This is a genomic window from Thiothrix litoralis, from assembly GCF_017901135.1.
In the GTDB taxonomy this organism is placed as follows: domain Bacteria; phylum Pseudomonadota; class Gammaproteobacteria; order Thiotrichales; family Thiotrichaceae; genus Thiothrix; species Thiothrix litoralis.
This window is the reverse complement of sequence record NZ_CP072801.1, coordinates 3213672-3444357: the sequence shown is the minus strand read 5'-3', so window position 1 is coordinate 3444357 and position 230686 is coordinate 3213672. Positions and strand designations below refer to the sequence as shown.

The following is a 230686-nucleotide window of genomic DNA, read 5'->3' as shown; positions in this document are numbered from 1 at the left end:
GCTGCCCTGCCAAAATCGCTTGGGTGAATTTGAACATCGCCATATCCGGGCGGCTCCACGGGCCATACACCGTGAAAAAGCGCAAACCCGTGGTCGGCAAGTTATACAAATGTGAATAGGTATGCGCCATCAGCTCGTTGGCTTTCTTGGAAGCGGCGTACAAGGACAGCGGGTGGTCTACGTTATCATGCACCGAAAACGGCATGGATTCGTTCGCCCCGTACACCGAGCTGGATGACGCATACACCAGATGCTTGACCCCGTTATGGCGGCAACCTTCCAGAATGTGCCCAAACCCCACCAGATTACTGTCGATGTAAGCCAGCGGGTTTTCAATGGAATAACGTACCCCGGCTTGCGCGGCAAGGTTTACCACCGCATCCAGCCCTTCTTCGGCAAACAGTTTCGCCATGCCCGCACGGTCAGCCAGATCGAGGCGGATGAATGTGAATTTACCGGCGGTATCAGCATCCACCACGCGCTGTAAGCGGCTTTCTTTCAAGCGGACATCGTAATAGTCGTTGAAATTGTCGATACCGACGACTTCATCCCCACGCTGCAACAGTTGCAGGGCGAGGTGCATTCCGATGAAACCGGCAACCCCAGTGATCAATACGCGCATGGCTTATTCCTTTTATTGTAATCGTTATTTTGTAATTAAATCGGCAACTTCACGGTATTTGGCGGCAGTTTTGTCAATAATTTCAGCGGGCAACTCAGGCCCTGGCGCAACCTTCCCCCAATCCAGTGTTTCTAAATAATCCCGCACGAATTGTTTGTCAAACGATGGCGGACTAATGCCGGGTTTGTACTGATCAGCAGGCCAGAAGCGCGAAGAATCCGGGGTGAGGATTTCGTCAATCAGCACCAGCTTGCCATCCGCATCCAGCCCGAACTCAAACTTGGTGTCGGCAATAATAATGCCGCGTTTGAGCGCGTATGCTGACGCTTGGTGGTACAGTTCCAAACTGACGCTGCGCACTTGTTCGGCGAGGTCTGCGCCAATCCGCGCCTGCATCTCGGCAAAGCTGATGTTGATGTCGTGATCACCCACGTCGGCTTTGCTGGAAGGGGTGAAAATCGCCTCAGGCAAACGGTCGGCCATTTGCAAACCGGCAGGTAATTCAATGCCGCACACTGCGCCGGTTTGCTGGTAATCCTTCCAGCCGGAGCCGATCAGGTAGCCGCGCACAATCGCTTCCACCGGCAAGGGTTTGAGGCGTTTCACAATAATGCTGCGGCCTTGCAGCTCGGCTTTTTCAGCCGCCGTCAGCGTCAAATCATCCAGCGTCAGGGTGCTTAGGTGATTGGGGATCACGTCTTGCAGTAAACCGAACCAGAAGTTGGCTACCTGCGTGAGGATTACCCCCTTCTGCGGGATCGGCGTCGGCATGATGACATCGAAGGCTGATAGGCGATCCGTGGTGACAATCAGCATGTGCTGTTCATCCACCGCGTAAATATCACGGACTTTGCCCCGCGCAATCAGGGGAAGGGAAGTAATGTGCGTCTCAAAAACGCTGTTCAGATGGCTGCTTGTGTTCATTGCTTGCTGTTAGTTAGTGCGTAAAGGGTACATCACGTTATAATATCAGATTTTGCAGGAAAATAAGGGGAGCATCATGACTCAACCCAGTTCGGTGGTCGTAGTAGGGGTTGTCATGGGAAGCAACAGCGATTGGCCTGTCATGTCCAAAGCGGTTGAACAACTGGAAAAGTTTGGTATTGCCCACGAATACCGCGTCGTTTCCGCCCATAGAACACCCGATTTGCTGTTTGAATACGCGGAAACCGCCCGCGAACGTGGCCTGAAATGCATTATTGCGGGTGCAGGCGGCGCTGCGCACTTACCCGGCATGTTGGCAGCGAAAACCACCCTCCCAGTACTCGGCGTACCGGTGACGAGTCGTGCCTTAAACGGGATTGATTCACTGTACTCCATCGTGCAGATGCCCAAAGGTGTCCCGGTTGCGACGTTTGCGATTGGCGAAGCCGGTGCGGCGAATGCTGCTTTGTTTGCTGTCGCCATGTTAGCGAACGAAAACCCGGAATTGGCGGCGAAACTCACGCAGTTCCGCGATGAACAGCGGCGTCAAGCCATGAACATGAAACTTCCACCCGAAACCTGATGACCATTATTTTATGACACTACTTCCCGGCTCAACCATCGGAATGCTCGGCGGCGGGCAACTTGGGCGCATGTTTACTGTTGCGGCTCGTACCCTCGGCTACCGCGTCATTATTCTGGAACCCGATTTCCAAAGCCCGGCTGCCCAGCTTGCTGATGATCACCTTATTGCCGCTTACGACGATGAAACGGCACTGGCGGCCTTCGGGCAACGTTGCGATGTGATCACCACTGAATTTGAGAATATTCCAGCGCAAACGCTGGAGTTCCTGGCGCAATTCTGCCCGGTACGCCCTTCCGCTCATGCGGTGCAAATGGCGCAAGACCGCAGGGTGGAGAAGGAATTCGTGCGAGCCTGTGGCTTGTTGCCCGTGCCATTTGCAGCGATCCATACGGTGGCGGATATTCTGGCAGCACCATCTAGCATCCAATTCCCCGCCATTCTCAAAACGGCACGCATGGGGTACGACGGCAAAGGCCAGATGACGGTGCATTCGGTTGCGGAAGCCGAAGCCGCTTTTGCGCAATTGGGCGGTGTTGCTTGCGTGTTGGAGCAGCGGGTGGAACTGGCGTGCGAAATTTCCGTGATCCTTGCCCGCAGTGTGGGCGGCGAGGTGCGTTGCTTCCCGGTCGCAGAAAACGAACACCGTAATGGCATTTTGCACCAGAGCATTGTGCCCGCACGGGTCGATGCCGCATTGGCACAAGCCGCACAAGCGGCTGCCACCCGTCTCGCCGACAAGCTCGATTTTGTTGGGGTGATGGCGGTGGAATTCTTTGTTACCCGCCAAGGCGAATTGCTGGTGAATGAAATGGCACCGCGTACCCATAACAGCGGGCATTACACCCTTGATGCTTGCGTCACCTCACAATTTGAACAGCAAGTGCGCATGGTCTGCGAGTTGCCTTTTGGGGATACGCGTCTGTTGTCCCCGGTGGTGATGGTCAATATGCTGGGTGATTTATGGCACGATACGCACCCCGACTGGTTGGCTTTGCTACAAAGCCCCAAGACCAAGCTACACTTGTACGGTAAACACGAAGCCCGCCCCGGTCGTAAGATGGGGCATTATTGCACCCTAGCCAGTGAGCTTGATGAGGCTTTAGTGGCAGCGGATCGGATTTTCCAACAATTGCAATAAGGACGTACCACATGGATACCAACATGCTGATAGTCAAAGTACACGCCATCGTTGCCTTACTTTCGGTCGTCGTTTACTTGATTCGGGGATTTTGGATGTTGACCAACAACCCGGCAGTGACCGGCAAAGCAGCGCTCGCTAGTGCTTCGTTATCCATGCTGCTTCTGCTGGGGACGGGGTTGTGGCTGGCGCTGATCAGTACGGCTCATGGCGTTGATAGTTTTGTCATCATTAAAGCGGTGGGTCTGATCGTGTACGTTGTACTCGGTGTGATTGCGCTAAAACCAGGTTTAAGCAAAGCGACAGCAACGATCTTGTGGTTGGCTGGCCTTGCGACCTTTATCTACACCTTTTTATATGCCAAAGGCATAGCACCGGCGGTACTTTAAATGGCTGATATTCCTTATTCTAAAAGCTTGCGGGATGATATCCGCTTTGATGCTGAGTTGTGCGGTAATCGTTTTACCTTTCTATCAACGTGGGGGATTTTTTCACCACGTGAAATTGATGACGGCACGGACTTGTTGCTGAAATATCTGGAAATCAACCCGACCGACGATTGTTTCGACCTTGGTTGCGGCTATGGTCCCGTCGGTCTGGTGATGGCAAAACTGGCTCCACAAGGCCAGACCCTGATGGTCGACAAGGATTTCATGGCAGTGGAATACGCTAACCGCAATGCAGGCGTGAACAAACTGGCCAATGCTCGCGCGATGCTGAGCAACGGTTTTCAGCATATCGACAAGGATGCCCGTTTTGATGTGATCGCTTCCAACATTCCGGCGAAGGTTGGTAAGGAAATGATGAGCATTTTGTTGCACGATATGAAGCACCACCTCAAACCGGGCGGGCGCGTGTATTTGGTGACGATCAATGGTTTGCGCGAATACATGAAGCGTAATCTGAAAGAAGTGTTCGGTAATTTCGACAAGCTCAAGCAAGGCCAGTCGTATACCGTGTCGTATGCGGAGAAGCACAAGTAGACCAGAAAACCCCTCTCCCCTTGAGGGAGAGGGGTTGGGGTGAGGGGGAATTATGCTTGGTTATGGTAGCTCGTGACCAATTCCACTTCATTACGTGAACCCATTACCACGGGTACACGTTGGTGTAGGTCAGTTGGCTGAAGTTCCATAATGCGGGTGTAAGCCGTGGTCGCTAGGCCGCCAGCCTGTTCAACGATGAAACCCATTGGGTTAGCTTCGTACAATAGGCGCAGCTTGCCGGTTTTACCTGATGCTTTCATTTTGGAGTCCATCGGGTAGATGAAAATGCCGCCACGGGTCAGGATGCGGTGAATCTCAGCGACCATGGAGGCAACCCAGCGCATATTGAAGTCTTTGCCACGCGGGCCTTCAACGCCTTGCAGGCATTCGCTGATGTAACGCTGCATGGGCGGTTCCCAGTAACGCTGGTTGGAAACGTTGATGGCAAATTCCTTGGTGTCGGCCGGGATTTTCACGTCTTCGCGGGTTAGCAAGAATTCGCCGCAATCCTTGTCCAAGGTGAACATGTTCACGCCCTTACCGGTGGTCAGTACCATCATGGCGGAAGGGCCATACAGGCAATAGCCTGCTGCGACCTGCTTGGTTCCCGGCTGCATGAAATCGGCAGCGGTCGGGTTTTCCACGCCTTCAGGCGCTTTGATAATGGAGAAAATCGTACCAACCGATACATTCACGTCCATGTTGGAAGAGCCATCCAGCGGGTCGAACGTTACTAAATAGTGACCGCGAGGAACATTACCGGGCAAGTTATACACTTCATCCATTTCTTCGGAGGCCAGTGCCGCTGCGTGTCCACGGGAAAGTGCTTCAATCATCACGTCATTGGTGATGATGTCCATTTTCTTCTGTTCCTCGCCCTGCACGTTCTCGGAACCGGCGGAACCCAGCACGCCGATGAGGTCGCCCTTGCTGGTCAAGGCCGCAATTTTCTTGCAGGCCAGTGCAATGTCGTTCAGTACGCAACTGAACTCGCCCGTTGCGCCGGTGTGTTTACGTTGTTCTTCGAGGATGAATTGTGTGAGTGTGGTGCCAATTTGGTACATACCAGCTTCCAATAGTTGAAAAGAAAAATTGTATATAAGCTGATTATGATATGCTAATGAGTGGGTTGTAAATAAAAAAAAGGCGGATCCGAAGACCCGCCAGACTTGCGAGGGAGTATTATAACTTTTGAAATATTACTAATTGAGTGTGTAGTGTTAACAGTGAGTCGCTGCCATCAGGTAAGCGGTTCAACGAAAGTTGAAGAAAAGATCATTTATTATTTTTTTGGGGATTGGCCTCAATTAATTAGAACCAAACTGACAGTGAGAGCGACATAAGAGATGAAAGGCCCCTCATCAGGCAACAAACAACCGGCAGAAACAGCCAGCAAACTTAGCGATGAAGCTCTCATGGCGCTCATTAGCCAAAGGGATCAACAGGCATTCAGTCAGTTATACCTGAGATACCAGCCCAAGCTGGTTAAGTATTGCGCAAGAGTATTGCGTGATGATGTTGCTCAGGCCGCAGATCTGGTGGATGAGGCCATGTTTGATGTTTGGCGGTCAGCGGAAAATTTTGCAGGCAGGTCTAAGGTATCGACCTGGATTTATTCGATTGCCCGCAACAAGGTTGTGTCGTGGTTACGTAAAACCTCGGAAATCACCTTGGATGATGAGTCTATACTGGATTCCATGATTGACCCTGCCGCCAGCCCTCACGAGGAGTTGGCATTGGATGATATGAAGCAGCAGTTGCTACGCCTGATGGATCAGTTAACGGAAGAACATCGTGAGGTTATCAGGCTGACCTATTTTGAAGACAAGTCGGTGAAGGAAGTGGCCAACATTCTGGATATTTCCGACAACACCGTCAAGACGCGCATGTTTTATGCCCGTAAGCGCCTGGCACAGTTGCTGGAAAAGGCAGGCATTGTTGGTTTTGACCTTTAAAAGGCATTTGAGAATATTGTTGTATGAGCCAATACCCACACGGTGACCCAGTTGAAGAAGCACGCCTGCTTTTACCTTGGTATATCACCGGAAAATTGAGCGACCCGGAACGCAAGCTGGTAGAACACATGCTGGCACAACATCCTAAACTGAAGGAAGAGTATCACCGTGAATTGAATATGGTGGATATGATCCGTGCCAATACCGGGTTGTTGCAGTTGTCTGCGATGGATACCACGCACTCTCGGCTGGACAAGCTGCTGAAGCGCATCGGGCGCGAGGAGCAGGCCAAAGCCAGTGCAACGCCCGGAACAATACCCCGCCCGCCGCCAGAACCTAAAGCGGCTGCACGAGGTATCAAGACATGGTTAACGGACTGGTTGCCAACGTTTGAGTGGCTGACGCCGGGAAATACCGCTTTCGCCTTGTTATTGCTGGTTCAGGCAGGCTTTTTGGGCTGGTTTGCCAACTCGATGATTTCCCCGACAAGCAATGTTTACAACGTTGCCACTGTCGCCGATGATCAGGCTGCGACTTCTGTTGCCAAGGGCTTGGTATTATTGGTAGATTTCAACGAGGAAGCTCAGGTACGTCAGGTACGGGATTTTTTACGTCAGTGGGATGCCCGCATCCTCGATGGCCCGGACGACAATAACCTGTTTAAAATTGAGGTCAAGGGTATCCAGCCCCATGACCAGCAACAATCCAGCACTGTCCTGCAACAAATGGAGCAGGATAAAACCGTGATTGCCTTTATCGGACGGGAATACTGAAAACCATTATGCCAGTACTGCGCCTTCTTCCGCTCACCCTCCTTGCCCCCATCCTGTTCCTTGCCGCTTGCAGCCCCACAGAATACAAAGTTATTGGCAAAACCAACAATTCCCCCGCTTGCCAGCTCAGCAGCAGCATTTGCGTGACCACCCCCGTCTTTCGCCGGGTCGATTACGCCAAGGATGAAATGCTGCTTACCTATGACAGCCAGCAACCCGCCGAGAAGGCAGATGCCGTGCTGAAAAAATATAAATTACGCGCCAAGCGTAGCGATAATCTGGATTCCATCAGCACCACCCTGATTACCGCTGCCACCAATGGGCAAGACCCGTATGATCTGGTTAAATCCATCAAAAGCAGTGAAAAAGACGTAGATGCCAGCACCAGCAACTTCTACACAACATCAGCCTTTAACAGGACAGATGCGCAAGCTTATCCCCTTGGCCTGACCGGCGTGCAAACAGTACGGCAACGCACTGGCGGAAACGGTGTTGTCATCGGCATGATTGACACTCCCATTGATATTACGCACACAGCGTTTGGGCCTAACGTACAGCGCCTGAATATGATCCCCGCTGGTAACGACAGCAACCAATTGCATGGCACAGAAGTCGCAGGCATTATTGCCAGCAAAAATCCGCGTATTGGCATTGCACCCGATGCCAAATTGATTGCCATCAGCGCGTTCAGCACCAATGCCAGCAATCCTGATGAACGTAGCAGTAATTCCGGGTTGGTCGCACGCGCCTTGCAACTGGCGATGGATCAAGGGGTGCAAATCCTCAACTTGAGTTTTGCGGGCGGCTCCGACCCCGTGGTCGACAAATTGGTGCAAGCAGCGCTTCGAAAAGGCATTATCGTTGTGGCTTCCGCCGGAAATAGCGGGCCCGGCGCAGCACCCGCCTATCCAGCAGCCATACCGGGCGTCATTGCCGTGACCGCCGTGGACAAACGCGAAAGCATCTTCAGCCGCGCCAACCGTGGTAATTATATTGCCTTGTCTGCACCCGGCGTAGGCGTTTTAACCACCGCACCACGGGGTGCATTTCAGGTATCCACTGGCACATCTCTAGCAACGGCGCACGTCACTGGGGTCATCGCCTTGTTGAAATCCCTCAACCCAAACTTCAACCCTGAAGTGTTAAACACCACTGCCACTGATCTGGGCAATCCGGGGCGTGACAGTGATTACGGCTATGGCCTGATCAATACCGTGCGGGCGCTCAACCTACCCTAACAAAAAGCACAAAAACTTGATCTGTAGCAAGGAAGTAGCGCTTCCCCCGATCTCATTTGATTTTGCGCAAAGCAACTTCCAGCGCTCACCCTTACGATGAGTACATGTTTCACCGTAAGGAATCAACACCATGTCACACTTTTTTTCCAGCTCTCAAGGCATTGTTTTCATGTCTGTTTTCACCATCGTTTTCATCCTAGGCTTTTTGGGCTATCTGGCTTGGAAATTCTACAAATTGTCCGGTCACAAGCCAGAGCCGGGTGAAAAAAGCTGGTAAGTTAGCGGCGCTGTCAGGCTTCCGCCAACCAGTCACGATGGCGTAAAAAGTCGCTGTAAAGGCGAGCTTCTTCACTGCCCGCTTCCGGGTGCCAAGCGTAACGCCATTTCACCAGTGGAGGCAGTGACATCAGAATGGATTCAGTGCGCCCACCGGATTGCAGGCCAAACAAAGTGCCCCGGTCATAGACCAGATTGAATTCCACGTAACGCCCTCGGCGGTAAAGCTGGAAGTCGCGCTGGGTTTCGGTGAATGCCAAGCCTTTACGCTTGCTGACGATGGGGCGGTAAGCGTTGATATAACTATCGCCCACGCTGCGCATGAAGGCAAAGGTGGTATCGAAACCCCATTCATTCAGGTCATCGAAAAACAGGCCGCCGATCCCGCGCGGTTCATTGCGGTGCTTGAGGAAGAAGTATTCATCACACCAGTGCTTGTAACGCGCATACACATCTTCCCCAAAGGGGTCGCAAGCTGCTTTCGCGGTGCGATGCCAGTCGATGCAATCTTCCTCGAAACCGTAATACGGGGTCAGGTCGAAACCGCCACCAAACCACCACACCGGTTCCTCGCCTTCCTTTTCTGCAACGAAAAAGCGTACATTGGCGTGTGATGTCGGCACTAAAGGGTTATGTGGGTGAATCACCAAGGAAACCCCCAACGCCTGAAAACTGCGCCCCGCCAATTCCGGGCGTTGCGCCGTCGCAGAAGGTGGCAGTTTGTCACCAAACACGTGTGAAAAGTTGACGCCGCCTTGTTCAAACACCGCGCCATTGCTGATCACGCGAGTACGCCCACCGCCGCCACCGGGACGATCCCACGCATCTTCCATGAAGGTTGCCCCGCCATCCTCGGCGGCTAACTGGCTACAAATATCATCCTGCAAGGCCAGCAAGTAGGTTTTGACGGCGGCAATATCCACGTGCGACATGGTGTTTCATCCCTTGATGCTTGAAAAACACCTATTGTAACGGGAAATGCGCGGTGGCTCTAATAAGGTTTCTGCCCGGTATAATTGCCCGGTGGATTGTAATTACATACCCAAATCTGACCATTATCGGGGCAAATAGCCATGGCGCAACCAACTTCCGTGGTATTTTTCCACACTATCTGAGTGTAATGCCCACAAATTTTGCCATCAGTACAGGTATTGGTATCGTAATTATAATCAATCTTTTCACTACTCCAGTCATTGGCAACGTAGGTAGGGGTAATGGCCTGTAGGGTCGGAGGGCTATTGGTCGATGTTAGCGGACTCGCCCAGAAAAGGTTCTCGCCAACGCCCAAGGTATTCATGCCCGCAGCGGAACGGTGCTGCATTTGACAACCATTTTCGTTGGCCAGATGAGTTGCCCATTCCTGCGCATAGCTGCTCATGGTGCTAGACCATGTAAGTGGCAAAACAGCAACATCAGCCCGTACTTGATTATGAGTTTCCAACATTCCCGTCATGGACTCAGGTTCTGAGGCAGGTGAAAGGGGAGTGGTGGATGCTGTCGCAGTTGTCGCTACCGGGGGGGAGGTAGATGAACTAGAAGAACCGCCGCACGCTGTTAGCAACAGCGTCAGGCTCAGCATTGCAATATTACGCACTTTATCGTCCTCGCGTTACGGGATAAAGGAGTTGTGGCGGCGCTCTTCGCCGATGGTCGTGGTTGGCCCATGACCCGGAATGACGATAACATCATCACCCAGTGGCCACAACTTAAGCTTTATAGACTGAATAAGCTGCTGATGGTTCCCGCCCGGAAAGTCACTGCGCCCGATAGAACCGTTGAACAACACATCCCCCACAAACGCCACCCCCGCTTCCCGATGGAACAACACCACATGACCGGGCGTGTGTCCGGGGGTATGGATAATCTCCAGTTGTTGTTGCCCAAACCGTAAGGTATCCCCCTCCTGCAACCACGTATCCGGCACGAAAGCCTCACAATGTGGCAAACCAAACTGTTTGGCCTGCACGGGCAGCGCATCCAGCCAATACTTATCCGCCTCGTGTGGGCCTGAAACGGGAATCTGGTAATGCTTAGCCAGTGCCATCGTGCCGCCCACATGATCCAGATGCGCATGGGTCAGGAAGACGCCAACAGGTTTCAAACCCTGCTTATTTACCGCTGCCATCAACTGGTCGGTGTCACCACCGGGGTCGACAAACGCGCATTCCCGCGTGGTTTCGCACCAGATAAGGCTGCAATTTTGTTGAAAGGCCGTAACCGGAATGGTGAGATATTGCATAACATTGCCCAAGGTCAGAAAATTTACAAACGCGCTTAAAGCGGGTGATTATACGTGGGAATGGCGCTGCGGTAACGCGCCAAAAGTGCTACAGTAACACCCCATTACGCCCCATCAGATTTCAAGAGGATTCCCAGTGCTAGTTGCTGCCAATGTCACCATCCAGTTTGGTGCTAAACCACTATTCGATAATGTTTCCGTCAAATTTGGCGACGGCAACCGCTACGGCCTGATCGGTGCGAACGGGTCGGGCAAATCCACCTTCATGAAAATTTTGTGCGGCTTGCAAGAAGCAACCGCAGGCAACGTTTCCAAAGACCCGCACGAACGCATCGCCTATTTGCGCCAAGACCAGTTCGGTTTTGAAGACGTGCGCGTGCTCGACGTGGTACTGATGGGGCACGAGGAAATGTGGAAGGTCATGTCTGCCAAAGACGCGATTTACGCCAACCCCGACGCGACCGAAGACGATTACATGAAAGCGGCGGATCTCGAAGGTCAGTTCGCGGAAATGGATGGCTACACCGCCGAATCCCGTGCTGGTGAACTGCTGATGGCGGTCGGTATTCCCATCGAACAGCACAATGGCCCGATGAGCCAAGTAGCCCCCGGTTGGAAATTGCGCGTCTTGCTGTGCCAAGCCCTGTTCGCCAACCCTGATATTTTGTTGCTGGACGAACCGACCAACAACCTCGACATCAACACCATCCGCTGGTTGGAAGAAACGCTCAATAACCGCGATTCCACCATGATCATCATCTCGCATGACCGGCACTTTTTGAACCAAGTGTGTACGCATACCGCCGACCTGGACTTCGGTAAAATCCAGATTTACTCCGGCAACTACGATGATTTCATGGAGGCTTCTACCCAAGCCCGTGAGCGCCAAGCCAATGCCAACGCCAAGGCCAAAGACCGCATTCTGGAATTGCAAGATTTCGTGCGGCGCTTCTCTGCCAACAAGTCCAAAGCCAAGCAGGCGACCAGCCGTCGTAAGCTGATCGAGAAACTCAAGCCGGAAGACATCAAGCCGTCCAGCCGTCAATACCCGTGGATTCGCTTCGAGTATGACGAAAAAGAACGCCTGCACCGTTTCGCGGTGGAAGTCGAAAACCTCACCTTCGGCTACGAGGGTATGGATAAGCCGCTGATCAAAAACTTCAGCTTCGCCATCGAAGCGGGTGAAAAAGTCGGCATCATCGGCGAAAACGGCGTGGGTAAAACCACCCTGCTCAAACTGCTTGAAGGCCAGTTGCAGCCACAAACAGGCAGCATCAAATGGGCGGAAAAAGTACGCATTTCCACCTACGAGCAAGACCACGAAGACGACTTCAAAAGTGACATCAGCCTCACTGACTGGATGGCCGATTACGTGCGTAAAAGTGGCTACGAAGGCGAAGACGCCGAAACCCAAAACCGTGGCACACTCGGCCGCTTACTGTTCGGTGGCGATACCGTGAAAAAGCCGGTGCGCGTGTTATCGGGTGGTGAAAAAGGCCGAATGATTTTCGGCAAAATGATGTTGTCACGCACCAATGTCATGTTGATGGATGAACCTACCAACCACTTGGACATGGAATCCATCGAATCCCTCAATGGCGGTTTGGATCGCTACGATGGCACGTTGATGTTCGTGTCGCATGACCGGGTATTCGTTGGCTCACTGGCGACGCGTATTTTCGACGTCAAAGGCGACGGCACGATTGTCGATTACCGTGGTACTTACGACGAGTATCTGAGCAGCCAAGGGCTGGAATAGAAGAAAATCCTCTTCACGGGCACGGAAATGCGGCGAGCTTAGCCTCGCATGTGCTGACTTTTCCGCCGGGTAGTGGCAAAGCGTCTTGCAAAATTGCACACGCTGACGCTTTCGCACCCTTTACGCCGTAAGTTTCCAGCAAGGCCAGTTTTTCGATGGCCTTGCTGGTATTGCAATCCCGCTTTCTGTCCGCGCTGAGCGCTGCCTGATAGGTAGTCGCAGCGCGGTCATATTGCCCTTCGCTTAAATAGCGCTCCGCTACGGCCAAATAAAACTGCTTGTCGAGAATGACCTTGTTTGCTGGGCTCAAGGCGCGGGCGGCGTTACAGGCATCATTGTTGATGAGGCTTTCCATCGTATCCAGCGGTGCTGCTAAGGCACGGGCAATGCACAGATTGTTTTGTACCCAGTCAATGCGTTCATTGATGCTGACCGCATTTTCCAGCGCAAGCTGCGCCTCTTCAGCGCTACGTAACGGCGGATCAGCAGATACCAGCAACACCCCCAGATTCGCCCAAGCAAATACATTGCCGCAATTCTGTTGGATAGCCAACGCATATTTTTCCAACGCTTGTAAGGGACGGTTGTTGTTGAACAGCAGGGTTGCATCGCCTTCGGTGCTGTTGGATGCCAGCATATCCTGTGGCTTGGCGGGCGGACTGTTGGCGCATTCCGCCAGCAACGTCCTGACCGATGGCAATTCCACCAGCGGTGCACTCGATACCGGGGCTACCCGGATCATGCTGCGCATGGTCAACGAGTCCGTCTTGAAAGCGCTCGCATCCGGTAAAGCCGGAAACAGCGATGTCATTGCCGCTGGCGCTCGCAGGGGTTCGGGAAGGCGCAGGGCGATTTGCCCGGCTTCCGGTGTGGCATTGGCTTTACAAACCTTGGTAACGGGGTAGTCCGGGCACAGCAGACGGGTCTTATCCAGCGCATTGCCGGTCGTCTGCCCCAGAATGTGCCGCAAGGTGTCGTTGCCATTCGCCATTTGCCGCACCCGCGCAGAATGCAGGTCATTCAATAAGCCATCGAGTTCATTCGGAGTCATCTGGCTGCTTTGCAGGCGCGAACAGTAATCAAACCACTCGCTTAATTGACCATCGCTGTGTTCCACCGCATCCGCTTCCCCGCTGCAATAGTAATACAGATTGTGGCTTTCCGAAGCGACACTCAACAACTGGATACGGGCTTCACGCAGCATGTCGCTGATCAAATCCATGTTCAGGGCGTTGGTGTCATGCCCCGCCAGATCGCGCTCGAAGGGAAAAATACGCCCATCCAGCTCCACTTGCAGGAACAGCTTGCCCTGATCCTGATAGACCGAGCCGGTAATATTGCGCCGCCCGAAAATGCTGGCGATGAATTCCACCACGTCGTTAATGGAGATGCCGGTTTCAGGCAGCTTGATGTCAGAACCCAGCAAATAGTCTTCGCTATTGCCCGTCACCGCGCCGATATTCACCTTACGATTGCGGCTGGTGCGTTTGACGGTGTTGTAAATATCGTTTTCTGCCAGCAATAACTCCTGTTTCAGGGCATTGGCAATGATACGCCCGGCATCCGCATGGCTATTGCTCATGCTTTGCGGCACTGTGAAGGGCTTGACCAGTACCAAACGCGAACTTTCCACTGCCTGATAGACAACGAATAGCACAATCAGCAACAATCCCAAGGTGGCAAACAGCCGCAGGAACCCCATAATGCGCTCGGTGAGAAAGTGCATGAGGTCGAGGGATTTGCTGACCCAGCCACGCAAGCGTTTGCCCAGTGCTTGCCAGCGGGATGTCGGGATGGGGGGATCGGCGTTTACTGTTTCAGTCATGACAGCCCATTTCCTTCACAAGGGTTTATTGGAGTATAGGTTATATAAACCCGACGAATGGAAGTGTGGCAAAATAGATGTATTACAACCAAGGGAGTAATTACCATGAATATCACCGTTAATGTCGAGATGACACCAGAAGACCTACGCCGCATCATGGGGCTACCGGATGTTCAGGAGTTCAACCGCGAAGTCATGGCTCAAATGCTGAAAAAAATGCAGGAAGGCGTCGAAGGTTATGACCCGATGGCGTTTTTCAAGCCGGGCGTCATGGGTAATGCTGATATGTTCAAACAGTGGGCAGATATGTTTGGCAAGTTTAGCAGCGGCACGAAAAGCTAAGGTTTTTACATGCAAGTGACTATTCCCGGCCAAGCTGAGCTGGACATCCGCCACGTGGTGTTTGATTACAACGGCACACTGGCGGAGGATGGCGCACTGATCCCCGGCGTGGCGCAACAGATCAACCACTTTGCGCCGCAATTCACCTTCCACGTGATCACCGCCGATACCTATGGCACGGTGGCGCAGGCGCTGGAAGGTGTTGCTTGCACGGTTCACGTCATCCCCAACGGGCAACAGGACGTCAGCAAACGCCAGTATGTCGAGCAACTCGGCAAGGAACACGTGCTGGCGGTGGGCAATGGCAATAACGACAAACTGATGCTGCAAGCGGCAGCGCTGGGAATTGCGCTGATTCAAGCGGAAGGCGCCGCCGTGCAGGCCGTGATGGCGGCGGATGTGGTGTGTACGTCGGTGCTGGATGTGTTTGGGTATCTGGCAACGCCGAACCGGTTGGTGGCGACTTTACGGAATTAAACTTTCAGGATGGCTTATAATCTTCAGTCAGTTTAATACCCGAAGGAACAGGACTTGGCACAACTTGAACACATCGAAGCCATTGAAAAACGCTTATGGAAAGCTGCCGACACCTTGCGTGGTAATTCGGAACTGGCGAGTAACGAATATTTCCTGCCGGTAATGGGGCTGATTTTTTTGCGCCACGCTTACAGCCGTTATTTGAGTATGCAGGATGGCATTATTGCTACTTTGCCCAGTCGAGGCGGGGTCAAGCGGGCATTGACCAAGGAAGATTTCTCGCAGAAAAGCGCCATTTTCCTCAAGCCCGCCGCGCAGTTTGATGAACTGGTGAAGCTGACGGATGCAGATGACCGTGCCGAAGCCATTATTCTGGCGATGGAATCCATCGAAGCGGATTACCTCACCCTCAAAGACCAATTACCCAAGCAGGAATACCGCAGCATCCCCAATGACGTGTTGGGAATCTTGCTGCGCACCCTCAACCCTAACGAATTGAAGCAAGCGGATGGGGATATTTTCGGGCGCATTTACGAATACTTCCTCACGCAATTTGCTGATCAGGGCGCACATGATGGCGGTGAATTTTTCACGCCCGTGTCGTTGGTGCAATTGATTGTGAATGTGCTCGAACCCGATCACGGCAAAATTTTTGACCCGGCGTGCGGCTCGGGTGGCATGTTTGTGCAGAGTGCGCATTTCATGGAGCGGCATCGCCAGAATCCTAAACAATTGACCTTTTACGGGCATGAAAAGAACCGTGTCACCACGCGTCTGGCCAAAATGAACCTGACTGTGCATGGGTTGGAAGGCAATATCTTGGGTGGTGAAGATGCTATCACCTACTACAAGGATGAGCACGAGGGGCTGTTCGGTGCGGTGGATTTCGTGATGGCCAATCCGCCGTTCAACGTGGATGAGGTGGATGCGGAAAAGATCAAGAACGACCGGCGTTTGCCGTTTGGGTTGCCGGGGACGAACAAGAACAAAAAGGTTTCCAACGCTAATTATTTGTGGATTCAGTATTTCTACAGCTACTTGAATAACAAGGGGCGTGCCGGGTTTGTGATGTCGTCACAGGCTTCCAGTGCGGGGCGCGATGAGGCGAAAGTGCGCGAGAGTCTGGTGAAAACCGGGCATGTGGATGTGATGATCGACATTCGCGGCAACTTTTTCTACACCCGCAGCGTGCCTTGCCAATTGTGGTTTTTCAACAAGGCGAAACCAGCGCACTTGCGCGATAAGGTGTTGATGCTGGATGCGCGGCATGTTTACCGCAAAGTCACCCGCAAGATTTACGACTTCAGCCCCGAACAGCAGCAGAACCTGACGGCGGTGGTGTGGTTGTATCGGGGGTTGGAATGCCGCTTTGTGCAATTGGTAGCAGATTACCTGAATGATGTGCTGTTGTTGCTGCACGATGCCTTGCTCCCGACACCGCAACGCCGGGGCGTGTGCTGGTTTTTGGTGAAATTGCAACGCCAGTTACGCACCTTGAAAGAGGCGGCTACCGCAACGGGTACTGCCGTGCAAACACAACTGGATGAGTTACAAACCTTATGCCAGTTACTCCATGCGGATGCCAACAGCCTGAAAGATGACGTGTTGCCGTTTGCATCGTTGGTAATAACCAGCAATTTAGCCGCCGTCAAACAACGGGAAAACGATTTTTCACCCTTGGCTGAGCGTTGCCGTGATGGGGTGAAAAGCGTTGATCACCTTGCCAAGCAATGCGATACCTTGACCCGCGACACGATTGATCATCTCAAGCACAAGGTCAGTTTGCTCAACCAAGAAGCCGATACGTTGGCGGAACAGGTCAAAGCAGAAAAGGATATTGCCAAGCAGGTGGCGTTGCAGTTACAGGAAAAGCAGGTACGTGAACAGATCAAGCCGCTGAATACCGCCCGTACTTTATTACAGCGTGGCACGAAGGAGCTGGATGTTTGGCGTAAGCAGGCAGTGGAGCAGCTTAAGCAGGTGCGCTATTTCCATAAACAGGCGCACTGGTTGCTGTCGCGATTCCCGGAAGGGAAGTATCGGGATGTGGAGGGGTTGGTTAAGCTGGTGGACGTTGCCGCGCTTGCCGCAGCGGATTGGAGTTTGACACCGGGGCGCTATGTAGGCGTTGCAGCGGAAGAAGTCGACGAAGATTTCGACTTTGAAGAAACCTTGCGCGACATCCACATCGAACTCGACGGGCTAAACCAAGAAGCTGTTACCCTCGCCGCGCAAATCGCCCAAAACTTCAAAGGCTTAATTTGACAGACTCATCGTAGAAAACCATAATGGTTTCATTATAAGCCTGTTATGGTGATTTTCTATGACATCCATTACCTTAAAAGACATCGACGAGCCGTTATTTGAACGTATCAAGGTGCAAGCTAGCCGCGATAAACGCAGCATCAACCGTCAGATTTTGTGGTTACTGGAGCAAGTGACCACGAGCAATGCACGCGACCCTGCGACAGCCGCCCTGCAACAACGTGAAGCACAATTAGCCGCTTGGCAAAAATTGGCGGGGCGTTGGCAGGGATCGGTCGTGCAAACGGATGCGGTCGTGGCAGACATCTACCAGTCCAGAACGGAAGGCAGGGAGTTTAGCTTATGAAAATATTGGACACGGATGTTTGTATCGAACTATTACGTGGCAATCAACGGGTGCTAGAAGCACGTAGCCAAACGCTTGATCTGGTGGCTACGACTTGGATTACGGCGTGTGAATTGGCTTATGGTGCTGCCAATTCCAGTAAACCACAGCACAACCACATCCTCGTTACCGAGTTTTTGGCGACTTTGCCGATACTGGACTTTAATCTGGCGGCGGCTGAACTGTTTGGGCGCAATAAAGCCTTGTTGAAACAAACAGGCAATACCGTGGCGGATGCCGACCTGATGATTTCCTCGATTACGCTGGCACAAGGCGGAATACTGGTCACAGGCAATATCCGCCATTACGACCGGATTCCCCACCTACGAATTGAAGACTGGATTCGGGGATAAGGAAGGTGCAGCTATGAGTTGGGAGAAAATCATACTTGGGAACTTTATTAAAAATAATGAAATTGACATTCAGACAGGTCCATTTGGTACACAATTAAAAGCTGCTGACTATACCGAGCATGGCATTCCTGTAATTAATGTTAGAAATATTGGATACGGTAACTTAAGGGCGCAAAAGTTAGAATATGTTCCTGACGATGTTGCATCACGTTTAAGTCAACATACCCTTGAAGAAAATGATATTGTATTTGGAAGAAAAGGATCTGTAGATCGTCACTTATTAGTTAAACAAGATCAAGTAGGTTGGATTCAAGGCTCTGATTGCATAAGACTAAGAGTGGAGACAGATCGCATTAATGCAAAATTCCTCTCTTATGCTTTAAACTTGGATAATCACAAACAGTGGATTCTTATTCAATGTTCAAACAAAGCGACAATGGCTTCGTTAAATCATGAGGTTATTGCTCGAATTTCTTTAAAAATTCCCGATGTATCTACTCAGAAAAACATAGCTCGTATTTTTTCTAACTACGACGACCTCATCGAAAACAACCGCCGCCGCATCCAGCTTTTGGAAGAATCCGCCCGCTTGCTTTACAAAGAATGGTTTGTGCATCTGCGTTTCCCCGGTCATGAGCATGTCAAAGTGGTGGATGGTGTGCCGGAGGGGTGGTATAGAGTTTTACTTACAGATGTTTGCATTGATATTAAAGATTCAGTAAATCCTGAAGCTATTGATAGCAGTATGCCTTATATAGGTTTTGAACACATGCCTCGTCGTTCAATCACGCTCGACACTTGGGAAACAGCCAGCAAAGTAACCAGCAATAAATTTCTATTCAAAGAAAATGATATTATCTTCGGAAAAATAAGACCCTATTTTCACAAAATTGGCTTTACCTTATGCAGTGGGGTTACATCATCAGATGCGGTTGTTATTCGTCCCTTGAGTCAAGACTTATATTTTTATTGCCTGATGCACTTATCAAGTGATTACTTTATTGCGTTAGCATCAAAAACGGTAAAAGAAGGCTCGAAAATGCCAAGGGCAGATTGGAAATATTTGCTCACCACTGATTTATTATTGCCCACAGATACTTTACTCAGAGATTTCAATGAGCAAATCGAACCAATTACCAAACAACTAAAAGCGTTATCATTACAGAATCAGGCTCTAGTCAAGGCGCGGGATTTGTTGTTGCCGAAGTTGATGAGTGGGGAGATTGTGGTATGAGCCAGTACCAGCCGCCGTTTACCATCACCAATGACGTGCTAACTCTCGTTGCCGACATCAGCGAACGCTTGGGGCAACTCAAGCAATGGTACGAACAGGAACGCGACCTCCGCCTACGCCGTATTAACCGCATCCGCACCATCGCAGGCTCCCTCGCGATTGAAGGCAACACCCTCACCGAAGCACAGATTACCGCCCTGCTCGATGGCAAACTGGTCATTGCCCCACCCCGCGACATCCAAGAAGCAAAAAACGCGCTGGAAGCCTACGAGCAAATGCCGCACTGGAACGCCAAACAAGAAGCCGACCTGTTAGCCGCCCACAAAACCCTGATGCTAGGGCTGATCGACAGCGCAGGCATGTACCGCAACGGTGGCGTCGGCGTATTCGCAGGCAAGCAGGTCTTACACATGGCTCCTCCCGCCAACCAAGTACCACGCTTAATGGCAGACTTATTCCAATGGTTGCAAACCACCCAAACGCATCCCTTGGTAGCCAGTTCGGTGTTCCACTTCGAGTTTGAATTCATCCACCCCTTCGCGGATGGCAACGGGCGCATGGGGCGTTTATGGCAAACCCTAATCTTATCGAAATGGCATCCGCTGTTCGCCAACTTACCCGTCGAAAGTCTGGTGCATCAACATCAAGCCGCCTATTACCAAGCCCTGCAAGACAGCACCCAACAAACCGATTGCGCCCCTTTCATTGCCTTCATCCTGACCATGATTCGGGATGCATTAAGCAGCATGGAAGACAAAACGCTGGGTAAAACGCGGGTTAAAACGCAGGTCAAACTCGCCGAGCAAATCCTCTTGTTGCTCCAACAACAACCGACCATTACCTTGGCAGAGGTCGCAGAAACCTTGGGCAAATCAGTCAGCGCCATCGAACGTGCCGTGGCGAAACTACGTAAAGCGGGGGGTTTACAGCGGGTGGGAGGAAGTAAGGGGGGGTATTGGGAAATAGAAGTGGGCGATAGCACTCAATATACAAAAAACAAATAGTCGATAAATTCATGATAACGACTTATTATTGAGCGAAATCATTGCTCAACAATAGGGGCGCGGGGCATGGCACACACTGAAGATTCGCTGGTACAAACCACCACCGCAGATTATCTGCACAAGGATTTGCTGTGGGATGAATCCGTCTACGCCATGCACGAAGTGCTGGGCAAGGAAGGCACGCTGGGGCGCGAATCCGAAACCGAGATGGTACTGACCCGTTATCTGGGTGAAAAGCTGATGGCCTTCAACCCCGGCCTACCGATGGAAGCCTATCAAGATGCAATCCGCACCCTCACCGCCACCAGCAGCAGCGCCATCACCCTCGCCACTAACCGCGAAAAAGACACCCTGCATAAAAACGGCGTGGAAGTCACCTACCGCAATGCCAAAGGCGAACGCCTCAAAAAACGCCTACGCCTGTTCGACTTTGAAAACCCTGAAAACAATCACTTTCTGGTGGTGCGGGAGTTCTGGGTAAAAGGCGATATTTACCGCCGCCGCGCCGATGTGGTCGGTTTCGTCAATGGCATCCCGCTGGTGTTTATGGAGCTGAAGAACCTGCACCGCGACATCAAAGCCGCTTACGAAGAAAACCTCGCCGACTACAAAGACACGATTCCCCACCTGTTCCACCACAACGCCTTTATCATTCTCGGCAATGGCGTGGAGGCGAAAATCGGTTCATTGTCCAGCCAGTTTGAACATTTCAATGACTGGAAACGCTTGTCCGAAGGTGATGCGGGTGTGGTCGAGATGGAAACCTTGCTCAAAGGCACATGCAGCAAAACCGCGCTGCTGGACTTGTTCGAGAACTTCATTCTGTTTGATGACAGCACTGGCAAGCTGATCAAAATCATTGCCCGTAATCACCAGTTTCTGGGCGTGAACCGCGCCATCGCCAGAGTAAGCGAACACCAGAAACGCGCCGGTAAATTGGGGGTGTTTTGGCATACACAGGGTTCAGGCAAGTCGTATTCCATCGTGTTTTTTGCGCGTAAGGTACACCGTCGTTTGGGGGGCAATTACACCTTTCTGGTGCTGACTGACCGTGACGACCTCGACACCCAGCTTTACAAAACCTTTGCGGGTTGCGGCGTGGTGGATCACGACAAAGACCCCTGCCGTGCCAGCAGTGGCGAGCATTTACAGCAATTGCTGCGCGAACAAAAAGCCTATGTATTTTCACTGGTGCAGAAGTTTAATCAGAAAATAGAACCGGATGCGCCCTACACCCAACGTGACGACATTATCGTCATCACCGATGAAGCACACCGCACCCAATACGGTCTTTTATCGCTCAATATGCGCAATGCCTTGCCGAATGCCAGTTTCATCGGCTTCACCGGGACACCGTTGTTTGCCGATGACGAAATTACCCAGGAAGTGTTTGGTGAATACGTTTCCACCTATGATTTCCAGCGAGCGGTGGAGGATAAATCCACCGTGCCGCTGTATTACGATGCACGCGGCGAAAAACTGGTATTCAAGGATGAGTCCGGCACACAGCATTGCGTCGCTGACCCCAAAGGCTTAAACGAGAAAATAGCGGCAAAGTTGGCGGAACTGGAAATCGACGACATTGATGTGCAGCAACGCCTGGAACGTGAACTGAAACGCGATTACCACCTGATCACCAGCAGTTCGCGCCTTGGGCAAATTGCCGACGATTTTGTGCAGCATTACAGCCAAGGCTGGGAAACCGGCAAAGCCATGCTGGTGTGTATCGACAAAATCACCTGCGTGCGGATGCACAGACTGATTCAAGATGCGTGGGAGCAACACACCCGTAAATTAGCCAAGCAAGTGAGTTATGCCAGCGATGAGCAAGACTTGGTATGGCGCACGCGCCAACTCGCGTGGATGCAGGAAACCCAAATCGCCGTGGTGGTCAGTGAGGAACAGGGTGAAGTCGCCAAATTCGCCGCGTGGAATTTGGACATTACCCCACACCGTCGCCTGATCAAGGAAGGTTTCACCCAAGCCGACGGCAAACAACTGGATATGGAATCGGCCTTCAAACGCGCCGAACATCCCTTCCGCGTGGCGATTGTATGCGCCATGTGGTTGACAGGTTTTGATGTGCCGAGCCTTGCCACCTTGTATCTGGATAAGCCGCTGAAAGCTCATACCTTGATGCAGGCCATTGCCCGCGCCAATCGGGTAGCGGAAGGTAAAACCAACGGTCTGATTGTCGATTACTGCGGCATTCTGAAAAACTTGCGCAAAGCCTTAGCCACGTTTGCTGGGCGCAAAGTAGACGGTGATGGGGATGAAACAGACCCAGCTCGCCCTAAAGAAGAGCTGCTGAAAACGCTGGCGGAGGCCATTGGTATGGCGCGTGATTTCCTGCAACAGCGCGGGTTTGCGCTGGCAAGCATTGATGAAGCGCAAGGCTTTGCCAAAAACAAAGCGATCCGTGATGCCAAAGAAGCGGTCAATGAAAATGACCACACCCGCAAGCAGTTTGAAATCATGGCACGAGCCGTGCTCAATACCTTCAAGGCGTGCATCACTATTCCGGGGGTCAATGCCTATCGGGAAGCACGCGATGCTGTCAATATCATCTACAAAAGCTTGCAAGCCGATACGCAACGAGCAGATATTTCAGCCATCCTACGCGAATTGCACCACCTTGTTGATCAGGCCATTGATACGTCCGGTGTGCGTGATCAGCCCAGACCTGATACCCCGGAAACCGCCAGTATCTATGACATCAGCCAGATTGATTTTGACTTGTTGCGGCGTGAGTTTGCCGCCAGCAAACAGCCCCGTACCACGGTGCAATCCCTGAAAAGTGCTATCGAGCAACAATTGCAGCGGCTGTTGATGCAGAACCCGTTACGCACCAATTTTCAGGATCACTACGAACAACTGGTGAAAACATACAATCAGGAAAAAGATCGTGCCACCATCGAGCAAACCTTTGAAGCCTTGGTGAAGCTGGTCAATGCCCTGAGTGAAGAGGAAAAACGGGCGCAACGCGAACACATGGATGAGGAAACCCTAGCCTTGTTTGATTTGCTGGAAAAACCTGACCTGAAATCCAAAGAGCGCGAACGTATCAAGCAAGTGGCGGCTGAATTGCTGGAAACCCTGAAAGCTGAACGCCTACGCATTGCCAATTGGCGCGATAAGGAGGCGACCCGTGATGCAGTACGTCAGCAGATTTACGATTTTCTGTATGATGAAAATACCGGCTTGCCGGTGAATGATTACAGTGTGGATGAAATTCCCGTCTTGAGGGAGCGGGTATTCCAGCATGTTTACCGGACGTACCCGACCTTGCCCTCACCGTATTTTCAGGCTTAAACCAAAATCACCACCAGCTCCTTCGGCCCATGCACCCCATACGCCAGCGTCTGCTCAATATCCGCCGACTTCGAGGGGCCCGAAACCAGCAGCGCATTGCTGGGCATTCCCGTTTTTACCCAGCCTTGTTCCTGCACCGCCTCGGCAAACGTGGTGTAGAGCTTATCCACTTCCAGCACCGCAATATGCACGGGTGGAACCAGCGACATCAAACGCGGTTCTTCCGCATCTGGCATCAGAATCAACGTACCCGTTTCGGCAATCCCGCCAAAGGTGCTGGTGAAAGCTGCATCCACCCCGTAGAACAGTTCCTCTTTCCAGCCTTCAATCGGCCGATCGTAAGTTTTGAGTGCCGGAAAATGTTCTGCCTGTGCATGGATCTGTTTACCCCGTTCTGTTTCTGGCGAAACCAACAGATTTTTCAAGCCCTTGGCGGCACAGACTTGCTTAACCACATTCAGCCACGAATCAGCCGTTGCCTGATGCACTTCGGCACGTACCGCCACCATGCGTTCGGTGAAACGCCGTACCCGTTCGGTACGATCCCAATCGAAGCGGCTCAGGTAATCACGCTCGTCAAAGCCGCATTCTGGGCGTTGCGGTTCGCGCAAACGCGCAAGGATGTTGGTGCGAGAAGCAGTGGTATTACTCATGATCAACTCCCAAGGCTTTGAGGCGTTCGTGCAAGGTGGATTCGGCGAGTTTCGGCGCAGTACGTACCGATGTCCACGCCCCCAGATTGGTCGGCAACATGCCCTTGAAGCGCGTCGCCAGTTTCGAGCCGGTGTGGTAAAGCGCCGGGTGCGTCGCTGCCCACGCCCAGGTTTTCCACGTCGCCGCTTCACTCAGCGTGCGGCGTTTGCCCGAACCCACAGTATGGGTATTTGCGGCATCCTTGCGTACCCCGTCGTAACGCAAGCGGTTGAGAATGCTGGGAATCGGGATGCGTACCGGACAAACTTCGCTACATGCCCCGCACAAGGTCGAGGCTTGAGTCAGTTCGCCATGCACATCCAACCCGGCTTTTTGCGGCTCCAAAATCGAGCCGATGGGCCCCGGATACACCGTGCCATAGCTGTGTCCGCCAATGCGCACGTACACCGGGCAATGGTTAATGCACGCCCCGCAACGGATGCAGCGCAGCGTTGCCAGCAATTCCGGGTCGCTGTAAATATTGGAACGCCCGTTATCCAGCAGCACCAGATGCACCTCTTCGGGGCCATCTTTTTCACCCGGCTTGCGCGGGCTGCTGATCATATTCACGTAAGTGGTAATCGGCTGCCCGGTGGCGGAACGGGTCAAAATGCTCAACAGTGGCGGTACATCGCTCAGGCTTTCCACCACCTTTTCGATGCCCGTGACCGCAATGTGTACCGGGGGAGCGGTGGTCGACATGCGCCCATTGCCTTCGTTTTCCACCAGACACAGCGTGCCGGTTTCCGCCACCATAAAGTTCACCCCGGAAAGCCCCACAGGTGCGGCGTAAAACTTGTCGCGCAAGATGCGCCGCGCCAGTTGCGTCAACTCATCCACGTCTTCGGTGTAGGGGATGTCGGGGAATTTTTCGTGGAACAGCTTGGCAATTTGCACGCGGTTTTTGTGGATCGCGGGCATGATAATGTGCGACGGCGCTTCGTGGTCAAGCTGGATAATGAATTCACCCAAATCCGATTCCAGCGCTTCAATGCCCAAGGCTTCGAGGAAATGGTTCAAGCCCATTTCTTCCGACACCATCGACTTGCCCTTGATGATCGACTGGGCGTTGTGCTGCTGCATAATGCCCAGCACGATCTGGTTGGCCTGATCGGTGGTTTCTGCCCAGTGCACCTGAATGCCGTTGCGGGTCAGGTTGGTTTCGAGCTGTTCCAGCAATTCCGGCAGTTTACTTAAGGCATTGGCGCGGATTGCCATGCTTTGGGTACGCAAGCGTTCCAGTTCCACCTTGTCGGGGAATTGATCGAGGCGGCGCGTCATCAGGCCATCCATCGCACGGTAGAAGTTGGCGCGGACTTCGGCTTTGGCGAGGTTCTCGCGCACAGTGATGCGGAATTCGCTGGTCATGAGGCATTCCCTCCGGTTCTTTCCCACAAAAACTCGGCAATGTGCTGGCTTGGAATGGCATTACCCTGCTTTTCCATTGCCCCGCTGATATTCATCAGGCAACCGCCATCCTGACTGACCAGCCGATCGACCCCGGCATTGCGGATATGAGTGGTTTTATCCAGCACCATCGCGGCGGAAATTTCCGGCTCTTTCACCGCAAACGTGCCGCCGAAACCACAGCATTCCGGCTTGCGGGCGTGTTCTACCCGTTCGACGTTGCTCAATTGCCCCAGCAGCGATTCGATCTTGTCGGCAACGCCCATTTCACGGCGGGCGGAACAGGAAGTGTGTACCGCCACCTTGATCGGTGCGCCCAAATCTTGCAGTTCGATTTGTAGCACATCGACCAGAAATTCGGTGAGTTCAAACACGCGCCCCGCCACATCCAGCGCTTGCGCTTCGTCAACTTCGCCTTTGAAGAGTTCGGGGTAATGGGCTTTCATCATGCCCGCGCACGAGCCGGAGGGGATGACGATGGGAATGGGTTTGGGGAACAAAGCGATTTGCGCCCGTGCCACGGCACGCGCTTCGTCGCGGTAGCCGGAATTCCACGCGGGTTGTCCGCAACAGGTTTGCGCGGGTGGGAAAATCACGTTCACACCTGCCCGCTGGATTAACTGAATCGCCGAGACGCCCGCTTGCGGGTACATCAGGTCAATCAGGCAGGTGCCGAAAAAGTAGATGGTATCGGGGCGGTTTGCCATAAAACTTACCTTCCAATCAGGGTCAGGTGACGCAACGAACGCACTTTGCGGGCTTCGTCGGCGTCGATGGATTTGAGGGAATCTTCCACAAAGGCCAAGTGTTCTTGCGCGGCTTGACGGGCTGCTTCGGGGTTACTGGCCATGACCGCTTCCATGAGCGCCCGGTGTTGGTGGCTCAAGGGGTCAAACACCCGTGGAATGGTGTAAAGCTTGTCGAGGTTGTGCGAAATGCTGTTTTGCAGCAGTTCAAACAGGTTTTTCATGACTTGCAGCAGCACCAGATTGTGCGAAGCCTCGACAATGGCGAGGTGGAAATCGGCATCGGCGCGGGCTTCGTCCATCGGGTCTTCGCTGCCATGCAGCCGGATCATGTCATCGAAGCGGGCGCGGATATTCTGCTTGTCTTCGTCAGTGGCGCGTAAGGCGGCATACCACGCGGCGTTGCCTTCCAGCGCATGGCGGATTTCCAGCACATCGAAACGGTATTCCGGGTTTTCACGGAACAGCTCAACCAGCGGGCTGCTGCATGGAACGGCTGCGTGAGGCGTTTCGCTTTGCACAAACGTGCCGCCGCCGGGTTTGGAGAGCAGCAAGCCACGGCTGATCAAGGTTTGAATCGCCTCGCGCAAGGAGGGGCGCGATACCCCAAACTGTTCCGCCAAGGCGCGTTCGGCAGGCAGGCGTTCGCCCAACTTGAAATGCCCGCTGGTGATCATCTGTTCGAGTTGTTGGGTCACTTGTTCGGCAATCCGCACGGTTTGCTTCCTTCCTGTTTTTTGGTCTTACCAATTTCGGCTATCATAAAAGGCAACAGGCTTTATTGCAAGCAGATAAATTTAAAGATTGACAAGGACTTGGTAAAAGTTACAGAATTTCACGGTCTTACCAGTTGTTGGCTATCGGTCAAATTGGTAAGACCAGTTATTTACCTTGGAGGAGGCGTTTTCAATGAGCCAAACTGTGCTTTCGTTACTGGCATTTTTGCCGCTGGTGCTGGCAGCCGTGCTGCTGGTGGGATTCAACTGGCCCGCCCGACGGGCGATGCCCTTGGTGTTTGTGGTGACGGCAGCGATTGCGCTGACCGCGTGGGACATGACGGTTAACCGGGTGTTGGCTTCTACCTTGCAAGGTTTGATCCTGACCGGGGCGATTTTGTGGATTATATTCGGGGCGATTTTGCTGCTGAATACCTTGAAGCATTCCGGGGCAATCACCGCGATTCGCGCGGGTTTTTCCAATGTCAGCCCGGATCGGCGCATTCAGGTCATTATCGTGGCATGGTTGTTTGGTTGCTTTATTGAAGGGGCTTCTGGCTTTGGTACACCGGCGGCAGTCGTCGCACCTTTGTTGGTGGCGTTAGGCTTCCCGGCTATGGCAGCAGTCATGGTGGGCATGATGGTGCAATCCACCCCGGTATCCTTCGGTGCGGTCGGCACGCCCATTATCGTCGGTGTAACTGGCGGTCTGGACAAGGCCGGTATCAGTGAAAAACTCCTCAGCCAAGGTTCAAGTTGGGATGTTTTCTACGGTTTGATTACCTCGGAAGTGGCGATTACCCACGCCATCATTGGTGTGTTGATGCCGCTGTTCATGTGCGTCATGCTGACCCGTTTCTTCGGGCGTAATAAATCCTGGGTGGAAGGTTTGTCGGTTGCGCCGTTTGCGATTTTCGCAGGCTTGGCATTCGTGATTCCTTACGCACTGGCTGGCGTCTTCTTGGGGCCGGAATTCCCGTCCATTATTGGTGCATTGGTGGGTTTGTCATTGGTTGTGCCTGCGGCGCGGGCTGGTTTCTTAATCCCCAAAAAAGCGTGGGACTTTGCCCCAGCGAGCGAATGGTCAGCAGAATGGCTGGGTAGCATCGAAATTAAACTGGATAGCTTGACTGCCAAAGCGCCCGTGTCGATTGGCATGGCGTGGTTGCCGTATGTCTTGCTGGCGAGTTTGCTGGTGCTGTCACGGGTGAGCACTGAGGTGAAAGGTTTCCTGAACAGCACGCTGGTATTGCCGTGGGTGGATATTCTGGGTGAAAAAGGCATTTCCGGCAAAATCGAGTTCCTGTACTTGCCGGGCGGCATCATGGTGCTGGTGGTTTTGGCGACGTTCTTCCTGCATCGCATGAAGTTTTCTGAGTTGAAAGCAGCGGTGGGCGAGTCTTCACGCACCTTGTTGGGCGCGGGTTTTGTGCTGGTGTTCACCATTCCGATGGTGCGGATTCTGATCAACTCCGGGGTGAATCTGGCGGATTTGCCGTCCATGCCGCGTGCTATGGCGCAGTTGGTAGCGAGTGGTGTGGGTGACATTTACCCGTTCTTTGCCCCAGCGGTGGGTGCATTGGGCGCTTTCATTGCTGGCTCGAATACCGTTTCCAACCTGATGATGGCGCAATTCCAGTTTGATACGGCTGGGTTGATCGGCGTGTCGGGCGGGATGCTGGTAGCGGTGCAAGCGGTCGGTGCGGCGGCGGGTAATATGATTGCGATCCATAACGTGGTGGCAGCGTCGGCAACCGTCGGCTTGTTGGGGCGTGAAGGGCAAACCATTCGCCTGACGATTATTCCGACCCTGTACTACCTCGTGATGGCGGGTATTATTACGCTGGTTGCTATCCATGTGCTGGGCGTAACTGATCCATTAATGTGAGGCAAAAGCCATGAACCATCCTTTGATTACCACCCTGCAAGGCATCGTGGGTGCGGATAAAGTTACCACCGGGCAACGCCGCACCGAGTATTACCGCACCGGCTTCCGTTCCGGCAGTGGTGCGGCGCTGGCAGTGGTGTTCCCCGATTCGCTGCTGAAATTGTGGCGCGTACTGGAAGCCTGTGTGGCGGCGAACACCATTATCATTATGCAGGCGGCCAAAACCGGGCTGACGGAAGGTTCCACCCCCAGCGGGGCGGATTACGACCGGGAAGTGGTGGTGATCAATACGTTGGCGATGGCGGATATTGTGTTGTTGAATGGCGGTGAGCAGGTGCTGAGTTTCCCCGGTGCAACCTTGCACAAGTTGGAAAAACTGCTCAAGCCGCTCAAACGAGCGCCACATTCGGTGATCGGCTCCTCCAGTTTGGGGGCGTCGATTGTCGGCGGGGTGGCGAATAATTCTGGCGGGGCACTGGTCAAACGCGGCCCCGCTTATACCGAGCTGGCACTGTTTGCGCGGGTAACGGCGGATGGCAAGCTGGAACTGGTCAACCATCTGGGCATTGAGCTGGGCGATTCGCCGGAAACCATGCTGACCCGGCTGGCATCCGGCGACTTTGTGAAAGAAGGCGTGGATGATGGCGGCAAAATGGCTTCCGACCGCGAGTATATCGAACGCTTGCGCGACGTGGATTCCGCGATTCCTTCGCGCTTCAATGCTGACCCGCGTCGCTTGTACGAAGCCAGCGGCAGTGCCGGGAAACTGGCGGTGTTTGCGGTGCGGTTGGATACGTTCCCGGTAGCGCAGCAGGATCAGAGCTTTTACATCGGTACGAATGACCCGCAAGTGCTGACCCGTTTGCGCCGTCACATCCTGAGCCGCTTTGAGAATGTGCCGGAAGTCGGCGAATACATGCACCGCGACAGTTTCAATATCGCGGAAAAATACGGCAAGGATACCTTCCTCACCATCGAAAAGCTGGGCACTGACTGGATGCCGAAACTATTCGCCCTCAAGGGGCGCACGGATGCGACCTTGAATAAGTTGCCGTTACTGCCGAAATACCTCAGTGACCGGGTAATGCAGGGCGCAAGTCATTTGTTTCCGCAGCATTTGCCCGCGCGTTTGCTGACGTTCCGTGACCGTTACGAACATCACCTGATCCTGAAAATGAGCGATGGCGGCATTGCCGAGGCGCAGGCGTTCCTGCCGGAATTCTTTGCGGATAAGGCCAATGACGGCGGGTATTTTGAATGCACGCCGGACGAGGCTAGCAAAGCTTATTTGCAACGTTTTGCGGTCGCGGGCGCGGCGATCCGTTACCAGACCGTCAACAGCCACAAGGTCGGGGAGATGTTGGCGCTGGATATTGCCTTACGCCGCAACGACAGCGACTGGGTGGAACAATTGCCAGAAAGCATTCGTAGCCAGATTGAATATTCGCTGTATTACGGGCATTTCATGTGCCACGTTTTCCATCAGGATTACATCCTGAAAAAAGGCGCGGATGCGAAAGCGGTGAAGAAGGCGATGCTGGAACTGCTGGATTCACGTGGGGCGAAGTATCCGGCGGAACACAATGTCGGGCATTTGTACGAGGCGGAAAACGGCTTACGCGAGTTTTATAAGCAGCTTGACCCGACCAATACGTTTAATCCGGGGATTGGGAAGATGGAGAAGTATAAGAGGAGTTGCAGTTGTTGTAATTGAATGATTTGAATTCTGACTAATCAGATTTTCTTGGCAGTGCTAGTTTTTATTTTACTATTTTTTCTTTGTCATTGGCTATGAAGATTGCAGTGTCAAGTCCCGATAGATCATATCCATTAATGCCGCAATACCTATATCCATGATAAGTTTCCTTGATTGTTTGGTGGTGTACTTTCATTGAGACTAACAGAAAAATAGTAGTGCAAATAAAAATTAATTTAATTAAATTTTATTTATCTGCTTATATTTTCTTGTTATCGAAAAATCTAATGACTCAAGTTTGAGGCACGGATGCAAAGAATGGCGGGATGCACGGAGGACAAAATATCCGATTGAACACAACGTCAGGCATTTTCATCCATCTTGCGCGAGATACCCCGTCCTTCAGGGCGGGGAGGGATAGCGCGTCGGCGGAGCCGACCCTGTTCTCGCTCCTCTTTTCGTTTACGCTATTTTGGTTAAACAGGCACAACGAACACGGCATGGACTACACTGTGAGTCATGCCAACGAAACGCGCCTACAAATTCCGGTTTTACCCAGACCCGCAACAAGAAAAGTTGCTGGCGCAGACGTTTGGTTGTGTGCGTTACGTGTACAACAGCATCTTGCGTTACCGCACGGATGCTTACGATCAGACTCAGGAAAAGGTCAGTTACCTGGATGCTAATGCGCGATTGACCGCCATCAAAAAACTGCCCGAACGGCTTTTTCTGAACGACGTTTCCAGTGTTCCGCTGCAACAATGCTTGCGGAACCAACAAACCGCGTTCAAGAACTTTTTTGAGGGCAGGGCAAAATACCCTGTCTTCAAATCCAAAAAGTATCGCCAGTCGGCAGAATTTACTTACCGTGCTTTTACATTCCGCAACGGTGAACTGAAACTGGCGAAGTGCGCTACGCCGCTGAACATCAAGTGGAGTCGACCACTTCCTGCTGACCCCACCACCGTTACTGTTTCCAAAGATCAGGCCGGACGCTATTTCGTGTCTTGCTTGTGTGAATTTGAACCCACGCTGTTGCCCGTCACCGACAAAAAGGCAGGCATCGACGTGGGCATCAAGGATTTGTTCGTCACCTCTGACGGTTTTAAGTCCGGCAATCCCCGCCACACCGCCCAACACGCGGTTAAACTGGCGAAGTATCAACGCCGTCTTGCCAAGAAGAAACGCGGCAGCAAGAACCGGCTGAAAGCCAAACGCAAAGTTGCCCGTGTTCACGCGAAGATTTCCGATTGTCGTTCGGACAACTTGCACAAACTGTCCCGCAGATTAATAAACGAGAACCAAGTGATCTGCGTTGAAAACCTCGCCGTGAAGAACATGATTAAGAACCCGACACTGGCCAAGCACATTGCGGATGCAAGCTGGGGGGAATTTACCCGCCAACTGGCGTACAAAGCCAACTGGGCAGGCAGGACGTATGTCGAAATCGATAGGTTCTTCCCTTCCAGCAAGCGCTGTAACGGCTGCGGTTTCGTGAAAGCAAACATGCCGCTGGACGTGCGGTCTTGGGAATGCCCCGAATGTGGCGCAACCCATGACCGTGACGTGAATGCAGCACGTAACATTTTAGCCGCCGGACTGGCGGTGTTAGCCTTTGGAGAGAATGTTAGCGGTGATGGCATTTCGGTGTCGTTGTCCTGTTCTCGATGAATTAGGAATCCCCTTCTTTTAGGGAGGGGAGGAAGTCAATTCAGTACAGCTATGGTTTAGGTGATCTCAACAAAACGATCCCAAGTATGCTATTGTATGACAATAAGCATATCGAGGATCACACCATGTCCACTTCCATACTCAGCGTCCGCGTCAACGACAATGAACGCAGCCTGCTGGAAACTGCTGCCAAACAGGCACACACTACCCTGAGCGAATTCATTCGCCGCAAAGCCGTGGAATCTGCCGAACTGGAAGTCATGGAGCGACGTATCGTCGAAATTCCCATCGCCCTTTGGGAGCAGTTTGAAGCGTGGCTCGATGCACCCGCCAAAGAAATCTCTGCGCTGAAACACCTAGCCGCCAGTACGCCAGTATGGGAAAAATAAGCAAACCCCGCCCCTTGGCGGAAGACGATGAGCGTAATGATTTTGACTGTGGCAAGCCTTCGCTGAATACGTGGTTCCAACGCCATGCGTGGAAAAACCAGCAATTCGGCATCTCGCGCACCAATGTCATTTGCGATACCGAGACAGGTAAAATTGCCGGTTTTGTTGCCCTAACGGCTGCGGAAATCCGCCGTGAATTCCTACCCAAAGCCCAACAGCGTAACCGCCCGGAAGCTGTGCCCGCCGTACTACTGGGGCAACTGGCAGTTGATCTGAACTATCAAGGACAAGGGCTGGCAAAATCACTGCTATTCTTTGCCTTCAAGACAGCGGTGCAAATCAGCGAACAAATCGGGTGTGCCTGTATGATCACCCACCCATTAGATGACAGCATCCGCACCTTTTACCAGCATTGGGGTTTTGAAGACACCCCGTTTGACCCGAACCGTTCGATGATCGTGCGTATAGCCGACTTGCGGGCAAATGGGTTTGGCGATGGTGTTTAGGATTGGATAGCGGAGTTTCATGCTACGTGAATTCAAGTCATGCCTGCATTTGCCGTAACAACGGGCGGCTTAGTTCTGTGCGTATGAGCCACTGAGTATTATGGTATGCTTTTTGAAAAGCACATGAGGGATAGCGAATGAATACACACAACCGTATCACCATCGACCCTAGCGTTTGCCACGACAACTGATAAAGTAAGGGTTATTTTTTCCAGTCTTAGACACAAAATAAGGGTAAATAACGCTATTTTGTACAAAAAAACGCCTGCCGACGAGGAGTCTGACAGGCGCAAGTACCACAATACAACTAGAGAGACAAACTATTCCCCGTTCGGAATAATCAACACCGGAACCTTGCTATGTTGCGTCACCGTCCGCGCCGTTGAACCCAGCATGGTGTGATCATTGGCGTGGCGGGTATGGCTGCCAATCACGATCAAATCCGCTGCGTGCGCTTCCGCATAATGGTTGATGACGTGTGCAGGGTTGCCGGGGCTGACCACAATTTTGTCGATGAGCGAATCCTTGTCCTTGCAGAAATCATCTTCTTCCGCGCAATAGTTTTTCAGGCGTTCGCGCATGGTGTCGATGAGCTGGTTCAGGCTTTCCTGCTCGATGTCGTGCACTTGCTTGTCAGGCAAATACATCGACAAAATCGCTTGCCCGGTCGAGCCAATCGGTGCGACGGCGTGCAGCATGATGATTTTGGCGTGATGGATGCGTGCCATATTGAGGGCATGGCGGAACACCGGGCGCATCCTGTCGCCCAGATTGGTGGCATACAGGATGGTCTTGAAAGGTTTAAGTTCGTTCATTCTAGCCTCGGATAAAACAGCGCCTGACCATGAAGATACAGGCGCAAACCACACAAAAAGAAAGTCTTACAACATCAGGAACCCGGTGCGAACCCACGCAATTCGTTCAGGTATTCCGGCAACCACAGCGAAATCTGCGGAACGTATGTGATCAGCAGCAAGAAGCCTAGCAGCAACAGCGTCCAAGGCAGCGATGCCTTAATGACCCAGCCCATACTTTTGCCGGTAATCCCCGCCGTGACGAACAAGTTCAAGCCCACCGGCGGCGTCAACATGCCTATTTCCATATTCACCGTCATAATGATGCCCAGGTGAATCGGGTCGATGCCCAACTTGACCGCAATCGGGAACAGGATAGGCGCCATGATCAGCAGAATCGCAGAAGGCTCCATGAAATTCCCCGCCGCCAATAGCAACAGGTTGACGATGATCAGGAAACCCCAAGCCGGTAATCCCCAGCCCACAATCGTTTCAGCAATGTGGTGCGGAATCCGTTCGGTAGTCAGTACGTGCGCAAACAACATCGCGTTACCGATAATGAACAGCAACATGATGCTCACTTTCGCCGCATCCATAATGACCTTGCGCACTTCCTGATCGCCGACTGACATCACCATTGCACGCGGGAAATACAGCAGGTTACGCATGATTGCAGCGCTAGTGCTCTCGCCTTCGCTTACCCACGGCTTGCCTTTCAGCGGGCCAATGTCACGGTAGCCGTAAACAGCAATCAGGAAAGCGTACACCGCCGCCACTGCTGCCGCTTCCGTCGGGCTGGCAACCCCGCCGTAAATAGCGCCCAGTACGATGAAGATCAGCATCATCCCACCCAATGCCCGCCCGCCGGTTACTAGGAGGGTGCGGAAACCGGGGAAGGGTTGCGCAGGCAGTTTTTTCACCCGCGCCACGATGTAGATAGCCACCATCAGTAACAAGCCCATCATGATGCCGGGGATAAAGCCTGCCTCAAACATTTTCGCCGCTGATACTTCCGTTGCAGCGGAATACACCAGCATAACGATGGACGGCGGAATCAGAATACCCAGCGTTCCGGCCGTGGTGATAACACCCGCGCCAAACGCCATCGGATAACCTGCCCGCACCATGCCGGTAATGACGATTGCACCAATGGCCGCGACCGTGGCAGGGGAAGAACCGGAAACCGCCGCAAACAACATACACGCCAGTACCGAGGCCATCGCCAGCCCGCCGCGCACATGCCCGATAGCGGCAATCGCAAAATCAATCAAACGCCGTGCGACCCCACCCGTGGAAAGGAATGCGGATGACAGGATGAAAAATGGAATCGCCAGCAAAGTATAGTGACCCGACTGTGATTCAAAAAACTTCAGCGCAATCGACCCCAGCGAGTCGTGCGAAAACAGCAGGATGGTGGTGATACTCGCCAAACCCAAGGAAATGGCAATTGGCATTCCGAAGAAGATCAGCGCAAACAGCAGGATAAATAGGAAGGCAATGGTCATTTCAAACCTCCCACGGCTTCTTTTTGCAGTTCCAATACTTCTTTGGCTTCATCGTGCATACTGATCATGGTCTGTTCATAGCGCCACATCCGTATACCGATTTCGATCAGGCGAATTCCGATCAGCAGGAAACCGACCAGCAGGATGCTGTGAGCCTGCCACTTCTTGATAGACATATCGTTCAGCTCAATGCCTACCTTATAAATCTTGCCCAGATATTCCCACGCGCCATACATGAACAGGATGCAATACACCAACGCCGCCGCGACCATGATCAGGCCGATAATGCGCTGGGTCTCTTCCGAAAACTTTTTAACCAGAAAGTCGACGCCGATATGCGCCCCGACCCGTAGGCCATAGGATGCGCCAAACAGCACCATCCACGCGGATAGATGCAAGGTCAGTTCCTCTGACCACATCAGCCCCATGCCGAAACCGAAACGCAAAATAGTCTCGACGAACACCAGCAACGTCATGCCAACCAGCAGCAGTGCAATGATGTTTTCTTCGAGACGGTGAATGATCTTGAGCATTGACGTTCTCCCTCCTCTCCCTAAATACCCCTCACGTAAAGAGAAACCTCTCCCCCGATCAGGGGAGAGGCTTTTCCCGGCTACCCCTCGTTAGCCTTCAACGCTTTGTCGATCAAATCCGCACCGATGGTGTCCTTGAACTTGTCCCACACCGGCTTCATCGCATCGACCCACTTCTGGCGCTCTTCGGCGGTCAGGGTGTAAACGGTGGAACGCTTGCTATCAATGATCGCTTGCTTGTCTTCGTCAGCTTTTTTGACGGACATTTCGTTGCCGTAAGTGACTGCTTCATCCATATCCTTTTTCAGTGCAGTACGCACATCTTCATCCAAGCCATCCCAGAATTCGGAGGAGGTAATGACCATGTAGTCGAGTACGCCGTGGTCAGACTCGGTAATGTCGCTCTGCACTTCGTGGAATTTCTTGGAGTAGATGTTGGACCAAGGGTTTTCAGAACCGTCAATCGCCTTGGTTTGCATCAGGGTGAAGACTTCGGAAAACGGCTTTTTGACCGGCACGCCACCGACGGCCTCAAACTGCGCTGCCAGCACATCAGAGGTCTGGATGCGGAATTTCAGCCCCTTGGCATCTTCAGGGGTTTTCAGTGGCTTGTTGGCAGAAAGCTGCTTCATGCCATTGTGCAAATAGCCCAGACCGATGTAACCCTTGTCTTTCATGGAAGTCAGCAGTGTCTGACCGTCTTCGCTTTGCTGGAATCTGTCGACTGCTGCGATGTCCTTGAACAGGAAAGGCAGATCGTAAATTAACAGTTGCGGGTTGTATTTCTGGAATTTGGACAAGGAAGGTGCAGCAATCTGCACATCGCCCAGCAGCATCGCATCCATTACCTTGTCATCGTCGAACAACTGGGAATTGGGGAATACTTCAACGACTACCTTGTCTTTCAGTGCCGGATCAGCCGCGACCAGATCCCTGAATTTGTTGGCCATCAAGCCTTTAGGGGTGTTTTCAGCAACGACGTGGGAAAACTTGACGGTAATCGGCTCAGCTTGTGCGCTCAGTGAGGCCAGACCCAGTACCACGGCAGCAGTAATGCTCAGGAATGCTTTTTTCATGTTTCTCTCTCTCCAAAGTTAAACGTGTGTGATTCAGTGGTTTATATTGGAAGAAACGTGCCAACGTTGCCCTTTTGACAGATAAATATTTAAAGTCTTTTAAAAACAATTGCTTAATAAATATTTTCGCATTGCACAAAAGTCAGGTAATATCAGACAAACGGCGGAATCCCGCCAGAAGGCATTTTGTCAGGCGGCGGAATTCCGCCACCTCCCGCTAAAAATAGAGAGGATAACAGACCGCTATGAAAGACGAACTAGACCAAGCCGCGCTTGATTACCACGAATTCCCGCAGCCGGGCAAACTCGAAGTGACCCCGACCAAAAACATGACCAACCAGCGCGATCTGGCACTGGCGTATTCCCCTGGTGTGGCGGCAGCGAGTCTGGCGATTGCCGCCGACCCGACGTTGGCGGCCAATTACACCACCCGTGGCAATCTGGTAGCGGTGATTTCCAACGGCACAGCGGTGCTGGGGCTAGGGTCGATTGGCGCACTGGCCTCCAAGCCCGTCATGGAAGGCAAGGCGGTACTGTTCAAGAAATTCGCCGGTGTGAACGCTTTCGACATCGAGTTGGACACGCTGGATGTGGATAAATTGGTCGAAGCCATCGCCCTGATGGAACCCACTTTTGGCGGCATCAACCTCGAAGACATCAAAGCGCCAGAATGCTTTGAGGTGGAAAAGCGTCTGAAAGCCCGCATGAAAATCCCGGTGTTCCACGACGACCAGCACGGTACGGCGATTTGCGTGGCAGCCGCTATCCGTAACGGTTTGCGCGTCGCAGGCAAGAATATCGAAGACATCAAGCTGGTGTGTTCCGGCGCGGGTGCGGCAGCGATTGCCTGCCTCAACCTGCTGGTGGAAATGGGTCTGAAGAAAGAAAACATTATCGTCAACGACCGTTTCGGCATCATTTTCAAAGGGCGTGAGGAGGAAATGAACCCGTACAATGCCGCTTACGCCATCGACACCACCGCCCGCACGCTGGATGATGTGATGGACGGGGTGGATGTTTTCCTCGGCCTGTCTGCGCCGCGTGTGCTCAAGCAGGAGCATGTCAGGGTGATGGCGGAAAACCCCCTCATCCTCGCACTCGCCAACCCTGAGCCTGAAATCCGCCCGGAACTGGTGTACGAAGTGCGTTCCGACGCGATTATGGCCACCGGGCGCAGCGATTACCCGAACCAGGTTAACAACGTGTTGTGCTTCCCGTTCCTGTTCCGGGGTGCGTTGGATGTGGGCGCAACCGAAATCAATGAAGCGATGAAAATCGCCGTGGTCGAAGCGATTGGCGACCTTGCCACCCGCGAAGCTTCCGACGAAGTGGTCTCCGCTTACGGTGGTGCGGAATTCCACTTCGGGCGCGATTACCTGATCCCCAAGCCGTTTGACCCGCGCTTGATGACCATTATCCCGCCGCGTGTTGCCAAGGCAGCGATGGATAGCGGGGTTGCTACTCGCCCGATTACCGATTTCGAGGCTTACGGGCGTCAACTGGAAAGTTTCGTGTTCCGCTCCGGCATGACCATGAAGCCGGTGTTTGAACGCGCCAAACTCAACCCGCAGCGCATTGTGTTTGCCGAAGGTGAATCACAACGTGTCATCAATGCGGTGCAACAACTGGTGGATGACGGCATTTGCAAACCGATCCTGATCGGCGACCCGGAAAGCATTCAGCGCAATATTACCGCTTACGACCTGCGCCTGAAGATCGGCAAAGACATCGAAGTGGTTGACCCGCGTAACAACCCCCACTACGAAAAGCATGTGGCGGAACATTACGCGGTGATGTGCCGCAAAGGCATTACCCCGACCTATAGCCGTCGTGTTATGACCGCACGTACCACCCAAATCGCGGCGGTGATGGTGCGTTGTGGGGATGCCGATGCGATGATTTGCGGGGTAGAAGGTAACTTTATTTCCCATCTGCATTACGTGCGTGACCTGATTGGCGCTCGCCCCGGCTTGGCTGACGTGGCGGCTGTCACGATGCTGATCCTGAAAAAAGGCACGTATTTCCTGTCCGATACCCACGTAGGTGTCAAACCTACGCCCGCACAGCTTGCTGACAATACCGCACTGGCAGCGGAACTGATTACGGGGTTTGGGATGGAACCGAAGGCGGCGTTGCTGTCGCATTCCAACTTTGGCAGCCGCATGAACGAGCATTCCGACAAGATGCGCAAAGCGTTGGAAATCCTGCGCGAGAAGTACCCGCACATTTTGGCCGAAGGCGAAATGCATGCGGATGCGGCGCTGTCACAGGAAATCCGCGACCGCTTGTTCCCCAACGCCGCGTTTGAAGGCGAAGCCAATTTGCTGGTGTGCCCGGATCTGAACTCAGCGAACATTGCCTACAATATGGTGAAAATGCTGGGCGAAGGCACACCTGTTGGGCCTATGCTGGTGGGTACGAATTACCCGGCACATATCCTCACGGAAAGTACCACGGTGCGCGGGATTGTGAACATGGCGGCGTTTGCAGGCGTAGAAGCGGTTAGCCGCAAAGCGTAAGATTTGACAATGGGGGCGTGGAGACGCAAGCTTTTGTGTCTCCACTCAACCCAAGGACGCATCATGAAAACCCTCAGCACACTGGCATTTTGTCTCGCCACCCTCAGTGCTTGCACTCCGCCAACGGACAACAGCCCCACCAGCCGCGCCACGATACACGGCACTGCCGCCAAACCCGATCCGGTAGAAATGAAGATTCGTGCGCTTGAAAAAGCTGGTCAGTTGAAGGTACTTGCGGTACGTGAATCGTTCCCACCTCAGTTCGATATTGAAGGTTCTGCCCCCGCCATCGCCGAAGTTCAGCAATTAAGCGGGGGAAAATAAGGCGTTTTACCAGCGGTAGGCAACACCCATCGCGCCACCCCAAATGGTGCTGTTGTCGATGATCGGGCTGTCACTGATGGCGCTGTCGTAGCCGGTAACATTTGCCTCACCCACCAAGGTCAGGCGTTTACTGATCGGCTGTTCCAGCAGCACGCCTGCTTTCAGTGCCAGTGCGGCATCGGCTTGATAGGCTGGGCGGCCTGCTTTGACCTCATCCGCATCCACGCCCACGTAATAGTCGGTCATGTCGGCGGAAAGCCATTGCGCTTCCATATACGGGCGCACGGCGGCGTATGACCCGGCAAGCCGTTGGGTGTAACGTGCTTTGACCTGAGCACCTTTGTGTGCGCCCGCTACATCTTGTGCTAGATCAACGGTAGCGCTGCCGCTGGCGAGTTTCCATGCACCACCGACCCGCAGGTTGATGGCGCGATCCAGTGATTTCATGTCTTGCAGCGTGGGGCTGTCGCCGCGCTCATAATCCCAGTCATCCAGACCCGCGCCGATATAAAACTCGCGTTGCGGGGTGGCGCTTAAGGATAGTGTAGGGCCTGCAATATCAAACTCATTGTTGCCGAGCATGACAGGTTTGCCACTCAGTGCCGCATCACCATCAACAAAGGGCGATTGGCTAACGGTCGCAGCCAAACCCACATTCCAGCCTGCGGTGGCGCTGTCGTCAGCATGGGCGGGAAGGGTTGCCAACAATGCCATTGCGGCACACAATGTATACTTCATATTCATGATCCTAGTGTCAAATTAAGTGAAACCTAACACCACCACCCTGACCCAACTTGTGCTCCAGCGCCATGTGGGGAATGCTGTTGTTATCCGCAGCGTTGAAGCCGCCAGTGGCGGGTGTATCAACCAAACCAATAAGGTAACACTTGCCGATGGTTCCCGCTATTTCCTTAAGCTGAATCAAGCCAGTATGCTGGAAATGTTTGCAGCAGAAACAGCGGGGCTGGCAGCTATTCGCGCCAGTAACACCCTACGTGCACCTGAGCCGTTGGGCTATGGTGTCGAGGGGAATCACGCTTACTTACTGCTGGAATACTTGCCGCTGCAAAATCTGGGCAACCTCTCGCAGGCTGGTGAACAACTGGCGGCGCTGCACCGTTATACTGCCGCTCAACATGGCTGGTTCCGTGACAATACCATTGGTGCTAGCCCGCAACGTAATCCACAAGATGCTGATTGGGTGAGCTTTTGGCAGCAATACCGCCTCGGTTTTCAGCTTGAACGGGCGCGGCGCAATGGCTACCCCGGTCGGTCGTATGAATTGGGGATGCAGCTTAAGGATGCATTAGGCGCTTTCTTCACTGACTACCAGCCTGTAGCCTCCTTGCTGCACGGTGACTTGTGGGGTGGCAATCTGGCTTATCTCGCGGATGGCAGCCCGGTGGTTTACGACCCGGCGGTGTATTACGGCGACCGTGAAACCGACCTTGCCATGACCGAGCTGTTTGGTGGCTTCGGGGAAGATTTTTACGCGGCTTATCAGGCGGCATGGCCGGTGGATAGCGGCTATGCGGTACGTAAGACGCTGTACAACCTGTATCACATCCTCAACCATTTCAACTTATTCGGCGGGAGTTACGGGGAACAGGCGGCGCGGATGACGGAAAAGCTGCTGGCAGGGTAGCACGGTAGGGGCTGTGGTATTGGAGCATAGAGAGCAAGCCACCCACTGTGTTAGAATCTGGGCAAACTCACTGTTACAGGTTTAGCTATGACCGCACGTACCGCCAGCGTAGAACGCAACACACTCGAAACCCAAATCCGCGTCACCGTCAACCTCGATGGTACCGGCAAAGCCCGCTTTGACACCGGCATCCCCTTCCTCGAACACATGCTCGATCAGGTTGCCCGCCACGGCATGATCGACCTCGACATCGAATGCAAGGGTGATAAGCACATCGACGACCACCACAGTGTCGAAGACATCGGCATTACCTTGGGGCAGGCTTTTGCGAAAGCCGTCAGCGACAAGAAAGGCATCCGCCGTTACGGGCACGCCTATGTGCCGTTGGATGAAGCGCTTTCCCGCGTGGTTATCGACTTTTCCGGCAGACCGGGGCTAGAACATCAGGTGGAATACCCCCGTTCCAGCATTGGTGCGTTTGAAACGGATTTGTTTTACGAATTTTTCCAAGGTTTCGTGAATCATGCGTTAGTGTCGCTGCACATCGACAATCTCAAAGGGCGCAATTCTCACCACATTGCCGAAACTGTTTTCAAAGCCTTCGGGCGGGCGCTGCGCATGGCGCTGGAACTCGACCCGCGCATGGCGGGCATCATGCCATCCACCAAAGGGTCGCTGTAATGCAAAAAATCGCTATCATCGACTACAACATGGGCAACCTGCACTCGGTGGAACGCGCCGTCGCCCACGCTGCCGGAACGGCTGCCAGCGTGGTGATTACCGCCGACCCTGACATGATTTTGCAAGCGGACAAAGTGGTGTTTCCGGGGCAAGGTGCGGCGCGTGACTGTATGCGTGAACTCGAAACCCGTGGCATGGCGGACGTGGTGCGCGAAGTCATCCAGACCAAACCCTTCCTCGGCATTTGCATGGGAATGCAGGTATTGATGCAGCATTCCGAAGAAAACAGCGGTATCGAATGCCTCGGTGTGTATGAAGGCAACGTGCGCTATTTCGGCACCGTGCATCAGGAAATCGGTGTGCGCCTGAAGATTCCGCAAATGGGTTGGAATCAGGTGTGGCAGCAGATGGAACACCCGCTGTGGAAAGGCATCCCCGACGGGGCACGCTTCTATTTCGTGCACAGCTACTACGTGGAGCCAGTAACGCCAGATCTGATTGCCGGGTCTACCGAATACGGCATCAGCTATGCGTCAGCGATTGCGCGTGACAATGTGTTCGCGATTCAGGCGCACCCTGAAAAGTCCGCCGATGATGGCCTGAAACTGCTGGAAAACTTTGTTAACTGGCAGGTTTAAAGCCAGTCACAGTTGCGGCTGTTCTTGCTGCAACTGTTGCAACCATTGCTTGGCAGAATCACGGGTAGCGGCGTCATCAGCCGTCGCGGCCTGCTGGTAATGGTTGGTCGCTTCTTCCAGATTTTTCGCTACACCCCAACCATTATGGTATGCCCGGCCTAGCCACAACACTGCACCCTTGTCGCCTGCCATGCTTTCGGCTTGTAAGAAGCTGAAACAGCTTGTTTGCCGTTGCGCATCATGACTGCCCAAACTGTCCGCAATGTCGCTTAGTGAAGGGATTTTCCCCGCTGTGCCGCATGTTGCGGGCGGTGCTAGTGTTGCTTGTTCGGTTTGTGTGACGCTGACTGGCGCAGTGCTGGGTGCGGCCTGTTTCACTAGAGTGGGCTTGGTGGCAAACCAGCCAAACGAGAACAGGTAGCTGCCGATCAGGATGGCAAACAGTGATGCAATAATGAAGATTTGAATAATCCAGAAACGGGTAAGTCTCATAACGTCTCCTTGGATTTTGGCATGATCAGGATATCACCCGCTTCCAGCAGGTTGGGGTTGGGGATGCGGTATTTGTTGAGTTCCCAGATCGTTTTCCAGCTTGCGGTCGTGCCCAATTTTTCCGTGGCAACTTTTCCTAGGGTATCACCGCGCTGGATCGTGTAAGTGTCGCTGCCTTCGGGGACTTCCTGAGAAATCTTGAAGGGCAAGTAGCGTTTGATCAGGCCAACATAGTCATCGCTGGCTTCGATGCTCTCGATGGCGCTGTTGAGGGCTTGCTGCAATTCTGGGTTGCCTGACTTGAAACCTACCGCGTAGTTGCTTTCATTGAGGTTGAAGGAAACAATTTGCAGGCGTTTGAAGGCTTTGATTTCTTCCAAAGCTAGCGGGTAGTCGTAAATGGCAGCATCCACCTCACGGTTATCCACGTGGAACAACCAGCCCGGCCCCAGATAGGTTTTTACCGCTTTACGGTTGGCAATGTTTTCGTCGATCCAGCGGGTAACGGCAGGGTCATCGTAAGCGCCAATGTTTTTGCCCTTGAGCTGTTTGATGGTTTTGACCGGGCTACCTTTGGGGACAATCAGGCACAGACCGAAATCCAGATAACTGTTTGACCATGAGATCCCTTCAATCGAGTCGTCGGGGACGTAGCCCGCCATGAAAATGTCAGCTTTGCCCTCTTTTGCCAAGGTGGGCAGCTTGTCGTAATCGTCTTCCACCAGCTCAACGTTGGGGATGCCGAGGGCTTTGGCAATGCGCTGCGCCAGCTCGTATTCAAAGCCTCGCTCCTTGCCCGCTTCATCAACCCAATAGAGTGGCGGGAAATCCGGTTCAGTGGCAACACGCAATACGCCCGCCTGTTGGGCAGCCTTCAGCACATTACCGGGTTCGGCGTTTACGGCTGGCGCGTTGCTGGTAGGTGGCGGTGGCGGGGGAACGGCTGCTGCGCTTGTTGCAAAGCAAAACAGGGCGACACCACAAGGCCAAATAAACTTCCGCATACCAAACTCCCATCTTGTTATTTCTCGTCAATACAGCAAGAGTATAAGGCGAATGGTAGCAAGACCGCTGTTGACAAGACGAATGGTCGGTTTTTGGGGGTAATCTTCGGCATCCTCACCCATGCCTATGCATACGTTCAATCACTTTTTCGATGGCTGCGGTTAAAAAGTTACGTGAATCGCCACCGTATTGCCGTGTGGCATCCAGCGTGCGTGGTAAAGGGCGCACAGGTTCAAACGTGGTGGTGAGTTTATAGGGTTCGCTGGTTTCCCCCGCGTTTTGCATCGCTAGCGCCAGCTCATTCACATGCAGAACAAGATCAGCGGGGATGTGGCTACGACGCTTGTTTTCGATGGCATCGGCAAGTTCGGCAACTCCCCTGAAAAAATCCATGAATACCAGCTCCCGCTTGCTCAGCATTTTGACGAGTAAACCCAAAATTCCCCGCTCTTTATGTTTAAACTCTCGAAGTCGGTCGGGATATTGCGAAAGGGGTTGGCTAACCAGTTGTTGTTGCTTGCCGCCTACGCCAAAAACCCATTTCAGTAAATGGCTTTCGCGCACACTGCGTGCTTTGCGGGCATTCAGGCTCATTTGGGAAAATCGCTCAAGATAAACCGGCGTGGCGTAATGCCAGCACTCATTGGCACTTAATAAACCCTCATCTCCGACAATCTGGATGCGGTGATCATAAGTACCTACGATGCTGCACGTCAGGCGTGCCACAACACCGGAGGCAAAGACGATACAGGCAATGGCGAGATCAGGGGTATCGGGCGGATTCAGCGGCAAATCAGTTTTATCGGGAACAACACAGGAAGAAAAACTGCTGATGCTTTTCGCAGGCCCGAAAATCGAGCAAAGCCATGTCAGGTAATAGCCAGAGTGCTCCAGCGTGCAACCTGTTTGATACTCGTTTAAATAAGGCCAGCGGATGCCACGGGCGTTCTTCCAGTTCTCGGGTTTCATACGGTAAATGGGGTTGTCGTCAAGCTCGGCATACACAATACGCGGCTTGCCAATCGCGCCATCTTCCACCGCTTTCCAGAGGGTTTGCGCTGTTTCACTCAATACGCTGCAAGGTGCGCCCGATACCATCAGCCCTTTTTTTTCGGCTAACGCTATCACTTCCCGCGCCTCATCCAGATTTATGCCCAGTGGTTTTTCACAATACAGGTGCTTACCTGCATTCAGCGCCATCATATTCACGCGATGATGATTTTCCGGTTCGGTCAGGTTGACAACAATCTGTACCGCCGGGTCAGCCATTAGCGCTTCGGTTGAATCATATACGCGGGTTTTGTAGTAATTCGCCAGAATATCGGCACGCTCGCGCTGTAAATCCGCAACGCCCAACAGTGTTAAATTAGCGTGATAATGCAGTGTTTCCATGTAGGGGTCAGCTACATAGCCACAACCAACGATGGCAATGTTCATGGTTTCTCTCCGCTTAAACTAAAAAAAGATGGGCTTTATTGGGCAAGCAAACGATCAACGATTTCCATAATGGCGACACTTTCTGACAGCGGCATAATGGCGCTTTCGCGTTTGCCACCCTGTACGCACTGGCGAACTTCTTCAGCCTGATAGTGGTAAGCATTGCCTGCATAAAGGGCATTCACTGTTTTGCCTGCTCTTGCCGTTAACAGTGGCAATAAGTGCTGATGGAGTTTGTGCAAGGTTCCCGATTCCCTGATGTGATCCTTGTTACCGGGCGGTTGTGCTGGGGCGCGTTCCAGCGGCTGTGAGGTAAAAACCCTTAAGCGGGAAGGACGATAAATCGGGGCATCCAGCTCCATGCGGGCTTTGCTGCCAGAAATACTCAGATTATTGGGCAGGTCAGCGATGAGGCTTACACTGAATTGCGCGGTGGTTTTACCTTGCCAGCCCAAGGTAATGGCGGCTTGCTCGTCTACTTCACCGTTCGCACGCAGGAGCACGCCACTCACATAATCAGGCTTACCCAGTAAATAGACGGCTAGCGAAATGGGGTAAACACCACGATCCAGTACTGCGCCGCCGCCCATGGCTTGATTAAATAAATGATTGGATTCGGATGGCACTTCCTGAATGCCAAAGCTGCCATTTAACAGGCGTATTTCACCCAGCTCACCGGCATCCACCATGGCTTTGAGTTTTTGAACAGCCGGGTTAAAACGTGTCCACATCGCTTCCATGCAAAAAACACCGTTTGCCTGTGCTGCTGCGCGAATCTCTTCCGCTTCGGCTGCATTCATCGCAAAGGGTTTTTCAACCAGCACGGCTTTTGACGCGGCAATACACATCAGCGCTTGCGACGTGTGTACGTTGGGGGGCGTGGCAATGTAAATGGCATCGACGTTTGCAAGCGCGGCAATGTCTGCGTAACTGCCACAGGTGGCAGCCACCTTCAAGCCTGCTGCAAAAGCCTTGGCCTTCTCTGGAGACCGGGAAGCAACCGCGACAATCTCATGAGCACCCAGTGCTTTGAGACCCAAGGCAAATTTGCCTGCCACAAAACCTGTACCAAAAATTCCCCACCGAAACTTGCTCATCTGTTTTTATCCTATAGTTAGGAGCGGAAGCTACAGGAGACAGTCTATCTGGAATTGCCCCGAGACATAGGTGATCTTTATCAACAATTTGTCCAAGAGTGGTGGATAATTTTAGCTGGATTTATACAAGGGTATCCGCAGCAACTGAAATTTTCTAGGATATGATGGTTCAGCCCGCAAGTCGGCTATGCGGCACGATCACCGAACATTAGCTACAGAATAACCAAGTCATACAACTGCTGTGCCCCTTCCGTCACAATTCGCTGCGCCCAACTTGATTTCATTTTCATCCATCTTGCGCGAGATACCCCGTCCTTCAGGTCGGGGAGGGATAGCGCGTCGGCGGAGCCGACCCTGTTCTCGCTCCTCTTTTCGTTTACGCTATTTTGGTTAAACAGGCACAACGAACACGGCATGGACTACACTGTGAGTCATGCCAACGAAACGCGCCTACCAATTCCGGTTTTACCCAGACCTGCAACAAGAAACGTTGCTGGCGCAGACGTTTGGTTGTGTGCGTTACGTGTACAACAGCATCTTGCGTTACCGCACGGATGCTTACGATCAGACTCAGGAAAAAGTCAGTTACCTGGGTGCTAATGCGCGGTTGACCGCCATCAAGAAGCTGCCCGAACGGCTTTTTCTGAACGACGTTTCCAGTGTTCCGCTGCAACAATGCTTGCGGAACCAACAAACCGCGTTCAAGAACTTTTTTGAGGGCAGGGCAAAGTACCCTGTCTTCAAATCCAAAAAGCACCGACAGTCGGCAGAATTTACTTACCGTGCTTTTACATTCCGCAACGGTGAATTGAAGCTGGCTAAGTGCGCTGCGCCGCTGGACATTCGATGGAGCCAGCCACTTCCTGCTGCCCCGACCACTGTCACCGTGTCCAAAGATCAGGCCGGACGCTATTTCGTGTCTTGCTTGTGTGAATTTGAACCCACGCTGTTGCCCGTCACCGACAAAAAGGCAGGCATTGACGTGGGCATCAAGGATTTGTTCGTCACCTCTGACGGTTTTAAGTCCGGCAATCCCCGCCATACCGCCCAACACGCGGTTAAACTGGCGAAGTATCAACGCCGTCTTGCCAAGAAGAAACGCGGCAGCAAGAACCGGCTGAAAGCTAAACGCAAGGTTGCCCGTGTTCACGCGAAGATTTCCGATTGCCGTTCGGACAACTTGCACAAACTGTCCCGCAGATTAATAAACGAGAACCAAGTGATCTGCGTTGAAAACCTCGCCGTGAAGAACATGATTAAGAACCCGACACTGGCCAAGCACATTGCTGATGCAAGCTGGGGGGAATTTACCCGCCAACTGGCGTACAAAGCCCACTGGGCAGGCAGGACGTATGTCGAGATCGACCGTTTCTTTCCTTCCAGCAAACGCTGTAACGGCTGCGGGTTCGTGAAAGCAAACATGCCGCTGGACGTGCGGTCTTGGGAATGCCCCGAATGTGGCGCAACCCACGACCGTGACGTGAATGCGGCACGTAACATTTTAGCCGCCGGACTGGCGGTGTTAGCCTTTGGAGAGAATAAGTCTTCGGTGACAAAGCCTATCAACGCCCGGATGCTGCCGACATTGAACAATCCCAACAGTTGACTGTGCGGACACCGGTCAAAAAGAAGAAGGGACAACGCTATCTGGAAGCAGACGAACAGTGGCTGTCAACCGCTGTGTCACAAGTACGCCAACCGATTGAATCGCTGGTTGCCTGGATTGAGAAGAAAACCGGTATTGAATTCGCATCAAATGTACGTTCATACCAAGGGTTGCTCGTTCATGTCTTTGGCGATTGGCGGCAGCTCTGGTTTTCTGGAATCAGCTACGAAAATGCCCTTAATTCACATTGAAGTACTTGGGTAATGGCAAGATCAGTTCAGATGATCCAGAGTTCGACCAGCAGTTAAACCATGTGCTGAACTTGAATTATTCACGTCTGGTACAAAACCGTAAAAAGATAGTGGGGGATATGATCGCTCTTCTAAGCAGAAAAGAAGGCAGCCGCACACCCTCACAAATTCAGAAAATTCTGGAACATTGGGCTGTTCCCCATAGAGATGGTCAGCTTCAGTCTTACAGCGGTGTTGCCATTTACTTTCTTAACAAACGTTTGGCTCGGACATAAAGGAACAGGCATTTTTTTGCTCACACCAGCACTTGGCGGGTTTCCTTGAAAAACCGCATGATCTGCTGCTCCAGTTTGGGGTCAATCATCACCTCCGGGCGTTTGCCGTTAGGGCAAGCCAAACGCGGAGTGGTTCCAAACAGACGGCAGATCAGCGGACGTTCGGCGTAAACTTGGCAGCCCTTCTCACCAAGATGCGGGCAACGTAAATCAGCAAGCGCTGCATCGTGTTCCGCTTCACTTTTTTCTGGCAGCCGCGCCATCTCCTCGCTGGAAGTGGTGACGGGGCCGCAGCAATCGTGGCAACCGGGTACGCAGGCAAACGCGGGAATACGCTGGCGGAAATAGCGAAGTTTTTGGTCGTTTTGAGTCATGGTGAGATAAACGCCTCCTTAGGTTAACCCACATGATACGCCTTGCTTGGTAAATGCCGTACAATTGGTGGGAACGTCGTCATGACATCCCGTCATGGCATCAAGGAATTACGACACATGGAACAAGCACTCGCGCCGGAACTCGCACCCCCCACTTTCGCCGATTTCGCGCTGGCCGAACCGCTGCTTCAAGCGATCCAGAAACTGGGCTTTACCCAACCCACGGCGGTACAATTGGCAGCCATTCCCCGCGCTCTGACGCGCCGCGACTTGCTGGTCAGTGCCGAAACCGGCAGCGGTAAAACCGTCGCGTTTTTATTGCCCACGCTGCATCATTTGCTGGCAAACCCTTCCGACGAATACGGTACTCGCGCGTTGGTGCTGGTGCCGACCCGCGAATTGGCGAAGCAAATTTACGAACAGTGCCAGAAACTCATCGAATTCACCCCGCTGCACGTCGGGCTGATCACGGGTGGTGCAGATTTCCGCGTGCAACAAACCATGCTGCGTAAAAATGCTCAAATCGTCATCGCCACACCGGGGCGCGTGCTGGAGTTGATGGTAGAGAAAACCCCCGACTTTTCCCGGCTGGAGGTGTTGATTCTGGACGAAGCCGACCGGATGCTGGAAATGGGTTTCAGCCAAGAGCTGCAAACCATCGCCGAAGCGTGCAACAAACACCGCCAAACCTTGCTGTTTTCCGCGACCCTCAACCATGATGGCATCCTGACTATGGCGGATCGCGTATTGCGTGACCCGGAAATGGTCGGGCTGAATACCTTGCAAGATCAGCACGATAATATCGAACAGCAAGTTATCCTCGCCGACAACGCCGAACACAAACAGCGCCTTCTGACGTGGTTGCTGCTGAATGAAACCTTCAACAAGGCGCTGGTATTCACCAATAGCCGCGCCAAAGCCGACCAGTTGGGCGGCGTGTTACAGGGCAAAGGCGTGCGTTGCGGCGTGTTGCACGGCGATATGGATCAGAAAGAGCGTAATCGCATCATGGCCTTGTTCCGCCAAGGCACGATCACCACATTGTTAGGCACTGACCTTGCGGCGCGTGGCCTCGATATTACCGGCGTTGAACTGGTGGTGAATGTTGACGTGCCACGCACCGGTATCCATTACATCCACCGCATTGGGCGCACCGGGCGCAACGACACGAAAGGCTTGACCATTGCGCTGGTGCAGGACAGCGAATGGAATTTAATGGTCGGTATCGAACGGTTTTTGAAACAGCGCATCAATCGCCGTACTATTAAGGGTCTTGAAGGCACGTATACCGGCCCCAAAAAGCTCAAAGCCTCCGGTAAAGCGGCAGGCAGCAAAAAGAAGAAACTTGCCAAAAAGGCAGCGGCCAAAAAAGGCACCAATGGAACCAAGGGTAAAAAGCGTTAAGTTATGAACAACTATCATCTGGATTTTATTAGCGATAATGATATTTTTCAGCATGTTAAACATACTGTGCTGAAGTATCGCTTTCAAATTGGCCTTGCTGATTTTAATAGCAACTTGATTGACCCAGTTAAGCTAACGTTTGATGCAAAAGTGTACAAAAAAGATATTAAAGATGTTATCGAAAGCGAAGTTATTCGGCAACTAGATAAAAGCAACACTAATCATATTGGTTATTTTCATCAAAATATCTTTAAGTATATTGGCGATGGTTGGATAGTACCTGATGAAGGGTATGATATAGTTCATCTGGAACGAAAAATATATGTTGAGATGAAAAATAAACATAATACAATGAATTCATCCTCTTCACAAAAAACATATATGAGAATGCAACATACGCTGCTACAAGATGCCAAGGCAACCTGTATGTTAGTTGAAGTGATTGCTGCTAACAGCCAAAATATACCTTGGCGAGCCTCTCTCGATAAACAGTCTGTAGTTGATGAAAGAATTCGTCGTGTTTCTATTGATAAGTTCTATGAAATGGTTACGGGTGATAAATGTGCATTTAAAAAATTATGTACGATTCTGCCAAGAATTATTGAAGATGTTGTTCAAGAATCAACACTTGCTGAGAGAACGAATACAGTTATTGATGAGCTTCAAGCTATTGATGAGAATTTATTGAAAAGTATTTATCTCCTGTCATTAAAAAAATATGAAGGTTTTCATGATTTCACCTTGTAATCAAAGTATTGATGCTAATCTGCTGGCGGATATTGTGTCGGTGTCAAAGTCGACACTTTTGTCATGGGAAAAAAATGGCAAAATAACACCTGTATACAATGCGTTAGGGGAGAAGAAATATTTGCTTGAGCAGTTGGCAGACTTCGCCCCGATTCAAGCAATGTTGAATTCTAAGTGGGAGGCTGAAACACAAATAAAGCCTGTCAGGGATTTTTCATCGATTGAATTGTTCGCAGGTGCAGGTGGTTTAGCGATTGGCTTGGAACAAGCAGGCTTTAAAGCCTTAGCGTTGAATGAATTGGATAAACATGCTTGTGATACCTTGAGAAAAAATCGTCCACACTGGAATGTAGTGCAAGGTGATGTATGTGGTATTGATTTCACACCCTTTAAAGGTATTGATTTTTTATCCGGTGGATTTCCTTGCCAAGCTTTTTCATATGCAGGCAATCAGTTAGGATTTGAAGATACGCGCGGTACATTGTTTTTCGAGTTTGCACGCGCTATTAAAGAGTGCCAGCCACGGGTATTCTTGGGTGAGAATGTTAGAGGCTTATTGGAACATGATAATGGCAAAACCATTGCTGCTATCCAATCAGTCATTGCTGACTTAGGTTATACACTCATTGAACCACACGTATTAAAAGCCATCTTTTATAAAGTGCCTCAGAAACGTGAGCGTTTAATGTTGGTGGGGATTCGCAATGACTTGTTGCCTAACGCAGTATTTAATTGGCCTTCACCCTATAAACGTATTTTTACATTGAAGGATGCGCTGCAATCCGGTGAGTTGTACCCTAACAATGCGCCTATTTCTGAAGGACAAAAATACCCAAAACGCAAGGCAGAAATTCTTAAGTTAGTGCCTCAAGGAGGTTATTGGCGTGATTTACCTGATGACTTGCAGCGTGAATACATGCAAGGTAGTTATTTTCTCGGTGGCGGGAAAACAGGCATGGCACGACGCTTGGCATGGAATGCGCCAAGCCTCACGTTGACTTGTAGTCCAGCACAAAAACAAACCGAGCGTTGTCATCCCGAAGAAGATCGTCCGTTGACGGTGAGAGAATATGCTCGTATCCAGACCTTTCCTGACGCTTGGCATTTCTCTGGCCCTGTCACCAGTCAATATAAGCAAATTGGTAATGCCGTTCCTGTTAACCTAGCCTTGGCGATGGGAAGAAGCCTGATTGCGTTATTAAATAGTATCGAAGCTGAGAATGCCGTATGAATAAACCCATCAATATTCCTGTCATTAAAGTCCCAGCCACCGCGCTGATCGAGTCCCTGAACCCGCATTACACCCCGGAACAAAAAGCCGTGGTGAAGGACAAGATCAAGCGCCTCCTCAAAGCGCAAAATGCGGTGCTGGTGGCGCATTACTACGTCGAGAGTGATTTGCAGGAACTGGCCGAAGAAACCGGCGGCTACGTCTCCGATTCCCTCGACATGGCACGTTTTGGCAAAGAACACCCCGCGCAAACCCTGATCGTTGCCGGGGTACGTTTCATGGGCGAAACCGCGAAGATTTTGACCCCGGAAAAGCGCGTGCTGATGCCGACGCTCGAAGCCGAATGCTCGCTGGATCTGGAATGCCCCGCTGACCAGTTCATCCCGTTTTGCGATGAACACCCGGATCGCACCGTGGTGGTGTATTCCAACACCAGCGCGGCCGTGAAAGCACGTGCCGATTACGTGGTCACCTCCAGCATTGCGGTCGATCTGGTAACATGGTTGCACGAACAGGGTAAGAAAATCCTCTGGGCACCGGACAAGCATCTGGGCAATTACATCCAGCGCCTGACCGGTGCAGATATGTTGCGCTGGCAAGCGGCTTGCGTGGTGCATGACGAATTCAAATCGCGCGCGCTGGGCGATTTGATCGGGAAATACCCCGACGCAGCCATTCTGGTTCACCCCGAATCGCCGGAAGAAATCATCAAACTGGCAGATGCCGTAGGTTCCACCTCGCAGCTCATCAAGGCGGCGCAAACCTTGCCGAATAAGCGCTTTATCGTGGCGACCGACAGCGGCATTTTCTACAAAATGCAACAGGCTGCACCGGGCAAGGAATTCATTGCCGCGCCGACTATGGGCGAAGGTGCAACCTGCCGCAGTTGTGCGCATTGCCCGTGGATGGCGATGAATGGCCTGCACAACTTGCTGCAAGTGCTGGAAACCGGCAACAACGAAATTTTTGTGGACGAGGCAGTCCGCGTAAAAGCCTTGCGTTCAACCCAGCGAATGCTGGATTTTTCCGCGATGCGTAAAGGAGGTTAATTATGTTTAAAGCATTGTTACTCAATCAGGTCGAAGGTAAAACCCACGCGGAAGTCCGCCGCCTGAACATTGACGACTTGCCGGAAGGCGACGTATTGGTCGATGTCGCTTATTCCTCGCTCAACTACAAGGATGGTTTGGCCGTGACGGGAACGGGCAAAATCATCCGCTCCTTCCCGATGGTTCCCGGCATTGATTTCGCGGGGACGGTGGCTGAATCCGCCTCCGAGCGTTTCAAGCCGGGCGATCAAGTTATCCTCACCGGCTGGGGTGTGGGTGAGCGTCACTGGGGCGGTTATGCGCAGAAAGCGCGGGTGAAAGCTGACTGGCTCGTGCCTATGCCCAAGGGGCTGGACGCGAAGCAAGCGATGATTATTGGCACGGCCGGTTTCACCGCGATGTTGTGCGTGATGGCGCTGGAAGAGTCCGGCGTGAAACCCGATTCCGGCAAGGTACTGGTGACAGGTGCGGCGGGTGGCGTGGGCAGCGTGTCCGTGTTGCTGCTGTCGCAACTGGGCTACCACGTCGTCGCGGTATCCGGTCGCCCGGAAACGCAGGATTTCTTGACGGCTCTGGGGGCAAAAGAATTCATTGCCCGCGAAGTCATGAGCAAGCCCGCCCATCCGCTGGAAAGCCAGAACTGGGCAGGCGCGGTGGATGTGGTCGGTGGCAGCACGCTGGCGCGGGTACTGGCAGAAATGCAGTACGGCGGCACGGTCGCAGCCTGCGGTCTGGCGGGTGGTTTTGAGCTGAATACCACGGTAATGCCGTTTATTTTGCGCAATGTCGGCCTGCGCGGGGTCGATTCGGTGAGTTGCCCGCAGGAACGCCGCATCCGCACGTGGGAACGTCTCGCGGCAGAACTGCCAGCCAGTGCTTACGCTGATTTGGGTTGCGCGATTGCGCTGGAAGAAGTGCCGCAAGCTGCCACCGATATTCTGGCGGGGCGCATCCAAGGGCGGATGTTGGTCAATCTGAATCTCTGAGGTGGACATTCTGCATATCCGGTGCTGCCCAGTGGAAAAATGGGCAACGCTTACGCCTGCTCGTGTTGCGGAAGTATTTCTGCCAACCCTACCGCGCTTGCAATACTTCCCAGTGAATCTCCACCTCACCATTATCACCCGCGACATAGGCGGAATCACCCGTAATCGTGACCGACAAATCCATGGTGCGTTTCACCAAGGCAGCCAGCGCTTCCACCTCCTCCCAGCGGAAACGGTAAAACGAGGCGTCCAACTGGCTAAATTTTTTCACATTTTGTGACCACCAAACATCCGACTTGCTATTAAAGCTGTAAACACGTACTTGTCGCGCCCGATGGGTGGCTTTTTTTACCCGTTCCGGGATTGGCTCACCCAGCTCAATCCACAGCGCTATCTGATCATCCATCGTGCGAACCCAAACTGCCGGTTCTTCGACATCTTCCAGCCCCTTGGTCAGCTCAATTCCTTCCTGGGCATTGAGGCAATAGGCAAGAATACGCACCATCATGCGCTCAAGCGTTTCGGAGGGGTGCTGAGCAATGGTCAGATTCAGAGCGTCATAGTAATCCCGCTCCATATCCGATAACGAAATTCTGGCTTTGTAAATGGTTGGTTTGATTGCCACGCTTAACCCTGTCTGTTGTGCTGCTGAGAAGAAGTGCCCAGATACTAACACGAATCAATAAGCTACCATCACCTCGTTACGGCGTAAAAACGGCAGTGTCCACGGTGGGTTATAACGCGCCAGCTCAGGTTTGCCTGTAGGCTTGATGCCTTTGCTTTCCAGCCAAGCTAACAACGCGGCTGTTTTCTTAGCCGTTTTTTCTTCGCCAGCAAAACCAGAAAAACGTATCACCGCATAGTGGCTTGTCGGTATCTCACGCAACGTTACCGCCGGGTTGTTCGGTTTGGGTAAGGTGGCCAAGGTGTATTCGCCGGGCATGACAAAATGCATACGCCATTGCTCCCCGCTTTGTTCCATGCTCACGGGCGCAGTCATGCTGATTTTTGCTGAGCTGGCCTCCATCGTCACCGGCGCGGTCATGCTGATTTTCTCATTACCTCCGGTAGCGACGGTGTTGTCACCGAAAATATAGCCCGCAATCACTCTGAATCCGGCACGGGAAGCTTTATCCAGCGAGCCTGAAACCAGCGTTTCCGCCACAATCTTCGGCGCATAAGCGCGTAATTCAAAGTCACCGGACTGTTCGATGACATCATATTTTGGTTCTTCAATAGCCATGCTAGCTCCTGAATAAAGCATCAAAAATAGTACCAGATAGAGCTGCTTCATCATATCCCTCCTTTATTTCATGGTTTGCCAAGGCGAAATCTCCGCTCATTAATTAAGGCGTCACCACAAAAACGCCCGCAAAAGCGGGCGTTTTCATCTCTGTTACCAGATGACCAGACAGCGATTACGTCGCCTGATAATACAGATTCTGCGGGTGGTTCGCCTGTGCGAAGAAGAACCAACGTTCCGCCAATAAGCCAACATACTGCACCAGCACCGCTGCCGCCAGCAGCACAAACAGGTGGTTTGACCAGCCAATCACCAACAAGGTAACCGGCACCACAAACGCCACAATCAGGAAAAATACCTTGATGGTTTGCATGAACTGCGGCGTTTTATGATGGAAAAACTCACGGGTATTGAATGAGCCGCCCATTGCCCCTTGCGAGATCTGGGTGATTTTCGGGTGACGCACCCCAATCGCGGTACAAGCGGTGCTCTTACGTTTGATACGCCCATTGCGACGCAACGCCAACATGCGTGTTCCAAAACCGATCAGGGTAAACACCAGCGCCCACAATGCATACGCATCCACCAAAGGACTACCGTAGTAAGCTGCCAACGCCACCGCCAGCGAAAAGCCCGATGCCAAGCCCAACAGGGTGTAATTGATGATGGTCAGTGGCGATGCCCATTCCTGAATGAACTTGATCGCCGCGTAAATCATGCCGGTGCACACATACAGCAACAGCGCCAACACGCCTGCGCCGAAACCGATAACCAGCGACAGCTTGATTTCCAGCGTTTCGGTGGTCACCAGTATCGGGTCAAACCCAAAATACTGTAATGCGCCCCAGATCACTGCTCCCCCCGCAAACGCAGGCAACACAATGACTTCACGCGCCAGCCACGAGGTGCGCCATTTGGTGGCGGTACGCCAAGCGCGTTCAGGCCGCCCTAAATGGAAGAAAGACGCAAACAGACCCAAGCCCATCAGCAGGGTCACGATCAACGTGCCCATGATGTACATATCCACCGGCACAGGTTCACCAACTACCCCGAAGGTGTTGTAAACCTGACCGGTATACAGCGCCAGAAACAAGCCCTGACCCGCACCAATCAATGTGGTCAAAAAGATGACCGAAAAAGCAGGATGCATAAATCCAATCTCCTTAGAACAGGAAGTCGTCCAGCGACGGCAGGTCATTACTGGCCGGGGTACGCTGTTCTTCTTTCTTCAACGGGTTATCAATACGGTTCAACGACTCCTCAGTGACCTGAGATTTCATTTTACGCCGAGGCAGGTAATGGTTCGCAGGCCGCGTACCCCATTCCGGCATCAACTGATAACCGCCACGTTCGTTAATCGCCACCGACACTTCCGAATCCGGGTCATGCACGTCGCCAAACAGCCGCGCACTGGTCGGGCAAGCCAGCACGCACGCTGGTTTGCGACGATCTTCGCGCAAGCTCGTGTCGTAAATGCGGTCAACGCACAAGGTGCATTTTTTCATGACCTTCTGCTGTTCGTCGATTTCACGCGCACCGTAAGGGCAAGCCCATGAGCAATACTTGCAGCCGATGCACTTGTCGTAATCGACCAGCACAATGCCATCTTCCTTGCGCTTGTAGCTTGCCCCTGTCGGGCAAACCGGCACGCATGGCGGGTCTTCGCAATGCAAACAGCTTTTCGGGAAATGCACCGTTTCCACGTTGGGGTATTCACCCACTTCAAACGTCTGTACGCGGTTGAAGAAGGTGCCCGTGGGGTCTTTGCCATACGGGTTTTTGTCCACCATGCCTTTGCCGCCTTCGCTGGAAGTGTTCCATTCCTTGCAGGAGGTCACACAAGCGCTACAGCCGACGCAGACGTTCAGGTCAATGACCAAAGCCAACTGGGTCATCTTACTTACCCCCTTTGAACATGTTCTTGAATTTGCCGGAACCACCGATGTAGGTCAGCCACTTGCCAACAGGTTTCGCCATGCCGGGGTAACGCGGCTGGGTCGGGAACTGCGGGAAGGTGGAACCTTGCTCGTGCTTTTCCGCCTTGTACACTTTGACACGCAGGTCAAACCATGCGGCTTGCCCGGTGATCGGGTCGGAATTAGAGATATGCTCGCCTTCCGCCTGATTGGGCAGCTCTTCGCCAATAATGTGGTTGAGCAGGAAGCCACGGGTGCATTCGTTGGCGTCTTTTTCCAGACCCCATGCGCCGGAAGCTTTACCAATCGCGTTCCACGTCCACACCGTGTTCGGCTCGACCGATTGGGAATAACGTGCTTCGCAACGTACCCGCCCGTTCACCGATTCCACCCAGATCCAGTCGCCATCGTCAAAGCCGTACTTTTCACCGACGCTGGGGTGCATGTGCAAGTAGTTGTGCGCGTGAATCTGGCGCAACCACGCATTCTGCGAATCCCACGAGTGGTACATCGCCATCGGGCGTTGCGTCAGGGCGCTCAACGGGAAGTCCTGCTTGTTGATCATCTCGTTTTCGAGCGGCTCGTGGTAGAACGGCAGCGCATCGAAGAAACGTTCCACCCGTTTACGCAAACGATCCGGCGGTTGCTTGCCGTGCGAAATGCCTTGGGCAGCGCGACGGAACTTGTGCAACACCTCGGAATACAGGTGAATATTGATCGGCTCGGCGTGGCGTACCATGCCGTTGTCTTTCGCCCATTTCAGGTAGCCTGCATTCCAGTTACGCATGTACTGGTAAGACTTGGGCATGACCGTGTGGTGCATACAGTCGTTCTTGGCGTACTGTTCCCATTGGTTCGGGTTCGGTTCGCCGCGCATGGTCTTTTGACCATTCTGCCCACGCCAGCCACTCAAGAAACCAATACCGGAACCCGGTGCGGTTTCAAAATTGACGATGAAATCCGGGTAGTTCTTGAACTTACGCTTGCCATCCTTCTCGGTGAAAGCCGGGAAGCCCAGACGTGAACCCAGTTCGATCAGCACTTCCTGGAACGGTTTGCAGTCGCCGGTGGGAGGCAGGATCGGAATCCGCACGGAATCGACTGGACCATCGAATTCTGAAATCGGACGATCCAGCATCGACATCACGTCATAACGTTCCAGATACGTGGTATCCGGCAGGATCAGGTCAGCAAACGCGGTCATTTCCGAATGGAACGCATCGCACACCACGAGGAACGGGATTTTGTACTCGCCGTTTTCGTCCTTGTCCTTGAGCATGTCGCGGACTTCGGTGGTATTCATCGACGAGTTCCACGCCATGTTCGCCATGAAAATCAGCAAGGTATCCAGCGGGTACGGGTCGCCGCGCCAGGCATTGGTGATGACATTGTGCATCAAGCCGTGGACGGAGAGTGGGTATTCCCACGAGAAACCTTTGTCGATCCGTACTGGTTCGCCTTTGTCGTCGACGAACAAATCATCCGGGTCAGCAGGCCAGCCGAGCGGCATCCCATCCAGTGGGGTATTCGGCTTGACCGCATCCGGTGACGTGCCGGTTTTTGGGCAAGGCGGAATCGGGCGCGGATACGGTGCTTTGTGGCGGAAACCACCCGGACGGTCAATCGTGCCCAGCAATGACATCAGAATGCTCAGTGCGCGGATACTCTGGAAACCGTTAGAGTGCGCCGCCAAACCACGCATCGCATGGAAGGCAACCGGGTTACCGGTAACGTGATCGTGTTCGTTACCCCAAACATCCGTCCAAGAAATCGGCAATTCGATCTTCTGGTCACGCGCCGTAATCCCCATTTCATGCGCGAGACGTTTGATGGTTTTGGCGGGGATACCCGTAATGCCTTCTGCCCACTCGGCGGTATACGAGTCAACACGCTCGCGCAGCAACTGGAAGGAAGGTTTTACTGGCGTACCGTCTTTCAGTTTGAAATCACCAAACAGAAACGGGTCAGCACCGGGGGTATGCGTGGAAATAGGCTTATTGAGTTCGCGATCCCACCACAGCTTGTTTTGCGGGTCAAAACAGCCTTCTTCTGGTGGCACTTCAAAGCGCAGGAACATGCCGTATTCACGGTTTTTCGGGTCCATATTGACCAGTTCTGGCCCGTTGGTGTAATTCACCACGAAGTCACGGTCGTACAAACCTTGCTCAATGATTTCGCGGGTAATCGCCAGCAACAATGCGCCATCCGTGCCGGGGCGAATGGGAATCCACTCATCCGCCACCGCCGCGTAGCCAGTACGCACCGGGTTAATCGCAATCATGCGCCCGCCGTTGCGCTTAAAATGACCAATTTCCATTTTCAGCGGGTTGGAATGGTGATCTTCTGCCGTGCCGATCATCACGAACAGCTTGGCGTGATGCAGATCCGGCCCACCGAATTCCCAGAAGGAACCGCCGATGGTGTAAATCATGCCTGCCGCCATATTGACCGAGCAGAAACCGCCGTGTGCCGCGTAGTTCGGCGTACCAAATTGCTTGGCAAACAAGCCGGTTAGGGCTTGCATCTGGTCACGTCCGGTGAACAGCCCGAATTTTTTCGGGTCAGTCGCACGAATATGGCGCAGACGGGTTTCCAGCGTATCGAACGCTTCTTCCCAGGTAATGGCTTCAAACTGGCCTTCGCCACGGATCGCATTGGCCTTGCGGCGTAGCGGCGTGGTCAAACGCGCAGGGGAATACTGTTTCATAATGCCGGAAGAGCCTTTCGCACAGATCACGCCTTTGTTCAAAGGATGATCTGGGTTGCCCTCGATGTATTTCACCTCACCGTTCTTGAGGTGGACATTAATGCCGCAGCGGCAAGCACACATATAGCATGTAGTGCTTTTGATTTCGGTTGTTTGATTTGTTTGGGTAGTCATATCAGTACGTAACTAAATAAGGAATTACTGAAATACAGTATATACCGATAGTGCTTGAGATAGGTCAAGGAATCAATAAGAAAAATTATTTGTACCAATAGATTTTTTCTATTCGAGGATAAGGCTACCCCTAAGAGATAGCGGTACTTGCAGAGAATCTAGTACGGAAGGGGTAGTGAATCGAAAATACAGTGATTAATCCACAGGCCGCCACACCGTGACGGTAAACAAACAACTTTCACGATCGTCCTTAAAATCAATCTGCGACCACGCTTCCAACGCTCGCAGAATCCCTGAACCTAAGCCACGGTAGGGCAATAGTTTCTTAGCAATGAACGATGCCAAGATAGGATTACGCAAATTCGAGTTACCCGCTTTCACTTTTTCAACGGTGAGATTATTAGGCAAATGACCGGGGCTAATAATTTCAATGCGGTTAGCGTAAATCAACACCCGAATCGGCGCACTGATAAAATAATCGCGATGAATCAGTGCATTAACCAGCAACTCTTCAAACACTAAACGCGGTACTTCAGGCTCACCCACCGAATTGAAACTTTGTTGCCCTTGCCTTTTGTGCAGATTACGCATAATAAAACGCAAGGTGTCATCAAACACATTGCGCAGCCTGCCACCAATGTCTTCGCTATCCACATAGGTGCTGGATTCAATCACATTGCCGGGAAACGCCACCGCTTTGACGATGAAAGCAGGCTTTACCCATTCAGGGTGTTTGCCAAACAACAATACCCCAGCGAGGTTTAAGAAACCCTCACCTGTCGCAAGGTTCATGTTTTGCAATAGACGTAACAAATCCGCACTTTTCTCAGGAATATCCAAGCCGTAAGTTGCCTGTAAGAAATCCGCCAAACTGCGACCATCAATCGCCTCAACACCTACTTTGCACGGCACTTCATCAGCGTGTAACAAATCCACGCTCTGGAACAGGCGTCGCAATTCCTCTTTGGAATTGACTCGGCGTTTATCCGCGCCACTTTTCAGCCAAATCACGCCATTACGATCAAAATAAGGCTTATCCAAACCTTTGGGAATCGTCAGCGCTATCAACAAACGTCCGTCAACCAGTGCAATATTTTCAGTCTGCACCGCCAGCGGGCTGCGGATATGCTGAGAAGCCGCATTGCTAATCATCTGGTTTAAACGCGCCACATCTGCCAAGGTCAAACCCAGCAATGTGCCGTCATCCGCGACACCCAAGAAAATCACGCCCCCATCCGTATTGGCGAAGGCTGCCATTTCAGCGGCTAACGCATCGGTATTACTGATGTCTTGCTTAAACTGACGACGGCTGTCTTCACCGAGGGCAATCTGAGTATTAAGTTCATCAAAGGTCATACTGGCTAAATCCTATCGCGGTAAGTAGGAGGGATTTTCATCTTGCCAGTATAGCACACGCCTCCCTCACCTCAGGGATTGCCGATCTCATCCCCATCCCGCACTTCACGACTCGCATCCATCACCAGCCCGTAACTGACCCGATCAGTGACTTTATAAATCACCAGATTGGCAACCTTTTCAGGCGGTAACTGGCTACACACCGCGCCGGATTTGCGTTTGCAGGTTTCCACCTCATCCACCACGTATCGACCCGGCGTATACACACCCAAGGTATGCCCCACCTCAATGTGATCACGCTGCCCCTTATTGATCACCGCAATCATGTAATTACCGCTGATGTATTCGGCATCAAACAGCGTCACAATATCGGCTCGCACCTTGGTCGTCGGCGCGTGGATGACCCCCTTCAGGTTAGCCACTTCATTCACCGGGGCAAGCAAGCGGTCGCCTTTACGGATTTCGCGGTGTGCTTCCAGCACTGTCGCGGTGGACGTCGCCTCTACACGCTCGATACGCCCGTAACCGCCGTAAGTGACCTCATAGCCCAGCAATTGCCCAGTACGTGGATCGTGCAACGCCTTGTCGGGGTGGAAAATCCCGTAACGCGCTCCCACCGGCGCATTGCGCAGGTTTTTCACGTAAACGGTTTCGCCTTCCGCGATCAAATGATGGTCATCGCGTGATGCCAGAATGTAAGGCGCATTCTTGATGGTCGCCTCATCCAGCACTTTCGGCCACACCATAAACGACACCAGCGTGGCAATCGGCTCGCCGTAGCCCTTGCGGTCAACCCGGATGCGCGGTTGCAGTTTATTGCCTGAAGCGTAATCCAGACTCAGGACATCACCGGGGTATAACTGGTGCGGGTTGGCGATGCGCTGGTTCTTGTCCCAGATTTCTGGCCAATGCCACGGGGTGTTCAGAAACTTACGAGCAATGCCCCAGAGCGTATCGCCCTTTTTCACCACGTAGCTGTTGGGGGCATTGGGATTAAGAATCATACTGCCACCAACCGCATCGCTTGATTGTGCAGTCGTTTGCCCATAATACTTGTCATAAGGATCTGTACCACTGTGTGGCGCTGATGCGTTGGTAGTGCCTGTCGTGGCGCACGCGCTGAGAATCAGCGCAGACCCGATGCCAAGACACAGGGTTCTCAAGAAAAAAGTAGGAGAATGCCGCATGGTGGTATCCTTAGTCGTTATTATGGGTTGGATGTGCGGGTTATAATAAACTATGGCCTGAAAAACATTCAGAACTTTTAGATTTTCGGTATTTACAATGGCAAAACTAGAGATTTTACACCATCCCGACCCGCGCTTGCGCAAGAAAGCCGCGCCCGTCACTCAGGTCGATGACACGATCCGTCGTATCGTGGACGACATGTTTGCAACCATGTATGCCAATCAGGGCATTGGTTTGGCTGCAACTCAGGTCAATATCCACCAGCGCATTATCACCATTGACGTGTCCGAGAACAAAGATGCGCCGCTGTGCCTGATCAACCCTGAAATCCTGCACAAGGAAGGCCAGCTTGAACACGAAGAAGGTTGCCTGTCCGTCCCCGATTACTACGAAAAAGTTACCCGCGCCGAGCGCATCCGCTTCCGCGCCCTGAACGCTGACGGTGAAGTGTTTGAACGTGATGCCGATGAGTTACTCGCCATTTGCGTCCAACACGAAATAGATCATCTGGATGGCAAGCTGTTCGTCGATTACCTATCCACGCCCAAGCAGCAAAAAGCCCGTAAAGTCGTGCAAAAGTGGGAAAAAGAGCAAGTACAAAAAGCTGCTAAGGCCGCGCAGTCATGAGGATTGTGTACGCAGGCACACCGGAATTTGCCGTCCCCGCCCTGCAAGCCCTACTGGCTTCCGGGCATGAAGTCGTCGCGGTGTATTGCCAGCCTGACCGCCCCGCCGGGCGTGGGCGCAAGCTGACCTTTGGCGCAGTGAAACAGGTCGCCGTGGATGCGGGCATTCCTGTCGAACAACCGCTTTCCCTGAAAGCGCCCGAAGAACAAGACAAACTGCGGGCTTACGCGCCGGATGTGATGATCGTCGCCGCTTATGGCTTGATCCTGCCACAAGTGGTGCTGGATATTCCGCGCCACGGTTGCCTTAATATCCACGGCTCGCTGTTGCCACGCTGGCGGGGTGCGGCACCGATTCAACGCGCCATTCAGAGTGGGGATGCTGAAACCGGCGTCACCATCATGCAAATGGCGGCAGGGCTGGATACTGGCGACATGCTCTACAAAGTTGTGTGCCCGCTTAACCCGGACGCTGGCGGGCAAAGCATCCACGACACCCTCGCCACGCAAGGAGCTACGGCACTGTTACACACCCTCGACTTGCTGGCAGCGGGCACATTGCAACCCGAAGTGCAGGATGAAACCCTCACCACCTACGCCCACAAACTCACCAAGGCAGAAGCACAAATCGACTGGACACAATCAGCGGCAGCTATTGACCGCACTATCCGCGCCTTTGACGCCTACCCGGTGGCGTTTACCTTGTATGAAGGGCAACCGTTACGGTTTTTTGCCTCCCGCTCCCTGAGCGAAATCGAAGGAAACGCCCCCCCCGGCACGGTCATCGCTGAAAGCAAAGCCGGTATCGACATTGCCACTGGCGACGGCACAGTACGCATCCTCAGCCTGCAACTCCCCGGTGGCAAACGCCTGAATGCAGCGCAATTCCTCAACGGGCGTTCTTTACTGGGCGTGCAGTTTTGAGCGCCCGTGCCACCGCAGCCTTGTGCCTGCAACGAGTCATTTACGAAGGCGAATCCCTCACCGAAGTGTTGCAAGACCCCAGCGTTGCCAACCTCAACCCGCAAGATCAAGCGCTGTTACGCAATATGTGTTTCGGCACCTTGCGCTGGCACGAACGTTTAAGCGCCATTCTCAAACAGTTGGTGAAAAAAGCCCTGAAGCCCGCCGATAAGGATGTGGAATGCCTGTTACGCATCGGCCTCTACCAGCTCATTTACCAGCGCACCCCTGACCATGCCGCCGTCAACGAAACCGTCAAGGCCACCAAAAAGCTCAAAAAAGACTGGGCAGGCAAACTGGTCAACGGTGTGTTACGCAACTTCCTGCGCAGTCCGGCGGAATTGCTGGTAAAAGCGGATAGCCGTGTTCCGGCGCGTTACGCCTTTCCCGACTGGCTGCTTACCCGCATCCAGCAAGCATGGCCGGACGATTGGGAAGCCATCCTCAACGCCAGCAATACCCACGCGCCGATGATCTTACGGGTCAACCAGCGCCAGCACACTGCCAGCGCTTATCAGGCGCTATTACAAGCCGCCGATATTGCCGCCGACCTGATTCCCACTGTGGATAGCGCCTTGATGTTGCAAACCCCAGTCGGCGTTGAGCAATTGCCGGGCTTTTTCACGGGTGCGGTGTCGGTGCAAGATGCCGCCGCACAACTCGCCGCAGGCTTGCTGGATTGTCAGCCGGGAATGCGGGTGCTGGATGCCTGTGCCGCCCCCGGTGGTAAAACCAGTCACTTGCTGGAAATGACCGATGGCTTACACCTGATCGCGCTTGATGAGAGTGAAGCACGCCTCAAACGTGTCACCGAAAACTTCACCCGCTTGCACTTGCAAGCCACCTTGGTCGCCGCCGATGCCGGAGATACCGCTACCTGGTGGGATGGGCAAGCGTTTGACCGTATTCTGCTGGATGCACCCTGCTCGGCGACCGGCGTTATCCGCCGTCACCCTGACATCAAGGTATTGCGCCGCGCCAGTGACATCGCCGAATTGCAGCAAGAACAAGCGCAATTATTGCGCAATTTGTGGCATACTTTACGCCCCGGCGGCAAGTTGCTGTATGCAACCTGCTCAATCCTGCCGGAAGAAAACAGTCGTCAGGTCGAAGCCTTTCTGGCAGAACACCCCGATGCCACCCTTGAGCCGCTGAGTGTCGCCTGGGGTCGGGCACAAGCTGCCGGACGCCAAATCCTGCCAGGCGAACACGCAATGGACGGGTTTTACTACGCGCTGCTTAGCAAAGCAGTGCAGGAATCAACGCAGTGACAATAACAAACCTTTCAATAATGTCTCACCTCACCCGCTTACTGCTGGCAGGGCTATTGCTGGTCAGTTTGTGGGGGCAAGCCAGTGCGGCGGAAAACGGCATCCATTTCCGTGAGTTTTCCATCCGCATTCAGAAACCCAAACAGTTGGTCACCAGCCTCAAACTGGATTACGAGCTCAGCGATTACTTGCGGGAAGGTTTACTCAATGGCCTGACCCTGAAAAGTGAAACCCTGTTTACCCTCGAATGGCACAACAATTGGTGGTGGAATACCCAAAAACCCTTGGCAAGGGTGAAAACCGAACTAAAATACCACCCACTGAGTAAGCAATATCAGGTAGTACGTCTGGATACCAAGGAAAACTGGAGCTTCCCTACCCTGCCAACAGCCGTCGAGCAAATGGGCACGCTGGCTGATTACCGTTTACCTGCCTTACCCAGCGATGCCTGGGGTGATAATGCCGCCATTTTTGTTGAGGCAAGCCTGACCCAACAATCACTGGAATTGCCCCTGAAACTGAAATCGCTATTTTCTGACCGCTATTCCCTGCAAAGTGACGGAGTATTGTGGCCGATACCTTGAAAAGCCGTCTATGGCAGTGGTTGCCGTTAGCACTGATTTTTCTGCTGCTACTGGCTTCCTTAACGTTGTTGAATCTTGCCACCCTCAGCCCCGCCAATCTGGCACGCTACGGCGACTGGCATTTCTACCTGAGTGCTCTGGTGCTGGTGTTACTCAGTATCGTCATCCTGATTAATCTGGTGCGGGTCTTTAACCAGTGGCGTACCCGTCAAGCGGGTTCGCGGTTTACCGTGCGGCTGATGACCGGGTTTTTGGTGATGACCCTGTTGCCGGTATTATTCGTGTCGCTGTTTGCCGTCAACCTGATCGGTACACGTATCGACCGCTGGTTTTCTGTCTCGATCGAACGGGCGCTGGAAGACTCGCTGGAGTTAAGCCAACTGGCACTGGAAACCCGCAACCGCCAGTACCTAGGCACACTGGAACGTTTCAAACCCTCACTTCAGGGCAAGGAGCTGTATGAGATCCCCCCCATGCTGGAACAATTACTCAGTATCGGCGCGAGCGAAATCCTGCTGCTGGATGATTCCCAACAAATGCTGGCCTTAGCCATCGAGGACACCGAAACCCTGATTCCACGGATGCCTGACCGTAGCCTGTTCCGCGCCATGCAAATCCGTAATTATTACTACGCGCTGGAACCCGACGGCACCGACAAGCTGTTTTCACGGGTGGCGATCAGCGTGCGCTACGGCAAAAAAAACGAGCTGAGCGCCATCCTGACCGCCCGCTTTCCGGTTGCCGAAAATGAACGGGTATTGGCAGAAAGCGTGTTAAAAGCCCGCGATGAATACAAAAGTTTGCTGTTCCAGCGCGATATCCTCAAAAGCGTATTCCGCCTGATGATACTGGTGATTATGGTGCTGACCGCGCTATTTTCCTTGTGGGCGGCATTTATCTTCTCACGCCGCCTGACCCGCCCGGTGCGCGATCTGGTGGAAGGCACGCTGGCGGTTGCGGCGGGGGATCTGGACAAAAAAATTCCTGTCTCGGAACGCGATGATTTCAGCATGTTGGCGCTGTCGTTCAATACCATGACCAAACGCCTTTCCGATGCCCGGGCGGAACGCGAACAAGCCCGCCGCCAGTTGCAACAGGAACACGATTACCTGCATGTAGTACTGGAACACTTATCCTCCGGCGTGATTACGCTCGATGAAAGCGGCATTATTCGCCGGGTCAACACGGCTGCCAGCACTATCCTTAACCTGGCACTGCTGGAACAGGTAGGCAAACCCCTTACCCAACTCCGTGACGACCTGCCCCCCTTACAACCCTTTCTGGACATGGTGCAAACCCACTGGCAAGACATGCAGGCCGGTCAGGAATGGCAGTCTGAGATCACCCTGAACACCGACAACGGCCGCCTGATTCTGGTCTGCCGGGGCGCATCCCTACCACACGGTGCAGCGGGTCAGCAAGGTTCCGTGCTGGTGTTTGATGATGTCACCGACCTGATCCAGTCCGAACATGACGCCGCTTGGGGCGAAGTAGCGCGACGACTGGCGCACGAGATCAAAAATCCACTGACGCCGATCCAGCTATCCGCCGAACGCCTGAGCCGTAAACTTTCCGGCGAACTGAATGAGGAATCTGCCAACTTCCTCAAACGCATGACCAACACCATCGTGCAGCAAGTTGACAACCTGAAGTCGATGGTCAATGCCTTCAGTGACTATGCGCGTGCTCCTAACCTACACGTCCAACCGGTCGATCTGAATGCCTTGGTACAGGAAGTCGCAGAGCTATACCGCCTCAATGAAGGTCAGGTCAACATTATCCTGCAACTGGACACGGATCTACCACGCCTGCGACTCGACATCCACCGTCTCCGCCAACTATTGGTCAATCTAACCAAGAATGCACTCGAAGCACTGGAAGAGCACCACGTCAGCCCCGCCAACATCACCATCAGTACCCAGTATCAACCGGACAGCAAGCAAGCTATGCTTAACATTCACGACAATGGCCCCGGCATTCCGGTGGAATTGTTGCCACGCCTGTTCGAGCCTTACGTCACTAGCAAACACAAAGGTACTGGACTAGGCTTGGCCATCGTGAAAAAAATCGTTGAAGAACACGGCGGACACCTCACCGCCCGCAATCATGACAACGGAGGCGCTATAATCAGCGTGAGGTTTCCGTTGAACTAAGGAGCAGGGAAGATGACAGCACAATACATCATGGTCGTAGACGACGAGCCGGATATCCGCCAACTTGTCAGTGAAATTCTGGAAGACGAAGGCTATCGGGTCGTGACGGCCGAAAATGCCGCCAAAGCCAAGGAACTGCACCGCAGCCGCAAACCCGACCTGGTACTCCTTGACATCTGGATGCCCGGGCAAGACGGCATTTCCCTGCTCAAGGAATGGCGTGAAAACGACACCCTGTGCTGCCCGGTGATCATGATGTCCGGTCACGGCACGATTGAAACAGCCGTGGAAGCCACCAAACTGGGCGCTCAGGATTTCATCGAAAAACCGCTGTCGATGGCCAAAATGCTGCTGACCATCAGCAATGCCCTACGCGCCAGCCAACTGGAAAAAGAAAACCGGGGCTTGCGCAAACAAATGAGCAGCTCACTGGAACCCGTGGGCAATAGCCAGACCATGCAACGCCTGCGCGAACAGGCCAAACGCATTGCCCAGCACGACACCCGCGTACTGCTGTACGGGGAACCGGGGGTGGGCAAGGAAACCTTTGCCCGCCACATCCACGCCCTCAGCAACCGCAAAGACCGCCCGTTTGTACGCGCCGCACTACCCACCAATAAAGATAGCAACCACTCCCTCAACAACGTGCTGTTTGGGCGCGAAGACCACGGCAAAATCCAGTACGGCCTGCTCGACGAAGCCAATGGCGGGGTCTTGTTTCTGGCAGAAATCTTTGAGCTGGATCATGACACCCAAAACCGCCTGCTGAATGCCCTCAAGGAAAACCGTTACATGCGCATCGGCGGCAACGACTGGGTGGACATGGATATTACCTTGATGGCGTCCTCTTCCCACGATTTGCAGGATGATGTCAAAGGCGGCAAGTTCAACGAAGAACTGTATTACTTGCTCAATGTCGTGCCGGTGATGATTCCGCCCTTGCACGAACACCCGGAAGATGTGCCCGAACTGCTCAACCATTACGTCGACATTCTCACCGCACAAGATGGCTTGCCGTACCGGCATATTTCACTGGCGGCGCAAAACTTTCTGCGCAACCACTCTTGGCCCGGTAATATCCGCGAATTGCGCAATCTGGTGCAGCGCTTACTGATCCTCGGCACCGAAACCGAAGTCTCGCTGGAGGAAGCAGAAGAAGCCGTCGGCGCACGTATCCCAGTATTTTCGCAAGAAATCGGGCATATTCCCGAAAGCTTATTCGACCTGCCACTGCGCCAGGCACGCGAACAGTTTGAACACGACTACCTGATTTACCAGCTCAAACAGGCGGATGGTAATGTCAGTAAACTGGCGGATCAGGTCAAAATGGAACGTACCCATTTGTACCGAAAAATGCGCTCCCTCAACGTCGACCCCAAAAAATACGGACGCTAACCGCACTTTATGAAAATCCTGATCCTGGGCGCGGGGCAAGTAGGCCATTCCGTCGCAGCCTCACTGGCGAACGAAGATAACGATGTGACCATCGTCGACACTAATGCCGCCGCCTTACGGGACTTGCGTGAAAAACTGGATGTACGGGTGGAAGTCGGTCAAGCTTCCTACCCGCGCGTGCTGGAACGCGCCGGGATAGAAGACGCCGACATGATCATTGCCGTCACCAACAGCGACGAAATCAATATGGTAGCCTGCCAGATTGCGCATACCCTCTACCACACGCCGACCAAGATTGCCCGTATCCGCTCCTCGCACTACCTCGATCACAAGGAGCTGTTCACCCCCGAGTCCGTGCCCATTGATGTGTTGATCAGCCCGGAACAACTGGTCACGGAACACATTTTCCGCCTGATTTCCCACCCCGGAGCCTTGCAAATCATCAACTTCGCCGACGGCAAAGTGCAAATGGTCGGGGTCAAGGCACTGCATGACGGCCCACTGATTGGCTCCCCTCTGAAAGCCATGCGTGAACACATGCCCGGCGTGGAAGCACGCGTCGCCGCCATTTTCCGCAAAGGCAAGCCCATCAAGGCCAGCGAAGACACCATTGTCGAAGTCAACGATGAAATTCTGTTTATCGCCAGCCCCAAACACATCCGCGCCATTATCAGTGAGCTGCGCAAACTGGATAAACCTTACAAGCGCATCATGCTGGCGGGTGGCGGCAATATCGGCAACCGGCTGGCACGCTTGCTGGAAGCCTCGCGTTATCAGGTCAAAATCATTGAAAAAAACAATGACCGCGCCGCCAAACTAGCCGAGCGCCTCGACAAAACCATCGTGCTGGAAGGCGATGCCGCCGACGAAAACTTGCTGATCGAAGAAAACATCGAAAACACCGATGTATTTGTCGCCATCACCAATGATGACGAAGCCAATATCCTCTCCTCCATGCTCGCCAAACGTTTAGGGGCAAGACGGGTCATGTGCCTGATTAATCGCCCCAGCTACATTGATCTGGTGGAAAGCAGCATCGACCTTGCCATTTCCCCCCAGCAAATCACCATCGGGGCGTTGCTGACCCACATCCGCCGGGGCGACATTGTGGCCGTACACGCGCTGCGCCGGGGTTCTGCCGAAGCCATCGAAGTGGTTGCCCACGGCGACTACAAAACCTCCCGTGTGGTGGGCCGACGGCTGGATGAAATCAAACTCCCACCCGGCACCACCATTGGCGCAATCATCCGTGGCGAAAACATTCTGATGGCAGCCCATGACATCATTGTACAGGCAGAAGATCACATCATCATGCTCGTGACCGACAAACGCTATGTACCTGCCGTGGAAAAACTCTTCCAGGTTGGCCTCCACTACTTCTGACGCATCAGGCTTATGCAGTACAAAGTCATTCAGCGGATTCTGGGCTTACTGATCATGGTCTTCAGCCTAACCATGTTACCGCCGGTGCTGGTAGGCTGGGTGATGGGCGACCCCCAGCTAGCGCCCTTTTTCGATGGTTTTCTGCTGACCCTGTTGGTGGGATTTCTGCTGTGGCTGCCGGTACACCGGGAACGGCGTGACCTGCGCCTGCGCGATGGCTTCCTGATCGCCGTGTTGTTCTGGACAACCCTGAGTGCGGCAGGGGCAGTACCTTTCCTACTGGAAGACCAGTTGGACTTGAGTGCGGCAGATGCTTTTTTTGAAACAGTTTCAGGTTTCACCACCACGGGCGCAACAGTTCTGGTGGGCATTGACAGCTTGCCTCGCTCCCTGAACTTTTACCGCATGGAACTGCATTGGTTGGGGGGGATGGGTATCATTGTGCTGGCGGTTGCCATCCTGCCTATGCTGGGGGTGGGGGGAATGCAGCTCTACCGGGCAGAAACCCCAGGCCCGATCAAGGATGCCAAGCTGACCCCGCGCATTACCGAAACCGCCAAACTGTTGTGGTATGTGTATCTGGCACTGACACTGTTGTGTGTGCTGGCCTATCGTATTGCAGGCATGAGCTGGTTTGATGCGGTTTGTCATGCGTTTTCGGTGTTATCCACCGGGGGATTTTCTACCCATGATTCCAGCATGGCTTATTTTGACAGCAGTGCGATTGATTACATCAGCATCCTATTCATGTTACTGGCAGGCATGAATTTTAGCCTGCATTTTGTGGTGTGGAGCCGCCGCAAACCGGGGCTTTATTGGCGGGATTCGGAGTTCCGTGCCTATATCAGTGTGATTGTGTTACTGACCCTGACAGCCTTTGCTTTGTTGCTGGGCTTTCATACCATCACCGACCCTGAGCAGGCTTTCCGTTACGCATTGTTCCATGTGACATCGGTGATGACCTCGACAGGCTTGGTCGTCACCGATCATTCAGCCTGGCCCAACCTGTTGCCAACCTTGCTGATCTTTTCCAGTTTTGTCGGCGGCTGTGCGGGTTCAACAGGCGGGGGCATCAAAGTTATCCGCTTCCTGTTGTTGATGAAACAAGGTATCCGTGAAGTCACGTTATTACCACACCCCACTGCCCATCTTCACATCAAGATCAATGGAGAACCCGTATCCGAGCAAATCGTGAAATCCATCTGGGGATTTTTTGCCATGTATATCGCGGTATTTACCGTTTTCATGCTCGGCCTGATCGCAGCGGGTGCTGATCAGGTGACGGCCTTTTCTGCGGTGGCTGCCACGTTGAACAATATGGGTGTTGGTTTGGGTGATGTTTCCTCCAATTTTGCCGGGCTGAATGACTTTTCTAAATGGTGGTTGTCGCTCGCTATGCTAATGGGGCGGCTGGAGCTGTTTACTGTGCTAGTATTACTGACGCCTGCCTTCTGGCGACGCTAACAGTATTTGAGGTTTAGTGCAGTTCAAAGTCATACAACGGGTACTGGGTCTATTACTGATGGTATTCAGCTTGACCATGTTGCCGCCTATCCTGATTGGCAAGGTAATGGGCGACCCCGATACCCTGCCATTCTGGAAAAGTATGGCCTTGCTGCTGGCAGGGGGGGGCTTGCTGTGGCTACCGATGCATCGACAGCGAGGGGAATTGCGCTCGCGGGATGGCTTCCTGATTGTGGTACTGTTCTGGGTAGTACTGGGTGTTTCAGGCTCGCTCCCGTTTATCTTGTCGGATGCTGTCGAAATTTCAGCAACCGATGCGATATTTGAATCCATTTCCGGCCTGACAACCACCGGGGCAACGGTCATTGTCGGGCTGGATGGCTTACCCCGTTCCGTGCTGTTTTACCGACAGGAATTGCAGTGGCTGGGCGGCATGGGGATCATTGTGCTCGCCGTGGCTATCTTGCCGATTCTGGGTGTCGGCGGAATGCAGCTTTACCGTGCGGAAACACCAGGGCCGATGAAAGATGCCAAACTGACTCCACGTATTACCGAAACGGCCAAGTTGCTATGGTATATCTACCTCGCGCTAACCGTGTTGTGTACGCTAGCCTTCCGGGTGGCGGGTATGGACTGGTTCGATGCGGTTTCGCACAGTTTCAGCACGGTCGCGATTGGCGGCTTTTCAACGCATGACTCCAGTATCGGGCACTTTGACAACAGTGCGATTGAATCCGTGGCGATTGTTTTCATGCTGCTTGCCGGGGTCAATTTCGGTTTGCATTTCATGGCATGGCGTAATGCCAGTGTGCGGGGCTATCTGCGCGACTCGGAATTTCGTGCCTATGCCCTCATGATGACGGGGTTGGTGCTGGTGAGCACCACTTATCTGTTTTACACCGAAACCCATGCGGAACTGTCACAAGCATGGCGGCACTCGCTGTTTCATGTGGTCTCCATCGCTACGACCACCGGCTTCACCACCACCGGGTACAGCGAATGGCCCGGTTTCTTGCCAGTCTTGTTGCTGTTTGCCAGCTTTGTGGGGGGGTGCGCAGCTTCTACGGCTGGGGGGATGAAAGTCATCCGCTTTTTGCTGCTGGTGAAACAGGGCATACGCGAGGTGAATCGCCTGATTCACCCCAATGCGCGTATCCGTATCAAAATCAACCGCCACCCGCTGCCCGAAGATGTGGTGCAAGCCGTGTGGGGGTTTTTCTCAGTATATATTGCGGTATTTGTGATGTTCATGCTGGTCTTGATGGCACGTGGGCATGATCAGATCACCGCTTTTTCTGCGGTAGCTGCCACACTGAACAACCTTGGGCCGGGGCTGGGGGAGGTCGCGGGAAACTTTGCCAGCATGGATGATTTCTCCAAATGGTGGCTGTGTCTAGCCATGTTGATGGGGCGACTGGAATTGTTTACCATGCTGGTGATCCTGACCCCGGCATTCTGGCGTAAATAACACGGCTAGTCCGCCCTGCCAAGCCGTTCATCTCCTTTGTACCCATACCGATCATCAGCTTCTGTATACTCCGCCACACAAGGAAGTATGTGCATGGCATGGACGCCTTTTTTCCCATGAATCCCAAATAATATAACAGCCAAGGGAACACCTCATGAGCAAGTACTCACAAACCGGCCTGACCATGATTGAGCTGCTCGTTACCATCAGCATTGTGGCGATTCTGGCAACCATGGCAGCACCCTCGCTACGCGAAATGGTTGAAAGCAACCGTCTAACCGCCTTGAACAACCAACTGGTTTCCACCCTCAACTACGTGCGTGCTGAAGCCATCAAACGCTCATTCCCCGTTACCATGTGTGTGCGTAATAGCACAGGCTCTGGCTGCGCTACCAGCGGCGGCTTTGAAAATGGCTGGATCGTGTTTGTCGATTGTGGCAATTACGGTGCCGTCGATGCCACGGGCTGCAACTATGGCCCCGGTAATACCAATGCGGCTGAAGAAATCCTGCTGGATACCACGCCAGACTTCAACGGCATTACCATTACGGGTACTTCATCCACCGCGCCCACTCTCCGCTACAAACCCAATGGCGGCATTGCTGGTATCAGCGGTAGCCTGACCCTGGCGACAGGCGCAACAGAATATGAGCAAACACTGAATCTCGGCTCCACCCCCCGCTACAAAATCAAAATACAATCCGCAACGGGCAGGATAGCCTCTTGCAAGGTGGGTACCAGTGGCTGCTGATGCAAAACCCCTTGGCATGAATAAAATTTAATTGCGTGTTCAGTTGGTTTCGCGGAAAATCTTGCAGGGTTTACAACAATAAACATGCGCCAGATCAAGGTGGCGTAACAGTTTTCCGGCATATAATTTGCATAAATCAAGATTCTGCCGGCCACCCGAACAAGGAGAGATCATGCAGAAGCCACCACTTCACCACACCGTCAATCATGCCTTACAACACCATTACCAAACGCTGCGCACCGTCCACATGCGTGAACTGTTCGCGGCTGACCCCGAACGCTTCGAGCACTTTTCCCTGCAAGTCGGCGATATCCTGCTCGACTATTCCAAAAACCGTATCACCGCTGAAACCCTGCAATTGCTGACACAACTGGCGGAAGTCGCCGATGTGGCAGGCTGGCGCGACCGCATGTTCCAAGGCGACAAAATCAACAATACCGAACAGCGTGCCGTGCTGCACACGGCCTTGCGTAACCAAAGCAATACACCCGTGAGGGTGGATGGCGAAGATGTCATGCCTGATGTCAACGCGGTCATCGCCCAGATGAGCGCATTCGCCGAGCGGGTACGCAGCGGTACTTGGACAGGCCATACTGGCAAAGCCATTGTGGATGTGGTGAACATTGGCATCGGGGGTTCCGACCTCGGCCCACACATGGTGTATCAGGCGCTCAAAACCTACCGGCATTCACGGCTGGAGATGCATTATGTCTCCAACGTTGACGGTGCGCACATCAAGGAAAAACTGGAAACCCTCGACCCCGAAACCACCCTGTTCATCGTCGCCTCGAAAACCTTTACCACGCAGGAAACCATGACCAATGCCGCCTATGCGCGTGACTGGTTCCTGCAACACGCGGGGGATGCCGCGCATATCGCCAAGCATTTCGTCGCCGTTTCCACCAACCGTGAAGCCGTCACCGACTTCGGGATTGACCCGGACAATATGTTCGGTTTCTGGGACTGGGTAGGCGGGCGCTATTCGCTGTGGTCAGCCATTGGGCTTTCCATCGTGCTGGCGGTCGGTGCAGACAACTTCCGCCGCTTGCTGGGTGGCGCACACGAGATGGACACACACTTCCGGGAAGCACCGTTTGAACGCAATATGCCAGTCATCCTGGCGCTGTTAGGCGTTTGGTACAGCAATTTCTTTGGGGCAGCCACGCAAGCAATCTTGCCTTACGACCATTACTTGCGCAGCTTGCCGCTGTACCTGCAACAGGCTGACATGGAAAGTAACGGCAAATCCGTCGACCGCGACGGGCACAACGTGGATTACGAAACCGGCCCAATCATCTGGGGCACGAGTGGCATTAACGGGCAACACGCTTTTTACCAGTTGATCCATCAGGGAACGCGCTTGATTCCGGCGGACTTCATCATTTCAGCCACCCAGCCCAACGGCTTGCACGAGCAGCATGACATTCTTATGGCCAACTTTCTGGCGCAAACCGAAGCCTTAATGCACGGGCGCTCCCTTGAGGAAACCATCAGCGGTGGTGTCAGCGAACCCCATGCTCCCAAAGTCTTTGCAGGCAACCACCCCAGCAACGCCCTGTTACTGGATGCGCTCACCCCGCACAGTCTGGGAATGCTAATTGCCCTCTACGAACACAAGATTTTCGTGCAAGGCATTATCTGGAACCTGAACTCCTTCGACCAATGGGGCGTGGAACTCGGCAAGCAACTCGCCAAACGCATCCAACCCGAACTGAATATGACCGAAGCCGTCACCAGCCACGATGCTTCCACCAATGGCCTGATCAACCACTATCGCCAGCGCCGCCATGCAGCGATGCAGAGTGGCAAAGCGCCGCACCATTAAGGACGACACACCATGACACTGGACAAAGATCAACAGGCGAAACTGTACCGCTATTACACCGAGCCTAAAATGGTCACCGAATACACCCGTAAAACCCTGGCCTTGGTGCTGGCAGGTGGCGAAGGTTCGCGCCTTAAAGACCTGACCCAATGGCGGGCAAAACCTGCCGTGCCGTTTGGCGGCAAATACCGCATTATCGACTTCGCCCTGTCGAACTGTGTGAACTCCGGCATCCGCCGCGTTGGGGTGCTGACCCAGTACAAATCGCATTCCATGATCCGCCACTTGCAACGCGCCTGGGGTTTCATGCGGGCTGAAATCGGTGAATTTGTTGAAATCCTGCCCGCGCAGCAACGTACCAGCAAAAAGGAATGGTATCAGGGCACGGCAGACGCCTTGTTCCAGAACATCGACATCGTGCAACGCCATGACCCGGAATACGTGCTGGTGCTGGGTGGCGACCACATCTACACCATGGATTATTCCAAGATGTTGTTGCACCACGTCAACTCCAAAGCCGATTTCACCGTCGGTTGCATTGAAGTGCCGGTGGAAGAGGCCAAAGGCTTTGGGGTAATGTCAGTCGACGAAAACTTGCGCATTACCAAATTTACCGAGAAGCCTGCACACCCGGAAGAGATTGCTGACAAACCGGGCATGGCGCTGGCGTCGATGGGCATTTACATTTTTTCGCGCGACTTCCTCTACAAGGTGTTGTACGAAGATGCGGCGAAAGTGCATTCCTCGCGGGATTTCGGGCGGGATATTATTCCTTCCAACATCCACACCTCCACCGCGATGGCTTTCCCGTTCCGCACCGATAAAGGCGAACCGGGCTACTGGCGCGATGTGGGCACGGTGCATTCCTACTGGCAAGCCAATATGGAACTGTGCGCGGTCGACCCTGAACTGAATTTGTATAATCGTGATTGGGCGATTTGGACGTACCAGCCGCAATACCCGCCTGCCAAATTCGTCTTCGACGACGACGGTCGCCGGGGTGAGGCGATTGACTCGCTGATTTCAGCCGGGTGCATCCTCTCCGGGGCGCGGGTGAAACGCTCGCTGGTGTTCTTTGCCACCACCATTGAAAGTTATTCCTCGATCAAGGACAGCGTGATCTTACCCAAGGTCAGCATTGGCAAGAACTGCCGGATCACCAAGGCCATTATCGACAAAGGCACGGTGATCCCCGACGGTACGATTATCGGGGAAGACCTCGAACTCGACCGCAAACGCTTCCACGTTACGCCCGAAGGCATTGTGCTGGTCACGGCGGAGATGATGGGGCAGAAATTACGCACAGGCGATAGGGATATGTTATGGCGAATGGCCAGTTAAATGTTGTTCTCTGCTGGCACATGCATCAGCCGTGGTATCGCAATGGGTTAGACGGTGAATACCGCCTGCCGTGGGTTTACTTGCATGGCATCAAGGATTACAGCGACATGGCTGCGCATCTGGAAAAGAATGCCCGGATGCGCACCGTGGTCAACTTTGCCCCGGTTTTACTGGAGCAAATTGATGATTACGCCCAGCAGTTAAGTGCCTTTTTGAGCAAGGGCACTGCCATGCAGGACAAATTGCTGAACTTGCTGGCAGGGGTAATTCCCGTCCCCACCGACACGGCGGGACGGGCAGACTTGATTGCCGAGTGCCAGCGGTGCCATGCGCCAACCATGATCCACCCGCACGCACCGTTTCAGCGCCTGTTCAAAATGATTGGCGCAACCGATGACTCAGGGGTGGGCAGCCAACATTTCCGTTGTTCGCTGGCGTATTTGAGCGACCAGTACTTTCTGGATTTGCTGACGTGGTATCACTTGGCATGGATGGGGCAATCGTTGCAGGATTTGCCGATCATTCAGCGCCTGTTACAGCAGGGCAGCGAATTCAGTTTGGCTGACCGGCGCGACTTGCTGGGTGTGATGCGTGATTGTCTGGGCAGCCTGATCCCGCGCTACCGCAAACTGGCGGAGCGCGGGCAGGTGGAACTGTCGATGACGCCTTACATGCACCCGATTGTACCGCTGCTGAATGACTTCCAGAACCTGCACTGTTCCTTGCCGGAAGCACCGGTGCCGCAGGCCAGCGAATACCCCGGCGGGGTAGTGCGGTCGCGTTGGCATCTGGAACGGGGCATTGCGGTGTTCGAGCACTATTTCGGCCTGAAACCACAGGGCGTATGGCTCTCGGAAGGCGGGATCAGCGATGACGCTGTGCAATTGCTGGATGAAATCGGTATCCGCTGGACGGCTTCCGGTGAAGGTGTGTGGCGTAACAGTTGCCGCCTGTCCGCTTATGATGGCGCAGACGAGCACAGTAAACGCAGCCTGTTCATGCCGTATCAGCAACCCGACAGCAGTGTGCGCCTGTTCTTCCGCGATGATGGCTTGTCTGACCTGATTGGCTTCAAATACAGCGACTGGCACGCCCGCGATGCAGTGGCCGATTTTGTGCAACATCTGGAAAACATTGCGGTATTCCTCAACCAGAATGCCTCAAAACAAGTGGTCTCGATCATTCTGGATGGCGAAAATGCATGGGAATATTACCCGAAAAACGGTACGTATTTCCTCGATGCCCTGTACGCCGCCCTCAGCAGTTCCGACCAGATCAAAATGGTCACGTTTGCTGAGGCCAGCCACTTGCCGACGCGCCCCCTGCCTGCCATTTGCGCGGGAAGCTGGGTGTATGGCTCATTCTCCACGTGGATCGGTTCAGTCGACAAGAACCGGGGCTGGGATTATCTCGCCGCCGCCAAAGTCGCTTTCGATGCGGTGATGGCAGCAGGCACCTTGGATAAACAGCAACAGGAACTCGCCAGCCGCCAACTGGGGATCTGTGAAGGTTCCGACTGGTTCTGGTGGTTCGGCGATTACAACCCGGCGGACAGTGTGCGCGACTTTGAACGCCTGTTCCGGCAACAATTGCGCAAACTTTACGAAATGCTGGCAGTAGCAGCGCCGGATTATCTGGATAAACCCATGTCCCACGGCGGGGCAATAGCTGAAAACGCTGGCACAATGCGTAGGAATACCTGATGGGCAATTTACAAACGATTGGACGCGCGGCAGGCATCCTGCTGCACCCTACCTCATTGCCCTCCGGCAAACTGGACGCAGACGCTTACCGCTGGGTCGACTGGCTCGCAACAGCAGGCTTCAAGGTCTGGCAAATGTTGCCGCTGGGTGTACCGCTGGCGGGGTTATCACCCTACCAATGCGCCTCCGCCTTTGCCGTGAATCCGGGATTGTTTGGGGGAAAATCCCCCCCAGCCCCCCTTTTGCAAAGGGGGGAGTATGAGCACTGGTACGAAAACCAGAAGCACTGGGTCGAAGACTACGCCCTGTTCATGGTGCTCAAGCAGCAATTCAACGGGCAGGAATGGAGCGCATGGCCAGAAGCCTTCCGCAGCCGCACCCCGCAGACCCTGTTTGCGGCACGCGGTGAACACGCCGAAGACATCGCTGCCATCATCCACGAGCAATACGACTGCTGGCGGCAGTGGCAGGCATTACGCAGCTATGCGCGGGAACACGGCGTGTACCTGTTCGGTGACATGCCCATCTTTGTGGCTTACGACAGTGCTGATGTGTGGGCGCACCCCGCACGTTTCCTGCTGGATGACACCGGCACGCCGACGTTTGTGACCGGCGTTCCCCCCGACTATTTCTCCGAAACGGGGCAGCGTTGGGGCAATCCGCACTATAACTGGGAACACATGCAGGCCGAAAACTTCGAGTGGTGGCGGCAACGGCTGGCTTATCACTTTGAATTTTTTGATCTGGTACGGCTTGACCATTTCCGGGGGCTGGCAGCAAGCTGGATGATTCCGGTCAGTGAGCCAACCGCCATCAACGGTTACTGGCAAGACGTTGCCGGGGACGCGATGCTCGCCAGCATTCAAGCCGCTATGGGCAATATCCCGCTGGTTGCTGAAGATTTGGGCGTGATTACCCCGGATGTGACTGCGCTGCGTGACAAATACGGCTTGCCGGGTATGAGCGTATTACAATTTGGTTTTGACCACTTTGAAGATAACCCGCACAAGCCGCAAAATGTCCGCGACAATACCGTGTATTATACGGGTACACACGACAACGACACCTTGCAAGGCTGGTTCACCAGTCTGGACTCGGGAATGCAGCAGCACGTCATGCAAGTGCTGGGCATTCACGACACCTCACAGGTGACAGATGCGATGCTGAATACCATCTTCGGCAGCCGCGCCTTGCTCGCGATCATCCCCTTGCAGGATTTACTGCACTTAGGCAGCGAAGCCCGCATGAATACCCCCGGCACAGTGGAGGGTAATTGGGCGTGGCGTGTCGACTGGTCAGACATACCAAAAACTCTGGCATCACAATTGCATGAAACACTACAGGGACACCAGCGAAATGAACGAGAACTTGCGTCGGATACAACAAGGCACACATCACGACCCGTTTGATTGGCTGGGATGGCATCCGCTACCGGATGGCCACTGGGTGCTGCGTAGTTTCATGCCTGCCGCTGAAGCGGTTGAAATCGTCGGGCATGGTCTCATGGCACGCCTGGAAGGTACTGATTGTTTTGAAGCGAGGTTTCCCCCTTCGGCTACCCCCTTCGCCTCGCATCCCGCCCTAAGCTGGCAGGACAAACAAGCAGGTAACTGGCACGATGCCGTCTGTCCCTATACGTTTACGCCACAAATAGGCGACCTTGACCTGCATCTCCTCGGGCAAGGTCGCCATCACCACGCCTGGAAAGTGCTGGGTGCACGTTTCACCGAAGTGGATGGCGTGACCGGCTCACTGTTTGCGGTGTGGGCACCAGCGGTCAAGCGTGTCAGCGTGATCGGCGATTTCAATGCGTGGGATGGGCGACGTCACCCCATGCGGGTACGCGGCGATTCTGGCATCTGGGAAATCTTCATCCCCGGTCTGGCAGCAGGCACGGCTTACAAGTACGAAATCCTTAACCGTCACGATGCGATTGTGGTGAAAACCGACCCGTATGCACAGCAAATGTTCATGCGCCCGGAAACCACGTCCTGCGTACCTGTTGCCACGCCTTACGGCTGGCAAGATGGCGAGTGGATTACCGCTCGCGAAACCTTCGACTGGCAACATAAGCCACTCAGCGTTTACGAATTACACCCCGGTTCATGGCGTAAGCACCCCGACGGGCGCTTTTATTCGTGGGCAGAATTAACCGCTACGCTGATCCCCTACGTGACCGACCTGAACTACACCCACATCGAGCTAATGCCAGTGGCGGAACACCCGCTGGATGAATCATGGGGTTATCAGGTGTCCGGCTATTACGCCCCCACCGCGCGTTACGGCACACCGGATGATTTCCGCGCCTTCGTGGATGCTTGCCACGTAGCGGGGCTGGGCGTGTTGCTGGACTGGGTTCCGGCGCATTTCCCCAAAGATGATTTTGCGCTGGCGAAATTCACCGGCGAACCGCTCTACGAACACGCTGACCCACGCCGGGGCGAACATCAGGACTGGGGTACGCTGATTTTCGATTTCGGGCGTAATGAAGTGAAAAACTTCCTGATTTCCAACGCGCTGTTCTGGATGGATGAATTCCACATCGACGGCCTGCGGGTGGATGCCGTGGCCTCGATGCTGTATCTGGATTACTCACGCAATGCCGGGGAATGGCTGCCCAACCAGTACGGCGGGCGCGAGAATATCGAAGCGATTGCCTTCCTGCGTGAAATGAATACCGTGGTGCATGGCTACTTCCCCGGCATACTCACGATTGCGGAAGAGTCCACCGCATGGCCTGCGGTATCGCGCCCGGTGGAAATCGGTGGTTTGGGTTTCAGCATGAAATGGAACATGGGCTGGATGAACGACAACCTGTCCTACATCGAGCAGAACCCGGTACACCGCAAATACCACCACAACTTGCTGACCTTCAGCCAAGTGTATTCCTATTCGGAAAACTTCGTACTGCCGCTGTCCCACGACGAAGTGGTGCATTTAAAGCACAGTATGCTGGATAAAATGCCGGGGGATTACTGGCAAGCCTTCGCCAACCTGCGGCTGTTTTATGCGTGGCATTACGCACACCCCGGCAAAAAGCTGCTGTTCATGGGCAGTGAATTCGGGCAGTGGGCAGAATGGAACGTGAAAAAGGAACTGGATTGGGCACTGTGCAACTTCCCGGCACATGACAGCATCCGCCATTTGCTGCGCGACTTGAACCACCTGTATCGGGAACAAGCCGCGTTACACCATTACGACTTTGATGGGCGCGGCTTCCAGTGGATTGATTGCCACGATTCTGATCAGTCGGTGCTGAGCTTGATTCGTCACGGGGAAAACCCCGCCGATAAGCTGGTTATATTGCTAAACTTTACCCCTGTACCCCGTTACGCCTACCGTATTGGGGTTCCTGCTGCCGATCACTACCGCGAAGTGCTGAATACCGATTCGGAATACTACGGCGGGAGCAATTGCGGCAATGCAGGCATGATTCCGGTGCAAGCCCATCCCTGGATGGGGTTTGAGCATTCGGTCGAAGTAACCCTGCCGCCACTCGCGGCGCTGTTCTTACAAGCGTGCTGATGAAACTACTGTTTGTTGCCAGTGAAGTCTATCCACTGGTCAAAACCGGGGGCTTGGGCGATGTCGCCTACAGCCTACCCGTTGCCCTGCATGGTGCGGATGTGGATGTGCGGCTCTTGCTGCCGGGCTACCGTGAGTTGTTACGCAAGTTAAGTAGCGTGCGCATCCTCGGCTGGCTGGAACTGCAAGGCGCGGGGCAAATGCACACCGTGCGCATTCTGCAAAGCCACCACCCCGACTACCCGTTCCCGCTGTGGATTGTGGATTGTCCGGCGCTGTTTGACCGCCCCGGCAACCCGTATTTGCAACCGAATGGCTACGATTGGGCGGATAATGCCGAGCGCTTCACCGTGTTTGCGCGAGCCGCCACCGAACTGGCGCGGGATGCGCTGGATATTGGCTGGAAGCCGGAGGTGGTGCACGCGCATGACTGGCAAACCGGGCTGGTTCCCGCGTTTCTGGATGGCTTGCAACAGTGCCCGCAACGGATTTTCACCATCCACAACATGGCTTACGGCGGGCATTTTTCGCAGGCGGATTTCGTCAGCCTGAAACTGCCCAGCTATTGGTGGTCGGCAGAAGGCGCGGAATTTTACGGCGGCTTTTCGATGCTGAAAGCAGGCATTGTGTATTCGGACGCGGTGACGACGGTCAGCCCTACCTATGCCCGCGAAATTTGCACCCCGGCGTTTGGTTACGGCATGGATGGCTTGCTGCAATCGCGGCGCTACAAACTGCACGGCATCCTTAACGGCATTGATACTGAGGTATGGAACCCTGCCACCGATACCCACTTGCCCGCGCATTATTCCGCCGAACAGATTCAGCCCGGCAAAAGCCGTAACAAGCTGGCCTTGCTGCAACGTTTTGGGGTGGAAAATCCTGAACCCCACCTGCCATTCCCGTTACTGGGCATGGTCAGCCGCTTGGTGGAACAGAAAGGTGTGGATCTGATCATCAACGCCATCCCCGATTTACTGGCGACCACCGATGCGCGTTTCGTGCTGATCGGCGCAGGGCACAGCCATTTTGAACAACGCCTGCGGGAACTGGCAACGCTGCACCCCGAGCGGGTGTTTGTGTTCATCGGCTATGACGAACAATTGGCGCATTTGCTGGAAGCCGGGGCAGATATGTTCCTGATGCCGTCGCGCTTTGAACCGTGCGGTTTGAATCAGATGTACAGCTTGCGCTACGGCACGCCCCCCATCGTGCTGCATACCGGCGGGTTGGCGGATACGGTCGTGGATGCTTCCCAAGCCAATCTGGAACGGGGTATTGCCGACGGTTTCGTGTTCCACGAACCGATCACCAGTGTTTTGAAAGGCACGATCCTGCGGGCGCTGGATTGTTTTTACCAACCACGCTTGTGGCAACAAATACAAACAACCGGCATGAATCATGCATTCGGATGGGATAACAGTGCGGCAGACTATCTGGCGCTATACAACAAAGGAGCAACACCGTGACAGAGCATTTTTCTCACCACATTCCTTATGTACCCGTACCGCTAGATCCGCTGTCGAATGATGCAGAGGCACTCGGTGAAGATTTCCAGCGTTACCTGTCCTACCACTTGGGGCGTTTTCAGGGGTGCAAGCCGGTCTATTTGTATCAGGCACTGGCGTACACCTTGCGCGACCGTTTGATGGTGGATTGGCGTGCGACTTGGGGCGATTACCTGCAACCGGGCAAACGCCGCGCCTACTACATGTCGCTGGAATTTTTGATCGGGCGTTCCCTCAGTAACAACCTGCTGAACCTCGATATTTGTGAGCCGACCAAAACTGCCTTGCTGAACTATTGCACCAATATGGAAGAGGTTGCCTCGCAAGAACCGGATGCGGGTCTGGGCAACGGTGGCTTGGGGCGACTCGCCGCGTGTTTCATGGACAGTTGCGCCACCTTACGCTTGCCGGTGGTGGGTTATGGCATCCGTTACGAATACGGCATGTTCCGCCAGCACATTGAAAACGGCTACCAGATCGAAGACCCCGACCATTGGCTGCGCGACGATAACCCCTGGGAAGTGGAGCGTGCCGAATACAGCCAGCGCGTCCAGTTTGGCGGTTACACCGAACATTTTATCGACCACAGCGGCAATCAGCGAGTACGTTGGGTTGGCACCAATGACGTGCTGGCCATACCGTTCGATATGCCGATTTCAGGCTATAAAAACAATACTGTCAATACCTTACGCTTGTGGAAAGCCACCGCCACCGACGAATTCAACCTCGACGAATTCAACGCAGGCAGTTACACCGAAGCGGTGGAAGCCAAGAACCACGCCGAACACATTTCGATGGTGCTCTACCCCAATGACAGCAGTGAAAACGGTAAGGAATTGCGCTTACGCCAGCAATATTTCCTCGCATCCGCCAGCTTGAAAGACGCCATCCGCTTGTGGGAACGTCAGGGCAATAGCGACTACAGCAAGTTCGCTGCCGAACATGTGTTCCAGATGAATGACACCCACCCGACCATCGCGGTGGCGGAGCTGATGCGCATCCTGATGGATGACAAAGGCTTGAACTGGGATGAGGCTTGGAGCATTACTGCCAACTGCATGGCTTACACCAACCACACCCTGTTGCCGGAAGCACTGGAACGCTGGGCAGTCCACTTGTTCGTCAAACTGCTGCCGCGCTTGCTGGAAATCATCTACGAAATCAATGCACGCTTCTTGCGCCAAGTGGCCATGAAATGGCCGGGCGACACTGAGCGTCAGCGCCGCATGTCGATCATTGAAGAAGGCGCGGAACAACAAATACGCATGGCGTGGCTCGCCATTGTTGGCAGCTTCTCGGTCAACGGCGTGGCAGCCCTGCATTCGCAATTGCTGGTTGATGGCCTGTTCCACGACTTCTACCAACTCTGGCCGCACAAGTTCAACAACAAAACCAACGGTGTTACCCCCCGGCGCTGGGTTGCCCATGCCAACCCCGGCATGACCGCACTGATCAGCGAACACATCGGCAACGACTGGATACGCAACCTTGACCAACTGGCAAAACTCAAACCATTGGCCAACCCGGCGCAAATCGACTTCCATGCCCGCTGGCGCGAAGTCAAACTCGCCAATAAACAGCGCTTGGCAGCCTTGGTAAAACAGGAATGCGGGGTCGATTTCAACCCTACCGCGCTGTTCGATGTACAGGTCAAACGCATCCACGAGTACAAGCGCCAGTTGCTCAACCTGCTGCACGTTGTCCACCTCTACCGCCGCATCAAGCTGGGCAAGCTGGAGAACTGGGCAAACCGTTGCGTGCTGATTGGTGGCAAGGCCGCCCCCGGTTACGTGATGGCAAAACGCATTATCAAGATGATCAACAGCGTGGCGGAAGTGATCAATAGCGACCCGGAAGTGAATGGCAAGCTGAAAGTTGCGTTCATCCCCAACTACCGCGTTTCCAGCATGGAAGTCATCGCTCCGGCAGCCGACCTGTCCGAACAGATTTCCACCGCAGGCAAAGAAGCGTCCGGCACGGGCAATATGAAGTTCATGATGAACGGGGCGCTCACCATCGGCACGTATGACGGTGCAAACATCGAAATCATGGATGCGGTGGGGCAGGAAAACTTCTTCCTGTTCGGCTTACGCGCCAATGATGTGGATGAGTTACGCCATTGCTACCGCCCGTGGCATTACGTCGAGCAGGATGAAGACTTGCGCGGCGTGCTGGAACTGATCCGCAGCGGGCATTTCAGCATGAGCGAACCGGGCATTTTCGACATGGTGCTGGATGCGCTGATGAGCCAGAACGACCCGTGGATGACCCTTGCTGACTTCCGCAGCTACGTGAATGCGCAAGAACATGTAGCCGTGGCTTGGCAGGATCAGGAACACTGGACACGCATGAGCATCCTCAATACCGCCAGCAGCGGGTTCTTCTCCACCGACCGCACGATGGAAGAGTACAACCGCGAGATTTGGAAGCTGAAACCGGGTGGCAATGGGGATTAATTAATCCCGCCGTAAGGCTTTCGGCAGCACAAACGAGACATTTTCAGTGATACCCGAATCCTGCACCCGCACATTCGCACCGTGCGCTTGCAGGTGGGCAATCACGCCTTCCACCAGCACTTCCGGGGCGGATGCGCCTGCGGTCACGCCAATGCTTTGCTTGCCAACCAGCCATTCGTCACGGATGTCTTCCGCGCCGTCGATCAGGTAAGCGGGTGTGCCGCGCTTTTCGGCAATTTCGCGCAAACGGTTGGAGTTGGAACTGTTGGGTGAACCCACCACGAGGATCATATCGCTTTCATCGGCAAGCTTTTTCAGCGCATCCTGACGGTTCTGGGTGGCGTAGCAAATGTCGTCTTTTTTCGGGCCGATGATGGCGGGGAAGCGGCTGCGCAAGGCATCAATCACGATGGAGGCATCATCCACCGACAAGGTAGTCTGGGTAACGAAAGCCAGCTTGTCCGGGTTACGCACGTCCAATTCCGCCACTTCCTGCGGGGAATCGACCCGGTAGACCGCGCCGCCGTGTGACGTGTCGTATTGACCCATTGTGCCTTCGACTTCCGGGTGATTTTTGTGGCCAATGAGGACGGTTTCGCGGCCTTCGCGGCTGTAACGCATCACTTCGATATGCACTTTCGTGACCAGCGGGCAAGTGGCATCGAATACTTTCAGGCCACGGCGTTTGGCTTCCTCCTGCACCGCCAGCGACACCCCGTGGGCGCTGAAGATGACCGTGGCATCGTCGGGCACTTCGTCGAGTTCCTGCACGAAAATCGCACCTTTTTCGCGCAAATTGTTCACCACAAAGCGGTTATGCACGACTTCGTGACGCACGTAGATGGGTGCGCCGAGGATTTCCAGTGCTCGGTCGACAATTTCGATGGCACGATCAACACCGGCACAAAAGCCGCGTGGGTTGGCGAGAATGGCTTGCATGAAAGGCTTCCGTCGGTCGTTTGTTACAGGAAAACTAAGCTACGCTATTCGCTTTACAGGCGCAACCTTGTAAGATACTCGCACCTTTAGTGTTCAAAATAACAGCGAGTGCATCCATGCTCCACGCTCACCTTTCCCCAGGGCCGCTACCGTCGCGTATGCAATTGACCAAAGACGGCAAGTTGAAACACTTTCTGACTATCGAAGGTTTGCCGCCGCTATTGTTGGAAGAGATCCTCGATCGCGCGGAACAATTCGTTACCTTGCCGAATAAACAGCAGAAAAAAGCCCCCCTGCTGCGCGGCAAAACGGTCATGAACCTGTTTTTCGAGAATTCCACCCGTACCCGCGTCACCTTTGAAATTGCCGCGCAACGACTGGGTGCGGATGTCACCAACCTCGATATTCGTACCTCATCTGCCTCCAAAGGCGAATCCTTGCTGGATACAGTGCGCAATCTGGAAGCGATGAACGCCGACATGTTTGTGGTGCGCCATGAACACGCCGGGGCAGCGCATTTCATTGCACGTTACTGCGCCCCGCACATCAGCGTGCTGAATGCAGGCGATGGGCGGCATTCTCACCCCACCCAAGCGATGTTGGACATGTTCACCATCCGCCAGAAAAAGGGTAGTTTCCAGCCTTTAAAAGTGGCGATTGTCGGCGATGTGCTGCATTCGCGGGTGGCGCGTTCGCAAATCCACGCCCTGACCACGCTGGCCACCGGCGAAGTGCGGGTGATTGCCCCGAAAACGCTGATTCCCGCTGGGATAGAAAAAATGGGTGTCAACGTGTTCCACCACATGGAACAAGGCATTGCCGACGTGGATGTGGTCATTATGCTGCGCCTGCAACGCGAACGGATGCAAACCGCGCTGCTGCCTTCCGAACGGGAATTTTTCAAACTCTACGGCCTCACCGAAGAACGCATGAAACTCGCCAAACCCGATGCCATTGTCATGCACCCCGGCCCCATCAATCGCGGGGTGGAAATTGATTCGCGGGTGGCCGATGGCCCGCAATCGGTGATTCTTGAACAAGTCACCAACGGGATTGCCGTGCGCATGGCGGTCATGTCGATGATCATGGGGCCACAAGGGGGAACAGCATGAGCTTATTAATACGCAATGCGCGGGTCATCGACCCAGCAAGCGGGCTGGATGGGCAACGCACTATCCTCATCGACAACGGTCGCATTACCGCGTTGGCAGAAGCCTCTGCCGCCTTTGCTGCCGACGAAACGCTGGACGCTAAAGGGCTGTGGGTCTTCCCCGGTTTGGTGGATTTGGCGGCTTGCCTGCGCGAACCGGGGCTAGACCACAAAGCCACCCTCGCCAGCGAAACCTTTGCTGCCGCCAGCAGTGGCATCACCACGCTATGTTACCAGCCGGAACCCAAAGCCAACTTTGACAATGCCGCACAGGTCAAGCTGATTTGCGACCTCAACCGCCGTTCGCACTACGCCAATGTCGAAATCATCGGCAATCTGACCAAAGGCTTGCAGGGCGAGCACCTCAGCAATATGGCGAGCCTGAAACGTGCCGGGTGCGTAGGGGTCAGCAATGGGCAACAGCCTTTCCACAGCCTGCAAACCTTGCGGCGGGCGATGGAATACGCCGCTACCCATGATTTGACGGTGTTCATCTACCCGGTGGAACACGCGCTGGCGGCGGGTGGCTTTATGCATGAGGGTGAAGTGTCAGCACGGCTGGGTTTGCCTGCGATTCCGTCAGCAGCGGAAACGGTCGCGGTCGCGCAAACCTTGGCGCTTGCCAGCCACACCGGGGCGAAAGTGCATTTCTGTCGCTTGTCTGCCCGCATGAGTGTGCGCCTGATCCGGCAGGCTAAAGCCAGTGGCCTCGACATTACCGCCGATGTCGCAGCACACCAACTGTTTTTGACTGATATGGATGTGAGTGATTTTAACCCCTTATGCCACGTCATGCCGCCGTTACGGGCTGACCGTGACCGCGATGCACTGCGCGAAGGGCTGGCAGATGGCACGATTGATGCGATTTGTTCCGACCATCAGCCGCATGAAGTCGATGCCAAACTCGCGCCATTCCAACAGACCGCACCGGGGATTTCCGCGCTGGAAACCTTGTTGCCGCTGACCTTGCGCTTGGTGGAAGACGGGGTATTGAGCCTGCCGGAAGCCTTGCGTAAAGTCACCGACAGCCCCGCGCATATCATTAACAATGAAGCCGGGCATCTCAGTGTTGGCGCACCCGCCGATCTGGTGCTGTTCGACCCCTCAGCCCTGTGGGAACTGGATTTGAATCACATGCACAGTGACGGGCGCAATTCGCCGTTCGGTGGCTGGAATTTTAACGGTGCGGTAAAACGTACCTTATTGGCAGGGAAGACTGTTTTTAGTGTTTGATATTGCGCTTTACCAACCGGAAATTCCCCCGAATACCGGTAACATCATGCGCCTGTGTGCCAATACAGGTTGCCGTTTACACCTGATCCACCCGCTAGGCTTTTCACTGGATGAAAAGCAGGTACGCCGCGCGGGGATGGATTACCGTGACCTCGCGGTGGTGCAAGAACATGAGAGTTTCGCCGCGTTTAACCTGGCTATACAGGGCAAGCGGGTATTCGCCCTGAGCACCAAAGCCAGCACCCATTACAGCGATGCAGTCTTTGAAGCGGGTGATGTATTGCTGTTTGGCCCAGAAACCCGTGGCTTGCCAGAAGCCTTGCTGCTGAGCCTGCCGGAAGAGCTAAAACTGCGCGTGCCGATGCTGCCGGATAGCCGTAGCCTCAACCTGTCGAATACGGTAGCGGTAGTCGTGTATGAGGCATTACGGCAACAACAGTTTCCCAGTTTGGGGTAAACTCCAGACATGAAACTGATACGCCGCATCTTACCCGCTCCCGCCCATGACCCCGGTTGTGTTGCCACCATCGGCAATTTCGATGGCTTGCACAAAGGGCATCAGGCCGTTATCCAACACGTCGAGCGAAAAGCGCAGGCCTTGAATCTGCCCGCCACCGTGATCAGCTTCGAGCCGTTACCAATCGAGTTTTTCCGCCGCCCCCCGCCACCGCGTATTTATGCGCTGCGTGACAAGCTGCGGCTGTTACAGGCCATGAAGGTCGAGCGCTTCGCCTGCCTGCGTTTCAACCAGCAATTGGCCAGCATGGAAGCGGAAGATTTCGTGCAACACATCCTGCTGGATGGCTTGAAGGTGCGCTATCTGGTGGTTGGTGATGATTTCCGTTTCGGCAAGGGGCGGCGCGGCGATTACCACTTGCTACAAGCAATGGGCGCAGCCGCCGGGATGGAAGTTGTGGATACCCCGACGTTCCTGCACGAAGACGAGCGCGTCAGCAGCACCCGCATCCGGCTGGCGTTAAGTACGGCGGAACTGGCACTTGCCACAGAATTGCTGGGTAAACCTTACCGCATTTCCGGGCGAGTACGCCACGGCGACAAGCGCGGGCGCACCATCGGTTTTCCCACGCTGAACATGCGGGTTCCGCAACACATCGCACTGCGCAAGGGTGTGTATGCGGTGAAAGTCTACGGTCTGGAAGCCAACCCTGTACACGGGGTCGCCAACCTCGGCGCACGCCCCACGGTACACGGTGTAGAAAATCGGCTGGAAGCCCACCTGTTCGACTTTGCGCAACAGGTGTACGGCCAGCATATCTGTGTAGAACCTGTCGCCTTCATTCGCGATGAAATGAAATTTGCATCCTTTGACGACTTGAAGGCACAGATTGCACGGGATGCGGTGCAGGCAAGGACAATGTTTTAAACCGCTGCCAATACTTCAGCGTGCGCATCCTTACCCAGCCGCGCCCCGAATACTGTCACAATACGCGACGCTGCCAGACTCGCCAGCTTACCCGCTTGTGCATTATCCATCCCCTGGGTGATGCCATACAGGAATGCCCCGGCGAACATATCGCCCGCGCCATTGGTATCCACCGCTTTAACCGGATGTGCTGCGATTTCGGTACGGCCTGAATCGTCTACCACCAGCGCACCCTTGCTGCCCAGCGTAATCACCAGCTTGCCTGCATAGGGCTTGATCGCGACAATCGCCTCTTCCAGATCGTCTTTGCCAGTAAACACACTGACTTCTTCTTGGTTACAGAACAGAATATCCGCACCGTCGCCCAGCATTTCATCCACACCACTGCGGAAGAAACGCACCATCGCCGGGTCAGAGAAGGTCATCGCAGTTTTTACCCCGTGTTCCTTCGCTACTTGCCGCGCTTTCAAGGCCGCTGCACGCGAAATATCCGAAGTGACCAAATAGCCTTCGATGTACAAGTATTGGGCTTGCTTCAACTCATCCAAATGCAATTCGGCTTCGGAAAAGTCCGCCGTAATCCCCAAAAAGGTATTCATGGTACGTTCCGCATCCGGCGTCACCATCACCATGCACTTGCCGGTTACGCCCTCAGAACTGCAACGCACTTGATCCAGTTTGGTATTCACACCAGCCGCGTGCAGGTCATGCATGTAAAATTCGCCGGTTTCATCATTCGCCACCTTGCAGGCATAGAAGGTCTTGCCACCAAACTGGCTCACCGCCACGATGCTGTTAGCGGCGGAACCGCCACTGGCACGCTTTTTCATGCCAAAGGTAGCACTCAAACCTGACAGCAATTGCTGCTGGGTTGCCTCATCAATCAGGGTCATCATGCCTTTCTGGATGCCGTTAGCTGCCAAAAAGTCTTCCGTTACCTCAAATTCCTTATCCACCAGCGCGTTGCCGATACCGAATACGTCGTATTTCATCATGTCCCTATCAGATATTTGCTCGAAAATGCCTTGTACCCTATCTAGCTTTTCTTTTCCAGCACTCTACCTACAATCTGCTACACTTTTCTGCGATGAACCAACGCATTAATGCACAGTTATCCACGAAGTTATCCACAGGAAAGGAATTTATTCGCGCCATCCCTGATTGCAATAAAAAAAACTTATTAGTCCCTTTGAACATTGCTATAATTGGATTGAACGAGTCATTCATCAGAAAAATAGCGCCACTTATCAAATAATACTGTTTTTTAATCGTGCATTAAGGTAAGCCATGAAGACAATCAAATCGCCATCAAGTCATAGCCATCCCCGCTTTTTTATGATATTCACTGACTTATCCACAGCAATGCCTCACCATACCCTCAATAACCAACAATGTTTCACGTGGAGCCTGCATGACGCCCGTGCGTAAAATTTTGATCATAAAAACATCATCACTTGGCGACGTGGTACACATGCTACCGGCTATTACCGATGCCAACCATCAGCAGGCAGACCTGATCATTGACTGGGTAGTGGAAGAAAATTTTGCAGAAGTACCCGCTTGGCATCCGTCCATCAGAAATATTCTACCGATTGCCGTAAGACGCTGGCGCAAACACTTATTCAGTAAAGAGACTTGGCAGGAAATCAGCCAATTCCGCCAGCGGCTGCAACAAGAACATTACGACGCCATTATTGATACCCAAGGTCTGCTGAAAAGCGCTTTGATCGCCATGCAGGCACACGGCAAACGCTACGGTTATGACCATCACAGCAGCCGCGAACCGCTCGCCAGCCTGAGTTACCAACAAGGCTTTAGCGTCGCCAAGCAACGCCATGCCATTACCCGCAACCGCCTGCTGATGGCACACGCGCTCGGCTATAGCATTGAAAGCCTGCCACTCGACCACGGCATTGCCCACAGCCATTACCCATTACCCAGCATGACCCTGCCACCACGTTACGTCGTCGCCCTGCACGGTACCAGCCGCGTCGACAAGGAATGGCCGGAAACCCACTGGCAAACCCTGATCAGCACCCTTGCCCAACACGGCATCAGCACCCTGCTACCGTGGGGAAATGTGCGGGAACAGCAACGCGCTGAACGGCTGGCACAAACCGTACCCGGCAGCGTACAGGTACTGCCACGCTGCCGCTTGGGGGAATTGGCGGCGATCTTGCAGCAAGCCTTAGGGGTGATTGGTATGGATACCGGCCTGATGCACATTGCAGCGGCACTCGACAAACCGGGCTTGGCGCTTTACCCCGTTACCCAACCGGCACTCACCGGCGTACAAGGCAATAGCCATCCTGCCCAAGCGACGCTGCTGGAAAACCTGAGTGGTGTAGAAACGCAGGATGCTGATGCCGTTAGCCAGCGTTTACTGAGCTTGCTAGCGGACTAAAACTGCCCGGTCTGAAGAAAGCGCTGGATATAAGTGAACGTCAAGGGTGAAAACAACATGCCGGTATGCGACACCCGCTGTTCAATACGCGCGGTTTGCGCCGGGTGTTGCGCTTCACTAACCCGTACCGCACCATCACTGGCCTCGCCCCATAGAAAAGGCAAACCCAGCCCGACGGGAAGCGTCCCGATCACGGCTCCCCAATCACGCCCAATGGTTTGCGGCACATCATCGCCGGATAAGCCTTCCACCATGCTGTTACCAAACGCCATGCCCAGTACCGGTACGGGTTTAATGGCGCGGGCAATCTTGCTGCCTTGCGCGGGCGTGCCCAGTGTCACCAAACGCCCCGGTGGAAGCTCTGGGTATTTTTCAAGCAAATGTAAGGCAACAATCCCACCCAGACTGTGGGCAACCACATGCAGCGAATCCGTCGGCAAGGTTTTCAGAAAAGCGTACAGGCGCTCGGCGTTTTGCGCGGGCGTCAGCCTCACCGATGCATAAGCGGGAATACTGACCGCATACCCCGCCTGCCGCAACCTGCCAGCCAGCACCCCCAGTGCCCAGGGGCGCATCCAGATACCGTGCAACAGCACCACGGTTTCAGTGGCGATGGCTAAGCCTCCAGCTCTGCCCGCAGCCGCGCCTCTTCCTTGCTGAGTGCCCGGCGCTGCGACCAGGAACGCCACAGCAAAGCCAGCACAAACATCAAGGACACCAAGGCTATAACCAACGATACCCGCGACGGGGTAGGTAAACTAACGTTGTTAGTACCGGAAGCACTTCCCGTCACGGTTTGCTCCAACATATTCTGCAAGGAAACTGGCTGACCGTTGCCCGCATCAGGCTTCGCAATCTGGTCGATAAACACCGGAGCATTCACTTTAACGGGTGCAGGGGTTTCCTCCCCTGCTGCCAGCGTCAAACTCGGCGCGTGGGTGGTGCCGGGTTCGGCAGGCGGTGGGGGTACTTCGGCAGTATTACCGGGGTCGAGTTTTTTGAGTTGGGTGTGCAGTTCCTGACTTTCGGCGTACTGGCGCTTGATGGAAATGCTGGCTTCGCGCAAGGAGGCTTGCAGGTTCTGGATATGGGTATCGCGTTGTTCCAGCAATTGCTTGAGTTCTGTCAACTCGGCCTGCATGGTGGCGTCAGCTTGCTGGGTTTGTGCTGGAGTCGCGGCTTGCGGGTCAGCCGTGGTATTCGGCAAGGCGGCAACTTGCACCGAAGCGGCCTGCAATTCGGCGATACGCGCATCTTTGGCTTGCAACTGTTCCCGCAGGTCTGCCAGTTCAGTCTGTAATTTCACCATCAGGTCATTCTGCAATTTGGCTACCTGTTCCTGATCAGTGCTTGGGTTGGCGGTTGCTGCCGTCTGGGAAGCTTGTAGCTGCTGGAGTTGTTCCGCCAGTTTCGTGCTACGTGCCTGCTCTTCTTTGAGTTGGGTACGCAATTGGCTGATTTCACCCTCAAGGCTGGCTTGACTGGCCTGCTTGCCCGCACTTTGTTGGACTTCAGGTACAAGCGGAATATTCAGGTGAACGCCTTGACGCAAAATATTAATGTCACCCCCCACAAAAGCATGGGGATTTTTCGCCTGAATGGCTGCCATCATCTGGGGCACGCTGATATCGTAGGAAGGACGGCTGCGGCTGGCAATATCCCACAAGGTGTCATTATTTTTGACCGGCCCATAAGACGAGCCAGCCCGAACAGTGACAGGTTGCAAGGAAAGGGATGCCGCCAGCAACAGTCCCGTAGTAACGGCAAGTGTTTTGTATTTCATGACAGTTCCGCGCAGACAATCTAAGTTAATCATTTATATAGACGATTCCAGCATAGAATGCTGCCGGATCGTCAATAGCCCTCATTATCATAACCTGATGTTAGCTGGTCTGCACGGTTTACCGGACAGCGTGCCCGGACAGCGGTATTTCCGGTACAGGCTGATTCACCCAGCGGCTTGCCAACAGCGCTTTGGGAATTCAGTTCCAGTCTTTACTGCTATTGTTGCTTCCTCACTAATAACTGCGGAACAAGCCCACCATTTTGCCCTGTACCTGTACGCTTTCTGTTGGGTAAACCATCGGCTGCAAGGTACGGTTTTCTGGGCGTAATTCGATGCGGCCATCTGCTAAGCGGTAAATGCGTTTGAGGGTTACTTCCTCACGCTCCACCAGTGCCACCACGATGTCGCCATCGCAGGCATCTTCCTGTTGCTGGATCACGACGAAATCGCCATCCATAATGCCGATGTCGATCATCGACTCACCACGCACTTCCAGTACGTAACGCCCATTGCCACGGAATAGGTCGCCGGGGTTGATTTCATCCTTGCCACTGATTGCCTCGATCGGCTTACCGGCAGCGATACGGCCTGCCAGTGGTAAGCCCAGCCTCAGCGGCATTTGCGGGTGACGCGCCACTGCCGTTTCGGGCATCCGGTAGGCACGTTTGCCCGGCGTTGCGTGCAGGCGACCTTCCCTGATCAGCGCCTGCACATGTTGGTGAACCGTGCTGCGGGTGGAAATTCCGACAGCGCTGGCAATTTCATCCAAAGTAGGGGTGTAGCCATTGCGGGCGTAGAGGGACTGGATGATGTCCATTATTTGCTGTTGTCGTCGTGTGAGCATCGTGAACTCCTTGTTAACAAACCGAACAAAACACGAACCAAATATACGGTTTAGGGCTACGACAAGCAAATCAAAAATACTTGCCATTTATTCGTTTTTTGTTCGGTTTTTCCGATGAGCGGTGGGCTTGACGTGAAGGAACTGCGCTTAGTGTACCTGTACACCGAAGTATGTGACGAGCATGGCCTCGGTAGCGCTGGCATTGCGCAGTTCGTGGGTTTCACCGGGTTCGATGCTGATGCAACTTCCGGCGGGGAGGTCGTATTCGATGCCATCAACCGTCATCGCAGCATGGCCGGATTGGATGAAAAATACTTCCAGCATATCACTGTGCTGGTGAGCGTGGGCGATTTCGCCAGGCGGGAAAGTCGCTTGCGAAAAGTTGGTGAGTGGGGGGAATTCACCGTAGGTGATTAACGCTTGCTTCTGGATACGGGCGTTATGGCTGACGGTGGTAATAGGCGTTTGGGTGAGGGTAGTCAGTTTCATGTTAAAAGGGACTTGTTCTGTTGGTAAATATTATCGAGCTGACGCGCAATCAACTGGCGGGTATCTGGCTGGATACCCAACCCACTGGCTACTGTCTCCCAGTTCTGCACCGCAGCCACGACCTGTTCGATAACGGCTTGTGCCTGTTTCCAGCTACTGAAATTGGCTTGCTGTGCCAGCCGCTGCATCACCTTCACGGGGGGTGCTTTGCCGTAACCGCCAAACGCGGTGCTGTGTTCCCCATGCGGGTTGGGGCTAAAAGTAATGTCGTAACAAGGGCTAGGCCGCCAGTTGCCAGCATCATCCAGCAGGAATGCCCAGTTTTTGCTGTGGTCATCCTGATTACAGGCAAACAGGTTGAAAACCGCACGGGTAAACTGGATTTGCCCCACTGCCGGGCTTTTACACAATATCTGGCTGGCTTTGATCAAGTCTTCATAATCCAGCGAAGGCATTCGGAAATCCGCATCCAGCAAACCGCACAGGCTATGCAGATGATAACGCCCAGTCGTGGGGGATGCTGCATGGCAATCAAAGCGACGTAATGCCAGCCACGCCAGTGCCTGCGCCCCAGCCGCTGCGGGTAACAATTGCCATTGCGGGACATCAATACCCGCCTGTGCCGCCATGCTCAGGTAAGCCGCTTCACACAAACCTTCTTCATGCCCCAGCGCCAGCGATGCAGAAGTGAATTTCACCAGCCACGGCTGCAACCCGGCTTGTGGCAACGTACTGGCACGCGCCGGGTTATCAGGCTGGAGGTAGATTTGCGCCTTGGGACGTGCCCCACCGGAACTGCCTGCATTCGCCAGTTGCGCCAATACCGTGTCGGTCTGGCCTTCAAAAATCCGGGCTGCTTCCTGCCCCAGACGGGCAACATCCACCCACAAAGCATCATCCAGAGGGATGTAAGCAGAAACCGGGGTGTATTCAAGCGCCCCCATGCCACGGTTGCCGATGTACGCCAGCCTATCCAACGCGGTCAATTGCTGCGGTAAAATCCCCTGACGGCGGAAGACCCGATCCATCAACAGCAAACCCCAGCCATCCGGCAGGGAATCGGCGAAAACACCCTGTAGCCCACCATGCGGTTGGCGCGGCGCTTGGTGCAACCCAGTATCAAAAGGAAGCTGGAAGGGTGACAAGCTATGATAGCGCTGCCAATAATCATCAGCATACTGGAAAAATACCCCCTGACGGTTTTGCGCCAGCACCCCTACTGATACCAACTGACCGTCACTCAAGCGGCGTGACACCGCCAATCTATTCACCGGGGTAAAGCGACTCATTGCCCCAAGACCTCCTCAATACTGCGCGGGCTTGCTGCCACTGGCTTGCCCAAGGCTGCCAAGCGCTCAAGCTGATCAACGCATTGCCATAACAGGATGAACTGCCGCAGGGAAATCTGCCCGCTGGTTTCAAATTTCTTGATGGTTGCTTCCGGCACAGTGCTGCGTTCAGCCAAGAGGCGGCGCGACAGTTTCATGCGCTTACGCCGCTCCCTGACGGCATCAGCCAGTTGTTGCTGTACATCCGTAGCGGTGACGAGGGAAAGGCGGTTCATGCTGGCCTGCTGAGTGAAATGAATTGGATACCATTATAGCTGATTTGGCGTTAAAAAGGTGTCTTTAGCTATCATGGTAGCTTTTGTGATTCATGGCTGCCCCTCCTGCCGGAGCGTGTTGTATTCCGCTATCCATGCCGCTCGCTTGGCGGCGGTCATCACATCCATCGGTATACCAGCATGGGCAAACAGCGCATCGAGGCCGCGAATATCCCCCAGTAAGGCGCGTAAACGGGCGTTGCGGGCGGTATCGGTACGGTGTTGGGCAGCTTGTTGGTGCGCCTGTAATGCGCTGCAATCCAGCGTACCGCGACGGGCGGCATCAATCAAATCACGGGCAAGGCTCATGCTTTAGTCTACAGGCATAAAAAAACCGCCTGCTTCGCTGTGGCGATGTTAAAGCCCACACAGGGTGGGCTTTCAAACTGAATAAAAATGCTTAGCGATTATGCAGGTGTTGCGGTGCTGATGGCGTTGCGCACGAAGTCGTTTAGGCTGATGCCGAGTTCTTTGGCTTTTACCGCTGCTGCAAGGTGGAGATCGTGACCTACACGCACGTTGAAGCTGCCTTTGCAGGGTACTTCTGGTGTGTAGCCTTTGGCTTGGCAGGTTGTCAGGTAGTCCTCAACCGCTTCTTCAAATGCGGCTTTGAGTGCGTGGACAGTTTCGCCCTCGTAGTTGACCAGTGCGGCGATGAATTCGAGCTTGCCGAAAAGGATGTCATCTTCGACTGAGGCTTCGATGCTGCCGTAGTAGCCTTTGTGTTCCAGCATTTTCATAACATACCTCCCGTGGTTAGTTTTTCGCGGACTTGGCGAATGACGTAAGCCTTTACCTCGTTGCCGGGGTGTGGCTTGTGCAGGTTGATCAGGTCGGTGGCGTTGCCATTGTCGAATTTGACCCGCGAGCCATCACCCTCTTCTTGGGTGTAGCCGAGTTTTACCAACAGTGAGCAGAGTTCATGCCATGTCCATGTGGCTTTGTGGTTACCCATCTTTTCCAGCAGTTTTTCCAGCTTGCTCATGGTGGTTTCCTTGGTTGCTTGGGTGTAGTTTAAGGAGGCTTGGTGAGCAATGCAACTGTATTTAGTCGCTTACAATGCCAATACCCTGACGGTTAATACATGCCCATGTAGGGATTTTGGTTTATCAGGGTCAACGCTGGTAATCAGCGTTTGCAGGTGCAGAATATCGCCCATTGCACCTCACACCACCATTGCGGCGCAAACCGCGCCAATAATCCCGATCAGGCTTTTATCCGGTTCAACCCGAATGAAAGCCCAAGTGAATGCGGTAAAAAATAGGCAAAGCAGGGTGGATGATCCCGCCAACAGCAAAGCCAACAGCGTTAACAGTTTGCCGATGGTCTGATACACCACATCCCATTCAACAGCAGCAAGCAAAGCGGTTAGATTGTTCATGCTTGCACCGCCTGCCGGATGGCGTTGTATTCGGCAATCAAGGCGGCGCGTTTGGCGGCGGTGATGGCATCCATTGGCATACCCGCATGGGCAAACAGTGCATCCAGCCCGCGTATATCATCCAGCAAGGCGCGTAATTGGGCGTTGCGGTCGGTATCGGTACGGTTTTGCGCGGCTTGCTGGTGTGCCTGTAATACGCTGCAATCCAGCGTACCGCTACGGGCGGCTTGTGCGAGTTGGTGCAAATAGCCCAAGGGGGATTTCACTTTTCCCGCATCCATCGCATTGGAAAGCAACAGCAGGCAATCGCGGGCATTGTCCGGGGTCAAGCCGTCGAGAATGCGGGCGGCGGATTTGCGCCCTTGCTTGCCGAAACTAGCAGGATAGGGCAAGGCTTGCGCTTCGCTGTTGGCTGGCAAATCACCACTGCGACTGGCTTCCGTTGGGGGAATTTCCGGCGGTGGGGTAGTGGTAGGGGTAAGGTTAGGAGTAGTAAGGTATATAGATGTATGTTCCCATTTTTCGGAAGTTTCGCCCGAAAAACGGAAAGCCTCCCCGTTTTTTGGAAGGGCAGGCACAAAAAAACCATCGGGGTACGCTGACAGAAAATCCGCCGGGATGCGGTATTCAAACTCAAACACGGGGTGAGGTTGCGTCGCAAACAAACCTTTGTCGGTCACGCCAGCAATCGCCGGGGCAAGCCGATCTTTACGGATCGCGGTTAGGGTTGCCAACCGTTTCAGGGTCAAGGGGTCGGCGGTTTTGCCGTAGCATAGCGTTTGGCGGAACAGGGCAAGGAAGACGCGCAATTCGTTTTGCGTCAAATCCGCTGCCAATGCGGCATCAATCAAATCACGGGCAAGGCTCATGCTTCACCCCCTTGCCGTTGGGTGCGGTAATTGTTGGGGTCAGCAAACCAGCGATGCACTTCCGCATTCGGGTAGATTTTGCAGCGTTTGCTTAGGTAAGTGGTCTGGGGGGCTTTGCCTGCCTTGACCAATAACCGCCATGTTTCGCGTGAAAATGGCATGAATGGGGCAAGTTGTTGCCAGCGTGAATAGCCACTGTTGGGCAATTGGGGGGCGGGTGTGTGGGTTTTCATGCAGCACCCCCAAACACGCCATTGATGAAGGTGACGGCTTGCGTGACTGTCTCAAAATCGGCGGTTTCAAGGTTGATGCCGTGGGTGGTTTGGCGGTGGTATGCCACATCGACAAAATGGCAGGTTTTCGGCTGTTGGTTCAATTGGCCTGAATGGTAGCCTTGCACGATCCAAGCAACGGGTTGGCGGTGATGGTAGGCAATCAAGCCGGTATCGGTACGGCGATAGGTAAGCGGGCGTTTTTTGGGTTTACGGGTAGGTGATGGCACACGCGGGAAGGCGGGCAGATAGCCATGTGCAGGACGCAATGCGCCCATAGGGTTAGCGTTCATCGCTGATTCTCCGAAAAAAGTTTTAACATTGGGCAAAGTTGCCGGGTACTGTTATCGTCTTTTCGGAAAACGACGCGCTTCTTTCCGCCGAAGCGGTGTTGTAGTCCACGCATACCCGGCATAACCGATGGTGCGTAGTCTACAGGCGTAAAAAAACCGCCTGTGTCGCTGTGGCGGTGTTGCCGCCGAAAATGGGTATAACAGTCCCAGAATTTTGCAGTTGCTGCCCGTTGGTCGGGCTGCTTTTTTAGGATAGGGCAGAGTTCAGTAAAAAATCAACCAGAAGATTTTCATTAGCGACATTGTTACTGCCTAAATGTTATTCCCGACCTTGTGTTAAGCTAGTGCGTTTCTGTTAACCAAGACGTTTGTGCTGCTATGTCTGACAACCAAAACCCCAATGCTGAATTCATTTGGTCAGTCGCTGACCTGTTACGCGGTGATTTCAAACGGTCGCAATACGGGCGCATTATCCTGCCCTTCACCTTGTTGCGGCGCATGGAATGTGTGCTTGCCTCCACCAAACAAGCGGTGTTGGACTTGCATCAGGCAATGGGAGAAAACGCGCTAGAAATATTGTTGCTTACCGCAGCCAAGCAAGCGTTTTACAACACTTCCAGCATGACGCTTGGCAAACTGGGGGAACGCGGCACACTCGACAATCTGAACCACTACCTCAAAAGTTTTTCAGCAAACGCCTACCAGATTTTCGACTATTTCAATTTTGCCGAATTTGCCGCGCAACTGAACGATGCCGACCTGTTGTATCAGGTGGTGAACAAATTCCGGGAGATGGATTTAAGCCCCCAAACACTTTCCAACCACGACATGGGCTTGATGTTTGAGGAACTGATCCGGCGGTTTGCGGAATCATCCAATGAAACGGCAGGGGAACACTTCACCCCGCGTGACATTGTGCGTCTGACCACTGCCTTGGTCATTATGGAAGATGACAAGGTAAACGGGCAAAGCAAAGGCATTATCCGCACCATTTACGACCCGACAGCGGGGACAGGCGGCTTCCTTTCCAGCAGTTCAGAATACATCCACAGCATTCATCCCACCGCATCCATCAAGGTGTATGGGCAGGAACTCAACCCCGAATCCTACGCCATCTGCAAAGGCGATATGCTGATCAAGGGGCAGGAGATTGAAAACCTCAAATTGGGTAATACGCTCTCCAATGACCAGCTCCCCAACCAAAAGTTTGATTACATGCTATCCAACCCGCCGTTTGGAGTGGATTGGAAAAAAGTCGAAAAAGTCATCAAGGACGAACACGAACTCAAAGGCATGATGGGGCGGTTTGGGGCTGGCTTGCCGCGTGTCTCCGATGGTTCGTTACTGTTTTTGATGCACTTGCTATCCAAAATGCACAGTGCTGAGGATAACCCGTCACGGATTGGCATTATCCTCAACGGTTCACCGCTGTTCACGGGGGGGGCGGGTTCGGGTGAAAGTGAAATCCGTCGCTATGTGCTGGAAAACGATTTACTGGAAGGCATTATCGCCCTGCCTAACGATATGTTTTACAACACCGGCATTGCCACTTACATCTGGATACTCAGTAACCACAAAATCGCTGAACGCAAAGATAAAGTGCTATTGGTGGATGCCACCAATGATTACAACAAGATGCGCAAATCCTTGGGTAACAAGCGCAATGTGTTGAGCGAAGAACAGATAAACACCCTAGTGCGGCTGTATGATGCGTTCACCCCCAGCGCAAAAGCCAAAATCTTTGCCACCACCGCGTTTGGCTATCGGCGCATCACGGTCGAACGCCCGTTGCGGCTATCGGCACAATTCACCGCTGAAAAAATCACAAGTCTGCGTTATTTACCCTCCATCCGTGAACACATGGAAGCCTTGTACGCCAAGCTCGGCGAAAATCTGTATGAAGCTTTTGATGAATGTGAAGAAACCATCCAGCACTATATCGACAAACACCGTAATGACCTGAAGGGCGGGCAAGTCCGTGACCTACAAGCAGCGGATACATGGAGCAAGCAACTGGCATTACTGGGCAAAGCCCAACAACTGCAACAAACGCTGGGGGAAACCCAATACGACGATTTCAACGCCTTTGATGCTTTACTGAAAAAGACCTGTAAAAAGAGCGACATCAAGCTGGATGCGTGGGAACGTAAGCAATTGTTGGACGCGATTACGTGGAAAAATCCAGCCGCTGAAAAGGTCATCAAAAAGCTGTACGAAGAAATGGAAACATCCGAGTTATACGGCTTCTACGACTACATCGGCAAGTCAGGGTATAACTTTGTCGAGTACGAAGCCGATAGCGATTTGCGCGACTACGAAAACGTCCCCTTGTGCGAAGACATCGAAACCTATTTCCAGCGTGAAGTGTTGCCACACGTACCGGAAGCGTGGATCGACAGCACCAAACGCGATACCAAGGACAAGCAAATCGGCATTATCGGCTATGAAATCCCCTTCAACCGCCACTTTTACCAGTACAGCCCACCGCGTGCGCTGGAAGCGATTGATGCTGATTTAGCCACAGTGAGCGACGAAATCATGGCGATGCTAAAGGAGATAGGGGCGAAATAATGGCATTGACGAATATAATCCTAACCTCTATGATTGGGCGTAATACACCCGCCATGCCTCTACACTCCGGTGCAAGCACAAATCGAGCGGGTTTTTTTATGCCTGAAAGTTATGCCAACCTTCAGGTATCTTAATGAAAACATTCAATAAACCTGCACTGCCTGTAGCAAATCAACTAGCTTTGTTGCGTGAGCGTGGCTTAACTATTCGGAATGAAGTCAGAGCTGAACGCTACCTCGAAGTCATCAGTTCTTTCCGTCTTTCCCCCTACATGCGCCCGTTTCAGGATGCAAATTGCGAAAATCACACTTTTCATCCGGGAAGTGAATTCAAGCAAATCGTCGACCTGTATGCTTTCGACAGAGAGCTACGCCTATTTGTCATGGATGCTATCGAACGGGTTGAGGTAGCGACACGTGCAGCCATCAACAACCACATGGCAGTTCAATATGGGGCACACTGGTTTATGAATGAATGTAACTTCGGTCAATATTACAGGCATGACTTACTTATTGATGAAATACAAAGAAAAATTGATGATGAAAAAGAGAATCTAAATCGTGACATTATTGCTATCGAAAGAAAAACCACAAATGAAACTCTCAGGCAGCAACAGATTGAAAATCGTACCCGTGACAATTATTTTCGTTTTTACGCACATTGTTACGATTCTCCGGCTTTACCACCAGGATGGGCAATAGTAGAAATATTAAGCCTTGGTGCATTATCAAGGTTATTTCGTGGGCTTGCCAAAGACAATGACCGCAAAGAAATAGCTAAACAGTTTGATATTCCTCATGAAATTTTGCAATCATGGCTACATACACTTACATTTGTCCGTAATCTTTGCGCTCATCATTCAAGACTTTGGAATAGAGAAATATCCATTCTCCCAAGATTACCAAGAACTCCAAATTGGCAACTACCACCGCGCCTTGTGCCTTCTCAAGTGCAACCTATGCGACGTGTATACGTTGTGCTGTTAATACTCAGTCACCTGATGGAGCAAGTAAGCCCTGATAGTGAATGGCGGATACGTTTTCGCAAATTGCTGAAAGACCACCCTGAAACCAACCTAACCATGATGGGTTTCCCCTCCAATTGGGAACAGCATCCCCTATGGAAAATAGCAGGTTCATCCCATGCCTAACTACCGCCCCTATCCCGACTACCAACCCTCCGGCATCGACTGGCTCGGCAACATCCCCCAGCACTGGCAAGTTAAGCGTGTTAAAGATATTGCAGAAATAGTAAACGGCTATCCATTTGACTCGGAAAAATTTGATACCGACAATGGCATACCTCTTATTCGTATAAGGAATATCTTTGGCGAAAACATTGATTTATTTTGGAATCAAAAAGCAATCCCCGATGCGGAAATTAAAAATGATGACATTTTAATCGGAATGGACGGTGATTTTAATGTTGCATGGTGGAATCGTGGTTATGCCATGTTAAATCAGCGAATTTGTGCAATCAGAACAAATACTCATGCAAATCAAAAACTCTTGTTTTATTTTTTACCGTTACAACTAAAAAGAATTAATGACCTTACTTATTCAACAACTGTTAAACATTTATCTTCAATAGATGTTGGGAAAATTCGCATTGCTCTCCCTGATGCAAATGAACAACAGCAAATCGCCGCTTTCCTCGACCGCGAAACCGCCAAAATCGACCAACTGATTGCCAAGCAACAGCAGCTTATCGAATTGCTCAAGGAAAAACGCCAAGCCGTCATCAGCCATGCCGTCACCAAGGGGCTTAATCCTGATGTGAAGATGCAGCCATCCGGCGTAGAGTGGCTGGGGGATGTGCCGGAGCATTGGGATATTCGATCTGTATCGAGGCTATCAAGTAAGATAACTAATGGCTACGTTGGGCCAACAAGAGATATTCTTGTCTCAACAGGTGTTCCCTATGTACAAGCCACTCATATAAAAAATGGAAAAGTAAATTTTGATGATGCTTACTTTGTAAGAGAAGCATGGAGCAATTCTCATGCAAAATCAATTTTGAAAGAAGGCGATGTACTGATTGTTCAGACTGGAGCTGGAACAGGCGATGTAGGAATCGTAACAAAAGATGAAGAAGGTTTTAATTGTCATGCTTTAATTATTCTCCAACCTATTAACGAAGTAATTTCAGGGGAGTTTCTATCTACATCCCTCCAATCTCAGTACGGATACTCTGTTTTATATTCAATTCGTACAGGGGGTATGCATCCTCATCTGAATTGTGGTGAAGTTCAATATGTAAAATTGCCCATCCCAAGCAGGGTAGAGCAAGATGCAATTATTCAATACTTACGAACACAGAATGAGAAGTTTGATGTGCTGATGGAAAAGGCGCAGCGGCAGATTGGGTTGTTGCGGGAGCGGCGGGCGGCGCTGATTTCGGCGGCGGTGACGGGGAAGATTGATGTGCGGGAGGTGGCATTGCTTGCCTAGCCAGATATTGCCACCTACTATAACCCTTGAGCCAAACGTCTACGGAGTGATACCCATGCACGCTTTATCTATCCCCTACGCTGATGATCTGCTGATCACATCCGGCAAGCCAATCAAAGAGTTAGAGGAAGAATTACGCTTCCTGCTCGCACTCAAACTGTTTGAACTGCACCGCCTAACCTTGGGCAAAGCCGCCGAATTCTGCGGCATGGAAAAGCTGCGTTTCATGTTTGAAGTCGGACGGCTGAAAATCCCCGTCATGAATCTGGACGATGACCAAATTGCCGACGAGTTAAGCGATGACTAAAACAGCCATAGTCGCCGATAGCGGCCCCCTGATCGCATTAGCATTAATCGAGCAACTGGATGTGTTACGCCAGCTATACCCGCGAGTCTTGTTACCCCCCGCCGTGTGGCACGAAGTCACCGTAAAAGGCATGGGTATGCCCGGTGCGCAAGCCATCAGGCAGCTATCGTGGCTGGAAATCATCAAACCTGAACCACAAGTATTACAACCGTTATCCATTCTCGTTGATCCCGGCGAAGCGGAAGCCATTGCTTTAGCACAAACGGTAACAGGCAGCATTGTCCTGCTGGATGACTCACAAGCAAGACGGGTAGCCGAACGCTTCAACGTACCGCGCATTGGTACAGTGGGGATTTTGCGCCGCGCCAAAAAAGCAGGCTTACTGACGGCAATCAAGCCGTACATCCTGTATTTGCAGGCAAACAACATCTATATCAGCGATAAATTAGCAGAAGCGGTGTTGCGTGATGTGGGTGAGTGGGATGGTGATCTACACTGACTTCAGTGATAATCAGAAAAAATTTATGAGCAATAGGCGTTAGCATGAGCAATAACTGGATTGACCTTTACCCAACTGATGACAGGTGATTGATTTCTATAGTCATGAGGTGCTTGTGCCAGCAGGTAGTGTGTCTATCTACCTAAAACTAAAGGATTATGTTCCAGAAGCATTGAGCGGTAAAACTTTCACCCTAATGTTCGGACAGGGGCGTAACTCTATAGCCTATCAACGAATCCAACAAATACTGGATGAATACTTAGAGCAAAAAATTAGGCAACAGCAATGGGAAAATGTGAATATCTTCCGCCCAACATAAGGGAGGTCTGGCTAAATATCTGGCACGACAGGACAAAGGACGAAAAAATCATCCCAACGAAAACAATTGTCCAAACACTGTCTGGACAATCCTGCAAACGCAGGATGATGTCGTAGAGATCAATAACATGATTGATTTTTTTCGCTTAATCACCTACTTTCCTCGTAGGCGAGGAGATGAAAGGCGGCTTCATGCCGTGTGAGAACTAAGCTACGGATTACAGATCCTATACCTCCAGCTTATTTTTAAGATGTCGGGCTGAAGCCCGACCTACAATGCCCGTTTCCCGCACCTTCCCGTAGGTCGGACTTTAGTCCGACAATCCCCTGATGGAAAAGGCGCAGCGGCAGATTGGGTTGTTGCGGGAGCGGCGGGCGGCGCTGATTTCGGCGACGGTGACGGGGAAGATTGATGTGCGGGAGGTGGCATGAATAAGGATATAATTAACCCGACTCTGACGGGCGACATCAAAGCACTCATCCAGAATGCCAAGCAACAAGCAGCCATCGCCATCAATGCCGAACTAACGTTGCTGTATTGGCAAGTCGGCAAACGTATCGCGGATGAAATCCTCAAGGGTCAACGTGGCGAATACGGTCAACAAATTATTGCTACGCTGGCACAACAGCTATCCACTGAATTCGGGCGCGGCTGGTCAAAGCGCAATTTGGCGAATATGGTGCGGTTCGTCGAGTGTTTTCCTGATACCAAGATTTTGCACGCACTGCGTACCCAATTGAGTTGGACGCATTTCAGACAATTGCTTGCCATTGACGAGCCATTAAAGCGTGATTTTTACGTACAAATGACCATTACCAGCCGCTGGTCAACACGCACCTTGGCAGAACGCATCGACTCCCAGTTATACGAACGCACCGCCATTTCTAAAAAGCCTGAACAAACCATCACCAAAGAGCTGCAATACCTGCAAAGCCAAGGGCAAATCAGTCAGGACTTGCTGTTCAAAGACCCCTACCTGCTCGATTTCCTCGAACTCAACGACCACTATCTGGAAAAAGACCTAGAGGACGCTATCCTGCGTGATCTGGAACAGTTTCTGCTGGAGTTGGGTGCAGGTTTCACCTTCATCGCCCGCCAGAAACGCCTGCACATCGACAACGATGATTTCTACATCGACTTACTGTTTTACAATCGCAAACTGAAACGCCTGATTGTCATCGACCTGAAAATCGGTCAATTCAAACCAGAATACAAAGGTCAAATGGAATTGTACCTGCGCTGGCTTGCCCGTTACGAACAAGAACCGGGCGAACAACCACCCTTGGGGATTATCCTGTGCGCCGGAAAAAAGCAGGAGCAAATCGAATTGCTGGAACTGGATAGCAGCGGCATCCATGTCGCGGAATACATCACCACCTTGCCCCCCAAAGCCCTGCTGGAACAACGCCTGCATCTGGCGATTGAACGCGCAAAGCAACGCTTGCAAGCGCAGGATAATGAGATTTGAAGATGTCGCTACAAACGAGATTCGGCATTACAAACGGTCAAACGCCTCTGGCTCAACATCCGGCACAGCACGCATGACTTTAAGAAAATCTGCGCGTGAGGCTTGAGCCGCTTCTTGCGCCAAATAATTCTTGGTCAGCAAGGCAGACATCTTTTCAGCAGCAGCCGTCACCAAAAATTGATTGATGGAGACACCATCCGCCTTTGCCAGCTCTTTAATCTTCTCATGCAAGGATTGGGGTAAACGTAATGTCAGTGTAGTCATGATGTTTTACCTTTGGGTGATGGCTGATCGTTTTGCATATACAACCATTTGTAGCAATCTGGCAAGCATCTTATTGTCCAAACACTGCCTGGACAATTTAAAATCCAACTTACGAGAAGATAAAAAATGGTATATTCCTAGCCATTCCATCATGACGGCGGGCTATCTCATGAGCAACAGCGGCGAAAAAGCCTTTCAAAACGACATCCTGCAAGCCTTGCTTGCCAATGGCTGGAAACCCGGTAAATCCGCTGCTTATGACCGCGAACGCGCTTTATATCCCGAAGATTTGCTCGGTTTCGTGCAGGAATCCCAACCCGAACAATGGGCGAAATTCGTTAAACTCAACCCCAAAGACCCCGATACGGCTTTTCTGAATGCGGTTGAAAAGCAGCTCACCAAAGCCGCCCCCAACGCCACCCACAAGGATTTACGCCGCTACGGAACGCTGGGCGTATTACGCAATGAACTGAAACTCCCCGGTGCGCGTTTCCGCCTCTGCCAATTCATGCCCGACCACACGCTCAATGACACAACCCTCAACCGCTACCAACAAAACCGCCTGCGGGTGGTGGATGAACTGGTGTATTCGCCACACGGCTACAAGGGGCGGTTTGATTTCGGCTTGTTCATCAACGGCATTCCCGTTGCCACCATTGAAATGAAATCGGTCTTCAAGCAACCGCTCGACTATGCCTTACGCCAATACCAGCAAGACCGCCCACCGATTGACCCCAAAACCAAAAAGCCCGAACCCTTACTGACCTTCAAACGTGGCGCATTGGTGCATTTCGTGGTGCATCAATACGAAGTCAAAATGACCACGCGCTTGCAAGGCGCAAACACCTATTTCCTGCCCTTCAACCAAGGCACACAAGACGGTGGCGCAGGCAATGATGTGCCGGAAAACGGCGATTACACCACCGCCTATTTGTGGCAAGAAATTCTACTACCCGCTAACTTTCTCAAAATCATCGGGCGTTATCTGCACCTCAAAGTAGAAGATGCCGAAGATTGGCAAGGCCGCCGTTACACCAAAGAAAGCATGATTTTCCCGCGCTACCATCAGTGGAAAGTGGTGGAACGGCTAACCCATGAAGCACGAACCCACGGGGCGGGGCAGCGTTACCTTATTCAGCACAGTGCTGGTTCAGGCAAATCCAATTCCATTGCATGGGTAGCGCACCAACTGGCAACGCTGTACGACGCGAAGGGTGACAAGCAATTCCAATCGGTGATTGTGGTAACAGACCGCACCGTGCTGGATGACCAATTGCAAGACACCATTTATCAATTTGAACACGCGGAAGGCGTGGTCGGGCGCATCAACCGCAAAGAAGGGCAAGGCTCGAAATCGGCAAAACTCGCCGATGCGCTGGAAACAACCCAACCGATCATCATTGTCACCATCCAAACCTTCCCGTTTGTGCTGGATGAAATCCGCAGCCGCGCCACCCTCAAAACCCGCCGTTACGCCATCATTGCCGACGAAGCGCATTCCTCACAAACCCAAGGCACAGCACACAAATTGCGTGAAGTATTGCTCTCCGAAGCGCTAGAAGAAGACAATACCCTCTCCACAGAGGACGTAATGAACCTGTCATTGGAAGCACGCTACGGTATCGAAAATCTCAGTTACTTTGCCTTCACAGCCACACCGAAACCCAAAACACTGGAAATCTTTGGCACATGCCCCAAGCCGGATGAACCCGCTAGTGATGACAATAAGCCCGCAGCCTTCGACACCTACACCATGCGCCAAGCGATTGAAGAAGGCTTTATTCTCGATGTCCTCAAAAATTACACCAACTACGACAATGCGCAAAAACTGGCACATTTGCAGGCCAATGACCCCGACGAAGTAGACAAAAAGCAGGCGATGAAAGAAGGGCGCGAATGGGTCAACCTGCACCCCACTAATATCACGCAAAAGGTTAAAGTGATCGTCGAACACTTCAAAACTAATGTCATGCACTTACTGGACGGGCAAGCCAAAGCCATGCTTGTCACCAGTTCGCGCAAAAGTGCGGTGCGTTTCAAACTGGCCTTTGACCGCTACGTGCAAGCCAAAGGCTACGACAAATTACATGCAATGGTGGCGTTTTCCGGCGAAGTCAACGACCCTCCAAGCGGCGACCAAGCCTTTACCGAAATCAATATGAACCCGTTACTGCGCGGGCGTGATATGCGTGAAGCCTTCGACAAAGCGGATTATCAGGTGATGATTGTCGCCAACAAATTCCAGACAGGGTTTGACCAACCTAAACTGTGCGCCATGTATGTGGATAAAAAACTCGGTGACATTGACTGTGTGCAAACCCTATCGCGCCTCAACCGCACATACCCCGGCAAACGCGCCGAAAATGTCTACGTGCTGGATTTTGTGAATGACCCGGAAGACATCCTCACGGCTTTCCGCCAATACTACAAAACCGCAGAATTGGCAGGCGTTTCTGACCCCAAAGTAGTGACCGAACTCTTCAGCAAATTGCGCCATGACAACAGCCTGATTCGCTGGAGTGAAGTGGAAACCTTCGTCGTCGCGTGGTGTGACAGAACCGAAAAAGGCTCAAAGAAACTCAGCAATGCCTGTAAACCGGCGGTTGAGCGTTGGTTAGCGCAATACCGTTCTGCCCGTGCTGCCCAAAAAGAGGCTGAAAACATTCTGAAACACGCCAAAGCCAGTGGCAACAGCATCCTGATTGGCAATGCCGAACGTAGCGTCAAACAGTGCCGACTGGAAACCAGCCACCTCGAAAACTTCAAAAGCAATCTGGGGAAATACGTGCGGGCGTATGAATTCCTGTCGCAAATCATCGACTACGACGATATGGAACTGGAAAAATTCATGTTGTATGCCCGCCATTTACAAAACCTGCTAACGCTGGACAATGCCGACCGCGAAGTGATTGACTGGACAGACGTAGCCATGAGTCATTACCGCTTGTCCGAGATCAGCCGCCAACACCTGAATCTAGCCAGCGAAGGTCAAGGCGATTATGACGTGAAGTTGCGCCCTATGACGGAATCCGGTTCGGCGGGTGTACGTGACAAAGAAACCGAATTACTCACCGAAACCGTCGAACGCTTGAACCTGATGTTTGGTGCGGGCAAATTGAGTGATAAAGATTTGCTGAACTATGCCAATGCCATTAAGGATAAGTTGCTTGAAAATGAGCGCATTATGGATCAGGTGCGCAACAACCCAGCGGATCGGGTGATGTTGGGCGATTTCCCCAAAGCCGTGGATGCTGCGGTGATTGATGCGGGCAACGTGCATCAGGAAATGATGATGACCTATTTGAAAAACCCGGCGACACGCGAACAATTTATGCGGTTTTTGTTGGATCAGTTTCCACCGCCAACGCCATAGAACATAATTTTATGGAAAAAGCGTTGCAAGTCTCTGCCCTGCATAATCACGTTCTGCCGCCGTAATCGCTTCAGCTTCCTGTCCATCCAGTCCGTAACGCATCCCGCCCGCTGCCACCGCTTGCAAATAGTCACGTCGGTGCGTATGGGCATACAGCAAGCGTTGCACCACCCGTTTGGATGCACTCAAGTGATGGTCGGCAATGTAGCGGAATACCTGCTTTTCGATCCCCAACGCCAACGGTTGACGCTGAAGCCACACCGCAAACCCATTCAGCGAATCATTCAATTCACGCGCCCGTAATTCGCTAGGCGGCGTAACCAACTTTCTAACTGGCTTGCGCGGTGGCTTTTTGGCTTTGCTGGGTTTCGGCTTGGGTGGTTTAGGTTTCGCGGGTGCAGCTTGGGGCAATTGGTCACGGGTAATGATGCGTTTTCCCGTGCGTTTAATGCCCGTAGGCGCTTTGCCATCCTGTTCTACCGCCGTAGGGCTGACAGGTTTGCACGTAATAGACAGCGTTTTACGGGGCTTTTCGTCGGTCATGGTTGATTCTCGCCATCCGCTGGATTACTTGCCGATACAAAACGAACTGAATATCTCGCCTAACAAATCATCTGGGGTGAACCTGCCGGTAATCTGCCCCAGCGTATCCTGCGCCTGACGCAACTCTTCCGCCATCAGTTCCCCCGCGTTGAATTCGCGTAGCTGGTATTCAGCCCGTTCTACAGCCGCCTGGGTTTCGGCCAATGCCTGCAAATGGCGGCGGCGGGCGATGAAGGTATCTTCCGCTTCGCCCTGATAGCCCATGCGGGTTTTGAGTTCTGCCCGCAGCTCCTCAATACCTAAAGATTGTTTAGCAGAAATGTAAAGGTGTTCGCCTTGTTTGCCGGGTTGCTTGCCACTCAAATCCACCTTGTTATGCACAGTAATACGCGGCAGGTGAGGCGGTAAACGCGCCAGAATCGCCGCATTCTCCGGTTCATCATGGCTAGTGTCATCGACCAGCAGCAGGATCAAATCGGCCTTGGCAATTTCAGCCCAAGCACGTTCGATGCCGATCTTTTCCACCGGGTCGTCGCTGTCGCGCAAACCGGCAGTATCAACAATGTGCAACGGCATTCCGTCGAGGTTAATGCGTTCGCGCAGCACATCACGGGTGGTTCCGGCGATTTCGGTAACAATCGCGGTTTCTTGCCCCGCCAGTGCGTTCAGCAGGCTGGACTTGCCTGCATTCGGCCTGCCCACGATCACCAAATGCATCCCGTCACGCAGCAAGCTGCCTTGGCGGGCTTTCAGGAAAATCGTGTGTAATTGCTGTTTGATCGTTTCCAGACGATTGGTGACAGCCGCATCGGCCAGAAAGTCGATTTCCTCATCGGGAAAATCCAGCGCCGCTTCCACGTACACCCGCAGCTCAATCAGGCCAGTCAGCAGGGTATTCACCGCCGTGGAAAACTCGCCTTGCAGGGAACGCAGCGCCGAGCGTGCCGCCTGTTCCGACCCCGAATCAATCAGGTCAGCAATGGCTTCCGCCTGTGCCAAATCCAGCTTGTCGTTGAGGAAGGCGCGTTCGGAAAATTCGCCGGGTCGCGCCAGCCTTACCCCTAGTTCCAGACAGCGCTTGAGCAACATATCGAGCACGACCGTACCGCCGTGGCCTTGCAGTTCCAGCACGTCTTCGCCAGTAAAGGAATGGGGGGCGGGGAAATACAGCGCGATACCATCATCCAGCGGCGTACCATCGGCAGCCTTGAACAAACGGTGCACCGCCTGACGTGGGGCAGGGAGAGAACCTAGCATAGCAGTGGCAAGCGCCGGAACGAGCTGGCCGGAGATGCGGATAATCCCAACCCCACCGCGCCCCGGCGGCGTGGCTACGGCAGCGATGGTGTCAGGATTATTCCACATGCAACCTTACCTCTTAAGCATGTCCCACGATTTTCTTGTTGATGTACCATTGCTGAGCCATCGACAGAATATTGTTCACTACCCAGTACAGTACCAGACCGGCCGGGAAGAACAGGAACATCACCGTGAAAATAACCGGCATGAACTGGAAGATTTTCTGCTGCATTGGGTCAACCTGTGGCGGGTTGAGCTTCTGTTGAAAATACATGGAAGCGCCCATGATCAGTGGCAGCACATACCACGGATCCATCAGCGACAAATCCTTGTACCACAATATCCACGGCGCTTGCCGTAGTTCCACACTGCCTTGCAATACCCAATACAGCCCCATGAATACCGGAATCTGGATAATCATCGGCAAACAACCACCCAATGGGTTGATCTTTTCCTTGCGGTAGATCTCCATCATCGCTTTTTGCTTGCCTTGTGGGTCATCCACAAAACGCTCATTCAGCTCTTTCAGCTTGGGGGAAACCGCCTTCATTTTCGCCATCGACTTATAACTGACAGCAGAAGGCCAGAAGAACAACGCCTTGATGATGATGGTCAAGAAAATGATCGTCCAACCCCAGTTGCCAACGACATTATGGATCACTTGCATCAACCAAAAAATCGGCTTGGAAATGAATGCAAAAATGCCGTAATCCACTGTCAGATCAAGCCCCGGCGCGATACTGGACAACATATCCTGATCTTTCGGACCAACGTAGAAACTACTTTTGAAGCTATCGCTTGCACCCGGTGCAATTTGTTTAGCCGCACTGCGCATTCCCAGCACATAGCCTTTCACACCCTGATTATTGGTGATCATGCTGTAGTACTGATCATTCTGGCCTTTGGGCGGAACCCATGCGCTGATGAAGTAATGTTCCACCATGGCGACCCACCCACCCGTAACATCGCCACTAGCCGGTGTTTCTGCCATGTCAGAAAAAGACAGTTTGGAAAACTTGCCATCATGGTAGTAAGCACCGCCCACATAAGCCTGAACGCCACTCAGCATTCCACCTGCGTGTGCAGACTCGCCGTGTTTAAGCTGATTGTATTCAGTGCCACTCCAGATACTGGTGGAGTTGTTTTTGACTTCGTGTTCGACATTGACCAGAAAACTGCCGCGCTTAAAGGTAAAGCGCTTGGTCACGGTCACACCGTTCGCACCTTGCCAAACCAGGGGTACAACCAGCTCATCCTGACCACTCGCCAAGGTATATTCCGTTTGTGCTGCGCCATACATCGCCAGATGGTCAGGAGCGAGTGTCTTAGCATCCACTCCTTCTACGGTTAGATGCTGCAAACCCGATTGCGCCACGTAGTTACGCCCGTTTAAATCCAGCACCTTGACGGGCTTATCAGGGGTATCGAGGCTTACCGGGTAGGTCGGCAAATCGGTTTCCAGAATTTCGCCACCACGGGTGTTGATTTTCAGCACCAGCGTATCGGTACGCACAGTCACCGTTTGACCAACAATACCATTAGCAGCCAGTGGAGCAGCTTGTCCAGGCAGCGCAGTAGGCATACCTTGTGCTGGAACCTCTTGCCCAGCGCTATTGACCATTGCTGGCGCACTACTGGCAGCAGATACAGGGGGTTTGGGGGCATGATCCTGTTGCCACGTTGTCCAAATCAAGAACAGCATGAATAACAGGGTGAGATACAAGAAAGGACGTTGCGAATCCATGGGTAATGCAATCCGGTTATTGACGGTTAGGGTAGGGCAGTCTCATTGGGTTTGCCCAGATCGGCAGAGTATAGCTTGTGCAGGCGTAACCATAAACCTTCCAGTTGCTGGAAAAGTTCAGCGTTACTCATCGTCAGAACATCAGAACGGCACATCAGTACCAAATCCACCGCCGGTAGGGTCGCTTGATGGTGACGGAAACTTTCCCGCACCAACCGCCGAATACGATTACGTTCGTGGGCACGCCGTAAAGCTTTTTTAGCAATCGCCATCCCTAAACGCGGAAAGCCGACCGTGTTGGCGGCGGCTCTAGCATTCAGACCATTGGCGTGCAGACGTTTACCTTGCTGAAAAACCCGCTGGAATTCAACCCCACGGGTCAGGCGAACACAGCGCGGGAAACTTTCAGCAATTGGTGAACCTGCATCCAAAATAATCTTAAGGAATCAGGCGTGCGCGGCCTTTAGCACGGCGGGCACTCAGGATCTTGCGACCATCTGCGGTAGCCATACGGGCACGGAAACCGTGGGTACGGGCGCGGTGGATTTTGCTCGGTTGAAAGGTTCTTTTCATGACAAGTCACCAGTTAATTCATTTAAGTCAAGCACTGACTGTTCCTCAAAAACTTTACAGGTTTACGGACAGCCAAAAAGGTGAGGCACATTAAGGGATTGCGCCCGTTTTGTCAACACTGCAATCAACAGATGTGCATAGCTTGTGCTTGTGGATAACTCGTCGGCACGTCTATAATTAACGGTTCCAACACCGCACCCTCTACCTGTTTCAACCACCTTGGAACCGCTTTCTTATGCTTTGGCAACAATGTTTACAGCAACTCGAACAGGAAGTCCCTGACAGTGAAATCAACACTTGGCTACGTGCCTTGCACGCGGTTGAAAAGCGCCAAGCACTTTACCTGCTAGCTCCCAACACCATCGTTTTGCAACAAGTCCATGAGCAGTATTTGCCTCGCATCCTGTTCCATTCACGCATCCTGACAGGCGACAATGAATTTGATGTGATGTTACAGATTGGCTCTTCTATCCCAACTGCACCGCCCCCCCTACTCAGCACGCCAGTACAACAGACAACGTACACCAAGCAGCCAACTTATCCACAGATCAACAAACCCGCCCCTGCACACAATGGCTGGAATCACTCATCCCAACCAGCGACGTTGACGCCCGCGCCCGTCAGCGAGCGTTTTGCCAATGCGCTGAACCCACGCATGACCTTTGCCAATTTCGTGGAAGGTAAATCCAACCAACTGGCCTGTGCCACCTCGCAACAGGTTGGTGACCAACCGGACACCAGTTACAACCCCCTGTTTATCTACGGCGGGGTAGGCTTGGGCAAAACCCACCTGATGCACGCCATCGGCAACCGCATCCTCGAACGCGAACCGGGTGCACGGGTGATTTATGTGTACGCAGAACGTTTCGTCAACGACATGATTTCCGCGATCCGCAATTCGCGCATGGAAGAGTTCAAGCAACACTACCGTCACCTGGATGCCCTGCTGATCGACGATATCCAGTTTTTTGCAGGCAAAGACCGCTCGATGGAAGAATTTTTCCATACTTTCAATGCCCTGTTGGAAGGCCAGAAACGCATCATCCTCGCCAGTGACAAATTCCCGCGTGATCTCGAAGGCATTGAAGATCGCCTTAAAACCCGTTTCAACTGGGGCTTGACCGTCCAGATCGAATCCCCCGACCTGGAAACACGCGTCGCCATCCTGCGTAAAAAGGCTGAGGATGCCGGGTTACGCTTGCCCAACGACGTGAGCTTTTTCATTGGCAAACGCTTCCATTCCAACATCCGCGATCTGGAGGGTGCTTTACAACGGGTCATCGCCAGTATGCGCCTCAAGTGCGTCACCAGCGTAACCATGGATTTCGTACAAAACGCCCTGCGTGACCAGTTAGCGAGCCAAGACAAAATGGTCTCAATGGGCAACATCAAGAAGATCGTATCGCAATACTACAATATACGAGTGACAGACATGGATTCCAAAAGCCGTACCCGCTCACTGGCACGTCCGCGCCAGATAGCCATGGCGTTATCCAAGGAACTGACTAACCACAGCCTGCCTGAAATTGGTGATGAATTTGGCGGGCGTGACCATACCACGGTGCTGCACGCTTGCCGTAAGGTAGTGGAACTGCGCGACTCTGATCCCAAGCTGGAAGAGGAATACCGTATCCTGTTTCGGACGTTAACAAGCTGAGGATAACTACCCGGATAACCCTGTGAGCAACCTGTGGATAACTTAACTCACAATTTTATCCACAGCATACCCACAAGTCATTAGGGCAGTTACCCACAAGTTATACCCTGTAGATAGCAGGTTATTTATATTGAATAATCAAGGTATTAGAAAAGTTATCCACACAAAGTACTGTACCTTACTATTATGACTATTTTTTAAATACATTAAGATATATTAAGTAATGAGACTGATCCAAACACGCGAACACCTACTTGAATCCTTGCAAGCCACCCTAGGAGCTATCGAGAAACGCCACACTGCCCCTATTCTGGAAAACGTTTTGCTGCGCATCCAAGGCAACCAGTCCTTCTGGCGCGGCACCGATCTGGAACTGGAGATTGCCACCCACACACCGATCATGGATGGTGCTGATGGTGAGATCACCCTGCCTGCCCGTAAACTCGCTGACATTTGCAAGTCCCTAGCAGCGGAAAGCATTGTCAATCTAGAAGTACAGGAAGATAAGCGCGCTCGCGTTACTTCAGGCCGTAGCCGTTTTGAGTTAGCTACCCTACCCGCCAGCGAGTTCCCGGAACTGGAAGACATTGGTGAAGTCCACACGCTGGAATTGCCGGAAAATACTTTGAAACACCTGCTGGAAAGTGCAGCTTTCGCTATGGCCAATCAGGATGTGCGTTACTACCTCAATGGCTTGTTGCTGGAAGTAAACCCTGATGGGGTACGCACCGTTGCCACTGACGGTCATCGTCTTTCCCTGTGCTTCCATAATTTCGAAATGACCGGGGTTGAGCAAAGCCGTCAATTGATCATCCCCCGCAAAGGTGTGCTGGAATTGTCCCGCTTGCTGCGTAACGATTGCCAGGTTCCCCTGCAAATCCAGAGCAGCCAGAACCATTTGCGGGTACAGCTCGACAACTTGCGTTTCACCACTAAACTGGTAGACGGACGTTATCCCGATTACCGAGCAGCAGTCCCCGGTGGTGGGCAAATTCAGGTGGATCTCGACCGCAAAGCCTTCAAGGATATGCTCAATCGAGTGGCTATCCTCTCCAATGAAAAATTCCGGGGAGTTCGTTTGTCCTTGAGTGAAAACCGCCTGAAAGTTGAAGCCAACAATCCTGAGCAAGAAGTTGCTACCGATGAATTGGATGTGCATTACACAGGTAAAGATTTCAGCATTGGTTTCAATGTTACCTATTTGCTGGATGCCGTGAACCACTTAAGTGGTGAAACCCTACGGTTACATTGCAACTCACCGGAAAGCAGTGTGTTACTCACAGACCCTGATGATGAGACGGTGCGTAATGTTATTATGCCCATCCGTTTATAAACTACGAGAGCCATTAGGGTGTGGATAAGTCGTCTTAACGTCCAACATTGTCGAGTTATCCACAGTGCAGAGTTGGCGTTAACCGAACACGTGAATGTTCTGTATGGGGATAACGCTTCTGGTAAGTCCAGTTTACTAGAGGCGCTCGCCGTATTATCACGCGGACGCTCGTTCCGCACGCCACGGATTGCCGAGGTGATTACTCGTGGAAAAAATGAACTAACGGTTGCTGCTAGTGTTGAACAGGGCGTTATCCTGCAAAGTTATCCACTGGGGATCACTAAAAGTGCTGAAAATACACGCATTCGTATCAACCACGCCGATGTACAACAGCAAGCAGAATTAAGCGCACACGTACCATTGACCCTGATTCATCCAGGTTCCGTTGAGTTACTCACCGGTAGCCCAACGAACCGCAGGGCATTTTTGGATTGGATAGCCTTTTATCGCTTTGCTGAATTCAACATGGCGTGGCGTAACTACCAACGGGTCTTAAAGCAACGTAATGCTTGTCTACGCGACGCTAAGCAACGTCAAGCCCTACCTCAGTGGACTCGGCAGTTAATCGCCTTACAGCCGATTCTGTGGCGTTACAGACAAGATGCTCTAACCGCGCTCAATGCCGCATTACAGGGTTGTGCAGAGTTACTCACAGCCATTGTCCCGCAGCTTGTACTCAGCAGTGGTTTTCCCGCCGGGATTTATCCACAGGATGAGCAGCAGTTAGCTCAATTTTTCAGCGAAAAAACCGAACAAGAATTGAAACAAGGTTTCACCCTGTACGGCGCACACCGTGCCGATCTACATATTCTGCTAGAAGGTATTCCCGCGTTACGGGTCGCTTCACGTGGACAACTCAAAATCCTCGCGGTTGGTTTATTATTAGCGCAAAGCCATGCCATTGCCGATGACACCACAAAACGCGGTATAATCGCGATTGACGACCTGGCCTCAGAATTGGATGAGCAAAACCAACAAGCGTTGTACAATACTTTGCAGACAGCACAGCAACAATTAATCATAACCAGTACCCATCACCAACCCCTGAAGAACTGGGTGAATGCCGCTAAAGTGTTTCAGGTGAAACACGGGCAAGTGTTTGCAGAAAGCTAACCACCCCATGACAGCAACAATGGAAAAGACATGACTGAACCAACCATCCCACCAACCTACGATTCCTCGAATATTAAAGTACTCAAAGGCTTGGAAGCGGTACGCAAACGCCCGGGCATGTACATCGGCGACACCGATGACGGTACCGGTTTGCACCACATGGTATTCGAGGTTGTGGATAACTCCATCGACGAAGCGCTGGCGGGTTACTGCAAGGAAGTCAAAGTCGAATTGTTCAGTGATGGCTCGGTCAGAGTCTCGGATGATGGGCGGGGCATTCCGGTCGACATGCATGAAGAAGAGGGTCGTTCGGCTGCCGAAGTCATCATGACAGTATTGCACGCAGGCGGTAAGTTTGACGACAACTCCTACAAAGTCTCCGGTGGTTTGCACGGCGTGGGTATTTCCGTGGTCAATGCGCTGTCGGCCAATCTGGAACTGACTATCCGCCGCAACGGCAAGTTGTACCAGCAAATGTATAAGCTCGGTGATCCGGTAGCGCCGTTGGCGATCATTGGTGATACCGAAGGAACCGGCACATCGGTACGGTTTTGGCCGAGTGCCGAGATTTTTGCGCTGACCGAATTCCATTACGACATCCTTGCTAAGCGTTTGCGCGAACTGTCGTTCCTTAATTCAGGGGTACGCATTCATTTGCTCGACCGCCGGGGCGAAGGTCGTGAAGACGTCTTTGAATACGAAGGTGGCATTAAAGCTTTCGTTGCCCACCTTAATCGCAATAAAGCGCCGATTCATAACAACATCATTTACTTCACCACTGAACGCGACGATGTAGGCGTGGAAGTGGCGCTGCAATGGAACGATTCGTATCAGGAAAACATTTTCTGTTACACCAATAATATCCCACAGCGTGATGGCGGTTCGCATTTATCCGGTTTCCGCGCTGCGCTCACCCGCACCCTCAATAGCTACATTGAAAGTGCTGGATTGGCGAAAAAAGAAAAGATCAGCCCAACCGGTGATGATGCTCGTGAAGGTTTGACCGCCGTATTGTCGGTCAAGGTGCCTGACCCCAAGTTCTCCTCACAGACCAAAGACAAGCTGGTGTCTTCAGAGGTCAAAGGCATTGTCGAAGCGGCCATGAATGAACGCCTAGGCGAGTTCCTGCTAGAAAGCCCCGGCGAAGCCAAGCTGATTGCAGGCAAGATGATCGAAGCCGCCCGCGCCCGTGAAGCCGCCCGTAAAGCCCGTGAAATGACGCGTCGTAAAGGAGCGCTGGATATTGCGGGCTTACCCGGCAAACTCGCCGACTGCCAGGAAAAAGACCCGGCGCTGTCCGAATTATTCTTGGTGGAAGGGGATTCCGCCGGTGGTTCCGCCAAGCAAGGCCGTGACCGCCGTACCCAAGCTATCCTGCCGCTCAAGGGTAAAATCCTCAATGTGGAACGGGCGCGTTTCGACAAGATGATCAGCTCACAAGAAGTGGGTACGTTGATTATTGCCTTGGGTTGCGGAATCGGGCGCGAAGAATACAATATCGACAAATTGCGTTATCACCGCATCATTATCATGACGGATGCGGACGTGGACGGTTCACACATCCGCACCTTGCTGCTGACCTTCTTCTATCGGCAATTGCCGGAATTGGTGGAGCGTGGTTATATTTATATTGCGCAACCGCCCTTGTACAAAGCCAAGCGCGGCAAGCAAGAGCAATACATCAAAGACGACAACGAGATGGAACGTTACTTGCTGCAATTGGCGCTGGATGGTTCCAACTTGCATCTGGATGCGAACTCCCCTGCTATCAGTGGCGAAGCTTTGGAAACGCTGGTACGCCAATACAATGCTGCCAAGCACGTCATTTCCCGCTTATCACGTCGTTACGATCGCAACCTGTTGGAAGCCTTGCTGTTTGAAAACCTGCCTTCTACCGAGGAAATGGACAGCGTGACGGCCGAATCCTTTGCTCAGTGGATCGGCAATGCGATAGCCACCATGAACACAGCGGACAATGGTGCACGCACTTATACCTCGCACTTAAGCAAAATTGACGACAGTGCCTGGACGCTGGAAGTGAACCGCCGCCAGCACGGTCTCGACCACCGCATTATGCTCGACCGTGATTTCTTCCAGATGCCAGAAACCAAGTTGCTGATCAAAGCCAACCGTCAAATGGATGGTTTGCTGGGTGAAGGCGCGGGCGTCATGCGCGGTGAACGCAAATACGAAGCCCAGCGTTTCGACGCAATAGTGGAATGGTTGATGAAGGAAGCCAATCGTGGTTTGCAGATCAGCCGCTACAAAGGTTTGGGTGAAATGAATCCTGAGCAATTATGGGATACCACGCTGAACCCCGAAACCCGGCGTTTAATGCAGGTGCGTGTTGAAGATGCGATTGCCGCCGATGAAGTGTTTACCATGCTGATGGGCGACGAGGTAGAACCACGCCGTGATTTCATCGAAAAAAATGCGTTGTCTGTTTCCAATCTGGATGTATGAGGTTTCACGTGAAACAAGAAAACCCCTTGCTGGACATCAGCAAACTGCCACTGTTCTCGCAAATCAAGCCGGAACATATCACCCCTGCATTAGATGTGGTGTTGCGGGATAACCGGGCATGGTTGGCGAAAGTGCTGGATAGTACGACAAATAGTTTCACGTGGAACACCTTGGTTGCACCCCTTAATGAAACCAGTAACCGTCTGGAGCGTATGTGGTCGCCCGTGAGTCACTTGAATGCCGTGGCGAACACCGATGCTTTACGCAAGGAATACAACGCCAACCTGTCGCGCCTGAGTGATTACCACACCGAGTTGGGGCAGAACGCCGGGTTGTATCAGGCAATCCAAACCATCCGCAGTGACGAAGCCGGGCTGGATGCTGCCCAACAAAAAAGTCTGGATGACAGCTTGCTGGGGTTTAAACTCTCCGGGGTGGCGTTGCCTGCTGAACAGAAAGAACGGTTCCGGGCGATTAGTCAGGAGCAGTCACAACTGACCTCACGCTTTTCGGATAATGTGCTGGATGCCACCAATGCCTGGACCAAGCAAATTCTGGATGTGAACGCGCTGGCAGGTTTGCCCGACTCCGCGCTGGAGATGGCAGCGCAAACTGCGAAACAGCGTGACATGGAAGGCTGGGTGATTACCCTGCAATTCCCGTCCTACTTCCCCATCATGACCTATGCCGATAACCGTGAATTACGCGCCGAAGTTTACCGTGCGTACACGACCCGTGCGTCAGAACTGGGGGCGAATGCGGATTGGGATAATACCCAGGTCATGCGTGACATCCTGCGTTTGCGTCAGGAAGAAGCTACCCTGCTCGGCTATACCAATTACGCCGAATTGTCACTGGCCACCAAGATGGCGGAAAGTCCTCAGCAAGTGCTCGATTTCATTGATGACCTTGCCCACAAAGCCAAGCCGTTTGCTGAAACCGAATTTGCCGAGGTGCAAGCCTTTGCCCGCGAACAACTGGGGCTGGAAGATGTGCAGGCGTGGGATGTGGGTTACGTCAGCGAGAAGATGAAACAGGCACGTTTCGATTTCAGTGAGGAAGACCTCAAGCCCTACTTCCCGGCTGACCGGGTGATCAGTGGCTTGTTTACATTGGTGCAAAAACTCTTCGGGGTACGCATTGAGCAACAGGCCGGACACATTGATTTGTGGCATCGGGATGCACGTTTCTATCTGGTGTATGACCGTACCGATACAGTGCAAGCGTGTTTCTACCTTGACCTGTATGCACGCCAACACAAGCGCGGCGGGGCGTGGATGAGCGACTTCTGTGGGCGCTTCTTGCGGGCGGATGGCTTGCAGATTCCGGTGGCCTTCATGACTTGCAATAGCAGTGCCCCAGTGGGTGATAAGCCTGCGCTGTTTACCCATGACGAAGTGGTGACGCTGTTCCACGAATTCGGGCACGGCTTGCACCACATGTTGACTCAAGTAGATTACCCGGATGTTGCGGGGATCAACGGGGTGGAATGGGATGCGGTTGAGCTACCCAGTCAGTTCATGGAAAACTGGTGCTGGGAACGCAGCGTGCTGGACATGATTGCTGCCCACTGGCAAACCGGCGAAGCCTTGCCGGAAGCCTTGTTCCAAAAGATGCAGGCATCGCGGCATTTCCAAACGGCAATGGCAACCGTGCGCCAATTGGAATTCTCACTGTTCGACATGCGCTTACACCTTGACCCGCAGGCAGCAGAACCCGGTCGGTTGGAAGTCATCCGTCAGGAAGTGCTGGAACAGGTGGCGGTCATCAAGCCCCCTGCTTTCAACCGGATGCCCAACAGCTTTAGCCATGTGTTTGCGGGTGGGTATGCCGCAGGCTACTACAGCTACAAATGGGCGGAAGTGTTGTCGGCTGATGCCTTTGCCCGCTTCGAGGAAGAAGGCTTGTTCGACGCCGGTGTCGGTGCAGCCTTCTTGCAGGAAGTGTTGCAGGTGGGTGGTTCGCGTAAGGCGATGGAATCGTTCGTGGCCTTCCGGGGGCGTAAGCCTGAAGTGGATGCTTTACTACGCCATAGTGGGCTGACGGCATGAAAATCGCGACCTGGAATGTGAATTCGCTACGGGTGCGCCTGCCGCATGTACTGCAATGGTTGGCTGCCGCGCAACCTGATGTGTTGGCGATTCAGGAAACCAAAACGGTGGATGAGCAGTTCCCCGTGGCGGAACTGGAAGTAGCAGGTTACAGCGCGGTATTTGCCGGGCAGAAAACCTATAACGGTGTAGCTGTGCTCAGCAAGTCACCTGCCACTGAAGTGGTGACTGACATTCCCGGTCTGGATGACCCGCAACGCCGCATTCTCGCCGCCACCCTTGACGGGGTGCGGGTGGTGAATTTGTACGTGGTGAACGGTGCTGAAGTCGGTTCCGACAAATACGCCTACAAGCTCGACTGGCTGGCGAAAGTCACCGCTTGGTTACAACAACAGGCTGCGGCTTACCCCAAGTTGGTGGTGTTGGGCGATTTCAATATTGCCCCGCAAGACCGCGATGTGCATGACCCGGTAGCGTGGGGTGAAGGTATTCTCTGCTCTCCCCCGGAACGTGCCGCGTTACAGGCGATTCAGGCGTTGGGTTTGCAGGATACCTTCCGGTTGTTTGAGCAAGCGGAGAAAAGCTTTAGCTGGTGGGATTACCGTGCGGGTGGTTTCCGGCGCAATCACGGCTTGCGGATCGACTTGATTCTCGCTAGCCAAGCGTTGGTGGCTGTGTGCCAGTCGTGCGTGATTGAGCGTGAACCGCGTACTTGGGAGAAACCTTCCGACCATACGCCAGTAGTAGCGGTGTTTGCGGAATGAAGGTTTACTTGCTGGTTGCGGTGTTGGTGTTTGGCCTGACAGTGGCGGGTAAGCTGCTGCTGGATGGGCGTTCACCTTCCACAGACAATTTGCCAACCATCGAATTGGCCTTGCAATCGCCCTGTGATTTGCGTCAGGGGGCGTGTACGGCGGCTGATGCCAATGGACGCAGCATTCGTTTCAGCATTAACCCCGCCAGTATTCCGTTGATGGAAGAACTGAGCGTTCAGGCAGAAACCACGGGGCTGCCCAAGGTGAGCAGTATCCGCTTGACGGTGGAGGGCGTGAATATGTTCATGGGCTACCAATACGCTGATTTGCAGGCAGCATCAGCAGGGCATTTCAGTGGCAAGCTGATATTACCAGTGTGTACCCTCGAAAAGATGCAATGGTTGGCAACGCTGGAGGCACTGACACCGGATGCCAACGTGCAGGCGAAGATTCCTTTTGCAACGTTTAGCAGCACTCCCTTGCAACCTTTCAATTAAGAGTTGCTTAAAAAATAATCTTCATCCTTCCCCTGCTCCGTCAAGGAGAGGGCGACAATAACCAGCACATAACGCGCCACCAGAAAAGCCAGCGGGGCGGCATACGGCAGCCCGTACTTTGCGCCGATAAAGCCGGTGCTCCACAACAATACAAACAATGCCGGAAGCATCCCCAGCAAACGGGATGGAAGCACCATGCAAACCCCACTATTGTGCTGTTACAGCACCGACAAATCCGCCACGCGCAGGAACAAGCCACGCATCTGGTTCAGCAATGCGAGGCGGTTGTTTTTCAACGCCACATCGTCAGCCATAACCATGACATCATCGAAGAACTTGTCGACCGGCTCACGCAATTCAGCCAGCGACAACAGGGCTGCTTCGTATTCGCCCGCCGCGAATAACGGCATGACCTTGTTTTCCTGATACTGCACGGCACTCGCCAGAACACGCTCCGCATCCAACTGCAACAAACCCGCATTCACGCCGTCCGGCAAATTGCCCTCGACTTTTTTCAGGATATTGCCGATGCGCTTGTTGGCCGCTGCCAAACTTTCGGAGGCACTCAACTGGCGGAAGGCCGCCACCGCTTTGACCCGGTGATCGAAATCCAAGGGGCGGGTTGGCTTGAGGGAAGCAACCGCTTCGACCAATTCCGCACCGATGCCCTGTTCCTGATAGTAAGCGCGTAAGCGTTCGAGAATGTAATCCAGCGCTTCCTGCGTGTCCGGCTTGCTGCCAAGTTGGGCTGTGAAACCTTCTGCGGCTTTATCCAGCAAGTCTGCCAAGTCCAGCGGCAATTGCAGCTCAATCAGTATGCGCAACACACCCAGCGCAGCACGGCGTAATGCAAACGGGTCTTTCGCACCAGTCGGTTTCTGACCGATACCGAAAATGCCGGTCAAGGTGTCGAGTCGTTCCGCCAATGCCAAAATGCGCCCGGTGGCAGTGTGCGGCAGGTCGTCGCCAGCAAAGCGCGGCATGTACTGTTCTTCCATCGCGCTGGCAACGTCAGCAGGTTCGCCATCTTGCTGGGCGTAATAGCGCCCCATCGTGCCTTGCAGTTCGGTGAATTCAAACACCATATTGGTCACAAGGTCACACTTGCCAAGCTGGGCAGCGCGGATAGCGAGGGCTTCATCGCCGCCCATCTGCTTGGCAATTTCCGCCGCCAGCAAAGCCACGCGCTCAGACTTGTCGTACAAAGTGCCGAGTTTTTGCTGGAACACCATTTTCTTGAGCTGTTCGCGGCGGCTTTCCAGCGGGGTTTTCTTGTCCTGATTCCAGAAGAATTCGGCATCGCTGAAACGCGGACGAATCACGCGCTCGTTACCCGTGGAAATCTGCGCAACATCGCGGCTTTCGATATTGGCAACCGTGATGAAATTCGGCATCAGCTTGCCATCCGCACCCACCAGCGCGAAGTATTTCTGATTATCCTGCATGGTGGAAATCAGCGCTTCCTGCGGCACATCGAGGAAACGTTCCTCAAAGCGACCCGCGACGGGCACAGGCCATTCGACCAGCGCAGTGACTTCATCCAGCAAATCTTCCGGCATGACCGCTTTGCCGCCGAGTTCCGCCGCGAGGGTTTCAACCTTGCCTTGAATCATGGTGCGACGTGCATCAAAACGAGCCACGACGTAGGCTTCGCCCAATTGCACCGCGTAATCAGCAGGCGAGGTAATCGCCAGCGCAGCCGGGGCATGGAAACGGTGTCCACGGGTTTCGCGCCCGGTGGGAATGCCCATAATCGTCGCGTCGATCACTTCGCTATCCGCCAGCATCACAATCCAATGGATCGGGCGCACGAATTCAGCCGTGCCACTGCCCCAACGCATCCGCTTCGGGATAGGCAAGGCCGCGAGGGACTTTTCGACGATAGCGGCGAACAAAGCCGTGGTTTGTTGCCCGACCTGTTGCTGGCGGAAGATCAGCCAGCCGCCTTTGTCGGTTTCAATCTGTTGCAAGTCAGCGAATGCCACACCACAGGAGCGTGCGAAACCTTCCGCTGCTTTGCTGGGGTTGCCTTCCTTGTCAAACGCTGCTGCCAAGGCAGGGCCTTTGCGTTCAATGATCTGATCCGCTTGTTGCTTGGGCACGCCTTTCAACCACACTGCCAAACGGCGCGGCGCAGCGTAAGCGTAGAAGTCCTCGGCTGCCAGACCAGCGTCTGCGAGGCCAGCAACAATACCCGCTGTGAAAGCGTCGGAGAGTTTTTTCAGGGCTTTGGGTGGCAGCTCTTCCGTGCCAATTTCCACCAGTAAATCGTGTAACATTATTTTTCTCCTGCGGGCAGCATCGGGAAGCCCAAGGCTTCACGGACGTTGTAATAAGCTTCGGCAATCGCCCGCGACAGGGTGCGTACCCGCAAGATGAAGCGCTGGCGTTCGGTCACGGAAATGGCTTTACGCGCATCCAGCAGGTTGAAGGTGTGCGAGGCTTTGAGCATTTGTTCATAAGCAGGCAAAGGCAATCCGGCTTCAATCAGGCGCTGGCTTTCACGTTCGCACACGTCAAAGGTGTGGAACAGCTCTGCCACATTGGCGTGCTCGAAGTTGTAGGTGGACTGCTCGACTTCATTCTGGTGGTACACATCGCCGTAAGTCACTACGCCTTGCGGGCCTTTCGTCCACACCAGATCGTAGACGCTTTGCACGTTTTGCATGTACATCGCGAGGCGTTCCAGACCGTAGGTGATCTCGCCGCTCACGGGTTTGCAATCCAGCCCGCCGACTTGCTGGAAGTAGGTGAACTGGGTCACTTCCATGCCGTTCAACCACACTTCCCAACCCAAGCCCCATGCACCTAGCGTGGGTGATTCCCAGTTGTCTTCCACGAAGCGGATGTCATGCACCAGCGGGTCGAAACCGAGCATTTGCAGGGAACCGAGGTACAAGTCCTGAATATTGTCCGGCGACGGCTTCAGCAATACCTGAAACTGGTAATAATGCTGCAAACGGTTGGGGTTTTCGCCATAACGCCCATCCGTAGGGCGGCGCGAGGGCTGCACATACGCGGCACGCCACGGCTCTGGGCCGATGGAACGCAGGAAGGTCGCTGGGTGGAAGGTTCCCGCACCCATTTCCATGTCATACGGTTGCATGATGACGCAACCTTGCTGCGCCCAGTAATCTTGCAGTGCGAGGATCAACCCTTGAAAGGTGGAAAGGTCATAGTTAGCCATAACTTACTTGCTTTTACGTTTATGCCTGAAAGTTGGCAAGTATACTGCAAGCTGCTGTCTCATTCAGCACTCTAACCGAATGTGCGGTAGGAAATCGGGGCTTTCTGGTGGGTGCAAATCACATACAACGTACTCATCAACACAGCCAGCCAGCGTAAGCAGTTAGAAACATGCTAGAATACACAAAGATAATTCAAACAATACTTAAACGGATGCGGTGATTGACAGAATACTTGCCACAAAGCATCCATTCACCCCCAAAGGAGAATCAATCATGCATATAGCCAAAGAAAATGTGGACGTCAGGATGGAAATCCCTGGTGCGGTAATCCGTCAGCAAATGGATTTCGGCGATGCAACTGGATTAGGCAAAATCAGTGGCGAATGTTTCACGCTCTCAGCGGGTGTTGACACAACCCCTTTGTTTGAAGGGCTGGAAGGCGATTTATGCCAGTGCCCTCACTGGGGTTTTGTCTTGTATGGTCAACTTACCACGACCGACGCACAGGGCGCACAAGAGACGGTAAAAACCAATGATCTCTTCTACTGGCCACCCGGACATAACGTAAAGGTCGACGTGGACGCGGAAATCATCATGTTCAGCCCTCAGCACGCGCATAGCCCTGTCATTGACCACATGATAAGGAAGGTCAAAGGTTAACCGCAAACAATGCAGATCCAACTCTTCATCACTGGCGGCACTCTCGACAAAGTGTACAACCCCCTCACGGGCGAACTGGTATTCGACCAGACCAGCATTCCCGCCATGCTCGCCAGAGGCCGCTGTACGCTGGATATAGCGGTAGAAACCCTGTCGCTGAAAGACAGTCTGGACATGCATGACCAAGACCGCACCAACATTCTGCAACGCTGCCAACGCTGCCCCGCCACTCACATCATCATTACCCACGGCACCGACACGATGGCGGCAACCGCCGAAGTTTTGGGCAAGCACATAAGCGGCAAAACCATCGTGCTGTCAGGCGCAATGATCCCCTATACCGTGAAGCATTCCGACGCGCTGTTTAATCTAGGCTGTGCCGTCACCGGGGTGCAACTGCTCCCGGCAGGCGTTTATATCGCCATGAATGGCCAGATATTTTCGTGGGAAAACGTGATGAAGAACCGCGACGCAGGCATCTTTCAACAGCACGCCACAAATAGCGTATACTGACGCATCCCCAACCAGTTAGTGACCGTCATGACCCGACAATACCGCGCCGTTTCCCTGATTTCTGGCGGCCTTGATTCGATGCTTGCCACCAAAGCCGTGCAGGAGCAAGGCATCCACGTCGAAGGCATCAACTTTTACACTGGCTTTTGTGTGGAAGGCCATACCCACGCCATCCGCAAACAGCACAGTGAAAAAACCAAGCGCAACAATTCCTTGTGGGTGGCGGAACAGCTCGGCATCAAGCTGCACATCGTCGATATTGTCGAAGAATACAAAGACGTGGTGCTCAACCCCAAATACGGCTACGGCGCGAACATGAACCCTTGCCTCGACTGCAAGATTTTCATGGTGAAAAAAGCGCACGAGTGGATTCAGCAAAAAGGCTTCGATTTCATCATCACCGGCGAAGTGGTGGGGCAACGCCCCATGTCGCAACGCGCCAAAACCATGCCGATCATTGCCGCCGAATCGGGCGCAGACGATTTGCTGTTACGCCCGCTGTCTGCCCGCAACCTGCCGCCCACCAAGCCGGAACGCGAAGGTTGGATCAACCGCGAGCAACTCTACGGTTTCAACGGGCGCAGCCGCAAGCCACAAATGGCGCTAGCTAACCAATGGGGTATTGAAGAATACGCACAACCTGCGGGCGGCTGCTGCTTCCTCACCGATGCCAATTACACCGGTAAACTCAAAGACTTGTGGGCGCACCGCCCCAGCCGCGATTACGAACTCGACGACATTATGCTGCTGAAAATCGGGCGGCATGTACGCCCCCGCCCGCATTTCAAAATGATCGTGTCGCGTGAAGAAGGTGAAACCAATTTCCTCGAAGGCTACAAAAACCAGTTTACCTGGATCAAGACTGCCAGCCACGGCGGCCCCTTAACCCTGCTGGATGGCGACCATATCAGCGATGACGATTTGCAACTGGCGGCACAAATTGCCGCCCGTTACAGCCAAGGCAAACACGCGCCGGAAGTGGTCTGCAACATTGCCCGACCGGGGGAAGATGCCCGCGAATTCACGGTTGCACCGCTGGCAGGGGAAATACCGAAGGACTGGCTCTTATAAACCTAGCCGCCGGTGGCGCTCATGTGGCGGAAAATCATCGGCTGGGCAAGGTGCAGGATGTTAGCCGCTCACCACGATGCAGCGTATACTGTTACAATATGTTACAATCCTCTACCCAAAAACCATTGTTTTCAGTTAATATCCACTCAGCGATTCATTGTATGAAACTCTTTAAGGACAAGTCACTCTTACCCCCTTAAGATTTGTCCCTTAGCAACCACGGCTATGCTCTGGTTGCTTTTTTTTGCTTTTATTAACCGTTAAGGAAACCTGTTACCCCATGGCAATCACGAATGTCTGTACTTGCCCGCATTGTTTGTCAGCGGCGCGACGCGTCCGTATCGGCTTTTGGCGGCGTTTATTTTCAGGGGGTAAAGCGTATTACCGCTGTTACAATTGTGGGAATCGTTTCTGGACAAGAGGTTAGCAAGCACTGGGCACTAAAAAGGCAGAATCCACAGGCTAGCGGATTTGTTTGCATCCACGCCCATCCCTGACGGAAAATGCAGGCTCATCACCACGGAACGCTTTATTCATGCTCACTGATTCAGAACGCCGCGCCCGCCTGCATTTCTGGCGAGCCAAAGGCATGGGCCCCAGCAGCCTGCGCCGTATCGTGGAACATTTCGGTGGAGCGGCGCAAGCCTTGCGCGTTTCCGACACCGCCCTGCTCGAAGCAGGCTTAAAAAAGGAAGGGATTGCGGCCTACCGCGCCTTGCCGCAGGAGGCCGCTGCCCCCGACTGGCGCTGGCTGGCAGCATCCGACCAACACCACGTCCTCGTTCCCGAAGACAATCGTTACCCGACTTTGCTGAAACGCATCCGCACCGCGCCGCCCGTGCTGTTTGCCCTCGGTAATCCCGACCTCCTCAATGACCCGCAAATCGGCATGGTCGGCAGCCGCAACCCCACCCAAGGCGGCAAGGAAAACGCGCGTGCCTTCGCAGCGCATTTCGCCACCAATGGCCTCACCGTCACCAGCGGCCTCGCGGTGGGCATCGACGCTTACAGCCACGAAGCCGCGCTGGAAGCCGGAGGCAATACCATTGCCGTGGTCGGCAACGGCCTCGACATTATGTACCCACTGCGCAACCGCAAATTGGCGGAACGCATTACCACACAAGGCTGCATCGTCTCCGAATTCCCCATCGGCATTCCCGCCCACCCGCAGCATTTCCCACGCCGCAACCGCATTATCAGCGGCATGAGCTTCGGGGTCTTGATTGTGGAGGCCGCCCTGCAAAGTGGCACGCTGGTCACGGCACGCCACGCCATGGAACAAGGCCGCGAAGTGTTCGCCATTCCTGGTTCGATCCACAATCCGCTGGCACGCGGCTGCCACCATTTAATTCGCCAAGGTGCAAAATTGGTCGAAACCGCCAACGATATTCTGGAAGAAATTGCACCACAATTAAACGTGTGGTTACAACAAGATAAAGCCCCTGCTACTGTGCAAGGACATCTGGCACTGACGACCGGTAATGCCTTGTCAGACACGGATACCTTTGATCCTGAATATGCCCAAGTACTTGATGCGTTAGGCTACGAACCACTACCGATAGACCGGATTATCCTGAATACAGGCTTGACCGCAGAAGCAGTTTCATCCATTCTCCTTATGCTTGAACTGCATAACCTTGTAGCAGCATGTGGTGGTGGTCATTACATGCGATTGGGGTCAGGAACTGGAAACTGATGAAAGAAAATACGCTGGACGTTCTCTTCTACCTTTTTGACAATTATCCCGACATGGGTGATAACCTGCCGGAAGACCGCGCCTCCATGCACGGTTACTTGCAGGACGCTGGTTTTCTAAACAGCGAAATTACCCGTGCGTTCGACTGGCTGGAAAGCTTGGGCGATACCGCCGAACGGGTAGAAGTCACCTACCGCTGTTCCACCACCCGGATTTTTTCCCCGCAGGAACGCTACTGGCTGGATGGTGAGTGCCAAGGCTACCTGATCTTCCTGGAACACGCAGGCGTCATTAGTACCGAAGCCCGCGAACAAATCCTCGACCGTGTGCTGGAGTTGCAGGATGAAGACTTCAACCTTGACCGCCTCAAATGGGTGGTATTGATGGTGCTGCTTAACCGCCCGGAAGAGGGCAACAGCTTTTTCTGGGCAGAGGGCTTAAGTCTGTCTGGCGAAGCACCTGTGTTTCACTAAACAGACATTCTACAAACTTCGGGCTTGTGGCATCATAGCGCCTTTATGTGATCAATCAACAGGCGCTGCCATGACATCCAACCCTAACTGGTTTACTGAATTATCCGACTCCGGCACGATTTTCGGGCTTGAACTAACTGACGCGGGCAAAATTCATGAAGAACAAACCCCGTTCCAGAAGCTGGAAATTTACGACACCAAAACCTTCGGCAAACTGATGACGCTCGATGGTTGCACCATGGTGACAACCCGCGACAACTTCGTTTACCACGAAATGATGGCGCACCCCGTCATGTTCAGCCATCCCGCGCCCAAGCGCGTGTGCATTATCGGCGGCGGCGACTGCGGCACCTTGCGTGAAGTGTTACGTCACCCGGAAGTCGAATCCGCCATCCAGATCGACATCGACGAGCGCGTGACCCGCGTCAGCGAAATGTTCTTCCCGGAACTGTGCGAATCCAACAACGACCCGCGTGCTACGCTGGCGTTTGAAGACGGGATTGCGTGGATCAATAATGCCGAACCCGGCTCCCTCGACATCCTGATCGTCGACAGCACCGACCCGGTAGGCCCTGGTGCGGTGCTGTACAGCGAAGAATTCTTCCGTGGTTGCTGGCGTGCATTGGGCGAAAATGGCTTGCTGGTACAGCAAAGCGAATCGCCGCTGGTTCACGCTGAAAAGATCATCAAGCCCATGCACGACACCATGCGCAAGGCCGGTTTCAGCGATACGCAATTGCACCAGTTCCAGTTGGTGAGCTACCCGACTGGCTGGTGGAGCTGCACGATTGCGGCGAAAGCGGGTAAGGTGGCGTTTAAGCGGCAAGTGGCGGCGGAAAAGCTGGGGTTCCCGACCAAGTATTATAATGCGGGGGTACATCAGGGGAGCTCGGCGTTGCCGCAGTTTTTGAAGGAATTGTTGGGCTGAGTGAGCAAGCCAATGAAGGAAGGGGAGGATGTCAACTTCTTTTTTAAGCCGCACTCCCAAACTACTGCTGCCCGCCAGCCCTTCAATTTGAGTTGATTGCACTCCGAACTCCCCCATCCCCAGCCCTTCCCCCGCAAGGGGTGAAGGGAGCAAGAGGGGGATTGAGGGGGATTTACTTGTCGCAGGACAAGCCCCTGTTCGAGAGGATGTTTTCGATGGTTCCGGCTTCGGGGATTTGCAGGCGGCGGGCATCGGTCAGTGCCAAGCACAGCAATTCTTGCACATGGGCTGCGTTAACTGCTGCATCCATTTTCCACAGCAGCATGGCAAGTTTGGCACGACCAACCAGCAGCGAGCGCACATCGCCGAGCTTCTCATAGACGGGGAGCTCCTCTGTCTGCCGAATGTTGAGCGCCTCGTCCAGTTGACCTCGCGCTTGCAGGATGTCCGCGATCTTTCCCATCGTCACCGCTTTTTCGCGCACATCGCCGAGCTTCTCATAGACGGGGAGCGTTTCATTCAGCGTGTTGAGCGCCTCGTCCAGTTGACCTCGCGCTTGCAGGATGTCCGCGATCTTTCCCATCGTCACCGCTTTGGAGCGCACATCGCCGAGCTTCTCATAGACGGGGAGCTCCTCTGTCTGCCGAATGTTGAGCGCCTCGTCCAGTTGACCTCGCGCTTGCAGGATGTCCGCGATACAACCCATCGTCACCGCTTTGGAGCGCACATCGCCGAGCTTCTCATAGACGGGGAGCTGCTCTGTCTGCCGAATGTTGAGCGCCTCGTCCAGTTGACCTCGCGCTTGCAGGATGTCCGCGATCTTTCCCATCGTCACCGCTTTGGAGCGCACATCGCCGAGCTTCTCATAGACGGGGAGCGTTTCATTCAGCGTGTTGAGCGCCTCGTCCAGTTGACCTCGCGCTTGCAGGATGTCCGCGATACAACCCATCGTCACCGCTTTGGAGCGCACATCGCCGAGCTTCTCATAGACGGGGAGCTCCTCTGTCTGCCGAATGTTGAGCGCCTCGTCCAGTTGACCTCGCGCTTGCAGGATGTCCGCGATACAACCCATCGTCACCGCTTTGGAGCGCACATCGCCGAGCTTCTCATAGACGGGGAGCTGCTCTGTCTGCCGAATGTTGAGCGCCTCGTCCAGTTGACCTCGCGCTTGCAGGATGTCCGCGATCTTTCCCATCGTCACCGCTTTGGAGCGCACATCGCCGAGCTTCTCATAGACGGGGAGCGTTTCATTCAGCGTGTTGAGCGCCTCGTCCAGTTGACCTCGCGCTTGCAGGATGTCCGCGATACAACCCATCGTCACCGCTTTGGAGCGCACATCGCCGAGCTTCTCATAGACGGGGAGCTCCTCTGTCTGCCGAATGTTGAGCGCCTCGTCCAGTTGACCTCGCGCTTGCAGGATGTCCGCGATACAACCCATCGTCACCGCTTTGGAGCGCACATCGCCGAGCTTCTCATAGACGGGGAGCGTTTCATTCAGCGTGTTGAGCGCCTCGTCCAGTTGACCTCGCGCTTGCAGGATGTCCGCGATCTTTCCCATCGTCACCGCTTTGGAGCGCACATCGCCGAGCTTCTCATAGACGGGGAGCTCCTCTGTCTGCCGAATGTTGAGCGCCTCGTCCAGTTGACCTCGCGCTTGCAGGATGTCCGCGATCTTTCCCATCGTCACCGCTTTGGAGCGCACATCGCCGAGCTTCTCATAGACGGGGAGCGTTTCATTCAGCGTGTTGAGCGCCTCGTCCAGTTGACCTCGCGCTTGCAGGATGTCCGCGATCTTTCCCATCGTCACCGCTTTGGAGCGCACATCGCCGAGCTTCTCATAGACGGGGAGCTCCTCTGTCTGCCGAATGTTGAGCGCCTCGTCCAGTTGACCTCGCGCTTGCAGGATGTCCGCGATCTTTCCCATCGTCACCGCTTTGGAGCGCACATCGCCGAGCTTCTCATAGACGGGGAGCGTTTCATTCAGCGTGTTGAGCGCCTCGTCCAGTTGACCTCGCGCTTGCAGGATGTCCGCGATACAACCCATCGTCACCGCTTTGGAGCGCACATCGCCGAGCTTCTCATAGACGGGGAGCTGCTCTGTCTGCCGAATGTTGAGCGCCTCGTCCAGTTGACCTCGCGCTTGCAGGATGTCCGCAAAAAAACCCATGGTGAAGGCAGTCTCCTTTAGCAGGTTGTCTGACAACCCGGTTTTGTCGACAGGCATTAGTTGTACTGCCCGTTCGATATGGGTAATGGCACTTGTACCACTTCCCAGACTTTGCTCAGCACGGGCAAGCGTGGTCAATATCCTGAACTCTTCGCCCAGCGTCAGCACCAATTGGCACAGTTTTTCAGCTTCGCGGTAACGGTTATTCCCTTGCATATTGGCGGCAAGTTTATCGCCCACTTCCGCCGCAATACTCTGTTCCTGCCCCAGCACTGCCAACCGCACGATTTCCTGTGACCACTCTTCCGACCTATTGTCTGGCATTACCTCGAATAAATGCTGGCTGGCTTTGGCGGCGAGTGGCTGGCGGTCGGCAACACTGAGTACTTCCGCTAATACCGCTTCCAGCAGCGGCGAAACGAAATGGGTTGTGCCGTGGTTAGTGGGAACAATTTCCACCAGCCCGACCTTGGCGGCGGTTTGCAGATGTTGCGCGGTGTGTGGGTCGTCGTTCAGGGCTTCGATGGCGGCCAGCGTGACCGGCAGGCGGTAGAGCGCGGCGCAGGCCAGCGCATGGCGCACGGCTGGCGTTTGCGCATCCACCAACTCGCTGATCAGCACGTCTTCGCGGAAACGCGCCTCTTCCTGTTCCAGCTTGTCGAGCAAGGCACTGACCGGCAGGCTACGCTCTTGCAGCACCCCATGCAGCCATTCCAGCAAACGCGGATTACCCGCCGCCACCTCCACCGCCCGTTGCCGTAAGGCGTTTTCCACAGCCTTATCCTGCCCGCCGCCATGGGCAACTGGCTGCAAACCCGGCAGTTGCGCCAGCTTTTTCTTCAGGTCAGCAGCGTGCAGGGTTTGCGGGTTCTCGGTATGCAAGCGGCAAGGGCGCGGCACGGGCACGTCAAAGCGGCTGGTGACAATCACCCGCGTGTCGCTCTGGCTGTCGTGGATCGCCTGCAACACGGTATGCAGCACCGCCAGACTCGCCGGATGGTAAGCAGCCTGCCCCAGCTTGCGCCGTGCCAGCGGGATGTTCTGCTCGAAATCGTCGAACACCAGCAACAGCGGCTTGGCACACAGCAGGTTATCTTCCGGCTCGAACAAGTCACGCAGGCGTTGTTCCAGCGTTTGCTGGGCATCGTTCAGCAGGCTTTGCGCTTTGGGCAATGCCTTGCCGAGTGCGGCGACCAGCACGGTTTCATCCAGCCCGCCGTAACACACCACCGCCTCGTGACTATTACGCAAACGGTCAATCAGCCGCGCCGCCGCACTGCTTTTGCCCAGGCCGCCCATGCCGTACAGCAGGATGCCTTCGGCATAAGCCTCATCCCCCTGCCACGCCCGCAAGCTGCGCAAACTGCGTTGCAACAAGCGCCGCCGCCCGATGAAGGCCGTCCGCGCACACACTGGCACACGCCCGCCCGCATCCAAAAACTGTTGCGGGGTATCGTGCGGACGCACCCGCAGCTTGCCTTTCGCCACCAGCGGATTCAGCGCCGAGCCGTCCACGTAACAGCGCAGCAAATGCCAGTAGGGGGAATGGTTTTCCAGCAATGCCTGCCGTGCCAGCGCCACCGCCTCGGCAATGTCAAAGCCCGTCGCCAGCTTGTCATACAAGGCCGCCGCAGCCTGCGAAGCCGCCACGTCACCCACCGGCAATGCCCACCCCAGCACCACCGGCACACCCGCCGTCACCACTTGTTCGCTGAACGACAACATATCGTCTTGTTGGCTGGACTCCCCGGTACGACAACCGGACAGGAACACCACACGCGGCGCACTGTTGGCATCACGCAAAGTACGCGCCAGTTCAGCCGGGGTAGCCGGGGCGCACAAACCCACCTCATCTTCCAACAAAAACACCGGCTGACCGCTGGCCTTGTCGATGTCAGCATGACCGCTGACGTGAATCACATCCGGGCTATCGGCACGCTCCGTCAGGCGCTCTGCCAAACCCTGCAAGGAACCGCTTTCTTCCACCTGCAAATCCAGCGGCTTGCGTGCCGTCGCTTGCAGAATGCCGGACTCCTCCGCCTCGAAATCCAGCACCGGCTGCACATCCTCCGGCGAACTCGCCATGAACAGCACCCCAAGCTGACGCTTTTGCGGCTGCCAGTCATGCTTACGATCAGGGGGAGTCACGCGGCGCAACGGCGTAAACCACTGGAACGGGTCAGCGCACAGGAACTTCACCCCATCGTGCAGCAATTCCCACGGCAAATGCCGCAAACCCGCTTCACGCACATCCAGCACCAAGCTCAGCGGCTGCTGTCTGTGGCGCACCCGCCGTAACCAGCCGTTGCTGTGACTATCCACCCAGTTGAACAGATCTTGCCCGCGTTGTTCCAGATTGGGCGCGGTCACCCGGTAATCCGCCGCCGCCAATGCCAACAGCGCATCAATCTCCGCCTGCTCAATCAGCGGAAAGGTTTGCCATGTGCCATCCAGCACCCGCAGTTCAAAACGCGAGTCGTCTTTGCGAAACAATTCCAGGGTGTAATGCTGCATGATGTACTACTTCACTTCTTTCAAAACCGCCTTGATTGCCGCCAACGAGCCGTTGAGCTTAATCGTTTTGCCGCCATCCTCTTCGATCAGCACTTCGACCTTGCGGCTTTCCACGTATTTTTCCAGCACCTTCGCCAGTGCCGACAAGCCGCCATCCTTGCCCAGAAAAGCCGTGAATGCGCCACCCGCTGCCACCGCGCTCAATGCGATAACGCCCAACGTCACGGGATCGCCGCGTGTCGCCTCGCCATCGTTTGGTGTATGAATTTGCACATCCGCCGCCAGCCCAACCCGTTGCAGGTCTTGCGCCAATTGCGTGGATAACTCTTGCATGAAAGCGGCATCTTCGCCGCGTAGTGTGATGGTTGCCATCTGTTGCCCCTTAAGCCCAAGGAAATGATTGCTTAAGAGTTTAGCACGACACAAAACGTTCTATGTGTAATCCACGTCACAATACTGAAAGACAAATAGCGAGTGGCGAGGGATGCGGGCATAACTTAATGGCAGTGTTCCTTCAGGGAGGGGAGGATGTCAATGCTAGCTTCAGTGCTGTACTGACAAATGGTGTTCATGCTGACTGTTGACTTCCTCCCCTCCCTAAAGGAAGGGGATTCCTAATTCATCGAGAACAGGACAACGACACCGAAATGCCATCACCGCTAACATTCTCTCCAAAGGCTAACACCGCCAGTCCGGCGGCTAAAATGTTACGTGCCGCATTCACGTCACGGTCGTGGGTTGCGCCACATTCCGGGCATTCCCAAGACCGCACGTCCAGCGGCATGTTTGCTTTCACGAACCCGCAGCCGTTACAGCGTTTGCTGGAAGGAAAAAACCTGTCGATTTCGACATACGTCCTGCCTGCCCAGTGGGCTTTGTACACCAGTTGGCGGGTAAATTCCCCCCAACTTGCATCGGCAATGTGCTTGGCCAGTGTCGGGTGTTTAATCATGTTCTTCACAGCGAGGTTTTCAGCGCAAACCACTTGGTTCTCGTTAATCAGTTTGCGGGACAGCTTGTGCAAGTTGTCCGACCGGCAATCGGAAATTTTCGCGTGAACACGGGCAACTTTGCGTTTGGCTTTCAGCCGATTCTTGCTGCCGAGTTTCTTCTTGGCAAGACGGCGTTGGTACTTCGCCAGTTTAGCCGCGTGTTGGGTGGTGTGGCGGGGATTGCCGGACTTGAAGCCGTCGCTAGTGACGAACAAATCCTTGATGCCCACGTCAATGCCCACCTTTTTATCGGTGACGGGCAGCAGCATGGGGTCAAATTCACACAGGCAAGACACAAAGTAGCGTCCGGCTTGATCTTTAGAAAGGGTAATGGTGGTGGGATCAGAGGGAAGTGGTCGACTCCACTTAATGTTCATCGGTGTAGCACACTTCGCCAGTTTCAGCTCACCATCACGGTAGCTGAACGCGCGGTAAGTGAATTCAGCCGATTGGCGGTGTTTTTTGGATTTAAAGACAGGGTATTTCGCACGGCCTTCAAAGAAATTCTTAAACCCCGCTTGTTGGTTGCGCAAGCATTGTTGCAGCGGGACACTGGAAACGTCGTTCAGGAAAAGCAGTTCGGGCAGTTTTTTGATAGCGGTAAGCCGCGCATTGGCATCCAAGTAACTGACCTTTTCATTGGCCTGATAGTAAGCATCGGTACGGTAACGCAAGATGCTGTTATACACGTAGCGTACACAACCAAACGTCTGAGCCAGCAACGTTTCTTGTTGTGGGTCTGGATAGAATCGGAATTGGTAGGCGCGTTTTGCTAGCATAACTCACAGTATAGTTCATACCCTGTGATTTCTGAGTGTTTAATCAAGATAGCTTAACCAAAAAGAGGAGCGAGAAGAGGGTCGGCTAACGCCGACGCGCTATCCCTCCCCGCCCTGAAGGACGGGGTATCTCGCGCAAGATGGATGAAGTCGCAAACTGTTTGGAGGAACTGCGGATGTCCCAAATCAGCAGGTACTTGTAAACCAAGCAACAGCTCTTCACCTATCCGCGTAATGACATACGCCGATGCGCCAATACACACAATCAAACCGCTAGGGGTGCTTTCACCAAGGTGGTCAGCCAGGCGGTCAGCGCCGCTACTCAGCAAGGCCAACAAAGCTGATAGCTGATCCTCATCATTGCCCTGTGTATCGCTGTGTATCGCCATCCCGTCCGCTGTTAATAGCTGGATCCCCTTAATGCCCGGAATGTTGTGTTGCAGTTGCTGCGCAAAATGCTGCGTCTGTGGAGAGTTGATCATGATGAATGCCCCTTGTTTATAATGATTAAAAAGTATACCAGAGAAGTCTACTCAAACCTTATGCATATTTATGGGGTTTATTCGTCTTTCGCGTAAAACCTCGTCCTTCAGGGCGAGGATGCAGAGCGAGGGCAGCATCGCTGCGCCTCTTCCGTTTGTCGGCTGAAACCCGCATTTACGGTGGATTCAGGCGCACAAGGCAGAGATTTTAACCTATCCTTTCATGCAACGACGCCAACGAACTCAAGCCCAACGGGGAGGAACAGCGCAACCTACACCGTTACGCGGGATCGTGCCGCTTTGTTTACAACAAGGCGTTAGCGTTGTAACAAGCCAACCATGAAGCGGAGGTGTGGGACAGCTATGGCTTGTCGCAATACGCTTTCCGTTCCGGTTCGTTTTCAGAGGGTGTACGGGGTCGTTGGTATTTCAATGTGGTGGTGGAATTTGCCGTTATACCCGCCAGCGGCACAGCCCATGTTGGCCTTCTTAGCCAAAACCACGATGGCAAAAAGCGTCTTGGGTGCAGGCCGGTTCATGCTGAAAATCCAACTGAAATACAAAGCGATCACGCGGTCAGTGGTGTTTGCGGAAGTCAACGAAGCGTACACTACCCAAGCTTGCTCGTGTTGCGGCAGTCTTTCCGCCAGCAGTCCGAAAGGTAGAGCAGGGCTTGGAATAAGAGAATGGATGTGTGCCGAGTGTGGCACGCTGCACGATAGAGATGTCAATGCAGCTCGGAACATTCTCGCGGCTGGGCATAGCTGTCTCGTAGGAGGAATCCTCGTTCTTTAGGGCGGGAAGGATGTCAAGACACCCTCCGTCAGGCGTAAAAACCCTCTTGCCCATCTGCCGATCGTTGTCATTCAGCCCGTAATCGCTTTTCATAGTAAATCTGTCAGAACGTGGTATGGATTTAATGTTAACGAATAAAAATAATCAGCCAACAGCTTGGGTAAAAATGGACGCAGCGTGGTCACGCAACATGGTCGTGGGCGCATTACTGCTCTTGGGGAGTAGCTTAGGTATTGCCGGGGAAAATACACTGCCTCTTCACAATCTGTCCTTGTCTGTCTCGCTACCAGCGGCGTTGGGGATTGCTGTCAGGGATATTGGCTGGCAAGTCCAAGCGCAGGACACTTCGCATAAAACGCAGCGTCTGGCGGGCTTATTCCCTGCTGTATCGCTGCCTGCGGGCAAGTATGAAGTCAGTTTGGTGATCGGTGCTTATGAGGAGCACAAGGTTGTCGAAGTCGCTGCTGCCAACGTTACCACTGTGCCATTTACCCCCAGTGTCGGGCGTTTACGGGTCAGCAGTGATGCTGAGGATACTAACTGGAGCCTCTCGGCAGTGTCAGCAGATACCAAGGTTGCCAAAGTACTCATGCAGCGTGAGGATAGCCAGCAGATTGACACCATTCTGCCAGCGGGCGATTATGAAATGCTGGCAAGCCGGGGCAATGGTATCAGCCACACGCACCGGCTTCGCATTACCCCCGGCGGTATTAACCGGGCAAGTATCCAGATGCCGGGTGGTAAGGTCAGCCTGATTGCCACCCTGAATAATGGCCCTGCCCTGCGCCCCATGAGCTGGACGGTTTACCGGCTGGATGGTGGCAGGAAAGCCATCGCAGCGCCCAAACGCCATTCGGCCAACCTACTGGTATCGCCGGGTCACTACGAGGCGGTAGCCACGCTGAATGGTCAGGAACGTCGCCGGGCTTTTACCGTGTTGACGGATACCAGTAACCGTATTGTGGTCGCAATGGATTAAGGCAATGACACATCCCCGTATCGGCATCGCCCTCGGCAGTGGTTCTTCGCGTGGCTGGGCACACATTGGCGTGCTGCGAGCGCTGGCAGAACGTGGTATTCACCCTGACATCATTTGTGGATGTTCGGTGGGGTCGATTGTGGGAGCAGCTTATGCAGCGGGGAATCTGGATAAGTTGGAAAGCTGGGTACTTTCGCTGAACCGTATGGAATTGGTGCGTTTTTTCGAGCTGAACCCTTCCTTGAACGGCTTTGTCAAACGCGACAAGTTACAGCAGTTTTTCCACACGCACGTTTGTGATGCAAGCACTCAGATCAGCGAGTTGTCACGTAAGTTTGCCAGTGTTGCCACTGACTTGGAAAACGGACGCGAGATCTGGTTTAACGAGGGCGCGGTGCTGGATGCTGTAGCGGCTTCCATTTCTCTGCCCGGTTTGTTTACCCCTTACCAGCATGGCAAGCGCTGGTTAGTCGATGGGGGGCTGGTGAATCCCGTGCCGGTTTCGCTGTGTCGCGCCTTGGGGGCTGACATCATTATTGCGGTGAACCTCAACGGTAATGTAGCCCGCCGTTATGCTCACCATACCCAACACTCCAAGGTAGAACCCAAAGCTAGCAAGAACGGTAATGGCTCGAAAACAGATACTCTAGTGGAGTCGCTGACCGCTTCCTTACGCGAGTATTCGTCGACACTGTTACCGGATAGCAATAAGGACAAGGACACTGCCCCGGGTTTGTTGGATGCGCTGGCAGCTTCGATCAATATCATGCAGGATAAAATTACTCGCAGCCGCATGGCAGGCGACCCGCCAGAAATCTTATTGACCCCACGCCTAGAAAATATTGGTTTACTGGAGTTTCACCGGGCTGCTGAAGCTATTGCTGAAGGCCGTGAAACCGTAGATCGAATGCAGGCTGACATTAATGGGTTATTAAATTTTTGATGTCTGTATAATGCTTGTAAATATAGCTGTCTTGAGATGAACATCTGGGAATTCGCTTACAGACGCTCCAACAATATAACGCAAACGCTCAACATCAGTAGGTATATACATGCAGGCCATACTCTTACAATTTAAGTTAAAGCCGCCACACATTCGACTTATTCTCAAGTTTTTCTTTTTGGGCTTGGCACTCTTGGGGATTGGTGCCGCGCTGTTGCCGGGCGTTGGTACTGGCGGTTTCCCCAATGCCGACAAATTCATGCACGCGGGAGCCTTATTCGGGTTTGCGGTCTTACTGGATTTGGCAACACCGCGCAGTTTTTGGCGCTGGAAAGTGCCGGTGCTGTTAGGTTACGGCGCTTTTATCGAGTTACTACAAGCCTTTACCACCTGGCGCTCTGCCTCGCTGGCAGACTTTGCAGCGGATGCCTCGGGTATTCTGTTGTACTGGCTGGTGTGGCGTCTGGCGCTGCAACGCCTTGTGCCCCACCAGCATGGCTAATTAATCCTGGCGCTGCTGAGCATCATCCTCTTTTTCTTCGTAGATGGTGACGGAAGCATCCTTGATCTGGTAGCCCGCTTCGGCAAGATCAGTGTGAACTTGTTCGGTGACGATCGTGCCAGACACCCATACCGGCTCGTACATGCGCTCCATGCCAATGCTTTTGCCTTCCAGCGGCTTGACCAGTAAGGTCTGGTTGAGCGGTGGGGGCGGCACGTGGATGCACGCGCCAAAATACGGTACCAGCAGGAATTCTTTCACCATGCCTTTAGTTTCATCGACTTCCAGTGGCGAGATGAAGCCGGGGATTTTGACCTTTTTGCCATTGAGCGCCGGGTTGACCGGGGCAGCATTCAGCTCTGCCTGCATTTTTTCCATGACGGCCTCTTCGGCGGGATCACCTTCGGGGATAGTGTCGATTTGTGGCTGGTACTTTTTCATAATGTCTGCCAAGCCCTCACCGGGCAATTCAAGGTTTTCCCACTCGATTTCGGTGTATTCGCCGTGCTGTTTGGGTTGGTCGCCGGTTTTGGGGGCAAGGTTCTGGATGGGCGTACCAATCGCTGGGGCATCCACAGGTAGTTCGGCTTGAGCGTCCATCAAGTCTTCTGCTTGTTTGTCAGGCTGCTTGGCGCTTGCGCTGGCAACAGCAGGCTGGGCAATGGCTTGACCACTCTCGGCGGCTTGGTCGGGGGCTTTATCAGCCGGTTTTTCTTCACCACAGGCCACCAATAACAGGCTAGCCAGCAATACAGGTAAAATCCTTGTGTTCATCTCAAACCCTTACGGTCAAACCATCTTGGAGGGAGCGGCGATACGCAATAGCCCCCGGAATCAGGCTGAACAGTAGCGCAAGCACCGCCACTACTGCAAGCATCAGCCCATCATTGAGGTCGGGAATCCAAGTGCGTAGGTAAAAGCCGTATTCCGCCACCACCCACGGGCGGGCAGCAAACAGCCCGACGTACACCAGCCCTGCCCCCAGCAAGCAACCCAGCACCGCCAATACCCCGCCTTCCAGCACAAACAGCAGGAAAACATGGTACGGGTGTGCGCCGACGGCTCGCAGAATCGCCATTTCACGGCGTCGCTCATTCAAGGTCGACAGCAGCGTGGTTAGCATACCCAGCAAGCCTGCGACGACCACAAAGCCGGTGATAATGCGCAGCACGGTTTCAAACATGCCAAGCGCCTGCCACAGTTCCGCCAAGGCCACACCGGGGACGGTCGCCAGCAAGGGTTCGCGTTTGTAATCATTGATCTCACGTTGCACCCGGAAAGCCGCTGCCCGATTTTTTAGCCCGACCATGAAGGCGGTGATGAGCTTGGGTTGCAGGTTCTTGTGCAAGGCTTCGTCGGCGCTGATGTGGTAGCCGGGGACTTTGGTGCCGTTCACCCAGTCAATGTGGATGGCTTCGATACCTTCCAGCGTCACATGCACGGTGCGGTCGATGGGCGTGCCGGTCGGTTTGAGGATGCCGACCACGTGGAATGGCTTGTCGTCGTGCAGGGTAAAGCTAGTGGAAGCCGCACCGTGTGCCACCACGATTTTGTCATTGAGTTTGTAGCCCAGTTTGCTGGCAACTTCTGCACCCAAGACCGTATCAAATACGCCCTCGAACGGTTTACCCGCTGCGAATGCCAGTAAGTGCTTGTCGCCGTAGCGGTAATGGCGGAAATAATCCTGATTCGTACCCAGCACCCGATAGCCCTTGTGCGAATCGCCGAGGCTGATGGGAATCGTCCAGTCCACCAGCGGTTTACTGGCGATGTCCTGATACGACTGCCAACTGATATTGTTGGTGGCATTGCCAATGCGGAACACGCTGTAGAGCAGCAATTGCACCGGGCCACTGCGTGCGCCCACCACTAAATCTGTGCCGGAGATGGTGCTTAAGAAACTGCTTTTGGCTTCTTTGCGGATGTATTCCACGCCCAATAGCAGTGAGACGCTGATGGCGATGGAAAACAGCGTGAGCAGCAAGCTGGCACGGCGATTCCACAGGCTGCGTAGGGTGAGGTTGAGGAGGATCATGATTCGCGCCGTTTCTCACGTAACATAAAGCCATATAACCCTTCGACTTTTTCCCGCGCCCACGGGGTTTTGCGCAAGAATTTCAGGCTGGAGGCGATGCTGGGGTCACTGGCAAAACAGCGTACCGGGATGCGCTCCGCCAAACCTTCCCAGCCAAAATAGTCTACCAGTTCGGTGAGGATGGCTTGTAAGGTCAGGCCGTGCAGTGGGTTTCTGGGCTGCTTTTGAGTGGTTGCGAGGTGTAGCGGTTGTGAGGGCGTTTTGTCAGTGGGTGATGTCATGGGTTTTTACTCTGGTGCCGGTGATTAGGGGGAAGTATACAAGGCAACGGTTTGGGGTGGCGGTCGATTCACTTCCGCCAAGTCCACCACACGCGGAAAGTGGCTGGCAATGTGCGGGTCGTGGCTCACGAACACAATCGTACTGCCCTGCGCGGCTGCTTCCTTGAACAATAGGTCGAGGAAGCCGTCACGGGTATCGGTATCCAGCGCCGACGTCGGTTCATCCGCAATGATCAGTTCAGGGCTGCCGATCAGGGCACGAGCGACGGCGACGCGCTGTTGTTGCCCGACGCTCAGGTCAGTGACGGGGCGTTCCCACAGTTTTCTATCCAGCCCCAGATGTTCCAGCAGGCGGTTGGTGGTGGCTTGCATATCCCCAGCCTGTTGCTTGCGTCGCGTGGAAAAATGGCAAGGTAACTGCACATTTTCACGCACCGATAAATACGGTAACAGGTTGAACTGTTGGAAAATCACGCCCATGTGATCCGCCCGAAAACGATCACGGGCGGAATGGTTCATGCTGTGCAAAGCGTGTCCCAGAATATTCAAGCTGCCGCTGGCAGGGTGCAGGATTCCCGCCAGCAAGTTGAGAAAAGTGGTTTTGCCGCTGCCGCTTGCGCCGCGAATGAACAGGTGTTCACCCGCTGCGACGTGCAGTTCGGCAATCGCCAGCGTGTCGTGGGTCTGCCCTTTCCAGCGGTAATGCAGGTTGTGGAGTTCGATGACGTTAGGCACTGTTTTTTCCTAGTTCTGCTTCAATCTCCTCGATACTGGGCAAAGAAGATTGTAAATCGGCGGGCAAGTGTTTGGTGATGGTGTATTCACTCACCCCGATGGGTTTATGAACATCTCGCAGCGCGTATTCCACCACCGTATCGTTTTTGGATTTGCAGATTAGGATGCCAATAGTAGGGTTATCCTCAGCCGTTCTTAGCAAGCTATCCACGGCTGAAATGTAGAAATTCAGTTTTCCGACAAATTCGGGTTTGAACTTGACGGTTTTGAGTTCTATCACCACGTAGCAATGCAGCCGCACGTGGTAAAACAATAAGTCCATGAAGAACTCATCCCCCGCTACTTCCAGTCGGTATTGCCGCCCCATGTAGGAAAAACCTGCGCCCAATTCCAGCAAAAAACGGGTGATGTGTTCAATCAGCGCATTTTCAAGTTCGCGTTCATCGTGTTTTTCACGCAGCATCAGAAAATCGAAACAGTAAGGGTCTTTCAGGGTTTGGTGGGCAAGGTCGGAATGTGGCGCGGGTAAGGTTGCTTGAAAATTGTTGATGGCTTTGCCATTGCGTTGGTAGAAGCCAGATTCGATTTGATGGATGAGGACAGCGCGTGACCAATGATTTTCGATGGTTTTCTGGACGTAAAACAAGGCTTCGTCAAGATGCTTGATTTTGCTGATGATGATTAAGTTGTGTCCCCACGGTAATTGCGAAACAAGCTGTTGCGTAATTGCGGGGGTGCTTGACCAGAAACGATACCATTGACGCATCAGCTCCAAGTTACGCTTGGAAAATCCGCGCATACCGGGAAATTCTGCCTGCAAGTCGCGGCTCATCTGCTGCAAAAAGCCATCACCCCATGATGCAGCCTGTTGTTTGGCAACAATCTGTTCCGCCAAGTCCCAATACAAGTGCAATAGTTCTTGGTTGACGGCTAGCGCCGCCTTGATTTGGGCAGTGTGGATACGCTGCTTGATGTCTTGTAAGAACACCTTGTAATCATTGCTTGTGCTGAGGTTTTGGCTCATGGGGCATACCTTGCGATCAGTTTAGTTTGATGGTGTCATCTTTTTCCAATGCCACTGCTGACGCGCTTTTATCTGTTACCCACTCAACCTTGAGGTGCTCAAAGCCGTCAGGGAAGGCGGCGAACAGTTTGGTGGTAACTTCCGTCAGCGCTGCCGGGGCGGTGCAGGTGAACGCCCATGCCACATCCATATCGCTGTGATCGTCATGTTTTTCGGTGTTTGTGTTACCCAACAGGGCGGAAACCACTTCGGCACTGTTGAAAGTACAGCCAGCTTCAGCATTAAAGGCGAACAAGTCAGCGCCCGCTTCCAGCTTTTTCTGTGCATCTGCCAGCGTTTGCTTGTCTTCATCGGTGGTGGCCGCGTGTTCAAAACCCACGATATTGGCGGCGGGGGATTCGAGCATGATGTCGACCCCCGCTTCCCCGACGGCCAGCGACAAGGTAGCCGCGCCATGTTCGTGTACGCCGTGCTCTTCATGTTCGTCGGCGTGGAGTGGGCTGCTGGACAGCGCTAACAGCAGGCTGAGGGTACTGATGAGGGTGCTAGGGAATTTCATGGTGTTCTCCAGTTTATGGCTTGCTAACGGTTTGGGTAAACGATGTCAGCAAATTGCTTACAAAGTCTTCGTCAAGGTCTGAGGTGATAAACACAAAGCGGCTACGCTGATCGTCGTCAGGCCATGCGGGTAATTCCACCGAGGGGTAAAACAGGTGTTGTACGGCGTGGAGTACGATGGGGCGACCGGGGTATTCCTGCACATTGACGATGGCTTTCATGCGTAACAGGCGGGCGCTGCAAAATTCCACCAGCGTATCGAGGGCTTCGGAAACGCCTGCCCACGGCAAGGCTTCGTCGAACGTCAGGGAAAAGCTGCGGATGCGCTGATCCGTGCCGCCGTGTGTGGGTACGCTAGGGTTGAGGATGCTGGGCTGTTTCAGCGGCAAATTCGCACTAACCAGCCGGAAATGCTCGGCTGCCAGCCACTGCTTGGCTTTTGCCGGTTCGGATTGGTGGTAAGCCCGCAGTTTGAAAAGACTGTCCGGGTCAACGTTGCCGTGCTGGATGTGGCTAATGGCGGCGGAAGGGTTGAGCTGGGCAAGGCGGCTTTCGAGTTGCTGGATGCTGGCCACATCGGCCAGGTCGGTTTTGGTCAGCAGCAAACGGTCTGCACCCGCGACTTGGCGCAGCGCTTCAAAATGCTGGTCGAGCTGTTGGTTGCCGAACACCGCATCCACCGTGGTGACGACGCCATCCAGATAATGGCGTTTGGCTACCCAGTCGGAACGTAGCAAGGTTTCCATGATCGGGGTGGGGTCGGCAATGCCGGTAGTTTCGATAATGATGCGTTCATAGGGGGGGATTTTGCCGTCGCGCCGCCCCATCCACAGGTTTTTCAGGGTGGGAACCAGCGAACCTTGAATTTCGCAGCACACGCAACCGCCAGAAAGCAGCGCCATTGTGCCTTGAATATTATCAACCAGTTGGTGATCGAGGCCGATGCTGCCGAATTCATTCATGATCACCGCCGTCAGTGGCGGCGCACGTAACAGGCTATTGAGCACGGTGGTTTTACCGCTGCCAAGGAAGCCGGTCAGCAGGGTGATGGGGATGCGAGCGTCCACCGTGTCAGTCATGAAGGATCCTGTTTGGGTTTTTTTGCAACATAGTTGCAGATGATTTTAGTGCGGATGCGGGGCGCTGGCAAGTTACCATCTTGTTAGGTTTTCGGCTGACAAGCGGGGCAAGTGCCTTGCAGGTTCACTTCTACTTGCTCAAGCTGGTAGCCCGGCGGTAAGGAAAGCATGAAAGCGGGTTGCAAATTTTCCAGACAAAACACTTGCTGGCAATGGTTGCAGTGGAAGTGCGCGTGCTGGTGCGCTGTGCCGGTTTGCGCGTTGTAACGCCAAGTACGGTCTGCGCCGCTGATCTTGTGAGCCATGCCCTGTTCTACCAGCCAGTCGAGGGCGCGGTACAGGGTTACGCGGTCGAAAGACAAGCCCTGTTGGGTGGCGAGTTGTTCGATTTCCTGATGGCTCAGGGCGGCTTTGGCTTCCAGCAAAATACCCAGCACGCCAATGCGGGCAGGCGTAATTCTACCACTGGATTGCTGGAGCAATTCGCGGGCGGCCTGTTCGTCGTGGGGTGTATTCATGGGGCTGCTCGTGTTTTGGATCAATAGCTTGCAACTTTATGGCATTGTGCTGGTGAATGCACGCGCGATTGCCATTATTGCTAATTTCCCAGTGGATAATGTGAAAGTTCAGTGCGCAAGGCTGTGTACAAATCCCCTGCCCACCACGGCAAGCTAGTGGGTTGTGCGAATGGCTTGTGCCGGAAATCTGTCGGGGCAATCGCCACCCGCATGTTTTCCTTGCCCACCCACGCCGCCAGCGCAAATAATTCTTCTGCCACCTCATCGCCCATTGCCAAACAGCCGATGGATTTGGCTTTGCCGTGGATCATGATGTCAGAACCCAGTGCTTCGCGCCCATCCGCCAGCCCCATTTGCTGGTCGAAAGCGTTAGGGTAATTGAGCCGCAACGATACATGAAACAAGCTGTTGGGGTTAAGCGATTCGATGGCATAAATGCCTTCCGGCACTTGGCGGTCGCCTTCCCGCCGTTTCGGCCCCAACACCCCGCTAGCGGCTTGGATGGGGTAAGTTCGCACTTGTTGCCATGTACCTTGCGGGTCACGGGCGTAAAGCTCCAGCCGCTTACTGTCTTTGAATGCCAGCAAGGTAATGGCAGGTGGTGGAAATGCTACGCCTGCTTGCTGAAAGTGTGGTGCAAGGCGGCTGGCAGCAGCCGTGCCGAACTGTTCCAGCCGTTGCGCCACGCTGTATTTACCGCCAGTTTTGAGTTTCACGTAATCCATGACGGTCGCCGCCTTGTCGGGGAAAAGTAGGAAAAAACCACCACTAATTAATGCAAAAAAAATGCTCGATAGAAAAGATATTTGTGCTAGTTTTCTCATGATAGTAGGAGCATCCATCCTTGGTGTTACTGTGGTAAGAATGGCCACTGCCATTAAGGAACGCGCACGAAACAACTTCCCTAGGTTAAGCGATTGCAATGGAAGGGACAACGGTGTAGTTCCATTTGGGTAGATGGCAGTCAAAGATGATAGCGTCAAGCACTCAAACGCGATTACGTTGGAGAGTGGCACACCGCTTGAGTGCGGTGTGCCACGCTGACCACCTTTTTGTGTTTGAAGGCGGCAGTATCAGCGAACAGGGGCGTCATCAGCAATTACTGGAGCAGGCTGGTCTGTACCGGAAGCTGTACGGCTAGGGGAATTTCCCGCCGTCAAGGCATACCAGTCAAGGTGACGGGTGGCCAACATCAGCAGCGCGAGTACCGCGAAAATCAGCACACTGCCCATCAGCAAGGCGTTTTCTTCAGCCTGCAAGATGACGTACAGCAGTGCGTATAACCCCGCCAGCCCCGAACCGAGCATCAAGCCCAGCTTGCGGCTGTGCAAAATCGCCCCGAAGTACAGCGTCAGCAAACTGGTGCTGGCGAGTGCCGCCACCGTATACGCCCGCAGGAAATCGACGTGTTCCGACAGCGAAATCAGCAGCAGGTAGAACACCAACAGCGCAAAGCCAACGAGGGTGTATTGCACCGGGTGTACCCGCAGCTTTTTCAACAATTCAAACAGGATCAGCACCACGAAGGTCAGCACGATAAACAGCGCGGCGTATTTGATGCTGCGTTCGGATTGCTGGTACACATCCACCGGCTGGATCAGCTCGAAACCGACCGCACGTTCCAGTAAGCCAGCGCATTCACCCTGACGGCATTGTTCCAACGCGCCACTGACATTGTAGGAAAACGACGAGGCTTTCCACACGGCGTTGAAGCCGGTGTCGCTGACTTCGCGGGTTTCGGGTAGCAATTCGCCGCTGAAGCTGGGGTGCGGCCAGTTGGCGCTGAGTTTTACCGCGCTGTTTTCGGCGAGCAGGGCAAAATTCATCGAATGCATTCCGCGCAATTCCAGATCAAACGCGAAGGGCACTTGGCTGGTCTGGGTAGGGTCAATTTCGGGGAGAATGGCGTGCATCCCCGCGCTGGCGCTGCCGGGCAGGTTGTTGCCAGGTTTGAAGGCGAGGTTGGCTCCGTTCCATTGCAGGCTGGGCGGGGCGGCAATGCCGCGTTGGTCACGCACCATTACCGACAGTTGCGGCTTGTCCCAGTGGAGTTGCTTGCCCTTGGTGGTGGCGATCAGGTCGAGCAGGGGCTGAGTGTTGAATGCGCCGCTGACTTGCAGGCCGCTGCTGTACACCGGCACGTCGTAAATGCCCCGGTAGCGCAAGGCGCTTTGCAGCTTGCTGGCAATGTCGAGCTGGTTGGGGATCAGGTAAAGCAGCTCATGGTCGGTGACTTCGCGCACGGTTTCGCGTTCCTTACCGTCTTTGTCCTTGACCCTTTCCTTGGTGTTATAGGTGAGCTGATAAGGCACGATGAGCACGGGGCCTGCGAGGGTTTGCATCCCCGGCCAGCTTTGTTCGATGCTGCTGTAGGCTTGCTGCCGCCAACTGGCGCGTTCGCCGACCAGCCCCAGCATGAAGGCTTGCGGAATCAGCAAAAACAAGATCAGGAAAGCGATGATGGCAAGTTTGAGGTAGAAACGCTGGTTGTGCACGGAAGGCTCCTTGGGTTCTGGTGACTGCGTTGCTTTGCATCATAAAGAAAGGTAATGGAGATTCCGTGAGAGCCGTGTGGAAAAGCAGTGGAGAAGGATGCAGGTTTGGTGCAGAGGTGAAGGGGGCATTCTGTCAATGCTTGGTACGCCTGACCCACAAGTAGCGTATTTTGCTACCCAAAGACTTGCCGGATTCAACCTCTGCGGTCAGCATTGCGACCCACGCAACCTTCGCCTAATCTTCCTCTCATACCAACCCAAACGACAAACCAGAGGAACACACCATGAACGACACACTCGCCCTTCCCAATAGCAGTAGCTGGACATTTTTCGTCAAGCTGACGTTCGGTATCGCTTTAACGGCAATGGTCGCCTTCATTTTCTTTCTGGAAGGCAACTTATTGACCAAGGGGTATCTGGCGTTAAACGCCCTGTTTCTTGTCAGTTCCACCATTATGCTCTCGAAAACCCTGCGTGATGACCACGAAGCGCAACGTTTGGCGAACCGTATCAACGAAGCCAAAACCAACAAAATCCTTAAAGAATATGCTGAGTAAATGTCTCGGATGTATAAAATTCTATCCATCGTTTTGTGTCTATGATAGCACTCATAAACAGTGCTGATTCTTATATTGAATGCAATAAACTGGGGTAAACCCTGAAGGGTAGGAGCGCGAAATCTTGTGCCTCTACCCGCTATTTATCCTTAAAACGTATTACCATGCGGTACTTTAACAGTAATAACTATCATCTAAGTACCCTATGCCGCAAACCACCGAACTCATTACCACCCTCAAAAAGCTCCTCAAGCGCCACAATAAAACCTATGTGGATGTTGCCGATTGCCTGCAACTCTCCGAAGCCAGCGTCAAACGCCTGTTTTCCGAACAAAACCTTTCACTGCAACGCTTGGATGACGTGTGTGCCTTGATGGGCATGGAAATTTCCGATCTGGTGCATGAAATGCGTGCCGAACACGCCAAGCCGATCAGCGAACTGACACACGCACAGGAAAAAGAAATTGCCGACGACCTCAGTCTGCTGCTGGTGACGGTACTGGTGCTTAATCGCTGGTCATGGCAAGAAATCATCAGCCGTTACAATTTCAGTGAAGCGCAGGTGATCCGCTATCTGGCGCACCTCGACCGCTTGCACATCATCGAATTGCTGCCCGGCAACCGCATCAAGCTGCTGGTTGCGCCCAATTTTAAATGGCGCGATGATGGCCCTATCATGAAACTGTTCCTCGCCAAGATCGAAACCGAATTCTTTCACAGCCGTTTCAGCAAGACCCATGAAAAGCTGGTGGTGCTGAATGGCATGTTGAGCGATGCCAGCAATGCGCTGTTTCAGCGTAAAATGACGCAACTGGCGAAAGATTTCGATTCCCTTAGCAAGGATGATGCCAGCCTGCCTGTGGGGGAGCGCAAGGGTTCCACCGTACTGCTGGCCTTGCGTGATTGGGATTACGAACGCCTATTTGGTGAGCAGCGTAAATCAGGACGAGGAAAGTCTCAGTAGTGGGGCAGACCATTTATACGGGAAACATGCCCTGATTACCTGTTTTTTCTTGAAATTTACTCAGTTGCCCTGTACTTTTAAGGTAGAGTGTAGCTATATACAGCACAGCTATAACCCAAGAGCAAGGAACGCGGATGGGGAGTATTACCCTGTTTAATTTGGTTATTTTAGTTTCGATTGGCGTGAATCATTTATGAAACCCTCTGGCGTATTGACGCTTCTATTTGTTGCCCTATTTATCGCATTTTTAGGCTATTTACTAGCCAAAAGTGACAAACCCCTTACGGCAGCAGAAGTGAAGACGCAACTGGAGCTGGATGATGATAAACAACAGCATGAAATTACCCTGAAGCAATTCGACTTGCAACGCGATCTGGAATTAAACCGCCAGCAACTCGATTACCAAGCCTATCTCCAGCAACAAACCTTGAACCATGATGCGCAATTAGCCCAGCTAAAAATGCAAAAAGAACTGGCCAGCGAGCAATGGACATCCAGCAGCGCAGTACAAGTCGAGCAACAAAAGCAGCAAACCCAAACGACTCTGAAGCAGCTTGAGCTGGATGCCAAAGCTACCCTCAATCAACAACAGTTAGCGGCTAAAAATGCCCATCTGGGCATAACCCTCCAGCACGATGAAGCCATGCAGCGTCAAACGGCTGAAACCACGGAGAGGCACATTTATGTATTATCAGGTGCAGGTGTGGGTATTATTTTGGTTCTTTCCGCTGCTGGTGCGGTTCTTTTCCACATCTGGCGACGCTCGCGTCTGGAAATGACCGAATTGCATCAGCAACACCATTACCAAATTGAAGAACGCAAATTGACGCACGAAATGCGCATGAAGGTGCTGGATGTTATCGTCAAATTCCCGCCGCAAGAACGCGCCGACATTATCATGAAAGTGATCAGCCCCACCGCCACCATTATTCCCACCTCAGGCACTACGGTGCTGGACATACCGCTAGAGGAGCCTGATACGGATGATGCTCCACCCGACGAACCAATGGATACTGCCGCCGTGAAAACGTTAAGCCATTTTTCCTTGCCCACCTTGGCACTGATGCCCGTCCATGACAGCAAACCGTTGGTTGCGCAGCACATATCCAAACACATGGCGGGCAAAGCATCCTTGGCATCGAGAGTATGAACCAACGCCTCTACACCCAAGGTTGGGATGATTACGAACTGCTCGACGCAGGCGACGGCAAAAAGCTGGAACGTTGGGGGAAAATCCTCACCATCCGCCCCGAGGTGCAAGCCTATTTCAAGCCCGGTATGTCTTACAGCGACTGGCGCACACAGGCACATTGGGAGTTCATTGAAACCGACAAGCATTCCGGTACTTGGCAAGCCTTGCGTGATGCCGCCCCGACTACGTGGGAAATCGGTTATCAGCGCTTGCGTTTCCAACTGGAATTGACCCGTTTCAAGCACCTTGGCCTGTTCCCCGAACAGCGCAGCAACTGGGATTTTATTGCCGAACGTTTGCCTGCCGACGGACGTTTCCTCAACCTGTTTGCGTATACCGGAGCGGCGTCGTGTGTGGCACGGCAAACCGGAGCGGAAACCTTGCACGTCGATTCTATCAAACAACTGCTGACCTGGGCGCACACCAATATGGAGCGCAGCGGGCTGGCTGACATCAAGTGGGTGCGCGAAGACGCGCTCAAGTTCGTCGAACGCGAACTCAAACGCGGCAGGCATTACCAAGGCATTATTATGGATCCGCCCGCGTGGGGCTTGGGCAAAAAAGGCGAAAAATGGAAGCTCGACAATAAGCTGGAAGCACTGCTGGAAGGTGTGCAGGGTTTATTGGCGCAAGACAGTTTCCTGATCCTCAACACCTACTCGCCGACCATTGGCTTGTTGGACATTGCTCGGTTGGCACACCAGTATTTCAGACCGCAAGATTGCGAACTTCGCGAATTGTGGATGCAGACCAGCACGGGTAAAGAGTTGTTCTACGGTAATTTGCTGAGGGTAAGTTCAGGGCAATCGCATTAAAAACATCTTGTTTTACAAAGCTCTAAATTTTAGGCTTGGTAGCCCCCGGTCTGCCTGTGACGATTTTTAGCAGATAGTCCTCATCCCAGCCCGCATTGAGACGCTTGTTCTTTACACCGAGCTTGACGGTTTTCTCGGTTTTGACCAAATTGAGGGCAATGTGCCGGACAACTGCCATGTTGGCATCGCCATTGCCGGAGCGCATCCGTTGGTCGTCTTCACGAAAAGCATAATCCAACACCCAATGCAGGTTGTTTTCAATGCCCCAATGCGCCCGCACGATTTGCCCCAAACGTTCAGGGTTGGAAGCATCCATGCTGCTGATGAAGTAACGGGTTTCCTCAGTGGTTTTGTCTTTGCATTCGCGGATGGCGGTGACGGCAATGATGCTGGTGAGCTTAGTCCAATGGGGATGGTCTTTCTTTAGCCACTTAATGTCCGAGGTAGCCCGCACGATGCGGGTTTCAATTCGCCCATGCCCGCCGTCATCGTTGGTGTGCCCACTCGGCGGGCAGGTGTTGGCGGATTCAAAAAACAGTTTCACGTCCTGATGGAGTGTGCCTTGGTTGCCCTTCAGGCTGAGCAGGTAATCAGCCCCCTGATCCACGATCTGCTGGGCAATCGCCGTTTGGCAGCCCATCGCATCCAAGGTCACCACCGCACCCGCAATATTAAGCTGCATCAACAACTTAGGGATGGCGGTGATTTCATTGGACTTGTCATCCACCCGCTGCTGACCCAGCACTAGCTGATTCTGGCTTGCCCATGCACTGACCATGTAAATGGCGGACTTGCCGGAGGCACGATCGAGGCTACGGCGCAGGCATTTACCGTCAATCGCGATGATCTCGCCGCTGCTGAGACCGGACAGGTCTGCCACCCAACGGCTAAAACACTCACTGAACTTCTGGGTATCGATCAGCGCAAAAATCCGCCCAAACGTGTCGTGTGACGGAATGCCTTGTTTCAAATTCAGTACGGCGGTGAACCACTTTTCTTTGGCTTTGCCAAACTGTTCGATGGATGCCCAGTCATCCGCACCGCAAATCACCGCACACAAGGTGATGAAGAAAATATCGCTCAGTTTGTGCCGCTTGCGACGATCCATTCGCGGATCAGGGATTGAAGCAAAATGGTCGACTATCGACGCCGTTGAATGGAGTTGTTTCATGGGGCTACAAAAAGCCTGATAGGAAACGGGCTTATCGTGGTTTTGTCAAGAGTATTTTAATGCGATTGCCCTAAGGGTAAGTTACAGTTCACTTGAAACTTATACATAATTATACTAATATACACAACATGGACGAGTTACTATCCATCGGTGAAGCGGCAGAATGGTTGAGGTGATCATCGTCAATAAGGGAGAAGGCACCACGTTTGAAGAAGACTTGGCAAGTGACGTGCTGGAAATCATCACGGTATTTTCTGCCCGTTTATACGGCTCGCGTTCCCGCAAAAACAAAAAACTGCTGGACGGTGTAAAGCAAGCCGTGGAAGATTCCCGCACATGATCATCAGCCACAAAATTCGCCTTGACCCCAACAACAAACAAGCCACTTACTTTGCTAAAGCCGCAGGCACTGCACGGTTTACCTACAACTGGGCGTTAGCGGAATGGCAAACCCAATACGCCGCATGGAAAGACGATAACGACCTCCCCAAACCCTCGCAGTTTTCACTCCGCAAACAACTCAATGCCATCAAACGCGAGCAATTCCCGTGGATGCTGGAAGTCACCAAAAACGCCCCACAAATGGCGATCATCCAACTGGGCGTAGCCTTCAAGAACTTCTTTGCAGGTCACGCCAAGTACCCGCAATTCAAAAAGAAAGGCAAAAGCCATGACAGCTTCACCCTGACCAACGACCAATTTTCCGTTGACACTTCCCGCATCCGCATCCCCCACCTTGGGTCAGTGCGGATGCGGGAAACGTTACGCTTTTCCGGCAAAATCCTCTCTGCCACGGTTTCCCGCACCGCTGACCAGTGGTTCGCCAGCATCACGGTGGATACCGATTCCAGTCACGTGCCACCCGCCGAAAACCAAGGCGTAGTGGGCGTGGATTTGGGCGTATCCGCACTGGCAACACTGTCAACGGGGGAAGTGGTGACGGGTGCGAAGCCGTATAAAGCCTTGCTTTCCCGCCTGCAACGGCTCTCGCGCAGCCTATCCCGCAAGGTCAACGGCAGTACCAACCGCGCTAAAGCCAAGCGCAAACTGGCAAAACTCCATGCGCGTATTGCCAATATCCGCAAGAACGCTTTGCACCAACTCACGACGGATTTGACCCGCCGTTTCCATACCCTTGGCATCGAAGACCTGAACGTGTTTGGCATGGTGAAAAATCGCCATCTATCTCGGGCAATCAGTGATATGGGCTTTTTTGAGTTTCGCCGCCAGTTGGAATACAAAGCCGATAGGCGCGGTGGTGTCGTGGTAGTTGCAGGCAGGTTCTTTGCCAGCAGCAAGACCTGTTGCGCCTGCGGTGAAAAGCTGGAAAAGCTGCCCCTGTCAGTCCGGCAGTGGGATTGTCCGACCTGTGGCGTAAGCCACGATCGGGATGTGAACGCGGCTATTAACTTAGCCAACTACGCCGTGAGTTACACGGTGTCTGCCTGTGGAGGGGGGGGCTCTGGTCTTGGGCGTAAGCCAAAGGCGAAACCAGCCCCAGTGAAGCAGGAATTTGACTGCAAATTTGACGATGTTCAGGTTTGTATAAGTTCAAAGTAACGGTTCTGCCTAAGTAAAACCGGACGCCTCGTTAAGCGTATTAGCGCCGGAGCTTTAGTGCAGCTTGATGCGCGGGGTGGTTCTGCGGCGGATAAACCCTGATACCGTATCCAGTGCTACTTTCCAGAAGCCATGCAGCCCGAACTGGTGTTTTTTGTAAAGCATATTGTACATGAAGCGGGCAATGTAACCTTCCACAAACAAGGTGCCTTTGGCAAGGCTGCCCATCAAGCCGCCTGCTGCCCAGTTTTCGCCCAGTGATACCAGTGAACCGAAATCCTGATACTGGAAATCTCGCAGTGGTTTGCCATCTAGCCGATGGTGCAATTGTTGGGTGAGGTGCATCGCCTGTTGGTGAGCAGCTTGCGCACGCGGTGGAATCAGTGTGCCCGCATCCTTGCCCAGCCAAGGGGCGGCGGCGCAATCCCCAAACGCGAAGATATTGTCATCCAGCGTGGTTTGCAGGGTGGGTTTGACCAGCAACTGGTTGATGCCATTGATCTCAAGGTTGTCCATGTTTTGCAGGCACACAAACGAGCGGATACCGGCTGCCCACACCACCAGTTCAGCGGGGATGAATTCGCCGGACGCCAGTTGCACACCACCCGCTTGCACGCCAGAAACGCGGGCATCGGTGCGTACCTTCACTTCCAGCTTGTTGAGGACGCGCATGGCTTCCCCGGCAATGCGTTCCGGTAAGGCAGGCAGGATGCGCGGTGCGGCTTCGATCAGGTTGAGGGTTACGTCGCGGTCGGCATCAATGCGTTCCAGCCCGTAAGTCACCAAAGCACGCACACTTTTATGCAGCTCGGCCGCCAGCTCGACCCCGGTTGCACCTGCGCCGATAATGGCAACCTGCAATTGCCCGGCTTGCAAATCGTCGGCTTGCGCATTGGCGCGGATAAAGGCATTGACCAGCTTGCGGTGAAAACGCTCGGCCTGTTCCGCCGTATCCAGTTGGATCGCGTGTTCTGCCACGCCGGGAATATTGAAGTCGTGGGTACGGCTGCCAATCGCCACCACCAGAGTATCGTAAGGAATGATGCGGTCGGGGGTAACGGTTTGACCGTCTTCATCGGCATGGGAGTCAATGAATACCAGCCGTTGAGTGCGGTCAACCTTGCTCATGGCACCAATGCGGTAGCGGAAATGGTGCCAGTGCGCTTGGGCAAGGTAGTCGATTTCGTGCAGGGTGTAATCCATGCTGCCGGAAGCGATTTCGTGCAGCATCGGTTTCCAGATGTGGGTACGGTTTTTGTCGATCAGGGTAATGTGGGCGCGGCGTTGTTTACCAAGGCTATCGCCGAGTAGTGTGGCGAGTTCCAAGCCACCCGCGCCACCGCCTACGATCACGATGCGGTGCAGCCCCTCACCATTGGGGGTATGAATATGCATGATGCTATCTCTTTTTGGGTATATCGCGGCGCAGCATAGCCTAAGTGTTGGCGGTTGGCAAAAGGCAGCAATTCAGAGTACTCTAAAAAATCTCCATTCCGGTTACACCCGTGGCGATACAGAAAAGTGCTACTTAACAATTCTTAACAATTTATCTGTGTTTCAGCCTGTATAATAACAGTGCTTTGCACATTAAGGAGTAATGAGATGTTTCCATTAAATTTCGTTGTGGGCGCTGCGGTTGGCGCAGTCACCACTTATGTTTATAAAGATGACAATGCCAAGCAATGGTTGAATGAAACCAGTGAGAAGCTGAAAAACGGCGTCAGCTCGTTTATGGCTTCTTTCCAGAAGAAGGCTGAAGACAAGGCCGAAGATGCCGCTGAAGCTGTAGTGACAGTGGTCGAGGAAAAGGTTGGAAAAGCTGAAGAAGTTCAGGAAGCTGCCGCCAAGGCATAAGGTCTTTAACACTGGGGGGTGATCAGGCCGATTGCCCCGCTAGTGCTTCCTCATCCTTCTTCAGACCTTCCTTTAGTGCTTTGCGGAAATCGTCCTGCTGCTGTTTGCTATCAAAATCCTCGAGCTTGCCACCTGCATCAAAATGCCGGATGAAGACCTTTCCGGTGGCGAAAATGATAGCACCAGACAAGGCGGCCAGGCTTGCTCCGCCGCCCAGTGTACCGATACCCGGAATGGATTTGCTCAGACTGCTTAGTCCCATCATGGCGGTGGTTGGCAGGGAGCTGCTTATCATGGATAGCAGGATGAACTTGCCGTGTTTCCGGTCGAAATCCACACCGTAATGCTCGCTGAGGCTGTGTATCAGGTTAAGCTGGGTGCTGGTTAAGGCTGCAACATCCAGTATGGGTATAGGAACCGCACTAAGTGCCATACCCGCTGCAATATGCTTTCCGACAAGGTGATTGGCTTGTTTATGTCTGGCAGCAATGGCAGCAATGCTGGCTAATCGTGCTTCTTCCTGCGCCCGCACCGCAGCGGCTGCCTCGGCTTTGGCTATTTTTTCTGCCTCTTCTTGCTTGGTGGCAGATGGTCGCAACGTAGAGAGGTCGAAATGGCGTGGCAGGTGTATTTTTGCCGCTATGTTTTTGATAGCGCTAGTGGCAGTTTTGTCTTTAGTATCGGCGTAATGGGGTGTACTAGCGTCTGCCGGTTGTGCCTGATTTCTGGATAATTTAAGGGTAGAAAGGCTGAAGCTGTGTGGTATATGAAGCTTGGATGCCATGCTCTTGATGGATTCGGGGGCAACCACATCCACATCCACATCCACCTCTACCGCTTCGTTTGCCACGGATGTGGGCATAGCTATGTCGTCAGGTGGTTCGTTTGCAGGAAAAGTCTCAACGGCTTTGTTGTCTGTATCACCCAGCAAGCTGGTTTCCCTTTCCTGCAAGCGCCTGAGGATATGGTCGGTATGTACCCGCATGGCGTAAAACTCCGACATGTAGGACAGTGGTACAGAAACTTCCCGCGCCAACTCGCCGTGTAGTTGCTTCATGTTACCGATGGCTTGTTGTGTTTTGTGCAAATCGTAGTTGCCTAGTTCGCGGTCAACCTGATTGAGATCCTTGTACCAGCGGTAAGTGCGTGAGCGGATGCGTCTTTGATACAGTGGCACCACACCCTTGGCCAGCGGTAGCAGCAGCGTCAGCAGGGGAATCAGCATGATCTTGAGCTGATCCAAGCGGGCAGCAACTGAAAATGGCAGGTATGTTTCTAGAAAGGACGGGCCATTTTGCAAATATTGCTCAGCATCGGGGTGAATGGGAATTTCCAGGTGCTGCTTGGACGGGAACTGCCAGGGTTTTTCCAACAGCCCCGCTTTACTGTGAATGCGCAGGGCTTCTCGGGTCAGCAGGCGGATATGATCTGCGTGCATATTTTTGCTCACCACTAAAGCCGCCGTGGCAGCCAGTAAGGTCATGTCATTATGGGGGACATTGGTTTGCAGGTTGAGTGAACCTTCGCCCAGATGCAGGGCATCCAGAAACGGGTAACGGCGGGTGTAAGCATCAGCATGACGCTTGAAATTCATGATTTGGATATCGACGTGATTCGTCAGTTGGGTAACCGTGTCGGATTCGGGTGCGGATACAAAAAAGGCCGCGTCGATGACACCCGCTTCCAGTTTGCTGATGGCGTTTTTGCCGCTGACGCTGAACAGTGTGGTATTGTCGCTCTTGACACCGCTGTCATACAACAGACGCGATGCCAAAGCATGAGTGCCACTGCCTTCCTCACCAATGGCCAAACGCTTGCCTTGCAGTTCGTGCAGGTAACTGGTGCTTTGATTGCCCGTGTCTTTGCGCATAAATACCCACAAGGGTTCGTAGAACAGGCTGGCGATGGAGTGCAGACCTTCTTCTGCTGGCACATTTTTGCCAATCCCGCCCTGAATAAATGCCAAATCGACCTTGCCTTCACGCAGCAGTTTCAGGGATTCAACCGAACCGGCGGTGGTTTGAAGCTCTAGGTTGATACCTTCCGATTTGAGCGATTGTTGGTATGCCTGCGCATAATGGTAGTAAGTGCTGCCTTCACTGCCTGCGGCGATGCGCAGGTTGTTGGAAGCCGCTGGTGGAACAAATTGCCAAGCAATGTAAAAACCAGCGCCCAGAATCGCAAGCAACGGTAGCCATATTTTGCAGGATTTGCATTTCAGTTTCATTTTTGACACTTTGGGGCTATGGACTGGGCTGCCTCGTAATGTAGCATTTAATAGGCACAAAGAATGTTAAGAAATGTTGCGGATACTTTCTTGTTGTGTAGGCAGGTGAAATAATGATTCATTGATAATCTAGGTGTAATGGGTAACAAGAGGTGTTGGCATGATTCAGTTAGGTATGTTGTTAATCGTCAGCGGGGCGGCAAGTGCGCTCTGGCGGCAGTACAGAAAAAGCCATGAGCTGGAACATGTTCCCAGCCTGCCAGCGCCTGATACCGTGCACCACAACAGTTTGCCATCGGCGGGTGCGGTCAAGGTATTCGATGATGTGGGGGAGCTGAATCATTACCAAAAAGTTGCTTGGTATACATTAGCCTTGTCGGCAGCCGGTTCCTTGTTTTACCCCCCCGTGCGGCTGCTGAGTTTGCCGCTGCTAGGTTACAATACCTACCATTTCGTGCGTACCATTCGCCAGTCTGACAAGACCGATCAGAAATCCCCTGCTACTTTGTTCGAGGGTATCGGTGTGGTAGGTTCGCTGGCGACGGGCAGTACGGTGACGGCTTCGGTGCTGTTGCTGTTTTCATTCGGCACCCGCAAGCTGCTGCTACATGCGGGAAATATCACCAATAATGTCGGTTTTTCCAAGCCATTCAATCCCCGTTATGCGCGGGTCTGGGTGCTGCGTGACGGCGCGGAAATCGAAACAGCCGTGGCGGATTTGCAGGAAGACGATATTGTGGTGCTACATGCTGGTGACACCGTGGCGCTGGAAGGTAAGGTGCTGGAGGGTAATGGCAGTGTACGTCAGTTCAGCCTGCGTAAGCAGATGAAGCTGATTCCTAAACAGGAAGGCGATAAGGTCTATCCGTTCACCCAACTGGAATCCGGTAGTTTGCACATCAAACCGCTCTGAGTCAGTCACGATCCAGTGAATATAGAAAAAGTCAACTCATGGGTATTAACGAGCTTTGTGTTCTGTGCACCGATCGATAAATAGTGCTGCCCAATGATTTCGGTATCAAATTGCCAGCTTCTACTGTTATCAGGCACGGTCGTTTCATCCGTATATAACTGCCATGTCAGATTTTCATCTTGTACAAAAGTGAATTGCTGTAGGGGAAGGGAGAGCCCTATGCCTCGAGCTTTGATATAGGCTTCTTTCAGTGTCCAGTAGGTGAAAAAGCGGCGTGCCCTTTGTTCTGTATTGCTGATTGACAGCACATCATAGGCTTCCAACGGAGACAGGGTATAGCGGCAAAGTGCATCCAGATCGCTTAATGGTTTGCATCGTTCCACATCTACGCCAACAGGCAAGCCATGACTGACGGCGCAGGCGATTAAACCCTGTGTATGCGACAGATTGAACTGTAGCCATTGATAACCGGAATTGATAATAAATGGCTTGCCATACGCATTGGTGTCGAACTGCCAGTCGGCGGGGGAGACGGGGGCATACTGACTCAGTGTCTGCCGTAGAAAAATATGTGCTGCAACATACAGCTCCCGGTCTTTGGGAAATTTGAAGGTAGTGGCGCGGGCGAGTTCCACCTGATCCAGCAACGTCTTTTCTGCCTGATCGACCTGCTCAGGACGGGCAGTGTGAATATGCACGGCTGATGTATCATCCATGTGTAGCCAAACCCAATGCCTGTTTTAACCAATGGGATAGGGGGACGGGTTTGCTCATTATTAATACCAAGGTTTCCAATGACGGGTTTGAAAGGTATGCAGCTTAGCGTTGCAACGTGCTATCAGGAAGATGAGTACGGTTTTCGATCGTCTTTTCCAGAATGTTCCAGGCAGCTTCTCCCATGGCATTGCCCTTGTCGTCCAGCACCGGGTTGACTTCGGCAATTTCCAGACAGCAGACCTTGGGGTTGGTCATGATCGCTTGCATGAGTGTCAGTGCTTCATCCATATACAGACCATCGGGTTCGGGAGTACCTGTGCCGCGCGAAACCACATCACAGTCCAGACTATCAACATCAAACGAAACGTACAGTCGGTCGCAATGCTGTAATTGTTCATGGATGAGTTTGGCATAAAAGTCTGCGCCTTGCTCACGAATCATGGCTACGGAATACAGCTTTATGCCCTGATCATTAATCAGGATCGAATGTTCCGGTTTGAAAAAGCGCACGCCGATCAATACCAGATCTTCCGGCAGCACCTTGGGAAGAGTGCCACCCAATGCTTTTAAGTGGTTCCACTGACGTTGGTCAGCCAGCGGCAATACGTTGGGTTTTTCGCCCAGCAGGATTCGGGCTTGTTCATCCATGCCCAGTGCTGCTCCCAATGGCATCCCGTGCATGTTGCCGGAGTGGGTGGTGTAAGGGGAATGCATATCGCTGTGCGCATCGATCCAGATGATGCCCAGCCGCTCTTCCGGGTAAGCCTGTTTGATACCCGCGATGCTGCCGATGGCGGATGAATGGTCGGCGGAGAGCACCAGTGGGAAATCCCCGGCTTCCAGCGTATCAGTTACGGTATTACAGACGGTCTGGCAGTTTTCCAGAATGTAACGCAGCCGTTTGACATGCGGGCAACCCGGATTGTGGTGTTTGTCGGCGAGCAGCTTGTTGCGCTCCGGTAGGCGGATAATCGCATGACGGGCGAAAAAATCACTGCCCGCCTGATACGCTGCCATACGGATGGCATCTGGCCCCATGCTGGCTCCCAGTTGTGCTGCGCCCAGTTCCGAGCAAACTTCAATGATCCTGAGATTTTTCATGTTTGAGGTGCCTTAACAGGGCTTCCAGCGCGACAAAATAGGAGTTGATGCCAAAGCCGTGTACCACGCCGACAGCGGCGGATGACAAGGCTGACTTAATTTCTCGCTGGTCGATATTGGTGAGATGGATTTCCACATAAGGCGGCGCGACGTAATTCAGGCAATCCCGCAGCGAGTAAGCGTTGTAAGTGAAACCCGCAGGGTTAGCGAGAATGCCATCTACACCTGACGCAACACTATCGTACACTTTGTTGACGGCTTCGCCTTCGATATTGGTGTAGAAAATGTCCAGCGCGTAACCCCAGTCGCTGGCGTGCTGCGTTAGCATGGCGTCGAGTTGTTCGGCAGTGGTGCTATCGTAGGTATTGCCCTCACGTTTGCCGAGTGAGTTCAGGTTTGCACCCTGTATCAGTAACAGTTTCATAGGGTTTGATCCTGCATGTAATCCGCCAATGTCTGGGTGAAAATGGCAATGCGGCGGTTGAAAGCATCCTGCGTGTACCAGGCACGACGCGGACTCAGAACGGTGTTGGGCAGTTGCAGAAAGCGTTCGTCTTCGTGGTGGATGTCCATGCCTGCATACGACAACTTGCCGCTTTCCAGCGCCTCTTTCAGGTCAGCCATATTAATCAGTTCATCCGGTGAGATATTGATGAGGATAGCGCCCGGTTTGACCTTCGCCAGCGTCTCTGCGTTGATCAGGTGGCGGGAGTCGGCATTCAGTGACAGGGTTAAGAAAATAATGTCGCTATTCGCCAGCAGGCTATCCATGTCCACTTGGGTGGCGAGATCGCTGTTTTTCGGGCTGCGGTTGCAGAATACAGTGTTGATACCAAAGCCTTGCAGCATTCGGGCAACTTGTGAACCGATTGCGCCCATGCCGATGATACCGGCTTGCCTGCCGCACAATTCAATGCCCTGATGCTCGAAAATCTGGAAGTCACCCGTGCGGATTTCACGGTTGAAATCGGCAATACGCTTGGCAGAAGCCAGCATCAACGCCATTGCGTGTTCGGCAACCGATGCACCGGTAAAGCCCGGCGTGTTGCGGATTTTGATGCCGTGCTGTTGGCAATACGCTTTATCAATGTAATCGGTGCCGGTGGTGATGGTGATGATCAGCTCCAGCTTGGGCAGTTTGGCGAGATTAGCGGCGTGCAAATCCATCAGGGTAGTGATCAGGATTTGTGTGTCTGGGTGGGTTTCCAGCGATTCCACCAGTGAAAAGCGACTGGTATGGTTTTGTGCCCAGACCATTTCGATGCCGGGGATGCGGTCAAAGCAGTCTTCAGGGTAAGGTTCGCGGTTATTCAGAAACAGGCATTGTTTGGTCATGCTGCGCCCTCTTGCGCCGCCGGAACGTTGAATACCCAGTAATGCCCATCGGCTTCAGTGCCGAGGTAAGGCTTGTTCATGCGGTAGTCGACCAGTTCCAGTGCACCTGTTTCCACCAAGCTTTGGTAATACCCAGCGAAATCGTAAGTGTCGTAATACGTGGTTTTGGTGCTCATGATGATGGTGCCGCCTGGTTTGGTCACTTGCACCAGATGACTGAGTGATTTTGGCTCAACGAAGTCCAGCGCAAACACACCGCAGCAAACGGTCAGATCGTATTGTCCATGCAGGAAAAAGGGCAGCGGCTGGTTCAGGTTGATCCATGCCATCAGGGTCTGGTAAGCACCAGAATGATGTGCTTCGACAATCATGCCCTGTGACAGGTCAGTACCGTCAATGTGGCTGAAGCCCTTTTTTTGCAGCATCTGCCCTACCAGCCCTGAGCCACAGGCCACGTCAAGGATCTTGAAGTCTGGCAGTGAAGGCGAGACCGGCACTTTATTCGCGTCTGCCAGTTCCATGAGGTATTCAACCATGTATTCGGGGCCGTCGTAGTTTCTGGCGGCGACATCTTTGTTGTAGTCGGGGGCCCAATTATCATAGCGTTCCTGGTGACTGGTCATGGTAGTGTTTCGATCCATAAGTTGAGGGTGAAAACAGAAATAGGTTAGCTGTAGACGGCAACGGGTTCGCCCAATATGTCCAGAATGGGGTCAACGCCCAGTCCGGGCGTGTCTGGGGGTATGCCGACGCCAGTATCAAAAATATAGCCGCCCATGGCTGGCACGATTTTGTGCAGACGGGTGTTGTCCGACGTTGCCAGCCGGTAACGGGGGGGGGTGGCCACAGCCAAATGCACGGCTGCGGTGCTGGCAATAACGCTGCCGCCCGTTTCCTCAATGTTCATGCGCAGCCCCGTATTGACACAGAAATCCCGCATCCGGCGTGCTTTAGTTACACCGCCAACCCGCCCCAGCTTGATGTTGATGGCTTGGGCGATATTCTCCCGTTGAGCTTGCAGCAAATCGGCAAAGCTGTGAATACACTCATCCAGAATCAGCGGGTTGCGGGTCAATTGACGCACGGCGCGGCATTCATCCAGCGTTTCGCAGGGTTGCTCGAAATATAGGGTGGGATCATTGATCGCATTGATGATTTGTATGGCCTGATCTGGCAACCAGCTCCGGTTGGCGTCAAGGGTGATTTTTTCGTGGGCTTGCAGGTCGGCACGGATAGCTTCGATCCGGGCAATGTCCACGGCTACGTCACCGCCAATTTTGGGGGAAAAGAGGTGGTAACCCAATTTGCGCAGGTTACGCAGATCAGCAACCATTTCATCCGGCGTACCGTTGGCAAATACCCCCAGAATGTCGACGCTATGGCTGAAGCGCCCGCCCAGCAAAGCATACAGGGGTAGCTGGGTATGCTTGCCGAGAATGTCCCAACAGGCCATATCCAAGGCTGATTTGACGTACCAATGCCCAGCCAGAAGAATATCCATCGTGTGGTTGAATTGTTCCAGATGCAGCGGATTTTCACCTAGCAGATGGGGGGCTAGTTCGGCAATGCCAGCATGAATGCCTGCCGAAAATGCCGGTAGGTAAGCGTTACCAAACGGGCAACCTTCGCCCCACCCGATCAGTCCGTTATCGGTCTCGATAGCGACGATCACACTGTCCATTTTTTCTACATACACGCGCCCGCCTGACACCCGATAGGGTTTGTTGAGGGGAAGTTCGAGTGCGTAAACCGTGATTTTGCTGATCCTGAGAGGCATATATCTTCCTTGGGTAAAGCTTCGTCTCAACGAACCCATACTGTTACGCAACTTGCTCCTGAACTCAACGGTAAAAATGTTAAGAAATGTTGCGTTTTATTGCGTTTGCAACAAAGCCTGACTACGCTTCACGGGAATTTAAACCGTTTCACGGAGCAGGCTGCAAAATATGCATGGCATCAGTTTCCACAATATACTGGATGTAACGTTACGGGATGGCGGTTATCTCAACCAGTGGCAGTTTTCCCGTGAGGAGATCGATGCGCTGTTGGGTTTCCTTGGCAGGCAGGGCGTGACGCAGGTGGAAATCGGTTTTCTGCGCCCACCAGCCGCAACGACCTCACTGGTCAACGGCTGCCCTGTCGAATTTTTGGCGGAGAGTGTGCGTCAGCATCCTGATCTGCAATTCGTCGGCATGTTGAACCCGGCAGAGGACGGCTGGCAGGCGGCAGTTGCGGGTAAGTTGCTCTATTTGTCGCTGGTGCGTCTGACCTGTACGGCGGAGGTGATTGACCAAGCATTACGGATTGCTGACTATCTGCATGAACAGTCATCAACCATCAAGGTTAGTCTGAACCTGATTTGCATTTCTTCCTACCGGCATGATGAAGTGGCTGACCTTCTGCAAAAGATTTCCCCGTCAAACAGTATTGACCGGGTTTACTTTGCTGATTCACGGGGAGCCTTGTCGCCGCACGAAATCGAACCGCTGATTGCCGTGGCGAAACAGCATTGCCATCAGCCGCTAGGGTTCCATGCGCATGATACGCTGGGTAACGCGATTGAGAACTCCAACTGTGCATTTGCTTGTGGTTGTGACCTGATTGATGTTTCGCTGAATGGTTTTGGTCTAGCCGGTGGTAATACCTCGCTGGGGGGGTATCTGGCTGCTAATGCGTTGGCGAAAGCGTCGATTGAAACAGAAACGCGGGCGTTTTGTGAACAATACCTGTCGTTACGTCAGGTTGATGGGGATGACCGCCACTTGTATGGCGTACTGGCACAGAAAAATGTTGACCCCATCTGGAGTCGTGCGCTGCTGGCACAGTATCCGCATAAGCTGGGTGATCTGATTGATTTATTGCCCCGCCAACCTTACAAAACCCTCTCGCAGGTACTGGATAGCTTGGCTGCTCTGCACAGCGTAAACGGTGTCTCTGTTAAATGTTAAGAAATGTCACGTTTGCTTGTGCTGTGCATTAGTTGCACCTAATCTTTTTTCAGGTACCTATTACGAGGAAGGGTTAAGGTAATGTTTGATCACTATCGTTCGTACCCGTCGCTTGCGATGGACGAAATCATGAATGTTTTCGATAGCACGGATCATCGTCGCTTGGAACCGGTCAATTTCGGTAAGGGGGTATCCTCTTTCAATCCCTTTGAGCATGTTGACATACATCTAGATAGGAAAATGCTTGGTAGGCATGTCAGTTACGGGGATATTAATGGTATGGCCAGTTTGCGTCACGCTGTTTGCCGTCATTACCGGGAACAGTTCGGCTACGACTTATCACCGGAGCGGGTTTGCATTACTGATGGTGCCTCCGGGGCACTGACCATTGCGTTAGCCATGTTGTTGGAAACCGGCGGGGAAATCATTTTGCCCGAATCACACTATCCTGCTTACAGGGTCATGGCGAAGATTTTTTCAGCCCGGTGTCGCTTTGTACCCGTCAGGGATGATTATTGCATCGACGTGGAGCAACTGCCGCGTTTCATTTCCAGTAAAACGCAGGCGATTCTGATCAATTCGCCCAGTAATCCACACGGTGCTGTGTTGTCAGCGGCGGAATTGGAAGTGATCGCTAGCTTGGGTGTTCCGGTGATTTTTGACGAGGTGTACCAAGATCTGCCATTAGGGGATACCCCCATTCCCAGTGCCATCCATGTCGCTGACCAGCACATGATCATCAACAGTCTGTCCAAATCGCTGGCGATTGCCGGTTTTCGCATAGGCTATCTGATCGTTCCTGAAGCACAGGTAGCGTTGATGACCAACGTCAAGGCCGTGTTGAACATGTGTACCAGTTTACCCAGTCAGTTGCTGGCACTGGAACTGTTGCAACACCGAGATGAGCTAGTGGGGAAACACCGCGCGTTGCTGCGTCACAACTGGGCGATGTTCAAGCAGACTGCCAGTCATCTCGGTCTGAATTTGCGTTCGCAGCCACAGGCCGGTTTTTTCGCACTGGTTGATGTGGCTGATGGCGGGCGTGATGCCATGCAAATGGCGCTGGAATTGGCGCAGTACCATGCCATCGGTTCGGTACCCGGTATTGACTTTCAGCAGCGGGATAACGCTTTCCTCCGCCTCAACTTTGCCTGCCCCACCCCGCAGATTGAAGCCGGTCTGAAACGTCTGGCCAATTATCTGGAACAAACCGAATGCCTATCTCGGTCGAAACTGGTGTCACTGAACAGAAGACGGGATACGGTAAAACCCTTTAGCAAGGCATCCCGACCCATGAAACATTTTTTAGGAGCAGTAACATGACCTATAACCGAGCGCAGCGCTTTATCTACCCATTTGGTAACGGCGATCTCGCCCTTGATATGGATGCTTACACACTGGATTGCAGTCAGTACGCCAGTCAACATGCGCTGGAAATTGCCATTCATGACCAGTGGCACGAGAAAGGCTTGGTCGTGCTGGTCAATACCGGTATGCAACACCTGAGCGAACTGGAGCGCTGGAGTGCCATTATCTATCAGGACTTCAATGCTTATGAAGGTGGTGCCGCCCCTCGTAGCAAGTGGAGCGATGCCGTTTATTCCATTGATGATACCCCGCCACACATCGACATGGGCTACCACAACGAAGGCTGCTACCTGTCGGTTTCACCCCGCTGTTTGGTGCTGGGTTCCATGGATTGCCCCAAAACGGGAGGCTGGACACTAGCATCCGATAACGAAGTTACCACCGATGAACTGCTGAAAACGGACATTGGTCAGAAGTTACAGAAACACGGTGTGCGCTATGTCCGTAACATGACCGACAAGCATGGTGACAATACCATTGTGCACAAGCACTGGCAGGATACGTTCCTGACCGAATCGCGGGAAGATGTGGAGCGCTATGTGCTGGCCGAAGGCTGGGATCATCAATGGATGCCGGATGGCATCTTGCGTACCAGTTACTGGGCTGATGCCTTTGAGTACAACGAAAAACTGGGCAAGAACCTGTTCTTTGCCAATCTGGCGAATCACGGATTGTTCTTCGATCAGTGGCATCCTTTCAACACGCTGCTTGATGAGGAACGTCCGCATACCATGTTAGTGGGTGATGGCACTCCCTTCACCGAAGAAGACATCGCCACCATCTATGCCATCAACAACAAGGCATCGCTGGGGCTGCGCTGGCAAGACGCCGATGTTGCCCTGATTGATAACGAGCGCTGGAGTCATGCCCGCCCAGCCTACGCTATCCAGCCCGGTGAAGCACGGGTGATGGGTGTGACTACGGGCATGTTGAAAAAGCGTGTCGGTAGCCGCTTTTAAGGAGGAAAGTGCGATGAAGATAAAGAAAGTTTCCCTGTACCGGAAAGAAATGCCGATGATTTGCGGCAAGTTCACGTGTTCACTGGAACCGGGTGTGGACAATGCCGAAGTGATCATTACCCGTATTGCAACAGACTGTGGTCTGGTGGGTTATGGTGAATCTGGTGCTGTCGGCTCTTACCCCATGTATGCGCCGGGTATTCTGGCCAGCAGTGCCGAACTGATCGAACGCCATTTGATGGATAAAGATCCCTGCCAGCTTGGTGTTATCCAGCAAACCATGAACATGATTCCAGGGCAGGGAGCTATCAAGACCGGCTTTGACATGGCCTGCTGGGACATTCTCGGCAAGTCACTGGGGCAACCCCTGCACGCACTGCTGGGTGGTAAGTTGCAGGAAAAAGCGCCGTTGTACCGCTCCATTACCCACGCACCACCAGCAGACATGGTGCAAACCCTGAACGACTGGCGTCTGGAAGGCTATCGTCAATTCCAGTTCCGGGTAGGTCATGGCGACATGCAACTGGATTTGGCGCGTATCCAGAGCCTGTTGGCAGAAAAGCGTGATAACGAAATGTTTACCGTCGATGTGGCCGGTAACTGGCGAGTGGATCATGCCTTGCATATTCTCAATCGGGTGCGAGATTTGGACTTCACCATCGAGCAGCCCTGCTGGACAGTGGATGATTGTCGCTCGGTGCGTGAGCGGGTCAATCTCCCGATCAAGCTGGATAACAGCCTCAACAGTGTGAATGATGTGCTGCGTGCTTATGCAACTAACGCCTGTGACAGCATCGTTTTGCATATTAATAAGTTTGGTGGCATTTCTCCGGCGCGGGTGGTGCGGGATATTGTCGGCGCAACAACGTTGGGCATTACCTATTCAACCCAGTGGGGTACGGAAATCACCACGGCCGCCCTGACGCATTTAGCCTTGACGACTTCGCCCAACAACCTGATTACCACCATTGATGCTCATAATTATTCCCCCGCCACGGTAGCAACGAATAACCCGATTGTGGTTGACAATGGCGAGATGTGGATGGCGAATGACGATCCTGGGTTGGGTGTCGCCGTGGATGATGAGGCGTTGGGTGAGCTGGTCAAGGTTATTCAATAAGCATTAAATAAAAAAGGACAGTTTTATGCCGAAAAAATCAATGAGAGCACTGGGAATACGCTCAGTGGATCACTCAAAGAAGCTCGATGAGATGGGCTTGTTGTTTCCTGCCGGTGAAGGCAAAGAGTAAGCCATGCCTATTTTGACAGTTTTGTTGCTCGGAGGCGCGGGCGGCGTCTTATTGGATCGTCTTAAAGTTAGGATAAACCGGCGGACAGCCAAGCAGAAGGTATTGCCTGTGCTGCCGCTTCAAAGTGCCACACTTGCCCCGCCGGTAGCCATTGAAGCTGTTCATGCCAAGGGTAAAAAAAGCATGATGTCGGCTATTGAGGCTGAAGCCGCTCATCAGCAAAGGGTTGCGCTGGGTGCGCTGGGGCTGTTGGGGTTGGGAGCTATCACTTCGCCACTGATCGGATTGGCGGGTTTGCCGTTGCTAGGTTACAACTACATTTACTTGATGCGTAAAATGCGGGCAGCGTATCAGAAGAAGAGTAAGCTGGCAGTGGTGCTATTTGACACCCTGTCAGTGAGCTTTACCCTGTTTCTGGGATATTTCTTTATCACTAGCGTGTTGTTCACGGTGTTGTTTACCACCAGTCGGTTGGTGGCCAAAACCGAGCGTGAAGCACAGACCGATTTTAGCCGTATCTTTGGTGAATTGTCCGAAACCGTCTGGCTACTGAAAGACGGTGTGGAAATCGAAGTATCCTTGAGCAGTTTGCAGGCGCAAGACATGATTGTCGTCAATGCTGGTGACATGATTCCCGTTGATGGCTATGTAGCGGCAGGTGAGGGGATGGTGGATCAACATTTGCTGACCGGGGAAGCGCAGCCCATCGAAAAAAAGCCGGGCGACCCGGTACTCACCTCTACTTTGCTGGTGTCTGGTCGTTTGCAAGTGATTGTTGAAAAGCAGGGTGCGGAAACCCTTACCGGGCAAATTGCCAAAACGCTGGAACACGCTGCAACCTTCAAACACAAGGTGCAGTCACGCGGTGATGCCATCGTTGAGAAGGGCGCGTTGCGTACCATGCTGGCATCTGCGGTTGCCCTGCCACTGATCGGCGTTAGCCACGCGATTGCCCTCAGTTATAGTGGTTTCGGTTACCAAATGCGTACCTCTGCACCCTTGACTGTCTTGAATTACCTGCGTATCGCCTCGCGCAACGGCATTTTTGTCAAGGATGGCCGTGCTTTTGATGTGCTACACCATGTGGATACGGTGGTCTTCGACAAGACTGGCACCTTGACCGAGGAAGTTCCTCATATTGAGCGCGTCATTGCCTGTAACGGTTTTAGCGAAGCACAGGTGTTGCAATACGCGGCGAGCGCAGAACAACGTCAAAAACACCCGATTGCGCAAGCGATTTGCCGCCATGCACAGCAACAGGGCATTGAATTGCTGGAGATGGTCAATACCGATTACGCGATTGGTCATGGCCTGCGGGTGGAATTACGTGATGCTGAACAGACACAGCACAGCATTATGATCGGCAGCGAACGTTTTATCCGCAATGCCGGTACCGTCATCCCCGAAGCACTGGAAGCCTTGCAGGCGGAAGCGGGTGATAAAGGCTATTCGATTGTTTACGTAGCTTCTGCGAATTCAGTGCTGCTGGGTGCACTCGAATTACGGCCTACCCTGCGTCCACAAGCCCACGATGCCATCAAGGCGCTCCATGCACTCGGCATCAAGCTGTATATCATTTCTGGTGATCAGGAAAAGCCAACCCGGCATCTGGCTGACACGCTGGGTATTGACGATTACTTTGCCGAAACCCTGCCTGCCGACAAAGCCAAGCACGTCGAGAGGTTGCAAAACGAAGGCCGCAAGGTTTGTTTTATTGGTGATGGCATCAACGACTCGGTTGCCCTGCAAAAAGCGGATGTATCCGTATCGCTGCATGGTGCGGCAACCATTGCGCAGGATACCGCCGATGTGGTGCTGATGACACCTGACCTGCTGCACCTGCCTTACCTGATCAAGATGTCTGCTGAACTGCAAAAACGCATGAATAACAGCGAACTAATGAATACCGCTTCAGGTATCGCTTGCGTATCGGGCATTTTGGTGTTCGGTATGGGTATCGGTGGTGCGATTGCGCTGTATGCCGGGGGGTTGCTGGTCAATATTTCCGGTGCGATGTTGCCACTATTGGAACATCCCGACAAACGTAAACAATAGGATTAGATGTAATGAGTTGTGCAGTACCAACGATTGGCTTTATTACCCCACCTGCTTGGTTTGAGCCAGCGGTAGCTGAATTTCCGACAGTGATTGAAGAGACGGTGAGGGTACAGCAGGCACCATTATTACTGCCAGATTTTGATTTTCAACTAAAAAGCATTGCAGCGCCATCAATACAGGAACATCTGAATCTCAATGCCCGCAGCCTTAAAGCGATGAGCTGTGAGCTAATTGCGCAGGTTGGTACGCCATTCGCATGGGCAGGTACGCAGTCGGAAGCCGAAGCTAGAGCACGTTGTGACGCGATGCAACAGGCGGCTGGCATACCTTGTATCATGACCGCGTTGGCAATTGTGGATGGTTTACGGGCGTTTGGTGTTAGCACTATTGCGATTAACTGTCCGTATTATGAGCCGGACTGGCGTGACCAGTTCAGCGCTTTTATGGGGCAGTGCGGCTTTAAGGTGTTAATGGCTGCCAACCTGCACGATTTGGGGCTGACTGAACCTGGCAAGTCATTGAAAGATTACTACACCCTCTCGCAGGATTTGACTAACCGCTCTTTTCTGGCGTTGGCCAAAGCCGCCCCGGATGCTGAGGTGATTGTGATCCCCGGTACAGCAGTGCGCACCCTACCGATTCTCGCCACACTGGAAGCAGAAATGGGTAAACCCATTGTGGCGGCTGATACGATTCTTTACTGGGCGATTGCGCGTCATCTAGGCTTGACTCTCAAGTCTGTCATGGGCACATGCGCCCGGCTGGATAACTGATTTTTCCTTTCATGTAATTTTGGATAGAGACGATGACTTTGCTAAGCACCGAGCTGGAACAGTTCAAGACAAACCAGCGTAAAAACATTTCCGCCAAAGTGCTCGGTCAACTGGAGGAGGCGATTGAGGGCTTGAAGCACTCGAACCATTTCAGCCGCCGTCTGCGTACCGGTGATACGGCTCCCGATTTTGCCCTGACAAACTGCCACGGTCAGACGTTTACGCTGGCAAACGTGCTGCGGGAAGCGCCAGTTGTCCTGAGTTTTTTCCGGGGTGGTTGGTGTGGTTACGATACGCTGGAATTGCAGCACCTTCAGCGTATACGGGCGCAAATCAACGAATGCGGTGCACGTTTGCTTTGCATTGCGCCTGCCAAACCCGAAAATCTGTCGGCAGTGCAGCGTGAATACGGCTTGGATTTTGACTTGCTGTTCGATGAAGCAAACCGTGTGGGAGAATTATTTGGGATTGCGTATCCGATTCCGCAAATTGTCCGCACTATTTACGAAGCATTCGATCTGGAGTTGCCTGAAGAAAATGGCGATGACTCTTACCGCTTACCCTTGCCGGTTACTTATGTAATTAATCAGGAAGGAACTGTTGTGCTGGATTATTTTAATCATGATTATACGCAGCGTTTGGAGCCTAGTGATATTTTAGAGATGTTGATGGGAATGCAAGTCAGGTGTGTCGCACGGATTACTGCCCGATAGGGTAAGTAGCCTCATTGTGTTGAGCAGCCTGTATGAAACAGGATTTATATTAATTTGCCAGCAAACACATTAAACTGGGCTTATCATCATTAGAGGGGGGTAAGCCGTTGTGAGGTATGCCAAAGTCTTGTTAGTAGCAGGCATTTTACTGGTGGGAGAGGGTTTACCTGTTCAGGTATCGGCACAAGATATGGGCATTCGTTCCGGTAAGTTTATTAATGTTGATCAATCAGTTGGTCTTATCAAAAATATCGTTTTGTTGGTTGAGGATAAAGTATCGGGTGGTTGTTGGACAAATGTAGATCAGGTCAAAGAGCAAGTCAGGCGTTCATTGGAAGAAAGTGGGTTACAAGTCTATGATGAGCCACTTTTAATCTTGTCGCCCCTTTCCAGTAATCTCGTCATTACCGTGGACGGATCAAGATCCAGCGATGGCATCTGTTTTGGCAATATCCAGATGGCAAGCTACCGCAGTGTGCTGACCCTGTTTGAAGGTGCCCAAATACAGTATCAGGGGGTCAACTTTTCTCAGAATACGGCGGCTTATCACCGTAAAAGCCTGAATGCTCCTTTCCTTAAATCGGTGGATGCGCATACGGCGGCGTTTACCGCGAGCATTATGACCAACCGTAAAGTGCCCGGCGTGGCTGCCACTTTAGCGAAGTGGGCTGATAAAGAAGAACATCTGATACCCGTGCGGGTTCTCGCTAACATTTTCAACAGTACCCAGCGTGATTCGCCGGAATAAGCTTTATTGGGGGGGGGGAAATGTCTCCAGCATACTGGAAATTCGGTGGTTGGTGGAATTCACGGATTGCAGATAATGGTTAACTTTTTCGTTCAAAGCATCAATTATTCCGCGTTGTTTGTCGTTGGTTTCCTGTAATTCGGCATTCTTTTCTCTGAGTTGTGCAATGAGCTCATCTTGGTTGCTTGCTTTACTTGCCAGTATTTGTTGTTGTTGCAGATAGGTGGCTAGTGAGGCTTGTTGTTCCGCGATCTGGGTCTCGGCATCCTGTTTTTCTTGGCGTAACTGCTCGATAGTATTGTGCAGAACCACCCGTTGTTCTTCGCTGAGCGCGGCAGCTTGTGCCATTTCAGCCTGAGTTTGTGTTAAGTGGCTTGCCAGTATTTGTTGTTGTTGCAGATAGGTGGCTAGTGAGGCTTGTTGTTCTGCGATCTGGGTCTCGGCATCCTGTTTTTCTTGGCGTAACTGCTCGATGGTATTGTGGAGAACCACCCGTTGTTCTTCGCTGAGCGCGGCAGCTTGTGCCATTTCACCCTGAGTTTGTGTTAAGTGTTCTTGCAAGTTTACGACTTGTCTTGCCTGATGATCATGGATTTTGCTGAGTTCTTCAAACTGTACGCGGTAAGCTGTCAGCTCTTGGATGCTGGTCAGGCTGGTTTGATGTTCCTGTTGCAACGTTTTCAGCAGGTTGGCAGTGGTTTTGTGCTGCTGCTGTAAGGCGGTCATGTCCTGCCGGGCGGTTTTTAACTGCTCTGCTAATTGATGAATGCCCGCCTCCTTTTTTGCCAGTAGGGCTTCCAGTTGTTCATTGGCCGTTTGCAGGGACTGCTTTGCTGCGCGTTCCTCGTGTTCCCTGGATTTGCACAAAGTGCGACCCATTAGCCAAGTAATCAAACAGGCCAGAGTGACGACCAGCACCATTTCGTAAATCAGGGGTAAGCCCAGCATTTAAATGCCCTCCACGATAAATTCAATGCGCCGGTTTTTGGCGCGGTTTGCTTCGGTATCGTTATTCACCAGTGGTTCAGAGGAACCCTTGCCTGCGGTTTTTAGGCGCTCCAGCGGGACGCCACCCTGATTGAACAGCCAGCCTTTAACGGCCTTGGCACGTTGTTCGCTGAGCTTCAGGTTGGTTTCTTCACTGCCTACATCGTCAGTATGACCGCTGATCAGAATGGTCGAGTGTGCACAAAAGATGGCGGCGTCTGCCAGCGCTTGCAACAGGGTGTCGCTCTTGCTGTCGATGCTGGAACCACCGGATGAAAACACGATGTTTTCTTGTGTTAGCAAGCGGTTGAATTCTTGCTGGCAGACGATCGCTGCATTATCCAGTGCCACCATGTTGAGCGAAATGTCGTATCCCTGTGCCTGTAAAGGCTCCAAGGCTTTTTTCAGTGCCTCGATTTCTCGGGTGGTGCTGGCTTTGCCAGAGAAGTTAACAGCCTGATCCGTCATGCGGATAGAGGCAGTTTTGAGTGGCTTGATTTGCGCAAGCAGGGTATTGCCAATGATAGTTTCCCAACCCTTAGGTGCACCTGCCCCGGTTTGCACCTCTGCCAGTTCGGCAGCATGGCCGAATGCAGACTTGATCTGCCCGGCTAAGGCTGCTTTGGTGTCATCGTTGCTGACGTAGCCGTTGAGTGACAAGGTATTGCCGTCCCATTGTATGTGCATCGTATAGGGTTCTACGATGTGGGGGAGGGTGGCATTTTCCACGTTCTGGACGTACCACAATGACTGGAGTGTCTGCACGGCTTGTTGCTGCTCTGAGGTATGGGGGGTGCTGCCACGGATTACCACGTTCCTGTCTTTCGCTTGCACGCTTGCCCAGCTCATGCCCTGTTCGTGCAAACGCTGTTGTGCGTGACTGGCGATACGTTCAGGCAGGCGTTGCGCAAAATGCGGGAAGGTGAATGCCAGCAATAAGATTACCGCCAAAAGGCCAATCAATTGTATTGTCCATGCTCGTTGCATTATGTAACTCATTGTATGTGGACGGTGCACGCAAGATTCTGCCTGCTATCATAGCAATCTGTCCTGAGGGCTTTCAGCAGTATTTTGTTAAGTTTTGTTACTTTGATTCAGCCAGCGCCTGATTATTTGTTATTCTTTGGTTATCAAATACGTATGAGCAGGCTATGAATACCGAAACAATAACACTCGTTGACGGGGAAGCGGTTCTATCTCGCCAGCAAGCAGCTTTGCTGGACGAATTGACGACACGTCTGAGCCACATGCAGGATGAATTGAGCACGAAAAACCGCGCTATCCGTGAACAGGAGGCAGACCGTATCGTCAACAATCACGTGTTGGCTGGTTCTGCGCTGGGGTTAGTACCCTTGCCACTGTTTGACTTGGTTGCCTTGAGCGGAACCCAACACAATATGCTGGAACAACTGTGTCAGCATTACGGGGTGGCTTTTGACCGCCACAAGGTCAGGGCAGTTCTGCTTGCGGTGCTGGGTGGCTCGCTACCAACGCTTGCCCTGTTGGGAATGGGCAGTGCCTTCAAGTTTGTACCGGGCATTGGCACACTGGGTGGTAATGCCAGCCTGACCCTGCTGGGAGGAGCCATTACCTACGCAGTTGGACAAAGCTTTATCAAGCACTTCCGTGCGGGTGGCACGTTGGATGATGTCAATGCCAACAAGCTGAGAAGCTTCTTCCGCAAGGAGTTTAGTCGGGGGAAGCGGTTTATCCAGCAACGCACCCGACTCAGATTAGCTGCTGTCAGGTAGCGGTGTACGCAATCATGGTGCCGATACCTTTTCCTCTGTCGAGTGTACTAGTTCGGCCTGTTTTTCTTCCAAAAATGCCTGCAATGGCTGGGTATGTTCTGAGCTCTTCAGATTCAGACGGGAATATTTGTTCAGGCCACGGCATACCAAAGCCAAACGGTGTTCAAACGTCAGTGGTAGAGAAAGGTCGATCCATGCATCATCCACTGGTGGAATATCCCCTCGCTGACAGTAAAATGCATAACTAATACGTGGTTCTTTCGCGTATTTGCTACTGCGGCTTCCCCAATGCATCAGGTACTGATCCCAGCAGGACAGGGAACCGGCCTTTGCAGGAATCGCCCGGATGTCTTCCAGTGGAAACAGTTTGATAGGAATCTTATCCAGCGTGTGTATTGCCTTGGCATAATCAGGGTCACGGTTGGCGGGTAGCACATACATGCAGGAATTGAGCGGTGTTGCGTCCGTCACCGCTACCCACAGCGTTAACACCGTGGGCAAACCATTGTCATCAATCGTATCGGTATATTCTGTGTCACGGTGTGGCTCAAACCCCTTGCCTTTCTCCGAACTATCTATATGATAAATCCAGAAATTCGGGATCAACCGATAATTCTTACCCAAAATTTCCTTAATCACTGAGTCCAGATAACCCATCCCTTCATAGAACACATCATAGACGAGGGCAAAAATTGCTGGAAACCCTGCCTGCTCGACCTGTTCGATACATTGCCGCATGGTTCTTGTCAGTGCCTCGGGTAGCAATACAGGAGACTGAAAATAACGTTCTTCTTGAAGTTGGCGGGTATAAGCATCGATATCGGCAGCGTTTACCTGATTGGACACATCCTGCCCTACAAAATGGAAATTGGAAATGGCGGCCGATGGATTTAACCCACGCCAGAAATTGACATCCGCCAATTGCGGCAAGGCACGCAACAAGTTCTCGACCTCAACACCTTTTTTATCAATGGTTGGATCTTTCAATATTGCCATTTATCTTTCTCCAGTAGATTCAATGAGTTTTAGTCGTTCAATAATTGCTGTTTGAAATGAGAACGAATTAGGGTGAAATTGTATAAAGATTGATTTAATTGGTTATATTTCTCATCGACTACGCAGAAAGTGCACGCTGAAATACTTGCGCTCGTCCTGCCAGACCCTCTCACTTTGCCAACCCGCTTCCCAAGCCAGCGCCTTGAATTCATCCACGGTGTATTTGTAGGAGTTTTCAGTATGGATCGATTCGCCCTCCCTTAAGCGGAAGGTGCTGCCACTGACCCGCAGCGTCTGCTCCTTGTTGCTGTATAGGTGCATTTCAATCCTGCCTTGTCGCTCGTTGTAAAAGGCATGGTGGTGAAAACCGTCCACATCCACTTCACTGTCTAGCTCATTCTGGATGCGTTTCAGCAGGTTGAGGTTGAAAGCAGCAGTGACGCCAGCAGCATCGTTGTAGGCACTGTTCAATACATCCACCGACTTTTTGGTGTCAATACCGATCAGTAATGAACCATCCGCACCCGCTTTTTCGCGTATATCGTGCAAAAAGCGGATGGCATCATCCGGGTCAAAGTTACCCAGACTGGAGCCTGGGTAGAAAAATACCCGTTTGTTAGCAGGTATTTCAGCAGGCAATTTATACGGCTTCGTGTGGTCAACACACACTGCATGGATGGGCAGACGTGGATAATCGTTCGCCAGCTTCTGTGCCGATGCCCGCAGATGTTCAGCAGAAATGTCCATGGGCACGTACATGGCAGGCTGCATCCGGTTGAGCAGGAAACGGACTTTCTTGCTGCTGCCCGCGCCCGGTTCGATGATGTGGCAGTCGTCACCCAGACAGGCAATCATGTCAGCGGCATAGGTTTCACAAATGCTGTGTTCTACTGTCGGCACGTAATATTCGGGTTGCTCACAGATCTGGTCAAAAATTTGCGAACCTTCCTCATCGTAAAAAAATTTCGGATGCAATTGCTTGGGGGATTGCTGTAAACCCTTTACCACGGAGGTATGAAGGTCTTCAAATACAGGTTGGTAATCGTGGAATTGAAAATTCATGATTCCTCTCCTTTAATAGGATTATTTGCTTGCATTATCAGCCATTCGGATGCCGGTGAATGCCCAACGTTCATGGGGATAGAAAAAGTTACGGTAGGTCACGCGCATATGATCCAGTGACGTGGCGCAGCATCCGCCGCGCAACACTTTCTGGTTACACATGAATTTGCCGTTGTATTCGCCTGCCGAGCCTTCCAGTGGTTTGAAGCCGGGGTAGGGGTGATAGTCAGTGGCTGTCCATGCCCACAAGTCACCGAACCATTGCCCATCCACAGTGGCTGGTTGTGGGTGCAAATGCTCTTGGTCGAAGAAATTTCCTTGTAGCGGTTTGCCAGCCAACACGATTTCGACTTCGGCTTCGGTGGGTAGGCGTTTGCCTGCCCAACGGGCGTAGGCATCAGCTTCGTAGTAACTGACATGGCTAACTGGCTCGTGCGGGTTAAGCAGGCGTAGGCCTCCCAAGGTCATTTCCTGCCAGAACTGGCCGTCCCGTTGCCAGTAAAGGGGGTATTGCCAGCCGTACTGATTGATGTGATGCCAGCCATCCGACAGCCACAGGTCAACCTGCTGATAGCCGCCGTCCTCAATGAATGCCAGATACTCGCCATTGGTCACCAGCCGGTTGGCTAGTTTGAATTCAGGCACATACTGCGGGTGGCGCGGTGCTTCATTGTCATAGGCAAAGCCGTTGCCATCATGACCGACTTCATAAACCCCGGCGGTCTGTTCATGCCACTGCACTGCAAATGTGTTGCCCACCGGGCTAGTGGGCAAGTCACTGCGGTAGGCCGGTTTCAGGGGATTGACCGAGAAATTGTGCTTGATGTCCATGCACATCAGCTCCTGATGTTGTTGTTCATGGTTTAGCCCCAGTTCGATGAAAGACTGGATTTTGTCATCCGGGTACTGTTCTAGCATATCGAACAACACATCCATTGCTTTATCGACTGTATGACGGTAGGCATAGACTTCCTTAACAGTGGGACGCGCTAGCAGACCACGTTTGGGGCGTGGGTGGAGCTTGCCGACAGTTTCGTAGTAGGAATTGAACAATATTTCAAACTGTGGATGGAATGGCTGATAATCCTTGCTGTGCAGTTTGAGCAGGAAGGTTTCAAAAAACCAGGTGACATGCGCCAGATGCCATTTGGGTGGACTGGTTTCCTCTATGGACTGAATCTGGTAATCCTCCGTCACCAATGGCGCACAAATCTGCTCGGAAACTTGCCTAACGTACTGATAGTGCTGCCTGAGTTGCTGTGGGGTTTGCATGACTAGACTCCTGGTTATTTTCAAGTCGGGGGGGGCGGATAGGTCGAATGGCATTTCTGACACCTAATCCCATGCCGCCGTAAAACATACCAGCCGCCAGTAACAGGCCGCCATGTAAGATGAAAATCCCGCCAATGCTGATGATGGCAGGGATGACAGAAATACGCATATTTTGCTGCTGGTTCTGTTGGAACTGCCGCCCCATATCGGTCAGTGTCACCAGATGGATAAGGTCGGCATCCATGAGGATGATTTGCGCCGTATCAGTAGCTGCCGTGGTTGCACCGCTGAGTGAAACCGAGATGTCAGCTTGTTTGAGGGCAATCGCATCATTGATGCCATCACCGACGAAGCAGACGGTGCTCCCCTCGGCTTGCAAGCGTTGGACAATTTCAGCTTTCTGTTCTGGCAATGTATTGGCGAAATACTGGTCGATGCCAAGGGTCTCACTCAGGCGGCGGGTAGGGAGATCCCGGTCACCGGAAATGATGCAGGTACGGATACCCTGCGCTTTTAATGCCTGTATCACCTGCTGGGCTGAGGTGCGTATTTGTGGGCGTAGCTCGATCGCACCTGCCAACACGTTGCCTATCGCCAGCATGACAATGGAATGACCCGAGGTTTCCGCTTCCGTCTGCATCAACCAAGCGGTTTCCGGTATCTTGATACCACTACTTTCCATGAACCGGGCACTGCCGATCTGGATTGTTTGCCCGTCAATCCGGGCTTCGATACCGTAACCCAGTTTGCAATAGCTGTCCTCAACCCCGGGAAGTGACAGTTCCTGTTTATTAGCCGCCGCCAGAATGGCGCGGGCAATCGGGTGGGTCTGACGGTATTCGGCAGCGGCGGCATAAGCCAACATGGTTGTTTCGCCATACTGGGCAAAAATATGTATCCGGTACAGTTCCGGCTCTTCTTCCGTCAAGGTGCCAGTTTTGTCGAACACGACTGTATCAATGTTGGGCAGAGTATCCAATGCCATGCCATCCTTGATCAGGATTTGTTGCTCGGAAGCATGGCGCAGGAAGTTCATGACACTCATCGGTGAGGTAATGCGCATGTTGTAGCCAAAGCACGACCACAAGACCCCAATGGTACCGGATACCCCGCTGACCGGCAGTGCCAGCGCACTGAGCAACAAGGTGGGGACAACCGAGCGGTCAGTAAAGCGTTCGGCCTGAAACTCATGCTGATTCTTGTACCCAGCCGTTTTTTGCAGCAATTCACCAATGCGGGCAACAACGGTTTGCTGCCCCGTGCTCTGTACCTGGATTTGTACCCTCCCACTGAGCAGCAGGGTACAAGCAAACACTTCATCGCCTACTTGTTTTTCGGCGGGCTGGGATTCCCCCGTCAAGGCGCGTTGGTCAACCAGTCCCGTGCCTTGCAGAATCAGGCCATCCACTGGAATCACTTCTCCCGAACGTACCACCACGATGTCATCTGCTTGCAGGTTTTTTAGCTTGATTTCAGCTTCCACCTCGCCGCGCTGAATCCAGACCGTAGCAGGCGTTTGCGTGAACATGTTGGATAGTTGCTGGCGGGATTTTTGTTTCGCCCTGTTTAACAATTTTAGGGCAGTGGCATACAGAAACAAACTGATCGCTGTCACCTGCCAAAAGCCTGTCAGGAGAGCAATACTGACGGCAGCACTATCCACCACATTCACACTCACTCGGCCTTCATGCATCACCCCATGCCACGCACGTTGGAAAGGCTTTCTTACCAGATACAGAGAAAACGGTACGGTCAGGATCAACCAAGCAGGTGCAATCACCCCCAGCAGTACAGCAGCCCAAGCATTCAAGCCAGTACTGAGCAAATAGCGGTTATCTTGTTTGGCTTCTGCGGGAATTTCCGCTGTGGCGAGAGAACCACTCAGACGTTGCAGTTGCTGGTTGCGCTTATCCCCCAGTATTCGGTCGAATTTTTGCTCGATAGCGGCTTGAAAACGGTCTTCCAGGGGCGTGATGACGGGCTTATGAGGGAGTAGTGTTTGCTTAAGCTTGCTTTTATGTTTTTTTGCTTTGACCACTCTGGTAGCAATATGGGACGCGATAAAACTGATCGCTAATACACCAATCATGTTACTGACGTTCCTTGTGTGAATGCTATCTTGATTGGGATAATCGTAGATGGGTAAGCATCGACGATGCAACTGGCATTTTGTTAAGTTTTGTTACAAGGTATTCTCAGCTTCGATACTATTTAGTGTCTGACCGAAAAAGCCTTCCTGCCGCCACGAGTGCCCAATTTTAGTCCATGCAGCCGTTTTCCCCGCCACCTTCTGGCAAGCACGAGGGTAAAACGCTGGGTTTCAAGGCATGGCTGGCAGCGCAGGCTTGCCTTCGGTGCAGGGGCTGCCCTGCCTTCCCGGCATTTTCCCTCATCGGTCGGCGTTGTGGGGTGGTTCAGGCGGCTTGGCGCTGTCGTCGGCGTTCATCCTTCTGCAAGGCCTCCAACGCCCTGGCCTGTAAAATGGCCCCGACCTTTTGCAGGTTCCTGCCCACCACCGCCAGTGCCACATAGCGCTTGAAGCGTTCCAGCCCCCGGTCGGGGCAATAGTCCAGCCCATGGACTTCCAGTGCGTTGATGCCGGATTCCACCGCTGAGTGCTGGCGTCTGGCCTGGACAAACGCCGGGTCGGTTTCACGGGCAGTGTCCGCCTGGCTCCAGCGGCCCTTTTTCGGCAACACCACCCGGTCGAGCAGTTCGGCCAGTTCGCGCTGGTTGGCCGGTGAGTGGAACCCCTTGTCAAAGCTGCACGCGCTCAGGGAGGGGAACAGCGCTTTGGCTTGCTTAACCATGGTCACGGCAATCTCACTGTCGGGGCAGTGTTGCATCACTTGGTGGTGGAGGATGAAGCCGTCAGCCGATTCCATCACGCACACGTTCAGGCCCAGCTCCACCGGCACACCGGCTTTGCCCTTGCTGAGCCATTCGCTGTAATCCTCGAAGAGGGAGAAGATCTTGTCGCCGTGGGGGATGGTTTCCCCGTCCAGCACCCGCCGCCGCACCAGGTCAACCTGATGCCACCCGTACCCCAGCCAGCGCTGGAGGTCGTTGCCCGACCGGCTGTCCAGCAGGCTGAGGGGCAGGTCAGCCACCGTTTCCTCCACTTTCGACAACAGCGCGGCGCACAGGCCCAGGTAGGTGTGGTGGGCGTCACGGATGGCCTGTTGCCGGGTGGCCTGCTTGTCCGGGTCTTGGGAGCTGGAGTGCTTGAGCTTCTGCGCATGACGGCAGGCTTTCTTCACCTGGCGGAGATTGTACTGCCATTGCCGCCAGCGGCTGTCGCCGTGCCCTTCACACCAATCGGCCACCGTGCGCACCGAACAACGCACCGCGTCGTACAACAGGTTGATGTCGGTCGGGTAGTGGATGTTGCTTTCCACCACGAAGGAGTCACAACGGGCGCTCAGCGGCGCGGCTTTTTTTTAGCAGCTTGTGACCGGCCTCCACCACCAACTGGTTGATGCGTTGCAGGCTGGCTTCGTCCACCAGAGCGGCGTTGTCCTTGACCGTTTGCAGCTTGTACTCATCGTCATCATCCCAGAAACCATGCCCCAGCATCTGACGGATGCTGCGGTGCTGGTTCGCCATCTCCAGCAGCCGGTCATAGTCCCAGTTCAGGTTCACCCGCAATGTCGCCAGCACCAGCGCATTCCACAGATCCATGCCGGGGCGTCCACGGCTGGCGTCCACCTCCGCCGGAACCCGCTTTTCCAGCACCGCAAACACCGCCTCACGCAGTTCGTCTGTCACATAAATGTATTGCAGCCCTTGCAACACCTGCGGGATGTCGTCCCGCGAACGTGGGTTGAAGGTCAGCCTGCCGATGTCAGCGTGACCCAGGCGAAGTTGGCGGGCGATCACTTCACGCATCGTGTGTCTCCTGCGAAGTTTGGCGGATGGATGCCCTATTTTGCCCTATTTTGGGCGCTTTTGCAGCTTTCTGGCCTGCTTCCGGGAAATCTTAGGGCAAGGAAAACGGGCGTAGCATCTTGATCGGAAAAGGGTTTTAGGGTTTCCGGTCAGACACTATTTAATAACGCAATCAGGCTTCTGCCCATCGCCAAAGCTAGGTTAACAGGCACGGCATTACCAATTTGCTTATTTTGTCCTTCAGAAATAGGCGCATTGTTAGGGTATAACTCACCGGATTGCAGCGCATCCTTCAATGTAACAATGCGTTTATGGGTGAAGGCCAATTAAGTACTGCATCAGACAACAAGTCATTACGCTGGAATAGCGTCCCGGGCCGTTTCAGAAGCTGAAGACTGCATGATAGATTGGTGGGCAAGGTCAATGGCGCGATCCTTGTACTGATTGGTGAAATGCTTGGCGAAGATGGCGGTTGAGATACCCACCAGTAAGCCGATCGGCACTGCTGCAAGATGAGCACCTGGGATAGGTAGCACGGCGGTAAGGCGCATCAGCTTGGCTCCAGTAAGGACACCGAGTTTCGCTGAGGCCCAAGACGTGCTTCCTTCAAATACACCCGTGGAGACTACATCAGAAAGGACGGCTTTGTCCGTCAGTGGGGCACTTCGTGTGACGTGGCCTAATGCCGTCAAGCCAGCAGCATTGACGGTATCGACAGCAATCAGTATTGGCCCCAGCATGATATTATTCCGCCCCTGAGATGCCATGGTGTCATGGAAGAAACCAGCAAAGTCGATGCTTGGACGACCGTAATTGGCGTATACCCCTTGCCCGGTAGAGGAAAACAAAGCAATTGCCTTGCTAGCCAGGGTGTCAGGCGTTATGTCCGATTCCAGTTTTGAACCCGCCTCGTCAGCAAATGCCCAAGCTTCCTCTCTTGATAACACCTTCCTGTCCCCGTTAGAAAGGGTCAGATGAATTTCGTCAGGCAGGTCATACTTGGTCAGATAAGCGTTATCGGTAGCCTTTTTGAGTGCCTGTAGTTCAGGCGGTAAAGCGCTCAAATGGACGCCAATGGTTCTAGCCGCAATCCTTTTGCGGATCACCCGATTCGCGGGCAACCCGATTTCAGCGTCTTTTCCTGCCTTTTTGTCGGTGACTACTTCATCGCTCAATTGCCGAACCTCTTCTGTAGCATTGTCATACTCACTGCGGGTATCTGTCATGTCCTTGCTCCAAATCTTTCTGTTTTAACCACTGTAAATGATCTGGAATCTGCAAGGAAGTCGTTGTGCTAGGGCAATTGAAAAAATGCTACTCAGTTTGCGGCGATCCATACGTGGATCTATGACCCGCCACCACCATCAGGTACCGAGAGGGGGGGTGTGGTCACTTACGCAAGGAAATGTTAAGAAATGTCACGAAGTGTTAGGAAATGTTGTTTTTGCGTCGTACAGATTATAAGCTAATTGGCAGTTTTTAAGACATAAATACTTAGAATAGACGAGTGGTTATAATTTATCATGCCCCATGAATTCCAGTCTTTAGCACAGCTTTTCCAGCAGCAAGTGATGCTGACGCCGGGTCAGGTTGCCCTGTCTGACGCCAGCGCTGACATCACCTATGGCGAGCTGAATGCGAAAGCCAACCAGATAGCGCATTATCTGGCGGAGTGTGGCATAGGTTCCGGGCAGCTCGTCGCCCTTTATCTGGAGCGCTCTGTGGACTGGGTGGTTGCCCTGTTAGGTGTACTCAAGGCCGGTGCCGCCTATGTCCCGTTGGATAGTAGTACGCCGGTTGGACGGGTAAGCACTATTCTGTGTGATTGCCAACCCAGTGCCTTGATCACCCGTAAAATACTCTGCTTGGATAACCCCCTGCCATTTCCCGGGCGGATTGATCTGGATACTGATTGGCCGCTTATTAGTCAACAGCCAGCCTGCAACCCTGATAACGCGGTGAGTGTGGATTCACTCCTCTACGTGATCTACACCTCTGGGCTGACGGGTCATCCCAAGGCTGTTCGCGGCATCTATCAGGGCATCCTCAACCGCTTGCACTGGACCTGGAACGTGTACCCGTTTCAGGCACAGGAAGTCGCCTGTCACCGTGTCTCGATCAGTGCCGTGGATCATCTGGCTGAAATCTTTGCCCCTTTGCTCAAGGGTATTCCTTTGGTGATTCTAGCCGATGATGAGGCGAATGACCCCGAGCAATTGATTCGGGTGCTGGCAAGGAAAAGGATTACCCGTTTGGTGGTAGCACCGTCCCTGTTGAAGTCGATGCTGTGCGTGCGTAAGGAGCTGATTTTCCACTTGGAGCACCTGAAGCAGGTGTTTTGCAGTGGCGAGGCATTATCGAAAGCGCTGGCTGGGCTTTTCTATCAACGTTTCAAGCAGGCACGCCTGATTAATGTCTATGGCGCTACGGAAACCAGCGCTGATGCAAGCTGGTATGAGGTGAAGCGCTCGGATGTGGACAACGTGTTGGCGTACTTCTCCAAGGCACTGGATTTCGGCAGCGAGATCACCGCAGCGAACGTTCCCGTCAAGGAGCTAGCCGCGCATTTTCAGCAGACTCGCATGGCTGAGTCGCCCACTCAGCAGGCCAGCTACTTCGACTGGTTCCATAAAGAAGTCTTACCGTATTCCATTGATACGGCATCCCCCCTGTATGTTGGTCATATGACCTCGGCACTGCCCGATTTTGTACACGATGTCAGCAAGTTGATTTCACAAATGAACCAGAATCTGGTGAAGATCGAAACAGCTAAGTCAGCGATTTTCCTGGAACGTGAAGCGTTGGCCATGTTGCACCGCTGCTTCTACGGGCTGGACGATGCGTTTTATGCCAAGTATGTGCAAAAGGTGAATACCAACTTGGGTTTGGTGACCACTGGTGGGACGATTTCTAACATTACCGCCCTGATGATTGCCCGTAACCGCGCTTTGTCGCAATTGACGGGAAGGCGTGACTGGCAAGACCAAAGCATCTATTCCATCCTTGCCGCCAGCGGTTATAAGGATCTGGTTCTGTTGGGTTCTAAGCTGATGCATTACTCGATGAAAAAGTCAGCCTCCGTGCTTGGGCTGGGGATGCGCAATATCGTGCATGTGGACTTTACCCCGGATGGTGTGTTGGATACCGCCGACCTGAATCGCAAACTGGAGCAATGCAAGCAGGATGGGTTGCTGGTCTTTGCCATGGTCGGGATCGCCGGAGCCACCGAAACCGGTCACATCGACCCGCTGGAGCAGATGGCTGACATTGCCCAAGCGCACGGTATCTATTTTCATGTCGATGCGGCTTGGGGCGGCAGTGCGCTGTTTTCAGAGCAGTATCGCCCGCGTTTTAAGGGGCTGGAACGGGCGCAATCCGTTACCTTTTGCGCCCACAAGCAACTTTACCTGCCGCAGGGCATTAGCGTGTGTCTGTTCCGCGACCCGGAGGAATTGCAATACGGGGAAACGACCGCTGCGTATCAGGCAACGCCCGATTCCTACGATGTGGGGCGCTTCAGTATTGAGGGCTCACGGTCGGCCATGGCCTTGCTGGTACATGCTTCGTTGCAACTGATTGGCAGGAAAGGCTACGAGGCATTGTTCAACGCCAGTGTCGACAAGGCACTATTTTTTTCCCGTATTGTCGATGCCATGGATTGCTTTGAGCTACTGTTCGAGCCGCCGCTTAATATCGTGAATTACCGTTATATCCCGCAAGCCTACCGGCAGAAGCTGGATGCAGGGGCACTTTCCCCGGCCGATAACCGTGCGATCAACGCCATCAACCAGCAGATTCAGGAGATGCAATTCCTGCGTGGGTCGACCTTTGTTTCCAAGACTACGCTGACCAATACGCGCTATGGGCAAGACTGCCCTGTGGTCGTATTCCGGGTCATTCTGGCGAACCCCCTGACGACACAAGCGGACATTCATCAGGTATTGGAAGATCAGCTTGGCATTGCTCAGGCGGTTTGTGGTGATGAAATCAGCCCGATGTTGGGTAATGGTGAAAACCTCCACGGCTTTTCGTTGGCGGATGCCTTCTCCGCGATCGCCACCTTCAAGGAGGAACCGGGAGAGCCGCTGGTGCCGATTGGCAAGCCGTTGCCCAACTGCCAAGTCTACATTCTGGATGAAAATCGCCAGCCCGTTCCGGTAGGCGTGATCGGTGAAATCTATGTCGGTGGGGTGGCGGTATCACCGGGTTACTTTCATCGTCTGGACGAACCCCATGAACGTTTTGTGCCAGACCCGTTTGCGCGGCAGCCGAACGCTACCCTGTTCCGTACCGGTGACCGGGGCAAGTGGCTGGATGACGGCAATATCGACTACCGGGGGCGCAATGATGACCTAGTGAAAATACGCGGTCATCGTGTCGAGTTATCCGAAGTGGAGGCAACGTTGCAGGAAGTCTCCGGCATCGTGCATTGCGCGACGTCAGTTGGTGACGACGGGCAGGGGGATAAATTTTTAGTGGCTCACTTGGTATTGGATGCCTGTGGTGACAGTGCTGATCAGCTCACAACCATCAAGCGCCTTCTCAGCAAGGCTTTGCCAGATTACATGGTACCACGCGAATACCGGATTCTGGGTGAAATGCCGTTTACCCTAGGCGGCAAAATCGACCGGCAGGCGCTGACCGCGCCCGTTTACCCTCTATAAACGACACTCAATGAGATGCTTCAACTATGAATTACCCATTCAAGGAAAAGACCGAACAAGCTGCACAAGTACTGGCCGATGTTATTCAGCCGACGCCATTGACACCCTCTTCGCTGTTGGGTGAAGCCATTGGTGGTACTGTGTACCTCAAACAGGAAAACCTCCAGTTGACTAACTGCTGCAAAGCACGCAGCGCGTATTTCATGCTGTCAGGGTTGAGTGCGGAGCAGCGGCGGCATGTTGTCACGGTGTCGACCGGCAACAATGGCATCTCGATGTCGTGGGCGATGAAGAAGCTGGGCATACCGGGCACGGTATTTTTGCCGAATACGGTCGTGCCTCACAAGGTTGCGGCGATTAGCCAGAACCCGGTCGAGATCATCCATGAAGGCGAAGACATTGTGGATGCCGAAGTGGTCGCGAGAGCCTATGCAGCAGAGCACAACCTGACGTTCCGTTCACCTTATAACGAGTGGGATGCGATGTACGCGCAAGCCACCATTGCCCGCGAAATTCTCGCCCAGCTTGCGGATCTCGGCGATGACGTGAATTCGATTGTGGTGCCTGTGGGTGGCGGCGGGTTGATTGGTGGTATTGCCGGTTATCTGCGCAGTGTCAGGCCGGATATCGAGATCATCGGTGTACAGCCAGCCAATTCGGCCGTTATGGCCGAATCGGTTCGCGCCAACAAGATTCTGGAAATGCCCTCATTGCCAACGCTGTCAGACGCGACGGCAGGCGGTGTTGAGCAGGGCGCGGTTACCTTCGCGTTCTGCCGCGATTATGTGGATGATTACATCCTGGTCAGCGAAGAGGAAATTGGTCACGCCATGCTGCTGCTGGATGAGTACCACGGGATTGTGGTGGAAGGTTCTGGAGCCTTGTCGGTCGCAGCACTGTTGCAAAAGGCTAGCCATTTTGAAGGCAAAAAAGTGGCGTTGTTATTGTGTGGGGCGAATGTCGATGCCTCCCTGTTGAGCCGCCTGCGGGCAGCCGCTTGATGATGCCCGGCTCATCTGCCCGCTGCTTGCGGATTGCGGTTGCGTCCCTGCGGGTCAGCGATGATCTGGAACGTAACCTGTCCAGTATGCTGGCGGTGATTCCGCAGGCTGCTGGGGCAGGTGCACAGATTGTCTGTTTTCCTGAGTACAGTCTGAATCCGCTGATGGATCAATGGGTTGACCTGTCGCCAGCCATTGCTTCACTGCAAGCGGCCAGCCGTGAAAACCGGGTCTGGGTCATTTTCGGCGCTGATTCAGGTGATGCGCACAACCGCAAAAACAGCATGTATCTGCTGGATCCTGACGGCAATATTCATTACCGCTACGACAAGGTTCACCTGTGGCGAGCGGAAAAGCGGGTCTACCAAAGCGGTGATGCGTCTCGCGTCATTGATATCGGGTTGGCGCGTATTGCCATTATTTCCTGCTGGGATATGGCTTACCCGCGATACCTTGCGGATCTGGCGGAACAGGGTGCAGAGGTGATTTTCTGCCCCAGTTACCTAGCGGATTACGAGATGGATGGGGAGCCGTTGCAAGCGTTGCCGCTGGCGCGTGCCTTCGAAAATCTGGTTTATTTTGTGCTGTGTGATGCAGTGTCGGACAACACGCTCTCGGTTAGCATGATTTGCCACCCGTTAGGTGTCCGTCAACGGATTGCGCAGATGGAAGGGGTTTTGATCGGCGATCTGGATTTGGCGGAACTCCCCACCCTGCGAACATACTACTCAGGCTCGTAAGCATGACTATGGATATAACCATCGGCTCAAACAAGGATCTTTTGGCGCAGTTCGCCGATCAGGTGGCCAAACAGCCTGACGCCGTTGCCCTACTTACCCCCAATGGTACGCTCAGCTATGCTGAGCTCCAGCAGCAGTCTGACCGCATCGCCAGCGCCTTGCGGGGGCTGGGTGTGGGCGCAGGAACGGATGATGGCTGCCGCTTGGTTGGGTTGTGCATGGCGCGGGGCGTGGATGCGATTTGCGCCATGCTAGGCATACTCAAAGCCGGAGGCGCTTACCTGCCGATTGACCCCACTTATCCGGCAGATTTGCAGCAACGCATGGTGCGCAGTGCCGGTCTGCGCTTTCTGCTGGCTGACCAGTGCACACAGGCAGCATTCACGGCTTCGGTAGAACATGTGTTGACGGTGCCCGACTTGTGTCAGCAGGCTCGGCCTGATCGTGTACCAGTGGCAGCAGTCCCCGGCGAGCGTCTGTTTCATGTGTTGTATACTTCCGGCAGTACGGATGAACCCAAAGGCGTCTGCGGCACGTACCAGCAGATGCAAAGCCGCCTTGATTGGCTATGGCGGGCATTTCCCCTGTCTGATGCGGATATCTGTTGCCAGAAGACTGCCCTGCATTTTGTCGATGCGAGTCTGGAAATATTCGGTACCTTGTTGCAAGGGCGTCCGCTGTTGGTAGCGCCGGATTCCCACAGCAGCAACCCGGAGAAACTGCTGGCATTGTTGGCAGAACACGGGGTTACCCGGATTTCGCTGGTGGTATCCCAGTTACGAGCCTTGTTGATTGCTGCCCCTGACCTTGGGCAGCGCTTGCCCCAACTCAGGCTGTGCATCGTCAGCGGTGAGCGTCTGACCAGTGATCTGGTTGACAACTTTCGACATGCCTTGCCGAACGTATCACTGGTTAACCTGTACGGTTGCAGTGAAGTGCCTGAAATCAGCCATGTCGAACTGGGGGCAGGCATCGAGCTGGGGGGCGCAGACGCACCCATTGGCTACCCTATCGCGGGTACTGAGCTGTATATCGTGGATACGTTACAGCATGAAGTTGCCCCCGGTGAGGTAGGGGAATTGCTGGTAGGGAGCGCTTTGCAGGCACTCGGTTACCTCAACCGGTCTATAGAGACAGCGGCGCGTTTTATTGAAAACCCTTTCGGCGGTACGCAACGGCTTTACCGTACCGGGGATCGTGTCCGCATGAGTCCTGAAGGGATGTTGTTATTTGCCGGTCGTGCTGACGATCAGGTCAAGGTACGTGGTCACCGCATTGAACTCAGTGCTGTCGAGGCGGCATTAAGAGCCTGTGGCGAGCCGCTGGATGCAGTGAAAGTGGTGGTGCAGGAAGACCCAGCACTCGCCGAAAACCGTAGCTTGGTAGCGTTTGTAACGCCAGCCTCCGTGAACACGCGGCGTCTGTTGGCAACGCTGCGCGAGCAGGCTCCACGGCATTGGCAGGTTCAGCGGCTAATGGCTCTGGAGACGCTGCCATCGACGCCCAGCGGCAAGGTTGACCGGCGCAAGCTGGTTGAGCTGGCTCAGTCCGGCCTTTTGCCCAATCATGCAGTTTCTGGGAACACCCAGACCCATATCACCCAGTTGTGGAAAAGGGTGTTGTTGACCGACACCGTAGGTATCCACGAAAACTTTTTTGAAATAGGGGGCGACTCCCTGCGTCTGGCGCAACTCCATCAGCAGTTACGCGAAGCTTTTCCGACGTTCAGCCTGTCGGTGGCGGCATTGCTGGAATACCCGACTGTCGCCGCGCAGGCCAACTATGTGCAGCAAGCCGCACCGGAAGCAAAATCCTCTCCCGGGCAGCGTGATGTCAACCGGCATCAGGATCAGGACATTGCCGTCATCAGCATGGCGTGCCGTTTTCCCGGCGCGGTGACACCGGAGGACTTTTGGTCGAACCTCTGTGCCGGGGTAGATTCAATCTCGGATTTCTCCGATGAGGAACTTGAACAACCGGATGCCCCATTGCGTCATGACCCCAGTTATGTGAAATCCGGTGCTGTACTGGCCGATATCGCGGGTTTTGATGCCGAATTTTTCGGTTTCAGCGATAAAGAAGCGGCACTGCTGGATCCGCAACAGCGTCTGCTACTGGAATGCGCTTGGGAGGCGATGGAGCGTGCCGGTATTGCTCCGGGTGGCGATGCTGGTCGCATCGGCGTCTATGCCGGTAGCAGTGCCAGCAGCTATTTCCTCAATAATGTTGTAGCCACCCATCCCGTCACCGAGGCAACACTGGCGGAGTATCAGGAGAACTTGGCCAATGACCGCAACTTCCTTGCCACCCGCATTGCTTACCGGCTGCAATTAACGGGGCCCGCTATCAATGTGCAAACGGCCTGTTCGACTGGGCTGGTTGTCGTGCATATGGCCTGTCAAAGTCTGCGGGCTGGCGAATGTGAGGTGGCGCTGGCAGGTAGCGTTGCCCTGAAAATACCGCAAAAAACCGGCTATTTGTTTGAAGAGGGTATGATTCGTTCGCCTGATGGGCGCTGCCGGGCTTTCGATGCGCAGGCTGAGGGGACGCTGTTCGGTAATGGTGCGGGCATGGTTTTACTCAAGCCTCTGGTTGCTGCGCAGGCTGATGGCGACCCAATCCTTGCTGTCATCAAGGGGTCTGCGGTCAACAATGATGGTGCGCTCAAGGTGGGTTATACGGCTCCTAGCGTGGTCGGGCAAGCAGCCGTCGTGGAGGCCGCACTGGTCGCCGCCGCTGTCGACCCGCGCACTATCGAGTATGTCGAAGCGCACGGTACCGGTACCCGACTGGGCGATCCCATTGAGATTGCGGCGCTGACCCGCGCCTATACCCGGCGGGGTTGGGAGACAGCTAATGCGCCCGCGCCACAACATTGCGCCATCGGTTCGGTTAAAGCCAATATCGGTCATCTGGATGAGGCGGCGGGAATAGCGGGTTTCATCAAGACCGTACTGACGCTTCAGCACAAAGCGATTCCGCCGAGCCTGCATTTTCACACCCCCAACCCCGAGATTGATTTCGCCAATAGCCCGTTTCGTGTCAGTACCCAACTGACGCCATGGCTTGCATCGCGTGAAATGGCGACGCCACGCCGTGCGGGGGTCAGCTCTTTTGGCATGGGTGGTACCAACTGCCATATCGTGCTTGAAGAAGCGCCGACAGATGTAGCAGCCAGCCCGGCGGCTCCTGAGGCTATTACGGTATCGTCACGTCATTTGCTGGTTCTGTCCGCAGCCAGCCAGCCAGGCTTACGTGATTTGGTAGGGCGTTATCGTGGTTTACTGATTGAGCAGCCAGCGACCGATTTGACCAGTTTGTGCGCTACGGCTGCCACCGGGCGCATTCACTTTCCCTACCGCTGCGCTGTGGTGGCGGCTTCCGCGCCGGAACTGGCTGGGAAGCTGGAGGCTTTGCCGTTACCCCGTACCCTTGCGGCGGCAGATAGTACAGGGCACGGCAAGATTGCCTTCCTGTTCACTGGTCAGGGTGCTCAGTACCTCGGTATGGCGCACCAGCTCTACAGCAGTTCTGCGCCGTTTCGTGCCGCCGTTGACCGTTGTGCGGCTATCCTTGATCCGGTTTTGCCCGAGCCGTTGTTATCGGTCCTGTTTGCAGCGGAGGCGGGTGATACCGAAAAAGCCGCCTTGCTGACACAGACCCGGTACACGCAACCGGCGCTGTTCACCGTCGAACTCGCGTTGGCGGAACTGTGGCAATCCTGGGGGGTTACGCCTGACTTGGTGATGGGGCATAGTTTGGGCGAATACGTGGCTGCCTGCGTGGCTGGCGTGTTTGAACTGGAGGATGCCTTGCACATTGTTGCCGAGCGTGGTCGCTTGATCCAAGCGTTGCCAGCCGGTGGTGGGATGCTGGCGGTGGCGCTGGATGAGGCGCAAGTGGAACAGTACCTGCAAGCCCATGACGGGCAAGCTTGCATCGCTGCGATCAATGGCGCGGTCAGTACGGTCGTGTCGGGTGAGCTAGCTACACTGGAGAGACTGGCTGAACAACTGCGGGAGCAGGGCGTGCGGCACAAGCGGCTGGATGTTTCCCACGCTTTTCATTCAGCGGCACTGGAACCCATGCTGGAACCGTTTGCTACCGCTTTGGGTGGGCTGCGGTTAAGCTCCGCCCGGATTCCGGTCATCTCTAACGTGACCGGGGAGGTGGTGTCGGATGCGCTGCTTGACCCGGGCTATTGGGTAAAACACACCCGTCAGGCTGTGCGTTTTGCTGATGGCATTCAGACCCTGCGGCGTCAGCAGGTCGGCATTATTCTTGAAATTGGCCCCACGCCCGCCCTGCTGGGGATGGTGGCGGAAATTGCCGAACACCTTGGCTGGGATACGGAGGCGGATGCACCATTATTACTACCCAGCCTGCGCCGGGGGCAGGATGACTGGTCGCAGCTATTGGGCAGCTTGGGACAGTTGTATGAGCGAGGTTGTGCTATCAACTGGTCTGGCTTGTATAGCGATCAGGCGTGGCGCAAGCAGGTGTTGCCGACCATGCCGTTTCAGCGCAAGCAGTGCTGGGTTGAGCGCAAGCCGCTCAACCGTCTGCCTGATCAGCATTCCCTGCAAGCGGCTTTGCAGCAAGCCGCGCAACGGCTGTTTGCCTTGGGCAAGTTGACAGAGGAACAGCTTGGGATCGTGCCCTTGCTGGCGGCGGAACTGCAACAACAAGCAAGTGATGATCAAGCAGCGCCGTCATGGCGTGACTTGTTGTACGCACCGGTTTGGCAGCGCTTGCCTGTCACTGGCAAGGTGGATGTGGGGGCAGCAGGTACTGGTGGTTGCTGGGTTATTCTGGCGGATCAGGCGGGTGTCGGTGCCGCCATGGCGACCCGGGCAGAAGCTGCCGGTCTGAGCGTATTCCTGTTGTACACGGGGGATACCTTCGCCTCGCAAGGCCGCAATCGTTGGACGATCAACCCGGCGGATCCGCAGCAGTTCACGGCCTTTTGGCGGGAATGTGCAACTGTCGCATCCGCTCAGCCCGTGCAGCGCTTGGTGTACCTGTGGGGGTTGGATGAAACCCCGCCTGCCGGGGATGTCCCTGCTGATGCCCTGATGCAGGCGCAGCAGCGGATTTGCGGCGGTGTTCTGGGTGTGTTGCCGTGGCTGGGTGGCGTTGGTACTGATCGCCTACGTCTGTGGTTGGTGACCTGTGGAGCTCAGGCTGTCGGCTCTGAGCATGTGGAATTCCGCCCAGCAGGCTTGAACCCGTCACAGGCCACACTGTGGGGGCTGGGGCGTAGCCTTGCGCTCGAATACTCCTCGCGATGGGGTGGCCTAATTGACCTGAACCCCGCCGAGGACATTGCAGAACGTGCTGCTGGACTGTGGGCAGAGTTGAATGCGTCTGTGCCGTCCGATGATGCCGAAGCACAGGTTGCCTTGCGTGGCGACGACCGGTATGTGGCACGCCTGCAACAGGCAACGGCACCTGCCGCGATCATGCGAGGAACCGTGCAGGCTGAAGCCGCTTACCTGATTACCGGTGGTCTGGGTGCGCTCGGCTTGGAAGTTGCTGAGGTGTTGGCAGCGCTGGGGGCGCGTCACCTGATACTCACCAGCCGTCACGGGGTGAAGACAACAGCACAGCACCAGCGTCTGGCGACATTACGCCAGCGGGGTGTCACCGTGCAGACGCCGGAACTGGATGTGACCGACGCGCAAGCCATGGGTAAGCTGTTTGCCAAGCTGGAGGCAGGTGGCGCAGCGCTGCCCTTGAAAGGCATTGTCCATGCGGCTGGAACCATCGCGGCGGAACCAGCAGCCCAGCCTGCTTGGGCACGGTTTGCATCAGTCTTGCACGCAAAGGTGGCGGGAAGCTGGAACGTGCATCAACTGTCGCGCCCGTTTGAGCTGGATTTCTTCGTGCTGTTTTCATCGGCCTCGTCCTTGCTTGGGTTGGGCGGACACGCCGATTATGCGGCGGCGAATGCTTTTCTCGATGCATTGGCTGCTTACCGCCAGCAACAAGACCTGCCAGCGCTCAGCGTGAGTTGGGGGGATTGGGCAGGTATCGGGATGGCAGCAGACAGCGCTGGGCAAGATACGCTGGCACACACCGGGTTGGGAGCCTTGCCAGTGGCTGCGGCCCGCGCCGCCTTGCAGCAGCTCCTGAGTGAGCAGGGGCATGTGGCGCTGATACGGGCAGACTGGCCCCGTTTTATCGACAGCTTTCAGGCGCATCAGGGCTTTCTCGCGGCCTTTCTCCGCAGCCCGGAGGTGACTACCGCCGCAACGGCAGTGACGACACGGGGTGCGGGCAGTCATGCCGATATTCGTCAGCAACTGACGCTCACGGTTGGCAAGGTGCTGGGATGTGCCGACACCGCCGCTCTGGATGCTGACAGCAATCTGCTATTTCTGGGTTTTGATTCATTGATGCTGATTGAGCTGCGTAACCAGTTACGGCGGGAACTGGGCTTACAGATTGCGTTGCCCCGCATATTGCAGGGCATCACGATCAACGAACTGGTCGTGGAAGCAAGCACGCTACTGGGTGAGCATAAGCCCGCAGATGCATCTACCAGCCAGGCGTCCGACGCCGATAATTCAGCGGGAGAGGGTCAATGGACCACCATCGTCATTTGAACATCATTGAATTTCTCCAGGATCTGGAGGCACGCGGAGAGCGGCTGGAATTGGTTGATGGACGACTGCATTATTCGGCTCGTCAGGGTGGCCCGCGTCAGGAAGACGTTCAAGTCATCCGCGCCCACCGGGACGAGCTACTGGCGTGGCTACAGGAAACCGCCGCCGAGCCTGACGAATACCCGCTTTCCGCTGGTCAGCAGGGGTTGTGGATGGCGTGGCGTCTCGAACCCGAAACGCCAATCTACAACCTGTTCTTCGTGGCTCGCTTGCAGGAAGCGGTTGAAGTCGATGCCCTGCAACAGGCGCTACAACTACTGATTAGGCAGCACCCGGTATTGCGTACCCGTTACCCGTTGCCGGAGGGTGCTGAAGCCGTGCTGCCGCGCCAGCACGTTGACAGGGACTGTTGCGTTGAACTGCCGGTTCATGATGGTGAGGGCTGGACGGAGGCAAGGGTTACCGCTTGGATTGAGCAGGAGTCTGAGCGGGCATTCGATCTGGCGCAGGGGCCGGTGATGCGTACCTCGGTATTACGTACCGTTGTTGCCGGGGGAATGGTACAGCATCTGTTCCATTGGACCATTCATCACATTGCTTCTGACTTCCTGACGCAGGAAGTGCTGATCGAAGACCTTGAGAACTTCTACCGCGCAGTGTGTACCGGTTCAGCGCCAGAAGTGGCAAAGGCGGAACTCGGTTATCGTGAATTTGTACGCTGGGAACAGGATGTCATGCGTCAAGAGGGTGAGTCCTTGCGAGCCTACTGGAAAAGTCAGGTTGCGCACTGGCCTGTACCTCCCCGTCTGCCTGCTGACTTGAGCGCCGTTAACCCTGATGGGGCGGGTCATTATCGCGGGGCAACCCTTGACTTTGGGGTTGATGCGGCGCTGACGGATGCACTGCGCACCTTTACCCGCAACCAGCATGTTTCCTTGTTTACCTGTTTGCTGACGGCGTATCAGGTTGTGCTTGCCCGTTACAGCGGGCGGGATCATTTTCTGGTGACCACACCGACGGCGGTCAGGCATCTCGCGGGCTGGAGCCGAACTGCTGGCTACCTGATCAATCCACTGTGTCTGGAAGTCGACCTTTCCGGCAACCCGAGTGTCAGGGAGTTGCTGGGGCGTACCCAAAGTCGCCTTGCCTCGGCATTCGAGCATCAGATGCTGCCGTTTTCGGAAGTGTTGCGCCTGTTACAGGCTGCTGATGCATCTGGTCGTTCCAACAAGCCTACCTTCGGTTTTATTCTGGATGCGGCACGGCGGCCTGCGCGTGCGGTCAGCCTGTTCGCCGAGACGCTGGCGATTGGTCAGCGCGGGACGCCGGAGGAGCTTTCCCTGTCGATGTTCGACATGGCGGGCGAACTCAGCGGGCAGTTTACCTATGATGCAAACCGGTTCCAGCCGCACAGCATCCAGCGGCTGACTGACTACCTGCAAGCGACCATTCGCGCCATGTTGGAGCATTTGGCGCAACCTGCCTTGGAGCTGCCGCTATTGACTGCTGCCATGCGCCAGCAGATTTTGCAGGACTGGACAGCCACCGAGGTGCAGGCGGATACGGCTGTTGATACACGGGATCTACCTTTGTATGCGCAATTCATGCAGCAGGTGGAGCGCACGCCGGATGCCGTTGCCTTGATCGACTGCGCTGAAGATCAGACAGACTCAACCCTGTCTTATCGGGCGCTTGCCGACTGGGCAGACCGGGTGGCACATCAGCTCCGCCTTGAGGGAATCGGTCGGGAAACGCTGGTTGGGGTATTTGTCGATCGCTCCATGACGATGGTCGCGGGTTTGCTGGGCATACTGAAGGTGGGTGCTGCCTATCTGCCGCTGGATCCGAGTTACCCACGGGCACGTCTGGAGTACATGTTGCATGATTCCGGCACGCCCTTGTTGATCACCCGGGCAAGCCTGCGCGGAGAGTTGCCCGCGACGAGTGCGCGGGTTGTCGACATTGATCGGGATGCGCTTCCCGAGCTGACCGAGGGGGTGAATACGGGGGATATTACGGTTGCACCCACTGATTTGGCCTATGTCATTTACACCTCTGGCTCGACCGGCTTGCCCAAGGGCGTGCAAGCCTTGCATCGTGCCACCAGCAACCGGCTGGCATGGATGTGGCGTACCCTGCCGTTCACTCCCGGTGAAGTGTGTTGCCAAAAGACAGCGTTGTCTTTCGTCGATTCGGTTTGGGAGATTTTCGGGCCACTGTTGCAAGGAGTGCCTTCAGTGATCATCCCGGCGCTGGCAGTCAAGGATGTGCCTCGCCTGATGGATACGCTGGCACACTACCAAGTCACACGGATCGTGCTGGTTCCCTCGTTGCTGCGGGCGATGCTGGCTAGCGGGGGGCAGCCATTACAGGAACGTCTGCCCAAGTTGCGGCATTGGGTGTGCAGCGGGGAAACCTTGCCGATCCCGCTGGTTCAGGCTTTTTATGCGCAATTCCCTGATGCCCGGCTGATTAACCTGTATGGCTCTTCCGAAGTGGCAGCCGATGTGACTTGGTATGACACCACGGCGCTCAAGGCGCAGGCAGAATGGTCATTGCCGCAGGTGCCGATCGGTCAGCCGATTGATAATGCCCAGTGCTACATTCTCGATGAGCGGCTGCAACCGGTTCCCCCTGGAATAGAGGGGGAACTTTATGTGGGGGGTGATTGCTTGGCACGCGGCTACCTGAACCGCCCGGAAATGACCCGCGAGCGCTTTATTGGCAACCCTTTTGGAGCAGGCCGTTTGTTCCGCACCGGTGACCGCGCCCGCTGGCTTCCGGCGGAGTCTGCTGATGCCCACTGCCGCCCGGACATCGAGTTTCTGGGGCGCAATGATTCCCAAGTGAAAATCCGGGGTTTCCGGGTTGAACTGTCCGAAATTGAAGTGCGTTTACGGGCGCACCCTGCCGTCAGTGAAGCGCTGGTGCAATTGCAGGAGCACAGCTCCGGCTCGCGTCTGGTCGCTTATGTGGCGGCATCACAGCCACCGGCTCCGGCAGATCTTTACTGGCATCTGCAACAGGACTTGCCCGACTACATGGTGCCGAGTGCTTTTGTGGTGCTGGAAAGCTTGCCGCTGACACCGAACGGTAAGGTGGATCGGCAAGTTCTGGCACAGATGGAGGTGGCTGCGCCGGTGAATGCAGGTGTTTCAGAACCACCGGTAACGGCGCTGGAACAGGCGCTGGCTGCCATTTGGAGCAGGCAACTGGGTGTGAAGCCAGTGGGTCGCCACGATAATTTTTTCGTGCTGGGCGGTCATTCTTTACTGGTGACTCAGGTCATTACGCAGATTCAGAGCGAACTCCAGGTTGTGTTGCCATTGCGCACGGTCTTTGACCATCCGACCGTTGCCGAACTGGCTCAGCAGATTGAAGCACAGGGTACCGTGCCTGTTGAACCTCCCTTGTTACCGCAGCCGCGTCCGGCTGAGTTGCCGTTGTCTTTTGCCCAGGAGCGCCTGTGGTTTCTGGCACAGCTTGAGAACACGGCAGAGGCTTACAACATAGCGCTGGCGCTGCGCCTGCAAGGGGCATTGCAAGTCGAAGCCTTGGTGGCTGCGCTGGCTACGGTTGTCGGGCGGCACGAAATCTTGAGAACCTGTTTCCCGGCTCGGGATGGCAGCCCCCGCCAGCAACTTGCTGAACCGGAGCCGGTACCGTTCGAGACGATTGAGCTGGCACACTTGCCAGAGCCGGAACGCACCAATGCCTGTATGCGCTTGTTGCGCGAGCACTCGGTACAGCCATTTGACCTCGCTCGGGGGCCTTTGATCCGTGCGGTGCTGGCGCATATAGGCGAGGAAGGGCATGTGCTGCTGTTGTGTGTGCATCACATCGTAGCGGATGGCTGGTCGCTGGGTGTGCTGACTTGGGAACTGGATGCTGCTTACCGGTCTGCATTGACGGGGCAAGCTGCCACCCTGCCACCCTTGGCGCTTCAGTATGCGGATTACGCCATTTGGCAACGGGCGTTGGCTACGGGTAACGAATGGCAGCAGCAGCTTCATTGGTGGCAGCAACAACTGGACGGTGCGCCGACCTTGCTGGGACTGCCCACCGACCATCCACGACCATCCGTGCAGGATTCCGCCGGTGCTACGTTTCCGTTTACGTTAAGTGAGCCGTTGACAAGCCAGTTGGAGCGTCTCGGCGAACAGCACGGGGTGAGCCTGTTCATGATGCTGCTCGCCGTCTGGTCAGTGCTGCTGGGGCGTTACAGCAATGAGGACGATCTGGTTATTGGTACGCCGATTGCCAACCGCCATCGTCCTGGGCTTGACCCGCTGATTGGCTGTTTTGTCAATACGCTCCCGTTGCGGGTGGATCTGTCGGGCGACCCGTCCTTTACAGCACTGTTGGGACGGCTGCGGCAAGTGACGCTGGATGCTTATGCTCATCAGGACATTCCCTTCGAGAGGTTGGTTAATGAGCTGAAAATTGAACGCAGCTTGAGCCACAGCCCGCTGTTCCAAGTCATGTTGTCGGTTGAATACGCCCAGTCCCACCCAGCGGCGCGGGATTACTCGCTTGGTGATTTGCACGTGAGCTGGGTGGATCTTGGTCGCGATCACACCGAGCTGGATCTTGGCATTGAGCTGGTCAGAACCGCTGATGGCTTGCTGGGCTGGCTGGACTATAGTAAAGCCCTGTTTGAGCAGGCCAGCATTGAGCGCATGGCCGGGCATTTCCAGATGATGGTCGAAGGGCTGGTCGCGAATCCGGCTTGTACCCTTTCTGCCTTGCCGTTGCTGACCGCAGCCGAGCGCCGCCAACTGGTGGAAGAATGGAATCCGGTGGTGACGAAGCTGGGCGCGAATGCCAGCATCCAGCAATTATTTGAGCAACAGGTGGAGCGCACGCCCGATGCGGTGGCGGTGGTGTTGGCACAGGAGGGTGTCGAACCGACTCAGTGTGCGGCGTTGACCTATGCCGAACTGAATGCGCGTGCCAACCTGCTGGCGCGGCGGCTAGTGGCGCTGCAACCGGGTGAGGATATTCCGGGGGCATTGGATAGCACCGGGCTGAAGCGTCTGGTCGGCATTTGTTTGAACCGTTCTGCGGACATGCTTGTCGCTATTCTGGGCATTCTCAAAGCAGGCTGTGCTTACGTGCCTGTTGACCCGACGTGGCCGGAACAGCGGGTTGCTGCGATTCTGAATGATGCTACCCCGTTTGCGCTGGTGACGGAACCTGGGCTGCTTGATGCCGGTTTTATGGGCAGCATGATACCGTGCTACGTGGATACCGCCCCGCTTGAACCGACGGAGCCAAACGCGGTCAATCTGCCCATCCAAAGCCAGCCTGAAGATGCCGCGTATGTGATGTTCACGTCCGGCTCCACGGGGATACCCAAAGGGGTGATAATCGAGCACGGCAATGTTGTCAGCTACGTACACGCTTTCGTTGCCTGGACTAAGCTAACCAGCGCTGACCGTTCCCTGCAACACGGCAGCCTCGCGTTCGATATCTCGATTGAGGAGATATTCCCGCCACTGAGTGTCGGTGGCAGTGTGGTGATCTGCATGAATCCTGCCAGTATCGAGAATATTGTCACCGACAGCATCCGCCACCGTGCAAGCATGGTTTGCACGACCCCGCTGCTGATGCAGTACTACAATAGCCGCGCTGATGAGCTAACGGATTTACGTTTTCTGGCCAGCGGTGGTGATGTGCTGCGCCCTGAGGATATTGACCGCTTGCTGGCGCGTGGTGTCGGTGTCTACAACTCCTATGGTCCAACCGAAACCACCGTAACCGCCACCAGTTATTGGGCATGTCCGGGGGATGAGTCATTGCCGATCGGCACGCCGCTGGCGAATACCCGCGCCTTTGTGCTGGATGCTCGCCGCAATCCCTTGCCTGTCGGTGTGCCGGGTGAACTCTACATCGGCGGTGCGGGGGTAGGTCGTGGTTATCTGAACCGGCCGGAGCTGAATGCGGAACGCTTTATCCATTGGCATAACGGCGAATGGCTCTATCGTACCGGGGATCGTGCCCGCTGGTGTGCCAACAGGACACTGGAATTTGTCGGGCGTATGGATCGTCAGGTCAAGATTCGCGGTTTCCGGGTGGAACTGGGTGAGATTGAGGCTGCCATTTCGCTGCACGAAGCTGTCGACCAGATAGCGGTGTTGCCGCATACGGACGCTGATGGGCAGAAGCGGCTGCTTGCCTACATTGTACCTGCTGTCGGTGCAGGCCGCCCGGAACAGTATGAACAGCTGCAAACCCTGCTGCGTGAGCATTTACGGGAGCGCTTGCCCAACTACATGATTCCCGGTGCTTTCCTCTTTCTGGATAGCTTGCCGCTGACCTCAACCGGCAAGATCGACCGTAAGGCGCTACCCGCCCCGCAGGAAACGGATGCCCCGCAAGCCTTGCACAGGCCACGCAGCGTGACCGAACAGGATTTGCTCGCAATCTGGCGGGAAGTCCTGCAAAACAGTGCAGTGGGGATTTTCGATAATTTCTTTGAATTGGGTGGTCACTCCTTGCTGGCAGTGCGGTTGGCGGCACAGATTGCGGCTGCTTTCGCTACCGAGATGCCGTTACAGGCGCTGTTCCGTTACCCCACGGTGGCGGAGCTGGCTGCTTATCTGGAGCAAGCCAATCCTGATTTGTCTTGGTCTACTTTGGTTGCCTTGCAGGCGCACGGTAATAAAGCAGTGCTGTTTTGCGTGCCGGGAGACGGTGGCAATGTTTTCTACTTCTACCCCTTGGTGAAAGAGCTGGGTTCAGAGCAGCCTGTTTATGGCCTGGAATCGCTGGGGCTGGATGGCAAACAGGCTCCCCACGCTACGGTTGAAGCGGCGGCTGCACACCATATACAGCAGATTCGCGCCCGTTGGCCGCAAGGACCTTACTGCTTGGCGGGGCACTCGTTCGGTGGTCTGGTCGTCTACGAAATGGCTCAGCAATTAAGTCGGATGGGCGAAACCGTCAGTCTGCTGGCTATCATGGATACTCTGCCCCCTTCCATGCCGTTGCCTGCGGCTACAGAGCCTGAGCTGATGATGACCTTCGAGGGGCTGTTTGCCGAGGAATACGGGTTGCCTACGGCATTGACGCTAGAACAGCTTGACCCGCTTGATGCCGAACAGCGCCTGTATGCGCTGAAACAGGCGCTTGAGCGCCTCGAAGCCTTGCCTAGCGGAGCCACCATGGCGCATGTGCGCGGTATTTTCAGCGTTTTTAGAACCAATACACAGACCGAATATCACCCGTCCGGGATTATCAGGCTGCCGTTTGAATTGTTACTGGCGGAGGAGTCGCCAGCGGACGAACGGGATGAAATCATTGCAGGTTGGTCGCAGTTTGGCGTGCCCAGAGTGCAGGTTGTTCCAGGCAGCCACACCACAATGACTTATCCACCCCATGTCGCCAGTCTGGCTGACAAGCTGAGAACTTGTCTGACCACGCTGGAAACACTCAACTAATCCAGCATACCCTAACAAGGAGAGATTCCAACATTATGTACATACTTGGCATCAACGCGGTCTACCACGAGTCGGCAGCGTGTCTGATCAAAGATGAAAAAATTGTCGCTATGGCTGAGGAGGAGCGTTTCAACCGTATCAAGCACGGCAAAAAAGTGCTGGTCGACAATCCTGACGAATTTCCTACTGAATCCATCGCTTACTGCCTTGCCGAGGCTGGCATTGGCCCCGGTGACATCGACCATATTGGTTATTCTGCCGTGCCCAGCCAGTTTGAACGCCGCAAGGAACGTCTGGCAACGGGCGATTTTGGTGACGAATGGCTGGATGATGCAGAGTGGCAACTGGGGCAGGATGCCCTAGAACGGGTTCCACACAAGCTCAAAGAACTGGGTTTGGTGGGGCAGTTCCACTGGGTTGACCATCATGCGGCGCACGCTGCCTCGGCTTACTTCCCCTCACCATTTACGGAAGCTGCGGTGCTGTCAATTGATGGCACAGGTGAATACGATACTGCCGTTTCTTACTACGGTGAGGGGCATCGTCTCAAGCGTTTACGCGGTATCCCTTACCCGTCGTCGATCGGCTTGCTGTGGGAAGTCTTGTCGGTGTACCTAGGGTTCGACATTTATGATGCAGCCAAGCTGATGGGCTTGGCCAGCTATGGCAATTCACAACGGTTTATCGAGCAGTTTCGTCAGATCATTAAGCCCTTGCAGGATGGCACTTTTGTGATCGACCATGACTTGGTGAAGTTCGGTCATCTGGAGTATTACCCACCCAATGCCTATCTTGGCGGTCTGGAGCAGTTGCTGGGCGTCAAGCGCCGCTTGCCAGACGATGCGTTGACACAGGTGCATGAGGATATCGCCGCAGCCATGCAGGCATTGACCAATGAGTTGTTCCTGCACATGGCTGAACATGTGCATAAGGAGACCGGATCCGACAATCTCTGTCTGGCCGGTGGAGTGGCACTTAATTGTGTTGCCAACAGCTATGTATTCGAGAAAGGACCATTCAAACAATTGTATGTTCAGCCCACCTCCCACGATGCCGGTACTGCCATCGGTGCTGCCTACTGGATTTTCCACAATGTGCTGGGGGAATCGGCAAGAGGTTCGATGGATCACGCTTATTGGGGGCCGGCCTATTCCGAACAGCGCATTCAGGAGGCGCTGCAAGCACGTGGGTTGAATTACCGGGTCAGCGATAAGCTCGAAGAAGAGGTGGCGGGCTTTATTGCAGACGACAAGATTGTCGCCTTCTTCCAAGGCAGAATGGAGACCGGCCCTAGGGCGTTGGGTAATCGCAGCCTGCTGGCTAATCCGACCAACCGCGATATGCGGGAGATTCTCAACCGCAAAGTCAAACACCGGGAATATTTTCGTCCGCTGGCACCTAGCGTCTTGGTGGAGGAGGCCGATAAATGGTTTGAAATCGACAAGCCGACCAGTGCGGCGGATTTCATGTTGATGACTTACCCGGCTCAGGAAGATAAGCAAGAGCGCATCCCTGCGGTCGTACATACCGACGGCTCTTGCCGGGTGCAGTGTGTCCGCAGTGAAACCAACCCCCGGTATCACAAGGTAATCAGTGAGTTCCAGAAGCTGACGGGTGTACCGGTGGTACTCAATACTTCATTCAATGATCAGGAGCCCATCGTCTGCACGCCTGAGGATGCTATCAACACCTTCCTCAAGACCGAAATTGACGTGTTGGCTATTGGCGACTGCCTAGTATTCAAGGAGGATATCGCATGACGATACAGGACAATCTGCAACAAGTACTTGCCCGCAAGCGGCTAACCGAGATTTATGGCTATTCAGTGGTGACTGACCAACTGGATTACAGCGCGATTGATCAAGTGTTCCCGATCTACCCGGAGCAGGCGTTTTTCCTTGACGAGCTGGATCGTGACAAGATCAAGGGGGCGAATGTATTGGAAGTCGGGGTCGGTTCCGGGGTGCTGTCGATTGGTGCTGCCCGGGCTGGTGCGGCGAAGGTGACAGCCCTTGAAATCAACCCGCGTGCGAAAAACACCGCCGGTTTTAATATTGTAATGAATGGTTTTGAAGACCGTATCGCTATCATTGATGGCAACAGCGATGTATTCCGTCCGGTGGCTGGTCAGACCTTTGACTATATCTTTTCCAACCCGCCGTTTGAACCAACACCGCCGGATCAGGATTTCTTCTACCACTCTGCTGCCGGCCCCTTCGGCCTGGATTTCATTGAGACGATGTTGCAAGGCGTCAATGAGGTATTGAAGCCCGGTGGGCATCTGCAAATTGTGACTGCCGCCCCGGGCGATGATCAAGGCCCCTTCATGTTCGCTGACCTAGCGGAAAAATACCTCAAGGGTACCACGACGATTGTGGTCAGCCCGGCGAGTCTGGATTATTTCGAAGCGGTCGATTGGTTGCCGGAAAAAGGATTTTTTACCCATGATCAGGCTGAATACCTGAAAAGCCTAGCGCGTGAAGCGGGTGTTTCACGCTCGTTTCTTTGTGTTCTGCACCACATCAAGGATGGCCCCGGGGAAGGTGTGCAGATGAAGTTGTCAGATAAGGCTTATGCATCGCCGGAAGTTCCGTTCGAGTGAGTTTTATCGCCAGCCCCCACATATTCACAGAGTGAGAAGGAGAATACAAAAATGACGCAAGCATCAGTAAAGCAGGCATCGCCCGTCGATCGCCCCCGGTCACAGCCCGCAACACTGCCTAATCTGGACGCAGTGCCGGTAGTCAACAGCCACAATGAATGGGATCTCTTGGAGGAGGTCATTGTCGGACGTGCGGAAAATGCTTGTGTGCCGGAATGGCATCCGGTATTGCAGGCGACGATGCCGTCCCGGCACTGGGACTTTTTCCGTCAGAACGGTGGTCAGCCCTTTCCTGCTGAAGTGACCACTGCGGCTGAACGGGAGCTGGAAGTATTTTGCCGAGAACTGGAAGCGCAAGGTGTCACCGTGCGTCGCCCGGAACCTATCGACTGGAAACAAGCGTATGCGACGCCGGATGTGGCGTCCGAAGCAGGTCTTTATGCGGCAATGCCCCGTGACCTTTTACTGGTGGTTGGCAACGAAATTATTGAAGCCCCGATGGCTTGGCCAAGCCGTTTGTTTGAATCCCGCGCTTACCGACCGTTGATCAAGCACTACTTTGAGCGCGGCGCACGCTGGACGGCAGCACCCAAACCCGAACTCGGTAAGCATACCTTCAATCACGATCATGCCGAAGCAGGCTACGACATTCATGCCGGGCGCAGTGTGATTACCGAGCACGAGCCTTTGTTCGATGCTGCCGACTTCAGCCGCTGTGGGCGCGATATCTTCTGCCAGATCAGCCAAGTAACCAATAGATTTGGTATTGAATGGTTACAGCGTCATCTCGGTGAGAATTATCGCGTGCATATACTGGAGGTCAATGATCCGAACGCTATGCATATTGATGCCAGCTTTATCCCGTTGGCACCAGGCCGGGTCTTGATCCATCCAGACCGGGTGACAAAATTGCCGGATATGTTTGCTGATTGGGAGGTACTGACGCCACCTGCGCCGACGGTGCCTGATTCCCACCCTTTCTATTTCTCAAGTCACTGGTTATCGCTAAACCTGCTGAGTCTTGATGAGAAGCGGGTATTTGTTGAAGCTGAAGAACAACCCATGATTGATTTTCTGCGCCGTCATGGCTTTGAGCCTATCCCGGTACACTTTCGTAACTTCGGGAGTCTTGGCGGGGCGTTCCATTGCGCTACTTGTGATATTCGCCGACACGGCAATCTGGAGAGTTATTTCTGATGATGCATGGGTTAGCTGGAAAGAAAGCGGTCGTCACCGGAGGGACTCGTGGTATAGGGCGAGCTGCTGTCGAACGTTTGTGTGCAGAAGGTGTGCAGGTCGCGGTAATGGACTGCGATAGCGCTGGTTGTGCCAAGCTGCGTGCTGAGTTGCCTGAAGTCACGGTTGTGGCAGTCGATGTCAGTGATGCTGATGCAGTGGAAAGCGCTTTTACCCAGATCACAGAGGTATTGGGCGGACTCGACATCTTGTTTAATAACGCGGGCATTAGTGCGCCGTATCCTTTTCTTGAACTACCTGTAGCGAGCTTGCGGCGAACCCTGGCGGTTGATGTAGAGGGTGTTTTTTACTGTGCTCAGGCGGCTGCACGCCGTATGAAAGGCTCCGGCAGCGGTGTGATCATCAATATGGCTTCAGTGAGCGGTATGCTCGGTATGCCGGGTTATGCCGACTATAACGCAGCTAAAGCGGCGGTCATTGCGTTGACGCGCACGCTTGCCATAGAGCTGGCTCCAGCGTTACGCGTCGTCTGTATCAGCCCTGGCTATGTCTTGACGGCAATGCAGGAAGCTGAGTACAGCCCGGATGACATGGCGGCTTTAAATGCCCGCATTCCCTTGGGAAGGCACGCTGATCCGACAGAGATAGCCGCATTGGTAGCCTTTCTTGCCTCAAACGAGGCACCTTTCATCACTGGATCCAACATCGTTATTGATGGTGGCGAATCTGCTGGCGGAACGGCCAGCCTGTAAAAACGCATCGGAGTTTTCTATGTATTCACAGGAGCAAATGCAGAACGGGGCGTCTTCTACGTCACCGGATCAACCAAGGTTGGGTGTAGATCGTGTGCCACGGCTTGAGTCTGCTGAATTTGCGGCACGTTATTTCCGGCCACGCCAGCCCGTTGTTATCACTGATATGGCAACGCAATGGCCTGCCTGCCAGCGCTGGTCTTTCGATTTTTTCGCCCAACTGGATCCTGATCGTGCGGTGACGTTGGAAAAGGGTAACGTGCTACAAGACGAGACGGCTTTTGAATCTGCCCGCATGGCTGATTACCTGACCGGGCTGACGCAAGCAGGTCATGCCGTGTCTGGTGCTGAAGATGAGGGAACCGCTAAACGTTACTTGTCCATGCTGCGGATTTTTGAGCAGTTTCCTCAATTGCGGGCTGACGTGGACTTTTCATTGCTTGAGGCTATGACCCTGAAGCAGGTTTATTTTGCTTGGCTTGGCCCGGCTGGAACCCTGACAGGCTACCATATTGATTGGATTGATAATATTCTTGCCCAAATCAGTGGTCGTAAACGTGTTTGGCTCGTTCCTCCATCGGCTTCACCGGCGATGTATCCCAGTAGCAAATACGATTACCGTTCAACCCTGAGCGAGGTGGAGCCTAATACTTGGGATGCCAAGCGTCATCCGTTGTTTGCCACGGTGCGCCCGGTCGAGATCACGCTGGAGCCGGGGCAGATGTTATTCATCCCGCGTGGCTGGTGGCATCGCGTAATGTCACTGACCCCCTCCATCAGCATTAATGCGTTTGGACATGATCTGTCAGGTCTGTTGTTGTACCAGAGCCGTGCCTCATTATTGCACGGACTGCATCAGCTAGGTCTTTATGGTCGTGAGGACTGTACCTGTCACAAGAAAACAGCGGATAGTAAGCGGGCTAAATAGTCCCGCCCTGCTTCGAGTCACCTTTGCACTGGACACTTATATAGCATGTTACCTGCCTACAATAATGTATCCAGCGGATCCACTGAACCGCTGGACATCCTTTTCATCAATCTGACCAACTGGCCCGGTAATCCTGTCTATCCTTATGCCTTTGTACAGGTGTCGGCGTTAGCGCGACGGGCTGGTTTATCCGTCCGGCGTTGGGATGGTCTCGGGCTGAACAGGGGGCAGCAGTTAAATTGTATCAGCGATCTGGTGCGGCAGTATCAGCCTCGCGCAGTAGGGTTCACTATTCGGCAAGCTGATTCAACAGAGTCTGATGAATACTTAGGTACGAAAGCGGAGAGCAGGCCACGCTGGTTTCCTATGGAAGACACCCATGCGGCGATTCAGCGGATACGGGAAATTTCATCGGCAAAAATTCTCGTGGGTGGATTCACCTTTACCGTAAATCCGGTTTCAGCGGCTGAATACCTGAAGCCTGATTTCGGTATCATCGGTGAGCCGGATGATTTGCTCGCGCACTTCGATGAAGTGCTGGAGGGGAAGACAGAAGGGATTGCCAACTTGCTCTACTATCACGAAGGTGAGTGGCAGCAAAACGAGCGCGTTTATTACGGGCCGCTTGATGATCTTGAATACACCCCCGAAATTATTGACGAAATTTGCCGTTTCCATGGTGAGCGCCCGTTCCGTGAAACCCATTTAGCGCCGGTGCCAGGGTTAAATACGGCGCACGATACCGGGCGTGCCATCGCCGTGGAGATTTCCCGTGGTTGCCCGTGCCACTGTGCTTTTTGCTGCGAACCGTTGGTCAAAGGGCGCTCGGTACGGCTGCGTGATCTGGATGTGATCGAAGCCGAGGTCAGAAACCTGTTGGGTTTTGGGCTGCGCTACTTCTGGTTTGTCTGCTCTGAACTGACGTTCACCAAGCAACATGTGATGGCGTTAGCGGAGCGGCTGATTCGTATCAATAGCACACTGGAACAACCGATTTACTGGCGTGCTTATTTCCTGCCTGTCAAGTTCAATAAGGATGAGTTCCGCATCCTGTTACGTTCGGGGCTAATGTTGGAGCAAAACGGCATCTTTTCGGATCTGAGTAATGAGACCCTGAAGCAAATGCAGGAGCCGTATCGGGTTAAACATGCCTTGCAGCATGTCCGAGACCTGATGGAGCTGAATGAAGAGGCGGAATTCGCTCACCGTAAAATGGAGCGCTGGACACTGTGGTCTTGGTTGGCCAACCCTTATTCAAGCCGTGAAACGGTACGCCAGACGCTGGAAACGCTGGCGGAGTTTGGGTTGGATCTGCATTTTGACTTTGCTGCTGGTTATCCGGCGCTGAGGTTGTACGAGGGATTGACCCATCTGCCGGAAGATACCCACGAGTGCGTTGAAATTGTGACAGGCGATGCGCAAACTGCCAAGTCGATCATTCACCCTGCCTTTTACTATAGCCAAGATTTGCTCAAGCACTTTGGCGGCATTGATCAGCTCCACGATTTTCTTTTCTACGCGCACGAGACGCTGGTTTCCAAGCATTACCGTGTCACCCGTGACTGGACAGACTGGAGTTCGCGTCAGCATACGGCACGGCTGGAGGAGTTGCTGGGGCAGCTTAAGCCAGAGCCAAAGGCCATGCCACCTTGGGTTGATCACCCTGAACTGGGGGGCGATGCCCCGCAGCATTGGTACGCATCAGCTTATCAGTGTTGGCAAGCTGCCGGGAGGGATTGGGTGCGATTTCGCGCTGCTCTCGCCGGGCGCAGTGCTGCCACAATGAATGCGATGGTTGCGGCACTCTTGCATCAGGGCTTTGTTGACAATTACGACGCACAGAAACCCCTGTTTGCGGCGCTTGATTTACTGGATACAAAGACAGGGCAGCCCCTGTGTTCACCTTTTCAGATTTCTGTCAGGCTCGTATCGCAGTTTACGGAGGAACCGGCGCTTTACCGCCAAATGGAAGAACGTTTCGGCAGCTCGGCCACCTTTTTGTTGAAGTATTATCTCTACGCACTGAACCTGCGACTGCGACCGGAACTGGTGTTTCTCGCAGCACGCCCTACCCCTGTTTTGGATATCAAACTGATTTTAGAGAGGCAAGTATGAACCCTACCAACCCTACTGATGACTGGCACGTGCAAGCGGATGCCTACCTGGCTTATTTCCAGGATAACCCGAACCGCATTTCTACCACCCAGGTTTTCCCGCGTTTGCTGGCACATTTTGGAGATATGCAAGGTTTGCGGGTGTTGGATTTTGGCTGTGGTCAAGGGCGCTTTGCTCGTATGCTGGCGGATGCCGGGGCTGAGGTAACGGCCTACGATTCCTCTTCGGCTGAGATTGCCAATGCCCGGGCGCTGGATGAGGGGCGGGGTATTCACTACGTGGAAGCGTTGGATGAGTTGCGTGCTGGTGAGCCTTTCGACCGTATCCTTTGTTTTATGGTTTTGCTGTGTAATGAAGTGCAGGCTGCTGATGATCTGCTGCGCACGTTGTACTCACTGGCGAAGCCGGGGGCGCTATTGGGGTTAGGCAATACCGATACCGCAACTCTGGGACGGCGCTTCCCCGACTTTTACTCTACACCGCCTGAAAACCCAGTGCGTGGCGCGTCTTACCAGAGCAATATCCCCACCAGCGCGGGGCTCATCCAGATAACCGACCATTACTACAGTCCTGTGCATATTAGTGAGATGTTAAGCGCAGCCGGTTTTGAAGTACTTGCCGCAGAACAGGTTGCCGAACCCTTTGTTGTGCACATCGGCAAACGTTGAGGTGAAAAGCAGATGATCCCGATTATTCCTCTGGTGGTGGTAGGCGGTGCGCTGGTTGCTGTACACAAACGACGGCAACAGGCGCGTTTACGCAAAAAACTGCAACATCAACCTGTTAGGTCTGGAGAGGGAGTCTCCCAACAGTCACGTGCACCCAAACCGCCCGTCAATATCAAGCGTTTGTTACGGGATACGGTGGATGCTTTGTTATTTACCGACAGGCAACAGTTGCAGGATGCGATGGATCCGGTTTCACAGCAAGCTCATGAGCAACAGCTGAAGAAAAGCAGAAGGGAGATGCAGTTGTCTCTGGGGGCGGTGGGTGTTGCCTCGCTGGCTTCGTTTTATCCGCTGCTGACTCCGGTAGCAGTGCTGGCTGTGTTATATCTGATGCGGGAAACGTTTAAGCTGGTCTGGAAGGATTTCAAAAATGGCCGTTATCTTAGCCTTTATCTGATCGGTGCCATAGTGACGCTGGGTCTGATCGCCACCGGACACTTGGTTTTGGCTATCTTTGTGGGTTTAATGGAAGGTTTTTTTGCCCGTATTATCAATAATTTGGAAGATAACTCGCAGGGGCGTCTGGTTAATGTTTTCAGCTCCCATCCCGAACAGGTGTGGGTAGTTCAAAGCGGGGTTGAGCTTCAGGTTGCTTTCCATGATTTGCAGGTAGGTGATCAGGTTAGGGTAAATGCCGGTGAAGTGATGCCGGTCGATGGGCGGATTGTGGAAGGGTTTGGTCAGGTTGATCAGCACATTCTGACCGGGGAAAGCCAACCGGTGGACAAGGAAGTCGGGGATGAGGTGTTTGCTTCAACCTTGCTATTGTCCGGTCGCCTGACCGTTGAGGTCATGACCGCCGGGGAAGATACGGTTGCCGCCAAAATCAGTCAGTTGCTGAATGAAACCCAAAGTTACAAGGATACTGTGATTTTGCGGGGACGCAAAATTGCTGACAATTTTATTCCGGTCAAACTGGGTATCGCGGCGTTGACGGTTCCTCTGTTGGGGCCTAGTGCCGGTTTAGCGGTTATGTTCGCAGACTTGGGGGGAGGATTAGGCATTTCCGGTTCCATGTCGGTAATGACTTATCTGCAAATCCTCGCGCGGCAGCAGATTCTTATTAAAGATGGGCGGGTTTTTGAAGCTTTGCGGGCAGTGGATACCGTGGTCTTTGATAAGACCGGTACCCTGACGCAGGAACAGCCCACCTTGGGTAATATTCATGCTGTTGATGGGTTTACAGAACGCGAAGTATTGCGTTTGGCGGCGGCTGCCGAGTACCGCCAGCCCCATCCGGTTGCCCGCGCCATACTCGCCCGAGCCGAAGCAGAACATCTGGATTTACCGGCGGTGGAAGAAACCAGTTATGAAGTCGGTTACGGCATCAAGGTTGGTGTCGAGGGTCAGATAGTCCGGGTAGGTAGCGCCCGTTTTCTACAACGTGAGGGTATTGCGTTACCCGACAGTATTGCAGCCATCCGGCAGCACGCTGAGGCAGACAGCCATTCCCTGATCTATGTTGCGGTTGATGATCAGTTGGCGGGTTTGCTGGAGATGGAACCAACCATTCGTCCCGAAGCCTGTGAAATGATACAGGTGCTCAAGCAGCGTGGCATGGATGTCTACATTATTTCGGGCGACCATGAAGCACCTACCCGAAATATGGCTAAGAAACTGGGTGTTGAGCATTACTTTGCGGAAACGTTGCCGGAAAACAAGGCTGATCTGGTAAAACAATTACGGGATGAAGGCCGCTTCGTTTGTTTTGTGGGTGATGGTATTAATGATGCGATTGCCTTAAAGGCGGCGCAGGTCTCGGTTTCTTTGAAAGGTGCATCAACTGCCGCAACGGATACCGCACAAATTATTTTCATGGATGGTACCTTGAAAAATCTGTTGCCACTGTTTGAGCTGGTTGATGAATTTGAGGACACCATGCGTCGCAATAAGGTCGTTGCCTTTGCGCCGGGCATTATGACCATCGGTGGTGTGTTTTTCCTACACTTTGGCGTGCTTACCAGTATGTTAATACTCTATTCCAGTATTTTGGGGGAATTGGTCAATATCTTTTGGCCATTAGCCAAGCACCAGGAGGCATTGCCAGAACTACCACTGGAAGATGAGGGTGAGACTCATGTTGTTGAGAAACCTCGCGAAGATTTATAAAACGTGGCCTATAAACGCACAAATAGTGAGATGATTATGACGATAAAGCCTGCTGACCGTCCTTGGGGACGTGCGACCACCCTAGAGCAGTTTAACGCTCTGCATGACAAACTCTTTACGCCAGGAAACTATGGTCAGGTTGCACTGTTCGACCCTAGACCCAGTGACGTTTTTATCACGCCCTTCGCCAAGAGCGGCACGACGTGGCTACAGCAGATTGCGCACGGCCTGCGTTCTCAGGGCGACATGAACTTCGAGGAGGTCGGTTTTGTCGTTCCCTGTCTTGATTTCCCCCATCCTCTGGGGATTGCCCTGGATGCGCCTCAGGCGTTCGAGCCACGCGCTTACATGACCCATTCCAACTGGCAGGATGTTCCCAAAGGTGGTCGTTACATTTGCGCCTTCCGCAATCCAAAGGACGTCATCGTTTCCTATTATAGATTTTTGGAGAACTGGTTTTTTGAACCCGGCGTGATCGACTTGGATGCTTTTGCCCAGAATTTTGTGCCGCCTGAAGACGAATTAGGCGATTGGTGGTTGCATATGATTTCATGGTGGGAGCAGCGCGATAATGCGGCGGTGCTGCTGCTCACCTATGAGGATATGGTCGGGGATCTGGTTGGAACGGTGCGTAAAGTCGCTGGATTGATGGACATTACGCTTACCGACGACTTACTGGATACAGTGGTTCGCCAATCCTCGCGGGATTTTATGCTGGCGAATGCCAGTCATTTTGATGAGCGCGGCGTCCGCCGTCTGGCGGAGAAAGAGATCGGCCTGCCATTCAACAGCGACGCCACTAAAGTCACTCAAGGTGCTGACAAAAGTCGCTATCGGCTGTCTCCTGAGATCAATGCGGCATTCGACGCCGTTTGGCGCAGCCAAATCGAGCCAAGAACAGGTTGGTCTGACTACGATGATCTTCGTAAAGCCGTCCGCGTGCGACATGCTACTTCAACATGATTATTTTGCAATGTAGCGCTGTTTTTCCAGCTTGAGCAGCAATTGATGCACGCATTCATCCGCTGAAATTTCCGTAGTGTCCAAGCGTAACTCAGGGTTCTCCGGTATTTCATACGGGTCGTCGATGCCGGTGAACTGTTTGAGCAAACCGGCACGTGCCTTGGCATACAGTCCCTTGCGGTCGCGCCGCTCGCATTCCTCTAGCGGGGTGGAGACATGCACTTCGATAAAGCCGCCCACCGCTTCGATCATTTCGCGTACCTCCCGGCGGAGGCTGGCATAAGGCGCAATCGGGGCGCAGATGGCGATGCCGCCGTTTTTGGTGATTTCACTGGCGACGAAACCCATGCGGCGGATGTTCAGATCCCGGTGCTCCTTGGAGAACGTCAGCTCGCTAGACAGGTTCTTGCGTACCACATCACCGTCCAGCAGCGTGACTGGACGCCCGCCCATTTCCATCAGTTTGATGTGCAACACATTGGCTATGGTGGATTTGCCGGAGCCGGATAGGCCGGTGAAAAAGACGGTGAAACCCTGCTGGTGACGCGGTGGGCAGGCTTTGCGAATTTCTTGCAGGATACTGGGGTAGGAAAACCACTCCGGGATTGGCAGACCATTGCGCAGGTGGCGCAACAGTTCTGCTGTGTCGATCTCCAGACGGGTTTCACCTTTTTCAACTTGTACGGTGGGGGTGTATTCAGCGCGTTCCGGCACATAGGTCATGGCAGGTGCTTCCACGATGCCGACCCCCATTTCTGCGGCATATTCGCTGCAAAGCTGCAAGGCGGCCTCAGGTTCGTAAAAGTTGGGTTGCTCGTTGATGTCCATCGGGCTGGCGTGATGGCGTTCGACCATGAAATGCGTGCAGCCGTAGTTTTTGCGGATCAGGGCGTGCCACAGTGCTTCCCGTGGGCCGGCCATGCGCATTGTCAGGTTCAGCAGGCTGAGGGTAGTCGTCTGTGCAGGGTAAGTGGGTAGGAGGTGTTCGTAACAGCGCACGCGGGTAAAATGATCAAGGCAACTGCTTTGGGTAATGCCCGCCGTTGGATGCAGTAACAGATTGGCTTCCAGTTCGCGTGCCCGTTGGAGGCTCTGTGCCTGCTGTTGCCGGTGCATGGGGCGGTGGCTGTGATAGGCGAGTACCCGCTGCCAGCCCAGTTTGTGGAAATGCGCCTTCAGTTCCGCCGGGGTATGTCGCAGGTGGCGGAAGTCGTAATGTTGCGGTAATTCCATCAGCTCCAGTTTACCGCCTAGGTAATACGCGCCTGTACGGTGCAGTAGGTGATCCACTCCCGGATGGTGCGGATCTGTCGTGCCGTAGATCTGTCGCGCTTCGTATAGCTTATCCGGTTGCCAAATGTCAGTAAGGGTCATGACGGCGCTGACGACAAATTCCGGGTTGCGTAGCGCAATCTGTTGCCCGGGTTGCAGCGTTTGCGCAAAGTGGGCGGGTACATCCAAGGTTATCGGGATGGGCCACAGTTCGCCGGACGCCAGCCGCATGGTTTCCACTACATGGGTGTAATCCTGTTTGGTAAGGAAACCCTGCAAGGGTGCGAATGCACCGTTCAGCAGTAGTTCTACATCGTCAAGTTGGCGTGAGGTCAAATTCCAGATTGGAAGTTCTATCGTATTCGCAGAAGAGATTGGCTGGGGCATAGTCGGGGCTAATTTTTTCAAGATAATGTGCAAAGATTAGCCCTGAAAGCTTTTACAGGGAAGGGAACGTAACAATTCTTAACATTAGAGCAGGTTTTGCTCTGATTTTCGGCGGCTAACCCAGACCACAGCGCTCAGCATCAGTAGAATCAACGGCCAGATAAACCATTTTAGCTTTAATTCCCAAGGCGGTGTGCGAGGTAACAAATCTAGGTAGGCTTGGTGTATCAGATTGTCGTCTGAGTGGGTTCCCGTTGGGGCTGTATACAAATACAGACTATTGTTTGCGGGCAGAAAATACAGTGATTGCAGTGTATCTTCGGTAAACAGCTCATAGCGCTTGTTGGCGGTGTCGAACAGGATGCTACTGATGTCGTTCGCTGTCGCTGGCTGTTGTGCACTGAAATGCAGTAATGTATCCAGCCGTTGCCAGCGTACACTGTCTTTGGCGTCATGGCAGGTATCGGGCATGGTCGACAGCATCAGGCAATCAACAGCGGCTATTTGCTGCGGGTGTTCCCAGTGCATCCCTCCGTGTAACGGGCTATCCCAGTAACGTGGGCGGAAGCGTCTTTGTGGCGGCGCGTATTCCTGTACCTGCACGCTGTTGGCATCCGCCAGCAGGATGCTGTGAGCGAAAGCGTATTGTTCGTCGTCAAGCCGTTTGCTGGCTGCCGGTATCGAAGACGAAGACTCCAGTATCCGACGTACTGAAAAGCTGAGCAGTGTTTGTTTGCCAGAGGGCGTAGGGCGGTTGAGCGAATACGGTGAATAAGGTTCCGCATTAAGCAGCGCTGCAAATACGCCCTGTTGGTTGAAACCCTGCAAGGCGGATATTAACCCTGCCGCGCCAATCGTGACGAAAGCCGCATCTTTACCGATGTAGGCTGTAATAACCTGCAAGTGGCGTATGCTGCTGCCGTTTCGCCATTCCAGATTGTGGCCGACGATGGGGTGGTTGTCAGCGCTTACTTGACCAAATGCGCCCAAGCCGATGCCGTCTGGAGCCATGCCGAGATCAGGCAACAGGTTCAGGATCTGGTATTCTTCCAGCGATAACTTGCCGTCGCCGGGGTGGCTTTCCCGCGTCAGTTGCCAAGCGCCGCTCACACCCTGAATTTCGTCGAGCCGGGATGCTTCCATTTGTTTTAGCAGCGCGGGTAATTGTTGTTGCCGGATCATGTCGAAGCGCGACGCCGAAAACAGCTCCGCCAGCCAGGTGTCGTAGCGGCGTTCAATATCGGGAAACCGCTGTTTGGCTTGTGCGCCTAGCGCCAGTCCGGTTTGCAAAGGCGAGAGCTTTTCTGTCTGGATACGAATAATCGGTAATTTTCCATTATCAGAAACAGCGTATGCGGCGGCTGTATGCCACAACAACAGGAGGGCAAACCCGGCGTACAGATGTTTCAAGGCGTATACCCCTGCAACTGTCCGGTTTCCATGTGCAATACGCGATCCGCCAGATGAAAATAGCGATCATCGTGACTGACGGCAATGATGGTTTGTCCCTGTGCGCGTAGTTCCGGTAGGATCTCTTCGTAAAAGCGTTGCCGGAAAGCAGGATCCTGATCGGCGGCGAATTCATCCAACACCAGGAGCGGACGATGTTGCACGACGGCAGCAATAAACGCGAGCCGTTTACGCTGACCGGTGGAAAGATCCGTCTGGGTAAATGTCCCGTTCTCAAAGCGGGTCTTGTGAGCTAGATCCAGCTTGCTCAGCCAGCCGTTGATTTCGTCGTCGCTCACATCCACCAAACCGTAGAGGCGGTCAAACAGGTGAAAGTCGCTGAAGACTATCGAGAACAGCTCCCGGTAGGCAGGGTAATCTGCCGCTTGCAGGTTTTCCCCGTCTACCTGAACGCAATCTGCATTATCGGTGTGATACAGTCCGGTCAGCAGTTTCAAGAAAGTGGACTTGCCGCTGCCGTTCCGGCCGGTGATAAACAACATTTCTCCGCGTTGGCATTGCATTTGGAAAGGGCCGGCCTGAAATAGGGGCTGACCATCAGTATTGGTATAGGTAAAGCTGGCGCTCTGTAAACCCAGTGTGTGGAAATTTTCCAGTTTGGGGCTGATAGTGGTGTCGGTTGCTGGATCATTGTGTGCCTTATCCAAGGTTGCTTCCAATTTGTAAAGGCTACTGATGGAGACATTGGTCTTAGAAATATTGGGAATGGCTGAGCTGACGGTGTAAACCGGTTCCATCATGAACAGGATGGTGGCGATGACCTGAAACAGGTTCTCTTCATGTACCGGAATCAAATTGGGTAGCAGGAATACCACGATGAGCAATAACAGGTAAAAGGCCATATTGGACAGCAGAATATCTTCCAGCAGGCGTGCGTTGGAACGACTTTTCAACTCACTGGTTTCGTTAGCCAACTGTGTTAATTCCCGGAATATTTCATCGCTTTCGCGGCGACTGGCCTTGATCTGTTTGAAACCCTTGAGCATGGTGGAAAAACGTTCGAAAAACTGCCCTTCCTTACGGGAAGCTTCGGACAATTCGCGGAAGCTGATGCGATAATGCCTGACCAGTAACAAGATAGTCAGGGTAATCAACACCATGGCGACGGCGAAACTGGACGGTGATAACCATAGCAAGTAGAGACTGGAGAATAGCAGCACCAGCAGGGATTCAAAGCCAGTTAACAGATACATAGCTGCCTGTGAAATGGTGTTGGCACTTTGTGTCAGTGGCGTGTAATGACTGATGTTACCCAATTGCTCAATGGTGCGCAGCTCGCTTTGCCTGACCTTGTCGGCTAAGCGTATGCGCACTTTTTGCATGGCTTGTTCTACCGCGATAACGGCTTCCCGTTGGGCTGTCCGCTGGGTAAAAATAAACAGGATGAAGGTCAGCAGGTATTGCAGGAGCAGTTGAATCTCCACCTCGCCATTCTCCAGTTCTGCCGCCGCCTCATTGAGGATGACCAGCAACAGACTGTTGGCGATGCCGGAAATCGCGGCTAACACTAGCAGACGAAGTTTGGAGACTTCGGTTTCCTGCGTCACGAAGGTGAGGAGTTGCATGTTGTGCTATTCCTGGGCGGGTTGCGCCTTTTTTCGGAAAGCCAGCAGGAACAGTGCTAGGTATGCCATGGCGATACTGTAAGCAATAGCAGCAGCAATGCCCTGTAGCTGGGTCACCAGTTGGGTAAAGTTGGGTGTTGCGAAACTTTCCTCAGTACCAAACAGCGCAACCGCTATGGCTCCCCAGATGCCAGCGACACCGTGGATGGCAATCAGATAACTGGGGCGAATTTGCCAACTCTGTCTGAGGAAAAATTTGCGCAACAGACTAAAGCCAATATTTTGTAACAGCCCGGCAACGGCACCAATGACGATGGCTTCCGCAAAAGTGACACTTTGGGCGCAGGCAGCAATGGCGACCAGCCCACTAACGAAGCCACCCAGCGCTCGTGCAATACGGCTTTGATCTGCGTGGAACAAAACATAATGCAGGAATGCCATCGTGCCACCTGCGACCCCAGCCAGACCCACGTTCAACATGACGGCAGGAATCTGTATGCTGGAAACGGGTAGTGTGCCAGTAGTAAAACCCAACCAGCTTAACCACAGCAACAGGATTCCACTGGAGGAATACACTGGGTCGTCAAATTCTTTGTTGGCGTGTTCTGGTGGAGGTACTGAATGACCCAGCTTCCATACTATGATGAAGGCGAACCAAGCTGCAACCGCATTAATGGTGATGGAGCCAGCCTGATCAATAAACCCCACACCTTCCAACCAGCCCTTGTTGGTTGGTATGAAATGACTGGCCCAGACCCAGTGACCGAATACCGGTATCAGTATCGCGCCGACAAATAGTGCCAGCAGCATGTGCGCCGTACTGGAAAGTTGCCTGCCCACCGTAACGTACACGATCATCGCAGCCAGTATGGCGAAACCGATCTGATAAAGTACAAATTCGGTAAAGGGGATTGCAGGTAACATGTTGGGGTCAGCATTGACAGGGGTCAGCAGGTAACTGGAAGTACCTACCCAGCCAGAAGTAGACGTGCCATACATCAGGCTGAATCCGATGGTAAAGTACCCTAAAAAAACCCCGAGACAGGCAAGTACTACCCCTTGGTGCTGCTGCGTGCCATCTGCCAGCGGTTTGTAGTGGTTACGGTTACTGGACAGAACGAAAGCCAGGGGCGCAAAGAATGTCAATATAATGGAGAGCATAATCCACAGGCGGTTGAGGTCGCTGCCGACGGCTAGCCTGAGATCCTGCTTCTGGTCAGCATTCTGGACACTTTCCAATGCCTTGGCAAACTCATCAACCTTGTCGCTTATGCTACTGATCTGGATCAGGATTTCATACAGACGTATGGAGTTGTCTTCAATCAGGGATTTTTGCGACCCTAGGTCAGCCGTATTGGCTCGCATGTCACGGGATGAGGCCAACAAGTCCTCTTGTAGTTTCTCGATGGCTTGTGTATTGCTGCTGATGCTGCTGCGGCTTTTGTCAAGGCCGCTATAGGTTTCCTTAAGCTTGCTATCGATCAGCTCCAGTCCATCCCGAATGGTCTTGACGCTGCTACTGTTTATGTTGGCATCTTCCTTGCTGCTCTCAACCTCCATGCGTAAGGCTTCCAAAGTTTGCTGGATGACATCAATGTTGACCATACTGTTGGCAATTTGCGATTTGGCCTGTTCCTGCGGGGTAGACTTTTCATTCTGACTATCTGTCTGTTTTTCATTATCCTGCGTCGTTTTCGTGGCAGGCTCGGTCGCCTTTTTTTTAGTTTCTGCCTGAATGGTGTTGGTGTACGGCAGCAATAGCAAGGTACACAACAGCACTGCCAACAGCCGATGGAGGGTTGGGATAAGGTGCGGGGGAAGCGTCATAGACTTGTCCTCAATCATTCGGTTTTGCTTTTGCTGTATCGTCAGTCTTTAATAAGCTGGCACAACTGAGGGTCTTTCCAGACGCTTGGATAGCCTGTTCCAGTGCGGCTAGCAATTCTTTGTCATGTGCTCTGACAGCAAGGGTCATACTGGTTGCAGGCAGATCTACCCCATCCAGCTTGGGGGCAATCAGCGAGACGTTGCTATTGGCTTTGCCCAGTATGGTTTTGGCTACCCGTTCGCGGAAAAAAGCATCATCTGCTAAGAGGGCATCAATGCGTCCGCTAACCAGATCAAAGACGGCGCTTTCCAGTATGGGGTAAGGTTTCAGTCGGGCTGAGCTGCTATAAGCATCCAACAGGTACAAGTGCAGTAGGGATCCCTCTTGGACGCCGATCGTGGTGCTCTTGAAATCTTCAGGAGCCAAGCGGGGGTTTTCTACCTGCTTCTGGATCAGGGCGGGGGTGAGCATACACAAGGGTGATGTCAGTTTGAGCCCGTCTATTTCAGGCGAGATAAAGTCGTCAATGACAATCATGCCGTGTAGTTTGAATGTCCGCACATCCTCCAACAACTGCTCGAAGTCTTCGGCGACAAAATTGCAGTGTGCATTAATCTGTTCGCACAGATGGGTGACGCTGGCGACCAGAATGCCACTGGCCTGTTGTTGTTTATCGATGTAGGTGTAAGGAATGCGCTTGTTGGCGATGCCTAGGTATAACTGCATTTTTTCTGGCTTTGCTTCGTCTGCCTGGGTATTTGTCAGCAGGCAGAGCAACAGGCAGAGACAGCCAGAAAACCATGGTTTGGCGGTGAGCAAATGTTTCACTGTCTGTTTGCCCCCTGCGTTGTCAGGTCGTCGGATTGCAGGTAATGATCCGGCGAGAGTAGCAGGATGGGTCGATCCGGGAGTCCATACCGCTGCATGTTGGCAAGGTTGACCGAGATTTCCGGTAGACCCTTGAGGCGTTCGGCTAATTCATGGACTTTCAGGTTTTTCAGCAAACTACTGTATACCTGCATTTCCCCAGTACCATCCTGATTGACATTGGCACGTTTATTGAGAACCAGAGTGATGTGGGGGTCTGTATTGCTCTCATCCAGTGAGACCGCCGGTATTTTGAAAAACGTTAGGCTGCGGTTAAGCCGTTGCAGCAATTTTGCATCTATGCCTCGGAATGAGGGTATAAACAGGGCATCCGAATTCAGGGAAAGCTTGCCGTAACAAGCAACCAGTGCCCGTTCAGTATCTTCCTTCCCCAACAGTGAAAAGGCTATTTCGCATTCGGTAATCTGGACTTTTTTATGCTTTGAGAGTGCCTCCAGCAAAGGGTAGCCTGCTGCCTTGCGGCCTTCTTCGGTATTTTCATAAATGATGCCAATGCGCTTGAACTGAAGGATTTTCTGAGCCAGAACCAGCAGAAAAATCTTGTGGTCATCCTCATCCATGCGTTTTGCAAAGATTTCGCTGAAAGGGGGTGTGGGACTTTGCTTCGTCTGTTTTTGCTCCAGATTGGCTTCAAAACGCCCCAACAGGTAAGGAATCTCAATGGAAGGCAGGGGGTGCCAGGCATTATTCTGCCAGACTTTGAAGAAGTATTTTTTGCCGCGTAATTCGCCACTGCCCGTGAAAGCGTGGATACCGGTAACACCCACCCAAGCGGGCATATAGTGCAGGGTTGAGGACAATAGGGTTGGCAGGGTAGATCCGGCTTTCTCAATGCCTGCCGCCA

General features: G+C 53.5%; 200 protein-coding genes and 1 pseudogene (2 of these 201 only partly in view). 112 read left to right on the top strand and 89 right to left on the bottom strand.

Translation table 11 applies throughout. From position 1 onward, the window contains the following. Both J9253_RS16670 and J9253_RS16665 read right to left on the bottom strand, forming a co-directional pair. Nucleotides 1–622, bottom strand: the 5' portion of a protein-coding gene (locus J9253_RS16670; protein ID WP_210222017.1) for an NAD-dependent epimerase. It extends 395 nt beyond the left edge of the window; only the first 622 of its 1017 coding nucleotides appear in the window; its start codon is at nucleotides 620–622; the stop codon falls past the left edge of the window. A gap of 24 nt (nucleotides 623–646) precedes the next feature. Then, on the bottom strand, nucleotides 647–1546 hold the full coding sequence (locus J9253_RS16665; RefSeq protein ID WP_210222016.1) for a phosphoribosylaminoimidazolesuccinocarboxamide synthase: 900 nt from the start codon (nucleotides 1544–1546) through the stop codon (nucleotides 647–649). A gap of 76 nt (nucleotides 1547–1622) precedes the next feature. On the opposite strand from J9253_RS16665, the gene purE reads away from it, so the two are divergent. Genes purE through J9253_RS16645 form a run of 4 tightly spaced genes read left to right on the top strand, consistent with a single transcriptional unit; the run spans nucleotide 1623 to nucleotide 4253 of the window. After that, on the top strand, nucleotides 1623–2129 hold the full coding sequence (purE, locus tag J9253_RS16660) for a 5-(carboxyamino)imidazole ribonucleotide mutase (RefSeq protein ID WP_028488957.1): 507 nt from the start codon (nucleotides 1623–1625) through the stop codon (nucleotides 2127–2129). 13 nt (nucleotides 2130–2142) lie between these two features. Next, nucleotides 2143–3270 carry a 5-(carboxyamino)imidazole ribonucleotide synthase gene (locus J9253_RS16655; protein ID WP_210222015.1) on the top strand — a complete coding sequence of 376 codons (1128 nt, stop codon included), beginning with the start codon at nucleotides 2143–2145 and terminating at the stop codon, nucleotides 3268–3270. Between the two features lie 11 nt (nucleotides 3271–3281). Continuing rightward, nucleotides 3282–3659 carry a SirB2 family protein gene (locus J9253_RS16650; RefSeq protein WP_210222014.1) on the top strand — a complete coding sequence of 126 codons (378 nt, stop codon included), beginning with the start codon at nucleotides 3282–3284 and terminating at the stop codon, nucleotides 3657–3659. Further along, a complete protein-coding gene (locus J9253_RS16645; RefSeq protein WP_210222013.1) occupies nucleotides 3660–4253 on the top strand; it encodes a class I SAM-dependent methyltransferase in 594 nt (197 codons plus the stop codon). It abuts the gene before it with no gap. Nucleotides 4254–4303: 50 nt separating this feature from the next. Here the strand turns inward: J9253_RS16645 and J9253_RS16640 are convergent, their stop codons facing one another. Continuing rightward, nucleotides 4304–5317, bottom strand: a complete 1014-nt coding sequence (locus tag J9253_RS16640) for a class 1 fructose-bisphosphatase (RefSeq protein WP_210222012.1) — start codon at nucleotides 5315–5317, stop codon at nucleotides 4304–4306. Between the two features lie 351 nt (nucleotides 5318–5668). On the opposite strand from J9253_RS16640, the gene J9253_RS16635 reads away from it, so the two are divergent. The 4 genes from J9253_RS16635 (at nucleotide 5669) to J9253_RS16620 (ending at nucleotide 8496) form a co-directional block, all read left to right on the top strand. Next, nucleotides 5669–6208 (top strand): sigma-70 family RNA polymerase sigma factor, encoded by a 540-nt coding sequence (locus J9253_RS16635; RefSeq protein WP_266097347.1) that lies wholly within the window; start codon nucleotides 5669–5671, stop codon nucleotides 6206–6208. A gap of 23 nt (nucleotides 6209–6231) precedes the next feature. Next, nucleotides 6232–6981, top strand: coding sequence for a hypothetical protein (locus tag J9253_RS16630; protein ID WP_210222010.1), 750 nt, complete (start codon nucleotides 6232–6234; stop codon nucleotides 6979–6981). 8 nt (nucleotides 6982–6989) lie between these two features. Beyond that, entirely contained in the window at nucleotides 6990–8219 is a 1230-nt protein-coding gene (locus tag J9253_RS16625; RefSeq protein ID WP_210222009.1) for a S8 family peptidase, read from the top strand. A 130-nt stretch (nucleotides 8220–8349) separates the two neighbouring features. Then, entirely contained in the window at nucleotides 8350–8496 is a 147-nt protein-coding gene (locus tag J9253_RS16620; protein ID WP_169735887.1) for a hypothetical protein, read from the top strand. A 13-nt stretch (nucleotides 8497–8509) separates the two neighbouring features. Here the strand turns inward: J9253_RS16620 and hemF are convergent, their stop codons facing one another. The 3 genes from hemF to J9253_RS16605 are packed head-to-tail and all read right to left on the bottom strand — an operon-like array spanning nucleotide 8510 to nucleotide 10734. Continuing rightward, nucleotides 8510–9427, bottom strand: a complete 918-nt coding sequence (gene hemF, locus J9253_RS16615) for an oxygen-dependent coproporphyrinogen oxidase (protein WP_210222008.1) — start codon at nucleotides 9425–9427, stop codon at nucleotides 8510–8512. A gap of 59 nt (nucleotides 9428–9486) precedes the next feature. Next, a complete protein-coding gene (locus tag J9253_RS16610; protein ID WP_228291409.1) occupies nucleotides 9487–10089 on the bottom strand; it encodes a CAP domain-containing protein in 603 nt (200 codons plus the stop codon). Nucleotides 10090–10104: 15 nt separating this feature from the next. Next, nucleotides 10105–10734, bottom strand: coding sequence for an MBL fold metallo-hydrolase (locus J9253_RS16605; protein ID WP_210222007.1), 630 nt, complete (start codon nucleotides 10732–10734; stop codon nucleotides 10105–10107). 136 nt (nucleotides 10735–10870) lie between these two features. On the opposite strand from J9253_RS16605, the gene J9253_RS16600 reads away from it, so the two are divergent. Further along, nucleotides 10871–12493 (top strand): ABC-F family ATPase, encoded by a 1623-nt coding sequence (locus tag J9253_RS16600; protein ID WP_210222006.1) that lies wholly within the window; start codon nucleotides 10871–10873, stop codon nucleotides 12491–12493. A 13-nt stretch (nucleotides 12494–12506) separates the two neighbouring features. On the opposite strand, the gene J9253_RS16595 is transcribed toward J9253_RS16600, so the two are convergent. Continuing rightward, nucleotides 12507–14318: a tetratricopeptide repeat protein gene (locus J9253_RS16595; protein WP_210222005.1), complete on the bottom strand. Its 1812-nt coding sequence runs from the start codon at nucleotides 14316–14318 to the stop codon at nucleotides 12507–12509. A gap of 105 nt (nucleotides 14319–14423) precedes the next feature. Between J9253_RS16595 and J9253_RS16590 the strand changes: the two genes are divergently transcribed. The 8 genes from J9253_RS16590 to J9253_RS16555 all read left to right on the top strand — a co-directional run bounded on the left by J9253_RS16590 (nucleotide 14424) and on the right by J9253_RS16555 (nucleotide 23690). Further along, the gene (locus tag J9253_RS16590) at nucleotides 14424–14660 is read left to right on the top strand and encodes a DUF6489 family protein (protein ID WP_210222004.1); all 237 of its coding nucleotides are present in this window, start codon (nucleotides 14424–14426) and stop codon (nucleotides 14658–14660) included. Nucleotides 14661–14669: 9 nt separating this feature from the next. After that, nucleotides 14670–15137, top strand: a complete 468-nt coding sequence (locus tag J9253_RS16585) for an HAD family hydrolase (RefSeq protein WP_210222003.1) — start codon at nucleotides 14670–14672, stop codon at nucleotides 15135–15137. Between the two features lie 54 nt (nucleotides 15138–15191). Further along, the gene (locus J9253_RS16580; RefSeq protein WP_210222002.1) at nucleotides 15192–17402 is read left to right on the top strand and encodes a class I SAM-dependent DNA methyltransferase; all 2211 of its coding nucleotides are present in this window, start codon (nucleotides 15192–15194) and stop codon (nucleotides 17400–17402) included. Between the two features lie 58 nt (nucleotides 17403–17460). Further along, complete coding sequence (locus J9253_RS16575) at nucleotides 17461–17748, top strand: hypothetical protein (protein WP_210222001.1); 288 nt, start codon at nucleotides 17461–17463, stop codon at nucleotides 17746–17748. Continuing rightward, a complete protein-coding gene (locus J9253_RS16570) occupies nucleotides 17745–18140 on the top strand; it encodes a PIN domain-containing protein (protein WP_210222000.1) in 396 nt (131 codons plus the stop codon). Before J9253_RS16575 ends, J9253_RS16570 begins: the two co-directional genes overlap by 4 nt. 13 nt (nucleotides 18141–18153) lie before the next feature. Continuing rightward, a complete protein-coding gene (locus J9253_RS16565; RefSeq protein ID WP_210221999.1) occupies nucleotides 18154–19374 on the top strand; it encodes a restriction endonuclease subunit S in 1221 nt (406 codons plus the stop codon). Continuing rightward, nucleotides 19371–20378: a Fic family protein gene (locus tag J9253_RS16560; RefSeq protein ID WP_210221998.1), complete on the top strand. Its 1008-nt coding sequence runs from the start codon at nucleotides 19371–19373 to the stop codon at nucleotides 20376–20378. The genes J9253_RS16565 and J9253_RS16560 overlap by 4 nt, the downstream gene beginning before the upstream one ends. Nucleotides 20379–20444: 66 nt before the next feature. Further along, the gene (locus tag J9253_RS16555; RefSeq protein WP_210221997.1) at nucleotides 20445–23690 is read left to right on the top strand and encodes a type I restriction endonuclease subunit R; all 3246 of its coding nucleotides are present in this window, start codon (nucleotides 20445–20447) and stop codon (nucleotides 23688–23690) included. Here J9253_RS16555 and J9253_RS16550 read toward each other — a convergent pair. From J9253_RS16550 to J9253_RS16535, 4 genes are read right to left on the bottom strand one after another with little or no spacing between them, the layout of a single operon-like run. Next, nucleotides 23687–24343: a LutC/YkgG family protein gene (locus J9253_RS16550; RefSeq protein ID WP_210221996.1), complete on the bottom strand. Its 657-nt coding sequence runs from the start codon at nucleotides 24341–24343 to the stop codon at nucleotides 23687–23689. The two genes, J9253_RS16555 and J9253_RS16550, sit on opposite strands and share 4 nt — an antisense overlap. Beyond that, nucleotides 24336–25751, bottom strand: a complete 1416-nt coding sequence (locus J9253_RS16545; RefSeq protein WP_210221995.1) for a LutB/LldF family L-lactate oxidation iron-sulfur protein — start codon at nucleotides 25749–25751, stop codon at nucleotides 24336–24338. The genes J9253_RS16550 and J9253_RS16545 overlap by 8 nt, the downstream gene beginning before the upstream one ends. Next, entirely contained in the window at nucleotides 25748–26497 is a 750-nt protein-coding gene (locus J9253_RS16540) for a (Fe-S)-binding protein (protein WP_210221994.1), read from the bottom strand. Before J9253_RS16540 ends, J9253_RS16545 begins: the two co-directional genes overlap by 4 nt. 5 nt (nucleotides 26498–26502) lie before the next feature. Next, nucleotides 26503–27252: an FCD domain-containing protein gene (locus J9253_RS16535; protein ID WP_210221993.1), complete on the bottom strand. Its 750-nt coding sequence runs from the start codon at nucleotides 27250–27252 to the stop codon at nucleotides 26503–26505. Nucleotides 27253–27445: 193 nt separating this feature from the next. Between J9253_RS16535 and J9253_RS16530 the strand changes: the two genes are divergently transcribed. The 5 genes from J9253_RS16530 to J9253_RS16510 all read left to right on the top strand — a co-directional run bounded on the left by J9253_RS16530 (nucleotide 27446) and on the right by J9253_RS16510 (nucleotide 33402). Then, nucleotides 27446–29140, top strand: a complete 1695-nt coding sequence (locus J9253_RS16530) for an L-lactate permease (RefSeq protein ID WP_228291408.1) — start codon at nucleotides 27446–27448, stop codon at nucleotides 29138–29140. A gap of 10 nt (nucleotides 29141–29150) precedes the next feature. Further along, entirely contained in the window at nucleotides 29151–30854 is a 1704-nt protein-coding gene (gene dld, locus J9253_RS16525) for a D-lactate dehydrogenase (protein ID WP_210221992.1), read from the top strand. Between the two features lie 501 nt (nucleotides 30855–31355). Then, nucleotides 31356–32507, top strand: a complete 1152-nt coding sequence (locus tag J9253_RS16520) for an RNA-guided endonuclease InsQ/TnpB family protein (RefSeq protein ID WP_210221991.1) — start codon at nucleotides 31356–31358, stop codon at nucleotides 32505–32507. A gap of 125 nt (nucleotides 32508–32632) precedes the next feature. Beyond that, the gene (locus J9253_RS16515) at nucleotides 32633–32896 is read left to right on the top strand and encodes a type II toxin-antitoxin system TacA family antitoxin (RefSeq protein WP_210221990.1); all 264 of its coding nucleotides are present in this window, start codon (nucleotides 32633–32635) and stop codon (nucleotides 32894–32896) included. Beyond that, on the top strand, nucleotides 32884–33402 hold the full coding sequence (locus tag J9253_RS16510; RefSeq protein ID WP_210221989.1) for a GNAT family N-acetyltransferase: 519 nt from the start codon (nucleotides 32884–32886) through the stop codon (nucleotides 33400–33402). The genes J9253_RS16515 and J9253_RS16510 overlap by 13 nt, the downstream gene beginning before the upstream one ends. A gap of 320 nt (nucleotides 33403–33722) precedes the next feature. Here the strand turns inward: J9253_RS16510 and J9253_RS16505 are convergent, their stop codons facing one another. From J9253_RS16505 to J9253_RS16490, 4 genes are all read right to left on the bottom strand, one after another. Further along, nucleotides 33723–34217: a universal stress protein gene (locus tag J9253_RS16505; protein WP_210221988.1), complete on the bottom strand. Its 495-nt coding sequence runs from the start codon at nucleotides 34215–34217 to the stop codon at nucleotides 33723–33725. Between the two features lie 74 nt (nucleotides 34218–34291). Then, nucleotides 34292–35701 carry a TRAP transporter large permease gene (locus tag J9253_RS16500; protein WP_210221987.1) on the bottom strand — a complete coding sequence of 470 codons (1410 nt, stop codon included), beginning with the start codon at nucleotides 35699–35701 and terminating at the stop codon, nucleotides 34292–34294. Next, nucleotides 35698–36234 (bottom strand): TRAP transporter small permease, encoded by a 537-nt coding sequence (locus J9253_RS16495; RefSeq protein ID WP_210221986.1) that lies wholly within the window; start codon nucleotides 36232–36234, stop codon nucleotides 35698–35700. Before J9253_RS16495 ends, J9253_RS16500 begins: the two co-directional genes overlap by 4 nt. Nucleotides 36235–36314: 80 nt before the next feature. Further along, nucleotides 36315–37310, bottom strand: coding sequence for a TRAP transporter substrate-binding protein (locus J9253_RS16490; protein ID WP_210221985.1), 996 nt, complete (start codon nucleotides 37308–37310; stop codon nucleotides 36315–36317). Nucleotides 37311–37555: 245 nt separating this feature from the next. On the opposite strand from J9253_RS16490, the gene J9253_RS16485 reads away from it, so the two are divergent. Together J9253_RS16485 and J9253_RS16480 are read left to right on the top strand one after the other, a co-directional pair. Further along, nucleotides 37556–39829, top strand: coding sequence for an NADP-dependent malic enzyme (locus J9253_RS16485; protein ID WP_210221984.1), 2274 nt, complete (start codon nucleotides 37556–37558; stop codon nucleotides 39827–39829). Between the two features lie 63 nt (nucleotides 39830–39892). Further along, on the top strand, nucleotides 39893–40153 hold the full coding sequence (locus J9253_RS16480) for a hypothetical protein (RefSeq protein WP_210221983.1): 261 nt from the start codon (nucleotides 39893–39895) through the stop codon (nucleotides 40151–40153). A 6-nt stretch (nucleotides 40154–40159) separates the two neighbouring features. Here J9253_RS16480 and J9253_RS16475 read toward each other — a convergent pair whose 3' ends face one another. Then, nucleotides 40160–40891 carry a MipA/OmpV family protein gene (locus J9253_RS16475; RefSeq protein ID WP_210221982.1) on the bottom strand — a complete coding sequence of 244 codons (732 nt, stop codon included), beginning with the start codon at nucleotides 40889–40891 and terminating at the stop codon, nucleotides 40160–40162. Nucleotides 40892–40916: 25 nt separating this feature from the next. On the opposite strand from J9253_RS16475, the gene J9253_RS16470 reads away from it, so the two are divergent. The 3 genes from J9253_RS16470 (at nucleotide 40917) to hisH (ending at nucleotide 43117) form a co-directional block, all read left to right on the top strand. After that, nucleotides 40917–41798: a fructosamine kinase family protein gene (locus J9253_RS16470; RefSeq protein ID WP_210221981.1), complete on the top strand. Its 882-nt coding sequence runs from the start codon at nucleotides 40917–40919 to the stop codon at nucleotides 41796–41798. Between the two features lie 87 nt (nucleotides 41799–41885). Beyond that, nucleotides 41886–42479 (top strand): imidazoleglycerol-phosphate dehydratase HisB, encoded by a 594-nt coding sequence (hisB, locus tag J9253_RS16465; RefSeq protein ID WP_210221980.1) that lies wholly within the window; start codon nucleotides 41886–41888, stop codon nucleotides 42477–42479. Continuing rightward, a complete protein-coding gene (hisH, locus tag J9253_RS16460; RefSeq protein WP_210221979.1) occupies nucleotides 42479–43117 on the top strand; it encodes an imidazole glycerol phosphate synthase subunit HisH in 639 nt (212 codons plus the stop codon). Before hisB ends, hisH begins: the two co-directional genes overlap by 1 nt. 6 nt (nucleotides 43118–43123) lie before the next feature. Here hisH and J9253_RS16455 read toward each other — a convergent pair whose 3' ends face one another. The 4 genes from J9253_RS16455 to J9253_RS16440 all read right to left on the bottom strand — a co-directional run bounded on the left by J9253_RS16455 (nucleotide 43124) and on the right by J9253_RS16440 (nucleotide 47148). Next, the gene (locus tag J9253_RS16455) at nucleotides 43124–43609 is read right to left on the bottom strand and encodes an SEL1-like repeat protein (RefSeq protein ID WP_210221978.1); all 486 of its coding nucleotides are present in this window, start codon (nucleotides 43607–43609) and stop codon (nucleotides 43124–43126) included. Further along, the gene (locus tag J9253_RS16450; protein ID WP_210221977.1) at nucleotides 43606–44613 is read right to left on the bottom strand and encodes a transporter substrate-binding and LysM peptidoglycan-binding domain-containing protein; all 1008 of its coding nucleotides are present in this window, start codon (nucleotides 44611–44613) and stop codon (nucleotides 43606–43608) included. Before J9253_RS16450 ends, J9253_RS16455 begins: the two co-directional genes overlap by 4 nt. A 115-nt stretch (nucleotides 44614–44728) precedes the next feature. Continuing rightward, nucleotides 44729–46051 (bottom strand): Gfo/Idh/MocA family protein, encoded by a 1323-nt coding sequence (locus J9253_RS16445; RefSeq protein ID WP_210221976.1) that lies wholly within the window; start codon nucleotides 46049–46051, stop codon nucleotides 44729–44731. A 35-nt stretch (nucleotides 46052–46086) separates the two neighbouring features. Continuing rightward, a complete protein-coding gene (locus J9253_RS16440; protein ID WP_210221975.1) occupies nucleotides 46087–47148 on the bottom strand; it encodes a Gfo/Idh/MocA family protein in 1062 nt (353 codons plus the stop codon). Between the two features lie 433 nt (nucleotides 47149–47581). On the opposite strand from J9253_RS16440, the gene J9253_RS16435 reads away from it, so the two are divergent. Both J9253_RS16435 and J9253_RS16430 read left to right on the top strand, forming a co-directional pair. After that, entirely contained in the window at nucleotides 47582–48754 is a 1173-nt protein-coding gene (locus J9253_RS16435) for an RNA-guided endonuclease InsQ/TnpB family protein (RefSeq protein ID WP_210221974.1), read from the top strand. Nucleotides 48755–48756: 2 nt separating this feature from the next. Further along, the gene (locus J9253_RS16430) at nucleotides 48757–49005 is read left to right on the top strand and encodes a hypothetical protein (protein WP_210221973.1); all 249 of its coding nucleotides are present in this window, start codon (nucleotides 48757–48759) and stop codon (nucleotides 49003–49005) included. Between the two features lie 295 nt (nucleotides 49006–49300). Here the strand turns inward: J9253_RS16430 and J9253_RS16425 are convergent, their stop codons facing one another. Continuing rightward, on the bottom strand, nucleotides 49301–49654 hold the full coding sequence (locus J9253_RS16425; protein ID WP_210221972.1) for a YkgJ family cysteine cluster protein: 354 nt from the start codon (nucleotides 49652–49654) through the stop codon (nucleotides 49301–49303). An 81-nt stretch (nucleotides 49655–49735) separates the two neighbouring features. On the opposite strand from J9253_RS16425, the gene J9253_RS16420 reads away from it, so the two are divergent. From J9253_RS16420 to acuI, 5 genes are read left to right on the top strand one after another with little or no spacing between them, the layout of a single operon-like run. After that, a complete protein-coding gene (locus J9253_RS16420; RefSeq protein ID WP_210221971.1) occupies nucleotides 49736–51058 on the top strand; it encodes a DEAD/DEAH box helicase in 1323 nt (440 codons plus the stop codon). Between the two features lie 3 nt (nucleotides 51059–51061). Further along, entirely contained in the window at nucleotides 51062–51805 is a 744-nt protein-coding gene (locus J9253_RS16415; RefSeq protein WP_210221970.1) for an Eco47II family restriction endonuclease, read from the top strand. Next, nucleotides 51789–53036 (top strand): DNA (cytosine-5-)-methyltransferase, encoded by a 1248-nt coding sequence (gene dcm / locus J9253_RS16410; protein ID WP_210221969.1) that lies wholly within the window; start codon nucleotides 51789–51791, stop codon nucleotides 53034–53036. The genes J9253_RS16415 and dcm overlap by 17 nt, the downstream gene beginning before the upstream one ends. Further along, the gene (gene nadA / locus J9253_RS16405; RefSeq protein WP_210221968.1) at nucleotides 53033–54085 is read left to right on the top strand and encodes a quinolinate synthase NadA; all 1053 of its coding nucleotides are present in this window, start codon (nucleotides 53033–53035) and stop codon (nucleotides 54083–54085) included. Before dcm ends, nadA begins: the two co-directional genes overlap by 4 nt. Nucleotides 54086–54087: 2 nt before the next feature. Beyond that, entirely contained in the window at nucleotides 54088–55071 is a 984-nt protein-coding gene (gene acuI / locus J9253_RS16400; protein ID WP_210221967.1) for an acrylyl-CoA reductase (NADPH), read from the top strand. An 88-nt stretch (nucleotides 55072–55159) separates the two neighbouring features. On the opposite strand, the gene J9253_RS16395 is transcribed toward acuI, so the two are convergent. From J9253_RS16395 to J9253_RS16365, 7 genes are all read right to left on the bottom strand, one after another. Then, nucleotides 55160–55696 (bottom strand): YaeQ family protein, encoded by a 537-nt coding sequence (locus tag J9253_RS16395; protein ID WP_210221966.1) that lies wholly within the window; start codon nucleotides 55694–55696, stop codon nucleotides 55160–55162. A 54-nt stretch (nucleotides 55697–55750) separates the two neighbouring features. Beyond that, nucleotides 55751–56314 carry an SOUL family heme-binding protein gene (locus J9253_RS16390; protein WP_210221965.1) on the bottom strand — a complete coding sequence of 188 codons (564 nt, stop codon included), beginning with the start codon at nucleotides 56312–56314 and terminating at the stop codon, nucleotides 55751–55753. A gap of 175 nt (nucleotides 56315–56489) precedes the next feature. Then, nucleotides 56490–57464 (bottom strand): dimethyl sulfoxide reductase anchor subunit family protein, encoded by a 975-nt coding sequence (locus J9253_RS16385; protein WP_210221964.1) that lies wholly within the window; start codon nucleotides 57462–57464, stop codon nucleotides 56490–56492. Nucleotides 57465–57477: 13 nt separating this feature from the next. Beyond that, nucleotides 57478–58209 (bottom strand): 4Fe-4S dicluster domain-containing protein, encoded by a 732-nt coding sequence (locus J9253_RS16380; RefSeq protein ID WP_210221963.1) that lies wholly within the window; start codon nucleotides 58207–58209, stop codon nucleotides 57478–57480. Nucleotide 58210: 1 nt separating this feature from the next. Next, nucleotides 58211–61111, bottom strand: coding sequence for a molybdopterin oxidoreductase family protein (locus J9253_RS16375; protein ID WP_210221962.1), 2901 nt, complete (start codon nucleotides 61109–61111; stop codon nucleotides 58211–58213). A 195-nt stretch (nucleotides 61112–61306) separates the two neighbouring features. Beyond that, entirely contained in the window at nucleotides 61307–62467 is a 1161-nt protein-coding gene (locus tag J9253_RS16370; RefSeq protein WP_210221961.1) for an RNA-binding domain-containing protein, read from the bottom strand. 71 nt (nucleotides 62468–62538) lie between these two features. Further along, nucleotides 62539–63654 carry a LysM peptidoglycan-binding domain-containing protein gene (locus J9253_RS16365; protein ID WP_210221960.1) on the bottom strand — a complete coding sequence of 372 codons (1116 nt, stop codon included), beginning with the start codon at nucleotides 63652–63654 and terminating at the stop codon, nucleotides 62539–62541. 97 nt (nucleotides 63655–63751) lie between these two features. Here J9253_RS16365 and def point away from each other — a divergent pair, with 97 nt between their 5' ends. The 17 genes from def (at nucleotide 63752) to J9253_RS16280 (ending at nucleotide 88071) form a co-directional block, all read left to right on the top strand. Next, nucleotides 63752–64282: a peptide deformylase gene (def, locus tag J9253_RS16360; protein ID WP_210221959.1), complete on the top strand. Its 531-nt coding sequence runs from the start codon at nucleotides 63752–63754 to the stop codon at nucleotides 64280–64282. Then, entirely contained in the window at nucleotides 64279–65205 is a 927-nt protein-coding gene (gene fmt / locus J9253_RS16355) for a methionyl-tRNA formyltransferase (RefSeq protein ID WP_210221958.1), read from the top strand. The genes def and fmt overlap by 4 nt, the downstream gene beginning before the upstream one ends. Continuing rightward, nucleotides 65202–66515: a 16S rRNA (cytosine(967)-C(5))-methyltransferase RsmB gene (rsmB, locus tag J9253_RS16350; protein ID WP_210221957.1), complete on the top strand. Its 1314-nt coding sequence runs from the start codon at nucleotides 65202–65204 to the stop codon at nucleotides 66513–66515. The genes fmt and rsmB overlap by 4 nt, the downstream gene beginning before the upstream one ends. Before the next feature lie 20 nt (nucleotides 66516–66535). After that, a complete protein-coding gene (locus tag J9253_RS16345) occupies nucleotides 66536–67099 on the top strand; it encodes a DUF4390 domain-containing protein (protein WP_210221956.1) in 564 nt (187 codons plus the stop codon). Continuing rightward, nucleotides 67084–69252: a sensor histidine kinase gene (locus J9253_RS16340; protein ID WP_210221955.1), complete on the top strand. Its 2169-nt coding sequence runs from the start codon at nucleotides 67084–67086 to the stop codon at nucleotides 69250–69252. Before J9253_RS16345 ends, J9253_RS16340 begins: the two co-directional genes overlap by 16 nt. A 12-nt stretch (nucleotides 69253–69264) precedes the next feature. Beyond that, nucleotides 69265–70647 (top strand): sigma-54-dependent transcriptional regulator, encoded by a 1383-nt coding sequence (locus J9253_RS16335; RefSeq protein ID WP_210221954.1) that lies wholly within the window; start codon nucleotides 69265–69267, stop codon nucleotides 70645–70647. A gap of 9 nt (nucleotides 70648–70656) precedes the next feature. Continuing rightward, nucleotides 70657–72030: a Trk system potassium transporter TrkA gene (trkA, locus tag J9253_RS16330; RefSeq protein ID WP_210221953.1), complete on the top strand. Its 1374-nt coding sequence runs from the start codon at nucleotides 70657–70659 to the stop codon at nucleotides 72028–72030. Nucleotides 72031–72042: 12 nt separating this feature from the next. After that, nucleotides 72043–73494 (top strand): TrkH family potassium uptake protein, encoded by a 1452-nt coding sequence (locus J9253_RS16325; RefSeq protein ID WP_210221952.1) that lies wholly within the window; start codon nucleotides 72043–72045, stop codon nucleotides 73492–73494. A 16-nt stretch (nucleotides 73495–73510) separates the two neighbouring features. Continuing rightward, nucleotides 73511–74962, top strand: coding sequence for a TrkH family potassium uptake protein (locus J9253_RS16320; RefSeq protein ID WP_210221951.1), 1452 nt, complete (start codon nucleotides 73511–73513; stop codon nucleotides 74960–74962). Between the two features lie 154 nt (nucleotides 74963–75116). Further along, the gene (locus tag J9253_RS16315; RefSeq protein ID WP_210224648.1) at nucleotides 75117–75713 is read left to right on the top strand and encodes a GspH/FimT family pseudopilin; all 597 of its coding nucleotides are present in this window, start codon (nucleotides 75117–75119) and stop codon (nucleotides 75711–75713) included. Between the two features lie 172 nt (nucleotides 75714–75885). Further along, on the top strand, nucleotides 75886–77538 hold the full coding sequence (pgi, locus tag J9253_RS16310; protein WP_210221950.1) for a glucose-6-phosphate isomerase: 1653 nt from the start codon (nucleotides 75886–75888) through the stop codon (nucleotides 77536–77538). 12 nt (nucleotides 77539–77550) lie between these two features. Further along, a complete protein-coding gene (glgC, locus tag J9253_RS16305) occupies nucleotides 77551–78879 on the top strand; it encodes a glucose-1-phosphate adenylyltransferase (RefSeq protein ID WP_028488985.1) in 1329 nt (442 codons plus the stop codon). Continuing rightward, complete coding sequence (locus J9253_RS16300) at nucleotides 78861–80582, top strand: glycoside hydrolase family 57 protein (RefSeq protein WP_210221949.1); 1722 nt, start codon at nucleotides 78861–78863, stop codon at nucleotides 80580–80582. Before glgC ends, J9253_RS16300 begins: the two co-directional genes overlap by 19 nt. Then, on the top strand, nucleotides 80582–81991 hold the full coding sequence (malQ, locus tag J9253_RS16295; protein ID WP_210221948.1) for a 4-alpha-glucanotransferase: 1410 nt from the start codon (nucleotides 80582–80584) through the stop codon (nucleotides 81989–81991). Before J9253_RS16300 ends, malQ begins: the two co-directional genes overlap by 1 nt. Continuing rightward, entirely contained in the window at nucleotides 81912–84107 is a 2196-nt protein-coding gene (gene glgB / locus J9253_RS16290; protein WP_228291407.1) for a 1,4-alpha-glucan branching protein GlgB, read from the top strand. The genes malQ and glgB overlap by 80 nt, the downstream gene beginning before the upstream one ends. Beyond that, complete coding sequence (gene glgA / locus J9253_RS16285) at nucleotides 84107–85576, top strand: glycogen synthase GlgA (RefSeq protein ID WP_210221947.1); 1470 nt, start codon at nucleotides 84107–84109, stop codon at nucleotides 85574–85576. Before glgB ends, glgA begins: the two co-directional genes overlap by 1 nt. Continuing rightward, complete coding sequence (locus tag J9253_RS16280) at nucleotides 85573–88071, top strand: glycogen/starch/alpha-glucan phosphorylase (RefSeq protein WP_210221946.1); 2499 nt, start codon at nucleotides 85573–85575, stop codon at nucleotides 88069–88071. The genes glgA and J9253_RS16280 overlap by 4 nt, the downstream gene beginning before the upstream one ends. On the opposite strand, the gene ispH is transcribed toward J9253_RS16280, so the two are convergent. After that, entirely contained in the window at nucleotides 88072–89010 is a 939-nt protein-coding gene (gene ispH / locus J9253_RS16275) for a 4-hydroxy-3-methylbut-2-enyl diphosphate reductase (protein WP_210221945.1), read from the bottom strand. A 158-nt stretch (nucleotides 89011–89168) separates the two neighbouring features. On the opposite strand from ispH, the gene J9253_RS16270 reads away from it, so the two are divergent. From J9253_RS16270 to ribF, 4 genes are read left to right on the top strand one after another with little or no spacing between them, the layout of a single operon-like run. After that, on the top strand, nucleotides 89169–90122 hold the full coding sequence (locus tag J9253_RS16270) for an aspartate carbamoyltransferase catalytic subunit (RefSeq protein ID WP_028488992.1): 954 nt from the start codon (nucleotides 89169–89171) through the stop codon (nucleotides 90120–90122). Continuing rightward, nucleotides 90119–91393, top strand: coding sequence for a dihydroorotase (locus J9253_RS16265; protein WP_028488993.1), 1275 nt, complete (start codon nucleotides 90119–90121; stop codon nucleotides 91391–91393). Before J9253_RS16270 ends, J9253_RS16265 begins: the two co-directional genes overlap by 4 nt. Beyond that, on the top strand, nucleotides 91386–91850 hold the full coding sequence (locus J9253_RS16260) for a tRNA (cytidine(34)-2'-O)-methyltransferase (protein WP_210221944.1): 465 nt from the start codon (nucleotides 91386–91388) through the stop codon (nucleotides 91848–91850). Before J9253_RS16265 ends, J9253_RS16260 begins: the two co-directional genes overlap by 8 nt. A gap of 9 nt (nucleotides 91851–91859) precedes the next feature. Continuing rightward, nucleotides 91860–92777: a bifunctional riboflavin kinase/FAD synthetase gene (gene ribF / locus J9253_RS16255; RefSeq protein WP_028488995.1), complete on the top strand. Its 918-nt coding sequence runs from the start codon at nucleotides 91860–91862 to the stop codon at nucleotides 92775–92777. Here ribF and J9253_RS16250 read toward each other — a convergent pair. Continuing rightward, entirely contained in the window at nucleotides 92774–93772 is a 999-nt protein-coding gene (locus J9253_RS16250; RefSeq protein WP_228291406.1) for an adenosine kinase, read from the bottom strand. The genes ribF and J9253_RS16250 overlap by 4 nt on opposite strands. A gap of 416 nt (nucleotides 93773–94188) precedes the next feature. Between J9253_RS16250 and waaC the strand changes: the two genes are divergently transcribed. Beyond that, nucleotides 94189–95181, top strand: a complete 993-nt coding sequence (waaC, locus tag J9253_RS16245) for a lipopolysaccharide heptosyltransferase I (protein WP_210221943.1) — start codon at nucleotides 94189–94191, stop codon at nucleotides 95179–95181. Here the strand turns inward: waaC and J9253_RS16240 are convergent. From J9253_RS16240 to J9253_RS16180, 13 genes are all read right to left on the bottom strand, one after another. Further along, on the bottom strand, nucleotides 95178–95870 hold the full coding sequence (locus J9253_RS16240; RefSeq protein WP_210221942.1) for an esterase/lipase family protein: 693 nt from the start codon (nucleotides 95868–95870) through the stop codon (nucleotides 95178–95180). The two genes, waaC and J9253_RS16240, sit on opposite strands and share 4 nt — an antisense overlap. Beyond that, the gene (locus J9253_RS16235) at nucleotides 95798–96964 is read right to left on the bottom strand and encodes a FimV/HubP family polar landmark protein (RefSeq protein ID WP_210221941.1); all 1167 of its coding nucleotides are present in this window, start codon (nucleotides 96962–96964) and stop codon (nucleotides 95798–95800) included. Before J9253_RS16235 ends, J9253_RS16240 begins: the two co-directional genes overlap by 73 nt. 235 nt (nucleotides 96965–97199) lie before the next feature. Then, nucleotides 97200–97811 carry a transcriptional repressor LexA gene (lexA, locus tag J9253_RS16230; protein ID WP_210221940.1) on the bottom strand — a complete coding sequence of 204 codons (612 nt, stop codon included), beginning with the start codon at nucleotides 97809–97811 and terminating at the stop codon, nucleotides 97200–97202. Nucleotides 97812–97958: 147 nt separating this feature from the next. Then, entirely contained in the window at nucleotides 97959–98300 is a 342-nt protein-coding gene (locus tag J9253_RS16225) for a cupin domain-containing protein (protein ID WP_210221939.1), read from the bottom strand. Continuing rightward, nucleotides 98297–99589 carry a type II toxin-antitoxin system HipA family toxin gene (locus J9253_RS16220; RefSeq protein WP_210221938.1) on the bottom strand — a complete coding sequence of 431 codons (1293 nt, stop codon included), beginning with the start codon at nucleotides 99587–99589 and terminating at the stop codon, nucleotides 98297–98299. Before J9253_RS16220 ends, J9253_RS16225 begins: the two co-directional genes overlap by 4 nt. Then, nucleotides 99586–99864: a helix-turn-helix domain-containing protein gene (locus tag J9253_RS16215; protein ID WP_028489005.1), complete on the bottom strand. Its 279-nt coding sequence runs from the start codon at nucleotides 99862–99864 to the stop codon at nucleotides 99586–99588. Before J9253_RS16215 ends, J9253_RS16220 begins: the two co-directional genes overlap by 4 nt. A 90-nt stretch (nucleotides 99865–99954) precedes the next feature. Next, on the bottom strand, nucleotides 99955–100212 hold the full coding sequence (locus tag J9253_RS16210; protein WP_210221937.1) for a hypothetical protein: 258 nt from the start codon (nucleotides 100210–100212) through the stop codon (nucleotides 99955–99957). 98 nt (nucleotides 100213–100310) lie between these two features. After that, nucleotides 100311–100643: a type II toxin-antitoxin system HicB family antitoxin gene (locus J9253_RS16205; RefSeq protein ID WP_210221936.1), complete on the bottom strand. Its 333-nt coding sequence runs from the start codon at nucleotides 100641–100643 to the stop codon at nucleotides 100311–100313. Further along, nucleotides 100640–100888 carry a type II toxin-antitoxin system HicA family toxin gene (locus J9253_RS16200; protein WP_210221935.1) on the bottom strand — a complete coding sequence of 83 codons (249 nt, stop codon included), beginning with the start codon at nucleotides 100886–100888 and terminating at the stop codon, nucleotides 100640–100642. Before J9253_RS16200 ends, J9253_RS16205 begins: the two co-directional genes overlap by 4 nt. A gap of 180 nt (nucleotides 100889–101068) precedes the next feature. Beyond that, nucleotides 101069–101284: a hypothetical protein gene (locus J9253_RS16195; protein ID WP_210221934.1), complete on the bottom strand. Its 216-nt coding sequence runs from the start codon at nucleotides 101282–101284 to the stop codon at nucleotides 101069–101071. Continuing rightward, on the bottom strand, nucleotides 101281–102153 hold the full coding sequence (locus tag J9253_RS16190; RefSeq protein WP_210221933.1) for a replication protein: 873 nt from the start codon (nucleotides 102151–102153) through the stop codon (nucleotides 101281–101283). The genes J9253_RS16195 and J9253_RS16190 overlap by 4 nt, the downstream gene beginning before the upstream one ends. Beyond that, nucleotides 102150–102386, bottom strand: coding sequence for a helix-turn-helix transcriptional regulator (locus tag J9253_RS16185; RefSeq protein ID WP_210221932.1), 237 nt, complete (start codon nucleotides 102384–102386; stop codon nucleotides 102150–102152). Before J9253_RS16185 ends, J9253_RS16190 begins: the two co-directional genes overlap by 4 nt. Then, nucleotides 102383–102718, bottom strand: coding sequence for a hypothetical protein (locus J9253_RS16180; protein WP_210221931.1), 336 nt, complete (start codon nucleotides 102716–102718; stop codon nucleotides 102383–102385). The genes J9253_RS16185 and J9253_RS16180 overlap by 4 nt, the downstream gene beginning before the upstream one ends. A 378-nt stretch (nucleotides 102719–103096) precedes the next feature. On the opposite strand from J9253_RS16180, the gene J9253_RS16175 reads away from it, so the two are divergent. The 6 genes from J9253_RS16175 (at nucleotide 103097) to J9253_RS16150 (ending at nucleotide 110332) form a co-directional block, all read left to right on the top strand. After that, the gene (locus tag J9253_RS16175) at nucleotides 103097–105289 is read left to right on the top strand and encodes a type I restriction-modification system subunit M (protein WP_210221930.1); all 2193 of its coding nucleotides are present in this window, start codon (nucleotides 103097–103099) and stop codon (nucleotides 105287–105289) included. Nucleotides 105290–105422: 133 nt separating this feature from the next. Continuing rightward, complete coding sequence (locus J9253_RS16170; protein ID WP_210221929.1) at nucleotides 105423–106439, top strand: Abi family protein; 1017 nt, start codon at nucleotides 105423–105425, stop codon at nucleotides 106437–106439. Further along, entirely contained in the window at nucleotides 106432–107739 is a 1308-nt protein-coding gene (locus J9253_RS16165) for a restriction endonuclease subunit S (protein WP_210221928.1), read from the top strand. Before J9253_RS16170 ends, J9253_RS16165 begins: the two co-directional genes overlap by 8 nt. A gap of 55 nt (nucleotides 107740–107794) precedes the next feature. Further along, the gene (locus tag J9253_RS16160) at nucleotides 107795–108046 is read left to right on the top strand and encodes a UPF0175 family protein (protein WP_202715352.1); all 252 of its coding nucleotides are present in this window, start codon (nucleotides 107795–107797) and stop codon (nucleotides 108044–108046) included. After that, nucleotides 108039–108545, top strand: a complete 507-nt coding sequence (locus J9253_RS16155; protein ID WP_210221927.1) for a DUF3368 domain-containing protein — start codon at nucleotides 108039–108041, stop codon at nucleotides 108543–108545. Before J9253_RS16160 ends, J9253_RS16155 begins: the two co-directional genes overlap by 8 nt. 746 nt (nucleotides 108546–109291) lie before the next feature. Continuing rightward, complete coding sequence (locus J9253_RS16150) at nucleotides 109292–110332, top strand: PDDEXK nuclease domain-containing protein (protein ID WP_210221926.1); 1041 nt, start codon at nucleotides 109292–109294, stop codon at nucleotides 110330–110332. Between the two features lie 27 nt (nucleotides 110333–110359). Here J9253_RS16150 and J9253_RS16145 read toward each other — a convergent pair whose 3' ends face one another. Continuing rightward, on the bottom strand, nucleotides 110360–110596 hold the full coding sequence (locus tag J9253_RS16145) for a YlcI/YnfO family protein (protein ID WP_093065262.1): 237 nt from the start codon (nucleotides 110594–110596) through the stop codon (nucleotides 110360–110362). Between the two features lie 169 nt (nucleotides 110597–110765). On the opposite strand from J9253_RS16145, the gene J9253_RS16140 reads away from it, so the two are divergent. Further along, nucleotides 110766–113969 carry a type I restriction endonuclease subunit R gene (locus J9253_RS16140; RefSeq protein ID WP_210221925.1) on the top strand — a complete coding sequence of 1068 codons (3204 nt, stop codon included), beginning with the start codon at nucleotides 110766–110768 and terminating at the stop codon, nucleotides 113967–113969. Between the two features lie 9 nt (nucleotides 113970–113978). Here the strand turns inward: J9253_RS16140 and J9253_RS16135 are convergent, their stop codons facing one another. Genes J9253_RS16135 through rpmH form a run of 5 tightly spaced genes read right to left on the bottom strand, consistent with a single transcriptional unit; the run spans nucleotide 113979 to nucleotide 118128 of the window. Then, nucleotides 113979–114512, bottom strand: a complete 534-nt coding sequence (locus tag J9253_RS16135; RefSeq protein ID WP_210221924.1) for a ProQ/FINO family protein — start codon at nucleotides 114510–114512, stop codon at nucleotides 113979–113981. Nucleotides 114513–114536: 24 nt separating this feature from the next. After that, on the bottom strand, nucleotides 114537–115877 hold the full coding sequence (gene mnmE, locus J9253_RS16130; RefSeq protein WP_210221923.1) for a tRNA uridine-5-carboxymethylaminomethyl(34) synthesis GTPase MnmE: 1341 nt from the start codon (nucleotides 115875–115877) through the stop codon (nucleotides 114537–114539). Between the two features lie 13 nt (nucleotides 115878–115890). Continuing rightward, the gene (yidC, locus tag J9253_RS16125) at nucleotides 115891–117555 is read right to left on the bottom strand and encodes a membrane protein insertase YidC (protein ID WP_210221922.1); all 1665 of its coding nucleotides are present in this window, start codon (nucleotides 117553–117555) and stop codon (nucleotides 115891–115893) included. A 26-nt stretch (nucleotides 117556–117581) separates the two neighbouring features. Beyond that, nucleotides 117582–117986, bottom strand: coding sequence for a ribonuclease P protein component (gene rnpA, locus J9253_RS16120; RefSeq protein ID WP_228291405.1), 405 nt, complete (start codon nucleotides 117984–117986; stop codon nucleotides 117582–117584). 7 nt (nucleotides 117987–117993) lie between these two features. Continuing rightward, the gene (rpmH, locus tag J9253_RS16115; RefSeq protein WP_028488473.1) at nucleotides 117994–118128 is read right to left on the bottom strand and encodes a 50S ribosomal protein L34; all 135 of its coding nucleotides are present in this window, start codon (nucleotides 118126–118128) and stop codon (nucleotides 117994–117996) included. A 235-nt stretch (nucleotides 118129–118363) separates the two neighbouring features. On the opposite strand from rpmH, the gene dnaA reads away from it, so the two are divergent. From dnaA to J9253_RS16080, 7 genes are all read left to right on the top strand, one after another. Then, on the top strand, nucleotides 118364–119785 hold the full coding sequence (dnaA, locus tag J9253_RS16110) for a chromosomal replication initiator protein DnaA (protein WP_210221921.1): 1422 nt from the start codon (nucleotides 118364–118366) through the stop codon (nucleotides 119783–119785). Between the two features lie 223 nt (nucleotides 119786–120008). Further along, nucleotides 120009–121118 carry a DNA polymerase III subunit beta gene (gene dnaN, locus J9253_RS16105; protein WP_210221920.1) on the top strand — a complete coding sequence of 370 codons (1110 nt, stop codon included), beginning with the start codon at nucleotides 120009–120011 and terminating at the stop codon, nucleotides 121116–121118. Between the two features lie 18 nt (nucleotides 121119–121136). Continuing rightward, nucleotides 121137–122231 (top strand): DNA replication/repair protein RecF, encoded by a 1095-nt coding sequence (gene recF / locus J9253_RS16100; protein WP_210221919.1) that lies wholly within the window; start codon nucleotides 121137–121139, stop codon nucleotides 122229–122231. Between the two features lie 30 nt (nucleotides 122232–122261). Continuing rightward, the gene (gene gyrB / locus J9253_RS16095) at nucleotides 122262–124694 is read left to right on the top strand and encodes a DNA topoisomerase (ATP-hydrolyzing) subunit B (protein WP_210221918.1); all 2433 of its coding nucleotides are present in this window, start codon (nucleotides 122262–122264) and stop codon (nucleotides 124692–124694) included. Beyond that, complete coding sequence (locus J9253_RS16090; RefSeq protein ID WP_210221917.1) at nucleotides 124691–126745, top strand: M3 family metallopeptidase; 2055 nt, start codon at nucleotides 124691–124693, stop codon at nucleotides 126743–126745. The genes gyrB and J9253_RS16090 overlap by 4 nt, the downstream gene beginning before the upstream one ends. Continuing rightward, nucleotides 126742–127509, top strand: coding sequence for an exodeoxyribonuclease III (gene xth / locus J9253_RS16085; protein WP_210221916.1), 768 nt, complete (start codon nucleotides 126742–126744; stop codon nucleotides 127507–127509). Before J9253_RS16090 ends, xth begins: the two co-directional genes overlap by 4 nt. Next, nucleotides 127506–127997: a hypothetical protein gene (locus J9253_RS16080; protein ID WP_210221915.1), complete on the top strand. Its 492-nt coding sequence runs from the start codon at nucleotides 127506–127508 to the stop codon at nucleotides 127995–127997. The genes xth and J9253_RS16080 overlap by 4 nt, the downstream gene beginning before the upstream one ends. On the opposite strand, the gene J9253_RS16075 is transcribed toward J9253_RS16080, so the two are convergent. The 3 genes from J9253_RS16075 to glyQ are packed head-to-tail and all read right to left on the bottom strand — an operon-like array spanning nucleotide 127994 to nucleotide 131184. Further along, on the bottom strand, nucleotides 127994–128194 hold the full coding sequence (locus J9253_RS16075; protein ID WP_210221914.1) for a hypothetical protein: 201 nt from the start codon (nucleotides 128192–128194) through the stop codon (nucleotides 127994–127996). The genes J9253_RS16080 and J9253_RS16075 overlap by 4 nt on opposite strands. Before the next feature lie 21 nt (nucleotides 128195–128215). Beyond that, complete coding sequence (gene glyS, locus J9253_RS16070) at nucleotides 128216–130276, bottom strand: glycine--tRNA ligase subunit beta (RefSeq protein WP_210221913.1); 2061 nt, start codon at nucleotides 130274–130276, stop codon at nucleotides 128216–128218. After that, on the bottom strand, nucleotides 130276–131184 hold the full coding sequence (gene glyQ, locus J9253_RS16065) for a glycine--tRNA ligase subunit alpha (protein ID WP_028488526.1): 909 nt from the start codon (nucleotides 131182–131184) through the stop codon (nucleotides 130276–130278). The genes glyS and glyQ overlap by 1 nt, the downstream gene beginning before the upstream one ends. Before the next feature lie 274 nt (nucleotides 131185–131458). Between glyQ and J9253_RS16060 the strand changes: the two genes are divergently transcribed. From J9253_RS16060 to speE, 6 genes are all read left to right on the top strand, one after another. After that, nucleotides 131459–131845 carry a cupin domain-containing protein gene (locus J9253_RS16060; RefSeq protein WP_210221912.1) on the top strand — a complete coding sequence of 129 codons (387 nt, stop codon included), beginning with the start codon at nucleotides 131459–131461 and terminating at the stop codon, nucleotides 131843–131845. A 9-nt stretch (nucleotides 131846–131854) separates the two neighbouring features. Continuing rightward, nucleotides 131855–132358: an asparaginase domain-containing protein gene (locus J9253_RS16055; protein ID WP_210221911.1), complete on the top strand. Its 504-nt coding sequence runs from the start codon at nucleotides 131855–131857 to the stop codon at nucleotides 132356–132358. Nucleotides 132359–132385: 27 nt separating this feature from the next. Continuing rightward, nucleotides 132386–133429 (top strand): tRNA (5-methylaminomethyl-2-thiouridylate)-methyltransferase, encoded by a 1044-nt coding sequence (locus J9253_RS16050; protein ID WP_210221910.1) that lies wholly within the window; start codon nucleotides 132386–132388, stop codon nucleotides 133427–133429. A gap of 535 nt (nucleotides 133430–133964) precedes the next feature. After that, nucleotides 133965–135125: a DNA-processing protein DprA gene (gene dprA / locus J9253_RS16045; protein ID WP_228291403.1), complete on the top strand. Its 1161-nt coding sequence runs from the start codon at nucleotides 133965–133967 to the stop codon at nucleotides 135123–135125. Next, nucleotides 135125–135598 carry a DUF494 family protein gene (locus tag J9253_RS16040; RefSeq protein WP_028488521.1) on the top strand — a complete coding sequence of 158 codons (474 nt, stop codon included), beginning with the start codon at nucleotides 135125–135127 and terminating at the stop codon, nucleotides 135596–135598. The genes dprA and J9253_RS16040 overlap by 1 nt, the downstream gene beginning before the upstream one ends. Before the next feature lie 70 nt (nucleotides 135599–135668). Next, nucleotides 135669–136526, top strand: a complete 858-nt coding sequence (speE, locus tag J9253_RS16035) for a polyamine aminopropyltransferase (RefSeq protein WP_210221909.1) — start codon at nucleotides 135669–135671, stop codon at nucleotides 136524–136526. 172 nt (nucleotides 136527–136698) lie between these two features. On the opposite strand, the gene J9253_RS16030 is transcribed toward speE, so the two are convergent. The 4 genes from J9253_RS16030 to J9253_RS16015 form a co-directional block, all read right to left on the bottom strand. Continuing rightward, a complete protein-coding gene (locus J9253_RS16030; protein WP_210221908.1) occupies nucleotides 136699–141207 on the bottom strand; it encodes a tetratricopeptide repeat protein in 4509 nt (1502 codons plus the stop codon). 6 nt (nucleotides 141208–141213) lie between these two features. Continuing rightward, nucleotides 141214–141579, bottom strand: coding sequence for a hypothetical protein (locus J9253_RS16025; protein ID WP_210221907.1), 366 nt, complete (start codon nucleotides 141577–141579; stop codon nucleotides 141214–141216). A gap of 247 nt (nucleotides 141580–141826) precedes the next feature. Next, nucleotides 141827–142978: an RNA-guided endonuclease InsQ/TnpB family protein gene (locus J9253_RS16020; protein ID WP_210221906.1), complete on the bottom strand. Its 1152-nt coding sequence runs from the start codon at nucleotides 142976–142978 to the stop codon at nucleotides 141827–141829. 53 nt (nucleotides 142979–143031) lie between these two features. Beyond that, nucleotides 143032–143460 carry a roadblock/LC7 domain-containing protein gene (locus J9253_RS16015; protein WP_210221905.1) on the bottom strand — a complete coding sequence of 143 codons (429 nt, stop codon included), beginning with the start codon at nucleotides 143458–143460 and terminating at the stop codon, nucleotides 143032–143034. Between the two features lie 215 nt (nucleotides 143461–143675). On the opposite strand from J9253_RS16015, the gene J9253_RS21355 reads away from it, so the two are divergent. The 5 genes from J9253_RS21355 (at nucleotide 143676) to J9253_RS15990 (ending at nucleotide 146679) form a co-directional block, all read left to right on the top strand. Continuing rightward, nucleotides 143676–143789, top strand: a complete 114-nt coding sequence (locus J9253_RS21355; RefSeq protein WP_210224644.1) for a helix-turn-helix domain-containing protein — start codon at nucleotides 143676–143678, stop codon at nucleotides 143787–143789. A gap of 103 nt (nucleotides 143790–143892) precedes the next feature. Further along, the gene (locus J9253_RS16005) at nucleotides 143893–144255 is read left to right on the top strand and encodes a transposase (protein WP_323128849.1); all 363 of its coding nucleotides are present in this window, start codon (nucleotides 143893–143895) and stop codon (nucleotides 144253–144255) included. A 124-nt stretch (nucleotides 144256–144379) separates the two neighbouring features. Beyond that, nucleotides 144380–145234 (top strand): hypothetical protein, encoded by an 855-nt coding sequence (locus J9253_RS16000; RefSeq protein ID WP_210221904.1) that lies wholly within the window; start codon nucleotides 144380–144382, stop codon nucleotides 145232–145234. 4 nt (nucleotides 145235–145238) lie between these two features. Beyond that, nucleotides 145239–146177: a patatin-like phospholipase RssA gene (gene rssA, locus J9253_RS15995; protein WP_210221903.1), complete on the top strand. Its 939-nt coding sequence runs from the start codon at nucleotides 145239–145241 to the stop codon at nucleotides 146175–146177. A gap of 109 nt (nucleotides 146178–146286) precedes the next feature. Then, nucleotides 146287–146679: a VanZ family protein gene (locus tag J9253_RS15990; protein WP_210221902.1), complete on the top strand. Its 393-nt coding sequence runs from the start codon at nucleotides 146287–146289 to the stop codon at nucleotides 146677–146679. Here J9253_RS15990 and J9253_RS15985 read toward each other — a convergent pair whose 3' ends face one another. From J9253_RS15985 to creD, 10 genes are all read right to left on the bottom strand, one after another. Then, entirely contained in the window at nucleotides 146680–147453 is a 774-nt protein-coding gene (locus tag J9253_RS15985; RefSeq protein ID WP_210221901.1) for a DUF3299 domain-containing protein, read from the bottom strand. It abuts the gene before it with no gap. A 1-nt stretch (nucleotide 147454) separates the two neighbouring features. Continuing rightward, on the bottom strand, nucleotides 147455–148714 hold the full coding sequence (locus J9253_RS15980; protein WP_210221900.1) for an ABC transporter permease: 1260 nt from the start codon (nucleotides 148712–148714) through the stop codon (nucleotides 147455–147457). Continuing rightward, nucleotides 148711–148995, bottom strand: a complete 285-nt coding sequence (locus J9253_RS15975) for a VF530 family protein (RefSeq protein ID WP_210221899.1) — start codon at nucleotides 148993–148995, stop codon at nucleotides 148711–148713. Before J9253_RS15975 ends, J9253_RS15980 begins: the two co-directional genes overlap by 4 nt. 24 nt (nucleotides 148996–149019) lie before the next feature. Then, nucleotides 149020–149730 (bottom strand): ABC transporter ATP-binding protein, encoded by a 711-nt coding sequence (locus J9253_RS15970; protein WP_210221898.1) that lies wholly within the window; start codon nucleotides 149728–149730, stop codon nucleotides 149020–149022. Next, the gene (locus J9253_RS15965; RefSeq protein ID WP_210221897.1) at nucleotides 149723–150754 is read right to left on the bottom strand and encodes a PDDEXK nuclease domain-containing protein; all 1032 of its coding nucleotides are present in this window, start codon (nucleotides 150752–150754) and stop codon (nucleotides 149723–149725) included. Before J9253_RS15965 ends, J9253_RS15970 begins: the two co-directional genes overlap by 8 nt. Nucleotides 150755–150770: 16 nt before the next feature. Further along, a complete protein-coding gene (locus tag J9253_RS15960) occupies nucleotides 150771–151313 on the bottom strand; it encodes a ZrgA family zinc uptake protein (RefSeq protein WP_210221896.1) in 543 nt (180 codons plus the stop codon). A 13-nt stretch (nucleotides 151314–151326) separates the two neighbouring features. Continuing rightward, the gene (locus J9253_RS15955; protein WP_210221895.1) at nucleotides 151327–152391 is read right to left on the bottom strand and encodes a CobW family GTP-binding protein; all 1065 of its coding nucleotides are present in this window, start codon (nucleotides 152389–152391) and stop codon (nucleotides 151327–151329) included. An 83-nt stretch (nucleotides 152392–152474) separates the two neighbouring features. After that, nucleotides 152475–152909, bottom strand: a complete 435-nt coding sequence (locus tag J9253_RS15950; protein WP_210221894.1) for a Fur family transcriptional regulator — start codon at nucleotides 152907–152909, stop codon at nucleotides 152475–152477. Nucleotides 152910–152989: 80 nt separating this feature from the next. Further along, a complete protein-coding gene (locus J9253_RS15945) occupies nucleotides 152990–153634 on the bottom strand; it encodes a L,D-transpeptidase family protein (RefSeq protein ID WP_228291402.1) in 645 nt (214 codons plus the stop codon). A 348-nt stretch (nucleotides 153635–153982) separates the two neighbouring features. Continuing rightward, the gene (gene creD / locus J9253_RS15940; protein ID WP_210221892.1) at nucleotides 153983–155404 is read right to left on the bottom strand and encodes a cell envelope integrity protein CreD; all 1422 of its coding nucleotides are present in this window, start codon (nucleotides 155402–155404) and stop codon (nucleotides 153983–153985) included. A 284-nt stretch (nucleotides 155405–155688) separates the two neighbouring features. Here creD and J9253_RS15935 point away from each other — a divergent pair, with 284 nt between their 5' ends. The 4 genes from J9253_RS15935 (at nucleotide 155689) to J9253_RS15920 (ending at nucleotide 158932) form a co-directional block, all read left to right on the top strand. Further along, nucleotides 155689–155961, top strand: coding sequence for a YiaA/YiaB family inner membrane protein (locus J9253_RS15935; RefSeq protein ID WP_210221891.1), 273 nt, complete (start codon nucleotides 155689–155691; stop codon nucleotides 155959–155961). A gap of 205 nt (nucleotides 155962–156166) precedes the next feature. Beyond that, nucleotides 156167–156925 carry a helix-turn-helix domain-containing protein gene (locus J9253_RS15930; RefSeq protein WP_210221890.1) on the top strand — a complete coding sequence of 253 codons (759 nt, stop codon included), beginning with the start codon at nucleotides 156167–156169 and terminating at the stop codon, nucleotides 156923–156925. Nucleotides 156926–157118: 193 nt separating this feature from the next. Next, complete coding sequence (locus tag J9253_RS15925; protein ID WP_210221889.1) at nucleotides 157119–158075, top strand: hypothetical protein; 957 nt, start codon at nucleotides 157119–157121, stop codon at nucleotides 158073–158075. Then, nucleotides 158072–158932, top strand: coding sequence for a class I SAM-dependent methyltransferase (locus J9253_RS15920; RefSeq protein ID WP_210221888.1), 861 nt, complete (start codon nucleotides 158072–158074; stop codon nucleotides 158930–158932). Before J9253_RS15925 ends, J9253_RS15920 begins: the two co-directional genes overlap by 4 nt. A gap of 22 nt (nucleotides 158933–158954) precedes the next feature. On the opposite strand, the gene J9253_RS15915 is transcribed toward J9253_RS15920, so the two are convergent. Next, nucleotides 158955–160103: an ISAs1 family transposase gene (locus tag J9253_RS15915; protein WP_210221251.1), complete on the bottom strand. Its 1149-nt coding sequence runs from the start codon at nucleotides 160101–160103 to the stop codon at nucleotides 158955–158957. Between the two features lie 166 nt (nucleotides 160104–160269). On the opposite strand from J9253_RS15915, the pseudogene J9253_RS15910 reads away from it, so the two are divergent. Together J9253_RS15910 and J9253_RS15905 are read left to right on the top strand one after the other, a co-directional pair. After that, nucleotides 160270–160443, top strand: a pseudogene (locus J9253_RS15910) (IS607 family transposase); the annotation flags it as partial. Beyond that, entirely contained in the window at nucleotides 160440–161663 is a 1224-nt protein-coding gene (locus J9253_RS15905; protein WP_210221886.1) for an RNA-guided endonuclease InsQ/TnpB family protein, read from the top strand. The pseudogene J9253_RS15910 and the gene J9253_RS15905, both read left to right, overlap by 4 nt. Nucleotides 161664–161717: 54 nt before the next feature. Here the strand turns inward: J9253_RS15905 and J9253_RS15900 are convergent, their stop codons facing one another. Continuing rightward, nucleotides 161718–163058, bottom strand: a complete 1341-nt coding sequence (locus J9253_RS15900; RefSeq protein ID WP_210221885.1) for an NAD(P)/FAD-dependent oxidoreductase — start codon at nucleotides 163056–163058, stop codon at nucleotides 161718–161720. Nucleotides 163059–163265: 207 nt separating this feature from the next. Here J9253_RS15900 and J9253_RS15895 point away from each other — a divergent pair, with 207 nt between their 5' ends. Then, entirely contained in the window at nucleotides 163266–163517 is a 252-nt protein-coding gene (locus tag J9253_RS15895) for a hypothetical protein (RefSeq protein WP_210221884.1), read from the top strand. 22 nt (nucleotides 163518–163539) lie between these two features. Here the strand turns inward: J9253_RS15895 and J9253_RS15890 are convergent, their stop codons facing one another. Continuing rightward, nucleotides 163540–165744, bottom strand: coding sequence for a TAXI family TRAP transporter solute-binding subunit (locus J9253_RS15890; protein ID WP_210221883.1), 2205 nt, complete (start codon nucleotides 165742–165744; stop codon nucleotides 163540–163542). Between the two features lie 160 nt (nucleotides 165745–165904). On the opposite strand from J9253_RS15890, the gene J9253_RS15885 reads away from it, so the two are divergent. Then, nucleotides 165905–166657, top strand: a complete 753-nt coding sequence (locus J9253_RS15885; RefSeq protein ID WP_210221882.1) for a P-type ATPase — start codon at nucleotides 165905–165907, stop codon at nucleotides 166655–166657. Nucleotides 166658–166662: 5 nt separating this feature from the next. Here the strand turns inward: J9253_RS15885 and J9253_RS15880 are convergent, their stop codons facing one another. The 6 genes from J9253_RS15880 to J9253_RS15855 all read right to left on the bottom strand — a co-directional run bounded on the left by J9253_RS15880 (nucleotide 166663) and on the right by J9253_RS15855 (nucleotide 171587). Then, on the bottom strand, nucleotides 166663–167373 hold the full coding sequence (locus J9253_RS15880) for a 4'-phosphopantetheinyl transferase family protein (RefSeq protein WP_210221881.1): 711 nt from the start codon (nucleotides 167371–167373) through the stop codon (nucleotides 166663–166665). 103 nt (nucleotides 167374–167476) lie between these two features. Then, nucleotides 167477–168475, bottom strand: coding sequence for an arginase (locus J9253_RS15875; protein ID WP_210221880.1), 999 nt, complete (start codon nucleotides 168473–168475; stop codon nucleotides 167477–167479). Continuing rightward, the gene (locus J9253_RS15870) at nucleotides 168453–168899 is read right to left on the bottom strand and encodes a type II 3-dehydroquinate dehydratase (protein ID WP_210221879.1); all 447 of its coding nucleotides are present in this window, start codon (nucleotides 168897–168899) and stop codon (nucleotides 168453–168455) included. Before J9253_RS15870 ends, J9253_RS15875 begins: the two co-directional genes overlap by 23 nt. Continuing rightward, nucleotides 168896–169810 (bottom strand): 2-hydroxyacid dehydrogenase, encoded by a 915-nt coding sequence (locus J9253_RS15865; RefSeq protein ID WP_210221878.1) that lies wholly within the window; start codon nucleotides 169808–169810, stop codon nucleotides 168896–168898. Before J9253_RS15865 ends, J9253_RS15870 begins: the two co-directional genes overlap by 4 nt. Then, the gene (locus tag J9253_RS15860) at nucleotides 169807–170433 is read right to left on the bottom strand and encodes a class I SAM-dependent DNA methyltransferase (protein ID WP_210221877.1); all 627 of its coding nucleotides are present in this window, start codon (nucleotides 170431–170433) and stop codon (nucleotides 169807–169809) included. Before J9253_RS15860 ends, J9253_RS15865 begins: the two co-directional genes overlap by 4 nt. Before the next feature lie 44 nt (nucleotides 170434–170477). Then, nucleotides 170478–171587 carry a mandelate racemase/muconate lactonizing enzyme family protein gene (locus J9253_RS15855; RefSeq protein ID WP_210221876.1) on the bottom strand — a complete coding sequence of 370 codons (1110 nt, stop codon included), beginning with the start codon at nucleotides 171585–171587 and terminating at the stop codon, nucleotides 170478–170480. A gap of 169 nt (nucleotides 171588–171756) precedes the next feature. Between J9253_RS15855 and J9253_RS15850 the strand changes: the two genes are divergently transcribed. The 8 genes from J9253_RS15850 to J9253_RS15815 all read left to right on the top strand — a co-directional run bounded on the left by J9253_RS15850 (nucleotide 171757) and on the right by J9253_RS15815 (nucleotide 180627). Then, a complete protein-coding gene (locus J9253_RS15850; RefSeq protein WP_210221875.1) occupies nucleotides 171757–172758 on the top strand; it encodes a beta/alpha barrel domain-containing protein in 1002 nt (333 codons plus the stop codon). A gap of 81 nt (nucleotides 172759–172839) precedes the next feature. After that, entirely contained in the window at nucleotides 172840–174081 is a 1242-nt protein-coding gene (locus J9253_RS15845) for a pyridoxal phosphate-dependent aminotransferase (protein WP_323128848.1), read from the top strand. Next, on the top strand, nucleotides 174078–175085 hold the full coding sequence (locus tag J9253_RS15840) for a TauD/TfdA family dioxygenase (RefSeq protein WP_210221873.1): 1008 nt from the start codon (nucleotides 174078–174080) through the stop codon (nucleotides 175083–175085). Before J9253_RS15845 ends, J9253_RS15840 begins: the two co-directional genes overlap by 4 nt. Before the next feature lie 13 nt (nucleotides 175086–175098). Further along, nucleotides 175099–176205, top strand: coding sequence for a mandelate racemase/muconate lactonizing enzyme family protein (locus tag J9253_RS15835; protein ID WP_210221872.1), 1107 nt, complete (start codon nucleotides 175099–175101; stop codon nucleotides 176203–176205). A gap of 238 nt (nucleotides 176206–176443) precedes the next feature. After that, nucleotides 176444–178390: a heavy metal translocating P-type ATPase gene (locus tag J9253_RS15830; RefSeq protein WP_210221871.1), complete on the top strand. Its 1947-nt coding sequence runs from the start codon at nucleotides 176444–176446 to the stop codon at nucleotides 178388–178390. 11 nt (nucleotides 178391–178401) lie between these two features. Beyond that, nucleotides 178402–179166: an aspartate racemase/maleate isomerase family protein gene (locus tag J9253_RS15825; RefSeq protein ID WP_210221870.1), complete on the top strand. Its 765-nt coding sequence runs from the start codon at nucleotides 178402–178404 to the stop codon at nucleotides 179164–179166. A gap of 32 nt (nucleotides 179167–179198) precedes the next feature. After that, a complete protein-coding gene (locus tag J9253_RS15820; protein ID WP_210221869.1) occupies nucleotides 179199–179879 on the top strand; it encodes a peroxiredoxin-like family protein in 681 nt (226 codons plus the stop codon). 127 nt (nucleotides 179880–180006) lie between these two features. Then, nucleotides 180007–180627 (top strand): hypothetical protein, encoded by a 621-nt coding sequence (locus tag J9253_RS15815; RefSeq protein WP_210221868.1) that lies wholly within the window; start codon nucleotides 180007–180009, stop codon nucleotides 180625–180627. 3 nt (nucleotides 180628–180630) lie between these two features. Here the strand turns inward: J9253_RS15815 and J9253_RS15810 are convergent, their stop codons facing one another. Together J9253_RS15810 and J9253_RS15805 are read right to left on the bottom strand one after the other, a co-directional pair. Continuing rightward, a complete protein-coding gene (locus tag J9253_RS15810; protein ID WP_210221867.1) occupies nucleotides 180631–181575 on the bottom strand; it encodes a coiled-coil domain-containing protein in 945 nt (314 codons plus the stop codon). Further along, the gene (locus J9253_RS15805) at nucleotides 181576–182601 is read right to left on the bottom strand and encodes an OmpA family protein (protein WP_210221866.1); all 1026 of its coding nucleotides are present in this window, start codon (nucleotides 182599–182601) and stop codon (nucleotides 181576–181578) included. A 164-nt stretch (nucleotides 182602–182765) separates the two neighbouring features. Here J9253_RS15805 and J9253_RS15800 point away from each other — a divergent pair, with 164 nt between their 5' ends. Next, complete coding sequence (locus tag J9253_RS15800; protein ID WP_210221865.1) at nucleotides 182766–183365, top strand: YcjF family protein; 600 nt, start codon at nucleotides 182766–182768, stop codon at nucleotides 183363–183365. Nucleotides 183366–183377: 12 nt separating this feature from the next. On the opposite strand, the gene J9253_RS15795 is transcribed toward J9253_RS15800, so the two are convergent. The 6 genes from J9253_RS15795 to J9253_RS15770 form a co-directional block, all read right to left on the bottom strand. After that, a complete protein-coding gene (locus tag J9253_RS15795) occupies nucleotides 183378–184361 on the bottom strand; it encodes a phytanoyl-CoA dioxygenase family protein (RefSeq protein WP_210221864.1) in 984 nt (327 codons plus the stop codon). Nucleotides 184362–184472: 111 nt separating this feature from the next. Then, a complete protein-coding gene (egtD, locus tag J9253_RS15790) occupies nucleotides 184473–185423 on the bottom strand; it encodes an L-histidine N(alpha)-methyltransferase (protein ID WP_210221863.1) in 951 nt (316 codons plus the stop codon). A 21-nt stretch (nucleotides 185424–185444) separates the two neighbouring features. Next, entirely contained in the window at nucleotides 185445–186695 is a 1251-nt protein-coding gene (egtB, locus tag J9253_RS15785) for an ergothioneine biosynthesis protein EgtB (RefSeq protein ID WP_210221862.1), read from the bottom strand. After that, entirely contained in the window at nucleotides 186652–188784 is a 2133-nt protein-coding gene (locus J9253_RS15780) for a heavy metal translocating P-type ATPase (protein ID WP_210221861.1), read from the bottom strand. Before J9253_RS15780 ends, egtB begins: the two co-directional genes overlap by 44 nt. Before the next feature lie 325 nt (nucleotides 188785–189109). Further along, nucleotides 189110–190583 (bottom strand): ISNCY family transposase gene (locus J9253_RS15775; RefSeq protein ID WP_228291401.1). Its coding sequence is split into 2 segments (ribosomal slippage): nucleotides 189110–190121 and nucleotides 190120–190583, totalling 1476 coding nucleotides; the frame shifts between segments, so codons are not numbered across the junction. Between the two features lie 353 nt (nucleotides 190584–190936). Beyond that, on the bottom strand, nucleotides 190937–191809 hold the full coding sequence (locus J9253_RS15770) for a hypothetical protein (RefSeq protein ID WP_210221860.1): 873 nt from the start codon (nucleotides 191807–191809) through the stop codon (nucleotides 190937–190939). Nucleotides 191810–192106: 297 nt separating this feature from the next. On the opposite strand from J9253_RS15770, the gene J9253_RS15765 reads away from it, so the two are divergent. The 14 genes from J9253_RS15765 (at nucleotide 192107) to J9253_RS15700 (ending at nucleotide 222432) form a co-directional block, all read left to right on the top strand. Beyond that, nucleotides 192107–195247: an aminotransferase class V-fold PLP-dependent enzyme gene (locus J9253_RS15765; protein WP_210221859.1), complete on the top strand. Its 3141-nt coding sequence runs from the start codon at nucleotides 192107–192109 to the stop codon at nucleotides 195245–195247. 26 nt (nucleotides 195248–195273) lie between these two features. After that, the gene (locus J9253_RS15760; RefSeq protein WP_210221858.1) at nucleotides 195274–196248 is read left to right on the top strand and encodes a pyridoxal-phosphate dependent enzyme; all 975 of its coding nucleotides are present in this window, start codon (nucleotides 195274–195276) and stop codon (nucleotides 196246–196248) included. Continuing rightward, on the top strand, nucleotides 196248–196988 hold the full coding sequence (locus J9253_RS15755; protein ID WP_210221857.1) for a carbon-nitrogen hydrolase family protein: 741 nt from the start codon (nucleotides 196248–196250) through the stop codon (nucleotides 196986–196988). The genes J9253_RS15760 and J9253_RS15755 overlap by 1 nt, the downstream gene beginning before the upstream one ends. Before the next feature lie 2 nt (nucleotides 196989–196990). Next, nucleotides 196991–203596, top strand: coding sequence for a polyketide synthase (locus J9253_RS15750; RefSeq protein ID WP_210221856.1), 6606 nt, complete (start codon nucleotides 196991–196993; stop codon nucleotides 203594–203596). Further along, nucleotides 203575–211038, top strand: a complete 7464-nt coding sequence (locus J9253_RS15745; RefSeq protein WP_210221855.1) for a non-ribosomal peptide synthetase — start codon at nucleotides 203575–203577, stop codon at nucleotides 211036–211038. Before J9253_RS15750 ends, J9253_RS15745 begins: the two co-directional genes overlap by 22 nt. 35 nt (nucleotides 211039–211073) lie before the next feature. After that, nucleotides 211074–212798, top strand: coding sequence for a carbamoyltransferase family protein (locus J9253_RS15740; RefSeq protein WP_210221854.1), 1725 nt, complete (start codon nucleotides 211074–211076; stop codon nucleotides 212796–212798). Beyond that, nucleotides 212795–213640 (top strand): methyltransferase, encoded by an 846-nt coding sequence (locus J9253_RS15735; RefSeq protein ID WP_210221853.1) that lies wholly within the window; start codon nucleotides 212795–212797, stop codon nucleotides 213638–213640. Before J9253_RS15740 ends, J9253_RS15735 begins: the two co-directional genes overlap by 4 nt. A 51-nt stretch (nucleotides 213641–213691) precedes the next feature. After that, entirely contained in the window at nucleotides 213692–214837 is a 1146-nt protein-coding gene (locus J9253_RS15730; protein WP_210221852.1) for a hypothetical protein, read from the top strand. Continuing rightward, complete coding sequence (locus J9253_RS15725) at nucleotides 214837–215589, top strand: SDR family NAD(P)-dependent oxidoreductase (RefSeq protein ID WP_210221851.1); 753 nt, start codon at nucleotides 214837–214839, stop codon at nucleotides 215587–215589. Before J9253_RS15730 ends, J9253_RS15725 begins: the two co-directional genes overlap by 1 nt. Before the next feature lie 94 nt (nucleotides 215590–215683). After that, on the top strand, nucleotides 215684–216517 hold the full coding sequence (locus J9253_RS15720) for a cupin-like domain-containing protein (protein ID WP_210221850.1): 834 nt from the start codon (nucleotides 215684–215686) through the stop codon (nucleotides 216515–216517). A gap of 45 nt (nucleotides 216518–216562) precedes the next feature. Then, entirely contained in the window at nucleotides 216563–218632 is a 2070-nt protein-coding gene (locus tag J9253_RS15715; RefSeq protein ID WP_210221849.1) for a B12-binding domain-containing radical SAM protein, read from the top strand. Further along, nucleotides 218629–219300, top strand: coding sequence for a class I SAM-dependent methyltransferase (locus J9253_RS15710; RefSeq protein ID WP_210221848.1), 672 nt, complete (start codon nucleotides 218629–218631; stop codon nucleotides 219298–219300). The genes J9253_RS15715 and J9253_RS15710 overlap by 4 nt, the downstream gene beginning before the upstream one ends. Nucleotides 219301–219312: 12 nt before the next feature. After that, nucleotides 219313–221469 (top strand): heavy metal translocating P-type ATPase, encoded by a 2157-nt coding sequence (locus tag J9253_RS15705; protein WP_210221847.1) that lies wholly within the window; start codon nucleotides 219313–219315, stop codon nucleotides 221467–221469. Nucleotides 221470–221472: 3 nt separating this feature from the next. After that, nucleotides 221473–222432 (top strand): sulfotransferase domain-containing protein, encoded by a 960-nt coding sequence (locus J9253_RS15700; protein ID WP_210221846.1) that lies wholly within the window; start codon nucleotides 221473–221475, stop codon nucleotides 222430–222432. Here J9253_RS15700 and J9253_RS15695 read toward each other — a convergent pair whose 3' ends face one another. The 6 genes from J9253_RS15695 to J9253_RS15670 form a co-directional block, all read right to left on the bottom strand. Further along, entirely contained in the window at nucleotides 222433–224091 is a 1659-nt protein-coding gene (locus tag J9253_RS15695) for a bifunctional sulfate adenylyltransferase/adenylylsulfate kinase (RefSeq protein ID WP_210221845.1), read from the bottom strand. An 84-nt stretch (nucleotides 224092–224175) separates the two neighbouring features. Next, a complete protein-coding gene (locus J9253_RS15690) occupies nucleotides 224176–225501 on the bottom strand; it encodes a C45 family autoproteolytic acyltransferase/hydolase (protein WP_210221844.1) in 1326 nt (441 codons plus the stop codon). Then, a complete protein-coding gene (locus J9253_RS15685) occupies nucleotides 225498–227126 on the bottom strand; it encodes a cyclic peptide export ABC transporter (RefSeq protein ID WP_210221843.1) in 1629 nt (542 codons plus the stop codon). Before J9253_RS15685 ends, J9253_RS15690 begins: the two co-directional genes overlap by 4 nt. A 6-nt stretch (nucleotides 227127–227132) precedes the next feature. After that, nucleotides 227133–228953: a hypothetical protein gene (locus J9253_RS15680; protein ID WP_210221842.1), complete on the bottom strand. Its 1821-nt coding sequence runs from the start codon at nucleotides 228951–228953 to the stop codon at nucleotides 227133–227135. A gap of 10 nt (nucleotides 228954–228963) precedes the next feature. Continuing rightward, a complete protein-coding gene (locus tag J9253_RS15675) occupies nucleotides 228964–229680 on the bottom strand; it encodes a transporter substrate-binding domain-containing protein (protein ID WP_210221841.1) in 717 nt (238 codons plus the stop codon). 98 nt (nucleotides 229681–229778) lie between these two features. Next, nucleotides 229779–230686, bottom strand: the final stretch of a protein-coding gene (locus tag J9253_RS15670; RefSeq protein ID WP_210221840.1) for an ABC transporter substrate-binding protein. Its footprint extends 967 nt past the window's final position; only the last 908 of its 1875 coding nucleotides appear in the window; its start codon lies beyond the right edge, outside the window; its stop codon occupies nucleotides 229779–229781.

Bases quoted from the DNA above. Each gene is read 5' to 3' on its own strand.
- J9253_RS16445 (WP_210221976.1), bottom strand. From the start codon at position 46,051: ATGAACATTGCCATCGTTGGTTGTGGCTATGTAGCTGACCCCTACATG.
- J9253_RS16250 (WP_228291406.1), bottom strand. From the start codon at position 93,772: ATGATGAAATACGACGTATTCGGTATCGGCAACGCGCTGGTGGATAAG.
- J9253_RS15880 (WP_210221881.1), bottom strand. From the start codon at position 167,373: ATGGATGATACATCAGCCGTGCATATTCACACTGCCCGTCCTGAGCAG.
- ispH (WP_210221945.1), bottom strand. From the start codon at position 89,010: ATGCAAGCCATTCTCGCCAACCCACGCGGCTTTTGTGCCGGTGTTGAT.
- J9253_RS16640 (WP_210222012.1), bottom strand. From the start codon at position 5,317: ATGTACCAAATTGGCACCACACTCACACAATTCATCCTCGAAGAACAA.
- speE (WP_210221909.1), top strand. From the start codon at position 135,669: ATGACATCCAACCCTAACTGGTTTACTGAATTATCCGACTCCGGCACG.
- J9253_RS16080 (WP_210221915.1), top strand. From the start codon at position 127,506: ATGAAGGTTTACTTGCTGGTTGCGGTGTTGGTGTTTGGCCTGACAGTG.
- J9253_RS15735 (WP_210221853.1), top strand. From the start codon at position 212,795: ATGACGATACAGGACAATCTGCAACAAGTACTTGCCCGCAAGCGGCTA.
- xth (WP_210221916.1), top strand. From the start codon at position 126,742: ATGAAAATCGCGACCTGGAATGTGAATTCGCTACGGGTGCGCCTGCCG.
- J9253_RS16490 (WP_210221985.1), bottom strand. From the start codon at position 37,310: ATGAAAAAAGCATTCCTGAGCATTACTGCTGCCGTGGTACTGGGTCTG.
- J9253_RS16540 (WP_210221994.1), bottom strand. From the start codon at position 26,497: ATGGCAAACCGCCCCGATACCATCTACTTTTTCGGCACCTGCCTGATT.
- J9253_RS15780 (WP_210221861.1), bottom strand. From the start codon at position 188,784: ATGATTGGTGTATTAGCGATCAGTTTTATCGCGTCCCATATTGCTACC.
- J9253_RS15825 (WP_210221870.1), top strand. From the start codon at position 178,402: ATGAGTTGTGCAGTACCAACGATTGGCTTTATTACCCCACCTGCTTGG.
- J9253_RS15990 (WP_210221902.1), top strand. From the start codon at position 146,287: ATGCAGGCCATACTCTTACAATTTAAGTTAAAGCCGCCACACATTCGA.
- glyQ (WP_028488526.1), bottom strand. From the start codon at position 131,184: ATGGCTAACTATGACCTTTCCACCTTTCAAGGGTTGATCCTCGCACTG.
- J9253_RS15845 (WP_323128848.1), top strand. From the start codon at position 172,840: ATGTTTGATCACTATCGTTCGTACCCGTCGCTTGCGATGGACGAAATC.
- J9253_RS16425 (WP_210221972.1), bottom strand. From the start codon at position 49,654: ATGACTCAAAACGACCAAAAACTTCGCTATTTCCGCCAGCGTATTCCC.
- J9253_RS15810 (WP_210221867.1), bottom strand. From the start codon at position 181,575: ATGCTGGGCTTACCCCTGATTTACGAAATGGTGCTGGTCGTCACTCTG.
- J9253_RS16415 (WP_210221970.1), top strand. From the start codon at position 51,062: ATGAACAACTATCATCTGGATTTTATTAGCGATAATGATATTTTTCAG.
- J9253_RS15750 (WP_210221856.1), top strand. From the start codon at position 196,991: ATGACTATGGATATAACCATCGGCTCAAACAAGGATCTTTTGGCGCAG.
- J9253_RS15975 (WP_210221899.1), bottom strand. From the start codon at position 148,995: ATGACATCACCCACTGACAAAACGCCCTCACAACCGCTACACCTCGCA.
- rssA (WP_210221903.1), top strand. From the start codon at position 145,239: ATGACACATCCCCGTATCGGCATCGCCCTCGGCAGTGGTTCTTCGCGT.
- J9253_RS15960 (WP_210221896.1), bottom strand. From the start codon at position 151,313: ATGAAATTCCCTAGCACCCTCATCAGTACCCTCAGCCTGCTGTTAGCG.
- J9253_RS15870 (WP_210221879.1), bottom strand. From the start codon at position 168,899: ATGAAACTGTTACTGATACAGGGTGCAAACCTGAACTCACTCGGCAAA.
- J9253_RS15895 (WP_210221884.1), top strand. From the start codon at position 163,266: ATGTTTCCATTAAATTTCGTTGTGGGCGCTGCGGTTGGCGCAGTCACC.
- J9253_RS15840 (WP_210221873.1), top strand. From the start codon at position 174,078: ATGACCTATAACCGAGCGCAGCGCTTTATCTACCCATTTGGTAACGGC.
- J9253_RS16630 (WP_210222010.1), top strand. From the start codon at position 6,232: ATGAGCCAATACCCACACGGTGACCCAGTTGAAGAAGCACGCCTGCTT.
- J9253_RS16565 (WP_210221999.1), top strand. From the start codon at position 18,154: ATGAGTTGGGAGAAAATCATACTTGGGAACTTTATTAAAAATAATGAA.
- J9253_RS16560 (WP_210221998.1), top strand. From the start codon at position 19,371: ATGAGCCAGTACCAGCCGCCGTTTACCATCACCAATGACGTGCTAACT.
- J9253_RS15885 (WP_210221882.1), top strand. From the start codon at position 165,905: ATGATTCAGTTAGGTATGTTGTTAATCGTCAGCGGGGCGGCAAGTGCG.
- J9253_RS16200 (WP_210221935.1), bottom strand. From the start codon at position 100,888: ATGAGCAAGCTGGAAAAACTGCTGGAAAAGATGGGTAACCACAAAGCC.
- J9253_RS16060 (WP_210221912.1), top strand. From the start codon at position 131,459: ATGCATATAGCCAAAGAAAATGTGGACGTCAGGATGGAAATCCCTGGT.
- J9253_RS15945 (WP_228291402.1), bottom strand. From the start codon at position 153,634: ATGGATTACGTGAAACTCAAAACTGGCGGTAAATACAGCGTGGCGCAA.
- gyrB (WP_210221918.1), top strand. From the start codon at position 122,262: ATGACTGAACCAACCATCCCACCAACCTACGATTCCTCGAATATTAAA.
- J9253_RS15760 (WP_210221858.1), top strand. From the start codon at position 195,274: ATGAATTACCCATTCAAGGAAAAGACCGAACAAGCTGCACAAGTACTG.
- J9253_RS15955 (WP_210221895.1), bottom strand. From the start codon at position 152,391: ATGACTGACACGGTGGACGCTCGCATCCCCATCACCCTGCTGACCGGC.
- J9253_RS15925 (WP_210221889.1), top strand. From the start codon at position 157,119: ATGAAACCCTCTGGCGTATTGACGCTTCTATTTGTTGCCCTATTTATC.
- J9253_RS16625 (WP_210222009.1), top strand. From the start codon at position 6,990: ATGCCAGTACTGCGCCTTCTTCCGCTCACCCTCCTTGCCCCCATCCTG.
- J9253_RS16315 (WP_210224648.1), top strand. From the start codon at position 75,117: ATGAGCAAGTACTCACAAACCGGCCTGACCATGATTGAGCTGCTCGTT.
- malQ (WP_210221948.1), top strand. From the start codon at position 80,582: ATGGGCAATTTACAAACGATTGGACGCGCGGCAGGCATCCTGCTGCAC.
- purE (WP_028488957.1), top strand. From the start codon at position 1,623: ATGACTCAACCCAGTTCGGTGGTCGTAGTAGGGGTTGTCATGGGAAGC.
- dnaN (WP_210221920.1), top strand. From the start codon at position 120,009: ATGAGACTGATCCAAACACGCGAACACCTACTTGAATCCTTGCAAGCC.
- J9253_RS16030 (WP_210221908.1), bottom strand. From the start codon at position 141,207: ATGCAGCATTACACCCTGGAATTGTTTCGCAAAGACGACTCGCGTTTT.
- J9253_RS16345 (WP_210221956.1), top strand. From the start codon at position 66,536: ATGTCTCACCTCACCCGCTTACTGCTGGCAGGGCTATTGCTGGTCAGT.
- J9253_RS16595 (WP_210222005.1), bottom strand. From the start codon at position 14,318: ATGACTGAAACAGTAAACGCCGATCCCCCCATCCCGACATCCCGCTGG.
- J9253_RS16635 (WP_266097347.1), top strand. From the start codon at position 5,669: ATGGCGCTCATTAGCCAAAGGGATCAACAGGCATTCAGTCAGTTATAC.
- J9253_RS15860 (WP_210221877.1), bottom strand. From the start codon at position 170,433: ATGACCAGTCACCAGGAACGCTATGATAATTGGGCCCCCGACTACAAC.
- J9253_RS15680 (WP_210221842.1), bottom strand. From the start codon at position 228,953: ATGACGCTTCCCCCGCACCTTATCCCAACCCTCCATCGGCTGTTGGCA.
- egtB (WP_210221862.1), bottom strand. From the start codon at position 186,695: ATGCAAACCCCACAGCAACTCAGGCAGCACTATCAGTACGTTAGGCAA.
- J9253_RS15985 (WP_210221901.1), bottom strand. From the start codon at position 147,453: ATGAACACAAGGATTTTACCTGTATTGCTGGCTAGCCTGTTATTGGTG.
- lexA (WP_210221940.1), bottom strand. From the start codon at position 97,811: ATGCTCACACGACGACAACAGCAAATAATGGACATCATCCAGTCCCTC.
- J9253_RS16000 (WP_210221904.1), top strand. From the start codon at position 144,380: ATGTTAACGAATAAAAATAATCAGCCAACAGCTTGGGTAAAAATGGAC.
- fmt (WP_210221958.1), top strand. From the start codon at position 64,279: ATGAGGATTGTGTACGCAGGCACACCGGAATTTGCCGTCCCCGCCCTG.
- J9253_RS15930 (WP_210221890.1), top strand. From the start codon at position 156,167: ATGCCGCAAACCACCGAACTCATTACCACCCTCAAAAAGCTCCTCAAG.
- J9253_RS16605 (WP_210222007.1), bottom strand. From the start codon at position 10,734: ATGCAATATCTCACCATTCCGGTTACGGCCTTTCAACAAAATTGCAGC.
- J9253_RS16495 (WP_210221986.1), bottom strand. From the start codon at position 36,234: ATGCTCAAGATCATTCACCGTCTCGAAGAAAACATCATTGCACTGCTG.
- J9253_RS15675 (WP_210221841.1), bottom strand. From the start codon at position 229,680: ATGCAGTTATACCTAGGCATCGCCAACAAGCGCATTCCTTACACCTAC.
- nadA (WP_210221968.1), top strand. From the start codon at position 53,033: ATGAATAAACCCATCAATATTCCTGTCATTAAAGTCCCAGCCACCGCG.
- J9253_RS15725 (WP_210221851.1), top strand. From the start codon at position 214,837: ATGATGCATGGGTTAGCTGGAAAGAAAGCGGTCGTCACCGGAGGGACT.
- glgC (WP_028488985.1), top strand. From the start codon at position 77,551: ATGACACTGGACAAAGATCAACAGGCGAAACTGTACCGCTATTACACC.
- J9253_RS15755 (WP_210221857.1), top strand. From the start codon at position 196,248: ATGATGCCCGGCTCATCTGCCCGCTGCTTGCGGATTGCGGTTGCGTCC.
- J9253_RS15920 (WP_210221888.1), top strand. From the start codon at position 158,072: ATGAACCAACGCCTCTACACCCAAGGTTGGGATGATTACGAACTGCTC.
- J9253_RS16195 (WP_210221934.1), bottom strand. From the start codon at position 101,284: ATGAACAATCTAACCGCTTTGCTTGCTGCTGTTGAATGGGATGTGGTG.
- J9253_RS15865 (WP_210221878.1), bottom strand. From the start codon at position 169,810: ATGACCAAACAATGCCTGTTTCTGAATAACCGCGAACCTTACCCTGAA.
- J9253_RS15765 (WP_210221859.1), top strand. From the start codon at position 192,107: ATGCCCCATGAATTCCAGTCTTTAGCACAGCTTTTCCAGCAGCAAGTG.
- J9253_RS15965 (WP_210221897.1), bottom strand. From the start codon at position 150,754: ATGAGCCAAAACCTCAGCACAAGCAATGATTACAAGGTGTTCTTACAA.
- trkA (WP_210221953.1), top strand. From the start codon at position 70,657: ATGAAAATCCTGATCCTGGGCGCGGGGCAAGTAGGCCATTCCGTCGCA.
- J9253_RS16500 (WP_210221987.1), bottom strand. From the start codon at position 35,701: ATGACCATTGCCTTCCTATTTATCCTGCTGTTTGCGCTGATCTTCTTC.
- J9253_RS16365 (WP_210221960.1), bottom strand. From the start codon at position 63,654: ATGCGGCATTCTCCTACTTTTTTCTTGAGAACCCTGTGTCTTGGCATC.
- J9253_RS16590 (WP_210222004.1), top strand. From the start codon at position 14,424: ATGAATATCACCGTTAATGTCGAGATGACACCAGAAGACCTACGCCGC.
- J9253_RS16145 (WP_093065262.1), bottom strand. From the start codon at position 110,596: ATGACTACACTGACATTACGTTTACCCCAATCCTTGCATGAGAAGATT.
- J9253_RS16225 (WP_210221939.1), bottom strand. From the start codon at position 98,300: ATGAAACTGACTACCCTCACCCAAACGCCTATTACCACCGTCAGCCAT.
- J9253_RS16160 (WP_202715352.1), top strand. From the start codon at position 107,795: ATGCACGCTTTATCTATCCCCTACGCTGATGATCTGCTGATCACATCC.
- J9253_RS16545 (WP_210221995.1), bottom strand. From the start codon at position 25,751: ATGACCAGCGAATTCCGCATCACTGTGCGCGAGAACCTCGCCAAAGCC.
- J9253_RS16645 (WP_210222013.1), top strand. From the start codon at position 3,660: ATGGCTGATATTCCTTATTCTAAAAGCTTGCGGGATGATATCCGCTTT.
- J9253_RS16475 (WP_210221982.1), bottom strand. From the start codon at position 40,891: ATGAAGTATACATTGTGTGCCGCAATGGCATTGTTGGCAACCCTTCCC.
- J9253_RS16020 (WP_210221906.1), bottom strand. From the start codon at position 142,978: ATGCTAGCAAAACGCGCCTACCAATTCCGATTCTATCCAGACCCACAA.
- ribF (WP_028488995.1), top strand. From the start codon at position 91,860: ATGAAACTGATACGCCGCATCTTACCCGCTCCCGCCCATGACCCCGGT.
- J9253_RS15950 (WP_210221894.1), bottom strand. From the start codon at position 152,909: ATGAATACACCCCACGACGAACAGGCCGCCCGCGAATTGCTCCAGCAA.
- J9253_RS16335 (WP_210221954.1), top strand. From the start codon at position 69,265: ATGACAGCACAATACATCATGGTCGTAGACGACGAGCCGGATATCCGC.
- J9253_RS16050 (WP_210221910.1), top strand. From the start codon at position 132,386: ATGACCCGACAATACCGCGCCGTTTCCCTGATTTCTGGCGGCCTTGAT.
- J9253_RS15740 (WP_210221854.1), top strand. From the start codon at position 211,074: ATGTACATACTTGGCATCAACGCGGTCTACCACGAGTCGGCAGCGTGT.
- J9253_RS15980 (WP_210221900.1), bottom strand. From the start codon at position 148,714: ATGATCCTCCTCAACCTCACCCTACGCAGCCTGTGGAATCGCCGTGCC.
- J9253_RS16170 (WP_210221929.1), top strand. From the start codon at position 105,423: ATGAAAACATTCAATAAACCTGCACTGCCTGTAGCAAATCAACTAGCT.
- J9253_RS16555 (WP_210221997.1), top strand. From the start codon at position 20,445: ATGGCACACACTGAAGATTCGCTGGTACAAACCACCACCGCAGATTAT.
- dld (WP_210221992.1), top strand. From the start codon at position 29,151: ATGAACCATCCTTTGATTACCACCCTGCAAGGCATCGTGGGTGCGGAT.
- J9253_RS16090 (WP_210221917.1), top strand. From the start codon at position 124,691: ATGAGGTTTCACGTGAAACAAGAAAACCCCTTGCTGGACATCAGCAAA.
- J9253_RS16210 (WP_210221937.1), bottom strand. From the start codon at position 100,212: ATGAGCCTTGCCCGTGATTTGATTGATGCCGCCCGTCGCGGTACGCTG.
- J9253_RS15800 (WP_210221865.1), top strand. From the start codon at position 182,766: ATGAATACCGAAACAATAACACTCGTTGACGGGGAAGCGGTTCTATCT.
- J9253_RS16135 (WP_210221924.1), bottom strand. From the start codon at position 114,512: ATGACCGACGAAAAGCCCCGTAAAACGCTGTCTATTACGTGCAAACCT.
- J9253_RS16520 (WP_210221991.1), top strand. From the start codon at position 31,356: ATGCCAACGAAACGCGCCTACAAATTCCGGTTTTACCCAGACCCGCAA.
- J9253_RS16575 (WP_210222001.1), top strand. From the start codon at position 17,461: ATGACATCCATTACCTTAAAAGACATCGACGAGCCGTTATTTGAACGT.
- mnmE (WP_210221923.1), bottom strand. From the start codon at position 115,877: ATGTGGAATAATCCTGACACCATCGCTGCCGTAGCCACGCCGCCGGGG.
- glyS (WP_210221913.1), bottom strand. From the start codon at position 130,276: ATGTTACACGATTTACTGGTGGAAATTGGCACGGAAGAGCTGCCACCC.
- rpmH (WP_028488473.1), bottom strand. From the start codon at position 118,128: ATGAAAAGAACCTTTCAACCGAGCAAAATCCACCGCGCCCGTACCCAC.
- J9253_RS16300 (WP_210221949.1), top strand. From the start codon at position 78,861: ATGGCGAATGGCCAGTTAAATGTTGTTCTCTGCTGGCACATGCATCAG.
- J9253_RS15745 (WP_210221855.1), top strand. From the start codon at position 203,575: ATGGACCACCATCGTCATTTGAACATCATTGAATTTCTCCAGGATCTG.
- J9253_RS16040 (WP_028488521.1), top strand. From the start codon at position 135,125: ATGAAAGAAAATACGCTGGACGTTCTCTTCTACCTTTTTGACAATTAT.
- J9253_RS16620 (WP_169735887.1), top strand. From the start codon at position 8,350: ATGTCACACTTTTTTTCCAGCTCTCAAGGCATTGTTTTCATGTCTGTT.
- hisB (WP_210221980.1), top strand. From the start codon at position 41,886: ATGACCGCACGTACCGCCAGCGTAGAACGCAACACACTCGAAACCCAA.
- J9253_RS16510 (WP_210221989.1), top strand. From the start codon at position 32,884: ATGGGAAAAATAAGCAAACCCCGCCCCTTGGCGGAAGACGATGAGCGT.
- J9253_RS16265 (WP_028488993.1), top strand. From the start codon at position 90,119: ATGAGCTTATTAATACGCAATGCGCGGGTCATCGACCCAGCAAGCGGG.
- J9253_RS16370 (WP_210221961.1), bottom strand. From the start codon at position 62,467: ATGACCTTTGATGAACTTAATACTCAGATTGCCCTCGGTGAAGACAGC.
- J9253_RS16435 (WP_210221974.1), top strand. From the start codon at position 47,582: ATGCCAACGAAACGCGCCTACCAATTCCGGTTTTACCCAGACCTGCAA.
- J9253_RS16390 (WP_210221965.1), bottom strand. From the start codon at position 56,314: ATGGCTATTGAAGAACCAAAATATGATGTCATCGAACAGTCCGGTGAC.
- hisH (WP_210221979.1), top strand. From the start codon at position 42,479: ATGCAAAAAATCGCTATCATCGACTACAACATGGGCAACCTGCACTCG.
- J9253_RS16450 (WP_210221977.1), bottom strand. From the start codon at position 44,613: ATGCGGAAGTTTATTTGGCCTTGTGGTGTCGCCCTGTTTTGCTTTGCA.
- dcm (WP_210221969.1), top strand. From the start codon at position 51,789: ATGATTTCACCTTGTAATCAAAGTATTGATGCTAATCTGCTGGCGGAT.
- J9253_RS16270 (WP_028488992.1), top strand. From the start codon at position 89,169: ATGCAATTGACCAAAGACGGCAAGTTGAAACACTTTCTGACTATCGAA.
- J9253_RS15820 (WP_210221869.1), top strand. From the start codon at position 179,199: ATGACTTTGCTAAGCACCGAGCTGGAACAGTTCAAGACAAACCAGCGT.
- J9253_RS16655 (WP_210222015.1), top strand. From the start codon at position 2,143: ATGACACTACTTCCCGGCTCAACCATCGGAATGCTCGGCGGCGGGCAA.
- J9253_RS15805 (WP_210221866.1), bottom strand. From the start codon at position 182,601: ATGCAACGAGCATGGACAATACAATTGATTGGCCTTTTGGCGGTAATC.
- J9253_RS16005 (WP_323128849.1), top strand. From the start codon at position 143,893: ATGTGGTGGTGGAATTTGCCGTTATACCCGCCAGCGGCACAGCCCATG.
- J9253_RS15835 (WP_210221872.1), top strand. From the start codon at position 175,099: ATGAAGATAAAGAAAGTTTCCCTGTACCGGAAAGAAATGCCGATGATT.
- J9253_RS16585 (WP_210222003.1), top strand. From the start codon at position 14,670: ATGCAAGTGACTATTCCCGGCCAAGCTGAGCTGGACATCCGCCACGTG.
- J9253_RS16180 (WP_210221931.1), bottom strand. From the start codon at position 102,718: ATGAACGCTAACCCTATGGGCGCATTGCGTCCTGCACATGGCTATCTG.
- J9253_RS15695 (WP_210221845.1), bottom strand. From the start codon at position 224,091: ATGCCCCAGCCAATCTCTTCTGCGAATACGATAGAACTTCCAATCTGG.
- J9253_RS16440 (WP_210221975.1), bottom strand. From the start codon at position 47,148: ATGAGCAAGTTTCGGTGGGGAATTTTTGGTACAGGTTTTGTGGCAGGC.
- hemF (WP_210222008.1), bottom strand. From the start codon at position 9,427: ATGTCGCACGTGGATATTGCCGCCGTCAAAACCTACTTGCTGGCCTTG.
- J9253_RS16570 (WP_210222000.1), top strand. From the start codon at position 17,745: ATGAAAATATTGGACACGGATGTTTGTATCGAACTATTACGTGGCAAT.
- J9253_RS15905 (WP_210221886.1), top strand. From the start codon at position 160,440: ATGATCATCAGCCACAAAATTCGCCTTGACCCCAACAACAAACAAGCC.
- J9253_RS16235 (WP_210221941.1), bottom strand. From the start codon at position 96,964: ATGAAATACAAAACACTTGCCGTTACTACGGGACTGTTGCTGGCGGCA.
- J9253_RS16515 (WP_210221990.1), top strand. From the start codon at position 32,633: ATGTCCACTTCCATACTCAGCGTCCGCGTCAACGACAATGAACGCAGC.
- J9253_RS16550 (WP_210221996.1), bottom strand. From the start codon at position 24,343: ATGAGTAATACCACTGCTTCTCGCACCAACATCCTTGCGCGTTTGCGC.
- J9253_RS16165 (WP_210221928.1), top strand. From the start codon at position 106,432: ATGCCTAACTACCGCCCCTATCCCGACTACCAACCCTCCGGCATCGAC.
- def (WP_210221959.1), top strand. From the start codon at position 63,752: ATGGCAAAACTAGAGATTTTACACCATCCCGACCCGCGCTTGCGCAAG.
- J9253_RS16455 (WP_210221978.1), bottom strand. From the start codon at position 43,609: ATGAGACTTACCCGTTTCTGGATTATTCAAATCTTCATTATTGCATCA.
- J9253_RS16420 (WP_210221971.1), top strand. From the start codon at position 49,736: ATGACATCCCGTCATGGCATCAAGGAATTACGACACATGGAACAAGCA.
- J9253_RS15900 (WP_210221885.1), bottom strand. From the start codon at position 163,058: ATGCATATTCATACCCCCAATGGTGAGGGGCTGCACCGCATCGTGATC.
- J9253_RS16150 (WP_210221926.1), top strand. From the start codon at position 109,292: ATGAATAAGGATATAATTAACCCGACTCTGACGGGCGACATCAAAGCA.
- J9253_RS16665 (WP_210222016.1), bottom strand. From the start codon at position 1,546: ATGAACACAAGCAGCCATCTGAACAGCGTTTTTGAGACGCACATTACT.
- J9253_RS16015 (WP_210221905.1), bottom strand. From the start codon at position 143,460: ATGATCAACTCTCCACAGACGCAGCATTTTGCGCAGCAACTGCAACAC.
- J9253_RS15710 (WP_210221848.1), top strand. From the start codon at position 218,629: ATGAACCCTACCAACCCTACTGATGACTGGCACGTGCAAGCGGATGCC.
- J9253_RS16220 (WP_210221938.1), bottom strand. From the start codon at position 99,589: ATGAGTCGCTTTACCCCGGTGAATAGATTGGCGGTGTCACGCCGCTTG.
- J9253_RS16185 (WP_210221932.1), bottom strand. From the start codon at position 102,386: ATGAAAACCCACACACCCGCCCCCCAATTGCCCAACAGTGGCTATTCA.
- J9253_RS16190 (WP_210221933.1), bottom strand. From the start codon at position 102,153: ATGAGCCTTGCCCGTGATTTGATTGATGCCGCATTGGCAGCGGATTTG.
- J9253_RS15935 (WP_210221891.1), top strand. From the start codon at position 155,689: ATGAACGACACACTCGCCCTTCCCAATAGCAGTAGCTGGACATTTTTC.
- J9253_RS16155 (WP_210221927.1), top strand. From the start codon at position 108,039: ATGACTAAAACAGCCATAGTCGCCGATAGCGGCCCCCTGATCGCATTA.
- J9253_RS16140 (WP_210221925.1), top strand. From the start codon at position 110,766: ATGAGCAACAGCGGCGAAAAAGCCTTTCAAAACGACATCCTGCAAGCC.
- J9253_RS16325 (WP_210221952.1), top strand. From the start codon at position 72,043: ATGCAGTACAAAGTCATTCAGCGGATTCTGGGCTTACTGATCATGGTC.
- J9253_RS16215 (WP_028489005.1), bottom strand. From the start codon at position 99,864: ATGAACCGCCTTTCCCTCGTCACCGCTACGGATGTACAGCAACAACTG.
- pgi (WP_210221950.1), top strand. From the start codon at position 75,886: ATGCAGAAGCCACCACTTCACCACACCGTCAATCATGCCTTACAACAC.
- egtD (WP_210221863.1), bottom strand. From the start codon at position 185,423: ATGAATTTTCAATTCCACGATTACCAACCTGTATTTGAAGACCTTCAT.
- dnaA (WP_210221921.1), top strand. From the start codon at position 118,364: ATGCTTTGGCAACAATGTTTACAGCAACTCGAACAGGAAGTCCCTGAC.
- glgB (WP_228291407.1), top strand. From the start codon at position 81,912: ATGAAACACTACAGGGACACCAGCGAAATGAACGAGAACTTGCGTCGG.
- J9253_RS15770 (WP_210221860.1), bottom strand. From the start codon at position 191,809: ATGACAGATACCCGCAGTGAGTATGACAATGCTACAGAAGAGGTTCGG.
- J9253_RS15795 (WP_210221864.1), bottom strand. From the start codon at position 184,361: ATGGCAATATTGAAAGATCCAACCATTGATAAAAAAGGTGTTGAGGTC.
- yidC (WP_210221922.1), bottom strand. From the start codon at position 117,555: ATGGATTCGCAACGTCCTTTCTTGTATCTCACCCTGTTATTCATGCTG.
- J9253_RS16055 (WP_210221911.1), top strand. From the start codon at position 131,855: ATGCAGATCCAACTCTTCATCACTGGCGGCACTCTCGACAAAGTGTAC.
- dprA (WP_228291403.1), top strand. From the start codon at position 133,965: ATGCTCACTGATTCAGAACGCCGCGCCCGCCTGCATTTCTGGCGAGCC.
- J9253_RS15850 (WP_210221875.1), top strand. From the start codon at position 171,757: ATGCATGGCATCAGTTTCCACAATATACTGGATGTAACGTTACGGGAT.
- J9253_RS15890 (WP_210221883.1), bottom strand. From the start codon at position 165,744: ATGAAACTGAAATGCAAATCCTGCAAAATATGGCTACCGTTGCTTGCG.
- J9253_RS16505 (WP_210221988.1), bottom strand. From the start codon at position 34,217: ATGAACGAACTTAAACCTTTCAAGACCATCCTGTATGCCACCAATCTG.
- J9253_RS16530 (WP_228291408.1), top strand. From the start codon at position 27,446: ATGAGCCAAACTGTGCTTTCGTTACTGGCATTTTTGCCGCTGGTGCTG.
- J9253_RS16075 (WP_210221914.1), bottom strand. From the start codon at position 128,194: ATGGTGCTTCCATCCCGTTTGCTGGGGATGCTTCCGGCATTGTTTGTA.
- glgA (WP_210221947.1), top strand. From the start codon at position 84,107: ATGAAACTACTGTTTGTTGCCAGTGAAGTCTATCCACTGGTCAAAACC.
- J9253_RS16650 (WP_210222014.1), top strand. From the start codon at position 3,282: ATGGATACCAACATGCTGATAGTCAAAGTACACGCCATCGTTGCCTTA.
- J9253_RS16375 (WP_210221962.1), bottom strand. From the start codon at position 61,111: ATGACTACCCAAACAAATCAAACAACCGAAATCAAAAGCACTACATGC.
- acuI (WP_210221967.1), top strand. From the start codon at position 54,088: ATGTTTAAAGCATTGTTACTCAATCAGGTCGAAGGTAAAACCCACGCG.
- J9253_RS16025 (WP_210221907.1), bottom strand. From the start codon at position 141,579: ATGGCAACCATCACACTACGCGGCGAAGATGCCGCTTTCATGCAAGAG.
- waaC (WP_210221943.1), top strand. From the start codon at position 94,189: ATGACGCCCGTGCGTAAAATTTTGATCATAAAAACATCATCACTTGGC.
- J9253_RS15715 (WP_210221849.1), top strand. From the start codon at position 216,563: ATGTTACCTGCCTACAATAATGTATCCAGCGGATCCACTGAACCGCTG.
- J9253_RS16385 (WP_210221964.1), bottom strand. From the start codon at position 57,464: ATGCATCCTGCTTTTTCGGTCATCTTTTTGACCACATTGATTGGTGCG.
- J9253_RS16485 (WP_210221984.1), top strand. From the start codon at position 37,556: ATGAAAGACGAACTAGACCAAGCCGCGCTTGATTACCACGAATTCCCG.
- J9253_RS15875 (WP_210221880.1), bottom strand. From the start codon at position 168,475: ATGAAAAATCTCAGGATCATTGAAGTTTGCTCGGAACTGGGCGCAGCA.
- J9253_RS15730 (WP_210221852.1), top strand. From the start codon at position 213,692: ATGACGCAAGCATCAGTAAAGCAGGCATCGCCCGTCGATCGCCCCCGG.
- J9253_RS15915 (WP_210221251.1), bottom strand. From the start codon at position 160,103: ATGAAACAACTCCATTCAACGGCGTCGATAGTCGACCATTTTGCTTCA.
- J9253_RS16380 (WP_210221963.1), bottom strand. From the start codon at position 58,209: ATGACCCAGTTGGCTTTGGTCATTGACCTGAACGTCTGCGTCGGCTGT.
- J9253_RS15855 (WP_210221876.1), bottom strand. From the start codon at position 171,587: ATGCCTCTCAGGATCAGCAAAATCACGGTTTACGCACTCGAACTTCCC.
- J9253_RS15705 (WP_210221847.1), top strand. From the start codon at position 219,313: ATGATCCCGATTATTCCTCTGGTGGTGGTAGGCGGTGCGCTGGTTGCT.
- J9253_RS16175 (WP_210221930.1), top strand. From the start codon at position 103,097: ATGTCTGACAACCAAAACCCCAATGCTGAATTCATTTGGTCAGTCGCT.
- J9253_RS16205 (WP_210221936.1), bottom strand. From the start codon at position 100,643: ATGAAAATGCTGGAACACAAAGGCTACTACGGCAGCATCGAAGCCTCA.
- J9253_RS16480 (WP_210221983.1), top strand. From the start codon at position 39,893: ATGAAAACCCTCAGCACACTGGCATTTTGTCTCGCCACCCTCAGTGCT.
- J9253_RS15685 (WP_210221843.1), bottom strand. From the start codon at position 227,126: ATGCAACTCCTCACCTTCGTGACGCAGGAAACCGAAGTCTCCAAACTT.